Source organism: Pseudomonas sp. IT-347P, assembly GCF_949768005.1.
Taxonomy (GTDB): Bacteria; Pseudomonadota; Gammaproteobacteria; order Pseudomonadales; family Pseudomonadaceae; genus Aquipseudomonas.
This window is the reverse complement of sequence record NZ_CATKPQ010000044.1, coordinates 1-230112: the sequence shown is the minus strand read 5'-3', so window position 1 is coordinate 230112 and position 230112 is coordinate 1. Positions and strand designations below refer to the sequence as shown.

Below are 230112 nucleotides of genomic sequence, written 5' to 3'. Positions count from 1 at the left end.
TGGCTCAGGTGTTGATAAAGCTTTTAGGAGGCTGGTGCAGACTGATCTTGGCGTCATAGAGCAGATTGATCAACTCGACGATCATGATCGCCGTCAGCCCCCAGATCTTGAACTCGCCAAATCGATAGCTCGGTACGTACCAGCTCCGCCCCTGGTAATCGATGCGGTGGGTGTGTTCGCGGGGGTCTTTGCGGAAGAATTCGAGGGGAACGCTGAACACCGCGGCGATCTCGGCATCGTTGGCCAGGTACTCGACATAGTCGGGGATCACGCCGACGTACGGTGTAACTTTGATGCCATGCAGGGAGATCAGCGGACTGAGCGGGCCGATGATTTCGACCAGGCCCGGCGGCAGCCCGATCTCTTCTTCAGCTTCGCGCAGGGCGGTGAAGATCAGGTCCGGGTCTTCCGGATCGCGGCGCCCGCCGGGGAAGGCGACTTCGCCGCCGTGGGTCGAGAGACCGCTGGCACGCAGGGTCAGGACCAGTTCCGGCTCGTCACTGCGGGTGATCGGCACCAGAACGGCGGCCTCGGGGAAACGTGTGTCGGTCTCCAGCGTGCGCGGTGTGTGGTTGCTTACCCTATGCAGTAGCTCGTCCAGCATGAGTGTTCTCGATCTGTGCCTTACCCTGCATCATGCACCAATCGCTGCGAGCGCCCAAGCCCCCGAAACCGGTCGTGTCGCGAAACGACAACTTGCCGACCGACACCGCTGCACGCCAAGATAGGCGCAGCATTCAGGAAGCCCAGCATGAAATTTTGCAGCCACTGCGGTAACCCGGTCACCCAGCGCATTCCCGAAGGCGATTCGCGGCTGCGATTTGTCTGTGACAGCTGTCAGACCATTCACTATCAGAATCCCAATATCGTCGCCGGTTGCGTACCGACCTGGGGCACGAAAGTGTTGCTCTGCCGCCGTGCCATCGAGCCGCGTCTCGGTTACTGGACGTTGCCCGCCGGTTTCATGGAGAACGGCGAGACCATCGAGCAGGCCGCCGTACGCGAAACCGCCGAAGAGGCCTGCGCCCGGGTGCGCAACCTGAGCATCTACACGCTGATCGATGTGCCGCACATCAGTCAGGTGCACGTGTTCTTCCGCGCCGAGCTGGTTGATCTGGACTTCGCCGCCGGCCCCGAGAGCCTCGAAGTGCAACTATTCGACGAAGCTGACATTCCCTGGGACGAGCTGGCTTTCCGCACGGTGGGGCGTACCTTAGAATGCTTCTTCGCGGATCGGCGTATCGAGGCCTACCCGGTACGTTCGGAATCGATTCCGCCGCTCGCTCAGCCTGCCATCACCTAAAATATCCATAACTGAAATATCTGCGTCACTCCTTGGGGAATCGTTTCAATGCGCTGGTTGCTTGCCCTGTTGTGCCTGTCGTTCGTTACCGTCTCCCAAGCGTCCTTCGTGACCACTGTGACGCCTTCGAATACGCCTCTTATTGAAAAAGTCCTGGTACTCAAATCGGCTCATCAATTGCAGCTGATCGCCGACGGCAAGCCGCTGAAGACCTATCGTATTTCCTTGGGCAAAGGTGCGAAGAAAGGCCCGAAACTGATAGAGGGCGACAAGCGCACGCCAGAAGGGTTCTATTGGATCGACTGGCGCAAGACCAGCGACAAATTCAATCTGTCGATGCACATTTCCTACCCGAACATCAGCGATTCCGCACGCGCCCGGCGTGAAGGCGTCGAGCCCGGCGGAATGATCATGATCCACGGGACGCCGGATTCGGAAGAAACCCCGGAAGATCTGTTCCACACCCTCGACTGGACTGACGGCTGCGTCGCCATGCGCAACGTTGATATGCGTGAAGTGTGGAATCTGGTGCCGGACGGCACGATGGTCGAAATCCGCCCTTAACCACTGGTCGGCTTAAAAAAATAAATCAAAGGATCGCAGCCTGCGGCAGCACCTACAGGGGTTGATACCACTTCCCACCGTAGGAGCTGCCGCAGGCTGCGATCTTTTGCTTTGTATAGCCCACCTTTAATACCACTTCAAACCAGACCCTTCTGCACCCGCCATTTCACTGGACCAACCACCGATTAGCCGCGTTGACATGGTATTCAAGTGGTATTAATTTCCGCCCCACAAGCGAGCCACAACAATCCTATACTCGCGACGGAAATGCCCTACATGAACGACCTCCACGCCCTACGTCCCGATGACTCCCAGCCGACGCCGCTGTACCTGCAGCTGGCACGCAATCTGGAAGCCGCGATTCATGCCGGGCAGTGGAAGTCCGAGCAGGCAATGCCTTCGGAACGCAACCTCAGCGAGCAACTGGGCATCTCCCGGGTGACCGCACGCAAGGCGCTGGAAGTTCTGCTCGATCAAGGCCTGATCCGTCGCCTGCAAGGCTCCGGCACTTTCATCACGCCACGCCTCGAACAACCGCTGTCGCGCCTTTCGGGGTTCAGCGAGATGCTGCGCCTCAAGGGCTTCGTGCCCAGTTCGCAATGGCTGGAGCGCGAAATCACCCTGCCGACTCATGAAGAATTGATCCGTCTGAGCCTGTCGCCGAATGACAAGGTCGCGCGCATGAAGCGTCTGCGCAAAGCCGATGACACGGTGATGGCCATCGAAATGAGCACCCTGCCCGCCTCGATCATGCCCAAGCCGCAATTGGTCGGCGATTCACTCTACGAATACCTCGACGGCATCGGCAAACCGATCGTTCGCGCCCTGCAGCACATTCAGGCGATCAACGCCTCGGACGAATTCGCCGCGCTGGTCGGCATCGCCCCCGGCACCGCCATGCTGCTGATGACCCGGGTCGGCTACCTCGAAGACAACACGCCGATCGAAGTGACCGATACCTATTGCCGCAACGACTACTACGACTTTGTTGCAGAGCTGCGCCGCTGAGAGCGGCCCAAAGCGAGAACCAAAATGTCCGAAGACAACATCCTCACCGCCAGCGGCTGGATTCGCGGCCGGCTGGTCCACGAACACGGCAAAGTCGTATCGATCGAAGGCGTGCCCTGCGATCCGGCCGACAATGACTTGCCGTATCTGCTGCCGGGTTTTATCGACCTGCACGTCCATGGCGGCGGTGGCAAAGACATCATGGAAGGCGCCAGCGCCTTCGAAACCATCACCAAAACCCACGTGCGTTTCGGCACCACCTCGCTGCTGGCCACCACCATGACCGCGCCGAGTGCCGAGATCTCCAGCGTTTTGAAGGAAGTCGGAGCATTCTGCGAACAGCGTCCGCAAGGTGCCGCGCGGGTCCTCGGCGTGCACCTCGAAGGCCCGTACATCAATCCGGGAAAACTCGGCGCACAACCGAACTTTGCCCACACCGCGCTGATGGCCGAAGTCGAAGAATATCTGGCGCTGGCGCCGATCCGGGTGATCACCATCGCCCCGGAAATCGCCGGTCACGACGGCTTGATTCGTGAGCTGAGCAGCCGTGGCATCCGCATGCAGATCGGCCACACCCTTGGCAGCTACGAGGAAGGCGTCGCCGCCCTTGAGGCCGGCGCCACCAGTTTCACGCATTTGTACAACGCCATGAGCCCGCTGCATCACCGCGAACCGGGCATCGTCGGCGCGGCACTGGCTCACGCCAAATTCGCCGAGCTGATTCCCGACTTGCTGCATGTGCATCCCGGCGCGATCCGCGTGGCCCTGCGCTCGATCCCCTGCCTGTACTGCGTCACCGATTCGACCGCCGCCGCCGGCATGCCCGACGGTGAATACAAGCTCGGCAGCCACACCGTGACCAAATGCCTGGGCGGCGTACGCCTGCCGGACGGCACGTTGGCCGGCAGCACCCTGACCATGGATCAGGCCCTGCGCAACCTGGTGAAGATCGGTTTGCCGATCGCCGAGGCTTCGCAGCGTCTGTCGCAATTCCCCGCCGATTACCTCGGCATCAACGAACGCGGGCGCCTTGCACCTGGCGCCTGGGCCGACTGCGTGCGGCTGGATCGCTCACTCACACTGACCGCCGTCATGGTCGAAGGAGAAGACATTGACTTCAAAAATGCTTGAGGAGGCGCTGTCCTCGTTCGAGGCCGTGCAAGCCCAACTGCAACAGCTCGACCCGGCAATGATCGAGATCGCCGGACGCCTGCGCCGTCAGCCGCCGCAAGTGGCAATGACCGTCGCCCGCGGCAGCTCCGACCACGCGGCGAGCTACTTCGCCTACCTGACCATGCAGCAACTGGGTGTGCCGGTGGCGTCGTTGCCGATGTCGGTGGTGACCATGCAACAGGCGCCGTTGAAGGTCAGCGGTCAGGTTGCGTTCGCGTTCTCGCAATCGGGGCAGAGTCCGGATCTGGTCAACAGCCTGCGTCTGTTACGCAAACGTGGCGCACTCAGTGTGTCGATGGTCAACGCCGCCGATTCACCACTGGAAGCCGCGTGTGAATTCAGCCTGCCACTGCTCGCCGGCACGGAAAGCAGCGTTGCCGCAACCAAAAGTTTTATCGCCACCCTCAGCGCCAGCGCTCGTTTGATCGCGCACTGGAAAGAGGACAGCGAATTGCTCGAGGCTGGCAAGGCCTTGCCCGAAGGCCTGCGCGCAGCCGCCAAACAGGACTGGAGCGTGGCCATCGAAGCGCTGCGCGATTGCGAGCGCCTGATGGTCATCGGTCGCGGTGCCGGTTTTGCCATCGCCCAAGAGGCGGCGCTGAAGTTCAAGGAAACCTCAGCGATTCAGGCTGAAGCGTTCAGCAGCGCCGAAGTGCGTCACGGCCCGATGGCGTTGATCGATGAACACTATCCGTTGCTGGTCTTCGCTCCGCGCGGTGCCGAGCAGGCAGGTCTGTTGAGCCTGGCGGCAGAAATGCGTCAACGCGGTGCCCGGGTCTTGTTGGCCGCGCCGGATGATGTCAGCGAACGCGACCTGACCCTGACCCGCGCCGAGCACCCGGCCCTTGATCCGATTCTGGCGATCCAGAGTTTCTACGTGATGGCCGCCGGTCTGGCCGTGGCCCGCGGTATGGACCCGGATCAGCCACGCCACCTGAGCAAAGTGACCCGCACGCATTAATTGAAGTAAACCTGCAGGAGTTACCGAAAGCTGCTCCTGCAAGGACATCGAACCGAGATTTAACCGATGAGACCGAGCCATGCACAACAACAATAAAGAGCTGATCCTCAGCGCCCCGCTCAGCGGCCCGGTGCTCACGCTCGCCAAAGTCCCGGACGCGGTGTTCGCCAGCGGCGCGATGGGTGACGGCATTGCCATCGATCCGCTCAACGACACACTGTACTCGCCATGCGCCGGGGTGATCATTCACGTCGCCCGCACCGGCCACGCGCTGACTGTACGCGCCGACAATGGCGCAGAAATCCTCCTGCATCTGGGCCTCGACACCGTTGAGTTGAACGGCGACGGCTTTTCGATGCTGGTCAAGGATGGCGCGCGCGTCAGCAAGGGTCAGCCATTGCTGCGTTATGACCAGGACAAGGTTGGCCAGCAATGCAAAAGCCTCGTCAGCCTGTTGATCCTGACCAACAGCCAGGATTTTCAGGTGCGGCCGATCACGCTCAAAGCTGTGAAAGTCGGCGAGCCGTTGCTGCACATTGTGGCGCGCAACCTATTGGTGACGAGTGCAGAAGTCGTCGGCGGGCCTGAGGCTCATGGGCGTGTGTTGGTGGCTCATCGCGGCGGTTTGCATGCCCGCCCGGCCGCGTTGATTCGGCAGACTGCGCAAGGTTTCAAAAGCCAGTCGCAACTGCACTTCGCTGGCAAATCGGCGCCGTGCAACAGCCTGATCGGTCTGATGGGCCTGGCGGTGGGCGAACGGGACCAAGTGCAGATCAGTTGCCAGGGCCCGGACGCTGAAGCGGCGCTGCAAGCGTTGCTCGCGGCATTGGCTACGGCGTTGCCGGAGGATCATCACGCGACAGCACCGCTGAGTGTCGCACCGCTTAAGCGTCCGGCCGAGGCTGGCGTGTTGCACGGCGTATGCGCTGCGCCGGGACTGGTCGGTGGGCCGCTGTTTCGTCTGAACGCGATCAGTTTGCCGAAGGATGCGGGCAATCATGATCCGCTACAGCAACAGCAGGTGCTTGAAGGCGCCCTGGCTCAGGTGCGCAATGAAATCGACGCCACCCTCGCGCAAGCCAAAAAACACAAGAGTGCCGACGAAGAAGCGATCTTCGCCGCGCACCTGGCGCTGCTGGAGGATCCGGCGCTGCTCGATGCCGCGCAGCAAGCCATCAAACAAGGCACCGCAGCCACTCACGCCTGGAGCCAGTCGATCGACGTGCAATGCGAAGTGCTGCAGCACACCGGCAGCGCACTGCTGGCCGAACGCGCCAACGATCTGCGCGACCTCAAGCAACGGGTATTGCGCGCCCTGCTCGGCGAAGCCTGGCATTACGATGTGCCGGCCGGTGCCATCGTCGCTGCCCACGAACTGACACCCTCGGATCTACTGCAACTCAGCGCCCAGGGTGTCGCCGGGTTGTGCATGGCCGAGGGCGGCGCGACATCGCACGTGGCGATTCTCGCTCGCGGCAAAGGTCTGCCGTGCATCGTGGCGTTGGGTTCTGCCTTGCTTGATCAGCCACAAGGCGAAGCGGTGGTACTCGATGCGGATGGCGGTCGTCTTGAACTGACCCCGAATGGCGAACGTCTGGCGGAGGTTCAGCAGGCGCAACTCGACCGTCAGCAACGCCGCGAGGCGCAACAAGCCAAGGCTCACCTGCCAGCAGAAACCCGTAACGGCGTGAGCATCGAAGTCGTCGCCAACGTCGCTTCCAGCGCTGAAGCGGCGGACGCCTTCGCCAACGGCGCCGATGGCGTCGGTCTGCTGCGCACCGAATTTCTTTTCGTTGATCGCCAGACCGCGCCGGATGTCGAAGAGCAGCGTGCGGCCTATCAAGGCGTACTGGATGCGATGGGTGAGCACTCAGTGATCATCCGCACTATCGACGTCGGCGGCGACAAGCAACTCGACTACCTGCCGCTGCCCATCGAAGCCAACCCGGTGCTCGGTCTGCGCGGCATTCGTCTGGCTCAGGCCCGCCCGGAAATCCTCGACCAGCAATTGCGCGCGTTGCTGCAAGTCAGCCCGCTGCACCGTTGCCGGATCCTGCTGCCGATGGTCACCGAAGTCGATGAACTGCTGCACATTCGCCAGCGCATCGATGCGTTGTGCCAAGAGCTGAACATCACCCAACGCCCGGAAATCGGCGTGATGATCGAAGTCCCCGCCGCCGCGCTGCAAGCCGAACAACTCGCCGAATACGCCGACTTCCTCTCGATCGGCACCAACGATCTGTCGCAGTACACCCTGGCCATGGACCGTGATCATGCAGGGCTTGCCGCCCGCGTCGACGCCCTGCACCCGGCGCTGCTGCGGCTGATCGCCATGACCTGTGAAGGCGCGGCGGTGCACAAGCGTTGGGTCGGTGTCTGCGGCGCCCTCGCCTCCGACCCGTTGGCCACGCCAGTGCTGGTTGGTCTGGGCGTGACGGAGCTGTCGGTCAGCCCGGTGCAGATCGGTGAAATCAAGGATCGCGTGCGCCAGGTGCACGAAGCCGAATGTCAGCGCCTCAGCCGCGACCTGCTCAAACTAAGCAGCGCCGCCGCCGTTCGCCACGCCTGCCACCAGCATTGGCCGCTGCCCTAACAACAAGCTCTCTATAAAGAGCCGGGAGAACCACCATGTACCAACTCTTCATTGAAGGCCTGCAACGCCTCGGCCGCGCGCTGATGCTGCCGATCGCGATCCTGCCGATTGCCGGCCTGCTCCTGCGTCTGGGTGACACCGACCTGCTGAACATCGCGATCATTCACGATGCCGGGCAAGTGATCTTCGCTAACCTGGCGATGATCTTTGCCATCGGCATCGCCGTCGGCTTCGCCAAGGACAACAATGGCACCGCCGGCCTCGCCGGCGTGATCGGTTATCTGGTGATGATCTCGACGCTCAAGGTGCTCGATTCGACCATCAACATGGGCATGCTCGCCGGGATTGTCAGCGGCCTGATGGCCGGCGCGCTGTACAACCGCTTCAAGGACATCAAGCTGCCGGAATATCTGGCGTTCTTTGGCGGCCGACGCTTCGTGCCGATTGTCACCGGATTCGCGGCAGTGGGTCTGGGCGTGGTGTTCGGCTATATCTGGCCACCGATCCAGCACGGCATCAACGCCTTCGGTGCGCTGATGATGGAAAGCGGCAGCATCGGCGCGTTCGTCTTCGGCGTGTTCAACCGCCTGCTGATCGTCACGGGCCTGCACCACATCCTCAACAATATGGCCTGGTTCGTCTTCGGCAACTTCACCGATCCAACCACCGGAGCGCTGGTCACGGGTGACCTGTCACGCTACTTCGCTGGCGATCCGAAAGGCGGCCAGTTCATGACGGGCATGTTCCCGATGATGATTTTCGGCCTGCCGGCAGCGTGTCTGGCGATGTATCGCAATGCCCTGCCGGAGCGCCGCAAAGTCATGGGCGGGATTTTCCTGTCGATGGCGCTGACGTCGTTTCTGACCGGGGTGACCGAGCCGATTGAATTCGCCTTCATGTTCTTGGCGCCGTTGCTGTACCTGCTGCATGCGCTGCTGACCGGGTTGTCGATGGCGATTACCAATGGGCTGAACATTCACCTTGGCTTTACGTTCTCCGGTGGTTTCATCGACATGGTGCTGGGCTGGGGCCGCTCGACCAACGGCTGGCTGGTGATTCCGGTCGGCCTGGCCTATGCCGTGGTGTATTACGCGGTGTTCGATTTCTGTATTCGTCGCTTCAATCTGAAGACGCCGGGGCGTGAGGACGTGGCCACAGCCGAGAAATCAGTACTGACAGAAAACCAGCGTGCCGCTGCATATATCAAAGCCTTGGGCGGTGCCGAAAACCTGCTCACCGTCGGCGCCTGCACTACGCGGTTGCGCCTGGAAATGGCTGATCGCAACAAGGCGTCCGATGCTGACTTGAAAGCGTTGGGGGCGATGGCAGTGGTCCGTCCGGGCAAGGGTGGCAGCTTGCAGGTGGTGGTCGGGCCGATGGCGGACAGCATTGCTGATGAAATTCGTCTCGCCATGCCGGCGTTGGGCCGGGCGGTTCTGGCTGAGACCGTGGTGGTTGCCGATGAGCCGAAAGCGGTGGCGGTGGCGGTGGCGAGTTCGGAAGCTCTGCAATGGCTGAATGCGCTGGGTGGCGGCGACAATGTGCTGCAACTCGATTGCATCGCCCTGACCCGTATTCGACTGCAACTGACCGATGGCAAAGCGTTGTCTGAAGCACAGTTGAAGGAACTGGGTTGTCAGGGTGTCAGCCAGTTGGACGGTGGGATCTGGCATTTGCTTGTGGGGGACAAAGCAGCGAGTCTGAGTGATGCGATCGAAGCGTTGGTCAATCGCAGCGAGGTGAGTGCGAAGGTTTAACCCACAGCAAATCCTACCGCATTACGGTCACTGAAAAGCCGCTGAGCAATGAAGCCCAGCGGCTTTGTTATGCGGCGTTTAATCCGGTGTGCGTACAGCCAGCGTACGAGGACGTTGAGTATCCGCGGCTCCTCGGACCGTCATTAAGTAGCTATCCAGCACCTTCATTCTCGATACCTCATCGTAAAATTATCCAGGAACGAATAATCCGAAGCCAAAACTCGCATGGATGTAACGAGCGCGCCTTCCGGTGCTGAAAACTCAACCCAAAGCCCCCTTCGGGTATCATCCGAAAAACTGAATTCTTCAAGCACATTATTGAACTGATCATAGAAACTCACCGTGCCGAGGCGCTGTTTCCAAACCCATCCAAACTTAACGTACTCAAGTGGATGCTTAAAATCAAAGCGATGCACCTGCGGCGGAATTTGATGGTCCGCGCCGTGACACATCAAAAAATGCTGGCCCGAATAAAACTCTGAACTACCGTTTCGACCAATGCCGGCCAAACCGGCCCCACTTTCAAAAATGACAGTCATCGTGGGCGTTTGCAGAATCCCTCCGGCGTTATAGGTGATAACCGTCAACTCTTCGAAGAACTCACTGATTTCTATCAATGGCCGTCTGAACGTCAACGGCACAAGCGGAAATACCCTGGTAGGGGCATCATCCGTCTTGCCATGGAAATCCACCGCAAAATGCACTTCGAATAACGTACCGTCCGCCATTCTTTGCAAATCCTTGCGTGACAACGAAGCCCTGACCCCGTCCGCCAACCAAATCTCGGAAACCGGTACACATTCCAGCACCTCGAACCGATAAGGGCTGCCATCCTCAAACTTCCCCGTGACCCATGCCGAACAAAGCTGTCCGCGCTCGATATAGGGCCAAGGTGTGACAATGACATCAGCATCCCCCGAGAAAGTACTCAGATCCAGAACGTCGTCGTTAGCCTGCGTAACCATCGGTGCGGGTAACTTGCTGATGTCGAGGACATTGACGACTCGCAACGAGGACTCCCAGGGCCCCGTGTCGTTATGGCTGACGCTGTAACCCAGAGTGACCGACCGGGCAAAGTTGGCGCGGATGGCTGAAGGCGGAACAGGGAACTCAAGCAGGGCTTCGTCTTTCCGTACCGTCCGGCACTCAAGCGTTGGAGATCCGGGACCGGCAGCGCCTTCGAACACAGGGCAAACAATATCTCCAGCTTGCATTCCATCGTAGTCGATGATGAGGTTAGTGCCGTCAAGCGTATCAAGCGGGTCGAGCACCCAGCCGTCGTTATTGTGATGCACAGACTTTTCGAGATGCGGTGCCGGTAAGTACAGAGCCGGATCCACTCGCAGCAAAGCAGTCGTGCGCAGCTGAAAGTCCTGGGCATTGAGTGGCAACGGGCTGCCACGAACAGGATCATTCTCTGTCGCAAATACCGGTTCAGTGCCATCCCAGATGACGCCCATCAGGATTGTCAGGGATGATGCCTCCTGCCTGCGCGACATCCAGCCTCGGGACAGTTTGAACTGGAACAGGAAGCCGGCCTCGACTTCGGCATCCGTCACTACATGGTCAAAAGCCACCCACCGGAATTGAATGGGTATTTGATGCTGATCACCCGCCGCCACGACAAACACACGCTGCCCTGGCTGGATCAACGGCCACGCATTGAACTGGATGATTTCATCGCCCTGAAATTGCTTCATGTCGAGCCACCAAGTGTCGTTCTCAAGCTCGGAGTGCAAGAACTGCGGCAATGAGTCGACAAGATCCTCCGCTCGGACATCCTGTATTTCCAGCTCCAATACCAGGGACTCCTTAAGCTGATCATCCACCGTTGCGGTGTACCAGATCAGTACCGTATGCCCGATACAAGTGCTCACCCATTGCCAGGGAATCGGAACTTCAACGTTACCGCTGGTGTTGCCATCCACCACAATCGGATCGAACGCCGGCTGCTCTTTATCCTTGATCGCCCAATAGAGCGTCACCGGTGCTGCCTGCATATTCGCAACCAAAATCGTTGCAACGGTTCCCTTCCTGGCATCCAAGGGATACAACAAGCTGTTGTTGCTCGCGTACCGGATGGATGGGTAAGCCAATTCGGCGTGGGTAGCGGGCAATGATCCAGAGGGGGCGGATGACATGGGTAACAGGGTTCGAGACATGGTGAGACCTCCTGTCCACAATAGAAAACTCGGGTTCCGCGCCAGACAGGCCATGGAACAAGGTCATTTAGCGCTCCAGATGGAAATCTTGCCTACTGTCAGAGTTGACAGGTCAGGGCGCAAAAAAAGAATTTTCTGACAGATGGTAAACGCGCCAGGTAGCCAAATTGACAAACGCCTCTTGAAAGAGGCCGCCTGGCACCCAGGCCAGACGCTATAACTATGTACCACCATCGTTGCGCTCACGATCCCCATGCTGAGGTCTTCTCCACCAGCATGAAGACTATGCCAATGAACACGCACACCGCCCCCTCGCCTGAAGGGACCAGAAGCGATCTCAATCAGATCGCTCATCATCTGTTCAAGATCGAAACCCCGCTGCTCGCCGAGCAAGCCCCCACCACCGAGCAGGCTTACCTGAAACGCCTGAACGGTTTGCTGAAAACCTACCGCGAGCAATTTCTGCAAGGCAGCCGCGCGCTTTACCAAAGCCTGAACAGCACCGATCTGAAAAGCGTGGAGGGTCAAAAGCTGCTCGCGACTCTCAAGATCACACTGCTGACGCAGCTGGAAAACATGGACCAGCGCCAGCGGATCGATGGCAAACCGGCCAAGTCCTTCCTTATCTACGATGCCGGCTTCACCGCCATCGAAAATGAGGCGCGTCAGGCCGTCAAGGATCGCCTGCTGTCCGCCGACGCAGGCGCATTGCTGGAGAAACTGGCATTGGCGCCGATGCTGCGCCCCGCCAGCTACGCATTGCGATTCAGTTATCAGGAAACCACCGTGGAACTGGCCGGTGCTTTCGTCATCACCGAAAAAAACAGCCCCTCCGTCAGTGATCTGCAGACACAGCAAAACGTCGGCTTCGCGGTGCTATTCACTCCGGTCAGGGGCATCGAACTCTTCAACTCGCTGGCTGAACTGGACGGGCATTTGCTCAAGTGCCTGAAGCATAAAGCCGACCGCGACGGTTTTCTGCAGATGCTGCCCGTGAGCTATCACGATGTCGGGGTTGCGGGTATCTGGCCGCTGGAACTGTCACCGATTGACAGCAAACCGCTGTTTGAACACCTTTACGATGCATTGCAAGAAAAGCGCACGCTGGATATCGAACGGGCTTTGAGTCTCGTTGACAATCCGCAACACGACGCCGGCCTGTTGCGCACAGCCCTGGATCTGGCCATTGCCGCCGCTCTGCCGGATCTGGCGCCGCGCCTGGCACTTCAGGCGCAAGCGCTGTTCGAACGTCAGCTGTACCTGAGCGCACCGGACTGGTATCGCAGCGCTAGCAGCGTTCGCAAGGCCGAACTGGCCGGGCATTTGAATCGATACGATCAGGCCCGCGAGACGCTGTTGCAATTAACCGGAGCCGCCGCCACTCCGCTGACTCTGGCTCGCCAGCAATGGCTCGAACGCCTCAGCGATGAGCTTGAAATCGATGACCTGGAGCCTGAGCATCTGATGCTCAAGACCAAACGCCACGTGACCGGTTTCGGCGTATTCGAGCACCGCCGCAATCTCATCGAACTGGCTTTGCTCGGGCCACATATCGACGACGAACTGGCCACATCCAAATTCATTCGCGCCACGACCCTGAGTTACAAGAACGCCCCGCTACCCGAAACCTATGCGGACGTCACCCCGACCTGGCTGGTTGAGCAAGCGATGACGCTGCAACCGCGCATCGACTTCAACCAGGTCCAGCAAAACCTGCATGCCCTGCCCGCCTTCAGTCTGGCCATCGAAGACATGCTCGATCAGCGGATCGTTGCACTGGCCTATACCGCCAGACTGCAGGGCGACCTGCTGGACAGTGACCTGCAACTGATCGAACAACTGCGCGCGGGTAACAATGCGCAGCTGCGAGCCGCGACACTCACCTTGCACGGTGCGCAACTTCTGGATCTTTGGGTGCTGCGCCAGACTGACGACAATGGCGCTCTCAAGCGGATATTGCTATGCACACCGGATGCCCCCGGCGACAGATGTTTCCAGGTTTTCGACAGCGAGCGTGCCTGTCAGACCCATATTCTTGGCTGGGCCAAACATAGTGATGATGCCGACGGCACGCGCGCCTACCTGCTCAACCGGGCGCCGCTGCGCTTTCGTCAAAGCATGCAGAAACTGTTGTCCGGCCTGGGGTTCAAACCCGAGGCTGAGGAATACAAGAAACTCACCTTCTCCAACATCAGCCTGCATAGCGACTGTCTGCGGGCCATGACCGAGCACGTACTGGCCACGCGCACTGACGACTACGACTTCGGCACTCCGCTGTGGTATCGCTCGACCACCGCCGCCAAGCGTCGGACGCTGTCGACACTGGCCGAAGAAGCCGAAGGCACCCTGCAGGCGTTCAACGGGCGTGCATTGTCGGGCACCAGTTTTCCGAAGTTCGACGCCTATGTGCACGAGCAGGCGAAAAAAGCCCTGAACGCACTTCTTAAACGCCCGGCCAATGATGTCGATCCGGATACCGTATGGGCGTACTCGCAAACCTCGGTGGTGCCTTCGTGGACCCCAGCACCATTGACCTATACCCGCCTGTACCGCGATGGCTACGCGGACAACTTCGGCCTGCTCGACGCCAAATTCTCTCGTTCCGCACGCTTCAAAGGTCCAGAGGGCGTCGATCTGAGTATGCTGACCGCTGAAAACGTCGCGCGCTCGGTCACAGGTGTCTGGATCGGCGAACGTTACACCAACAAGGTTCGCGCGCAGCTGCAAAGTCCCGCCAGCCCCGGTTATGGCTTCAGACGCAACACAACACTGGCTGTCACCCAACGGCAGATGCGCGGCGCGGCGCTCGAAAGCCATCTGAAAGGACACCTCTCCGAGACTGATCTGCAATGGCTGGAACTCAGCATTGCCAGCCTGGGCGACAGCTCGGCAAGCATGCGCAACAAATTCGCGCTGCATCGGCTGATGATCGACGGTGAGTGGGTGATCGATACCTGGCTGTTCAGCCACGGCAACCATCCAGTGCTGCTATATACCCCAGAGTCGCCAGACGGGATTGGTTGGCGCGAAGCCAGGCTGTTCAACCACCTGCTGAAACAGGAACCCGGCATGATCGAATACCTCGCCAGTCGGGTTCCGGTGCAATCGCGTACCCGCGTTCGCACATTTCTCGAGACGGCGAAGAAAGGTTTGCCGCAGGAGCTCAACAAGTCCACGACCAGTGTCGCGCATTACGATTCGACTCGCTCGGTGGCCCCGGTCAGTGATGTGCGCTACGCCCTCTATGACATGAAGTTGCAACGCAAAATCGACGACATCCACGCGACCACCGTCGGTCGCAACGAGATGATCATGGGTCTGATCTGGACCAGCGTCGAGTTCGCCACCGCCATCGCAACCATGCCTTTCCCTCTTCTGAGCCTGAGCAGCGGCCTGCTGTTGGCATTCAAGGACACCATGCTCGCCCTCGCCGCTTACAAACGAGGCGACACCGGTGCCGCGCTGCAGCATCTGGTGGGTTATCTGTTCAACAGCGTTGGCGCATTGATCACCGATCTGCGTCCGGCTCTGCGCTCACTCAAGCTCTATGTGAAAAGCGCGCGCCTGAGTGCCGCCGGCACGAAAGCAGATGAAGCGCTGAAACTGATTGCGCCGCTGGAGCCCGAAATACCACTGAGACAAGGCATGCAGCCGGTGATCTTCGAAGGTCGGGCCTTGTGGATCCCGGACAAGCCCGATGCACTCGGTCGCTACTTGTTGCATCGTCCTGACCCGACAACCGGCCGGTTGCTGTCGACCGGTATTCCGGCCGTACCCGACGCCGATGGCGTGATGGTCCGCAGCCGTCTGCGTGGCGGCGCCCCGAAGTACGAAGCCATAGCGGAAACACCCGGCCCCCATAAAGACTACGGCGTGCCGCCCAAATACTACACGCGCATCGAAGGGGCCATGAACCCGCAGATGCGGGCGCAGCTCGTGGAACAAAGTGAATACTACATGGCCCACCCTTTGGTCATGCTCGATAGCGCAGTCCAGGGACTTGACTCTACCCGCCGAGTGTATTTGAGCCAGGTGGCCAAATTGACCACGGACGCCGGTGGGCACTTCGCAGATATGGCCACCCTCCCCGCCCGCGGCAACGTCGCCGCTATCGGCGCGGACAGCTCCTTTGCGCAGTTGATCGCCAGCGAATCCTTTGTCGGCAAGAACCTGGTAATCGGTGCCCGCCCTGGCTCCATTGCAAGCAAACAGGCAATGATCACCTACATCGACGCGCTGATCGAGAAGGGTTTCAAGCACATTTATCTGGAATATCTGCCGGGCGACGTCTTCGCCCTCAAGCTGCAAAAACTCAACAGTGGCAAGTCGTGGCGGCACATCAAAAAGCATCTGAAGGCCGTAGACAAAGCCCTCGGACATCAAGCCGACGCGCCGTATTCCTATCTGGCACTGGTGCGCCTGGCCCGGCAAAGAAACCTGAAGATCATGGCGCTGGATGCCTCCACCTGCTATGAACTGGACGACGTTCTGCGGCTGGCCGACGTCTCGCCGCTGACCCCACGCAGCAATAAGGTAAGGAATTTTTATTCGCAACAGGTCATTGCCGACGATTTCGCCGATTTACCGGAAGAACGCTGGATAGCCCTGGTGGACGACACGCGCATGACCACCTTCGCCGGCACGCCTGGGCTGGCGGATCTGCACGATGCCATTGCGGTGCGCATCGATGACATCGCCCTGGACCAACCTGCGAAAACCAGCGTGGATTCCATCGGCCGGCTCGTTGATGGACAAGCGGCAAGAGGCGATTACCTGGTGACACTGCCCACCCCGTACAAGGCCACACCGCCGCTCGCTCAGGCCACGGACATCGTCGGTTCCGGCGCCTCGCACTTCGATGCGTTCGATATTCCGTTGGCGCACCACAAGCAAATCGAAGTCATGCAGGGACAACCCCGTGGCATGGATCCACTCTATTCCTCACCCACCAGTGCTGCTCGGGACGCGCAAGCTGCATTTGTCCAGGCTCGCAAGACGCTGGACAAAACGGCCGCCGACCACTTCGTCGACTACACCCCGCCAGCCAGGGCGGAGCTGCCGACGGTGAGCGAAAGCACCACGCCGGATTCTTTCGTCAAGCAAGTGGGGGACGGAAGCTGGACAGGTTTCATGGTCGGCGAAGCCCACATCGCGCGGTCGAGCAAGCGCTTCCTGATCACGCAGCTGAAAAAGTACAAGGGCAAATTCAAGACGCTGTACATGGAACATTTACTGACCGATCTGCACCAAGCGGACCTGGACATCTTCTATCGAACAAAGGTAATGCCCAAGAGACTCAGGGACTACCTCAGGGCCCAGGATAACGGGCACATGCCTTCATACACAGGTGACGACACCTTCACCGCAGTGGTCGAGGCGGCAGTGAAATACGGTTATCGGGTCAGAGCGCTCGATTGCGTCGCCAGTCGCTATGTCAAAGGTCTGCCTGACGAAAACCTGTCGCGCAACCGGCTGTTCAGCTACTTTGCTTCCCGGGTCATCGAAGCGGATCAATTGGCGGAAGGCGCGCACAAATGGATCGCGTTCATCGGCAGCGCCCATACCAATTACAATCTCGGCATCCCGGGGCTGGCCGATATGCTGGGCGCCGTCAGCCTGCACGTGCGCGACACCACCGCCGACCTGGCCAAATCGATCCATCGCGGCTATTGGGAAGTGGTTCAGGAAGGCTCCCCCAGTATCACCCGCGCATTGCGCAGTGACTTCATCCTCGAAGTCGGCGTAGTCCAAGGCAGGCAGGCCTTACCGGTTGCGACGGTCAGCAGAGAGCGATTGACCGCAACCGGCCATTTCCTCATCGAGCGGCCGACAAACGTGGAAACCCGTCTGGTTCACCGGTCCCGCACGGAGGGGATCGTCGTCACACCGATCCAGGTCGATGACAAGGGCCTGTTCTTCATTGATCGCTGGGCGTTGAAAGATCGACGGTTCACGACAGTGGAAGACCTGGCGAAAACCCTTGTCACGGAGGTATACCTCACGCCGGTGACATAAAACGCTGAACGGACTGCATCCGATGGCCGCTTCAGCACAATGATTTATCCCTTCAAACTGCGTGCAACAAAAAACCCGCTGAGATCACTCTCAGCGGGTTTCTGGTTTCAGCAGCTATCAGAAATCCTCAAGCCGCCACACTTCATAAGCCGGTGTTTCGTAGGGGTGGCTCAACTTCAGAGCCGCCACCACAGCCACGATCAACTCATCCGCCACCACAAGCTCAACCTTCCATTCCTCGACTTGCTCGACCCGTCCCGCTTCCCCGATAAACGGCTGACTGCCGTCCAACGGTCGAAACTGGCCCCGGCCCAGCACCTGCCACGCACAGTGGTCATAGTCACCGATCCGCCCACCACCGGCAGCGAACACAGCTCCTTTGACCACCTCGACATGACTGTCAGGTACAAAAAAACCGAGCTTGTACATGACGCTTAGTTAACCCAAACGCGCGCGTTACGGAACATACGCATCCACGGTGCGTCCTCGTTCCAGTCTTCCGAACGCCACGAGTTCTGCACGGCGCGGAACACACGCTCCGGGTGCGGCATCATGATCGTCACGCGGCCATCACGGCTGGTGAGACCGGTAATCCCGCGCGGCGAACCGTTCGGGTTGGCCGGATAACGCTCGGTGACCTTGCCGTGGTTGTCGACGAAACGCATCGCCACGCAACCGGACAGATCGGCTTCCAGCAGTGCTTCTTCGCTGGCGAACTCGGCATGACCTTCACCGTGAGCGATGGCGATCGGCATGCGCGAGCCGGCCATGCCCTGCAGGAAGATGGAGTTCGATTCCTGAATCTGCACCATCGCCACGCGCGCTTCGAACTGCTCGGAACGGTTACGCACGAAGTGCGGCCAGAACTCGCTGCCCGGGATCAGCTCGTGCAGGTTGGACATCATCTGGCAACCGTTGCACACACCGAGGGTGAAGCTGTCGTTACGTTCGAAGAAACCCTGGAACGCATCGCGGGCGCGGCTGTTGAACAGTGCCGACTTGGCCCAGCCTTCGCCGGCGCCGAGAACGTCGCCGTAGGAGAAACCACCGCAGGCCACCAGGCCTTTGAACTCGTTGAGGTCGACACGGCCGGCGAGAATGTCGCTCATGTGCACGTCGATCGCGTTGAAACCGGCGCGGTCGAACGCAGCCGCCATTTCCACCTGACCGTTGACGCCCTGCTCACGCAGCACGGCAACCTGAGGGCGGATGCCTTTCTTGATGTAAGGCGCGGCGATGTCCTGGTTGACGTCGTAGCTGAGCTTGACGCTCAGGCCCGGGTTGTCTTCTTCCAGCAGCACGTCGAACTCTTGCTCGGCGCAGTCGGCGTTATCGCGCAGACGCTGGATCTGGTAGCTGGTTTCAGCCCAGGTACGTTGCAGCAGACGACGCTGGCCTTCGAACACAGTGTCACCGTTGAAGGTGATGTTGATCTGGCCATTATTGATCGGCTGACCGATCACCGACACGCAGTCACCCAGACCGGCCGCGCTGAACTGCGCGAGGATATCCGGCGTGGCGTCCTGACGAACCTGGATCACTGCGCCCAGCTCTTCGTTGAACAGAATCGCTGCGATTTCCGCCGAGGATTCAGCAACGCTGTCCAGGTTCAGGCTCAGCCCGCAGTGGCCGGCGAAGGCCATCTCCACCACGGAAGTCAGCAGACCACCGTCGGAACGGTCGTGGTAAGCCAGCAGATGACCGTCGGCGTTCAAGCCCTGAATCACCGCGAAGAAGGCTTTCAGGTCCTCGGCGTCATCAACGTCCGGCGCGTGCTTGCCGAGTTTGCCGTGCACCTGCGCGAGGATCGAAGCACCCATGCGGTTCTGACCGCGGCCGAGGTCGATCAGGATCAGGTCGGTGGTGCCCTTGTCCATGCGCAGTTCCGGGGTCAGGGTCTGACGGATGTCAGCCACTGGCGCGAAACCGGTCACGATCAGCGACATCGGCGAGGTCACGGTTTTTTCTTCGCCGTTGTCGTTCCAGCGCGTGGCCATGGACATCGAGTCCTTGCCCACCGGAATGGTGATGCCCAGCTCAGGGCACAGTTCCATACCAACCGCTTTCACGGTGTCGTACAGACGCGCGTCTTCGCCCGGGTGGCCGGCAGCGGACATCCAGTTCGCCGACAGTTTGATGTCGGAGAGCTTGTTGATGCGCGATGCGGCAATGTTGGTCAGGGTTTCGCCGATGGCCATGCGGCCCGACGCCGGAGCGTCCAGCAGAGCCAGCGGAGTACGCTCGCCCATCGCCATCGCTTCACCGGTGTAGACGTCGAAACTGGTAGCGGTGACGGCAACGTCAGCCACTGGAACCTGCCATGGGCCAACCATTTGGTCACGGGCCACGAGGCCGGTGATGGTGCGGTCGCCGATGGTGATCAGGAAGCTCTTGCTCGCCACGGCCGGGTGATGCAGAACGCGTTCGATGGACTCGCTGATGTCGAGGTTCGACGGATCGAAGTCATCGCCCAGCTCGGCCTCGCGAACCACCGAACGGTGCATGCGCGGGGCTTTGCCCAGCAACACTTCCAGTGGCATGTCCACCGGGTTGTTGCCGAAGTGGCTGTCGGTCACGGTCAGTTGCGGCTCGGCAGTGGCTTCACCGACTACGGCAAACGGGCAACGCTCGCGTTCGCAGATCGCCTGGAAGCGCTCGAAGTCAGCCGGGCCGACCGCGAGAACGTAGCGTTCCTGGGATTCGTTGGACCAGATTTCGTGCGGGGCCATGCCCGGCTCGTCGTTCGGAATGTTGCGCAGTTCGAAACGGCCACCGCGGTCGCCGTCGTTGACCAGTTCCGGGAAGGCGTTGGAAAGACCGCCCGCACCGACGTCGTGAATGAAGCTGATCGGGTTCTTGTCGCCCAACTGCCAGCAGCGGTCGATGACTTCCTGGCAACGACGCTCCATCTCAGGGTTTTCACGCTGCACGGAAGCGAAATCGAGATCCGCCGAGCTGGTGCCGGTGGCCATCGAGGAAGCGGCGCCGCCGCCGAGACCGATCAACATCGCCGGGCCGCCGAGGACGATCAGCTTGGAGCCGACGACGATCTCGCCTTTCTTGACGTGTTCTTCGCGGATGTTGCCCATGCCGCCAGCGAGCATGATCGGCTTGTGGTAACCGCGAACTTCGTCACCGTGCGGGGTGCTGATCGATTGTTCGAAGGTACGGAAGTAGCCGGTCAGGGCCGGACGGCCGAATTCGTTGTTGAACGCGGCGCCGCCGAGCGGGCCTTCGATCATGATGTCCAGCGCGGTGACGATGCGCTCAGGTTTGCCGTAGGGCACTTCCCAAGGCTGTTCGAAACCCGGGATCTGCAGGTTGGACACGGTGAAACCGGTCAGACCAGCCTTTGGCTTGGCGCCACGGCCGGTTGCACCTTCGTCACGGATCTCGCCGCCGGAACCGGTCGATGCGCCCGGGAACGGGGCAATCGCGGTCGGGTGGTTGTGAGTCTCGACCTTCATCAGAATGTGCACCGGCTCCTGCACCGCGCCGTACTGGCGGGTTTCCGGATCCGGGAAGAAGCGGCCGGCGACGTTGCCGACGATCACCGAAGCGTTGTCCTTATAAGCGGACAGCACGCCTTCGTTGTGCATCTGATAGGTGTTCTTGATCATGCCGAACAGGCTTTTTTCCTGGCTCTCGCCGTCAATATCCCAACTGGCGTTGAAGATCTTGTGGCGGCAGTGCTCGGAGTTGGCCTGGGCGAACATCATCAGTTCGATGTCGTGCGGGTTGCGCTTGAGGCCGTTGAAGGCGTTGACCAGGTAGTCGATTTCGTCTTCGGCCAGAGCCAGGCCCAGCTCGGTGTTGGCCTTTTCCAGCGCGGCGCGACCGCCACCGAGGATGTCGATCGCGGTCAGCGGCTTCGGCTCGGCGTGACTGAACAGACCGGCAGCCTGTTCCAGATTGCCCAGGACGATCTGTGTCATGCGGTCATGCAACACGTCGGCAATCTGCTGGGCTTCGGTGTCGCTGAACTGACCGGCCACATAGAACGCGATACCGCGCTCCAGACGCTGGATCTTGTTCAGACCGCAGTTGCGGGCGATGTCGCTGGCCTTGCTCGACCATGGCGAGATGGTGCCGAAACGCGGCAACACCAGAAACAGACGACCGGTCGGCTCTTGTACCGGAACGCTTGGGCCGTACTTCAGAAGGCGCGCAAGCACCTGCTGTTCGTCGCCGGTCAGGACGCCGGTGACTTCGGCGAAGTGAGCGAATTCAGCATACAGGCCACTGACAGCTGGAACCTTCTGGCTCAGTTGCTCAAGGAGTTTGCTGTGGCGAAAGGCAGAAAGGGCAGGAGCGCCGCGCAGGATCAACATCTTCGGGACAGCCTCGGGAAGGGGTGTGCTTTGAGGCCGTGCATTCTAGCCTAAACCGCCCTCAACATCACCCGAAACGCTACGCACGGTTGCACTCGGATATCAATCTGTGTTTCTGCCTTTGAAGTCAGATTTAACCGGTGTCTGATGCAGGCTTATTTTTACTGTAACAAAATGCCGTCAAGCCCTGTTCCTGCGGGGTTTCGTGCAGTTTTGTGATCGCTAGCAGACAACCCCCTCACTGTCGAGATATGGCGCCCGCAGCCGTTTGCGTATACTGCGCAGATGTTTTTCCCAACGGCTTTGCGTCCGCGGTACGCCAAATGGCTGATCGCAACCGGACTCTTCCTGATGCTCGGTGGCTGTGTTGATAAACCCAACACACTCGAGCGCGTAAAGGAGGATGGTGTGCTGCGGGTGATTACCCGAAACAGCCCCGCCACCTACTTTCAGGATCGCAGTGGTGAAACCGGCTTCGAATACGAGCTGGTGAAGCGTTTCGCCGACGATTTGGGTGTCGAGCTGAAAATCGAGACCGCCGACAACCTCGACGACCTGTTCAACCAGATCGGCAAACCGAATGGCCCGGTGCTGGCCGCCGCCGGCCTGGTCAGCAGCGAGCAGCGCAAGAAGCAGGTGCGCTTTTCGCACTCCTACCTCGAAGTCACCCCGCAGATCATTTATCGCAACGGTCAGTCGCGGCCGACCGATCCTGGCGATCTGGTCGGCAAGAAGATCATGGTGCTCAAAGGCAGCACCCACGCCGAACAACTGGCGGAGCTGAAAAACAAATTTCCCGGCATCGAATACGAAGAGTCCGACGCGGTTGAAGTGGTCGACCTGCTACGCATGGTCGATGAAGGCCAGATCGATCTGACCCTGGTCGACTCCAATGAAGTGGCGATGAACCAGGTGTACTTCACCAATATTCGCGTGGCTTTCGACCTCGGTGATGCGCGCAGCCAGAGTTGGGCGGTTGGCCCGGGCGAAGACAACAGCCTGCTCAACGAGATCAATGCCTATCTGGACAAGGTGCAGAAGAACGGCACCCTGCAACGCCTGAAGGACCGTTACTACGGCCACGTCGATGTCCTCGGCTACATGGGCGCCACGACCTTCGCCCAGCACCTGCAGCAGCGCCTGCCGAAATACGAGCAGCACTTCAAGAATTACGCGAAGAAAGAGAAAGTCGACTGGCGCCTGCTGGCGGCCATTGGTTATCAGGAGTCGCTGTGGCAACCGGCGGTCACTTCAAAGACCGGTGTGCGCGGGCTGATGATGCTGACCCAGAACACGGCGCAGGCGATGGGTGTGTCCAATCGCCTCGATCCCAAGCAGAGCATCATGGGCGGTGCCAAGTACCTGGCTTATATGAAGGATCAGCTCGACGATTCGATCAAGGAACCGGATCGCACCTGGTTCGCCCTGGCGGCGTACAACGTCGGCAGCGGTCACCTGGATGACGCGCGCAAGCTGACGGCCAAGGAAGGACTGAACCCGGACAAATGGCTGGATGTGAAGAAGATTCTGCCGCGCCTGTCGCAAAAGCAGTGGTACAGCAAGACTCGCTATGGCTACGCCCGCGGCGGCGAGCCGGTGCATTTCGTGGCGAACATCCGTCGCTATTACGACATTCTGACCTGGGTGACCCAGCCGCAACTTGAAGGCGATCAAGTGGCTGAAGGCAATCTGCATGTGCCCGGTATCGACAAGTCAAAACCGGCGCAAGAACCTGCCCCGCTCTGACAAACACCCCAATCAAATGTAGGAGTGAGCCTGCTCGCGATAGCGGTGTGTCAGTCAATTATTTTTGTCTGACACACCGCTATCGCGAGCAGGCTCACTCCTACAAGGGTTCTGTGTTGAGGCTTAGTGCTTGGCGGCAGCCAGGATCAGCGCCTTCATTTCCGATACGGCAGACTTGAAGCCGACGAACAACGCATGCGCTACCAGCGCGTGGCCAATGTTCAGTTCATTGATGCCCTTGATCGCCGCTACGGCTTCAACGTTGTGGTAATGCAAGCCGTGGCCCGCGTTAACGATCAGGCCTTGGGCCAGACCAAACGCCACGCCGTCCGCCACGCGCTTGAGTTCTTCGGCCACTTCGGTCGGTGTCTCGGCATCGGCATAACGCCCGGTGTGCAACTCGATAGCCGGCGCTCCGACACGTTTCGATGCGGCGATCTGACGCTCGTCGGCATCGATAAACAGCGACACTTCACTGCCGATCTTCGATAGACGCTCGACCGCTGCCTTTATGCGCTCTTCCTGTCCCGCCACATCCAGACCGCCTTCAGTGGTCAGCTCCTGACGGGTTTCCGGGACCAGGCAGATGTGCGCCGGGCGGATGCGTTCGGCAAACGCGATCATTTCTTCGGTGACGCCCATTTCGAAGTTCATGCGCGTTTGCAGCACGTCCTTGAGCAGCAGTACGTCGCGCTCCTGAATGTGCCGACGGTCTTCACGCAGGTGCACGGTGATGCCATCGGCGCCCGCCTCTTCCGCGTCCAGCGCCGCCTTGACCGGATCCGGGTAGCGCGTACCACGGGCCTGACGCAGGGTGGCGACGTGGTCGATGTTTACGCCAAGAAGAATGCGATTGCTGGTGGTCACGGATGCGCTCCTGAAGGGAAAGATTCGGCGCACAGCATACACGGGGCTAGGGCTTGCGAAACAGCTCGCGGCTGACGAGGGGACGACCGCCCAAGTGAACAGCCAACGCCTGACGCATCAGACGCTTGGCCGCCGACAGTGCGCCGGGAGCGGTCCAGTCGGCTTCGGCCATGGCCAATAATTCAACGCCGTTGAACAGGCCGGGTTGCAGCAGGAAGACCCGTTCAAGCCCGGCATCGACTTGCAGGCGATAGAGACCGTCGGCGGCGATGGCCTCGCCGTGGATATCGCTGTTCAGGGAAAAGCCGTAACCGAGATCGTCCAGCAATCGCCATTCGAAAGAGCGCAGCAACGGCTCTAACGGTCGACCTTCAGCCAGTGCCAGCAAGGTCGCGGCGTAGTGATCGAATACCCCCGGATGCGGGTCTTCGGCGGGCAACAGGCGAATCAGCAACTCATTGAGGTAGAGACCGCTGAACAGCGCCTCGCCATTAAGCCAGGCCGAGGTGCCCGAACTCTCCATGCGCCCGACATTCTTCAGCTCACCCTTGCCACGAAATTCGACTTCCAGCGCCACGAACGGCCGCGCCAATGTCCCGGCCTTGCCCCGCGCACTGCGCAACACCGCCCGCAGCCGACCTTGCGGCGTGAGGAAATCCACTAACGCACTGGTTTCGCGGTAGGCGCGCGAATGCAGAACGTAGGCGGGTTGGGCGGGGGGCGGGTTTTGCGACATTGAGTTCTCGATGAAGAAACGCAGTTTTACACACAACCCAAAACCACTGTGGGAGCGGGCTTGCTCGCGAATGCGGTGAATCAGTCAAAGTATATGTCGACTGACATTGCGCATTCGCGAGCAAGCCCGCTCCCACAGGGGGTTTTCTGGCGTATCAGAAAACCGGGATTTTTACAGGTCGCCGTAACCCAGCGAACGCAGCGCACGCTCGTCGTCGGACCAGCCGCCCTTCACCTTGACCCACAGGTTGAGCATGATCTTGGAGTCGAACAGCAGCTCCATATCCTTGCGCGCTTCGGTGCCGATGCGTTTGATGCGCTCGCCCTTGTCGCCAATGATGATCTTCTTCTGGCCGTCACGTTCAACGAGGATCAAGGCATGAATGTGCAGGGTCTTGCCCTGCTGCTTGAACTCTTCGATTTCGACGGTGATCTGGTACGGCAGCTCGGCGCCCATCTGGCGCATGATTTTCTCGCGCACCAGTTCGGCGGCGAGGAAACGGCTGCTGCGGTCGGTGATCTGGTCTTCCGGGAAGAAGTGATCGTTCTCCGGCAGATGATCGGCGATGACCTTTTCCAGCGCTTCGAGGTTGTGCCCGTGCTGCGCGGAAATCGGGATGATCTGTGCGTTCGGCAACTGCTCCTGCAACCAGCTCAGGTGCGGCATCAGCTCGGCTTTGTCTTCGATGCGATCGGTCTTGTTCAGCGCGACGATCAACGGGCCGGTGACGTACTGCACGCGCTCGAGGACCATCTGGTCTTCGTCGGTCCACTTGGTGCGGTCGACGACGAAGATCACCACGTCGACGTCTTTCAACGCTGCCGAAGCGGTCTTGTTCATGTAACGGTTCAGCGCCTTTTCGCCACCCTTGTGCATGCCGGGAGTGTCGACGTAGATCGCTTGTACGTCACCTTCGGTTTTGATCCCGAGCATGTTGTGGCGAGTGGTCTGCGGCTTGCGCGAAGTGATCGCGAGCTTCTGGCCCAGAATGTGGTTCAGCAGCGTCGACTTACCGACGTTGGGACGGCCGACGATGGCAACATAGCCACAGCGAGTTGCGTTTGTATCAGTCATTGCCATTCTCCACGCCCAGGGCAATCAGTGCTGCGGCGGCCGCTACCTGTTCGGCAATACGACGGCTCACACCCTGACCCCGGCTTTTTTCATTCAGTAAGACCACTTCGCACTCGACGAAGAAGGTTCGGCAGTGCGGCTCGCCCTGGATATCCACCACTTCGTAACGTGGCAGTTCGCAACCGCGCGATTGCAGGTGTTCCTGCAGACGGGTCTTCGGATCCTTGTTGGTGTCGACCAGCGTCAGGCCTTCGAACTCGCCGGCCAGCCAGGCCAGCACGCGCTCGCGCGCCATGTCCATGCCGGCATCGAGATAGATCGCACCGATCAAGGCTTCGAGGGCATCGGCCAGAATCGATTCGCGACGGAAGCCACCACTTTTCAACTCGCCGGAACCCAGTCGCAGGTAATCGCCAAGGTCGAAACCGCGAGCCAGTACGGCCAGCGTCTCACCTTTTACCAGGCGTGCGCGCAAACGCGACAACTGGCCTTCACGGGCCAGAGGGAAGCGATCGAACAACGCCTCGCCGGCAACGAAGTTGAGGATGGCATCACCGAGGAATTCCAGGCGCTCGTTGTTGCGTCCGGCAAAACTGCGGTGCGTAAGGGCCAGCAGCATCAGCTCCTGATCCTTGAAGGTGTAACCGAGCTGGCGCTCGAGACGGCTTAGAGAAACGCTCACGGTTTACCCACGCTGAGTTCGTGGCTGGATTCCACTGCCATCGCCGGGATGCGGCGCAGGCCTGGGACAATTAACGCTGTGTTCAAAAATTAAATCCTGGCGATTGCGAAGCCGATTGTGCCGGCTCCAGAAATGCATTCGGCGCTGTGGTCAACAGCGCCGTGTGTGATTACTTGATCAGGCCAACCCGCGAGAAATTCGGCAGGTGACTGAGTTTCGGCTCCGGCCAGCTCATCCAGACCGCGAAGGCCTTGCCGACGATATTCTGGTCGGGAACCATGCCCAGCAGATCCTTGGGAATGTTCGGATCATCCCAGTAACGACTGTCGTTCGAGTTGTCACGGTTGTCGCCCATCATGAAGTAATGCCCGGCGGGCACTGTCCACGAGCGGTCCGGGGTGGCGCGGTAGCGGCTCATTTCCTTGCGGATCAGATGCTCGGCGGCGCCCAGCTTCTCTTTGTACAGCTCGGCGCTGCCCAGCGTGCCCGGCTCGGCGCCGGCCATCTGCTCGGCAATCGATTCGCCATTCACAAACAGACGCTTGTCGGCGGTGTAACGCACCGTGTCGCCCGGCAGGCCGACTACACGTTTGATGTAGTTGACGTTCGGATCACTCGGGTAGCGAAACACCATCACATCGCCACGTTGCGGGTCACCGACTTCGATGATTTTCTTGTCGATCACCGGCAGGCGGATCCCGTAAGAAAACTTGCTCACCAGAATGAAGTCGCCGACGTCCAGGGTCGGTTTCATCGAGCCCGACGGAATCTGGAACGGTTCCACGAGGAACGAGCGCAGCACCAGGACAATGAACAACACCGGGAAGAACGATTTGCCGTACTCAACCAGCAGCGGCTCTTTGTTCAGTTTCTCGACCACCACGACATCGGGCTGGCTGACACTGCCTTGATAAGAGGCAATGGCCGCCCGGCGACGCGGCGCCAGGATCAACAGATCAAGCAACGCCAACAGGCCGCAGACGAACACGGCGATGACCAGCAACAGCGGGAAATTTAGTGACATAGGACCTGACTATTCCAACCTGAGCACGGCAAGGAAGGCTTCTTGTGGAATTTCCACGTTGCCGACCTGCTTCATGCGTTTCTTACCGGCCTTTTGCTTCTCAAGCAGTTTCTTCTTACGGCTGACGTCACCGCCGTAGCATTTGGCCAATACGTTCTTTCTGAGCGCCTTGACGGTTGTCCGGGCAACGATCTGACCACCGATGGCAGCCTGAATCGCCACGTCGAACATCTGACGAGGAATCAGTTCTTTCATCTTCTCGGTCAACTGGCGACCTTTGAAGTGCGAATTGTCACGGTGCACGATCAACGCCAGGGCATCGACCTTGTCGCCGTTGATCAGCACGTCCAGTTTCACCAGATTAGCCGATTGGTAACGATCGAAATGGTAATCCAGCGAAGCATAGCCGCGGCTGGTGGATTTGAGACGGTCGAAGAAATCCAGCACCACTTCGTTCATCGGCAGGTCGTAAGTGACCTGCACCTGATTGCCGAGGAACAGCATGTCGACCTGCACGCCGCGCTTCTCGATGCACAGGGTGATCACGTTGCCCAGATGCTCTTGCGGCACGAGGATGTTGGCGCGCACGATCGGCTCGCGCATGTCCTCGATGGCCGAGACATCTGGCAGCTTGGACGGGTTGTCGACGTAAATCGTTTCACCGGTTTTCAGCACCAGCTCAAAGATTACTGTCGGCGCGGTGGTGATCAGGTCCAGGTCGTACTCGCGCTCGAGGCGCTCCTGGATGATTTCCATGTGCAGCATGCCGAGGAAGCCGCAACGGAAGCCGAAGCCCAGTGCGTCGGAGCTTTCCGGGGTGTATTGCAGCGACGAGTCGTTCAGGGTGAGCTTCTGCAGTGCTTCGCGGAAATCCTCGAAGTCGTCGGAGCTGACCGGGAACAGACCGGCGTAAACCTGTGGCTGGATGCGTTTGAAGCCGGGCAGTACCGGAACATCCGGGGTCGAGCTCAGGGTCAGGGTGTCACCGACCGGCGCACCGTGAATATCCTTGATGCTGGCGATGATGAAGCCCACTTCGCCGGCCTTGAGATCAACGGTGGCGGTGTGTTTCGGGTTGAACACACCGACGCTGTCGACCAGGTGCACCTTGCCGGTGGACTTGACCAGAATCTTGTCGCCCTTCTTCACCCGGCCATGGCGGACACGTACCAGGGAGACAACGCCCAGGTAGTTGTCGAACCAGGAGTCGATGATCAACGCTTGCAGCGGATCTTCGATGTTGCCGGTCGGTGCAGGAATGGTGTGCACCAGACGTTCGAGCACTTCGTCGACACCCAGGCCGGTCTTGGCGCTGCAGGTGACGGCGTCAGTGGCGTCGATACCGATGATCTTCTCGATCTCGTCCTTGACGCGATCCGGCTCGGCCTGTGGCAGATCGATCTTGTTCAACACCGGCATGACTTCGAGGCCTTGCTCGATCGCGGTGTAGCAGTTGGCCACGGACTGGGCTTCAACGCCCTGACCTGCGTCGACCACCAGCAAGGCACCTTCACACGCAGCCAGGGAACGGCTGACTTCGTAGGTGAAGTCGACGTGGCCCGGGGTGTCGATGAAGTTCAGCTGGTAGGTAACGCCATCTTTGGCTTTGTAATAGAGCGTGACGCTGTGGGCCTTGATGGTGATCCCGCGTTCACGCTCCAGATCCATGGAATCCAGTACCTGGGCTTCCATTTCACGCTCGGCCAGGCCGCCGCACATCTGGATGAAACGGTCAGCCAGCGTCGACTTGCCATGGTCAATGTGGGCGATGATGGAGAAATTGCGGATATGACTCAAATCACTCACGGATCAACACTCAAAAAGGCTGCAGGCATGGCCCGCCGAAAAATAGCCGGGAATTGTACCTGATACACGGCGCAAGCGTCACGTTCACCTGTCACCCGGATTGCATGCAAAAACGCCCCGATCTGTTGACCGAGGCGTTTTCGAGTTTAGAGCGCGAGTAAAAATGCGCGCATCAACCAGCTCTTCGCAGCAGCCAGACACCCGCCAGCGCACAGACCCCGGCCGGCACCAGCACCGCAAACAGCGGCGAGAAACCGAACACCAGGCTCGACGGGCCGAGCAGATCCTGGACGATACGGAAGGTGAAGCCCACCAGCACGCCGGTAAACACCCGCTGTCCGAGGGTCACCGAGCGCAACGGGCCGAAGATGAAGGAGATCGCCATCAGCACCAGTGCGGCGGTCACCAACGGTTGCAACACCTTGACCCAAAATGCCAGCCAGTAACGGCCGTTGCTCAGGCCTTGCTCGGACAGATAGTGGATGTAACCCCACAGACCACTGATCGACAGCGATTCCGGGGCCATGACCACAGTGCTCAGCAATTGCGGGCTCAACGCCACGTCCCATTGCTCGCTCGGGGTATTGACGACTTCGGTACTGCGCTCATGGAACAGCGTGGTAGCAACGTCGCTGAGCTGCCACTTATTGCCGTCGAATTCGGCTTTCTTGGCGAAGCTCGAACTCAGCAGGTGGCGCTCCTTGTCGAAGTGATAGCGAGTCACGCCGTACAGCAGGCCGTTGGGTTGCACCGCGTTGATGTGAATGAACTCATCACCCTGACGGTGCCACATACCGTGCTTGGCGCTTTGCGCGTCGCCACTGCCTTGCGCCAGCGAGCGATTGGCCTGCGCCATGCTTTCGGTTGCCGGTGCAACGTACTCGCCGATCAGCACGCCGGCCAGCATCAGTACCAGCATCGGCTTCATGACCGCCCAGACGATACGGCCGATGGACACGCCCGCGGCGCGCATGACTGTCAGCTCACTGCTGCTGGCCAGACTGCCGAGGCCGATCAGGCAGCCGATCAATGCGGCCATCGGCAGCATTTCGTAGAGACGGCGTGGCGCGGTGAGCAACACGAAGCTCAGCACATCCACGAGGGTGTAAGTGTCGCTGACGTCGCCCATCTCATCGATGAACGCGAACAGCGTTGCCAGGCCGAGAATGATCGCCAGCACGGCGATGATCGCCATGAACACGCTGCTGCCGATGTAGCGGTCGAGTTTAACCACGGGCCACCTCCATCGCTGCAGCACGGCGGCTGGCCATCTTCAGGCGCAGTGGCTCCCAATAGAGCAGGCCGAGACCGATGAGCAGGAAGATCGCGTGCACCCACCACAGGCCGAGGGCCGGCGGGATCTTGCCTTTTTCAAGGGCGCCGCGGGCGGCAATCAGGATGGTCAGGTAAGCCATATAAAGGAGAATCGCCGGCAGCAGCTTGAGGAAACGCCCTTGACGCGGATTGACTCGCGACAGCGGCACCGCCATCAGGGTCACGATAAACACCAGCAGCGGAAGGGACAAACGCCATTGCAGTTCGGTTTTTGAGCGGATGTCATCGCTGCCCAGCAGCGACGAGGTCGGCATGGCGTCACGGTCGGTGACTTCTTCACTGACGTCCGGCTTGGGCAACAGCACGCCGTAGGTTTCGTAGTGAATGGCGCGGTAATCCGCCTGCCCCGGGCTGCCGTCATAACGGTAGCCGTTGTCGAGAATCAGGTAACGATTGCCGTCGGGGCGCATTTCCTGACGGCCCGATTCGGCCACCAGCACGGAAATCCCGCGATCCTTTTGATCGGCACCGAGGTTTTTCTGCGAAATGAACACGCTACCGAGGTTGACTCGATCGTCGCTCAGGGTCTCGGTGTAGGTGACCCGAGTGCCGTCACGCAAGGCCTGGAAGCGACCCGGCTCGAGCGTATCGAACTCGGTCAGAGCGTCCTGCTTGTTCAGCAGCAACTGGAATTGATTGGCGCCTTGCGGGGCCAGACCCAGGCTCAGCCATGCAACCACCAGAGCAACCAGGGTCGCCGGAAACAGGGTCATGCGAAACAGTTTCTGCTGGCTCATGCCGGTGGCCGACAGCACCGTCATCTCACTTTCGAGGTACAGCCGACCGTAAGCCAGCAAGATCCCGAGAAACAGGCCCAGCGGCAGAATCAGCTGCAGGAAACCCGGCAGGCGATAGCCCATGATCAGGAACAGCGAGCCCGGATCGAGCTGGCCGGCAGCGGCCTGAGCGAGGTATTTGATGAAACGACCGCTCATGATGATGACCAGCAGCACGGCACTCACGGCGCTGAGGGTCAACAGGACTTCGCGGGACAGATAACGGAAGACGATCAAACCAGACACTCCAGGGTTGTCAGGCTAAGGCGGCCAAACAAGCAAACACATCGACCGGCCCGCAACGCAGAGCCGTCGAAAAAAGATGCGGCATTATCCTGTGATTGAGGGCGCCTGTCACTGCGCACACTCATCCATGTCTGTAATCCTTTGCAGATCATACAACCTAGGGGGCGTTCTCAATTAGTTTTCACACCGCGCCGGGTCTGCTGTTGTGCAGGGCAAGGCGCGAGAAGCGTGGTTTGGTCATTCCAAATAAGCTTCGAGCAACGCAGCCCTGCACAACAGCAGGCCCGGCCCTTCGGGTTGTGCCTTAAAGCCGGCCAGTCTGCGTTGCAGGCCTTGGAAAGGGAACAACCATTCCCAGCGGCCTGCGCCTTGCCTGGCTGGCTTTAAGGCGACAACGCGGTGTGAAAACTAATTGAGAACGCCCCCCAGGGTTGTCAGGCGCGGGGAGCGAGGTTCAAACTGCTGCCCTTGTCGCAGGCTTTGGCCTGCGCCTCTTCTACTATAAGCAGGCGACTGCGGACACCGTCGAACGCCTGCGTGTTGACCATTCATTCAGGGATCCGGACATGGAACTGGTTGTAAAAAGCGTTAGCCCAGAAACGTTGAAAACCGCCACCCTGGTGGTTGCCGTCGGCGAAGGCCGCAAACTCGGCGCCGCCGCCAGACAGGTCGACGAGCTGAGCGGTGGCGCGATCAGCGCCGTCCTCAAGCGTGGCGATCTGGCCGGCAAGGTCGGCCAGAGCCTGTTGCTGCACAGCCTGCCGAACCTCAAAGCCGAGCGCGTGCTGCTGATCGGTGTGGGCAAGGACGAAGAACTGGGCGACCGTCCGTTCCGCAAAATCGTGGCCGGCATCCTTAATACACTCAAAGGCCTGGGCGGCAGCGATGCCGTGCTGGCGCTGGATGAAATTATTGTCAAAAACCGCGACAGCTATGGCAAAACCCGTCTGCTGGCGGAAACCCTGGTCGATGGCGAATACACCTTCGACCAGTTCAAGAGCCAGAAAGCCGAACCCCGTGCCCTGAAGAAAATCACCCTGGTGACCATCAAGGCTGCGCAGGCCGAAGTGCAACGCGCCGTGAATCACGCCACTGCGATCGCTAACGGCATGGCATTCACCCGCGATCTGGGCAACCTGCCGCCGAACATCTGCCACCCGACCTTCCTCGGTGAACAAGCGAAGAGCCTCGGCAAAGAATTCAAGGATCTGAAAGTCGAAGTGCTCGACGAGAAGAAGATCAAGTCTCTGGGCATGGGCTCGTTCTACGCCGTAGGTCAGGGCAGCGCCCAGCCGCCACGCCTGATCGTCATGCAATACAACGGCGGCAAGAAATCCGAGAAGCCGTACGCACTGGTCGGCAAGGGCATCACCTTCGACACCGGCGGCATCAGCCTGAAGCCGGGCGCCGGCATGGACGAAATGAAGTACGACATGGGCGGCGCCGCCTCCGTGTTCGGTACCCTGCGTGCCGTGCTCGAGCTGAAACTGCCGATCAACCTGGTGTGCATCCTCGCTTGCGCGGAAAACATGCCGAGCGGCAACGCTTCGCGTCCGGGCGACATCGTCACCACCATGAGCGGCCAGACCGTGGAAATCCTCAACACCGACGCCGAAGGCCGTCTGGTGCTGTGCGATGCGCTGACCTACTCCGAGCGCTTCAAGCCGCAAGCGGTGATCGACATCGCCACCCTGACCGGCGCTTGCGTCGTCGCCCTGGGTGCGCACACCTCGGGCCTGCTGGGCAACAACGACGAGCTGATCGAGCAATTGCTCAGTGCCGGCAAAGCCGCTGACGATCGCGCCTGGCAACTGCCACTGTTCGACGAGTACCAGGAGCAACTGGACAGCCCGTTCGCCGACATCGCCAACATCGGCGGGCCGAAAGCCGGCACCATCACCGCTGCGTGCTTCCTGTCGCGCTTCACCAAGAACCTCAACTGGGCGCATCTGGACATCGCGGGCACCGCGTGGACCAGCGGCGGCAAGGACAAGGGCGCCACTGGCCGTCCGGTGCCGCTGCTGACCCAGTACCTGCTGGATCGCGCCAAAGCCTGAACCCGCTGACAAGCGGCGTCACTTTCGGGTGACGCTGCTTGCTGCTCTGGAACCGCAATGACCAAAGTCGACTTCTATATCCTGCCCAGCGCCGATCCTTCGGCTCGCCTGGACTTTGCCTGCAAGCTCACCGAGAAAGCCTGGCGCATGGGGCACCGCATCTACCTGCATTGCAGCGACACGGCTCAGCGCGACGATCTCGATGCGCGCCTGTGGGCATTCAAGGGCGAAAGCTTCGTGCCGCATGGCCCGGCCGACAGCGAGCCGGACGGCTCGATTGTTTTGGGCTTGGGCGATGACTGCGGTCAGCATCAGGATTTGCTGGTCAACCTCGACCTGAAAGTCCCGGCCTTCGCCAGCAAATTCGCCCGGGTGGCGGAAGTAGTGGTCGAAGATCCGACAATTCGAGCCGCCGCGCGCGAGAGTTTCCGTTTCTACCGCGAACAGGGCTATCCTCTGCAAGATCACCGTTTACAGCGACTCTGAGCACTCCAATGGACACTCCGAAACCGCAACAAAAGTCCGCCCATCTGTTGGAGGATCTTGAATCGATCCGCCAGTTGCTCGGCGATGACAACCTGCAACCGCCGCTGCTGACCGACACGGTCGACGACGGCGAACAGGAACAGATTCCGATGCTGTTCGATTCGGTCGGCAACGAGGCGCCTGCCATCGAAAGGCCTGCCGCGCCCGCCCCGACACCCACCGCGCAACCTGCGGCACCCGTGAACAAAGGCCCGGACGCCCTGCTCCACCTCGACAGCGAACTGCGTGCCGCTGCGCAATTGATCATGCAAGACGTGATCGACGATTTCGCGCCGCACATCGAAACCGAAATCAAACGCCGCCTCGACGCGCGAATGGAACGGCTCCTCAGCCAGTACGAATAACCCCCAATTCCCTGTGGGAGCCAGCCTGCTGGCGATAGCAGCACCTCGGTTTTCCTGAAAAACCGCAGTGCCAGCATCGCGAGCAGGCTCACTCCTACATTTAGATCCCCTCCGGGCCCGCCCCGCTCGCCCTCGGCCCCATGCCCCGCTATACTTCCCGGCTTTTCCTGAATAAATGCCAATAGGGTCCCGCCGCGCATGGATAAGACCTACCAGCCGCACGCCATTGAAACTTCCTGGTACAACACCTGGGAGTCCGAGAACTATTTCGCACCGCAAGGCGCGGGCGATTCCTACACCATCATGATTCCGCCGCCGAACGTCACCGGCAGCCTGCACATGGGTCACGGTTTCAACAACGCGATCATGGACGCCCTGATCCGCTTCCGCCGCATGCAGGGTCGCAACACCTTGTGGCAGCCGGGCACCGACCACGCCGGTATCGCCACGCAGATGCTGGTGGAGCGTCAACTGGAGGCCACCGGTCAGAACCGTCATGACCTGGGCCGCGAGAAATTCCTCGAGAAAGTCTGGGAATGGAAGGATCAGTCCGGCGGCAACATCAGCCGGCAGATCCGCCGCCTCGGTTCGTCCGTGGACTGGAGCCGCGAGCGCTTCACCATGGACGACGGCCTCTCGGAAGCGGTTAAAGAAGCGTTCGTGCGCCTGCACGAAGACGGTCTGATCTACCGCGGCAAGCGCCTGGTCAACTGGGACACCAAGCTGCACACAGCGATTTCCGACCTCGAAGTGGAAAACCACGACGAGAAAGGCTTCCTGTGGAACCTGAAATATCCGCTGGCCGACGGCGCGAAAACCGCTGACGGCAATGATTTCCTGATCGTCGCGACCACCCGTCCGGAAACCATGCTCGGCGACTCCGCCGTCGCGGTTAACCCGAACGACGAGCGCTACCAGGCCCTGATCGGCAAATTCGTTGAGCTGCCACTGGTTGGCCGCCGCATCCCGATCATCGCCGATGATTACTGCGACCCTGAATTCGGCACCGGCTGCGTGAAAATCACCCCGGCCCACGATTTCAACGACTACGAAGTCGGCAAGCGCCACAACCTGCCGCTGCTGAACATCTTCGACAAGAACGCCAACGTGCTGCCAGCAGCCCAGGTGTTCAACCTCGACGGCACGCTGAACGACAGCATCGACGGCAAGATCCCGGCCGAGTACGCCGGTCTTGACCGTTTCGAAGCGCGCAAGCAGATCGTGGCTGCGTTCGATGCCGCCGGCCTGTTGGTCAGCGTCAACGATCACGCGCTGAAAGTGCCGAAAGGCGACCGCTCCGGCACCATCATCGAGCCGTGGCTGACCGACCAGTGGTACGTGTCGACCAAGCCTTTGGCCGAGCCTGCGATTGCTGCGGTTGAAGACGGCCGCATCCAGTTCGTGCCGAAGCAGTACGAAAACATGTACTTCTCGTGGATGCGCGACATCCAGGACTGGTGCATCAGCCGTCAGCTGTGGTGGGGCCACCGGATTCCGGCCTGGTACGACGAGTCGGGCAAGGTCTACGTCGGTCGCGACGAAGCCGAAGTGCGTGCCAAGCACAACCTCGGCCCGGACGTGGCGCTGCAACAGGACAACGACGTCCTCGACACCTGGTTCAGCTCCGGCCTGTGGACCTTCTCCACACTCGGCTGGCCTGAGCAGACCGAGTTCCTGAAGAAATTCCACTCTACCGACGTACTGGTGACGGGCTTCGACATCATTTTCTTCTGGGTTGCCCGGATGATCATGCTGACCATGCACCTGATCAAGAACGAAGACGGCACCCCGCAGGTTCCGTTCAAGACCGTGTACGTGCATGGCCTGGTACGTGATGGCCAAGGCCAGAAGATGTCCAAGTCCAAGGGCAACGTCCTCGACCCGCTGGACATCATCGACGGTATCGAGCTAGAAGAACTGGTGCAGAAACGCACCTCCGGCCTGATGCAGCCGAAACTGGCGAAGAAGATCGAAAAGCAGACCCGCGACGAGTTCGCCGACGGCATCGCCAGCTACGGCACCGACGCCCTGCGTTTCACCTTCTGCTCGCTGGCCTCGACCGGTCGCGACATCAAGTTCGACATGGGCCGCGTCGAAGGCTATCGCAACTTCTGCAACAAGATCTGGAACGCCGCGCGTTACGTTCTGGACAAGGGCGAAGACTGCGGTCAGAACGGCGAAGCCTACGAGCTGTCGCTGGCCGATCGCTGGATCATCTCGCAGCTGCAACGCACCGAAGCCGAAGTGACCCGTCAACTCGATCAGTTCCGGTTCGACCTCGCCGCGCAAGCGCTGTACGAGTTCATCTGGAATCAGTACTGCGACTGGTACCTGGAACTGTCCAAGCCTGTGCTGTGGGACGAGAACGCTCCGGTCGAGCGTCAACGCGGCACTCGCCGTACGCTGGTTCGCGTTCTGGAAGTGGCGCTGCGCCTGTCGCACCCGTTCATGCCGTTCATCACTGAAGAAATCTGGCAGCGCATCGCGCCGCTGGCCGGCATTCAGGGCAAGACGATCATGCTGCAAGCGTGGCCGGTGGCCAACGAAGAGCGCATCGATCCGGCGGCCGAAGACGACATCGAATGGCTCAAGGAACTGATGCTCGGCACGCGTAACATTCGCGGCGAAATGAACATCGGCCCGGGCAAACCACTGCCGATCTACCTGAAGAACGTCAGCGCTGAAGACCAGCGCCGTCTGACCGAGAACGAAGCGCTGCTGAAGAAGCTGGCGCGTCTGGAATCGATCACCGTTCTGAAAGCTGGCGAAGAAGCGCCGCTGTCCGCTACCGCGCTGGTGGGCGAGATGGAAGTGCTGGTGCCGATGGCCGGTCTGATCGACAAGGGCGCTGAACTGGCGCGCCTGGACAAGGAAATCCTGCGCTTGCAGGGCGAAGTCCAGCGCGTCGGCGGCAAGCTGTCCAACGCCGGTTTCGTTGACAAGGCTCCGGCCGAAGTCATCGAGAAGGAACGCGCCAAACTGGCCGAGGCTGAACAGGCCTTGGGCAAACTGGCCGAGCAGCACGCGCGGATTGCCAGCCTGTAACGGCAAATCGCAAATGAAAAAGGGAGGCCCAGGTGGCCTCCCTTTTTTATTCCTGCAATAAACACGAATCCCTTGTAGGCCTTCGCCTGCTCGCGATGACGGAGTGTCAGTCGAGAAATATTCTGGCTGATCCACCGCTATCGCGAGCAGGCGAAGGCCTACAATTGGTCGGTGTTGCCTTGAGATGTGGGACAATACCCGCCACTTTCAGCCATACCCGAATCGACCACGCCCATGAACGCCCCCCGCACACCCAAACCTGCGCGCAAGAAGCCTGACACCGCGACCCCGGCCAAGACCGCCGAGCCGCGTGAAAAGGCCAGCCTGCACCCGCGCAATCGCCATCAGGGTCGCTATGACTTCCCGGCGCTGATCAAGACCACGCCGGAACTGGCGAAGTTTGTGATCACCAACCCGTACGGCAAGGAAAGCATCGACTTCGCCAGCCCCGATGCAGTGCGCGTGTTCAACCGGGCGCTGCTCAAGGCTTTCTATGGCATCCAGCATTGGGACATCCCGGCGGATTACCTCTGTCCACCCGTGCCGGGGCGTGCCGATTACGTGCATTTCCTCGCGGATCTGCTGGCCAGCATGAACGACGGCAAAGTGCCGCGCGGCGCGATCGTCAACGTGCTGGACATCGGCATGGGCGCCAACTGCGTGTATCCGCTGATCGGCAACAGCGAATACCGCTGGCATTTCCTCGGTTCCGAGATCGATCCGACGGCCGTGGCCGCTGCCAGAGCGATCGTGCAATCCAACGATCTGAGCAAGGTGATCCAGCTGCGCCAGCAGGAAAACCGCAAGCACATCCTGATCGGCTTGCTGGAACCGGGCGAGCGCTTCGACCTGACCATGTGCAACCCGCCGTTCCACGCATCGATGGAAGAAGCCACCAAAGGCAGCGAGCGCAAATGGCGTGCACTGGGCAAGGCCGACCCGAAACGCAAACTGCCGGTGCTGAACTTCGGTGGCCAGTCGGCCGAGTTGTGGTGTGAAGGTGGCGAAGCGCGCTTCGTGACGCAATTGATCGCCGAAAGTGCGAACTTCCAGCACAAGGTGCTGTGGTTCAGCACGCTGGTGTCGAAGGCCTCGAACCTGCCGGCCATCGAAACCGCGCTGAAGAAAGCCGGCGTGCTGGAAAGTCAGGTCGTGGAGATGTCGCAGGGGCAGAAGCAGAGCCGTTTCGTGGCGTGGACCTTCCAGACCAAGTCCGAGCAGCAGATCTGGCGTCGCGAGCGCTGGGTTCGCTAAACAACGCTATTTCTGAAGAAATGCAAAACTAAATGTGGGAGCGGGCTTGCTCGCGAAGGCAGTGTGTCAGTCAACGCTAATCTCGACTGGTAGACCGCTTTCGACAGCAAGCCCGCTCCCACATTTGATTTGTGCCACCTGTAAAAAGCGGGCACAAAAAAACCGTGCCCAGATCACTCCGGTGCACGGTTTTTTATCGCTGCGTCTTACTTGTTCACAGCGTCGGTCAGGCCTTTGGCCACAACCAGCTTGATCACTTTCTTGGCAGGGATTTCGATGGCAGCGCCAGTCGAAGGGTTACGGCCAGTGCGGGCAGGACGCTCGGTCACTTTCAGCTTGCCGATACCTGGCAAGGTGATTTCGCCGCCGTTTTCCAGCTGATCGGCAACGATTTGGCCCAGTTGGTCCAGAGCGTTACGCGCGGTGGTTTTCGGCGCGTCGATAGCTTCAGCGATGTCGGCGATCAGTTGGTCTTTAGTAAGAGCCATGTAGTGTTCCTTCCCTATCAAATTCATATGGATTGCAGAGTGCAGTGTCAGCCATCGAGCCCGATCTTCTGGATCTGGCACCCTCGGCGATAACCACGACGAGTCGGGTTATAGATGCCGAAATCAGGGTTTGGTTCGACCTGACAAATGCTGATTGCACGCTTAACGCAGTGACTTCGCGTAAGACCGGGCAAAACTAGCACAGAGACGGGGAAATATCCGCCTCTAGCTACCCATTTGGTCAGCTTTATTGCTCTAAATCGGTAAAAAACTGCACAGGTGCCGGCAGGCGCCCCGGTTTTGCCCTACAACCCGCGCCAAAACCAGTGGTTGCGGTACACTGGGCGCTTTTTCGGGGGAGCCTGCCCTCCTCCCTTCCAACAGCCGAGAAGCCCATGCCGATCCGTCATTGCATCGTCCACCTGATCGACAAAAAACCCGACGGCACACCTGCAGTTCTGCACGCCCGCGACACGGAACTGGCCGAGTCTGCAGCCATCGAGAACATGCTCGCCGACCTCAACGAAAGCTATAACGCCAAACAAGGCAAAGCCTGGGGCCTGTTCCATCCGGAATCCGGTGCGTTCCCGTTCAGCGGCTGGCTGAAGGAATACATGGAAGGCAGCAAGGACTTCACCGCGTTCAGCAAAGTCGCCGTCGAGCACCTGCAGAAACTGATGGAAGAGTCGAACCTGTCGGTCGGCGGCCATGTGCTGTTCGCCCACTATCAGCAAGGCATGACCGATTACCTCGCTATCGCATTGCTGCACCACAGCGAAGGCGTGGCGGTGACCGATGAGCTGGACGTGACCCCGTCGCGCCACCTCGACCTCGGCCAATTGCACCTGGCTGCACGCATCAACGTCTCCGAGTGGCAGAACAACAAGCAGTCCAAGCAGTACATCTCATTCATCAAAGGCAAGAACGGCAAAAAGGTTTCGGAGTACTTCCGTGACTTCATCGGCTGCCAGGAAGGCGTCGACGGCCCGGGCGAGACCCGCACGCTGCTCAAGGCCTTCAGCGACTTCGTCGAGAGCGAAGACCTGCCGGAAGACTCTGCCCGCGAGAAAACCAAGACTTTGGTCGATTACGCCAGCAGCCAGGCCAAACTCGGCGAACCGATGGGCCTGGAAGAACTCTCGGAGCTGATCGACGAAGAGCGCCCGAAAGCCTTCTACGATCACATCCGCAACAAGGATTACGGCCTGTCGCCAGAGATTCCGGCAGACAAACGTACCCTGAATCAATTCCGCCGCTTCACCGGCCGCGCCGAAGGCCTGTCGATCAGCTTCGAAGCACATCTGCTGGGTTCGAAGATCGAATATGACGAGGAGAACGGCACCTTGATCATCAAAGGCCTGCCGACTTCGCTGACCGATCAACTGAAGCGCCGCAACTGATGCTCGGCAACGTGCTGAAGAAGGTTCTGCTGGTACTGCTCGTGGTGGTGGTCTATCAGAACTGGGGCAAGATCGAGCGGCTGTTCAATCCGTCACAAATGGTCTCGGAGCAGACGCGGGCGCAGGCCAACGTCGTGCTCTACGCCACCGACTGGTGCGGCTACTGCAAGCAGACCAAGCGCTTTCTCGACAGCAAGGGAATTCCCTTCAAGGAGTTCGATATCGAGAAGGATGCCGAGGCGCGCAAGGCGTATGAGGCATTGGGTGGGCGTGGGATTCCGCTGATCGACGTGAATGGCACGTTGATTCGCGGGTTTGACCCGGACGAGATTCTCGCTGCCCTGAAATAACCTGTAGGAGTGAGCCTGCTCGCGATAGCGGTGTATCAGTCGATAAAACCGCCGATTGACACACCGCTATCGCGAGCAGGCTCACTCCTACAAAACTTTGCATCAGACTTGAGAGATCAGCGGGCTTCGATACGGAAACCAAAACGCGGAAAGTGCACATGCACCACCCCGCCACGCTCGTCTTCACGACGAATGATCAGCTCTTCACTACCGGCAAACAGCAACTCACCCACCACCGGATCAACCCCGTAATCGGTAGCCGAGATCGCCACTCGCTGACCGGCCTTGAAGCCGTTCGGATCAACGAATTGCTCATCCGGCAATGCCGCCGGCGTCGCGTTACGCGCCACCGCAAGCGCCTCTTCCGAGGTCATCTCGCTCGCAGCACCGTGGCCAAAGCCCAGAACCCGACCCAACCAAGCGGAGACAGCCGGATACTCATCCACCAGCGGCGCGGTGACATGAGTGGCCTTGAGGAACCACAGCGGATGCGCCAATGCGAAGTCAGCAATCGACGGTTCACCAAAGAGGAAGTCGCCCTGCTCGCGCTGCAACTGCTGCTCCAGTCGCGCCATGATCGTCGGCCATTGATGCTTGGCTTGTTCGGCGGACAACCGGGTGGCGCTGCCTCCGCTGAACAGCCCGGCACGGTCAGCCAGAAACGCCTTGATCGCTTCCGGCGGCAACTTGCCGAACCGCACGGCTACCGATTCCGGCTGGAACACCAAACTCACGGCGTGTTGAAACACAACCGAATCAACCCAGGTAGCGAAACTGGCAGTCGTCATCTCCTGACCTTCAGGGAAGAACGTCGGCGAAGCTTTTTCTTGCTCCAGTCGACGCGCGATCAGCGACGTGTCGCAATAGATGTCAGCGCCAATCTGCAACACCGGGGTCTTGCGGTAACCGCCAGTCAACGCAGTCAGATCCGGTTTCGGCATCACCGGCGAGATATGCACCGAGCGCCACGATAGACCTTTGAACCCCAGCAGCAGGCGGGCCTTCTCGGCAAATGGAGAGGTCGGGTAATGATGCAGAATCAACTCGGACATACTCGGCTCCGCCGCTCAGATAGTGAGCTGGCAGCTTAGCGTGCATTTGCTTAGCAGCCTACAGATCTGCCTGATAGGAACAGATCAGTCAGATTGATAAGACGCAACCAGACATTCCTTGGCGCTCTTCCTGAGTTTTTTGATCAGCCGTTCCTGACGCAAGGCATCGCTTTTATCGCGGCACAGCTCGGTGTAAACCAGCGCCATCGCCGGGCTGGAGAGGAAGAACCGCGCGCCTTTGCCACTTTGATGCTTGGCGAAACGACGCACCGGGTCGTCGCTGATTCCGCAGTACAACGAGCCATTGGCCGCGCGAACGAGGTAAACGAACCAGGACTTGCTCACGGGCTCGACGACATCGACAGATTTTTCGCTAAGGCTGGTCACTTCGGGATCAAGACGTGTAGGAAACAGGCGACGATCTTATCAGCGACCGGCCTGAAATGCCTTCAGTCCCTTCTGCGCCTGGGCGCGAACGGCGTTGCGCACCAGCGGCGTCCAACCCAGCAGCAGGCCTTTGAAACCCAACGCCTGACGCGACCAGCGCCACAGATCGAAGTGGTCGTGGTGCTCGCAGATCTTGCCCTCACGGAAGACGAAACGAGCCTGAATATCGTTGATCACGATATTGCCGGTCTGGCTGAACAGGTAGGTCGCGACCCAATGTGCGCCGCCGCTGCGATCATCGGCGCGTACATTGTCAAAGGTCAGCGAGAAGTCTTTGGCGCGGCTGGTGAGCATGCGCCACATGTCGCCGGCGTCGCGCCCACGCAGTTCACCGAAGGCCGGATCACTGAACACGACATCGTCGGTGTAGCAGGCGGCCATGGCTTCGGCGTCGAGGCGCTGGAAGGCCTGGTAGAAACGGGTGATCAACGCGGCGTGGGCTTCGCTCATGGGCAAACTCCAAAATAGGTACAGAGTGCCAGCACGATAATCTGCAATGCGCAGAAACACTATCGGCATTCGTAAACCGAATACCACGCAAGATATTAAAGGCGCCCCAAAAACTGTGGGAGCGAGCTTGCTCGCGAAGAGGCCGGCACATGCAACACGATCTGTGCCTGAACCACCGCCTTCGCGAGCAAGCTCGCTCCCACATTGGATATCACTGCCCCCAAAAAAGGGTTACGTGTCAGATCTTCTCGCTTTGCACTTGGACGTACAGTGCACGGCCGGCGCCAAGCCCAGCGATGATCGCACCGGTGCCGATAATGCCAAAAATCCAGCCCACGGCATTCCAGCCACCGGTCCAGTCATGCACCACGCCGACCGCGAACGGCCCCATCGACGCCAGCGTGTAACCGAAACCCTGAGACATGCTCGACAGGTTCGCCGCGACATGGGAATCCCGCGAACGCAGCACGATCAGCGTCAACGCCAGACTGAACGTACCGCCCTGCCCCAGCCCCAGCAGAATCGCCCAGCCCCACAATCCTTCGATCGGCGCATACAGGCAACCAAACAGACCGCCGAGGGTCAGGGCCATGACCACGACGATCGCCAGACGCTGATCCTTGCCGCGCGTCGCCAGCCACGGTGCGGCCAGTGAACTGGCAAGCTGGATGATCACCGAACCGGACAACACCAGACCGGCCTGGGTCGGCGTCAGGCCACGACCAATCAGGATCGACGGCAACCAGCCGAAGACGATGTAGGCCAGCGATGATTGCAGACCCATGTACAAGGTCACCTGCCAGGCCAGCGGATCACGCAGCAGACCGCGCACACGATAGGCCACGTTGTGCGCGCCATGTTTCTGCCCGACTTGCGGCAGCCAGAACACCGCCGCAACCAGCGCCGGAATCACCCAGAACCCCAGGCCCATCGCCCAACTGTGATCGAAGTGCTCACTCAATGGCACGCTGGAACCCGCCGCCATCGCCGCGCCCAGGCACAGCGCCATGGTGTAGACGCCGGTCATGGTGCCGGCGTGTTTGGCAAAGTCGCGCTTGACGATGCCCGGCAGCAACACCCCGACGATGCCGATGCTCGCGCCGCCCAATATGCTGCCAGCGAACAGGCCGATCTCACCAAAGTTGCTGCGCAAAATGATCCCGCCGGCCAGCGTCAGCAGAATCCCCAACACCACCCGCTCGGCGCCGAAACGCCGCGCCAGTATCGGTGCCAGCGGGGCGAACAATCCGAGGCACAGCACCGGCAACGTGGTCAGCAAGCCGGCTTGAGCGGCCGACAAACCGAGGCTTTTCGACACATCGCTAAGCAGCGGCGCCATGCTCGACAGCGCCGGACGCAAATTCAGCGCGACCAGAATCAAGCCCAGCAACAACAGCCATGGCCGGCGCAGCAGCGGATGGCTTTGTTGCACTTGCTCGTCGTCGGCCTCGGCGTCGATCAGCAGTTCTTCAAGTTCTGCGGTGCGTTTGGGGGTTGTGGATATCTCGCTGCGGGACATGGTTTTCTCGGTTTCAAGGTTCATTGATCAACTGTCTCGACAAAGCTTTGGCCCGTTCCGGGTCGCGTTGCTCGACCGCATCGAGCAATTCGATGTGCAAGTCGAACACTTCCTGACGGCGCGGGACGATGTTCAGGGTCTGGCGCAATTGCGCGCCGACGATGCTGGAGAAATAGCGATACAGCTCGCTCAGGGTCGGGTTGTGCGCGGCGTCGACCAATCGGCGGTGGAACACCAGATCGCAGGCGATATAGGTGTCGAGATCGCCGTGGTAGTGACTGCCGCTGGTGCCGAGCGCTTCACGCAAGGCGACCAGGTCCTCGTCAGTGCGACGCAACGCTGCCAGGCCGATGGCCTCGACTTCGAGGATGTGCCGGGTTTCCCTTGCCTGATCGAGCGAGCAGCGCGACAAGGCTTTCAGCGTGTCGAGCGGATCGACCACCGCGCGCAAGTAACTGCCATCGCCCTGGCGAATCTCGATCAGTCCGGAAAACGCCAGCACGCGCATGGCTTCGCGCACGGTGTTGCGGCTGATGCCCAGCTCTGCGCACAGCTCCGGTTCGGTCGGCAACCGCTCGCCAACCTTCCAGGTACCGCTGTTGATGCGCTGACGGAGTTGATCCAAGGCCTGATCGACCAGTGATCGTTTGATTAGTGGAGAAATGTCTGACATAGAACTCGCCCTTTCATCCAATCATAGGATGAATTTTCTGACATGTTAGTCAGACCCGTGTAGGACGGCAACCACCTAGGGTCAATCGGAGACACATGGAGCGGCATTTTCGATTGGTCAAAATTACCCTTTAAGGGTAATTTCAGGGACAGGGTTTTGGTTTCTTATGGAGAAGAACACACCCCATTACGACTTGGCGGTGATCAAGCGGAAGTCAGACGACTTGGCTGACAAGCTTTCACCAAGACCGCGGAAAAAACCGGTCTCGATCTCGGTTTTAGCTTCATAGAAATGCAGGAGATCGTTTTCGAGTTGCAGAACTGGATGTTGTACAAATCGATGACCACCTATGACGATCATCGAGTCTGGCAGGACGTGTATCACATCAACTCAAAAGGCCTGGAGATTTACATCAAGGTGACATACCGCCCTGCCGGCGGCGCACCGGTAATCTCCTTCAAGGAGAAAAACCCATGAAAACCCGGCAATGTTTCAGCTGTGGTGCCCGTGAGGGAATGAGGCATTTCGAGGGTCGCGGTGAGACCCTGAGTGTCAAAGGCATGGAGCGCCGCGTAGATGATCTTGCTGGCTGGGAATGCCGGCAGTGCGGGGAAGTCGAGTGGGACGACAGCACCGATAGCGCTGATCGTTACACGGAAGCGGGCGATGAACTGGTCATCGCTGCCCGGCAAATGATCGGTTCCGAGATGAAGCGCATCCGGCGCAAATTGCACCTAACGCAAAAAGAGACGGTGCAACTGCTGTCAGGTGGAGGCCACAACGCATTTTCAAGGTACGAACGAGGCGAACTGCTGCCGCCAAAGGCGTTGATGCTTTTGATGCGGTTGCTGGATCGTTACCCGCACTTGCTTGCCGATGCGAAAGTCTTGGCCGAAGGGGCTGACTTGAGAGGTGCGTTCAAGTACACCATCCACAAAGAACACGAAACCCTGACCGTATCCTGACCCACAAAAAAACAAACCCGGCACAAGGCCGGGTTAGTTTTTTACCCACAAACCATCAATGCAAAATCTGACTCAAGAACAACTTCGTCCGCTCATTCTGCGGATTATCGAAGAAGTCATTCGGCGATGCCTGTTCTACGATTTCGCCCTTGTCCATGAAGATCACGCGATTGGCCACGGTACGGGCAAAGCCCATTTCGTGGGTCACGCAGAGCATGGTCATGCCGTCTTCCGCCAGACCGATCATGGTGTCGAGTACTTCCTTCACCATCTCCGGATCGAGCGCTGAAGTCGGTTCATCGAACAGCATGATTTTCGGCTTCATGCACAACGCGCGGGCAATCGCCACACGCTGTTGCTGACCGCCAGACAGTTGCCCCGGGAATTTGTGCGCCTGCTCCGGAATGCGTACGCGCTCCAGATAATGCATGGCGATTTCCTCTGCCTTGCGCTTGGGCATCTTGCGCACCCACATTGGCGCCAGGGTGCAGTTCTGCAGAATGGTCAGGTGCGGGAACAGGTTGAAGTGCTGGAACACCATGCCGACTTCGCGGCGGATCGCTTCGATCTGCTTGAGGTCGTTGGTCAGTTCCACGCCATCGACGACGATGCGGCCCTGCTGGTGTTCTTCCAGACGATTGAGGCAGCGAATCGTCGTCGATTTGCCGGAACCCGACGGGCCGCACAGGACGATCCGTTCGCCCTGCTTGACGTTGAGGTTGATGTCTTTGAGCACGTGGAACTGGCCGTACCACTTGTTGACGCCCTGCATCTGAATAATGCCTTCAGGACCTGCAGGCTTTTTGATTGCTTCACTCATTACAGAACTCCTAACGCTTGTGGCCAGTGTCGAGCTTGCGTTCCAGATGCATGGAATAGCGCGACATACCAAAACAGAAAATCCAGAACACCAGGGCGGCGAACACGTAGCCTTCGGTGGCCATGCCCAGCCATTTCGGATCGGCAGCGGCTTGCTTGACGCTGTTGAGCAGGTCAAAGAGGCCGATAATGATCACCAGACTGGTGTCCTTGAACAGCGCGATGAAGGTGTTGACGATGCCGGGGATCACCAGCTTCAGGGCTTGCGGCAGAATCACCAGGCCCATCGAACGCCAGTAACCGAGGCCCATCGCTGCGGCGGCTTCGTACTGCCCTTTGGGGATCGCTTGCAGACCGCCACGCACCACTTCGGCGACATAGGCCGACTGGAACAGGATCACGCCAATCAGCGCCCGCAGCAGTTTGTCGAAGTTCATGCCTTCGGGCAGGAACAGCGGCAGCATCACCGAGGACATGAACAGCACCGTGATTAACGGCACGCCGCGCCAGAACTCGATAAAGGTCACGCAGACCACACGAATCGCCGGCATGTTCGAACGACGGCCCAGCGCCAGCACAATCCCCAGCGGCAAGGCACCGGCGATACCGACGGTGGCGATGACCAGGGTCAGCATCAGGCCGCCCCACTGGCTGGTCGCCACGGTGCTCAGACCGAAACCGCCGTGCAGCAGGATGTAGGCGATGATCGGGTACACCACCAGGAAGCTCAGCCCGTACACCGCTTTACGCGGGAAGCGCGAGATGAACAGGGGCGCTACACCGATCACCGCCAGCCACACGGTCAGGTCCACGCGCCAGCGCAGTTCCGTCGGGTAGTAACCGTACATGAACTGGCCGAAACGCTGCTGAATGAACACCCAGCAGGCGCCGTCCTTGGTGCAGTCGGCGCGGGTGGTGCCGACCCAGTTGGCATCGACGATGGCCCAACTGAGGATCGGTGGCACCACGAGGTAGATCAGGTAGAACGCAAACAGGGTCAGCAAGGTGTTGAGCCAGCTGGAGAACATGTTCGCGCGCATCCACGCCACCACGCCGATACTGCTGTTCGGTGGGGGCATATCAGGTTTGAAAGTATGAGTACTCATGCGCTTTTCCTTACCGCTCGATCAGCGCAATGCGCTTGTTGTACCAGTTCATCAGCAGGGAAATGCTGATACTGATCGCCAGGTACACGCTCATGGTGATGGCAATCACCTCGATCGCCTGACCGGTCTGGTTGAGCACGGTGCCGGCGAACAGCGAAACCATTTCCGGGTAACCGATACCGGCCGCCAGCGAAGAGTTTTTCGCCAGGTTGAGGTATTGGCTGGTCAGCGGCGGAATGATCACGCGCAGGGCTTGCGGAATGATCACTTTGCGCAGGGTCGGGCCGTTGCGCAGGCCGAGGGAACGCGCGGCTTCGGTCTGGCCGTGGCTGACCGACTTGATCCCCGAACGCACGATCTCGGCGATGAACGCCGCGGTGTACACGGTCAAGGCCAGGGTCAACGCGAGCAGTTCCGGGATCAGCACCCAGCCGCCAACAAAGTTGAAGCCTTTAAGCTCGGGCATTTCCCAATGCAGCGGAGCGCCGAAGATCAGTGCGCACAAGGTCGGGATCACCAGCAGAATTGCCAGACCGACCCAGAACTTGTGAAACGGCACGCCGGTTTCTTCAAAGCGTTTGTTGGCCCAGCGGGTCATCAGCACGATGCCGAGAATGGCCACCACAATGCTGATCACGAACGCCCAGAAACCATCAGCCGCCAGTGCGGCCGGCATGTTCAGGCCACGGCTGCTGACGAAGAAGGTGTCGCCGAAGTTATGGCTGTTGCGCGGCCCCGGCATGGTCAGGAACACCGCGAAGTACCAGAACAGGATTTGCAGCAGCGGCGGAATGTTGCGGAACACTTCCACATACACGGTCGCCAGTTTGCTGATGATCCAGTTCTGCGACAGCCGCGCCACACCGATGATGAACCCGAGGATCGTCGCCAGAACCACGCCGATCACGGTCACCAACAGGGTATTGAGAAGACCGATGACAAAGACGCGGGCATAGCTGTCCGCTTCGGTGTAGTCGATCAGGTGTTGAGCGATGCCGAATCCGGCACTGCGCTCCAGAAAGCCGAAACCGGAGGTAATGCCCCGGTGCTGAAGGTTGGTTTGCGTGTTGTCGAACAAGTACCAGCCCAGCGAGACCACCGCCACAACGGTGATGATCTGGAATAGCCACGCACGCACTCGTGGATCGCTGAGGCTGAGCCTCTGCTTTGGTGCGCCGATTGAATTTTGCATGAAGTGCCCCGGAAAAAATGGAACAAGAACATCACCCGGCGGTTGGCCCGCCGGGTGATAGAACCATTAGCGCACTGGTGGTGCGTACTGAATGCCGCCGTTGTTCCACAGGGCGTTCAAGCCGCGGTCGATTTCCAGCGGAGTGCTCTTGCCGAGGTTTTTCTCGAAGATTTCGCCGTAGTTACCGACTTGTTTGACGATCTGCACAACCCAGTCTTTCGGCAGTTTCAGGTCTTTGCCGTACTCGCCGTCAGCGCCGAGCATACGGGCAACGTCCGGGTTCTTGGTCGACTTGGCTTCAGCTTCGACGTTCTTCGAAGTGATGCCGGCTTCTTCGGTGTTGAGCAGCGCGTAGCCAACCCAACGGACGATGGCTAGCCACTCGTCGTCGCCGTTACGTACGACCGGGCCCAGTGGTTCTTTGGAAATGGTTTCCGGCAGAACCACGTAGTCCTTCGGCGATGCCAGCTTGGAGCGCTGGGCGAACAGTTGGGACTTGTCGGAGGTCAGCACGTCGCAACGACCGGATTCCAGCGATTTGGCGCTTTCATCGGAGGTGTCGAAAGTGATCGGGGTGTATTTCAGACCGTTGCCGCGGAAGTAGTCGGAAACGTTCAGCTCGGTGGTGGTACCGGCCTGGATGCAGATGGTTGCACCGTCCAGCTCTTTGGCACTCTTGACGCCCAGCTTGTTGTTCACCAGGAAGCCGATGCCGTCGTAGTAGGTAATGAAGCCCGGGAATTTCAGGCCCATGCCCGCGTCACGGGAGCTGGTCATGGTGGTGTTACGCGACAGGATGTCGATCTCGCCCGATTGCAGCGCAGTGAAGCGCTCCTTGGCGTTCAACTGACTGAACTTGACCTTGGTCGCGTCGCCGAATACGGCAGCGGCCACAGCGCGGCAGACGTCAGCGTCGATCCCGAGGATCTTGCCGGTTGCGTCCGGTACCGAGAAGCCCGGCAGACCGTCGCTTACGCCACACTGCACGAAACCTTTCTTCTGCACGGCATCCAGGGTTGCACCCGCCTGAGCGAACCCGCTGACGCCGAGAACTGTTGCTGCAGTCACGATCGCCAGAGTGGATTTCAACATCTTCATTCAAACCTCCAGTTTTGCTCTTGTTGTGTCGGAGCTTGAGTCCAGTCGCACCCTTTTGAGGCGTTGTTGACCCGTGTTGGCTTTTTTTGGGGTCAACCGACGTAAGACCTTCGCTATGAGTCTAGTAGGAGAAAATCCACATCATGGACAACTCACTTCTCACCAATCGGCCGAACGGGCTGTAGCCCTTTCACGTTCGCTAAGCCCGTAGCGGCCATTGGCGAACATCCATCACCGGATTCTTTGCAATCCCGTCGCGGGTCGTACACTGATAGTGTTACCGCCCACGCAAGATCGGTTGCACGGTTCAAGCCATAGCAAAGCCCGTACCACACCGCTCGCCGAATCGTTTCGGCGACAGGTCAATAGCAAAACTTGTAACCTTGCGACATCTTCTTAACGGATCCACCGGACGCGCACTCGAATCACGCACTTAATGAGAGCGGCCGCACATTTTTGGAGCAGACATGACCGAGCCCTTGATTCTTCAGCCTGTTAAGCCCGCAGACGCCTGCGTGATCTGGCTGCACGGCCTCGGCGCCGATCGCTACGATTTCCTGCCGGTGGCAGAAGCGTTGCAGGAAAGCCTGTTGAGCACGCGCTTCGTACTACCGCAGGCGCCGACCCTTCCAGTGACGATAAATGGCGGATATGCCATGCCGAGCTGGTACGACATCAAAGCCATGAGCCCGGCCCGCGCGATTGACCGTGAGCAGTTGGAAGCGTCGGCGGATCGCGTCATTGAATTGATCGAAAACGAGCGCGCCAGCGGAATAGACGCCTCGCGGATTGTCCTCGCCGGGTTTTCCCAGGGTGGCGCGGTGGTGTTGCACAGCGCATTTGTGAAATGGCAAGGGCCGTTGGGCGGTGTGCTGGCGCTGTCGACGTATGCGCCGACGTTCACTGACGAGATGGAGCTTTCCGCCAGTCAGCAGCGGATTCCCGCACTGTGTCTGCACGGCCAGTTCGATGGCGTGGTGCAGAACTCGATGGGCCGCAGTGCTTACGAGCATTTAAAGAAGCATGGTGTCACGGTGACATGGCAGGAATACCCAATGGAGCACGAAGTGTTACCTGAAGAGATTCGCGACATCGGTGTCTGGTTGAGTGAACGCCTGCGCTAAACGTCGAGTTTAAAATCGCCCATTGATCCCTCCTACTACGCCGCGCCCGTTTCTTGCATTACACTGGCCGGCGTACATTCCTTAACCAATTGATGAGATGACCGTGCTCAAAGCACTCAAGAAAATGTTCGGTAAAAGCGAGGCTGAGCAGCTCGCGCCAGTTCCCAGTGCGCCGTCGCACGCCCCCGGTCATCGCACCGATGCGCCACAGGCCGACCGCCCCGCTCCCGTAGCGGCACCGAAGCAAGCACCGCAACCTGCACCGGCCGCGCCCATCGCCGCCGAACCCGCCCGCAGCGAAGCGCCGAAACCGGCCAGACCGCGCCGCGAACCGAAGCCCAAGGCACCGGTGATTCCGTGGAAACTCGAAGATTTCGTCGTCGAGCCACAGGAAGGCAAAACCCGCTTCCACGATTTCAAGCTGTCTCCAGAACTGATGCACGCCATCCAGGATCTGGGTTTTCCGTATTGCACGCCGATCCAGGCGCAGGTGCTGGGTTACACCCTCGCCGGCAAAGACGCGATTGGCCGTGCGCAAACGGGCACCGGCAAGACCGCCGCGTTCCTGATCTCGATCATCACCCAGCTGCTGCAAACACCGCCGCCGAAAGAACGCTACATGGGCGAACCCCGTGCGCTGATCATCGCGCCGACCCGTGAGCTGGTGGTGCAGATCGCCAAGGACGCTGCCGATCTGACCAAGTACACCGGCCTCAACGTCATGACGTTCGTTGGTGGCATGGACTTCGACAAGCAGCTCAAGCACCTCGAAGCGCGCCACTGCGACATCCTCGTCGCCACACCGGGCCGCTTGCTCGACTTCAACCAGCGCGGCGACGTGCACCTGGACATGGTCGAAGTGATGGTGCTGGACGAAGCCGACCGCATGCTCGACATGGGTTTCATCCCGCAGGTACGCCAGATCATTCGTCAGACGCCACCGAAGTCCGAGCGCCAGACCCTGCTGTTCTCCGCGACCTTCACCGAAGACGTGATGAACCTCGCCAAGCAGTGGACCACCGACCCTGCCATCGTCGAAATCGAAGTCACCAACGTGGCCAACGAAAACGTCGAGCAGCACATTTATGCGGTGGCAGGTGCCGACAAATACAAACTGCTCTACAACCTGGTCAACGATAACGGCTGGGAGCGCGTGATCGTGTTTGCCAATCGCAAGGATGAAGTGCGTCGCATCGAAGAGCGTCTGGTGCGCGACGGCATCAACGCCGCGCAACTCTCCGGCGATGTGCCGCAGCACAAACGCATCAAGACCCTGGAAGGTTTCCGCGAAGGCAAGATTCGCGTGCTGGTTGCCACTGACGTGGCTGGTCGCGGCATCCACATCGACGGCATCAGCCACGTGATCAACTTCACCCTGCCGGAAGTCCCTGACGACTACGTGCACCGCATCGGCCGTACCGGTCGCGCTGGCGCCGATGGTGTGTCGATCAGCTTTGCCGGTGAGGACGACTCCTACCAGTTGCCATCCATCGAAGAGAAGCTCGGTCGCAAGATCAGCTGTGAAACGCCGCCGACGCATCTATTGCGTGCGGTTGAGCGCAAGCGTCCGCAGTAGGTGACGTAAAACAGAGAAGCGCAGCCGGCAACGGACTGCGCTTTTTTTTCGCCCGTATTTTCAACAGGCCCTTGCCCGACAAAACCAAAAGTCCATAATAGACAAACAAGTATATTTCTCCTCTTCGGAGCCTGACATGTCCAGTACGCCCTACGTGATCGACCAAGCCCAGGCCCGTGCGCTGCTGGCGCGCGTTGATGTGCCGGAAATCCTGCGCAAACTGTTTCGCGACCTCGCGGCCGGCAACGCCGTACAACCGGCACAGCAACTGGTGGCGTTTCCGCAGGGGGCCGGCGATTTCATCAACTATCTGGGCGTACTGGCCGAGGACGGCGTGTACGGAGTGAAAACCTCGCCGTACATCGTTCGCGAGCAAGGTGCGCTGGTGACGGCATGGACGCTGTTGATGTCGATGAAGACCGGTCAACCGCTGCTGCTCTGCGATGCTGGTGAACTGACCACCGCGCGCACCGCCGCAACCACAGCCGTGGCCGTCGACGCCCTCGCACCGGCGAATGCCAGCCGCCTGGCGATCATCGGCAGCGGCAAGGTTGCGCAGGCGCATCTGCACTACGTCAAAGGTCTGCGCGACTGGCAGAGCATCAGCGTGTATTCACCGTCCCTGTTCGAAGATTCTGCAACTCAGGCAGCATTGCAAGCCATCGCGCCCGATCTGCAGTTTGCTGGTAGCCGCGAAGCGGCGATTGCTGATGCCGACGTCATCATGCTGTGCACCTCGTCCGCTGGCCCGGTGATCGATCCCGCTGAGCTGAGCAAACCGGCGCTGATCACCTCGATCAGCACCAACGCCCCGCGCGCCCACGAAGTCCCGCCGCAGCGCCTCAACGACATGCAAGTGTTCTGCGACTATCGTCTGACCACGCCGGGTTCGGCGGGTGAGATGCTGATTGCGGCTGAGCAACATGGTTGGAACCAGGATTCGATTGTGGGTGACCTCGCCGACCTGCTCAGCGAGAAAGTGCAGCGCCCCGATTACGACCGACACATGTTTTTCCGTTCAATCGGCCTAGGGCTGGAAGACATCGCCCTCGCCAATGCGATTTATCACTTGACTCACTAACACCACAAATCCCCCTGTGGGAGCGGGCTTGCTCGCTCCCACCAGGGGATCAGCGTATTTTCCGATATTGCGTACAGACTGGAGACCTTCATGAGCCAGGCAGATTTCATCATCATCGGCGGCGGGATTGCCGGCGCTTCCACCGGTTTCTGGCTGTCGCCGCATGGCAAAGTGATCGTACTCGAACGTGAATCCCACCCGGCCTATCACTCCACCGGGCGCTCCGCCGCGCTGTTCACCGCCGCGTACGGCACACCGCAAGTACGCGCGCTGACCCAGGCCAGCCGGGCTTTTTTCGACAACCCGCCGGCCGGTTTCTGCGAACACCCACTGCTCACCCCGCGCGGCGAAATGACTGTGGATTTCACCGGTGACGCCGCTGAACTGAACAACCAATACCTCAGCGCCAAAGCCACCGTGTCTGAAATGCAACTGCTCAGCGCCGACGAAGCCTGCGCGCGACTGCCGATCCTGCGCCGGGAAAAAGTCCACGGCGCGATCTACGACCCGAGCGCCAGCGACATCGACACCGACGCCCTGCATCAGGGCTACCTGCGCGGCATCCGCCGCAACAACGGTGAAGTCCATACCGATTGCGAAGTACTTGGCCTGCGTCGCGACGCCGATGGCCTCTGGCACGTGCAAACCAACGGGCAGACTTTCAGCGCGCCAGTGATCATCAACGCCGCCGGCGCCTGGGCCGACAAGATCGGTGCATTGGCTGGCGCCAGGCCGCTGGGCCTGCAACCAAAACGTCGCGCCGCGTTCATTTTCGCCGGCCCCGAGGGCGTGGATATCCATCACTGGCCGATGCTGGTCAGCCTCGACGAATCCTTCTATATGAAGCCCGACGCTGGCATGTTCCTCGGTTCGCCGGCCAACGCCGACCCGGTCGAACCTCATGATGTGCAGCCGGAAGAACTGGACATTGCCATGGGCATCTACCAGATCGAAGAGGCGACGACGCTAACGATCCGCCGGCCGACGCGCACTTGGGCCGGCCTGCGCAGCTTCGTTGCCGACGGCGATTTGCTCAGCGGTTTCGATCAACAGGTACCGGGGCTGTTCTGGGTGGCGGCGCAGGGTGGATACGGCATCCAGACGTCGCCGGCGATGGGCCAGGCCAGCGCGGCGTTAGTACGCGGTGAACCCCTGCCCGATCATCTGCAGCAGTTCGGCCTGAGCGCCGCCATGCTTTCCCCCGCCCGCCTCGTCTGATCGTCCCTGCGGATGACGCGCCCAACGGATTGCGGCACACTCGCAACGCCTCCTGATCACGGGGGCGTTGACGCTGCCTGGAGCTCCACTGTCATGACTGCCCCTGAATTCGACCCGGCGCTGGATAACTTCCGTGCCGTCGCCGACGCCATCGCCACGCTGTTCTTTCCCCACGCCGAAGTGGTACTGCACGACCTGCGCACGCAAAAGGTCGACTACATCGCCAACAACCTGTCCAAACGCGAGATCGGCGACGACTCGTCACTGGAGGACATGCTCAGCGAGGATGTCAGCGACCGCAATATCGGCCCGTACGAAAAGCTCAATTGGGATGGCCAGAAAATTCGCAGCCTGAGCACCGTGCTGCGCGATGGCGAAGGCCGGCCCCTGGCGGTGCTGTGCATCAACCTGAATATTTCGCTGTTCGAGAATGCCAAGGCGGCGCTGGACCTGTTCCTCTCGCCGAGCAAACTGATTCCGCAACCGGACTCATTGTTTCGCGATGACTGGCAGGAACGCATCAACACCTTCCTCCACGCCTGGCTGCGCGAGCGGCAGTTGAGCCTGAATCTGCTGACCCGCGATCACAAGCGCGAACTGGTGCTGGCGTTGCACGCCGAAGGCGCATTCAAGGGCAAGAGTGCGTCGAATTATGTAGCCAATGTGCTGAACATGGGGCGGGCGACGGTGTACAAGCATTTGAAGGAATTGAAGGGCTAGAGATTTGCGGTGATTTCTCTGACGCCATCGCGAGCAGGCTCACTCCTACAGGAGAACGCATTCCAAATGTAGGAGTGAGCCTGCTCGCGATAGCGGACTATCAGTCGCCGTAGATGTCGGACTTGAAATACTTCTCGGAAATCTTCTGGTACTCGCCACTCGCGCGAATGCCATCAATGGCGCTGTTCAACTGGCTGACCAGCTCGGCATTGCCCTTGCGCACCGCAATCCCCGCACCCTCGCCCACGTACTTGGGATCCTTCAACTCAGGTCCGACAAACGCGTAACCCTTGCCACGCGGCATCGACAAAAAGTCGTTCAACGGAATGGTGTCGGCAAAAATCGCATCGAGACGCCCCGCCGCCAGGTCCATGTAGATCTCTTCGTTGTTGCTGTAGCGCTTGACGTTGATGCCCTTCGGTTCAAACACTTCGGTGGCATAACGATCAGTGGTGGTCGCGCGCTGCACGCCGACGTTCTTGCCCTTGAGGCTGGCGTATTGATCGTCGACCGTGGCGCCTTCCTTCATCACCAGTCGCGACGAGGTGAAGTAGTACTTGTGGGTGAAATCCACCGATTTCTTGCGGTCTTCGTTGATGGTCATCGATGACAGCGCCATGTCGATCTTCTTCACTTTCAGCGAGGGAATCAGGCCATCGAACTCACCTTCGACCCATACACACTTGACCTTCATCTGCGCGCACAGGGCATTGCCGATGTCGTAGTCGAAACCGACGATTTCGCCCTTGTCGGTTTTCGAGGCGAATGGCGGGTAAGCGGCTTCAATGCCAATGCGCAGGGTTTGCTCAGCGGCGAACACGCTGGCAGAGGCCAACAGGCTGAGGGCCAGACCGGTGATGAGGGGGAATTTCTTCATGTTCGTTCTCTCGCGGGTTGTTGTTGGTTTGGCAAGATGAAGAAGAGCGGCTGGCAGCGGGGAGCTACAAGCGGCAAGACTGAAGCTGTTTTTTGTACTTGGAAATCCATATTGGACTTATAGGTACAAGCCGTCAATCGGCGAGAAGAGAGTGTCTGCGAGGTTTTTGCTGTTGCAGATGGCCTCATCGCGAGCAAGCTCGCTCCCACATTGGATTTGTGAACGACACAGATTCAATGTGGGAGCGAGCTTGCTCGCGAAGGCTTACTGAAGGGCACTACAGGAATTACTTTTTCCAGCGATCCGCAGCAGCATGATCACTGTCCCGCCCCTCAACCCAGCGCGGGCCATCACTGGTGTTCTCTTTCTTCCAGAACGGTGCGCGGGTTTTCAGGTAGTCCATGACGAAGGCGCAGGCATCGAACGCGGCCTGGCGATGGGCGCTGGCGGCGCCGACAAACACGATCGGCTCGCCCGGCTCCAGCGCGCCGATGCGGTGCAGCACTTCCAGCTTCAATAGCGGCCAGCGCTGTTCAGCTTCAACGGCAATCTTGCCGAGGGCTTTTTCGGTCATACCCGGATAGTGCTCAAGGAACATCCCCGCCACATCCAGCCCATCGTTGAAGTCGCGCACGTAACCGACAAAACTCACCACAGCACCGACACCGACGTTGGCCGCGTGCATCGCGTTGACTTCAGCGCCCGGATCGAACGGCGTGGCCTGCACACGAATCGCCATGGCTCAGCCTCCGGTCACGGTCGGGAAAAACGCCACTTCGTCGCCATCGGTCACCGGCTCGTCAAGTTGGCAGAGGTCTTCGTTGCGTGCGCACATCAGGTTCTGTTCGCTCAACACCTCGGCACCGTTACGTTGCGCGAGCAGTGCGCGTACGTCATCGACCGTGGCGAAATCACCTTCAACCTTTACCGAATCCACGCCCAGCGCTTCACGGTAACGGGCAAAAAACTTCACGGTCAGGTTCATGGCTGCTCCGCCTGGAAGTGCCCGCTCTTACCGCCGACTTTCTCCAGCAGGCGCACGCTTTCGATGGTCATGCCGCGATCCACGGCTTTGCACATGTCGTAAATGGTCAGGGCGGCAACGCTGGCGGCGGTCAACGCTTCCATCTCGACGCCGGTCTGCCCGGACAGTTTGCAGCGGGCGACGATGCGCACGGTGTCTTCGCCATCAGCGCTCAGTTCGACTTTGACGCCGGTAAGCATCAGCGGATGGCACAGGGGAATCAGATCGCTGGTTTTCTTCGCCGCTTGTATGCCGGCAATGCGCGCCACGGCGAACACGTCACCCTTGGGATGGCCGCCGCTGACGATCATCTGCAGCGTTTCGGGGAGCATGCGCACCAGCGCTTGGGCCGTCGCTTCACGGAACGTCACGGCTTTTTCGGTGACGTCGACCATGTTGGCGCGACCTTGGGAATCGAGATGAGTCAGCACGGGATTACTCCTGATCAGGAGCGTCGATTGTAAACCTGCGGGTCAAATTTCCGCATCATTGATTATGAATTCACCACTATCCCCTGTGGGAGCGGGCTTGCTCGCGAAAGCGGTGTGTCAGGCACATAAATCGTGGCTGACACACCGCTTTCGCGAGCAAGCCCGCTCCCACAATGGGTTTTGTGTTCAGGCATAAAAAACCGGGCGGCTGTTAGGCCGCCCGGTTTTGGGTGAAGGGTTACAGATGCGATTCGGCGTATTCGGCCAGGATCGAGCGAGGCACCCCTTGCAGGGTGATATGCACACCGTTGGGGAAATCCTTGAAGCGTTCGGTCAGATAGGTCAGCCCGGAACTGGTCGCGGACAGGTAAGGGGTGTCGATCTGTGCGAGGTTGCCCAGGCACACCACTTTGGAACCGGCGCCGGCCCGGGTGATGATGGTTTTCATCTGGTGCGGCGTGAGGTTCTGGCATTCGTCGATCAGGATCAGGCTCTGCTGGAAGCTGCGACCGCGAATGTAGTTGAGCGATTTGAACTGCAACGGCACTTTGCTGAGGATGTAGTCGACGCTGCCATGGGTGTTTTCGTCATCCATGTGCAAGGCTTCGAGGTTGTCGGTGATGGCGCCCAGCCAAGGCTCCATTTTTTCCGCTTCGGTGCCTGGCAGGAAGCCGATTTCCTGGTCCAGGCCCTGCACGCTGCGGGTCGCGATGATGCGGCGATAACGCTTGCTGACCATGGTCTGCTCGATCGCAGCGGCCAGGGCCAGAATGGTTTTACCGGAGCCTGCGGCGCCCGACAGGTTGACCAGATGAATGTCCGGATCCAGCAACGCGTACAGCGCCAGACTCTGGTAAATATCGCGCGGTTTGAGCCCCCAGGCCTCTTGATGCAGCAACGGTTCCTGATGCAGGTCGAGGATCAGCAGCTTGGCCTCGTCAATCTCCTTGATCCAGCCGACAAAGCCCTGTTCGTCAATGATGAACTCGTTGATGTGCACCGCCGGCAGGTTGTCGATCAGTTGCACTTGATGCCAGGTGCGGCCGTGATCCTGGCGGGTATCGACCTTGCTCACGCGGTCCCAGAAAGAGCCGGTCATGTTGTGGTAGCCATTGGGCAGCAGGGACACGTCATCGACCAGTTGGTCGGTGCTGTAATCCTCGGCATCGATGCCGCAGGCGCGCGCCTTGAGGCGCATGTTGATGTCTTTGGTGACCAGCACCACAGGCTTCTGTGGATCACGGGTGTGCAGGTCAATCAATTGGTTGATGATTTTGTTGTCGTTCAGATGCTCGGGCAGAATCAGGTTCGATTCGGCCTGTTTGCTCATCAGAATTGACAGCAAGCCCTTAGGCCCGCCCTTGCCACGCTGGATCGGCACACCGAGTTCGACGTCTTCAGGAGACGCATCGCCCAGAGTCTTGTCGATCAGCCGGATGGCCTGACGGCATTCGGCGGCAACGCTGTGATGCCCGCTCTTGAGCTTGTCCAGCTCTTCAAGCACGGTCATCGGGATCGCGACGTGGTGTTCTTCGAAATTCAGCAGGGCGTTTGGATCGTGAATCAATACGTTGGTATCGAGTACATAAAGGATTGGCTGGTTGGAGGAAGGGCTACGTCCGTGATCATCCATACTCGGTCACCTTTGTCAGAGCCATTGGACGCAATACCTGTGCGGTGCTGCGCCTCGAAGTGACTGCCGAAATCTCACCTGCGGAGATTCAAGTGACTGCAAACAAACGGGTCTTGGAAGACGCCACCTGTGTTGCAGGTTTCGGCGGTCTGTCTTCGTAATACTCCAAAACCCATGACATAAAAAAGCACTTTGACGGTTTTTTTAAGTTTATTTTGCAGAGTGACGAAAAGCCCTTGGCGGACTGCCCGGACCCCGCTAAAGTCGGAAGTCCGCCTGCATCGAATCCTGCAAAAAAATCGCCCCAAGCCCAATGTTTCCGGGCTTTTGCCGTTTCTCAGCGAAACGCGTCCTGACAGTCTTCCCAACCGATGCCGCTCTGCGCGGTTTGCGTGATCAACCACGGCAACGAGGTCTTCACCGCGTCCTGCTTCATGTTGAAATTGATCACCCCGTGGCGCCACAGCAGCATCAGGGTCAGCACCCGCTGCGCACTCTGCGCGCCCTTGAGTTTGCCCGCGCCGTCCTGGGCGTCGATGTCCCACAGGGCCACTTGCAGGCCCTGGGTGTTGAAGAAACCTTGCGCGTCGCTGCGGCGCTGCCCTTCCGGCGGACGGAACAGCGGCACGTAGTTTTCCGGCAACTTGTTCTTCACCAGATCAGCGCTGCGCCGCACCGAATCCTGCCAGTCCTGCCAGTGGCTATGGGAACGGAACTCCCAGCCTTGCACGCCAACGCACTGTCGGGAGAATCCCGCTTGCAGGCTGCTCACTGAACGATCAGCGAGCCGCGCTTGGATATCCTTGCCCAACACGAAGAACGTGCCGCTCAGGTTCGACTTGCGCAGGTATTCGGTGAGCCAGTCGGTGTTGTCCGGTTGCAGGTTGGCGGCGCTGTCGAACGTCAGCAGAAACAGCCGGTCGTGCATCTCGTCGCCATTACGCTCGTAGTCACCGAAACGATCGAATTCGTTGCTCGTCTGCGGGGAAAGAGCAGCCTTGCGTAACAATTCATCCAGATATTGCAGGTGGAAGATCCGGCTCGGTTCGGCCCACTTGGTGTAATAACTGTCGTCGCTGACCACGAACTTGGCGGCTTGCTCGCGCAGGCTGGGCAAGTCTTCGACGAGGAAACAGAACGAGGCGTCCTGATCGCAGCTTTGCTGGGCGAAGTTGTAATTGGCCAACAGGCGCTGCCAGAGGCGCTGACGCAGGCTGTTGACCGCGTCGACATTGATCGTGCGCAGGCCCAGACGCTGAGCCAGTGCGGCTTCGTCCATCGATTCGGTGCCAAGCAGGCCGCGGGCAAACATGAGGATTTCCGCCCGGGACGCCACATCAAACAGGGTCGGATTGCTCAGCTGTTCCGGCCAGGTGCTGCGATCCAGCGTCGCCACATCGCCCGGTGCCGCGACGGCACCGACGCTCAACAGCCACGCGGTGAATAAAAGAACGATGCGCAAAAGGAATGTCTCCATAACAAAACCCGCGCGGCACTATAGCTGATGTGCAAGATTCACGGACGCTACCCTCACCCCAGCCCTCTCCCGGAGGGAGAGGGAGCTGACCGAGTTGTACTGTCGATTTCCGCCGACCTGAGCTATCGAGTTGAATGCTGATTTTGAAATCCACACAGATCAGCTCCCTCTCCCTCCGGGCGGTCCGACGTTTCGGGAGGGCTGGGGTGAGGGAAAAAATCCACCAGCCGTCGCAAATGCCCGAGCTTACCCATACCTATAACCCCCATAGCTGGAGTCAACCGCCCCAACCCCCTAGAATCGCCCCCACGATTAAAGGAGACGACTTCATGCTGATGGTGATTTCCCCCGCCAAGACCCTCGATTACGAAACACCGCCGGCGACCCAGCGCTTCACCCAGCCGCAATACCTCGACCATTCTCAGGAACTGATCCAGCAACTGCGCGACCTGAGCCCGGCGCAGATCAGCGAATTGATGCACGTGTCCGACAAGATCGGCGGGCTCAACGCCGCACGTTTCGGTAGCTGGACGCCCGCGTTCACCCCGGAGAATGCCAAACAGGCGCTGCTGGCGTTCAAGGGCGACGTTTATACCGGTCTCGACGCGCAGTCCTTCAGCGAAGCCGATTTCGATTACGCGCAAAAACACCTGCGCATGCTTTCCGGCCTCTATGGCCTCTTGCGCCCGCTGGATCTCATGCAGCCGTATCGTTTGGAAATGGGCACCAAACTGGCCAACGCCCGAGGCAAAGACCTGTACGCCTTCTGGGGCACCCGCATCAGTGAATGGCTGAACGAAGCGCTGGCCGATCAGGGTGACGATGTGCTGCTCAACCTGGCGTCCAACGAATACTTCTCGGCCGTAAAACGCACAGCCTTGAACGCGCGCATCATCAACACCGAGTTCAAGGATCAGAAGAACGGTCAGTACAAGATCATCAGCTTCTACGCGAAAAAGGCCCGTGGCCTGATGAGCCGTTTCGTGATTCAGGAAAAGATCAACGATCCGGCCCAGCTCAAGCACTTCGACGTGCAGGGTTATCGCTACAGCGCAGAACAATCGAAACCCGACAATCTGGTGTTTCTGCGCGACCACGCCCCGGAATAAAGCATGCCCAATGCACGACTCTTTCTATAAGGAGTCGTGCAGCTCGCACGATGTCAAAAAACTCCCGCCGCATTTCGCCAGTTTAATGGCGCCAGAAAATCATCCCTGTCTTTTCTAAGATTAGTTTCACTCGACACTGATCATTTTTTTCAGTAGTGGCACCTAAATTTTTTCGCGGTAGTGGCACAAAAATATCTAAGGCGATTAACGCCCCGTAAATAAAGGGCGAAAAGGAAAGTGCTATCAAATTGAAACCAGTGCCATCTTCCGCAATATTTCAAAAAATTTCAGATGGTGCGATGAGTGGACTGGAACTATGTCCAAATGCGTAGCTCATACCACCGGTAACGATTCTCGCCGACTTTGTACGAGATAACTTACGCGGAGCAGATAGCCATGTAACCAAGTTGTCACAGCAACTTGCCTAGATGACTAACTAGTCTCAAAACAGACGATGGACAGGAGATACGCACCATTAATATCCCCTACAAAGGCCATGGCCGCGCCCTTATAAACGTGCTCGCCTGAGCACCCAACCGCTTGATTTACAGGACTTTCATCCTGACATCGAGCGTGTAAGACGATTGCACAAGAGTCTTCTCCAAAGAAGATCGGCTGCATAACAGGGCAAGTCATAACAACAAGGCCTGGTTGCGCACATCTTGAGTGCACTTATTTAGACACTCGAAACTTAGTATGCCTGCACACGGCATTGTGGCGCCTGTGTGCCGCACTTTCGAGTGCACTAATGAACGCTGAACACCATTAACTCCGGCCTCTAAGGCCTGATATATACAGAGGTAATTGCGATGCGCATCAGCATATTTGGTTTGGGTTACGTTGGCGCAGTATGTGCCGGTTGCCTGTCTGCACGGGGCCATGACGTAGTTGGCGTCGATGTTGCCAAAGACAAGATCGACATGATCAACGCCGGCAAGTCGCCGATTGTTGAACCGGGCCTGGGCGAACTTCTGCAACAGGGTATCCAGACCGGTCGTCTGCGTGGCACGACCAACTTCGCCGAGGCGATTCGCGACACCGACCTGTCGATGATCTGCGTGGGTACGCCGAGCAAAAAGAACGGCGATCTGGAACTGAACTACATCGAAGCGGTATGCCGCGAGATCGGTTTTGTTCTGCGTGAAAAAACCACCCGCCACACCATCGTCGTGCGCAGCACCGTACTGCCGGGCACCGTTGCCAACGTGGTCATCCCGATCCTCGAAGACTGCTCGGGCAAGAAGGCCGGCGTCGACTTCGGCGTTGCAGTCAACCCTGAGTTCCTGCGTGAATCCACCGCCATCGCCGACTACGACCTGCCACCGATGACCGTCATCGGCGAGTTCGACAAGGCGTCCGGCGACGTTCTGCAATCGCTGTACGAAGAACTCGACGCGCCGATCATCCGCAAGGACATCGCCGTTGCCGAGATGATCAAGTACACCTGCAACGTCTGGCACGCGACCAAAGTGACCTTCGCCAACGAGATCGGCAACATCGCCAAAGCGGTTGGCGTAGACGGCCGTGAAGTGATGGAAGTGGTCTGCCAGGACAAGACCCTCAACCTGTCCCAGTACTACATGCGCCCAGGCTTCGCCTTCGGCGGTTCGTGCCTGCCGAAAGACGTGCGCGCCCTGACCTACCGCGCCGGTTCGCTGGACGTCGAAGCGCCGCTGCTCAACTCGCTGATGCGCAGCAACGAATCGCAAGTGCAGAACGCCTTCGACATCGTTGAAAGCCACGACAAACGCAAAGTCGCCCTGCTCGGCCTGAGCTTCAAGGCCGGCACCGACGACCTGCGCGAAAGCCCGCTGGTGGAGCTGGCCGAGATGCTGATCGGCAAGGGTTACGACCTGAGCATCTACGACAGCAACGTCGAGTACGCCCGTGTTCACGGGGCGAACAAGGACTACATCGAGTCGAAGATCCCGCACGTATCGTCTCTGCTCAACGCGGACTTCGATTCGGTGATCGATAACTCCGACGTGATCATCCTCGGCAACCGCGACGAGAAGTTCCGCCCGTTGGCGCAGCAAGCGCCGCACGGCAAGCAGGTCATCGACCTGGTGGGCTTCATGGCTAAAGCCACTGACGCCGGTACTCGCACCGAAGGTATCTGCTGGTAAAGCAGCCCTAAGCGACAAGCCTCGAGCTGCAAGCCAAAGCGTTTTGCTTGCAGCTCGAAGCTTGCGGCTTGAAGCCTTCTCACCTTCGGATGACGTTGATGACCAAGCTCAAACATTTTTTTCTGCAATCAGCCGGCTGGCTTTTTTATCTCAGTCTGCTGATGGGCCTGGCCTTGATGCTGCCCACGTCCACATTCGACTCCGAGTCGAAGGACTTCATTTTCCTGATTGGCGCCGTGGGTATCTGGCGCTACTCGATGGGTGCAACGCACTTTGTGCGCGGCATGATTTTTCTCTACATCGTTTACCCGCACCTGCGCCGCAAAGTGCGCAAGCTGGGTAAGGCGGCGGACCCGTCGCATGTATTTTTGATGGTCACCAGTTTCCGTATCGACGCGCTCACCACCGCGCAGGTCTACAGCTCGGTGATCCGCGAAGCCATCGACTGCGAACTGCCGACCACCGTGGTCTGCTCGATCGTGGAAATGTCCGATGAGCTGCTGGTCAAGGCGCTGTGGACCCGGATGAATCCGCCCGACCGCGTGAAGCTCGACTTCGTGCGCATTCCCGGCACCGGCAAACGTGATGGCCTGGCCTATGGTTTCCGCGCGATCTCCCGCCATCTGCCGGACGACCGCGCCGTAGTGGCCGTGATCGACGGCGACACCGTGCTCGGCGAAGGCACCGTGCGTAAGACCGTGCCGTGGTTCCAGCTGTTCGGCAACGTCGGCGGCCTGACCACCAACGAGTTCTGCGAAGTGCGCGGCGGCTACATCATGAGCGAATGGCACAAGCTGCGTTTCGCCCAGCGCCACATCAACATGTGCTCGATGGCCCTGTCCAAGCGCGTACTGACCATGACCGGTCGTATGTCGGTGTTCCGCGCCACCGTGGTGACCAACCCGGAATTCATCGCCGACGTTGAAAGCGACTCGCTGCAACACTGGCGTCTGGGCCGCTTCAAGTTTTTGACCGGCGACGACAAGTCGAGCTGGTTCAGCCTGATGCGTCTGGGCTACGACACCTTCTACGTGCCTGACGCGGCGATCAACACCGTTGAACACCCGCCGGAAAAGAGCTTCATCAAGGCTAGCCGCAAACTGATGTTCCGCTGGTACGGCAACAACCTGCGGCAGAACTCGCGCGCACTGGGTCTGGGTGTGAAACGCCTTGGCGCCTTCACCTCGGTGGTGCTGTTCGACCAGCGCGTTTCGATGTGGACCTCGTTGCTCGGCCTGACCGTGGCGCTCATCGCCAGCTTCAAGTACGGCACCGCGTTCATCCTGGTTTACCTGCTGTGGATCGGCATCACCCGCCTGATCCTGACCTTGCTGTTGTCGTGTTCCGGACACCGGATCGGCCCGGCTTATCCGGCGATTCTTTATTACAACCAGATCGTCGGTGCGCTGGTGAAGATCTACGTGTTCTTCCGCCTCGACCAACAATCCTGGACTCGCCAACCCACATCCCTGACCCGTGATCTCGCCAGCTTTCAACGTTGGTTCAACACCTGGTCGTCTCGGACCATGACCTTCTCCGCCGGCAGCATTTTCGTCGCCGTGCTGCTGATGATGGTCTGACCCGCCCCTATTGAATTAACAAGGAAATCGCCCCTATGAATACCGCCGTCAACGCCAACGTAGTGCATGAATCCGAAGCCCAGCGCCAACACGCCCGCGTGAAAATCCCGGCCAAGCTGCGTTTCTTCGGCCCTGACCGGACGCCGGTCGAAGCGCGGGTCATTGACCTGTCGGCCGGTGGTCTGGCGTTCAACGCCGGGCAACTGCCGCTGACCATTGGCCAGGTGTACAAGGCGCGTCTGCAATTCGTCATCGACAACCTCGGCATCGCCATGGACGTCGAACTGCAGGTGCGTTCCTTCGACCGCCAGACCGGCCGCGCCGGCTGCCAGTTCCAGAATCTGGAGCCGCAGGACATTTCTACCCTGCGCCACTTGATCACTTCGCACCTGGCCGGCGACATCGTCAGCATCGGCGAAGTGCTGGCGACCCTGCAGCGCGACAACTTCACCAAAGCGCGCAAGGTCAAGGACGGCGGCTCCGGCATGACCCCGTTCGGACGTCTGAAAGCGGTGACCTTCAGCGCCGGTATTTTCGCGGTTGGTCTGGTCGCGGCGGGTTTCATTTTCAAATCGGTGTACAGCATGTACTTCGTCAGCCACGCGCAGGCCGGTCTGGTCAGCGTGCCGGGGATGAACATCACCATGCCGCGCGACGGCACCGTGCAGAGCCTGATCAAGTCCGACGGCGTCGCCGCCAAAGGCGCCCCACTGGCGACCTTCAGCACCAGCATGCTCGACGTGCTCAAAGGCCATCTGGACGAAGACCAACTGGCCCCGGCCAAGGTTGAAGAACTGTTCGGCAAGCAAATGACCGGCACCCTGACCTCGCCATGCGATTGCACCGTAGCCCAGCAACTGGTGGCTGACGGTCAATACGCGAGCAAGGGCGACGTGATCTTCACGCTGGTGCCGCGCAACACCCAGGCCACCGTCGATGCACGCTTCTCCTATCGCCAGTTCGGCGACGTGCGCCCAGGCACCCCGGTGAGCTTCCAGATTGCCGGCGAAGACAAGACCCGCACCGGCAAGATCGTCAGCAGCACCAGCCTGAAAAGCGCCGACCTGTCCTCCGACATCCGCGTGCAGATCCAGCCTGACGAGCCGCTCGACAGCAGCTTCGCCGGCCGCCCGGTAGAAGTGAACAGCGACCGTGGCCCGAACCTGAACTGGCTGATCGACAAAGCCATGGCTGCCGGTCTTTAAGTCGAGGACATGCCTGTGACTACTCCTATCTTGAACACTCCGCCGACCCTGTGGGAGCGAGCCTGCTCGCGAAAGGGTCAGTACGGTTTGTCTGATGTACCGAGTCGACTGCTTCGCGAGCAAGCTCGCTCCCACATGGGTTTGATGGTGTGCTCGCTGGCATTGGCAGTCTCTCTGGCCGGTTGCGCCGGCCTGCCCGATCAGCGTCTGGCCAACGAAGCGCTCAAACGTGGTGACACTGCCACGGCGGCGCAGAACTATCAGCAACTGGCCGATCTGGGTTACAGCGAAGCGCAAGTCGGCCTCGCCGATATCCAGGTCGACAGCCGTGACCCTGCGCAAATGAAACAGGCCGAAGCGACTTACCGCGCCGCCGCCAGTGTTTCGCCGCGCGCTCAGGCGCGCCTCGGTCGCTTGCTGGTGGCCAAACCGGGGTCTACCGAAGCCGAGCACCACGAAGCCGAAAGCCTGTTGAAAAAAGCTGCCGCCAATGGCGAAGGCAACACGTTGATCCCGCTGGCGATGCTGTACCTGCAGTACCCGCACAGCTTCCCCAACATCAACGCGCAGCAGCAGATCGATCAGTGGCGCAAGTCCGGTTACCCGGAAGCCGGTCTGGCCCAGGTGCTGCTGTATCGCACCCAGGGCACTTACGACCAGCACCTGGATGACGTGGAAAAGATCTGCAAGGCCGCGCTCAACACCACCGATATCTGCTACGTCGAACTGGCCACGGTTTATCAGAAACGTGCCCAGCCCGAGCAGCAGGCCGAACTGATCAAGCAGATGCAGGCCGGTTACAGCCGTGGCACCGTCACCGCACAGCGTGTCGATTCCGTCGCTCGCGTATTGGCCGATTCGACCCTCGGCAAGACCGACGAGAAAACCGCGCAGTCGCTGCTTGAACCGATCGCTCCGGGCTACCCGGCGTCGTGGGTAACCCTCGCACAACTGCTCTACGACTACCCGGAACTGGGCGACGTCGATCAGATGATGAAGTACCTCGACAATGGCCGCGCCGCCGACCAGCCACGCGCAGAACTGTTGCTGGGCAAGCTCTACTACGAAGGCAAACTGGTCCCGGCCGACGCCAAAGTCGCCGAAGAACATTTCCAGAAAGCCGTCGGCCGCGAAGTGGCCGCCGACTACTACCTCGGCCAGATCTATCGTCGTGGTTACCTGGGCAAGGTTTACCCGCAGAAGGCCCTCGACCATCTGCTGACCGCTGCGCGCAACGGCCAGAACAGCGCCGACTTCGCCATCGCCCAACTGTTTTCCCAAGGCAAGGGCACCAAGCCTGACCCGGTCAACGCCTACGTGTTCAGCCAATTGGCCAAGGCGCAAAACACCCCGCAAGCCGATGAGCTGGCGACCACCCTCGCCGCGCAACTGCCGCCCGAGCGCCTGGCCGAAGCCCAGCGTCTGCTGCAACAAGAGCAAGCCAGCCGTGGCGCTCTGAACCCGAACACGCTGCAACTGCACGCCCTGCAAGAAGAAGACGGCGAGGAAAAATTATGAAGTTGAATCCATTCGTGAAGGCCGGCATTGGCCTTTCGTTCGCGCTGATCTGGTCTTGCCCGACACTGGCCGCGATGACTGAAACCAAGAACTTCGGCCTGGAAGTGAAAGTCACCGGCCAGTCCGAAGACGACCGTGATCTCGGCACCGCCGGTGGCGGCGACGTCAACGGCGTCGGCCTCGACCTGCGTCCATGGATCTACGGCGAAAGCGGTGCGTGGAGCGCCTACGCCATGGGTCAGGCCGTGACCTCGACCGACATCATCGAGACCGACACCCTGCAACAATCCGACGGTGAACAAGCCACCGACAACAGTGATCGCAAAACCAAGAAAAACTATTTGGCGATGCGCGAATTCTGGGTCGGCTACAGCGGCCTCACCCCGTACCCGGGCGAGATGCTCAAGTTCGGTCGCCAGCGCCTGCGCAATGACGACGGTCAATGGCGCGACACCAACATCGAAGCGCTGAACTGGACCTTCGACACCACCCTGTTGCGCGCCAACGCTGGTGTTGCCGAACGCTTCAGCGAATACCGCACCGACTTGAAAGAGCTGGCGCCGAAAGACAAGGATCGCCTGCACGCTTACGCCGATGCCGCTTACCAGTGGACGCCGGGGCAATGGGTCGGGATTCGCGGTCATCACACCCACGATGACGGCAAACTCGATTATGCCGAGCCGGGCGTGCCGCGTGACTCACTGGATAAAACCCAGAACGGTGACATCAGCTGGCTCGGCCTGACTGCCGACAGCGACGCCTACAACTGGCGCAACACCAACACCGTCAACTACTGGGGCAGCATCACCGGCATGAGCGGCGACCGCGACACGGTCAACGCCTTGAATGCCGATGGTTCGCGTCCGGCGCAAGCCAAGCGCAGCGATGACGTCAATGGTTGGGCCACTGACATCGGTGTACGCCTGCGCCTGGATCCGCAATGGCAAGTCGGCGGTGCCTATGCCCGCGCCAGCGCCGATTACGAACAGAACGGTCTGGAGAGCAACCGCTCCAACTACACCGGTACCCGCTCGCGTGTGCACCGTTTCGGCGAAGCCTTCCGTGGCGAAATGAACAACATGCAGACCGCGACCCTGTTCGGTTCGTGGATGGTCAACGACGAGTACGACGCCAGCCTGATCTACCACAAGTTCTGGCGTGTCGACGGCAACAAGCCAGTGGGCAGCAACGGCATCAACGCCGTGGAAAACAATACCGATGACGCCACTGGCGCCATCCTGTCCAGCACCTCGCTGCCGCTTGAAGACGGCAACAAGGACCTGGGTCAGGAGATGGACCTGGTCGTCACCAAGTACTTCAAGCAAGGCCTGTTGCCGGCGGCGCTGAGCCAGTCGATCGACGAGCCTTCGGCCCTCGTGCGTTTCCGTGGCGGTGTGTTCAAACCGGGCGATGCCTACGGCAAGCAGGTTGATTCGTACATGCACCGCGCGTTCATCGACGTGATCTGGCGCTTCTGATGCAAACCGCCAAGGGAGTGCCCGACATGCACCATGCAAGGAAAGGCTCGCTCAGCCTGTTGGCCGGCGCCATGCTGCTGGCCTCCGCTGGCGCCTTCGCCACCGTGGAACCGGTTGTGCCTCAACAGGGCAAACCGGTGACCACCGCCAAAGAGCTGCAACAAGCCAAGACCTACACCGTCAGCAGCGCGCCGACCGAGGCGCTGGAACTGGCCAAGCCGAAGCTGCCTGACCTGTCCGGTTTCACCGCTGAAGCCGCTGCGGCAAAGATCGTGCGCAGCAAACCGGGCAAGATCAGCGTGCGCCGGATGATGCAGGAAGACGCCCTGAAGGACTTTATCGGCGGCGACAACAAGATGGCCGAATGGGTGGTGCGTCAGCACGGCATCCCGCAGGCGATCTTCGTCGACGACGGCTACATGAACCTCAAGGATCTGGCGAAGAAACTGCCCAAGCAGTATTTCAGCGAGACCTCGCCGGGCGTGTATTTGTCGAAGCTGCCGATCGTGGTGGGCCGTAAAGGCATCCTCGAAATCGACGGCCAGACCCAGGAATTGCGCCTGTCGCAAGAAGCCGGTTCGTTCCTGGTCAACGACGGTCAGTTGTTCGTGCGTGATACCAAAATCACTGGCTGGCGCGAAAAGGACAACGGCCCGGCGACCTTCCGTTCGCCGAAGGAATTCCGACCGTTCCTGCTCGCCTGGGGCGGCACCGAAACCTACATCGTCAACAGCAAGATGGCCAGTTTCGGCTACGCCAACAGTAAGTCGTACGGGGTGAGTATTTCCCAGTACACGCCGAACATGGCCAAGGTTCTCAAGCGCCCTGAACCGACCGGCTGGATCGTCGGTTCAGAGTTCTCCGACATGTGGTACGGCTTCTACTGCTACGAGACCCGCGACTTCGTGGTCAAGGGCAACACCTACAAAGACAACATCGTTTACGGCATCGACCCGCACGACCGTTCCCACGGCCTGATCATTGCCGAGAACACCGTGTACGGCACGAAGAAGAAGCACGGGATCATTATTTCCCGTGAGGTCAACGACAGCTTCATCTTCAACAACAAGAGCTTCGACAACCACCTCTCGGGTCTGGTGATCGACCGTAACAGCGTCAACAACATCATTGCCTACAACGAGATCTACAAGAACCACACCGACGGCATCACGCTCTACGAGTCCGCCGACAACCTGCTGTGGGGCAACAAGGTCATCAGCAACAAGCGCCACGGCATCCGCATTCGTAACAGCGTGAACATCCGCCTCTACGAAAACGTCGCCATGGCCAACGGCTTGACCGGCGTCTACGGCCACATCAAGGACCTCACCGACACCGACCGTGACATCAAGCTCGACCCGTTCGATGCCCAGGTGTCGCTGATCGTCGTCGGCGGTGAACTGGCGGCCAATGGCAGCGGCCCGCTGTCGATCGATTCACCGTTGAGTGTCGAGCTGTATCGCGTGTCGATGCTGGCGCCGACCAAATCCAGCGGCATCAGCTTCAACGGCATCCTTGGCGAGCGCCAGGATGAAATTCTCGACTTGCTGGTGCGCCAGCAGAAAGCCGTGCTGATCGACCCTGTCGAACGCCAGACCGAAATGCAGGACTGAGGATAATTTTATGCACCCACACTTGATCAGATTACTCAGCCTGTCGGCCCTGACCGTGGGCATTCTCGCGGCCAGCAACGGCGCCCGCGCCGATGAAGGCGCCGCCGCCACGCCACCGAAGTTCAGCGCCGAACCGTGCTGCAACCTGTGCCCGGCCGCCCATGACGCGAAGAACTACACCACGCGTTATCAGCAGAATTTCACCACCCTGGTGCAGGCGCAAGGCGACTGGCTGTTCCGGACTCAGGAAGATTTGCGCACCGAGTTCAACACCACCCCGGCCGGCTACAAACGCCTGCAACAACTGCACGATGCGTTCAAGGCCAAAGGCGTCGAGCTGGTCATCGTTTACCAGCCGACCCGTGGCCTGGTGAACCGCAACAAGCTCAACCCGCAGGAAAAAGCCGCGTTCGATTACGAGAAAGCGCTGGGCAACTACAAGACCATGCTCGGCCGTTTCGCCAAGATGGGTTACGTGGTGCCGGACCTGTCGCCACTGACCAACGAATCGCTGCCGGACACCCTGCCCGCCCACGATTTCTACTTCCGTGGCGATCAGCACTGGACCCCGTACGGCGCGCAGCGCACGGCGAAAATCGTTGCCGAGAAGGTCAAGCAGATCCCGGCCTTCGCCGACATTCCCAAGCGTGAATTCGAAACCAAACGCTCCGGGCGCATGGGCAAGACCGGCACCCTGCATAACATGGCCGGGCAACTGTGCGGCACCAGTTATGCGATTCAGTACATGGATCAGTTCACCACCGAGCCTAAGGGCGAGGCCGGTGATGGCGACCTGTTCGGTGATTCCGGCAATCCGCAAATCACCCTCGTCGGTACTTCCCACAGCGGCAAGAACTACAACTTCGCCGGCTTCCTCGAAGAAGCCATCGGCGCCGACATTCTCAACGTCGCCTTCCCCGGCGGTGGTCTGGAAGGTTCGATGTTGCAGTACCTGGGCAGCGACGAATTCCAGAAGACGCCGCCGAAGATTCTCATCTGGGAATTCTCGCCGCTGTACCGCCTCGACCAGGAAACCATCTATCGCCAGATGATGTCTCTTCTCGACAACGGCTGCGAAGGCAAAGACGCGCAAATGTCCGCGAGCACCACGCTCAAGCCGGGCGGCAAACAAGAACTGCTGGTCAACAGCAAGAACCTGAACCTGCAGAACAGCAGCCATCAGGTCGACATCCGCTTCGCCGACACCTCGGTGAAAACCCTGCAAGCCACCCTCTGGTACATGAACGGTCGCCACGAGGACATCAAGATCGAGAAACCGGAAACCTCCGACACCGACGGTCGTTTCGCCTTTGAGCTGCGCACGGACGAAGACTGGGCCTCGCAAAACCTGCTGGCGGTCGAAGTCCAGGGCCCGGAAGCGGGTACCGCGCCGCAGAAAGTCGAAGCGAAAATCTGCAAACGCAACGTATTCCCGGGCGCTGGGCAACAAACCGCTCAGGTCGGGCAATGAGGTCTGCTATGCGAAACTCGAAACTGAAAACTCTTCTAGCGCCGACGCTGCTCGGACTGGCGATCTTCGCCGGCACCGCGCAGGCCGCCGCGCCACTGCGTCCGCCACAGGGCTATTTTGCGCCTGTGGATAAATTCAAGACCGGTGACAAAAGCGAAGGCTGCGACGCGATGCCGACGCCGTACACCGGACCGCTGCAATTTCGCAGCAAATACGAAGGCTCGGACAAGGCCCGCGCAACGCTGAACGTGCAGTCGGAAAAAGCCTTCCGCGACACCACCAAAGACATCACCACGCTGGAGCGCGGCACCGCCAAACGGGTGATGCAATTCATGCGCGACGGTCGTCCGGAGCAGCTCGATTGCACGCTCAACTGGCTGACCGCGTGGGCCAAGGCCGATGCGTTGATGTCGAAAGACTTCAACCACACCGGCAAGTCGATGCGCAAATGGGCGTTGGGCAGCATGGCTTCTTCGTACATTCGCCTGAAATTCTCCGACTCGCATCCGCTGGCCCAGCATCAGCAGGAAGCGCAGCTGATCGAGGCATGGTTCAGCAAAATGGCCGATCAGGTGGTCAGCGACTGGGACAACCTGCCGCTGGAAAAAACCAACAATCACTCGTACTGGGCTGCCTGGTCGGTGATGGCGACCTCGATCGCGACCAACCGCCGCGACCTGTTTGACTGGGCCGTGAAGGAATACAAGGTTGGCGTCAATCAAGTCGACGCCGACGGCTTCCTGCCCAACGAACTCAAGCGCCAGCAACGCGCCCTCGCCTATCACAACTACGCCCTGCCGCCGCTGGCAATGATCGCCAGTTTCGCCCAGGTCAACGGTGTCGATCTGCGTCAGGAAAACAACGGCGCGCTGAAACGTCTGGGTGATCGGGTGTTGTCGGGGGTGAAGGATCCGGATGAATTCGAGAAGAAGAACGGCAAAGAGCAGGACATGACCGATCTGAAAGAGGACATGAAATTCGCCTGGCTCGAACCGTTCTGCACCCTCTACACCTGCCCGCCGGATGTGATCGAGAAGAAGAACGGCATGCAACCGTTCAAGACCTTCCGCCTCGGTGGCGACCTGACCAAGGTCTACGACCCGTCGCATGAAAAGGGCAACAAAGGCTCATAAAGCAAAAGCCCCTCACCCTAACCCTCTCCCAAAGGGAGAGGGGACTGACCGAGGTGGCTGTGCGAGCTACGCCGAAATGAAATACCGAGTCGATCTCAGGCTTTGAAAAAAACCGAGATCAGGCTGCAAGGAATTACTGAGTCGATCTCCATTTTTGAAAACCATGGAGATCAGGCTCCCTCTCCCTCCGGGAGAGGGCGGGGGGTGAGGGGCGCGGTCTGAAGGCCTCCCCGAAACCTCAAGCAGACACGCATCACCCCTCCACTACCACGGGGGGTTTGGGGGGGGCTTTGGCCCTTGACTGTTGGTTCAAACATGGAGAGATCGGGATGGTATTTTCATCCAACGTGTTCCTGTTTCTGTTCTTGCCGATCTTTCTCGGCTTGTACTACTTGAGCGGGCAACGCTATCGCAACCTGCTGCTGCTGATCGCCAGCTACGTGTTCTACGCCTGGTGGCGTGTGGACTTCCTCGCGCTGTTCGCCGCCGTCACGCTGTGGAACTACTGGATCGGCCTCAAAGTCGGTGCCGCCGGCGTCAGAACCAAACCGGCGCAGCGCTGGCTGTTGCTCGGTGTGGCAGTCGATTTGTGCATCCTCGGCTACTTCAAGTACGCCAACTTCGGCGTCGACAGCATCAACGCGATGATGACGTCGGTCGGTCTTGAGCCGTTCATCCTCACCCACGTGCTGCTGCCGATCGGTATCTCGTTCTACATTTTCGAGTCGATCAGCTACATCATCGACGTGTATCGCGGCGACACCCCGGCCACTCGCAACCTCATCGACTTCGCGGCGTTCGTGGCGATCTTCCCGCACCTGATTGCCGGCCCGGTTCTGCGTTTCCGTGACCTCGCCGACCAGTTCAACAATCGCACGCACACCCTCGACAAGTTCTCCGAAGGCTGCACGCGGTTCATGCAGGGTTTCATCAAGAAGGTCTTCATCGCTGACACCCTCGCGGTGGTGGCCGATCATTGCTTCGCCCTGCAAAACCCGACCACCGGCGATGCCTGGCTCGGCGCGCTGGCGTACACCGCGCAGCTGTATTTCGACTTCTCCGGTTACAGCGACATGGCGATTGGTCTGGGCTTGATGATGGGTTTCCGTTTCATGGAAAACTTCAAGCAGCCGTACATCAGCCAGTCGATCACCGAGTTCTGGCGCCGCTGGCACATCAGCCTGTCGACCTGGCTGCGTGACTATCTGTACATCACCCTCGGCGGCAACCGTAAAGGCACGCTGATGACCTATCGCAACCTGTTCCTGACCATGCTCCTCGGTGGTCTGTGGCACGGCGCGAACATCACCTACATCGTCTGGGGCGCCTGGCACGGCATGTGGCTGGCGATTGAAAAAGCGCTGGGCCTGAACACCTCGCCGCGCAGCCTCAACCCGATCCGCTGGGCGCTGACTTTCCTGCTCGTGGTCATGGGCTGGGTGATTTTCCGTGCCGAGAACCTGCACGTGGCCGGTCGCATGTACGGCGCAATGTTCAGCTTCGGCGACTGGTCGCTGTCGGAACTCAATCAGGCCAGCCTCACCGGTCTGCAAGTAGCGACTTTGGTTGTGGCGTACGTGACATTGGCGTTCTTCGGTCTGCGTGATCTGTACACCAATCAGCCGCCGGCCAAGACCAAGCCGGAAGTCAACGTCGAGGCCAATGGCCCTGCCACCGCGACTCCGGGGATGATCAAAGCCGCACCCGGCGAAAACCCGGCAAGCATCCATGAGCCTGGCTACACCGTCGGCGTCGAAGCCCAGGTGCAACCGGCCTACTGGACCGCGGACTGGCCTCGCTACGTGATGCGCGCTCTGATTCTGCTGCTGTTCATCGCCTCGATTCTCAAACTCTCGGCGCAAAGCTTCTCGCCGTTCCTTTACTTCCAGTTCTGAGGGATCTGACATGACCCGCTCATTACGCATCTTCTACATCGCCCTGTTTCTGGTGACCTTGTTGGTCCTGGGTCTGTGGTCGGTTCGCAGCTTCTTCGGCTTCAGCACCAACGCCGATGCGACGGTGCTTAACGGCCGCTGGACCAAGGCTGTTGAAACCCATTACGACGATGAATTCCCGATCAAGCGTCTGGGCACCAACCTTTGGGCTGCGCTGGATTTCAAACTGTTCAACGAAGGTCGTCCGGGCGTGGTGCTCGGTCGCGATCAGTGGTTGTACAGCGATGAGGAATTCAACCCGATCGTCAACGAAGAGCTGAACCTGCAAGGCAACTACGCGCTGGTCGAAGGCGTGCGCCAGACCTTGAAAGAGAAAGGCGTGAAACTGGTCATGGCGATCGTGCCGGCCAAGGTTCGCTTGTACCCGGAGCATCTGGGTGAAGTAAAACCGGCGAGCATCCACGAAAACCTGTATCAGGATTTCCACCAGCGTGTGGCGGCTGACAAGATTCTCGCCCCTGACCTGCTCAAGCCATTGCAACAGGCCAAGCAGAACGGTCAGCAAGTGTTCCTGCGCACCGACACCCACTGGACCCCGGAAGGCGCCGAGATCGCCGCAAACACCCTGGCGAAAACCATCGCCGACAAGTTCCCGCTCAGCGGCGAGCCGCAGCGCTTCGTTACCACGCCAGCGGAGAAGGTCACGCACAAGGGCGACCTGCGTCTGTTCCTGCCGCTTGATCCGCTGTTCGAAAACCTGATGCCGGCGCAAGAGCCGCTGCAAAAGCGCAACACCGTCGCAGCCGGCGAGCAGCCTGCCGGTGACGACGCGCTGTTCGCCAGCAATGAAGTGCCGGTGGCACTGGTCGGCACCAGCTACAGCGCCAACCCCAACTGGAACTTCGTCGGTGCACTGAAACAAGCGCTGCACAGCGACGTGGTGAGCTACGCCGAAGACGGCCACGGCCCGATCCTGCCGATGCTCAGCTACCTGAAAAGCGATGACTTCAAGAACAGCCCGCCACAGGTGCTGATCTGGGAGTTTCCTGAACGTTATCTGCCTGTGAACAACGAAATCGGCGACGCCGACCCGCAGTGGGTCGCAGAGCTTAAACAAGCCGGCGCGCGCCAACAAAACGTAGCAATCAACACTAAATCCGAGACGCCCGATCGGGCGCAAAACTGAAAGAGAGGTACACCATGACTTTCACTACTACTCCTCGTCGTCTCGCTAAAAGCTTCGCACTGGTTGCTGGCCTCAGCGTGCTTTCCGTCCCTGCCTTCGCCGGTGGCGATGCCGCGCTGTACGGCCCGACCGCACCGAAAGGCTCGACCTTTGTGCGGGTCTACAACGCCAGCAACGCTGAAGTCAGCGCGACTGTCGGCAGCACCAACCTGAGCGATGTTGCGCCACTGGCCAGCAGCGACTTCAGCTTCATGCCGGGCGGCGACTACAGCGCCAAGGTCGGCAGCCAGACCCTGCCGGTGAAACTCGCCGGTGACCACTACTACACCCTGGTCAACAACGCTTCCGGCGCGCCGCAACTGATCGAAGAGCCGCCGTTCAAGAACAAGCAGAAGTCCCTGGTACGCGTGCAGAACCTCAGCGACAAGCCGCTGACCCTGAAGACCGCCGACGGCAAGACCGACGTGGTGCCGAACGTGGCCGCCAAGGGCCGTGGCGAACGTGAAATCAACCCGGTGAAAGTCAGCCTGGCGCTGTACGAAGGTGACAAGAAAGTCGGCGACGTCAAACCGGTCGCCCTGGAGCGCGGTGAAGCTGCGGTGCTGTACGTCACCGGCAGCGGCAGCAGCCTGTCGCCAGTCTGGGTGAAACGCCCGGTGTCGACCCGCTAATCATTTTTCCTGACTGACGCCTATCCCCTGTGGGAGCGGGCTTGCTCGCGAAAGCGGTCTGACATTCAACAGATATGTCGACTGATACGCCGCCTTCGCGAACAAGCCCCCTCCCACCCTTGACCGGGTTGTCAGTTCGGACACGAGACAAAAACAAGAGTGAAACGACACAGCGTTCGTGCCTCTAACCAATCGATTTTATGGAGTAAACAATATGATTCCGGTGATCTTGTCAGGTGGTAGCGGTTCGCGTCTCTGGCCGCTTTCGCGTAAGCAATTCCCTAAGCAGTTCCTCGCCCTGACCGGCGAACACACCCTGTTCCAGCAAACCCTCGAGCGTCTGGTGTTCGAAGGCATGGACACCCCGATCGTGGTCTGCAACAAGGATCACCGCTTCATCGTCAACGAGCAGTTGGCCAGTCGCAATCTGGAGTGCCAGCGCATCCTCATGGAACCGTTCGGTCGCAACACCGCGCCGGCTGTGGCGCTGACCGCGATGATGCTGGTCAATGAGGGCCGTGACGAATTGATGCTGGTGCTGCCGGCCGACCACGTGCTGGAGGACCAGAAGGCCCTGCAGCGCGCGCTGGCTCTGGCCACTGTCGCTGCCGAAAACGGTGAGATGGTGCTGTTCGGCGTGCCGGCGACCAAACCGGAAACCGGTTACGGCTACATCAAATCCACCGGCGATTCGCTGCTGCCCGAAGGCGTCAGCCGCGTCTCGCACTTCGTCGAAAAACCTGACGTCAAACGTGCCACCGAATACGTCGAGTCCGGCGGTTACTACTGGAACAGCGGCATGTTCCTGTTCCGCGCCAGCCGCTTCCTCGAAGAGCTGAAAAAGCACGATCCGGACATCTACGATACCTGCCTGCTGACCCTCGAACGCAGCCAGCAGGACGCCGACACCGTGACCCTGGACGAAGCCACTTTCGCCTGCTGCCCGGACAACTCCATCGATTACTCGGTCATGGAAAAAACCCAGCGCGCCTGCGTGGTGCCGCTGACCGCCGGCTGGAGCGATGTCGGTTGCTGGTCGTCGCTGTGGGAAGTCAACGAGAAGGACGCCAACGGCAACGTCAGCAAAGGCGATGTGGTGATTCAGGACAGCAAGAACTGCATGATCCACGGCAACGGCAAACTGGTGTCGGTGATTGGCCTGGAAAACATCGTGGTGGTCGAAACCAAAGACGCCATGATGATCGCCCACAAAGACAAGGTTCAGGGCGTCAAGCAGATGGTCAATACGCTCAACGAGCAGGGCCGCAGCGAAACCCAGAATCACTGTGAAGTCTATCGTCCGTGGGGTTCCTACGACTCGGTGGACATGGGCGGGCGCTTCCAGGTCAAGCACATCTCGGTGAAACCGGGCGCGTGCCTGTCGCTGCAGATGCACCATCACCGCGCCGAGCACTGGATCGTGGTCAGCGGCACCGCCGAAGTGACCTGCGACGAAAACGTGTTCCTGCTCACCGAAAACCAGTCGACCTACATCCCGATCGCCTCGGTACACCGTCTGCGCAACCCGGGCAAAATCCCGCTGGAAATCATCGAAGTGCAATCGGGTTCGTACCTGGGTGAGGACGATATCGAGCGTTTCGAAGATATCTACGGCCGCTCCACCCCGATCGAGCGCGGCGTGTCGGTGAAGACCATCGCGCAGTAACGATCGACAACGCTCAGTAAAACAAGAAGCCCCCGTTCAGCCCACTGCGTCCCCTATCCGCAGCGGGTTGGGTGGGGGCTTTTTTTATCCTGATTCTGTGTCGCCTGAAATGGCCTCTTCGCGAGCAGGCTCGCTCCCACACTTGAAATGCATTCCACTGTTGGAGCGAGCCTGCTCGCGAAGAGGCCCGGTCAGACACCGCAAATCCCGATGCCCATCGCCAACCTCACCTGCGCTTAGGTAGGATGACCCTCTCTCTGCTCGAGGTTGTGCGCATGTTCATCGGCATTTTGCTGGTCATCACTTGGCTGATCCTTCTTCTGCGCTATCCAGCCAAAGCCTTGCCGGTATCAGTAGCGGCAGCCATTGGCCTGGGGTTCGTGGCCATGTGGGTGGTGTGGCTGGACAACCGCGAGATCAAGCAACTGGCGCGCCTTGAAATGCGCATCGCCTACGCGCCCGAACAATGCCCGGCCGATCGTCCGTTGCAACTGAAAATGAAAAACGGCAACGACGTGCCCCTGACCGAACTGCGCTGGCGCATCGCCGCCTACGCGCCGGGCGATACGGTCAATCTGGCCGACAATCAATACACCGCCCCACGCTATCGTGGCCCCGGCGAATTGCAGGCCGGTGGTGACTGGGAAGACTGCCTGCCGATGCCGCCGCTGCGTCCCGGATATCGCCCGCAAACCCTGGAGTTTCGCGCCGAGCGATTGCAGGGTAGTTTCTCCGACTGATCCCCTCTCCCCACTTTTTGCACAAGGAATGCGCCATGCCCGTTGCGTTGATTACCGGTTGTTCCAGCGGCATCGGCCGCGCCCTCGCCGATGCGTTCAAAGCCGCCGGCTACGAAGTCTGGGCCAGTGCGCGCAAGGCTGAAGACGTTGCGATGCTGGCGGCGGCCGGGTTCACTGCGGTGCAACTCGACGTCAACGATAACCAGGCCCTGGAGCTGCTTGGCGAGCGGATCAACCAGCAACACGGCGGTCTCGATGTGCTGATCAACAATGCCGGTTATGGCGCTATGGGGCCGTTGCTCGACGGCGGCGTGACGGCGATGCAGCGACAGTTCGAAACCAACGTGTTTTCGATTGTCGGCGTCACCCGCGCGCTGTTTCCGGTGTTGCGCCGCGCCAAGGGACTGGTGGTGAATATCGGCAGTGTGTCAGGGGTTTTGGTCACGCCGTTTGCCGGAGCTTACTGCGCCTCGAAAGCAGCGGTGCATGCGTTGAGCGATGCCTTGCGCATGGAACTCGCACCGTTCGGCATACGCGTTATGGAGGTTCAGCCGGGGGCGATCCAGTCGAGTTTTGCCAAAAACGCCGGGCATGAAGCCGAGCAATTGATCAATGAACAATCGCCGTGGTTTCCGTTGCGTGAGGGGATTCGCGCACGGGCCAAGGCGTCGCAGGACAAGCCGACGCCGGCCAGTGAGTTTGCCGCTGAATTGTTGAAGGCTGTGCAACAGGGCAAGCCGCCACGGTTGGTCCGCATCGGCAATGGCAGCCGGGCGCTGCCGCTGCTGGCGGCACTGCTGCCCAAGGGTTTGCTGGAATCGACGTTGATGAAGCGGTTCGGCTTGCGCGGGCGACTTTGAAAGGAGTCGCATCCATCGTCAGCAGACTGGTCCCTGAAAGGTCTGACTAACGTATCCCTTGCCGCAACCCGTCGATTCGCCCGTGTCAACTGGCAGAGTTGACAGTTATGTCCAGCCCGGCGCGGACTTATAGTCAGCCACGGAAATAGTGGAACGGCAGGCCATCGCGCCACGGTTCCCTTTCATGTCCCGGCGACTGACTGGAAGGATGCGAAAACATGGAAATGCAAAAAAAAGCCTATGCGGCAGGTAGCCGTGATGAGAGTTGGGGACCGGACAAAGACGGGATGGTGGTGTTCAGCAAACTGTTTCCACCTCACGCCGATCACTGGTACCCACTCACCGGAACCCTGGTACTTACCGATGGCAGCGTATTGGTGACGTCCAGCGTAACCCAAGGAGAAACCTCACATTTCTCTATTGCGAAACTGAATCCGCTCGGGGAACTCGACAAGCGTTTTGCGCAAGAAGGGCTCCTCACCGGCTTGTTCGTTTCAAACCTGCCTGCGTACGGTGGTCCGCTCGCTCAGGGAGCGGATGGGCGCATCTACATGTTGGCCTCATCAAAATCACCAGACGCCCTGGATCCGGAAATCGCGATCCTCTGCATCGATGAAACAGGCAAGCGGAATGAGCATTTCGGCAACAACGGGCAAATTATCGTGGCTAACAAAGTCAATGATCGCGTGTTCCATGGGGGGCCACGTTTCCTCCGGGTGCTGCAAAATGGCGACCTTCTTGTCGGAGCAAACGGGGCCGTCGGCCCATCGCGCGTGCCAACTGCGTACCTGATGAAACTTGATGCCAATGGCTGTCTCGTGGCCTCCTTCGGTTCCAGCGGGATCGTCGATATAAAGCTGCCTTACCCGGCAATGACTCTATGGAAAGACGCCTGTGTTCTGGCTGATGGTCGGATTCTTGGGGCTGGTTATGCGCGCTTGAAGTCGGGCTTCAATGTCGGGCTACTGGTCATGTTGAACTCGAGTGGCTCGTTTAATCAGATCTTCGGAGACGATCCGAAAACGCCGGGCTTTCGGCTATTTACCGACGAAAACCGTCCCGTTGAGCTGAACGCCGTTACGGAGCGTACGCCTGGTAAGTTCCTGGCAGCCGGTACCGTGGGCGACGCTGTAAGGTCGGATGCTATCGGTCTGCTATCGGGTTTCGATGCGGCGGGTAAAAACGATCCCGATTTCAATGGCGGAGTGACACTCGAAAATACGGTAAGCCTAAACGACAAGAGCGGCTGGCACGCACTTTTCGCTCAAGGTGAAAACATCTACGTCGCCGGCGGCAGTGCTCACCTTTTGCTCGCATCGTTCAAGCTCGATGGAACATTGAATCCTGCTTTCGCCAAGGATGGCGTAGTCGAGGACGAAAGCCTCTCCGTCATACCAGTGTCTCTCACCCCCTATTCATCTGACCGATTGTTGTATGGGGCCGACAGCCCTGGTATAGGCCGGATCGGAAGCGTGATCCGGTATTACCGAGTCTGATCCACGACCACCGTACAAGTAATCCCCGCCGCCAACAAAACACCCTCCGGCACTTCATCAATGTGAATGCGCACCGGCACTCGCTGGGCCAGCCGCACCCAGTTGAATGTCGGGTTCACATCGGCAATCAGCTCGCGGCTTTCCGGGTTGTCGCGGTCGTAGATGCCGCGGGAAATGCTTTCCACATGGCCCTTGAGCACTTCGCCGCTCATCAACTGCATATCAGCCTTGTCGCCGACTTTCACGTGCGGCAGTTTGGTCTCTTCGAAAAAGCCGTAAACCCAGAACGAGTTCATGTCGACCACGGCCATTTTCGCCTCGCCGATGCGCGCGTAGTCACCGCGATGCACATTGAGGTTGGTCACGTAGCCGTCGACCGCCGCACGCACTTGGGTGCGTTTGAGGTTGAGTTCGGCGGCTTCCAGTTGCGCTTGCGCATGTTGGTAATCGGCCAGGGCGGCGTCGGCGATGTTGCTGGCGTCGTCGCGGTTTTCCTTGGAGATCACCAGGTTGTCGAGGTCGGCGCGGCGGTGGGCGTTGACCTTGCGCATCTCCCACGTCGACTTGCGCGAAGCAACCAGCGACTGCGCCTGTTTGACCGCGATGCGGTAGTGCTCCGGGTCGATCTGCATGAGCAAATCCCCCTTCTTCACCCGTTGGTTGTCGCGCACCGGCACATCGATGACTTCGCCGGTGACATCGGCGGCGACGTTGATGATATCGGCACGCACGCGACCGTCGCGGGTCCACGGCGTGTTCATGTAGTGCTCCCACAGCGTGCGGCCGATCCACAGCGCCAGGGCCAGCACCAGCAGGGTCGCGAGCAGGCTGAAAAACTTTTTCATCGGGACGTTCTCAACGGTAGACAGTCAGCGCCATGGCGCCGAACAGACAGGTAAACAGACTCAGACGCAGCAGCGCCGGGTGCCAGAAAAAACGGTACAAATCGAACCCCGACAAGAACCGGTCCACCGCCCAGGCCAGCGCCGCAGCGATGAAAAACATCAGGGTCATGGTGGGCATGTACACGCCGTGGAAGGCGATTTCACGAGGCATGGGCAAGTCCTTCGGGCTTGGCGATGGCGTAGGCAGCGAGCGGTGATTGCGGGTCAAGCAGCGAAGTGCGGATGAAGTGCAGATAGCTCTTCACCCGGCGCAACGCCGAGGTATCGAAGTGCGGCGCGAACGGTTCATCGGTGGCCGCGACACGGCTGATTGCGTGATCGACGGCGACCAGTGCGCGTTCGAGATTGCTTGAGTTCGGTTGCAGGAACAGTCGCACCAACGCGCGGCCCATCACACGGATCGCCTGGCGCCATGGCTGCAACTCGGCATAGGCCGGGTGCACCGGCAAAATCGCCTGTTCCTTGCGCAACTCGATGATCGCGTGGCCGACTTCCAGGACCACGAACATCCAGCGCAGCAGGTTCTTTTGCACCTTCGGCTGACCGGCCGCGAGACCGTAGGCCTGGTGCAGCAGATCGCGGGTACGGCTCTCGAAACTTGAGGCGAGGCCTTTGAGCTTGCCGCTGATCGCGTAAACCACTTGGCCGCGCAGATCCTGCTCCAGGCGTTTCCACAGCCAGCGACTGTTCGGCGGCAGAATGATCGCCCCCGCCGCCGCGCAGACCAGCATGCCCATGACCATGGCGATGTAGTCGTTGATAAAGGTGTACGGGTTGTAGATGGTCAGGTTGTCCGGCACCGAACCGGTACTGAAGAAAATCAGCAAGCCGAGGCCGACACCGGCGAATTGCGGCCGCGACGTGAGGAACGAACCGAATACGATCACCGGCGCGAGCATTACGCACAGCAACGGGAAGCCATCGATCCACGGGAAGATGAAAAACATTTCGACGAAGCCGATCAGGGCGCCGAGGAAGGTGCCGCAGGCCATCTGGAATGCCATGCGTTTCGGGTTCGGTGTGGCGGCGGAGAGGCCCACGGTGGCGGCCGCAATCAGGGTCATGGTCGCGCCGCTTGGCCACGCAGTGGCGACCCAATAACTGCCCAGCACAACCAGGATGAACGAGGCGCGAATGCCCGATGCAGCGGCTGCCCACCAGTTGGTTTGCGGGGTGAACGGTTCGTCCCAGCGCTCGCGCTCGTGGCGGTGATCAGCGAGTGAAGCGTGGGTCTGTGCATAACTGTGCAGGTCGTCGACGAAGCGATAAAGCAGTTCGTACGCGGTGTGGAAATCCAGTTGCTCGGCGTCGCTTGGACCGGTTTCCTGGAAGATTGCCCGCAAGCTTCGAACCCGTGCCGGCAGCCCTTCCTTGTAAGTCGCCAACGCAGTCGCCAAACGGGCGGCATCGGGGCTGGTCAGGGCGCGACCACTGAAGCCGTCGAGCACTTCGGCGAGATCCTGCAGGCCGGGTTTGATGGCCGCGACCACATGTTCTTCGCCATTGCCGCGCAGGCGTTCAAGCAACTGATGCAGTGCGTTGAAGCGCGTGGTGATGCCCATGAATTCGCTGTTCAAACGGCTCAGTCGACCGTTGCGCCGGCGCATGTGCGGGTCTTCGAACACGGTCACGCTGCGCAGCCCTTCCAGGCCCACGGCTTCAGCAATGAAACGCACGTTGCTCGCCTCGAACGACTCGGCTTTGCTGCGCCCGCGCAGGCCATCGGTGACGAACAGCGCGAACACGCCGAAGCGCTGATACAGGGCGTTGCGCATGGCCGCGCTGGCGGTTTGCGGCAGGATCGCGGCGCTGATCAGGGTCGAGCAAAGAATCCCCAAAGAGATCTCCAGCACGCGCCACACTGCTGCCATGAACGCGCCGTCCGGATGCGCCAGCGCCGGTAATCCGACCATCGCCGCGGTGTAACCGGCGAGGACAAAACCGTAGGCGCGGAAGTTGCGGCAACGTGCGGCACCGGCCGAGCAGATGCCGACCCAGATCGCCAGCGAACCGAGGAACAGCTCGGTGTTTTGTGCAAACAACGCGATCAGCGTGACCATCATCGCCGACCCGGCCAAGGTGCCAAGGAAGCGATAAAAACTCTTGGCAAACACCTGGCCGCTTTGCGGCTGCATGACGATAAATACGGTGATCATCGCGGTGCGCGGCTGTGGCAATTCCAGGCGCATGGCCAGCCACAAGGTGAGGAATGCGGCGAGCAACACCTTGAAGATGTAGACCCAGGTCACGCCATCGCTACGCGCCCAGTCGAAGAAACCACGGCGCCATTCCAGGGAGTAGAGCCAGCGCAGCGGTGCGGGCAAGGGAGTCATGAATTCTGCTCAGAAAAGTCGGGTTGAACCGGGATCCTGTGGGAGCGAGCTTGCTCGCGAATGCGGTGAGTCAGTCAACCAATTTGCTGGCTGACACTCCCTCTTCGCGAGCAAGCTCGCTCCCACAGGTTGTGTGTTCAACGCAGGAGTGCCGGGGTTTTCGGTGCCTGGGTTTTCTCGGCCGACGGCACATCGTTGCCAGCGCCGAGGCCACCACCCAGCGCAGTCACCAATTCGGCATGCGCACTCAACCGCGCCGCCTGCACCTGCTGCTGCACCTGCTGCTGCTTGAACAGCAAGGTCTGCGCATTGAGCACGTTGAGGTAATCGGTGAGGCCGCGTTGATAAGCGATCATCGCGATGTCGTAGGTCTTCTGCGCCGTGGCCACCGACTCGGCGGCGAAGCCTTGCTGCTTATCCATCGACTCACGACGGATCAACTGATCGGAGATGTTCTTCAGCGCGTTGACCAGCGTCTGGTTGTAATGCGCCACGGCAATGTCGTAACCGGCGGACGCTTCACCCAATTCGGCGCGCAGTCGGCCACCGTCGAAGATCGGCAGCGAGATCGCCGGGCCGACGTTGTAGTTGAGTTTCTTGCCGGTCAAAAACTCCAGCGCGCCACCGCCGGTGGCCATGTAGCCGAGGCTGCCGACCAGATCGACGTTGGGGTAAAAGCCGGCATGCGCCACATCGATTCCCCGCGCCTGCGCCGCCACTTGCCAGCGACTGGCGACCACATCGGGACGTTGGCCGAGCAGTTCGGCGGGCAGAGCAGACGGCAGTTTCAGCGCAGCACCGAGCGACAAAGTCGGGCGCTGCAACTGCGCGCCCGCCCCCGGGCCTTTGCCGGCAAGTGCGGCAATCTGGTTGCGACTGAGGGCGATTTCTTCGTCCAGCGCATCGAGCTGGCGATGGGTTTCCGGCAGCGGCGTTTCGGCCTGACTGACTTCGAAATGGGTGCCGATCCCGCCATCCAGACGCTTCTGCGCCAGATCGAGAATCTGTTGTTGCTGCTTGAGCGTCGCGGCGACGATGTCGCGCTGCGCGTAATGCAGCGACAGTTCGATGTAGGCGCGGACGAGGTTGTTCTGCAATTCCAGCTGCGCCAGCCGCGCCTCGGCGGCGCTCATGTGCGCCAGATCCACAGCGCGTTCGCTGGCATTGCTTTCACGGCCCCAGAGGTCGAGCGCGTAGCTGAAACCCAGCGCGGCGTTGTTATCCCAGGTCGTGGTGTTGGCCAGATCGCCCGGCCCGTAGAACTGATCAGTCGGCCAGTTGTGGCGTTTGAGGGTCGATTCGCCATTGATCTGCAACGACTCGGCCGCCTCGGCGACACCGGCCAAGGCTTTGGCCTGACGCACCCGCGCAGCGGCCATGGCCATGCTCGGGCTGCCTTGCACGGCGAGGTCGATCCAGCGATTGAGCTGTGGGTCGCCGTAGGCTTGCCACCACTGCGCGGTGGGCCAATTAGCGTCACGGGCGGCGTGGGCGATGGCGTCGTCGGTGACCAGTGTATTGGCCTCCATAGCCTTGCCCTGTGGGGCGATTCCGTCCGTTGAGATGCAGCCGCCAAGACCCAAAGTAAAAGCCAGAACACTGAGCGGCAAAAGCGCTCTGTTGATGCGACGCGGCACAGCTGCGAATTCCTGAGAGAGGGGTAGATCGAGGCCCCGTGCAAGAGCTGCCAAGCTGCGGTCTTTTATCTTGATTCCCTTAAACCAAAATCAAAAGATCGCAGCCTTCGGCAGCTCCTGCATTGGATCGGCGCAATTCTAGGGGGCGCCCTCAATGGCGATAAGCTGGGATTTCTGTGAATCTTTGTTACGGTTAACGAGATAATCCTTAAGTCTGGGGTCTCAGGCCCCGAAACTTCGTGTCACAATTTGCCATCTCCCTTGAGAGCACCCCATGGACACTTTGCAAAACATGCGCGCCTTCAGTTGTGTCGCCGAAGCGGGCAGCTTCACCGCCGCCGCCGTGCAACTCGACACCACCACCGCCAACGTCTCGCGCGCGGTCTCCAACCTGGAAGCCCACCTGCAAACCCGCTTGCTCAACCGCACCACGCGGCGCATTGCCCTCACCGAAGCCGGCAAACGCTACCTGCTGCGCTGCGAGCAGATCCTCGCCTACGTCGAAGAGGCCGAAGCCGAAGCCAGCGACGCCCACGCGCGCCCGGCCGGGCAATTGAAAGTGCACACCATGACCGGCATCGGCCAGCACTTCGTTATCGACGCCATTGCCCGCTACCGCAAAACCCACCCGGACGTGACCTTCGACCTGACCCTGGCCAACCGCGTGCCGGACCTGCTCGACGAGGGCTACGACGTGTCCATCGTGCTTGCCAGCGAGTTGCCGGACTCGGGCTTTGTTTCGCAACGTCTGGGCATCACCTACAGCATCGTCTGCGCCTCACCGGCCTACGTAAAAGCCAACGGCGCCGCACAAAAGCCCAGCGACCTGCTCAACCATGCCTGCCTGCGCCTGGTCAGCCCGGTAATCCCCTTGGAAAAATGGGCCTTCGACGGCCCGGAAGGCCAGGAAATGGTCACCATCAACAGCTCGCCTTTTCTGGTGAACTCCGCCGACGCCATGAAAACCGCGATCACCAGCGGCATGGGCGTGGGCGTATTGCCGGTGTATGCGGCGATCGAAGGTTTGCGTAACGGCACGCTGGTGCGAGTGATGCCGAACTACCGCTCGCAAGAGCTGAACCTGTATGCGATCTACCCGTCGCGGCAATATCTGGATGCGAAGATCAAGACGTGGGTTGAGTATTTGCGCGGGTCGTTGCCAGAGATTCTTGCGGCGCATCAAGCCGAATTGGCCGCTTACGAATTAAGCGGCAGCCTTGCCGGCGCGCGTGTCGCTAATTGATTTTCAACACACCACGAACCCTGTGGGAGCTGCCGCAGGCTGCGATCTTTTGATCTTGCTGTTTAAAAATCAAAAGATCGCAGCCTACGGCAGCTCCTACAGAACGGGGATTTCGTGGATCTTTCCGACAGGTTTTGACGGTTGTCCGTCGGAACTGCGGTGGCTAGGATTTGGGTGTCGCTGACGCATCAGCGACCGGGTCTGGAAAACCCGCAGGATCACAGCACATGACATAATGCCGCGCTTTTTCGGCGCCGAAGTTTTGTTATGGCGGCTGTACGTGGGAGACCTTCGGGTCTGCCGGGTTTGATCCTTTGCCGGTTTTTTCCAGTCCGCGTACAGCTGCCACCCCTTTCGCCTGGAAAACGAAACATGGCAGCTCCATCTCTTTAAAAGGATATTGCCATGATCAAACACAGTCCCAATCCGCCCGAAGCGGAGAACACCACCCCCTACGAATTCCCCGGCTCAAAGAAATTCCACGAAGCCGCCGACCGCGCCCTCGATCACTACCTCAAACCCAACGCCCTCACCCTGCGCTTCCACAAACCCAGCACCATGTTCCAGGTCGCCCCCGAACAGGACAGCGAAAGCCTGCTGGTCCACGCCTGCGAATCACTGGCACAGGCCAGCCTGATGACCAGCGACATCGCCGCCTACATCGACCTGCCGCAACGGCGCACGATTCTGGCGATTCAGCAGATCATCATGCTCGCCGAACTGGCGGTGAATCGCGTGCTGGATAACCACGAAATCCCGCAATCCCCGTCTCACAGCTAAAAGCCCCTCACCCTAACCCTCTCCCAAAGGGAGAGGGGACTGACCGTGGTGATTGGGAGAGTTACGCCGACGTGAAATACCGAGTCGAACTCAGGTTTTGAAGGGCGAGTATCAAATTCGCAATTGGCGTGATCATGTAAAACGCAATTTGAAATCAAAACTTCGACATCAATAGCCAATCGACCTAAAAACCTGTCAGATCTGACAGGTGAAATTCAAACTTAAACGACAAACAATATCCAAGACAACAACTTCCATCCCAAACCCGCACTCTAATCACGATAACTGGAGCATTAACTATGATACCTACCAATGAAGCTGGTCCAGAGAGAGGGGATTTCAAAGGAATAGTGACAGATCGGCCGATTGGGATCGTTAATGCACATATCATGGCATTCGCCGTAACTGACAGGGAAGTATATGCAGCGGGCGGCACTAGCAGCACCACTCACGAACCTTTAAACATAGTTGAACTTTCGTTTCCGGATGACATCACGAATGGCATACACACTTTCACAACGGACGGAGCGGTAAAAGCGGTTACTTACTCAGAAGGAATACATAGCGATGTCAAATTCGAAGGAATTAAAAATGGCATTGGCTTTATTTACATCGATTTCAATCGAAAGGCCGGAACCCTATTCGCGGTCATAGTCGGCGTAGAGCTCGCGCATCCACTACAACCCGACTTCCCTAACCCAAAGCTTAACGTAATCATCAATGCAAAAGATCTCATAGATAACGACCAAGCAAAAGAATGAAATCCATTTTTTGCCTTGTGCGGTTACATTTGCATAACAGGGGCACCCAGCAACGCGCCCCTTCTCCAACGCCAGAGAGAATGTTAGCTTGCTTGGCAATCCAGTCCCGCCGAGCCCAAGTCCAATGAAAAAAACTGTCCTGGCCTTCAGCCGCATCACCCCGCCCATGATCGAACGCCTGCAACAGGAGTTCGACGTCATCGTCCCCAACCCGAAGAACGGTGACATCAACGCCCAATTCAATGAAGCCCTGCCCCACGCCCACGGCCTCATCGGCGTCGGTCGCAAACTCGGCCGCGCGCAACTGGAAAACGCCGCAAAACTGGAAGTGGTCTCCAGCGTCTCCGTCGGCTACGACAACTACGACCTCGACTATTTCAACGAACGCGGGATCATGCTCACCAACACCCCGGACGTGCTCACAGAAAGCACCGCCGACCTCGCCTTCGCCCTGATCATGAGCAGTGCCCGCCGCGTTGCCGAACTCGACGCCTGGACCAAGGCCGGTCAATGGCAGGCCAGCGTCGGCGCCCCCTTGTTTGGCTGTGACGTGCACGGCAAAACCCTCGGCATTGTCGGCATGGGCAACATAGGCGCCGCCGTCGCCCGCCGTGGCCGCTTCGGCTTCAACATGCCGATCATCTACAGCGGCAACAGCCGTAAAAACGAACTGGAACAGGAACTCGACGCGCAATTTCGCAGCCTCGATAAACTGCTCGCCGAAGCCGATTTCGTCTGCCTGGTGGTGCCGCTCAGTGACAAGACCCGCCATCTGATAAGCCATCGCGAACTGGCCCTGATGAAACCCGACGCCATTCTGGTGAATATCTCCCGTGGCCCGGTCGTTGATGAACCCGCGTTGATCGAAGCCCTGCAAAACAAGCGCATTCGTGGCGCCGGCCTCGACGTCTACGAAAAAGAACCGCTGGCCGAATCACCGCTGTTCCAGTTAAGTAACGCGGTGACCCTCCCGCACATCGGCTCGGCGACGAATGAAACCCGCGAAGCCATGGCCAATCGTGCCCTCGCCAACCTACGCAGCGCCCTGCTCGGCGAACGCCCGCAGGATCTGGTCAACCCGCAAGTCTGGCGCGGTTAAGACAATACGGGCAAGTACAACATCGTACTTGCCCGTTAGTACTGCCATACACAACTTGAAATCGAACCACAAACCAAATTAAACAACAGCACTATAAGCTCCTCCTTGAGTGTCGAATAATCGACAAGCACTATGGAGAGCCAAAATCTTGAACATCTTGACCACCGATAGACTGATCCGCTACAGCAAAGTTATATTGATGGCTTACATCAGCTTCTTTGGCGTACTGGTGATAATCCACAACTTCATGGACTATGATTCGAACTACACCTACGTGGCGCACATCTTAAGCATGGACACCACCACCGCCAGTGAACCCATCAAGTATCGAGCTATCGAATCGCCGATGATTCATCACCGCATCTACTGGTTCATCATTACCCTGGAAGTCACGTATACGGTGTTATGCCTGATAGGCACGTATCAGCTCTATCGCAATATCAACGCCACCGCAGAAGTATTCCACGAGGCAAAAAAGTTCTCGATCATGGGCATACTGGCGGCCATTTTCATTTATTACGTGTGCCTGCAAACCGTGGGTGTGGAATGGTTTGACATGGACACTTCGCAATCTTGGAACGCCAAAGACTGGGCGCGACATATAGTTGACTTCATATTCCCGGTAATGATTTACATCACTTTGAAAGTCGAGCGCTGAAGTTCAGCGCTCGTTTATTTCACGCCAACTTTCCCTGCACCGGCGGTGTAACCGTTTTCGGTTTGCGAAACACCAGTACATTGCCCAGCATCACTAAAACCAGCCCGACCAGCGCCGGCGCTGTCCATTGGTAGCCTTCAGCGAACGCCGAAACGTTCAGCGCCACCACCGGAAACAGCACCGTGCAATATGCCGCGCGCTCCGGCCCCATGCGCCCGACCAGCGTCAGATAAGCCGTGAAGCCAATGACCGAACCGGGAATCACCAGATAGAGCAGTGCACCGACGTAACGAGGCGACCAATCCATGTCGAACGGAATGCCCTTGACCAGGCACCACACCGACAACATCGCCGCACCGTAGGCCATGCCCCAGGCGTTGGTGGTTAGCGGCTTGAGACCAGCCTTCTGCTGCAGACTCGAAAGCATGTTGCCCGCCGAGAAACACAACGTCCCGCACAGTGCCAGACCAAGCCCCAGCAAGGTTTGCGGGCTGGCCTGATGCCCGGCCAGTTCCGGCCAGAACAGCATGCCCAGGCCAAACAGGCCCAATGCACCACCCATCAGCACATTGCGCGCGATGCGCTGGCCGAAGAACACCCGCGCATTCAGCGCGTTCCATAGCGTTGCGGTGGAAAACACCACCGCGACCAGTCCACTGGGGATCCACTGACTGGCGGTCAGGAAGCACATGAAGTTGACGCAGAACAGGCACAGGCCCTGCGCCACGCAGATCAAATGACCACGGCGGTTCATTGGTTGCAGCCGACGGCTGAGCATCAACAGCGCAAACAGCACCAGTGCGGCGAGTCCGAAGCGATAGACGATCGACACTGGAATAGCCACAACGCCCAGTTGCCATTTCAAGGCAATCCACGTGGTGCCCCAGATCAGCACGGTCAGCAAATACAACGACAGGTTCATGGCCCACACTCCTCGATAGGCCTTGAGTGTCTGCCCGGTACTGGTTTGTGCGCTTGCAGATTCTTGCGCTTTTGTCTGGCGGCAGGCTGGCAACGCGGGGTCTACGGAGTAGGATGCAAGGCGTTGAAGAGAACCGACCATGGCCGCCATCGATACCCTGCAAGTCTTTCAAGCGTTAAACAGCTCGCCGAACGCACGCCTCGTGCACAGCGCCGAACTCGGTGACGGCTTGTCTGCCGCTTTGTGGACCAACCACCATGACGCGCAGGATTATGAAGCGCCGAGCCATCACACCCTGTCCTGCTACATTGCCGGTGGCACTGGTACGTTTCGTCGCGATCAACCCGGTCAGAAAGGCGGGCCGGACAAGCTGTGCATTCTGCCGGCCGATCATGAATCGGGGTGGGTGATCAACGGCGATATCCGCCTGGCGCATCTGTATTTCAGCGCCGAACAATTTGCCCTCGGTTGCGTCACCTTGCTCGATCGCGAACCCCGAGAGATGCAACTGCGCGAGCAAACCTTTCTCGAAGACCCGCAACAGGCGCAACGCTTCCGGCAGTTGCTGACGCTGAATTGGGACGAGCCGGCCGAACGTCTGCTGACCAGCAGCCTCGCCCATGAATTGATCAGCCATACCTTGCTGAGCCAGGTCGGCGCGCGTCAGGGTTTGCGTTTGAAGGGTGGATTGGCGCCTCACCAGCGTCGGCAATTGGTAGATTTTATCGACAGTCAGTTGGCCGAGCCGATCAGCCTGGGGCAACTGGCCGGGTTGTGCGCGCTGTCGGAATACCACTTTGCGCGGATGTTTCGCGTGAGCTTCGGCCTCCCGCCGCATCAATATGTGCTGGCGCGGCGCTTGAGCCGGGCGCGGGAATTGTTGCGCGGGACGGTGCTTCCGTTGGGCGAGATTGCACTGGCGTGCGGGTTTGCCAGCGCGAGTCATTTCACCAATCGGTTCAAGCAGGTATTGGGTGGGACACCGGGCGAATATCGGCAGGCGTTTTTGCGTTGAGCCTTCCCCTCACCCCAGCCCTCTCCCGGAGGGAGAGGGGGCCGACCGAGGTGTCTGGCGCTATGCGTCGACCTGAATGAACGAGTCGATTATGGATTCGGTAAAGATCGATCACGTCGGCGGAGTTCTCCAATTTCCCCCAATCAGCCCCTCTCCCTCAGGGAGAGGGGGCCGACCGAGGTGTCTGGCGCTATGCGTCGACCTGAATGACCGAGTCGATTATGGATTCGGTAAAGATCAATCACGTCGGCGGAGTTCTCCAATTTCCCCCAATCAGCCCCTCTCCCTCAGGGAGAGGGGGCCGACCGAGGTGTCTGGCGCTATGCGTCGACCTGAATGAACAGTCGATTATGGATTCGGTAAAGATCGATCACATCGGCGAAGTTCTCCAATTTCCCCCAAATCAGTCCCCTCTCCCTCAGGGAGAGGGGACCGACCGAGGTGTCTGGCGCTATGCGTGGACCTGAATGACCGAGTCGATTATGGATTCGGTAAAGATCGATCACGTCGGCGAAGTTCTCCAATTTCCCCCAAATCAGTCCCCTCTCCCTCAGGGAGAGGGTTAGGGTGAGGGGCTTTAGATCTTGTCTCAAAACTCCAAAGTGCTGGATAACGAAACCTGCCGCGAATCCCCCATCGACACAAAGAACCGGCTCGCCGCCGACGTGTAATACGTGCGATCAAACAGGTTCTTCACATTGAGCTGAAACTTGACCTTCTGCCCTTCGACCCGAGTGTCGTACGTGGCAAACGCATCGGCCACGGTGTAACTCGGCAAATCAAAATCGTTGACCGCGTTACCCGCACGTTCCCCGACATATCGCGCTCCAGCCCCCACGCGCAGTTGATCGCCAGCGATCACGCTGCCGAAGTCATACACCGCCGACAACGAGCCTGAATTCTTCGCCACGTTTTGCAGGCGCTTGCCTTTGTATTCCGGGTCTTCCGTCACTTCGGCATCGGTGTAGGCGTAGCTGCCGATCATGCTCCAGTGGTCCGTCAGTTGACCCGTGAGGTCCATTTCCAGACCACGCGAACGCACCTCACCGGCCGCGCTGTAAATCGTCGTCGGGCCTTCGGAATTGGCCACCAACACGTTGCGTTTCTTGATGTCGAACAACGCGATGTTGCCGGTCACACGTCCAAGCATATCGAGCCGCGCGCCCAGTTCCCACGACTTGGCTTCTTCCGGCGCAATGCTGCCGTCGAGCACGGTGCTGCTGCCGCTCAGCGGGGCGATGGTCGAGTTGGGTTTGAACGATTCGGTGTAGCTGCCGTAAAACGACAGGGCATCGGTGTAGCGATACACCAGACCGGCGCGCGGTACCCATTTCTGCCCGTTGCTGTCGGTGTTGGCCTTGAACGGCACGCCTTTGCCGGCGTACTGGTCGTACTCCTGGAAGCGCCCGCCGGCGACCAGAATCCACTGGTCGTTGAGGTGAATCGAGTCCTGCATGAACACCGAATCACTGCGCAGTTCATCGGTCTGCGCGCTGTCGGGTGCGCTGACGGTGGTGCCGGCAACTTCGCGGCCGTACACCGGATTGAGGTAGCTGAAGGTGGTCAGGCTCTTCTGCCGGATCAAGTCCTCGCGGTAGATCTTGCGGTACTCGTCATCGACGCCGAACACCAGGTCATGCTGCATGCCCAGCACGTTGACCTTGCCTTCGAGGCTGGCGGTGGTGAAGCGGTCGGTGCTGATCGCGTTTTGCGTGCCGTCCATGCTGCGGGTCAGCGTGCCTTTTTTGGTGTCGATAGCAGTCACGCGGACCTGGCTGGCGTCGTAGGTTTCGCGGTTCCAGCTGTAGCCGAAGTGGGCTTTCCAATCGTTGTTGAGCTCGTGATCGGCTTCGAAGTGATACAGATCCGAGCGGCCTTCCATGTTGTTGAACGGCTCGTCGAGACGTTGTTTGCGCGAGATGTCCAAAGGATGATTGGTGCGCGGATCGATCAGCGTGCCACGGTCGAACGGCGTGAGGAATTCACGGTGCTCGTAGGCGAACAACAGCTTGGTGCTCTCACCAAACCAGGCCAGCGATGGGGCGATCAGGGTTTCGCGGTGGGTGCCGAAGTTGCGCCAGTAATCTTCGTCTTCGTGGTCGAGCACCATGCGATAGGCCAGCCCGGAATCGCCCAACGGCCCGGTGCTGTCGAGGGTGCCGCCGCTGCCATTCTTGCCATCGCCGTAGGTCGATCCGCGCAAGGTCAGCGCGTTGTATTGGGTCAGTTCAGGCTTCTTGCTGACCATATTGACCACGCCACCCGGGTCTTGAATGCCGTACAGCAGCGAGGCCGGGCCTTTGAGTACTTCAACCCGATCAACCGTCGCGTTCATGCCGCGACCCTGCACGATCGGCATACCGTCGCGCATGATCGAGCCATTGCGGTTGTCACCGAAACCGCGAGTCATCACCGAGTCCTGAGTGCTGCCCAAAGTGTTGCCCTGGGTGATGCCGCTGACGTTGGCCAGCGCGTCATCCAGGTTGCGCGGCGCCTGATCGCGGATGACCTGCGCCGGGATGACGTTGACGGTCTGCGGAGTCTCCTGCAACGACGCCGAAGAGCGCATCACCGAACTGGTTTCCGGTGGCTGATAACTCATCGATTCGTCGCGGGTCGAGGTGATGGTGGTGGCGCCAAGGTTCAACGCGCCTTCGGTAGGCTTGGGCTCCAGCGCCAATGTGTGGCTGTCGGTGCGGCGGAAGTTGAGGCCAGAGCCGCTGAGCAGACGTTGCAGTGCCTGTTCGGCACTCATCTGGCCATTGACCGCAGGCGCCGTCAGGCCGTACGGCGCTTCGTCGGTATAGACCACGCTCTGCCCGGTGACGCGGCTGAAGTCGCTCAGGGCTTGCGGCAGCGGCTTGGCGACCAGGGAAAAGTTGAACTGCTTTTGCGCCTGACTGCTGACGGTTTCAGCGGCGAGCGCCACGCTCATCGGCAACAGCGCCAATGCCGAAAAGCTTAGTGCCGATACGCCTAACCATTGTTTGACCGAACCCGATTTTGCCCTGGACTTCATTGCTCAATGACCTGTGTAGAACCGCAACGGATGCGAATGACTCGCAGTTTCAGTCACTACACGGATGGGGCTGAGGTTTACCTCACCACAAATCTGAAAATATTTTTGCAGATGTGTTGTCGGGTCTGACGCCTTCGCGAGCAGGCTTGCTCCCACAGGGGTTTTGTATCGATCACAGATCCAATGTGGGAGCGAGCTTGCTCGCGAAGAGGCCATAAGCCTCAGCGCAAAATAATCAGATGCCCCAACACCTGATGCTGCTCAAACCCCAGCACCCCTTGCAAAGAATTCAAAACCGCCTGCGGATCCTTGCTCGGAAAACTGCCACTGACCTTGCGCGCCGCCAGCTCATCGTTGAGCAACACAATCCGCCCCGGGTAATAACGCCGCAAATCCTCCACCACATCGGCCAGTGTCGACTTGTAGTAAGTCAGCCAGCCCTGACGCCAGGCCAGTTGCGCCTCGCTGTCCACCGCGTGCAGTTTTTCTGCAGAACCGTCAGCGAAAGCCACCTGCTGACCGGCTGTAAGAATCTGCTGCTCACCATCGCGATGCGCCTTGACGCCAACGCGTCCGGACAACACCGTCACCTGCGCGCCATGCGGTTGCAGACGTACTTCGAATTGCGTGCCGAGCACCCGCGCCTCGCCCTTTTCCGCCGCGACCACAAATGGCTCGCCGGTGTGCGTAACCGTGAAAAATCCAGCACCACGGCGCAACTGCACACGCCGCTCGCCACGGCTGAAGTCCACGGCAATCGCACTGTCGGCATCCAGCGTCACCTGTGATTGATCGGCCAGCGTCACCGTGCGGATCTCACCGGGCGCCGAGACGTAATCGGCGCCCAGATCATCGATCCAGCGCTGTGGTTGCCAACCGCTGCCGAGGCTGACCATCAACAACAGACACGTGGCCATCGCCAGTGCCCCCGACCAACGCAACAGCGCAGGACGACGCGGACGATCCATCGCCTCGAGATAGCTGTGCAACGCCGTGGCGTCTTCATCGGCCAGCGTTCGCGCCGGGCCTTCGCTCAGTTCCCAGAGCACTTGCGCCTGGGCATACGCCTGGGCATGCGCCGGGTCGGCCCGCAGCCATTGGCTGAAGGTCAGTTGATCACCGGCACTCGGCCGATCATGCAACAGACTCAGCCAGGCAAACGCGGCCTGCTCTTGCGCGGGCGTGGGGATGACGGAATCGGATGGCTTCACGGTGCTTTCCCTGGCAGGCGTGGCGCGGGTTCGCGCAGGCTGGCCTTGCAGGCCTCGAGGGCGCGCATCATATGTTTTTCCACGGCACTTTGGGACAGGCCCATGGCCTTGGCGATTTGCGCGTACTTGCGGCCGTGGATGCGATTGAGCAAAAAGATCTGCCGGGTGCGCTCGGGCAAGGCGCGCAACGCCGCTTCGACATGCTTGAGATCATTGCCTGCTTCCAGCGCCGCTTGCGGTTCGCTGTCATGGCTGTGCGGCTCGTCCGGTTGCCAGCCTTCGTTGACCCGTGTGCGTGTGCCTTCGCTACGCAAATGATCGATGGCGATGTTGCCGGCGCAGCGCAACAGATAGGTACTGAGTTCTTCGACCTGCACCAGCGGTCGCCGCCAGAAACGCAGAAACAGATCCTGCACCAGATCCGCCGCCGTTGCCCGGCAACCAACGCGCCGGTTCACCAGCGCTTCCATTTGCGAACGCTGGGACAGGAACACCTGCAGAAAATGCGCACGCGCCCCGCGCGGCTCATCGTCGCGGGATTCCGGTGGCAGACCGATCAGCACTTCAGCACTGCGCCCATGCGGCAACCGGGCTGGCCAACAGGCTGAACCCGGCCAGCGTCAAGGCCAGCCACGGGCGATAGGGCAGCAACAAAACCAAAGCCAAGGCGCTGAGCATCAGCACGGCGAACCAGTCGACCAGGCCGAGGCTCCAGCCATTGGCCTGCACCGCCGCCCAAAGCGACAAACACAACAATAACCATCCGCCGACTTTCAGGCCCTGACGGCGACGCGTCGACGGTCTGTGGCCGAGCAATTCGTCGTGGTGACGCGGCATCGCCAGGCACAACGCGGTGAATCCGGCGTAGGTGAGCAACAGTGGCAACAGCATCAGTTCGCCCCTTGCTCAAAGATGATAGGCCGAGCCTTTTCGCGACCGGGCTTTTTTACGCTGACGCTGCTGCCGGCGCGCTGCATTTTCCACGCAGCCCAAGCGAGGAAGACACCTGTGGCGAGGCACGTCAGATCAACACCGGCCAACGCCCAATCGCCCTGCATCAGGGCGGCGCCGACGTTCCACGGGGTGGTCAGCGCATTGATCAGCGGCACCGCGACAAACAGCGCCGCGCCGAGCACAAGTTGTTCAACCCAGGCTTTGCGCCCCGGCCGTGACAGCGCATGCAGCACGCTCAGGCCCCAGGCCATGAAGAACGCGTTCACTTCCCAATCTGCACGCCCCGCGAGATTGACCGGCAACAGACGATTGGCCAGAAAGAACACCGCCACCGCCGACACCAGCCCGGCCATGCTGGCGATATTCAATACTTCCACCAGCCGTAACTCGAACGGCATCACGGCGTTCTTGGCGTGTTTGAGTTGGCGCTTGCCGAGCCAGATCACCAGCCCGGTACCGATCATCGCGGTGCCGGCCAATCCGCAAATGAAATACAGCCAACGCAAGAGCGGCCCGGCAAAGTGGCCCATGTGCAAACCATAGAACGCGCCCCCCACCGCCATCGCCAGCGGTTGCTCCGGTGTGCTGCCGAGCATCTGCCCGGTCACCCCATTGAAGGTCACGGCGCGGCCGAAATCATGCACCACGCGATCGCCCGCTCGGGACAGCACCACCGTGGCGTTGGCATCCCCCGGATTGCTCACGGACAGACGCGCCGTGTGGCCGCCCGACCATTGTTCGCTGGCCTTGCTCAACAGCGGCGCCATGGCCGCCAGCGGTGCCGCGCTATTGGCGCGTTCCGGAGTTTTCGAAGCCGGGAAAACTTCGTCATAGAACTTGCGCACGTCACTGCCATACGAGGCGACGATGCTCGCCGGCATGACCATCGACATGAAAATCACCAGGCTGCTGTAGGTGATCATCAAGTGAAACGGCAACACCAGCACACCCACCGCATTATGCCCGTCGAGCCAGGATCGCTGGCCTTTGCGCGGGCGAAAGGTGAAGAAGTCCTTGAAGATTTTCTTGTGGGTGATGATCCCGGTGATCAGTGCAACGAACATCACCATCGCGGCAATCGTCGCCAGCCAGCGGCCCCACGGATAAGGCATTTGCAACTGGAAGTGGAAGCGATAGAAGAACTCGCCGCCCATGCTGTCGCGGCCCTGCACTTCGGCACCGGTTTGCGCGTCGAGGGTTTTCGACTCGAAACGTCCACGCTCGCCCGGATTGGCCGGCGCTGGTTGCCAGCGCACGGTCAGGCCGGGATCTCGGGCATCAGGCAAATCGATCAGCCAGCGTGAGGCACCCGCCGCGTGTTGTTGCAGATAATCCTGCGCCAGCGTCAGGCTCGTCTCGGCACTCACCGATCGCGCGGGGATTTCCGGCTGCATCCAGTGACTGATTTCATCTTTGAAATACGCGAGTGTCCCGGTCAGAAAAATCGCGAACAGCAACCAGCCGAACAGCAGTCCGGCCCAGGTGTGCAGCCAGGCCATCGCCTGACGAAAACCCTCTTTCATGCCAGGCCCAATCCACGCGCCGCACCGGAGATGGTCGCCAGAATCACGCTCGGCACCAGCAAACCGACCCAGGCCGACCACGCCGTACGACAGGCGAAACACCAGAGCACCGCCACCAGGTAGACCAGAAAGGAAACGGTCATGCCGGTCACCACCGCTTCAGCACGGCTCAATGGCAACCACAGTGTCAGGGTGACACTGGCCAGCGCCGCAACCAGATAGCCGCCAAACACCGCGGCGAGCACCCGTGAGGTGACGGCCAGACGATAGGACATGGGAAGTGTGGCGAGTTTGCCTTTCATGTTTCGACCCTGAAACGAAAAACGTCCGGCCGGTGCGCCGAACCTACAGGCGAGCAATATTAATGATAAATATTCTCATACGCAAAAGCATCTGATTGCCGGCTGATGTCCTGCCCGCCTACAATGCGAACAGTTCTTGTTCTCTAACGCACACTCTACCGCGTCACGAAAGCGCCCGGAGTCCACCGTTGTCGTCTGCCCATCCCGTCGAATCGCTTTATCAGGCCCACCACAGCTGGCTCACTGGCTGGCTGCGGCGCAGACTCGGCTGCCCGGACAGCGCGGCGGACCTCGCGCAAGACACCTTCATCAAAGTGCTGACGGCTCGTGAGCCGCCGCTGATCATCGAGCCGCGCGCCTTTCTGACGACGTTGGCCAAGCGGGTTCTGTTCAATCATTACCGCCGTCAGGATCTGGAACGCGCTTACCTCGAAACTCTGGCGCAGATGCCGGAAATGGCTGCGCCGTCGGAGGAAGACAAGGCAATCATCCTGCAAACCCTGATGGAGCTGGATGAGTTGCTCGACGGTTTGCCGCGTCAGGTCAAACGCGCCTTTTTGCTGGCGCAGGTCGATGGCCTGACCTATCCACAGATTGCCGCCGAACTCGGCATTTCCGTGGCCACGGTCAAACGTCATTTGAACAAGGCAGCCATGCGCTGCTACTTCGCCCGATGAACCGCGCTCCGGATTTCTCCTCCCAGGTTGCCGAGCAGGCCGTGCACTGGCTGATGGAAATGCAGCAAGGCACGCTCTCCCCGCGCCAGCAACAGGCCTGGCAACAATGGCTGGAGGCGCACAGTGAACATCGGCGGGCGTGGGAGCATATTCAGCGAGTCAATCAGCGTTTGCGCGGTGTGTCGTCGCCACTGGCGCATGCGGCGTTGAACGGGGCGAAGTCCGGCAGTCGTCGTCAGGTGCTGAAGGTGTTGCTGATTCTTGGTGCCGGTTCGGCCGTCACCTGGGGCGTGCGCGAGCACAATCCGCTGCCGTCGTTGCTCGCTGATTACCGCAGCCCGATCGGGCAACGACGCAAAGTGGCGCTCGGTGCTGGCGATCAGTTGCAACTCAACACCGCCAGCGCCGCAGATGTCGACGCTGCGGCGCGGCTGATCCGTTTGCTCGAAGGCGAAATCCTCCTGACGGCTGCGCAATCATTCGAAGTGCGCACGGCTCAGGGCCTGTTGAAAGCTCACGGCGCGCGCCTCAACGTGCGCCAGTTTGCCGGTCGCACGCAGGTCGCGCTGTTTGAAGGACGAGTCGAACTGAGTACCAATGGACGTGCGCCGATCTGGCTGCCGGTCGCGCGGCAACTGAACTTCACCGCCACATCTGTCAGCGAAGCCAAACCGCTGGACGCCAACAGCGGTGCCTGGGCGGACGGCATGCTGGTGGCCGCGCATATGCGCCTCGGCGACTTCCTCGATGAACTTGGCCGCTACCGTCGCGGCCAGCTCAATTGCGCCAATAACGTAGCCGATCTGTTGATCTCCGGGACGTATCCACTGGACGACAGCGAGCGGATTCTCGATCTGCTGGAAATCAGTTTACCGGTGAAGGTGAAGCGCTTTACCCGCTACTGGGTGAGCGTCGAAGCGCGGGTTTGAAAAAACTCAAAAATTAATGAGCCGTTTTTCAGATCTGGCGTGACAGAGAAGGAAAGCCCCCTTGATTCAACCTTCTCAGGATCATCCACCATGCACCCCACCCGCCTCACGCCACTGGCCCGCAGCCTGCGCAATCTTGTCCTCGGTGCCAGTCTGAGTTTCAGTGCCCTGCCCGCCGCAGTGGCTGCCGATGCCAAGGCTTATCACATCGCGCCGTCGTCGCTGGAGAACGCCCTCAACCAGTTTGGCCGTGAAGCAGGCGTGTTGATTTCTTTCGGTTCGCAAATCACCGGCGGTGTGCAAAGTCGAGGTCTTGAGGGCAGCTACACGCCTGAGCAAGGTTTGAATGCGCTGCTCGAAGGCACCGGTCTGCAAGCTCGCGCCGAGGGTAACAATGCGTTCAGCCTGCAACCGGCGGGTGAAACTGCGCTGGAACTGGACACCTCGACCGTCGTCGGCGACTGGCTGGGCGACGCCGCGCAAATCAACGTCTTCGAACATCCCGGTGCCCGCGATGTGATCCGTCGCGAAGAATTCGAACGCCAGGGCGCGACGCAGGCGCGTGATGTGCTCAACCGCATCCCCGGCGTCAACGCCCCGGAAAACAACGGCACCGGCAGCCATGACATGGCATTGAACTTTGGCATTCGCGGTTTGAACCCACGCCTGGCCGCGCGCTCGACGGTGTTGATGGACGGCATCCCGGTGCCGTTTGCGCCTTACGGTCAGCCACAATTGTCGTTCGCCCCGATCAGCATGGGCAACATGGATGCCGTGGATGTGGTGCGTGGCGGTGGCGCGGTGCGTTACGGGCCGCAGAACGTCGGCGGCGTGGTCAACTTCGTCACCCGGGCGATTCCCGACGAACCAACGGTCAAGGGCGGCGTCCAGACGGAAACCAGCCCATCGTCAAGCCATGACGGCTTCAAGAGCAGCGCCAACCTGCTGGCCGGCGGCACCAACGCCAATGGGCTCGGCGGCGCGTTACTCTACTCCGGCACTCGTGGCGGCGACTGGCGCGAACACAGCGACACTGAAATCGACGACCTGATCCTCAAGGGCAAATACCAGCTCGACGAGGCCAACAGTTTCAACGCCATGGCCCAGTATTACGAAGGCAAGGCTGACATGCCCGGCGGTTTGAGCGTCGCCGACTACGACACCGACCCGTATCAGTCGACACGGCCGAAAGACCAGTTCTGGGGCCGTAGGACGATGTTCAATTTCGGCTATCGCTATCAGGAAGATCGCCGCGAATTCACCGCCAACACCTTCTTCACCAAAACCCTGCGCAGCGGCTATCTGGATCAGGGTTCGTTCCTCTCGTTGTCGCCCCGCGAATATTGGGTGCGCGGCCTGGAAACCCGATTCGCCCAAGGCTTCGACCTCGGCCCGACCAGCCATGAAGTCGGCGTCGGCTACCGCTACATCAACGAGGCCGGTCACGAACTGCGCTATCGCACGCCGATCAGCAGCAACGAATACCCGACTACCAGCAGCCGCAATGATCGCGACACCCGTGGCGGCACCGAGGCCAATGCGTTCTTCGTCGACGACCGCATCGACATCGGCAAATGGACAATCACCCCGGGCGTGCGCTACGAGATGATTGAATCGCAGCAGACCAACAACCTGACCAACGTCAAATACAAGGGCGACTACAACACCGCCCTGCCGGCGCTGAACGTGCTCTATCACCTGACCGATAGCTGGAATCTGTACGCCAACACCGAAGGCTCGTTCGGCAGTGTGCAATACAGCCAGATGCCCAACCGTGTGAGCAGCGGCGAAGTGAAACCGGAGAAGGCGCGCACCTGGGAACTCGGCACGCGTTATGACAACGGCGCGTTGCGGGCAGAGATCGGTGCGTTCCTGATCAACTTCGACAACCAGTACGAAAGTAACCAGACCAATGATTCGGTGATTGCCCGTGGTCAAACCCGCCATCAAGGCATCGAGACCAGCATCAACTACGCGCTGGATGACTTGAGCCCGGCGCTGGCCGGTTTCGATGTCTACGCCACTTACGCCTATGTTGACGCGACCATCCGCGAAGACGGGCCGAACAAGGGTAATCGCGTGCCGTTCTCGTCGAAACACAAAGGCACTGTGGGCGTGGGTTACACCGAAGGGCCCTGGAAGCTGAATCTGGACAGCAGTTTCCAGAGCGACCAGTTCGCCGACAACGCCAACACCTCGAAGGAAAGTGCTGATGGCAGCACCGGCAAGATCCCCGGTTACATGCTGTTCAGCAGCCGCGCAGGGTATGACTTCGGCCCGCAGTTGGCGGATCTGAATGTGGCGGTGGGGGTGAAGAACATCTTCAACACGCAGTACTTCACGCGCTCGTTTGATGACAACAACAAGGGCAAGTATGTGGGTGAGCCGAGGACGGTTTATGTGCAGACTTCTGTGGCGTTCTGAGGGTTGAAAAGCCCCTCACCCTAACCCTCTCCCAGAGGGAGAGGGGACTGATCGTGGGATGCTTGCGAGGTACGCCGACCTGATTCTGCTTTGCCGAATCCATAATCGACTCGACCTGAAACCGCTTTGCCGAATCTATAATCGACTCGGTCTTTCAGGTCGATGTACCCCGCAAGACACCTCGGTCGGCCCCCTCTCCCTCCGGGAGAGGGCTGGGGTGAGGGGAATGGGCTACAGTGAAATATCAAACCAACTTCACAAGGATCGTGAAGCATGCAAACCCGCCCCACCCTCGCCCAGTTCGCCCGCCAGTTACGCGTCAACCAAACCGACTGCGAACACCTGCTCTGGCAAAAACTACGCTCCCGCCAGATCGCCAATCTGAAATTTCGTCGGCAGTTTCCCTGTCCGCCTTACGTGCTGGATTTTTACTGTGCAGAGCTGAAATTGGCGATTGAGCTGGACGGTGGGCAGCATTTTGAAACAGCGGGATTGATTCATGACCAGCGCCGGACACGCTATCTGAATCAAAAGGGCATTGAAGTCGTGCGTTTCAGTAATCTTGAGGTAGCTCAGCAGATGGATGACGTACTGGAGCAGATCATAAGAATTGCGGTGAATCGAAAAATGCCCTCACCCTAACCCTCTCCCAGAGGGAGAGGGGACTGATTGCGGGATGCTTGAGAAATACGCCGACCTGAAAGTACTGCATCGAATCCATAATCGACTCGGTCTTTCAGGTCGATGTATTACGTAACACAACTCGGTCGGCCCCCTCTCCCTCCGGGAGAGGGCTGGGGTGAGGGGGTCTCCCTTTCATGTCCTGCGCAAAAAACGTCACACAAACAAAAACGGGCCTGCTTTCGCAGGCCCGTTCTATTGGGTGGCTTATGAAATCAGCGCATCAACTGTTGATCGCTGCCTGTTCGTTCTCGTCAAACTCTTCTGCCAACAGCTTGTCATTGGCTTTGCCGGTGAATGGCACCACAGCGGCCCGTGGCTTACCTCGCAGTTTGCCGAAAAGGTGCTCCAGTGCGTGCTCGAGTTTTTCGGCTGCACCGTCGATCGCCTGTTCCAGCGAATCGGCCTTATGGGTCACGGAAATTGGTTGATGGCCTTTTGGCCGCGCTTCCAGTTGGCAGCGCATGTCATGGGGACCTGGTTTGTCACCGTTCTCGTCGGCCAGATGGACTTCGACGCGGGTCAGGTCTTCTTCATAACGTTCGAGCGTGCTCTCAATGGTTGTACGTACCCACTCCTCCAGTCGTTGACTACTTTGAATATGGTTATCGCTGTTGACTTGGATTTGCATAGTTCATCCCTTATTTCAGCTAGCTCGCGAGAGGCCACGAATTGAATTTCCTGACCTCTTGGTTACAACAATCGGCCCGACTGCCGAACATTTCAACCCCTGAAAAAAGATAAATATTCATTCGCAAAAAAAGCCGGACAACCGGGCAAAGCACTGGTAAGGTCGGGAGTCGGGTCGCCTCGCAGCCCGGCAAAATTTGCTCACAACTGCCCGTCGTTCAACGGGTGCAGGCTGCGAAAGATCCCCGCCTCCTCGACCAGCCAATCATGCACCGCACGCACGCCCGGATGGCTTAGAGCCCCCGGTGCATACAGCAACACGTAGCGTTTGTGATTGGGCACCGACAGACCAAACGGCACAATCAACGTCCCTCGCTCCAGTTCATCGTTCAGCAAAGTGCGCCGGGCAATCGCTACGCCCATACCGGCAATCGCCGCTTCGATGGTCAGATGATTGCGGTTGAAGGTATGCCCGCGCCGTACATCGGCGCCTTCAAAGCCGATCGCGTTCAAATAGAACTCCCACTCCGCGTATTCATAACTGCCACGCCAGGCGGTGATGTCGTGCAGCAACGGAAAATGCACCAGGTCCGCCGGTCCATGCAGCGGTGGTCGCCCACGCAACAGGCTCGGCGCGCATACCGGGAAAATCTGCTCGTCGAGCAAGGCTGTGGATAACAGTCCCGGATAACTGCCGTCGTTCAAATCGATCGCCAGATCAAAGTCACCCTCGTGCAACGGCACGCTGCTGTCCTCGGCGACCAGCCGAAGCTGAATGTCCGGGTAGCGTTGCTGCAGGCGTGGCAAGCGCGGCGTCAGCCACTTGCTGAGGAACGACGGAATCGAGCGCACGCGCAAAGTCCCGCTGATCATCCCAGCGTCCAGTCGACGCAATTCGGCATCGATACTGCCGTATGCCTCGTTGACGGTGATCGCCAGCCGCTGCCCCTCCGCACTCAGCTCAACACCGCGCGCACGCCGATGAAACAAACGGAAACCCAGGCGCTCTTCCAGTTGCCGGATCTGCTGACTGACCGCACCGGGGGTGATGTGCAGTTCTTCGGCACAACGGGTGAACGACAGGTGCCGCGCGGCACAGGAAAACACCTGCAGCCAGACATAGGTCTGCGCATGCAATTGACGACTCATCGTTTAGTCCCGCTAAAGGCTTACTTAGGAAGTTTCGTTAGTCACGTAGGACTGAGGTAGGCAGTATCGCCGACATTGCGCTTGTCCTACAAAAAATGGCAGCGATTCCTACTCCATCGCTTGTAAGGGTTTAGCATGGCTATCAGTGTTTTTGATCTATTCAAAGTCGGCATCGGCCCGTCCAGCTCCCACACCGTCGGCCCGATGCGTGCTGCCGCGACCTTCGCTCAGGCGCTGATCGATCAGCATTTGTTGAATGATGTGCGCCGTGTAGAAATCCGTTTATACGGCTCGCTGTCGGCCACCGGCGTCGGTCATGCCACCGACCGTGCCACAGTGATGGGCCTGATGGGCGAATGGCCGGACAGCATTGATCCGTCGACCATCGATCCCCGCATCCAGCAACTGCGCGAGACAGGCCAACTGTCTCTTGCCGGTCAGAGAGAAATTGCCTTCGACTGGCAGCGTGATCTCCTGCTGCTGGATGAGAGCCTGCCCTACCACCCCAACGCCATGTCCCTGACAGCCTTTGGCGAAACCGCCGAGTTGTTCGAGCAGACGTACTACTCGGTCGGTGGCGGTTTCATCATCGAAGCAGCAGAAGCCGAGTCCGGTGTGGCCCCGGCCGGTGACGTGGTGTTGCCTTACGATTTCTCCAGCGCCGCCGAACTGCTGGCGCTGTGCAAGCAGCACAACCTGCGCGTCTCCGAACTGATGATGGCCAACGAACGCGCCTGGCGCACCGACGCGGAAATCCGCAACGGCTTGCTGCATATCTGGTCAGTGATGCGTGAATGCGTCGAACAAGGCCTGCGCCACGAGGGCATTCTGCCTGGCGGTCTGAATGTGCCGCGTCGTGCCGCGAAACTGCATCGCAGCCTGCTGGAAATCGGCAAGCCGAACGTGATCAGCTCAACGCTGTCGGCAATGGAATGGGTCAACCTGTTCGCCCTCGCCGTCAACGAGGAGAACGCCGCCGGCGGGCGTATGGTTACCGCGCCGACCAACGGTGCAGCCGGAATCATCCCGGCCGTTCTGCATTACTACATGAAATTCAACCCGGATGCGTCTGACGATGATGTCGTCGCTTTCTTCCTGGGCGCGGCCGCCGTCGGCATTCTGTGTAAGAAAAATGCCTCGATCTCCGGCGCCGAAGTAGGCTGCCAGGGTGAAGTCGGCTCGGCCTGCGCGATGGCTGCAGCAGGACTGGCCGATGTGCTCGGCGCCACCCCGGAGCAACTGGAAAACGCTGCCGAAATCGGCCTGGAACACAACCTCGGCCTGACCTGTGACCCGGTCGGCGGTCTGGTGCAGGTGCCGTGCATCGAACGCAACGCCATCGCCGCCGTGAAGGCGATTAACGCCACGCAAATGGCCCTGCGCGGCGACGGCAAGCACTTCATTTCCCTCGACCGGGTGATCCGCACCATGCGCGATACCGGCGCCGACATGCACGATAAATACAAGGAGACTTCACGGGGTGGTCTGGCTGTGAGTTGGGTGGAGTGCTGATCGGTCTGATTGCACTGTCAGCGATCATCTACCCGGTTCTGCCCTGAAAACGGGCCATTAAAAAAGGCGAGCCGCGTGGCTCGCCTTTTTTATCCCCGTGTTCATTGTTCGACAATTTTCCCGGCACAGCCCTTGCTACTCCCCTGTGGGAGCTGTCGCAGGCTGCGATCTTTCGATCTTCGTGATCGAAATCAACACACCGAAGATCAAAAGATCGCAGCCTCGTTTCACTCGCCAACTCCTACATCAAGCAACAAATACAGGCCACGGAATGGCCGATGATCCGGTTAAGCGAACCAACCCGATCACGGCCGGTCAACAACTGCACGTTCAATCAGGCGGTGACGCATCATGGACAATCCTTTTCAGATCATTACCGATGCCTTCGCGCCGGACTATCAGATCAACCTGAGCATTCAGGGCCTGGACGGCAGCATCATGCTGACCCTGTCCAACAGCGGCCGGATCGTGGCCAAACGCATGATCAGCGCCGAGCAGCGCAACGACCCCGCGCGCCTCAAGCGCCTGGTGCAAAGCATCCAGTTCGGCATTGCCATCGAACAGGGGCACAGCGCCATGGCGATCCTCGAGGCGATGACCAGCGGCAGCGGGCTGACCCCGCCACCGCCGCGCGTCAGCAGCCAGCCCGGACAAGCGGCCGGGCTTTAAAGCTCGCCCTTCTCGACTTCTGGATGCTCGCTGGAACCGGCGCCGAGTTTGCGTTGCGGTTTCTCGATCTTCACCGAGGGAAATTGTGACGAGGCGTAACGCACCACCAGAATCGAGAACGCCAGCAGCAGAATACCGCCGCACAGGTAGATGATGCCCATGTCCGGCGGGTTGTGGTGCGAGACGTTGGAGATCAGCAAACGGGTCAGCGCGGTGATTGCCACGTAGATCAGGAAGCGCACCGGCATGTGGTTGGTCTTGAAGTAGATCCCGACCATCGCGCCCAATTCCAGATAGATGAACAGCAGCAGAATGTCATCGATCTTGATGTGGCCTTCCTCGAGCATCCCGAGAAACTCCATCACCGCCGCCCATGCCGTCACCGCACCGATGGCGAACAGCGCCAGATAGTGGAAGGTTTCGACAAACAGGTTGCCCAGGGACTCGGCCAGTTGATGCACGTTTTGCCGCAATTTCTCGGCCCAGTTGATTTTCACGATGATGTTCCTTAGCCCGATGCGAGCGGATGATGCGTGTTGGACATGACGGTTTTCTGCACGTAACGGTTTTCATGCAGAAAAGAGGCCACGCCATCATGGCGAGCCGCCGCCAAACCCGCGCCGTGGCGTTTGGTCGCAGAGCCCGGGTTTTGCGCAATCCCTGTCGGAGCGAGCTTGCTCGCGAATGCAGACGATAAGGTCGATCTGACAAACCCGAAATCCGGTCTACATTGAAAAGCCACTACCCATGGCGCAGGGATTCGCTTATCCTTTTCGCTGTATATGGATACAGTAGTCGTCAAGACAACTTAATGTGAAGGCATGTGAGGTGGTGAATGGCCGTCGAAGTGGTATACCGCAGCAGCCGAGATCTGGAGCGCTTGTTCATGGATAAAGCCGAAGCTGACCGTCATGACAAAATGCTCGAACTGGCCGAATATCTGGCCGATGTACTGCAAAAAGCCGTTCCGTCTCTGACTGAGCAGCAAGTGGAAGAGGCCGGGATCTACATGGCGAAGAATCGCGATGTGTTTGCCCGGGCGTTCAAGAGCCAGCCGGATGCACTGTCCGAGCTGCTCAATGCACCGGCAGAACCTGCTGAACAAGCTGAAATGGCAGAACCTGCTGAAGCGCCGGCCAAGCCTGCGAAAGCGGCAAAAGCGCCGAAGTAATCGGCGCAATATCAAAAGATCGTCCGATCGCGGCCCGAGCCTTCGGACGATCTTTTGCGTTTCAGCGATACAAAACCCTTTCCGCCAACTCATCCGCCACCCGCGCCGGCGAACGCTTCTCTGCCTGCGCATGGGCGAACACCTCGGTCAGCCGCGAACTGATCTTCGACAGGTGCGCGGTAATCGTCGGCAATTCCTCGCCACGGTGTTTCAGCGACACATAGATCAGGCCACCGGCATTGATCACGTAGTCCGGCGCATACAGAATCCCGCGTCGCTCCAGTTGATCGGCGACATCCAGATGCGTCAGTTGATTGTTCGCCGAACCTGCCACCGCCGAGCAACGCAGTTGCGTAACGGTGTGACTGTTAAGCACCCCGCCCAGACCGCACGGCGCGAGGATGTCGCAGGGTGTGCTGAGCAACGCATCGTTGGCGATCGGGTGGGCATTGAGCTGCTCCATCGCCAGTTGCACCTTGCCGTGGTCGATATCGCTGACCAGCAGTTCCGCCCCGACTGCGTGCAGTTGCTCGGCCAAGGCAAAACCGACATTGCCCAGGCCCTGAATGGCGATGCGCAAGCCCTCGAGGTTGTCGCTGCCCAGCCGAGCCATGGCCGTTGCCCGAATGCCGGCAAACACCCCCATCGCCGCATGCGGTGCCGGGTCGCCGGCTGACGTGGTACTGGTGACATGTCGGGTCTGTTGGGCGATGCAGTCCATGTCCGCGACCGAGGTGCCGCTGTCGATGGCGGTGATGTAGCGACCGTCGAGCTGTTCGATGCAACGGCCGAAGGCTTCGAACAGCGAACCTCGGTTTTCCACATGAGCCGGGCGCACGATCACGGCCACGCCACCGCCCTGCGACAGCCCCGCCAACGCAGCCTTGTAGCTCATGCCCTGTGCGAGGCGAATGGCATCTTCGACGGCAGATTCGTCATTGGGATAGGCAAGATAACGACATCCGCCCAAGGCTGGCCCGAGGCGACTGTTATGGATGGCAATGACCGCCTTCAACCCGGAGACCGGGTCGACGCTAAGGTGCAGCGATTCCAGGCGAGTGCTTTGCATGAGCGCAAACATCGTTGGGCTCCCGAATCACTTCTTGTAGAACGCCAGTATAGGCCTGCGCCTGAAAATTGCTGAAGCGCACCGGAATAAGCCCTCGCGCCGACAACAGCTTTGCGGAATAACGCGAACCTGGCGCAGCAGGGCACTGGACGAATCTCGCGGACGGGGCTAAAACGAGGCATTCTCCGGAGATTTCAATGAGTGCGCGTCAACGTTTTTTCGAATGCCTGCACCGTTCACCGCCCGCGCTGTTCGAAGCCGCGCTGTGGATGGCGGCCGAGCACGAGAAATCGGTCGACCCCGAAGCGCTGCTGCAAGAGTTCAAGGACTTGCAGCAGCGAGTCAGTTACGGCTTGCCAATGCTGCCGGTCAGTGAACTGGCGCAGCCCCTGTTACGCCGCATGACCGATCTGGGTTTTGCCCAGGACGACTTTCTGCCCCTGCGCCCCCAGGCCGCACTGCTGCACAAAGTACTGCAGACCCGTCGCGGCCAGCCACTGGCACTGGCGCTGATTGCTCTGGAGTTGGCGCATGGCCTGGAGATTCCTCTGGTCGGGGTCAACTTCCCCGGACACTTCCTGTTGCGGGTGCCCGGCGCCGATCACTTGCTTGATCCGTGCGGCGGCCGGCGCTTGTACCCCAATGATTGCCGCGAATTGTTGCAGCGCCAGTACGGGCCGAACATGAAACTGACCGCCGAGCATCTGCTGACCGCCAGCCCCCAACAGATGCTCCAGCGCCTGTCGCGCAACTTGCGCCAGTTGCACCTGACCCACGATGATTTCATCGCTGCGCTGATCGACGCCGAACGCGTGCTCGAACTGGGCGACGCTGGCGCCGCCGATTACCTGGCTCGAGCCAGTCTTTATCAGCGGCTCGACTGCCCGAACGCCGAACGCTTTGATCTGGAGCGCGCGTTGTTGCTCAGTGACGACCCGATTCAGCGCCTGCGTCTGACCGAACGCCTCGGGCATCTGCCGCCCAATTCCGTCGTCCATTAAAAATCAAAGATCTTCAGGATCTGACAGATATTCCCATTCCAGCTGCCGAATTTCCTTCGGAGGGCGAACGCACCTGAATGATCAGCAGCGCGGCCATCACCGCGGGGATCGCACAGAAGAAGAAAATCTGCGCCACCGGAATGTGCATCGCCAACAGCAGGCTGCCAAACAACGGCCCGAGAATCGAACCGAAACGTCCCACGCCCAATGCCCAACCAGTGCCGGTCGCGCGTACCTGTGCCGGGTAGAAATTACTGGCAAACGCATTCAGCGTCAGTTGCCCGCCGATGATGCAGAACCCGGCGGCGAAGACACACGCCACCAGATAACGCGGATTGTCGTGATTGAGCCCGAGCAGAATCGTGCACAGCGCCGCGCCGGCCAACACCGCTGACAACAAACGAACCTTGCGCTTCAAGCGGTCAGCAAACCAGGCCATACAGATCGCGCCCAAGGTGCCGGCGAACAGAAACATCGACGTCACCAGATTGGCCTCGTTGAGTTTCAGGCCACTTTCCAGCAACAGCGTCGGCAGCCAGCTGATCATGAAATACAACAGAATCAGGCTGACGAAAAACGTCGCCCAGATCAACAAGGTCGGCCGCGCGTAACCATTGCGGAACAACTCGACCACGGTCAGTTTGCTGCCCTGCTCACGTTCGTTCTGCTCGACGCTGGCCACCGGCGGTTGCCAGTCCGGCAGCATGCGCGCGGTGACTTTGCGCAGCCGCGCATACGGCGGTGCATCACGCAGCAAACGTGGCAGCGATTCCGGCAGCATCCAGCAGAGAAACGGAAACAGCAGCAACGGCGTGACGCCACCGGCGAGGAATACCGCCTGCCAGCCGAACCGGTCAATAAAACCGGCGGCGACGAAACCACCCGCTGCGCCACCGAACGAGAAGCCACAGGCCGCCAGCGTCACCATCAAGGTGCGCAAGCGCGGAGGCGAATATTCCGACATCAGTGCCATGGCACTGGGCATTGCCCCGCCCATGCCGATGCCACAGATGAAACGCGCGATCATCAGCGTATTGAGAGAGTCGGCGAAGACCATCAGCACCGTCAGCGTGGCATAGATCACCACGCAGGCGAGCAGAATGCGTCGTACGCCAAAGCGGTCGGCCAGCGGCGTGACGGCCAGGGATCCGAGGGTGAGTCCGAGCAGGTTGGCACTGAAAACAGGTCCGAACGCAGATTTTTCCAGACCCCAGTCCTGCGCCAGCGCGGGCACCACGTAGCCGAGTACCTGGGCGTCATAGCCATCGGTGACCAATAGCAAGGCAAGCAGGATCAAGAGCAACCACTGATAGCGGGACACAGGACGGGCGTCGAGTGCCGCCCGGAAGCTGGCAATCTGGTTGTGCATCGCAAGGTACCTGTTTTGTTTTTATGATTATCCTTTGTAGGCCTTCGCCTGCTCGCGATAGCGGTGGGTCAGTCAGAACATGAGTGACTGACACACCCTCGTCGCGAGCAGGCGAAGGCCTACTGGGTTACGGGGTGTCGGGTTGATTGTCGGGATGCGCCTTGATGAACGCCGGATGCTCAACCGCCAGCGCCGCCACACGGCGAATTTTCGGATACGCCTCAAGACTGACGTTGAACCGCTGCGCCGCATACAACTGCGGAATCAGATACACATCGGCCACACACGGCCACTCGCCGAAACAGAAACCCTCGTCGCCAATCAACTGCTCCACTGTCGCCAGCCCTTGAATGATCCAGTGACTGATCCACTCGACCACCTGAGGCTCATCGTGCCCCAATTGGCGCAGGCGGTTGAGCACGCTAACGTTGTGCAGCGGATGCACGTCGCAACCGATCACCGCCGCCACACCGCGCACCTGCGCACGGGCGAGCAGATCCTCCGGCAGCAACGGCACCTGTGGATAACGCTCTTCCAGGTACTCGATGATGGCCGGCGATTGAATCAGTAAACCGCCCTCGTCAGTGCGCAAGGCTGGCACCCGCCCCTGTGGATTGATCGCCAGATACGCTGCCTGCCGGTGCTCGCCGCCGGGCGGGGCGATCAGATTGACCGGCAGCGCCTGATACTCCAGCCCTTTGAGCGCCAGCGCGATGCGCACCCGGTACGACGAGGTCGAACGGTAATAGGTATAGAGATCCATAAGCCGCTCCTGTCAGCGCGCCGCCAGCACTTTGCCGCGGCATTCGCCGAAGCCGATCGAGGCAAAACCGTCGCGGGCACAACGCGCACGCAGGATGATTTCGTCGCCATCTTCAAGGAATTTACGCACCTCGCCAGACGCCAGTTCGATCGGCTTTTTGCCGCCCTCGGTGATTTCCAGCAGGCTGCCGAACTGCCCGCTCTGCGGGCCGGACAAGGTGCCCGAACCGAACAGGTCACCGGCCTGCAACTGGCAACCGTTGACGCTGTGGTGCGCAACCATTTGCGCGACGGTCCAGTACATGTAGCGCGTGTTGCTCAGGGTCAGGCGATGGGCCGGCAGGTTCTGCTCGCGCATGGCTTCGGTGAGCAGCAGCACTTCCAGCTCGATGTCGAAGGCACCGCCATCCTGATCGCGTTTGTCGAACAGGTAAGGCAAGGGCTGCGGATCACCTTCAGGACGTTTCGCTTGCGCGATGCGGAACGGCTCCAGGGCTTCAGTCGTTACCACCCACGGCGAGACACTGGTGATGAAACTCTTGGACAGGAACGGCCCCAGTGGCTGGTATTCCCAGGCCTGGATATCGCGGGCCGACCAGTCATTGAGCAAGCAGAAACCGGCGATGTGGTCAGCGGCGTCACCGATGGCGATCGAGTCGCCCATCTCGTTGCCCTGGCCGATCCAGATGCCCAGCTCCAGTTCATAGTCCAGTCGCGCGCATGGGCCGAACACCGGCTCGGTCTGACCGGCCGGCAAGGTCTGGCCTTTCGGACGCCGCACGTCGGCGCCGGAGGCACGCACGGTAGAGGCACGACCGTGATAGCCGATTGGCACGTGTTTGTAGTTCGGCAGCAGCGGGCTATCCGGGCGGAACAGTTTGCCGACGTTCTGCGCGTGTTCAATGCCGACGTAGAAATCGGTGTAATCGCTGATCCGGGCGGGCAGATGCAACTGGCAATCGGCGGCCAGTGGCAGCAGTTTAGAGCCTTGCGCCTCGATGCTGCCGCGATGCGTGCTGCCTTCGCTGAACAGTTCCAGCAGGCGAGCGCGCAACGCCACACGCGCCTCGCGACCGAGCTCGAAGAAGGCGTTCAACTGGCCGCCATGCATGGCTTCGACGGCGCTACGCGCGACGCCGTCGAACAACCCGGCCTCCAGCGCGACTTGCAGATCGAAGATCTGATCACCAATCGCTACGCCCGCACGCGGCGGTGAACCGTTGGCGCTGAACACACCGAGCGGCAGGTTCTGCAGCGGAAAATCAGCGTGGCCGTTGGCCGAAGCAACCCAACTGCGGGTCATGGAATTCTGCGTCATGGGTTATCTCCGGGTCGGGTCGAACGTGGCGGGCAGCGTGGCCCAGCAAGCGTCGTAAGTGGATTGCAATTGCGGGCAGTCGAGGGCGAAACGGCTCGGGCGCAGCACCTGGCTGGTCTCGAACATGAAGGCCATGGTGTTATCGATTTTCGCTGGCTTGAGCTCAGCGTTGATCGCTTTGGTACAGGTCTCGCCATCCGGGCCGTGGGCGCTCATGCAACTGTGCAGCGAGGCTCCGCCGGGCACAAAGCCTTCGGCCTTGGCGTCGTATTCGCCCTGGATCAGACCCATGAATTCGTTCATCAGGTTGCGGTGGAACCACGGCGGACGGAAGGTGTTCTCGGCGACCATCCAGCGCGGCGGGAAGATCACGAAGTCGAGATTGGCCAGACCGTGCACGCTGGTCGGCGAGGTCAGCACGGTGAAGATCGATGGATCCGGATGATCGAAACTGACCGTGCCGATCGTGTTGAAACGACGTAGATCGTATTTGTACGGCACATTGTTACCGTGCCAGGCGACCACGTTCAGCGGCGAGTGATTGAGTTCGGTGGCCCACAACTGGCCGAGGAATTTCTGCACCAGGGTGGTCGGTTGCTGCAGGTTTTCATAAGCGGCGACGGGGGTCAGGAAGTCGCGCGGATTGGCCAGACCGTTGCTGCCGATCGGCCCCAGATCCGGCAGGCGCAGCGGCGCGCCATGGTTCTCGGCAACGTAGCCACGGGCTTGCGCGTCGAGCAATTCGACACGGAATTTCAAACCACGCGGCAGCACGGCGATTTCCAGCGGTGCGACCTCAAGCACGCCCAATTCGGTAGCGATGCGCAGACGACCGAGCTGCGGCACCAGCAGCAGCTCGCCGTCAGCGTTGAAGAACACGCGCTCCATCGAGCGGTTGGCGGCATAGTTGTAGATGCTGATGCCGGACGGTTTTTCGGCGCCGGCGTTGGCGGCCATGCTCACCAGACCGTCGATGAAATCGGTCGGTTCGGCCGGGATCTCCAGCGGATTCCAGCGCAGGCGATTGGGCGTCACTTCACCCAACGGGCCACCGGCCAGTTGCCGCTCCAGTTTGACGAAAGCCGGGTGATTGGCCGACGGCTGAATCCGGTACATCCACGTGCGCCGCGCTTCACTGCGAGTCATGGTGAACGCGGTGCCGGAAAACAATTCTGTGTAGAGACCGTACGGGGCTTTTTGCGGGGAGTTCTGGCCGACGGGCAGCGCGCCGGGCAACGCTTCAGAGCTGAATTCGTTGCCGAAACCGGACTGATACGCCAGCGCCTGAGCGGTTGAATCGAGGTTCATGGAGCCTCCTGAACAGGGAGTCGGCAGTGGCCCATCGCTCTGTCTCAGAGGTTTCGGCACGCCGGGGTTGTTATTATCGTAATTCGATTACGCATAACGTAATTTGCTCGCTATCCAGCGTCAAGCTATAAAGACGCCCATTCGTTTCGGAACCCGGCCGCACCATGGAAAAAACCAGCGACAGCAACGGCAAACAGAAAGTCCGCTCCGCCGAAGTCGGCACCGACATCCTCAAGGCCCTGGCCGAGTTGTCACCGTCCACTTCGTTGTCGCGGCTGGCCGAACATGTGCAGATGCCAGCAAGCAAGGTCCATCGTTATCTGCAGGCGTTGATCGCCTCGGGATTCGCCGAACAGAACGCCGCCACCAACCATTACGGCCTCGGCCGTGAAGCGCTGCGTGTGGGCCTGGCCGCACTCAACAGTATGGACGTGCTGAAAGTCGCCGCCCTGCCGTTGGCCGAACTGCGCGACGAACTCAACGAAACCTGCTTTCTGGCGGTGTGGGGCAATCAGGGCGCAACCGTGGTGCACATCGAACCGGCGGTGCGCGCGGTGACGGTGGTGACGCAACTGGGGTCAGTCTTGCCACTGCTCAGCTCTTCGACGGGGCTGGTGTTCAGCGCGTACCTGCCGCATCGGGAAACCGACGAGTTGCGCGAGCTGGAAACGGCTGACCTCGCTCATCCGCTGAAAGATGAAAAAGCCTACAAAACCTTGTGTGAGCAGATTCGCGAACGCGGCCTGCATCATGTTCACGGATTGTTGATGCCGGGCGTGGATGCCTTGTCGGCACCGGTGTTCAACGCAGTAGGACAGGTGGCCGCCGTGTTGACCATCGTTGGCCCGACCTCATTGTTCCACGCCGACGAAAACGGCCCGGCGGCGCAGCGGTTATTGGCTGCGACGCGGGCCGTGAGTTGGCGGATGGGGCATCAGCCTGAAAATGCCTGAACCGTCAGATTCAATCGACGATGCGGGCTACGCCTTCCAGGAACAGCTGCGGTGCTGCCACTGCAGACACATAATCGATGCCGACCGGTACCCCGGTCGCGGTTGAAAGAATGTCCGAAAGATCCTTGATACGTGTCAACAGCCCTACTGCTGAAGACGACGCCCCCATCCCTGCGACGAACCCGACATAAAGAAGGGTTGCACTTCTCCACGCCGAGGCGAGATGAGCTTTACCTGCTTGCTCGTCGCCTCGGTTGTAGGCAATCACGCCCTGCACAATCGATCGGGTGATGCGTACGACGCTGGCCGCCAAACCAACCGGCGGCACAAACAGCGAAATGACATCTACCACCAACTCCACTCCGATCAGCACATGGCGCCAGAAAAGCTCTCCCTGAGTGGTTGTTTGATGGTCAAGGTCATAAAGCAAGCGCTGCACCATGCTGTCGTACTCTTGGCGAAAATGTACGACTGGAAAACTGTCGCGCAATTCCGGGGTGGCCAGCGCGGGACCCGACGCTGCCCGGCAACGCTCGACGAATCTCTGCATGATGGCACGGTCCTCAATTCTGACCAGACGCACCAAGTGGTTGCCCAATGCATACCGCCTCAGACCTTCGGTAAGGCTTCCTATCGGACGGAATGACAAACCGTCCGGGGCTTTCGGAATGTAGACCACAAACTCGTATCTACCCGCCACATAGCGACCAAAAGTGTAGGCGCCTTCCACACGCAAGCCTTCCAGCGCCAAGGTGTAAATTCCTGTCTTCGGTACGGTTCCTCTGTAGACCGGATCCGCAGTGCTGACACGATCATGATCCAGCTCAGCGATCTGTCCGTTGAGCCAATCGTAATCTTCGGGCGACAGCGTACCTTGCATTTTTTGTGTTAACGCGAGTCTGAACATCTCGTTTTGTACGGTCTTGCAATATAGCTTCGCCTTTAGCTCCTTATCGCTGGCATTAACGAACCGCTCGCGCAAATACTGCTCGTATTTCACCCCAGGTCGCAGATCAATCAGCGCCGAGACAACGGAGGCATCCAGACGGCCCAGAGGTGCATTGTCCAGCGAGTAAAAATGGACCGGGTCACTGGTTGTCCAGACCTGCCACTGGATAAACAGATTGGTCAGCGTCATATAGTCATGCCCGCGCAGCTTGACGCGCACTCGGTCCGGATCAATGTATGGATTCGGTCCATAGAGAGACAAGTATCCGTTCAACGCGTGCATTACCCGCTCGCGAGAAAATTCGTTGAGCGTTTGAATGTACAGCGGTCTCTTAGCAACTTGGGCAATGGCTTTGAACTCCGTATTCAACCGGGTAAAGCGCGCGCGATCTTCATTGGTAGCATTGCGATACCAGTCAGGCGTTACTGTCTGTTCTTCACTGATTTCCCAATCAATCAGGTTATCCACTGCATTGATCAGCGGGGCCTGGGTCCACGGTACAAAAGTCACACCGCCCCACCACCACTGCTCGTAAATCGGGGCCAATTCGGTAAAGGAAAGATACGACTCCACCAGATTTCTGCGATTAGAGCTATGGCACTGATTGATCAGAAAGTCGCGATCGAGCGGCTCAAAACCCCATTTAGAGAACTGGCGCTTAAGTGCTCTCAGGTCAGGAAACTCGTACCAATGCTGCCCGGCCGGTGCACCCGGCGCGTACAACACGTGCAAAGCATTGTCCGCTAGCGCGCCTTTTGCGCGAAATACAATCATGTCCCTCATCGGCCGATAGCTGGAACGGAACGCAAGACCTCCCGCCTCCATCGTTGAATCGCCAAACAGGTAACGCTGCATGATGTTTTGTGCGCTTGGGCTGATGTGCTTTTGTAAAATGGCCGCGAAATTGCTGAGTGCGATCTGTTGGCTCATCAACTCGCGCATGGTTTCCCTGACCTGGGGATCATTCAGACGCTCGCCGCGTTTACGGGCGTAATCCAAGCGCAAATCAAATTGACGTACGGCATATTCGATATTGGCTACGCTAAGCCTCGAGTTGTCATGAGTTCCTTCGACCTTTAGGCTGTAACGGGCTGCATCGTCGTGTAGCCCATAGGTGAACAGTTGGGTCAGCGTCTTGCGCTCGATGTAGTCGATTTTTTTTGTCCCAATCGGCACCGATTGTTTGACCGATACCCAGATAGCATCCGGATCGACAGGCTGGGACTGGCCGCGGGAAATATGTTCGCCAACGACGCCACGCGCATATTCGTGCAGGGATGACAGCCCCCCCATCACGCTGTGCAGGGCGATTTCACTGCTGAACAACTGTTTTTCCAGAGCGGTAAACACTTCCTGATTGGTGGATGAGGAATCCTTGAGCCACTGCGGTCGAGCGTCTCGGGTGAATTGAGCGAGCAGTTTGGCCATGCGCGCCTTGCCGTCGTTACTTACGCCTTCCAGCATCTGTACGAAGTCAATAGAATCCAATATAGCTTCTAAGTCTTCACCCGGTTCATTCAATTGACGAACATGAAAAGCATAATCACGTTGTTGCTTTCTCAACACGTTATCGATACTCGCCTGAAAAAGCTCGCCCTTGACCTTCGGGTAACGAATTACGGGCACACCCCTGATAAGTTTAGCGTCCTCAAGAGCGGCGCCTTTAAGCAACTGTTCACAACTGTCCGAGCGACTCAGACGCTGTTCGATTTCTTGCTGGAGTAACGCCGCGGTACGAAATACTTCCAAGCCGCCACTTGGAGTATAAAGAATTACCCAGTCATCTTCGACCGACACCAACTCATCGCTGAACTGACCATCGAGTCGCTGGACAAAACAACAATCAAGTGTTGAAAAGCTATTATCCTCCAATTGCAGCGCAATGCCGTATACCGGCGCCTGCGGCTGATCCCTGAGGAAAACATTCAAACTTTCCTCAACTTCTTTAATAACCCCGTTGACTTGTACCGTTACACGCAGCTCTTCCCAAAACAACTTTGCATACGCGTTGCGCAAAGTGACGTTACGCGGGGGTAGTTTCCGGCCAAATGCATCATTGCCGGGGGATGCAATCCAGTGTCGCTGAAGCGCCGATGAGCATCGTTGCGCCAGCGTCCCAATGACTTCGCCGATTAGCAATCCTGCCGCGGCCACATCAAATCCGACAATCCGGTCCTTTTCGTTTGTGCTGCCGTGCACGCCATACAGTCCGTACTGACTGGAGTCGTACAGAGGAGCGCGACCACGTACCACGCATTCGATCAGGATTTCATTTAAGAGCCCCGTCGGCTCCACGCCCGGAATATCGGTTCGACGGGCATTAACAAATATTTGCTCCAAGGGTAATTTGGGCGCGATGTTGTAAAGCGCTTCGCGCATAACCTCCTTCATGATCAACCTGAAGGAGGGCGTGACTTTCAGCGCTTGCTCAAGAGCCAGAAACTCTTCGCTTACACTCTCAAACTGCTTTTTGTTCGACACATTTCCAGCGAAACTCATACACACTTCCTTAATCACACCATATAATTCGGACACTAAAAAAGAGCCCAAAAACGAGTGACTAAGCTAGCGCGATCAGAAGCAACTAAAATACTCCACACCCATGACAAGATATTTAAACAAACGACAACTTATTAAAAACCAACAATTATCAAGCAGCGCTCAAACACATAGACCCAACATTCTTGCGCGAGCCACGGCGTGCGTGCGACGTTCTACCCCTAATTTGACATGAATTCGTCTGACATGAGTTTTAACCGTGTGCAATGAGATGAACAACTTCTCAGCTATTTGTTGATTTGAATAGCCCGATGCAATCAACGCCAATACTTGCGTTTCTCTTACGCTCAAAAAATGTTCCTGATCATGTTTGTCATTAGTTGCACTCCCACGATCGCTCACCAGCGCCGGACAACGTTTTTCGAATTGCCTGATCCATCCTGTCAAATGACAGGAAGTAGCCAATTGCCGACCACGACTGGAAAGCTGCCGGGCTGCGCATGGGTGATTCAACAACAGCGCGGCCTCCGCGCTTGCCAGGAGCAATTCGGCTTCCAGCCTGTGCATGCGCCGTGCATGGGCGTGATCGATCAGTCGCTGCAGATATTCCATCGGCCGTTGCGCTTGTCCCATATGGATCTGCGCCACGATCAACAGGTATTCGATACGCGGAATCAATTCCAGTGTGGCCGGTGGCGCCTGGAGGCCATCGGGCGCTTCATAGTGTTTGAGCAAACGACTCAGCGCCTCCCTGGCCAGCTCCGCCCGTCCCCGCTGCAGCCAGAATTCACTGCGGACCTGCAACAGCACGCCTAGATAGACCGTATCCGGGATCTGTCGCTGCTGCATCACGCGTTCGACTTCGCGCAGGCGCAGGAACGCTTGCGCATAATCACCACGGCCGGCCGCCAGTTGCGCCAGGCCGAGATATCCGAACAGTACGCGTTTGTCATGGCTACGCAGGCAGTCGTCAAGGCCGCGCTGGAACAGCCCGGCTGCCACTACGTCATTGCCCATGCTCATTGCCAGCCGCCCGCGTCGAATCGCGATTCGCCCGAGCAGCGGCACTGGACGATGGACCCGCTGACGGAGCAGCTCATGCACGTCCGCCAACAGCACTTCCGCACGTTCTGTAGCGCCACGCTGCTCCAGCAATTGCGCATGATCGAGTTCAAGCAAGCCCTCGAACAATAACGAATTCCGCGCCCGGGCCAGACGCAACGCATTGCGATTGATGGCGTGAGCCTGATCCAGCTCCCCGAGCAGCAATGCCTGTTGAGTCTGCCCGGACATGCATAGCAGCGCGACTGGCCAGGCATCGGCATCAAGCTCGGCCAATGCCTGGCTGAAATGTTCGCAAGCCGGCACGCCGCGCCCCTGCAGATGCAGCAGCCAGCCTTGTTGCGCCTGCCAATGAGCAAGCAGCCGGCGTTGCTGACAGGCCGAAGGTTGTGGAAAAAATCGCGACAAATGCTCCATACACAACGTCGCTTGCTCAAAGCGCCCGGCAAACGATAACGCTGCGCTAATCAGCATTACTCCATGCGGCGAGCCGAGCGTGAGTGCCTCATCCTGCCGCCCGTGCAGGCGTAGCAGCAACACCACCATTTGATCTTCGAACAAGTGCTCGATACTCAGGTACTGCAACAGGCTGCTCGCCACTTCGTATTCTTCGGCAAGCAGGGCGTGCTCGAAAGCCGACGTCCAGTCCTCTCTGACCGTAAACCACTGGCACGCCAGACGATGCCACGTGCGTCCCTCAGGCCATTGTTCGCTTTGTATCAAGCGGGCCAGCGCCGGAAAAACCTGCCACCAGCCGGACGAATCATGCCAGGGCTCGATAAAGCACCCCAGTGTTTGCAACGTTCTCAAATATTGCGCGCCCTCACCGGCACCAAAAAGATGCTCGCAGATTTCCGCGTTGAAGCGAGGCATGTGGGCCAGCACGCGCCAGACCTCGGCCAATTCGGGTGGCAGAGCACTGAACAGCTCGTAGTCGAGGTAATCATGCAGGGTGTCGAATCGCGGTTTAGGCACGTTTTTCTTCGCCCAGTCACACGTCTGAAGCAACGCCATGCGCACACCAGCGCACCACCCGCCCGTATCGTGCATCAAGCGCTCGACAACACTGTCGACACGCTCCGCCGGTAACTGCCGCAATAACCGAGTGACCTCATCGGCGGTCATTGCCAGCGTCCGCGCTTCACTAATGTAAAGCTCGTCGTCGAGTAGCAGCCTTGGCCAGTTACACTTTGGACGACAACGTGTGCCAATCCACCAGGTCAATGCCGGATTGGCAATCGCCAACAGCCGATCCAGGAATCCGTCGAGCAGCGGATCAGGCTGGCGGCAGTAGTCATCAAGAAACAGCCAAGTCTCTGCCGTCAGGCTGGCCAGCACGGCAACAAGCTCGGCTTCGCCCGCCTCCTGCACTTGCAGCGCAAGGGCCAGGCAACGGCGAAAATCATCAACACACGATTTACGGCCATCCAACGCCAACCAAAGCACCGTACTACTGGCCGGCGCCTGCGACAGGCATTCAGCCAGCAACGCGCTCTTGCCACTGCCAGCGGGAGCACAAACCAGCTTTACCCGCGCCGCCGACGCCAACATCGGCTGACTCAAACGAGGGCGCAAAAGGTGGTGAGCAGAAATCCTGGGCAAAAATCCGGGGTGATCCAGGCAAGGCGTCATGGCGTTCATCGGCTGAGCCTTCTTATCGTTGTCCGCCCACCCTAGCCCTCTCTCGCGCACTTGTTGACGAGTATTCAGCACGCTGATTGACGGCCATAAAAAAGGCGACCGCGCGGTCGCCTATCGTACAGCTGAAACCGTTACCGCACGCCCTCGGCACGCAAGGCCGATGGCGTGTAATCGGCAGCCTTGGCTTCGAAGCCGAACACGAAACTGTGCTTCTCTTCGTTCTTCATCCCCAGCGCAATGTAGCGGCCGGCAATGATGTCGTAGAGTGCTTCGAGGGTATAAGCCTGCGCCTGGTGATCGTAGTAGTACTGAGCGTGACCTTCAGCGACACGCCACAGTTGCCCGCGACCATCGTAGTGATCGGCCAGCGCCACCTGCCAGCTGTCTTCGTCGATGTACATGTGGCGCTTGGCGTAGATGTGCCGCTCGTTTGGCTTGACCGTGCCGATCACCTCCCAGACCCGGTGCAGTTCATAGCGAGTCAGGTCCTGATTGATATGCCCGGCTTTGACGATGTCGTCGTACTTGAGACTCGGCGAGTCGAGTTTGTAGCTGTTGTACGGGATGTACATTTCCTTCTTGCCGACCAGTTTCCAGTCGTAGCGATCCGGCGCGCCGGAGAACATGTCAAAGTTGTCCGACGTGCGCAGGCCGTCGGCCGCAGTGCCAGGGCCGTCATAGGCCACTTGCGGTGCCCGGCGCACGCGGCGCTGACCGGCGTTGTAGATCCACGCCAGCCGCGGTTCCTTCACCTGATCGAGGGTTTCATGGACCAGCAGCACGTTACCGGCCAGACGTGCCGGCGCGGTCACCGACTGTTTGAAGAAGGTCAACACGTTGGCGGCTTTTTCCGGGTCGAGGTCCTTCATCAGTTGCGGCACGGCGATCTCTTCTTCGAAGCGGATCGGCGTGTAGCTGCCGTTGGTCTGCGGGGTCACCTGAGTGATGATGCGTTTGACGTTGCCGCCGTGATAACGGGTGATGTGGTTCCACAACACCTCGACGCCATTCTTCGGAACCGGAAACGCGTAGTAGCGATTGCCGGTGAAATTGGCCAGGCCGTTACCCTCGTTGATGGTGGTCACGTTGAGCGCACTGCGCTTGGCCGATTCGTAGATTTCCGACGGTGCAGCGACGGTGCGGTGAGTTGGATAGACCGGGATCTTGTAGGTTTGCGGATAGCGCTTGAACATCGCTATCTGGCCATCGGAGAGCTTGTCCTTGTACTTGTCGACGTTGGCCGCGGTGATGGTGAACAGCGGTTTTTCATTGGCAAACGGGTCGGCGAGGAAGCCTTTGCTGTCCACCGCAGCGGCGTTTTTCGGGATGCCGCCAGTCCATGCCGGAATCGAACCGTCAGCATTGCCGGCCTTCTCGGCGCCGAGCGGGGTCAGGCTGGTCCCGAGTTTGTTGGCCTCATCCGGCGACACCGCCGCCATCACGTTGGCCGCCAGCAGACTCAGGGCCAGCACACCACATTGCAGAATCATTTTGCGCATTGCATTCATCCTTCTCGGGCAGATCAGAAGTTCACGCCGAAGCTCAGGGCCACGAAGTCACGGTCTTCGAGGACGTTGTAGTCGCCACCGAAAAAGTCGGTGTAACTGAGGCTCGCGGTGTAGGTGTTGCGGTAGTCGGCATCGACGCCGACGCTGATCGCTTTCGCGCCTTCGTTGAACAGGCCGTTGGGGCCGTAACCGGCGACGTCATGCGACCACGACAGGTTGGGTTTGAAGTTGACCCCACCGATCACGTTGGCGTAATCGAGAATCGCCCGCGCGCGGTAACCCCAGGAAGTCGAGGTGACGAAGCCATCGGTATCGCCGCCAAAACCGTACTGGCCGTACACCGAGTCACGGCCATAACGCAGCTCGCTGCGCGACTCCAGGCCACCGACGTGGACCACCGCGGCTTCGCCCACCACGGTCAGGCGTTCCGCGCCCAAGACCTGATCGAAGAAGTGCGTCAGGGTGCTCTGGATCTGTGTGACCTCCTTGCGGCGATAGCCTTTGTTGTCCGCGCCCGGCGTGGTCGCGAGCGGCGATGCCGCACCGCCGGCAATCGGGTTGAGCAGCGCCAGCGTCAGGTCGTTGGTATTGACCTGCACCGGGGCATTGGGCCGATAGCTGATCTCGCCGGTCCATGCAGTGCCGGTCGGTAACGTGGTGGAGAAACTGGCGCCGTACAGACGAATGTCTTCCGGGTATTCGAGGTAGTACTGACCGCGCCCGAGCATCACACTTTGCGCCAGCCCTGCACCGCTGCCAGGCGCGAGGCCGTTGGCGATTCCGACCATGCCCGGCAAGGCCGCCAGCGTCGACAGGCCGGCGGTGGTGGTGCCGACCGTCGGGGTGCGGCTGTGGTAGTTCATGAAGTACAGGCCATATTCGGTGTCGTCGCCGAGCCAGCGCAACGCTGTCCCCCACTGTCCGGAATCGCGCGCATCGCGATCGCCACCCCGGGGAATCACCACCCCTTCACGGGTGACCTGAATGCCTTGGCCAAAGGCCTGGGTCAGCGGCACAAACGGCGCGATCGCCGGGTTGCCGACGGTGTAGCCGTTGTTGCAACCATCCGCCGCCACATCGACCCCGAAGAAGGTGCCGCAGTTGTCGAGAACGGTCTGGTCCCATTCCAGTTGATAGAAACCTTCAACGGTCAGTTGATCGGTCAGGCCTTGCGAGCCAAACAGCATGTTGACCGGAATCAGGCCTTCTTTGATTTCCGCACCGGGGCGACGAAACGCCGACACGTCGATCGGGTTGATGCTGTTGATCGAGTTGCCGATAAACGTACTTTCGCCCCAGCTCACCACCTGTTTACCCGCGCGCACAGTGCCCGGTAGATCCGCGATGGAATAGTTGTGATAGACAAACGCATCGAGGATTTGTGCGCCGGAAGACTTCGCGCCTTCCTTGCGCCCGCTGTCGCTGATCGGCTTGAACTCGCGGTCTTCGTCTTTCAGCTCGAAGTCATACCAGTACTTGCCGCGCACGAAGACACCGGTGTCGCCGTACTTGAGTTCAAGGTCGTGAATGCCTTTGAAGATTTTCGAGAAGGTTTCGCCCTTCTTGAAATTCAAACGCCCGTCATCACCGGTGGAGGATTGCCCGGTCCCACCATTGACCGTACCGACCAGCGACTTGTCGGCATCGCGCATCCCCCAGCTAGCGCCGATCGACAGCGACGAGTCGAAGGTGCCCTCGATTTCGCCAATGTTGAACGCAACCGCTTGCGCCTGAGCGCAGCAACCCAAAGCCACCGCGGCTGCCAGCGCCTGCGGTGTGAAGATGGCGCGCATTGTTGTTTTTGTCATGCGTCTTCCCCGGTGAGTGACAGAAGGCCTCACCCTACTGCCGCGCAACCGTGTCGATAAGCGCACCAAGGAGGTATTCGTGTTGTCACTCGAAAGGATGAATGGCCTTGCTGGGCGGGGCTTTGCGCCGCTTATGGATCAGCTGTATGGAAGATCATCAGTGCTGCGCATGGTGCGCTCAGAGGACTGTTACGTGCCCCGCAACAGTGCATGTCCGGAATCGGTATTTTTCCTACGCGCTCAAGACCTTATTCTGAACGCGCTTTCACGGGACACGCCGCAAAGCATGAAGCCAGCTACGCTGAGTCACTGAAGCGACTGGCAACAGATTTCAGATAAATCGAAGATTTCGGTTTATCGCCCCGGTGTTCACTGACGTTGATTTGTAGCTCCTTGATCCAACGTCTTACCTTGGCCGCTGCGTTTGCAGCGGCCTTTTTTATGGGCGTTGAAAAAGTATTCCCTACGGCCTGCAAACACTTTCCGAGAACAACGCAGGACCTTTCCTGCGGCGCAGAAGAATTCTCCCTGCTTTGTTATTAGCCTGCGAAAACCCTCTCGAAACAAAGCCCTGTTACTTACGGGCTTCTCAGATTTTGTAACCGCAAGTCTGATGTAACTTGAAACACCTTAACCCCTCGCTGGTGACACGGACGTCACTATCGGCCGGCGCTGACTTGCCAGCGAGTTATCACGCACATTCAAAAGGACATGAATATGCAAAGACCTCCGTTCTTAGAACTGGATGAAACACGTATCGAGGCACCCGCCCCCGATAATTACGAGCCATTCAAAGAAAGCAATGTGGGTTACACCTACAGTGGAACCTTCGGACCTGCCGGCGCCAATGCGCAAACGCGCCAATTGATGTTCGAGACGCAAACCACCGTTGAACAAGAGTTCAACGCAAAATCCGTCTCAATACCTCAGTCCATCGAAGTGGAACTGGCGGCAATCAGACTGGAAGGCCCGACAAATCCTCTTCCGCCCGCTGCTGCACTGGCCCGCGAAGTGGGCGTCAGGAATACGCTGATTCACCGCAAGACCGCAGAGTTTCAGAGGCAGACCGCGATCGCAAACCGCTTTTTTGGCAGCGATCCGCTGGGGAAAACTTTTCAGGATTACCTGAATCAGGCCTCCGCTATCCGCCGAACCAGCGGCGCGGGGGCCAGGAGTAGAGCGTTGTGGAGCGAGTCCTTCCGAGCGGCTCACGAAGCGCGTTTGCTTGGCCAGACACTGGCGCTTCTCAACCAGCAACAGGCCGGCGTACTCAATTGGCTGGCCACCGTGCAGGCTCAGGATCAAGCTCAGGCGGCAGCGGCTGAGGCCCAGCGTTTGGCTGCAGAAAACGCGCGGGTCGCAGCCGAACAACAACGGCACAGAGAAGCTGCAGAAGCAACACGTCGACAGCAGGCGCAAATTCGCATACGTGAACAGACACGACTGGCTGCATTGGCGGAGAAACAACGTCAGGAAGCCGAAATCGCACGAATCAAGGCGGAAGATGAAGCACGGGAAAAAGCACGAATCGCGGCATTGTTGAGCGCGGAGGTTGAAGCAAAGGCAAAGGCAAAGGCCAAAGCTAAAGCCAAGGCGATAGCCAAAGCCAGGGCCATAGCCAAAGCCAAAGCCGCGAAACGTGCGTTTGCCGCCGAGCAGGCACGTCTGCAAGCAGAAATGGAACAGCGTATCGAGGCGTTACAACGGCAGGAGCGCCTGGCCCCAGAAGTCCAGCATGTTTACCCGGCTTCAGGCGCAACGGCCTCAACCAATCCGGTATTGTCCTTTGCCTCACAAGCCACCCGTATTTCTCCGACCGCTTCATCCGCAATTCTCAAGGGGCTGCGGACAGGATTACAGACCCTGAAAGCGGCAGGATCTGTGTTGATCAGCGGTCCGGCACTGGTAGGTTTCGCGGCTCTACTCATGCCATCACGTTTGGGCAACGGCGAGCGCTTTTCCATGAGTGTTCCGCTTGCCGAGTTGTCGCCGGAGTCAGCGCAGACACTTCGCGAAATAGCAGATCGGCAAGGCACACTGGAGCTGCCCGTAGGCTTGGGTGTGAGGCCACTGGGTGCGGGCACGGAAGTTTTCATCGCCACCAGCGATGACTTCCATATCCGATCGAGTGTGCTGGTTCTGAATGCGGCCTATGACCTGCTGAATGATGTTTACGAAGCAACGCTGCCAGATTCGCCAACGGATTTCTTGACCTGGACACCGGCTATCTCGCCGGGGAACAGCTCGACTGCATCGCCCATTGCCGAGACTGATTCGCCAGCCTATTCCGGCGCTCGCATTATTCCGATTGAAGGACGGCTGGACCTCAACCCGATCCTTGTTGAAGGCTGGGAACGATTCATTATCGTGTTTCCCGATGACTCGGGGATCGCGCCGCTTTATGTGGTGTTCAGCAGTCCTTATGCCGGGGCAACCGCAAAGGGTAAATACAGTGGTCGCAATTTCAATCCAGAGCAGGCGGGTGGCCCAATACTTGAACTGAATTGGCGAACGGCGGATGTCTCTCGAGCCGGCATAGAGGCGGTGAAACTACATATCGCAAGGCTTGATCAATCAGATGCCAACGTGATCATGATTCAACGCCTTGAGAAAATTTTGACCGGGGACTTAAAAGTCACAGATACCGATTTACGCTATTACACCCATGAGATACGCGAGCTCGAGAGATTCCGCGCGCTGAGCCTTGGTGACCATTTCAAACCCGACAGAGAGTCGCCACTTTGGAACAACGCACATACAGCCACACTAGAAGATTTCAAGCTTCGCGACGATGAGTCCTTGCTCTATACCAAAGAGGCAATAGCAGCTGCAGACAAACAAGATGAAGTGTTTTTCAATGACCTGTTGAAAGGAGGTAAGCCATGAGCATCGTCGAGCAAATAGTAAAAAATGAATCTGTAGAAGATGTATTGACCGTGTTCGCACTCGGCTCGGCCATACCTTCCCTAGACAGATTGTTTGGGCGCTACAGGTACGAAGTTATCGAAAGCGGTGAGCTACTTGAAACCTATGCGAGACTCTTCGAACAGGGTGTTTTGGCCAATGGCGACGGGCCCGTTGCCGTCAAGGGGCCTAACTGGAGAGCGCCCAGATTTATGACAGACAACACGTACTCTTAAGTAGGAATTCAAGCCACCAAGCCCAAGCTTGGTGGCCTCACCCCTTAAAGCGAATACTTCTGCAAATTCGCCATCATTTCCTTCAGCGCCTCAATATTGTCCTTCGGATGCGCCGCCCCTTCGAAATCACAAATCTGCTGCCAATGCGCCGCAACATCTTCCGGCGAGAATCCCACCCGCGGATCAAACCCGGCGCCCAGGCTACGCTCCCAGCGCACCTTGCCCATCCAGCCGCCACCGACTTCGAACAGCCCTGAGGTTTCCTGGCACTGCTCGCTCGCCAGATACACCACCAGCGGGCTGACCAGTTCCGGTTTCAGTTGCTCGAACACTTGCGGCGGGATCAGGCCCTCGGTCATGCGCGTGCCGCCAGTCGGCGCAATGGCGTTGACCAGGATGTTGTTCTTGCGCCCCTCGATGGCCAGCGTGCGGGTCAACCCGTACAGGCCCAGTTTGGCCATGCCGTAGTTGGACTGGCCGAAGTTGCCGTAGATACCTGAAGTCGAGGCGGTGAAGATCACCCGGCCGTAGTTCTGCTCGCGCAGGTGCGGCCACGCTGCGCGGGTGACTTTGTAGGCGCCTTCGACGTGGACGCGGTAAACCAGATCCCAGTCGGCATCGTCCATTTTGTGGAAGGTCTTGTCGCGCAGGATCCCGGCGTTGTTGACAACGACGTCGACGCGGCCAAAGGCATCGAGGGCGTTCTGCACCAGTTTGTCGCCGTCGGTGACCGAGTCGTGGTTGGCTTCGGCAATACCGCCGGCTTCGCGGATTTCCGCCACCACGCGATCGGCCGCAGAGGCATTGGCGCCTTCGCCCTGGGTCGAACCGCCGAGGTCGTTGACCAGCACTTTGGCACCCTGCCTGGCAAACAACAGTGCATGGGCGCGTCCGAGGCCGCCACCGGCTCCGGTGACGATGACGACTTTATCTTCGAAACGCACAGACTCATTCATCGCAGCAACTCCAGCAGGCCAGTATTGATCCCGAGTGTCAGGCACAGGGCTTAGGGTCACAACGAATACGGCTGAGGCTGAATGGTGTGCGATAAGGATGGGGGATGATGAAGGCGTCAAAAGATCAAAAGATCAAAAGATCGCAGCCTGCGATCTTTTGATCTTTCAGGAGCAGGCGACTTTGCGCGGCGGCAGCACAAAGCGCTCACGAAACTCCAGGTAATGCTTGAGCACCTGCACCGGCGCTTCGGTCTGTGGATAGTGACCGATGCCTGGCAACAACACCGTGTCGGCGTCAGGGATCAGTTCGCGGTAGCGCGCGACCATGTGCGCCCCGGAAATCGGATCGACTTCGCCATCGATCACCCGCAACGGGACGTCGCCGTACTGCATCGCCGTCACCCAGCGATCGCGCTGCACCCGGCGCTCGGGAATGTAACTGATCAACTTGTGCATGATCCGTGGCCCGCGATTGCTGTCGACCAGGCTCCAGAAATCGTCCAGCTCACTTTCGCTCGGCCGGGTTTGCGGGCCAAAGATCTGCCGGAAGCTTTTCACCAGAGCGTCGCGGGTGAAGGCGCGGCCGATCATCCATCCCAGCGGACTGAGCAGTAATTTTTGCATCAGCACCGGGCGGTGGGTTTCCGGGAACAGTCCACCATTGAGAAACACGCAACTGGCCACTTCGATCTTGTCTTCGTAGTGCCGGGCGAGCAGTTCCTGGGCAACGCTGTCACCGTAATCGTGGGCCAGCACATGCAGCGGTTGCTCGACCTGCAGGTGCGCAAGTAATGCCTGTTGCAAGTCGGCCTGCTCCAGCAAGCTGTAAGTGTGATTGATCGGCTTGGCCGAATCACCAAAGCCGAGCATGTCGCAGGCAATCACCTGGTAACGCTGGGCCAGTGGCTGCCACAGGTAATGCCAATCCCAACTGGCGGTCGGAAAACCGTGGATCAGCAACAGCGGCTCACCCTGCCCGGCCGTCCAGTAGCGAATCGGCTGGCCACGAAAGACAAACGTCCGGCTGCGTTTACGCCAGACACACAGAGGAATCTCGGCAAGAGGCATTAGAGTTTATATCCGGGGTCTAGTTTATCGAGTTTGCGCAGCAACGCCGGCCAGGCCAGCGCGCCACCCATGCCTTGAGCGCTTTTGGTGACACCGGCGATCATCGCTTTGGCGCCTGCCAGAATTTGCGGTTCGATGGCGATGAGTTCAGCCCCGCCGGTTTGCGCCATGACCTGAATGTCGCAGCCGCGCTGGAAGGTGAACATCATCAGAAACGTGTCGGCGATGGTGCCGCCACAGGTCAGCAGACCGTGGTTGTGCAGCATCAGAAAATTGTTCTCGCCGAGGTCGGCCTGCAGGCGCGCCTTCTCTTCGTGATTCAGCGCCACGCCTTCGTAAGCGTGATAAGCCAGGCTCGAGAGTACGAACAGCGATTGCTGGCTGATCGGCAACACACCCTGCTTTTGCGCCGACACCGCGACACCGGAAGCGGTGTGGGTATGCAGCACGCACACCACATCGTGCCGCACTTCGTGTACGGCGCTGTGGATGGTGTAGCCGGCGGGGTTGATCTCGTAGGGGCTGTCCATGAGTTTGTTGCCGGCCTGATCGACTTTCACCAGGCTCGACGCGGTGATCTCATGGAACATCAGACCGAACGGGTTGATCAGAAAATCTTCGGTGCCCGGCACCTTGGCGGAAATATGGGTGAAGATCAGATCGTCCCAGCCATGCAAGGCGACCAGACGGTAACAAGCGGCGAGATCAACCCGGGTCTGCCATTCCGCAGCACTGACCTGGTCTTTCACATTAAGGGACGATTGGACGGGGGCTACGCTCACTGTATGCACCTCTGCGTTCTTATTGTTCTGCACGTGACAGCAGTCTAGTCAGGTGCAGGCAATCGCGTAGTTGCATTGGCAGCCAGCTTGATGACTGATCGAGTCAGCCATGCAAACAGTCTGGATCCATGTCAAAGCCACGACGCCAACAAAGGCGCGGCAAACAGATTGAGCAACCCGGTCAGGACCATCACCAGTCCGGCGACGGAGCCTTCTTCGCCACCCACTTCATGGGCCCGGCTGACCCCGGCACCGTGCGCGCCAACCCCGAACAGCGCACCGCGCGCCAAGGCACTGCGCAATGGCAACCACTTCAACAACACGCCGCCGAGCATTGCCCCGAACACACCGGTGAACATTACGAACACCGCAGTCAATTCCGGCACGCCGCCGAGATTTTGCGCGAGTGGCATCGCGAACGGCGTGGTGATCGAACGCGGTACCAGCGACATCGTCACCGAACTGTCGAGCGCCAGCGCCTTGGCCAGTCCGAAAGACGTGCCGATCGATGCCGCACTGCCAGCTACCATGCCCAGCATCAACGCCGACCAGTGCCGCACCAACAAGCGACGTTGCTGCCAGATCGGCACGGCGAACGCGACGGTCACCGGGCCGAGCACCAGCATCAGCCAGTGGGTGTTGCTGGCGTATTCGGCATACGCGGTGTGCAGCGGCACGGCGAGCGCCAGCAGCAACGCCGGCACCAGAATCAGCGGCGACAGCACATAGCGACCGGTGCGCCGATAGAGCCAACGGCTGAACAGGTACGCCGCCAAAGTGAAGGCGAGCCAGAACATCGGCATCCATTCAAGCTTCATGGGACCGCCTCATACGGACTGCAAGCTCGACGGTGAACGCCGTGACCAGCATCACCATCAACGTGCTGACGGCGATCACCAGCAAAATCCGCCAGCCGTCATTGCGCAGCAGCGCGCCATAGTCGAGCAGACTCATCAGCGCCGGAATAAAGAACAACAACATCTCGGCCATCAGCAAACCCGCGCCCAATTGCAGCGCTGCCGGTTTGATCCAGCCGCAAGCGAATGCCAGCAGCAACAGCGCCATGCCGATCACACCACCGGGAATCGGCATGGCCAACACCGCAGCGAGTTGACAGCCCAGCAGGTAAAGACCGAGCAGTACAGCGAGTTCGGCGAACAGACGAGACAAATGTTTGAGGGTGACGGTGTTCATGATTTCGCTCCAGACAGGCGCTTATTTTACGAAGCGCCCTGCCATCCCCGAAGCGAATTGTTAGACTCAACGCCATTCCAAAATGGAATCCGGCGATGGAATTCAAACAGCTGCGCAGTTTTGTCGAAGTCATGCATCAAGGGGGTTTCACCCAGGCCGCAAAAACCCTGCACATCAGCCAGTCAGCGGTCAGCAAACAGATCGCGCAACTGGAACAGAGCCTCGGCACGCCTTTGCTCGAACGACTCGGTTCGCAGTTGCGCCTGACCGCTGCGGGCAGCGTGGTGCTGCAACGGGCCGAGGGCATGTTGCGCTTGCGCAACGAATTGCTTGCGGAACTGGACGACCTCAGTCAACTGGCGCGGGGAGAGTTGCGTCTCGGCCTGCCGCTGTTGGGCAGTGACGCGTTGTTCGCCGGGCTGTTTGCCGAATACCGGCGCCGTTATCCAAATATCAGCATTCAGTTGCTCGAGGGCGGCAGCCGCCATATCGAGCAGGCTGTGCTCAGCGGTGAACTGGAACTGGGCGGCAGTCTGCTGCCCAAGGATCCGCAATTCGACTGTCAGCCGTTTTGCGATGAGAAACTCGATGCCTTGCTGCCGGTGGATCATCCGCTGGCCAACCTGGCCGAGATCGGTCTGGAGGAGTTGGCCGAGACGCCGTTTCTGCTCTATCAGCGCAGCTTCGTGCTCAATGACCGTTTGCTGCAGGCGTGTCAGCAACTGGGTTTCACGCCGAAGGAAGGCGGACGCAGCGGCCAGGCGGATTTTCTTGCAGCGCTGGTGGCCGCCGGGCAAGGCGTGGTGCTGTTGCCCAGCGTGGTCGCACGCGCACTGGTGCGGCCGGGCGTGGTCCGCCTGAGCTTGCGAGCGCCGGATTATCTGCGTTGGGATATCGCGTTTATCTGGCGTCGCGGCGCGTATCTGTCGAAAGCCGCACAGGCTTGGCTGAGCTTGCTGCGCGAGCGGGCAATCAGCCCTTGAGCGCGGCGATCAACTGCGCAAGCCAAGGCTCGGCGTCGGTTTCCGGCGTGACGCTTTCGCTGGCGTCAATGCGCAGCATCGCTTGCACTTCGCGCACGCCCAGTTCACCGAACAGTTCACGCATCTGCTCGCCGCCGCCGCAGAAGGTGTCGCCATAACTGGCGTCGCCCAAGGCAATCACCGCACCCGGCAAACCGAGCAATGCGGCTGGTAACTGGTCGCGAATCGCCGAATACAGCGGTTGCAGGTTGTCGGGCAATTCGCCCATGCCGGTGGTCGAGGTCACGGCGAGCAACGCTTCGGGGCCGAATGCCTGAATGTCGGCGAGGCTGGCGCGCGAGTTGTGGAAGGTTTCAAAGCCAGCGGCTTTCAACAGGTTCTGGGCGTGACGGGCGACTTCTTCGGCGGTGCCGTAGACCGAACCGGAGAGGATGGCGACTTTCATCAATCTGATCCTGAAACTGGAAAAAAAGAGCGGCGATAGTAACAGTCTCCGACGCGAAGCTGCGATTGGATCTCAACCGCCGATAATGGCCAGTAGACAGTGCCTGCGGTTCTTCTAGAATGCGAGCCACTGACAACTCTGAAAGGATTCAAAGATGATCAACGCCAGTCTGCTGCAAATGGTGATCAACGCATCGAACGACGGGATCGTCGTCGCCGAAAAAGAAGGCGAACAGGACAATATCCTGATTTACGTGAATCCGGCTTTTGAACGCCTGACCGGCTACACCAGCGAAGAAATTCTTTATCAAGACTGCCGCTTTCTGCAGGCTGGGGACCGCGATCAAGCGAGTCTGGAGCTGATTCGCGATGCATTGCGCACCAATGGCTCGTGCCGGGAAATCCTGCGCAACTATCGCAAGGACGGCACACCGTTCTGGAATGAACTGTCGCTTTCCACGGTAAAAAATGCCGATGACGGACAGACTTATTTCGTTGGCGTGCAAAAGGACGTCACCCTTCAGGTCAAGGCACAGCAGCGCGTGGCGCAGCTGGAGGCGCAGGTCGCAGCCCTCGAAGCAGAACTCGCTGCATTGAAAGCGACAAACGGTTAAAACAAAAACACGAACCAATTGTCATTAACTACAATCACCAATGACTTTGTATCTATATCTTTCGAGTTAGCCATGCAGCGCAACGCCCTCCTCACTCAGGATGAGCTGGATTTTATCCAGACCATGCAGCACAACCCGCAACTGAACGTGCGGGATGCAACGTCGAGTCTGTTGGTAAACGGCGGTTCGCAGATCCGTGATTTGCTTACGCGGCTGGCAGCTCACGAGCAAGTGACCATTCAGGCCAGCTTCGAAAATCAGCAGATGACCTTCCCGTTGCATCTGGTTGAAGACGAGTTCCACGCGCTGCATCTGCGCCTTGGTGTGCCGAGTATTTATGAAGACGGCCCGATGGTGCGGCCATGGCGACTGGTACTTGAGGAGCCGGTGGCCCTGGAAAACGCCAAAGGTCAGCCGGGCACGTTGTGGGTCCACGAGGTTTCGCACAAAGGTGTGCTGCTGGAAGTGCGCAACAAGACCAAGCCGCCCAAGCATTTCGCGCTGTGGTTCAGCCCTTCGGGTTACGAGCGGATTTCATTGCGGGGCAATTTTGAACGGGAAACCGAGAACGGTTTCTTCGCCTATGAATTGAGCCAGACCGACACCGACGAAACCGAGCGCCTGCGCCAGTTCATCCTGCAGCAACATCGTCTGACGCACCCTGCCCTTCACACCTGAGTTTCAGGTATCCAGATTCCCGGCCAGAAACTGCAGCATGCGCTGACGCATGTTCGCCCCTTCATTGCCCAGACACGCCACAGAGGATCCGGCCAGGCTGTCCTGCGCCAGATCTGAAGCGTCACCCGCCAGCATCAACTGACAATCGAGACTCAACGCCAGCCGGTTCAGTCGGCGAGGCAATTCGGTGCTGGGCGCGTGATTGGAAAACAGGACAAGTGCATCAGGTTTGATCTTTTCGCACACCAACGTCAGCTCATCGAACGGCTGACCTGTAGTCAGTACCCGAACACCGGCATTGCTGTCGCTGAGAAACAGCGCCGCGACCAGCAACTCCAGCTCTCGACATTGCCCGGCCAGGGCGCTGACGATCACCCGGCGCGGTTGCGTGCCACGCAGCATGACGATCCGTTGCAACACCCGCGCCCGCAGGAACCCGTCGAAGAACAGCCACTCGCTGGTTTGTCCGAATGCGTCCTGGCGCTGCAACATCTGCAGCCATAACGGCATAAGAATGTCCTGAAACACCACAGGCAAAGCATATGAAGAGAAAATCTGCCCATAGACGCGGTCCAGTTGCTGGTCGTCGAATGCACTGACCGCCTGCTGAATCTGCTCCTGCCATTGCAGGTAGTCGGCCTGCACCAGGTCATCGGGGATGATATGAGCCAGCACTTTCATGGGTTCGGTCTTTGCGAGGATCTTGCCAACCTTGCTCACAGCGACACCGCGATCGATCCAGTCGACGATGCTGCGCACGCGCTCGATATCGGTCATCGAATAGAGCCGATGCCCACTTTCGGTGCGGGTTGGTTGAATCAAACCGTAGCGCCGCTCCCATGCGCGCAAGGTCACCGGGTTGACACCCGTCAGGCGTGCGACCTCTCGGATCGGGAACAGATCGGCGCGTTCGAGCGCAACAGAGGCCTGCGAAGCAGGGCTTGCGTTCGTGATGACAGGCATATGGAGTTCAACTTCCATGTCGTTTGAATTGGATCCCATTCTAACGCTTATGCCCTAAAAGGTTTCAAGTGTTGAAATGCGACGAAAGTCGCTGGTTTATTGGCGAAAAACCGGAATAATCCTTGCTTGTTGAAAAACGCAGGCCTCTACCCCGGCCCTGCGTCAGGCGAAACTCCTACCCGGAGCGACGCGTTTGAAATACGGAGATACACAATGTCTACTTCCCCCGTCACGCTGATGGTCGCGCGTCGCGTCGCCGACGGCCGCTATCAGGACTTGATCGCCTGGCTGCGCGAAGGCGAACAATTGGCCACCGACTTCCCCGGTTACCTTGGCTCTGGCGTGCTCGCCCCGCCGCCAGGCGACAACGAATTCCAGATCATCTTCCGTTTTGTCGACGAGCAGACATTGCACGCGTGGGAGCATTCGGTTTCACGCACCGCGTGGCTGAGCCGTGGCAGCGATCTGTTTGCGAATCCGAAAGAGCATCGGGTCAGTGGTATCGAAGGCTGGTTCGGCGCTGCGGGGCAACGTCCACCGCGCTGGAAACAGGCGGTCGCAATCTGGCTGGCGTTCTTTCCGGTATCTCTGTTGTTCAACTTTGTCCTCGGCCCGTTGCTCGTCGAGCTGAGCCTGTTACCACGGGTATTGATCAGCACCGCGTGCCTGACGCCGTTGATGGTTTACTTGTTTATTCCGCTGTCGACCCGATTGCTGGCGAACTGGCTGAACAGCACGCCGGTACGGCCGTTGCCGGTGACGCCTTCTACGCAAAATCGATGATCTTTTTGTAGCAGCGAGCCTGCTCGCGAATGCTGATCAACATCCACCATGGACGTCGACTGATCTACCGCTTTCGCGAGCAAGCTCGCTCCCACAGGTTTTGGTAATACCGGTAATAGGTTCAAGGCTCACGTCGCTGTTATAGTTTTTGCTCCCCCCGCGATGCGAGCCGTTCATGCCTGATTCCTCCGCCCCGATCCTCATCACCGGTGCCGGCCAGCGTGTCGGCCTGCATTGTGCGCAGCGGTTGCTCGAAGATGGCTGTCGCGTCATCTTCACTTACCGCAGTGAACGCCCCGGCGTGCAAACGCTGCGCGATCTGGGCGCCATCGGCCTGTTCGCCGACTTTTCCAGCGAAGCCGGGATTCTCGCCTTCATCGCCGAACTGAAAACCCGCACCGAGAGCCTGCGCGCCATCGTGCACAACGCCTCCGAGTGGCTGGCCGAAACCCCGGGCAGCGAAGCCGAAGCCTTCACACGCATGTTCAATCTGCACATGCTCGCGCCGTACCTGATCAACCTGCACTGCGGTGACTTGCTGCAACGCTCGACGCCCGCCGACATCATCCACATCAGCGACGATGTCACGCGCAAGGGCAGCAGCAAGCACATCGGCTATTGCGCCAGCAAGGCCGGGCTCGACAGCCTGACCCTGTCCTTCGCCGCACGCTATGCGCCGACCATCAAGGTCAACGGCATCGCTCCAGCCCTGCTATTGTTCAATCCCGACGACGACGCGGCATACCGCGCCAAGGCCCTGGCCAAATCCGCGCTGGGCATCGAACCCGGCAGCGAAGTGATCTATCAGAGCCTGCGCTATCTGCTCGACAACCCTTATGTCACCGGTACCACCCTGACCGTCAACGGCGGACGGCACGTCAAATAAGCCGAATCGCGAGGATGTCCATGACCCGCTCACTGCCCGAGAATTATCGCGAAATCCTGATTGGCCTCGGTGAAAATCCCGACCGTGAAGGACTGCTCGACACTCCGGTACGCGCGGCCAAGGCCATGCAATACCTGTGTCACGGGTATGAGCAGAGCATCGAGGAGATCGTCAATGGCGCGCTGTTTGCCTCGGACAGTGACGAGATGATCATCGTCGCCGACATCGAGTTGTATTCTTTGTGCGAACATCACCTGCTGCCCTTCATCGGCAAGGCTCATGTGGCTTATATTCCGACAGGTAAGGTGTTGGGTCTGTCGAAGATCGCGCGCCTGGTGGACATGTTCGCCCGGCGTCTGCAGATTCAGGAAAACCTCACCCGGCAAATCGCCGATGCAGTGCAACAGGTCACCGGTGCCGCAGGCGTCGCCGTGGTCATCGAAGCCAAACACATGTGCATGATGATGCGCGGTGTCGAGAAACAGAATTCGACGATGAACACCTCGGTCATGCTCGGCGCGTTCCGCGAGTCGAGCAACACCCGCCAGGAGTTCCTGCAATTGATTGGACGGAGCAAGTAAATGCCACAACTTCAACCGGGAATGGCGCGCATCCGGGTCAAGGATCTGCGCTTGCGCACCTTTATCGGGATCAACGAGGACGAAATCCTCAACAAACAGGATGTGCTGATCAACCTGACCATTCTGTATGCCGCGCAGGAAGCGGTGCGGGACAACGACATCGACCACGCACTGAATTACCGCACGATCACCAAGGCGATCATCGCCCACGTCGAGGGCAACCGTTTTGCGCTGCTCGAACGCCTGACTCAGGAACTGCTTGATCTGGTGATGAGCAATGGTTCGGTGCTGTATGCCGAAGTCGAAGTCGACAAGCCGCATGCGCTGCGGTTTGCCGAATCGGTTTCGATCACACTCGCCGCCAGCCGCTGAGTGCGTCTGGCGCATTGTCTGTCAGACTTTTATCATCCGCGCCACGAATTGACTGCACAGAGCCCATCATGAACGAGCAACAACGCCTCGAACTAGAAGCCGCCGCCTTCCGCCGGCTGGTCGCCCACCTGGACAGCCGCAAGGACGTGCAGAACATCGACCTAATGAACCTCGCCGGCTTCTGCCGCAATTGCTTGTCGAAGTGGTACAAGGCCGAAGCCGACGCGCGCCAGATTGAAGTCAGCCTCGATGACGCCCGCGAAGTGGTTTACGGCATGCCGTACGCCGAGTGGAAAGCCCAATACCAGCAAGAAGCCAACGCCGAACAACAAGCGGCGTTTGCCAAAGGAAAAACCCATGAGTGATCTGAACACCCTGCGCGCCAGCCTGAAGAGCGGCGAACACGCTTTCGCCGACACCCTGGCGTTCATTGCTGCGGGTTATGACTACCAGCCGCAAGCCTTCAACAACGGTGGCGTGGAAAACGCCGCCGGGCAGAATGAAGGCTCGTGCAAGACCTTGGGTCTGGCGCTGCTGGAAGGCCTGAGCGATGAAGAAGCGCTGCTGGCGTTCGGTGAACATTATCGTTCGGTGGTGGCGACGCCTGAGGGCAGCGATCACGGCAACATTCGTGCGTTGATCAAGCATGGACTGGCCGGTGTGACATTCACCGCCCAGCCCCTGACCCGCCGCTGATCCCTCTATCCACACAAAATCCCTGTGGGCGCGGGCTTGCTCGCGAAAGCGGTGTGTCAGTCACCAAAAATATTGCCTGACACGACGCCTTCGCGAGCAAGCCCGCTCCCACATTGGTTATGCGGTGGTTCGGAGTCTCGGGCACAAAAAAACCGGCCAATGTGGCCGGTTTTTTTGTGCCTGCGATCTTAGAACGAAGCGTTCTGCAGACCGTCCAGGTAACGCTCGGTGTCCAGTGCCGCCATGCAGCCGGCGCCGGCCGAGGTGATGGCCTGACGGTAAACGTGGTCAGCCACGTCACCGGCGGCGAAGATGCCTTCGACGCTGGTTGCAGTGGCGTTGCCTTCACGGCCGCCGTGCACGACCAGATAACCGTCTTTGAGGGTCAACTGGCCTTCGAACAGCGATGTGTTCGGGGTGTGGCCGATGGCGATGAACACGCCGTCGACTTTGATTTCGTCGAAGCTGCCGTCGTTGTTCTTCAGACGCGCACCAGTCACACCCATGTTGTCGCCCAAGACTTCGTCGAGGTTGGCGTTCAACTTGAGGATGATCTTGCCTTCGGCTACGCGAGCGTTGAGTTTGTCGATCAGAATCTTCTCGGCGCGGAAAGTCTCGCGACGGTGGATCAGAGTCACGGTGCTGGCGATGTTGGCCAGGTACAGCGCTTCTTCAACAGCAGTGTTGCCACCGCCGACCACTGCAACCGGCTTGTTGCGATAGAAGAAACCGTCACAGGTCGCGCAGGCCGAAACGCCTTTGCCCATGAACGCTTCTTCCGACGGCAGGCCCAGATAGCGCGCGCTGGCGCCGGTGGCGATGATCAGGGCGTCGCAGGTGTAAGTCGCGCTGTCGCCGGTCAGGGTGTACGGCTTGGCCGCGAAATCAACGGCGTTGATGTGATCGAACACGATCTCGGTTTCAAAGCGCTCGGCGTGTTCACGCATGCGCTCCATCAGTGCAGGACCGGTCAGGCCATGGACGTCGCCCGGCCAGTTGTCGACTTCGGTGGTGGTGGTCAGTTGACCGCCAGCCTGCATGCCGGTGATCAGCAGTGGCTTGAGGTTGGCACGGGCCGCGTATACCGCAGCGCTGTAACCGGCAGGGCCGGAACCGAGAATAATCACTCGCGAATGACGGACTTCAGACATGACCTGCTCCTGTTGACCGGGCCGAAAAACGGGCGCGGATCGCCGGACTGCCGGCGGAAATAAAAAAGGACCGTGGATAACCTTGGGGAAGGCTTGAGCTCGACAGTCCTGTAAAAAGTTGGGTGCAGCGTATCGAGGGGGGCAAGATTAAGGAAATACGGTTTAACAATCCAGCTCATAGGTGGTCTCTATGCCGACACGCTGACGAGATGGACGTCTTTGTTACAGTGAATGTCGATCGCTCTACCGCGCTTTCGCCGCCGTGGCAAAGTCGGTAAGGTCGGCGCGTTTTCCCTTGCTCGGAGCACCTTATGCCCGCCCCCGTTCTGTCCGGCCCGCAATACCTGCGCGAAGGCCTGAAACTGGTCCTCAGCCCCGGCCTGCGCCTGTTCGTGTTGTTGCCGCTGGCGATCAACCTGGTGCTGTTCGTCGGATTGATCTATCTGGCCGGCCACCAGTTCAGCCTGTGGGTCGATACGTTGATGCCGTCGCTGCCCGAATGGCTGAGTTTCCTCAGCTACATTCTTTGGCCGTTGTTTGTCGTGCTGGTGGCGCTGATGGTGTTCTTCAGCTTCACCATGCTGGCCAACGTGATCGCCGCACCGTTCAACGGCTTTCTCGCGGAAAAAGTCGAAGTGGTGGTGCGTGGCACCGATGATTTCCCGGCGTTCAGCTGGGGCGAACTGATCGCGATGATCCCGCGCACCCTCGCCCGGGAAATGCGCAAACTCGGCTACTTCCTGCCGCGTGCCATTGGCCTGTTCATCCTCTCGTTCATCCCGGTGGTGAATATCATTGCCGCACCGCTGTGGCTGTTGTTTGGCGTGTGGATGATGGCCATCCAATACATCGACTACCCGGCGGACAACCACAAACTCGGCTGGAACGAGATGCTCGCCTGGCTGCGGCAGAAACGCTGGCAGAGCATGAGTTTTGGCGGGATTGTTTATCTGGTGCTGCTGATTCCGGTGGTCAACATTCTGATGATGCCGGCAGCAGTGGCTGGGGCAACGCTATTCTGGGTGCGTGAGCGTGGCGCCGAGAACCTGGTGACTCAGCGCTGACACCACGTCACAAATCCATCATCCGAACGTCACAAGCACGACATGGCCTCAGCCGACACTGAGGTCATGACGACAGCTCTACATATCACTCTTATCAGCGAAACCTTCCCACCGGAAATCAACGGCGTGGCCAATACCCTTGGCCGCTTGTGCGATGGACTGCGCGCGCGCGGCCATCAGGTTGAACTGGTGCGCCCGCGTCAGGCCGGTGATCCGCAGCGCAGTGAAGACGACGCGCTGCTGTTGTGCCGGGGCTGGCCGTTGCCCGGTTATCCGGGGCTGCAATGGGGTCAGTCATCGATGCACAAACTGTTGCGGCGCTGGAAACGTCAGCGCCCCGATGTGCTGTACATCGCCACGGAAGGCCCGCTCGGTTTGTCAGCGCTGCGGGCGGCGCGGCGTCTGGGAATTTCGGTGGTCAGCGGGTTCCACACCAATTTTCAGCAGTACACCCGTCAGTACGGCCTCGGCTTGCTGACGCGGATGCTCACGCATTATCTGCGCTGGTTTCACAATCGCTCGGCGTTAACCTTGGTGCCAAGTGTCAGCCAGCGCCTGGAACTGGAGCGACGCCATTTCGAGCGCTTGGCGCTGCTATCGCGTGGCGTGGACAGCCAGTTGTTTCATCCGAGCAAGCGCCTCAATGGGTTGCGTGAGCAATGGAGTCTGTCCGAGCAGGACATTGCCGTAATTCACGTAGGACGACTCGCGCCGGAGAAAAACCTTGGCCTGCTCAAGCGCGGCTTCGAAAAACTGCTTGAGACTTATCCACAGCGCAATCTGAAACTGATCATTGTCGGCGACGGGCCGCAACGACTGGCACTGGAAAAGGAACTGCCCGAGGCGATTTTCTGCGGCGCCCAGCGCGGCGAAGCATTGGCGGCGCACTACGCGTCCGGGGATCTGTTTCTGTTTCCGAGCCTGACGGAGACCTTCGGCAATGTCGTACTCGAAGCGCTGGCCTCGGGGCTGGGCGTGGTGGCTTACGATCAGGCTGCGGCGGCGCAGCATATTCGCCACGGTTACAACGGCGTGCTGGCGATGCCCGGTGATGAAGAGGCATTTTGCGATGCCGCTGCATGGTTACTGGAAGAGGATGAGCGGCTGCGCTGTGTGCGCCTGAATGCGCGGCAGCATGCGAGTCGCCAGGGTTGGCCGGCGGTTATCGAGCAGTTTGAAAAGCATTTGCGCGGAGCTTGTGTGGGGGAGTTGGTGGTGCCAGGGGTTCAGACACTGCCCTGAATTATTGTTGCCTTTGAAACCGCCTTCGCGAGCAAGCCCGCTCTCACATTTTGAAATGCATTCCAAATGTGGGAGCGGGCTTGCTCGCGAAGGGGTCTTGACAGGCGCTGGTTAAACCAGCGTCATCAACGCCTCACGGCTAAACGGCAGAATGTCCTGCTCGCGCCCTTCGCGGACTTTCTGCGCCCAGTCCGGGTCGACCAGCAAGGCACGCCCCACCGCCACCAGATCGAATTCCTCTTTGTTCAGACGCTCCAGCAGGTTTTCCAGACTGGCCGGTTGCGCGACCTTGTCGGTGTTGACCATGAATTGCAGGAACTCGCCATCCAGACCGACGCTGCCAACGGTGATGGTCGGTTTACCGGTCAGTTTGCGTGTCCAGCCGGCCAGGTTCAGGTCGGAACCATCGAACTCCGGCTCCCAGAAACGTCGCGTCGAGCAATGGAAAATATCCACGCCAGCGTCGGACAGCGGCTTGAGGAACTCGCCCAGCGCTTCCGCGGTTTGCACCAGACGTGCGGTGTAATCCTGCTGCTTCCATTGCGAGAAACGGAAGATGATCGGGAAGCCTTCACCGACCGCCGCACGTACGGCTTGAATCAATTCAATGGCGAAACGCGAACGGTTGGCCAGGCTGCCACCGTATTCGTCGGTGCGCTGATTGCTGCCTTCCCAGAAGAACTGGTCGATCAAATAACCGTGAGCACCGTGGATTTCCACGCCGTCCATACCAATGCTTTGCGCATCTTTGGCGGCTTGGGCAAACGCAGCGATAACGTCCTGAATGTCTTGCTTGCTCATGCCGTGCACGACGACCTGACCGTCCTTGAGTTTTTCCGACGGGCCGTAACCCGGCACGCTGGCGTCCGGTTCGGTGCCGATGCGCCGCACGCTGCCGACATGCCACAGTTGCGGAACGATCTTGCCACCTTCGGCGTGAACGGCGTCGACGACTTTTTTCCAGCCGGCCAATGGCGCGTCACCAAAGAATTGCGGCACGTTCGGGTAACCATTGGAGGCAATGTGGCCGACGGTGGTGCCTTCGGTGATGATCAGACCGACACCGGCCGCTGCGCGACGGCGGTAGTACTCGATGACTTTCGAATTGGGCACGCCACCCGGAGAGAACGAGCGCGTCATTGGCGCCATGACCACACGGGTCGGCAGTTCAAGGGCACCGAGCTGGAACGGTTTGAACAAGGCTTGAACGGGCATCGAAAGGCTCCACGAAAACGTTATCAACAGGGCATAAAACCATATGACGGCGATAATATGTGCGATGACGCCAGCGCGAAAGCATTATTGATCTGAATGATTAAGGCTCAAAAGGCAGGCAAAAAAAATCGCAGCTCGGTGGCTGCGATTTTTGCCGTTCAGCCCAGCGCTTTTTCAATCGCATGAACAATGGTCGGATCATCCGGCGCCGTCCGCGGTGAGAACCGCGCCAGCACCCGGCCGTCCTTGCCGAGCAGGAATTTCTCGAAATTCCAGGTGATGTCACCAGGAAACTCCGCGCCCTCGCCCGCCAGAAGTCGATAGAGCTGATGACGCTCGTGGCCGTTGACCTCGAGCTTGCTCGACAACGGAAACGTCACGCCATAGTTGAGGCTGCAGAATTCCTGAATTTCCTTTTCAGAACCTGGCTCCTGACCGGCAAACTGGTTGCAGGGCAGGCCCAGCACATTGAAGCCTTTGTCTTTGTATTGCTGATAGAGGTTTTCCAGCGCCGCGTACTGGGGGGTCAAGCCGCATTTGGAGGCGACGTTGACCACCAGCACGACTTGGCCCTTGAAAGGCGCCAGCGGTAGCTCCTGACCATCCAGGGCTGTCAACTTAAGGTCGTGAAAAGCACTCATGACGTACTCCAGGATTCCGATGTTCTACTCGAAACAGCCACTTGGCGAGGCCACCAAGGACAGCCGCGGACTAAAAAGGCGCCCGCAGGCGCCTCTCCAGTACTCGAAGCTTAGCGCAGAAAATCAGTGGTGATGGCCACCTTCGCCATGGACGTGGCCATGCGCGATTTCTTCCTGGCTGGCGTCACGGATGTCAACGATCTTCACTTTGAAGTTCAGGCGCTGACCGGCCAGTGGGTGGTTGCCGTCAACCGTCACGTCGTCGCCGTCGAGGTCACGGATGGTGACGATCTGCATCTGGCCGTCCGGCGCCGAAGCGTGGAACTGCATGCCGACTTCCAGTTCGTCAACGCCTTCGAACATGCTGCGGCTCAGGGTGCTGACCAGCTCGGCGGCGTATTCGCCGTAAGCGTCTTCCGGCTCAACGGAGACTTCCAGCTCGTCACCGACAGCTTTGCCTTCCAGAGCTTTTTCCAGGCCCGGGATGATGTTGCCTGCGCCTTGCAGGTAGACCAGCGGAGCGCCGCCGGCGGAGCTGTCGATGACCTCACCAGCGTCGTTGGTCAGGGTATAGTCGATGGAGACAGCCTTATTGGCGGCGATCAGCATGGGGCGAGACCTTTTGCATAAGAATATAGAAAGGCCAAGTTTAGCGAAGCAATCGCGCGAAAGCGAACACAACCCGGACAAACGGGTTTCGACGATCGCAGGCTTCCATCAGGACGAGGACGGTCATTGGGTGGTCGAACTGTCCTGTGGCCACACCCAGCACCTGCGTCACCAGCCGCCCTGGCAATCGCGCGCCTGGGTGCTCGACGCGGCGCAACGTATTGAAAAAATAGGTCAACCCTTTGCCTGCGGTTGGTGCGCACAAGGCTCGGTTAGCGATAACCTTGTCGACTGAATTTCGGTAGTCAGCCAGACATAGACTGACGCCATTGCCATGCAACTTTAGAGAATTCGCATGCAAACTTTTTTTATCGCACCCACCGATTTTGGTGTGGGTCTGACCTCCATCAGCCTCGGGCTGGTGCGTACGCTTGAGCGCGCCGGGCTGAAAGTCGGCTTCTTCAAACCGATTGCCCAGCCACATCCGGGCGACACCGGCCCTGAGCGTTCCACTGAACTGGTGGCCCGCACCCACGGCCTGAAACCGCCGCAACCGCTGGGCCTGGCCCACGTTGAGCGAATGCTCGGTGATGGTCAGCTCGATGAACTGCTGGAAGAAATCATCACGCTCTATCAGCAAGCCGCCATTGGCAAAGACGTGCTGGTCGTCGAGGGCATGGTGCCGACCCGCAGCGCCAGTTACGCCGCGCGGGTCAACTTGCACCTGGCCAAGAGTCTGGATGCCGAGGTCATTCTGGTCTCGGCGCCGGAAAACGAGGTGCTCGCCGAACTCTCCGGCCGTGTCGAATTGCAGGCGCAATTGTTTGGCGGGCCGAAAGACCCGAAAGTCCTCGGCGTGATCCTCAACAAAGTCAAAACCGACGAGAGCATGGACGCTTTCGCCGCGCGCCTGAAAGAACATTCGCCGTTGCTGCGCAGTGGTGATTTCCGCTTGCTCGGCTGCATTCCCTATCAGCCGGAACTCAACGCGCCGCGGACCCGCGACGTTGCCGACCTGATGGGCGCGCAAGTGCTCAACGCAGGCGATTACGAAACCCGGCGCATGACCAAAATCATTATCTGCGCGCGGACAATGCGCAACACCGTCGAGCTGCTCAAGCCCGGCGTGCTGGTAGTGACCCCAGGCGATCGCGACGACATCATCCTCGCCGTCAGCCTCGCGGCGATCAACGGCGTGCCACTGGCCGGCCTGTTGTTGACCAGCGACACCCTGCCCGATCCGCGCATCATGGACCTGTGTCGCGGCGCCTTGCAGGCCGGTCTGCCGGTGTTGTCGGTGAGCACCGGCTCGTATGACACCGCTAACCTGCTCAACGGCTTGAACAAGGAAATCCCGATCGACGACCGCGAGCGCGCGGAGATCATCACCGATTTCGTCGCCAGCCACCTCGACGCCAAATGGCTGCACCAGCGTTGCGGAACGCCACGGGAAATGCGCCTGTCGCCAGCGGTGTTCCGCTATCAGTTGATCCAGCGTGCGCAAGCGGCGAACAAACGTATCGTCCTGCCTGAAGGCAGCGAGCCGTTCACCGTGCAAGCGGCGGCGATCTGTCAGGAACGCGGGATCGCCCGTTGCGTGTTGCTGGCAAAACCGGAAGATGTTGAAGCGGTCGCTCGCGCCCAAGGCATTGTGTTGCCGCCGGGCCTGGAGATTCTTGATCCGGACCTGATCCGCGAGCGCTACGTCGAACCGATGGTGGCCCTGCGCAAGACTAAAAGCCTGAATGCGCCAATGGCCGAGCAGCAACTGGAAGACACCGTGGTGATCGGCACCATGATGCTCGCACTGGATGAAGTCGACGGCCTGGTGTCCGGTGTGATCAACACCACTGCCAATACCATCCGCCCGGCCCTGCAGTTGATCAAGACTGCGCCGGGCTGCACGCTGGTGTCGTCGGTGTTCTTCATGCTGTTCCCGGAGGAAGTGCTGGTTTACGGCGACTGCGTGATGAACCCGCACCCGAGCGCCAGCGAACTGGCCGAGATCGCTCTGCAAAGCGCCGACTCGGCGGCCGCGTTCGGCATCACTCCGCGCGTGGCGATGATCAGTTACTCCAGCGGCGAATCGGCCACCGGCGAAGAAGTCGAGAAAGTCCGCGAAGCCACCCTGCTCGCCCACGAACAACAGCACTCGCTGCTGATCGACGGTCCGCTGCAATACGACGCCGCGGCCAACGCAGAAGTCGCCCGGCAACTGGCGCCGAACAGTCAGGTCGCCGGTCGCGCCACGGTGTTTGTCTTCCCCGACCTGAACACTGGCAACACCACACACAAAGCCGTGCAGCGCAGCGCCGATTGCGTCAGCCTCGGGCCGATGCTGCAAGGCCTGCGCAAACCGGTAAATGACTTGCCGCGTGGTGCGCAGGTCGATGACATCGTCTACACCATCGCCCTCACCGCGATTCAAGCCGCCAACCGACCTATGGATGTGTAAATGCTGGATTTTCTACCTGCACCGTTGCGCGGCGTGATCGCCTCGCTGCTGTTGGCGCTCAACACGATTCTGCTGTGCTCGTTTCTGTTCTGCGTGGCGCTGATCAAAGTGCTGCCGTTCGACCTCGCCCGACGTGCCTCGCTGTGGCTGATGAGCCACACCCATGAAGCGTGGATCAGCAACAACAAGGCCTGGATGAACCTGGTGCGGCGCACGCGCTGGCACATCAGCGGCCTGCACGGCCTCGACTACCAACACTCTTACCTGATCACCAGCAACCACCAGAGCTGGGTCGATATTCTGGTGTTGCAGTACGTGCTCAACCGAAAGATTCAACCGCTGAAGTTCTTCCTCAAGCAGGAACTGATCTGGGTGCCGGTGATCGGTCTGGCCTGGTGGGCGCTGGGCTTTCCGTTCATGAAGCGCTACTCCAAGGCTTACCTCGCCAAGCATCCGGAGAAAAAAGGCAAAGACCTCGAAACCACGCGCAAGACCTGCGCGAAATTTCGCGATAACCCGGTGGGGATTTTCAACTTCGTCGAGGGCACGCGCTTTACCGAAGGCAAGCATGCGCAGCAGCAGTCACCGTTCAAATATCTGCTCAAGCCCAAGGCTGGCGGGATTGCCTTTGTGCTGGATGCGATGGGTGAACAACTGGAGTCGATCGTCAACGTGACGATTCACTATCCGGCCGGGCGTCCGGGGTTCTGGGATTTGCTCTGCGGCAATGTGCGCGATGTGGTGGTGCACTTTGAAGAAATCAAAATCCCGCCGGCCTTCATCGGCAAGAACTACGATCAGGACGGCGAGTATCGCTTGCAGTTTCAGGGCTGGATCAATCAGCTGTGGCTGGACAAGGATGCGCTGCTGGAGCAGATGCACCGCGAATATCCAAAGCGCCGCTGACCTGGAGCTGATCTGTGCTGAACACAATTGTGTATTCAACAGAGAGCTCATGTGGGAGCGGGCTTGCTCGCGAAAGCGGTGGATCAGCCGGCATCAATGCTGAATGACGCACCGCATTCGCGAGCAAGCCCGCTCTCACAGTTTTGACCGCGTTGGCCTGAAATAAAAAAGCCCGCCGATGATTGCTCATTGGCGGGCTTTTCATTAGTGGCTAACGCTTAGATCGCGCCACGCTGACGCAGCAGATCCAGCACTTGCTTGACGCTTTCTTCCAGACTCAGCGACTGCGTGTCGATCACCAGATCGGCATTCAGCGGCACGTCGTACGGGAAGGATTCGCCCGGAATGTTGTCGCCAGCGGCGGCATACAGACCTTGCGGATCACGCTCGGCGCATACGGCCGGCGAGGCCTGCACGTAAACGGTCAGCAGACGATCCTTGCCAATCAGGTCCTTGGCCTGCTCACGACCTTCGGCGCTAGGCGCAACGAACGCAGCCAGGGTCAGCAGACCGGCTTCGTTGAACTGACGCGCCACGTGCGCGGCACGACGCCAGTTCTCGGTACGGCCGGCGCGATCCTGTGGCAAACCTTTGTTGAGGTCCTGACGCAGATTCTGGCCATCGAGCACAAACACCGCACGCCCCATGTCGAACAGCTTGCGCTCGACCGCATAGGCCAGCGTGCTCTTGCCCGCGCCCGACAGGCCGCTGAACAGTACGGTCGCCGGTTGCTGACCGAAACGCTGAGCGCGTTCTTCAGTAGCCACATGCGCCAGTTTGCCGTGATGCGTGGCGGTGCCATGGGTCACTGGCTGGGCGACGATCATGCCGGCGCCGACGGTGCCGTTGGTCAAGCGGTCGATGACAATGAACGCGCCAGTGGTGCGGTTGCTTTCGTATCCGTCGAGGGCGATCGGCGCGTCGAGCGCGATTTTCACCTTGCCAATTTCGTTGAGCTGCAACGCGCTTGCCGGGCCTTCCTCCAGTGTGTTGACGTCGACCTTGTTGACGATACTGGCGATCGAACCCGGCACGTAACTGGTGGCACGTTTGATGTCGTATTTCTTGCCTGGCAGCATCGGCTCTTCAGCCATCCAGACCAGCATCGCTTCGAAGCTGTCGGTGACCGGCGGCACGTTGTCGGCATGCACCAACAGGTCGCCACGGGAGATGTCGATTTCGTCTTCCATGGTCAGCGTCACCGCCTGACCCGGACCGGCGTGCTCCAGTTCACCTTCGAAGGTGACGATGGATTTCACGCGGCTGCTCTTGCCCGACGGCAGCACCACGACTTCGTCGCCCTTGTGCACGATGCCGCTGGCCAGGGTGCCGGCGAAACCGCGGAAGTTCAGGTTTGGACGGTTGACGTACTGCACCGGGAAACGCAGATCGGTGAAGTTGCGATCGCCTGCGACTTCGACGGTCTCAAGGATTTCCATCAGCGACTGGCCGGTGTACCACGGCGAGCGCTCGGACTTGTTCACCACGTTGTCGCCCTTCAGAGCAGACATCGGCACGAAGTGCATGCTGGTCGGCTTCATCTTCAAGCCTTCGGCGAACTTCAGATAGTCAGCCTTGATCGACTCGAACACGCCTTCATCGAAGTCCTTCAAGTCCATCTTGTTGATGGCAACGACGATGTGTTTGATCCCCAACAACGAGGCGATGAAGCTGTGGCGACGGGTCTGGGTCTGCACGCCGTAACGCGCGTCGACGAGAATGATCGCCAGGTCACAGGTGGACGCACCGGTGGCCATGTTGCGGGTGTACTGCTCATGGCCGGGGGTGTCGGCGATGATGAATTTGCGTTTGGCGGTGGAGAAATAGCGGTAGGCCACATCGATGGTGATGCCCTGCTCACGCTCGGCCTGCAAACCGTCGACCAGCAATGCCAGGTCGATGTCGTCACCGGTGGTGCCGACTTTCTTCGAATCGCGGGTGATCGCTTCGAGGTGATCTTCGTAGATCATCTTCGAGTCGTGCAGCAGGCGCCCGATCAGGGTGCTCTTGCCGTCATCGACGTTACCGCAGGTCAAAAAGCGCAGCAGCTCTTTACGTTCGTGCTGGCCCAGGTAGGCGAGGATGTCCTCGCTGATCAAATCAGATGCGTGCGACATGACAGCCCCTTAGAAATAGCCTTGACGTTTCTTGTCTTCCATCGAGCCTGCGCCATCGTGGTCGATGACACGGCCCTGGCGCTCGGAAGTTCGCGTCAGGAGCATTTCCTGAATGATGTCCGTGAGGCTTTCGGCCTCGGACTCCACCGCGCCCGTCAACGGGTAGCAGCCAAGGGTACGGAAACGCACTTTCTTTTTGACGATGCGCGCTTTGTCTTCATCGGACAGGTGCTCGAGGATGCGCTCGTCGTCGATCATGATCAGCGTGCCGTTCTTCTCGATCACTTCGCGCTCGGCGGCGAAGTACAGCGGCACAATCGGGATGCCTTCGAGATAGATGTACTGCCAGATGTCCAGCTCGGTCCAGTTCGACAACGGGAACACACGAATGGATTCGCCCTTGTTGACCTTGCCGTTGTAGACGTTCCACAGCTCCGGACGCTGGTTTTTCGGGTCCCAGCGATGCTTGCTGTCGCGGAACGAGTACACGCGCTCTTTGGCGCGGGACTTCTCTTCATCGCGACGGGCACCGCCGAACGCTGCGTCGAAACCATGCTTGTCGAGTGCCTGTTTCAGGCCTTCGGTTTTCATGATGTCGGTGTGCTTGGCGCTGCCGTGGGTGAACGGGTTGATGTTCTGCGCCACGCCATCGGGGTTGATGTGGGTGATCAGGTCCAGGCCCAGTTCCTCGACCATCTTGTCGCGGAACTTGTACATTTCCTGGAATTTCCAGCGGGTGTCGACGTGCATCACCGGAAACGGCAGTTTGCCCGGGAAGAACGCCTTGCGTGCCAGGTGCAGCATCACGGCGGAGTCTTTACCGATGGAGTACAGCATCACCGGGTTATCGAACTCGGCGGCCACCTCGCGGATGATGTGGATGCTTTCCGCCTCCAGCTGTTTCAGATGCGTCAGTTTGTCGACCATGGCTACTCACGAAAGCTTTCTTATGAACGGCCAGCGGGCCGTGTTCGAGCGGGGAATCCTAGCACAGCGACCTCTTCTAATCAGGACGCTTACTAGATCGAAAGGGCATATGAATATGCCCACTCGTTTGGCCGACGATCCCCTGTAGGAGTGAGCCTGCTCGCGATAGCTCTGTCACATACAACATAGTGGTGACTGACACACCGCTATCGCGAGCAGGCTCACTCCTACAAGGGACATGCGGTGGTTTTCAGATCGGGTTGGGGCAGTCGATGAAGATGTGTTCAACGGCAAAGCGTTTTGCCAGGTAGTCGCCCAACGCCTGTACGCCGTAGCGCTCGGTGGCGTGGTGCCCGGCGGCGATGAAGCTGATGTCGTTCTCGCGGGCGCTGTGGAAAGTCTGCTCGGACGCTTCACCGCTCAGATACAGATCGACACCTGCGGCGACGGCCTGATCGATATAGCCCTGACCGCCGCCGGTGCACCAGCCAACCCGACGAATCATCGGGCTGCCCTCGATCAACAGCGGCTCGCGGCCCATGACATCCTGCACCTTGCGGGCGAAATCGCGCGCGGTCATCGGCTCGTTCAACGAACCCACCAGACCGACGACTTTCAGATTGTCCGGATCCAGCGGGCCTTCGACCGTGATGTCGAGTTGGCGGGCAAGCTGCACGTTGTTGCCCACATCCGGGTGCAGATCCAGCGGCAAGTGGTAAGCGAGCAGACTGATGTCGTGCTTGAGCAAGGTCTTCAGGCGACGCTGCTTCATGCCGGTGATGCACGGATTCTCGCCCTTCCAGAAATAGCCGTGATGCACCAGCACCAGGTCGGCGCCGGCTTCAACGGCGGCATCCAGCAACGCTTGACTGGCGGTGACGCCGCTGACGATGCGCATCACCTGCGGGCGACCCTCGACCTGCAGGCCATTGGGACAATAATCGGCAAATTTCGCACTGCCGAGGTACCGGTCGGCTTCTTCGACGAGGGTGCTGAGGGCAACGGCCATGAAAGACTCCTAAATATCCCGTTCAGAGGCACGCGCGGCCTCGTATAATGCGCGACATTATGGGCGGTCTGACCCCGCCTGCAACTTTTCCAGGACGTGCTTAATGCTCAAGGCGCTGCGTTTTTTCGGCTGGCCGTTGTTGGCCGGTGTGCTTATCGCTCTGTTGATTATTCAGCGTTACCCGCAGTGGGTCGGGCTTCCGAGCCTCGACGTCAACCTGCAACAGGCCCCACAAACCACCAGCGTGCAGCAGGGGCCGGTGTCGTATGCCGATGCGGTGAGCATTGCCGCGCCGTCGGTGGTCAATCTCTACACCACCAAAGTCATCAACAAACCGGCGCATCCGCTGTTTGAGGATCCGCAGTTCCGGCGCTTCTTCGGTGACAACTCGCCAAAACAGAAACGCATGGAATCGAGCCTTGGTTCCGGCGTGATCATGAGTCCGGAAGGCTACATTTTGACCAACAACCACGTGACCAGTGGTGCGGATCAGATTGTGGTTGCCCTGAAGGACGGCCGGGAAACCCTCGCCCGCGTCATCGGCAGTGATCCGGAAACCGACCTCGCGGTGTTGAAAATCGATCTGAAAACCCTGCCGGCCATCACCGTGGGCCGCTCCGACAGCATTCGCATCGGCGACGTTGCGCTGGCCATCGGTAACCCGTTCGGCGTCGGCCAGACCGTGACCATGGGCATTATCAGTGCCACCGGGCGCAACCAGTTGGGCCTGAACAACTACGAAGACTTCATCCAGACCGACGCGGCGATCAACCCGGGTAACTCCGGCGGTGCGCTGGTCGACGCCAACGGCAACCTCACCGGCATCAACACGGCGATCTTTTCCAAATCCGGCGGTTCGCAGGGTATCGGCTTTGCGATTCCGGTGAAGCTGGCAATGGAAGTGATGAAGTCGATCATCGAGCACGGTCAGGTGATTCGCGGCTGGCTCGGCATTGAGGTGCAGCCGCTGACTCAGGAACTGGCCGAATCGTTTGGCCTGTCCGGGCGTCCGGGGATTGTTGTCGCGGGGATCTTCCGCGATGGCCCGGCGCAGAAGGCCGGCCTGCAACTGGGTGACGTGATTCTGAGCATCGACGGCGAACCGGCCGGCGATGGTCGCAAGTCGATGAATCAGGTCGCGCGGATCAAACCAACTGACAAGGTGACAATTCAGGTGATGCGCAACGGCAAAGAGCTGAAGCTCACCGCTGAAATCGGCCTGCGTCCGCCACCGGCCCCGGTAAAGGAAAAAGAAGAATAAGACTTTTTTCGCGCCAGGCGCGCGAATAAAAGACATTCTCAACAGGCATGTTATATTGTTTCAATTCTAGCAATTGGAACAGCATAACATGTCGTCTCGAACAAGGGTTTCCCTGCTCGGCCTGAGCCTCGGTTTGCTGGTCGATCCCGCCTTCGCCGAAGAACCAACGCCCCTCGAACTCGACGCCATCAGCGTCACCTCCGAATACGAGTCCGCCACCGGCCCGGTCAAAGGCTATCGCGCCACGCGCTCGGCCAGCGCGACCAAAACCGACACCGCAATCCGCGATATCCCGCAAGCCATCAGCGTGGTACCCGCCAGTGTGCTCAAGGACCTGGGCAGCACCAGCGTCGAGCGCGCGCTGGATTTCGCTGGCGGCGTATCGAAGCAAAACAACTTCGGTGGCCTGACCCTCTACGAATACAGCGTGCGCGGCTTCACCACTTCGGAGTTCTACAAAGACGGCTTCAGTGCCAACCGGGGTTATCCGAGTACACCAGACGCGGCGAATATCGAACGCATCGAAGTGCTCAAAGGCCCCGCCGCCAGCCTTTATGGCCGAGGCGATCCGGGCGGCACGGTGAACATTGTCACCAAGAAACCGCAGCCGGAAGCTTTCACCACATTGCAAACCAGCGCCGGCAGTTGGGATCGCTATCGCACGGCGCTGGACGTCAACACGCCGCTGGATGATCAGGGCAATGTGCTGTCGCGGATCAACCTCGCGGTCGAGGACAACCACAGTTTCCGCGATCACGTCGACAGTAAGCGTGTGTTCGTCGCGCCCTCGATCAGTTGGCAATTGAACCCGGACACCTCGCTGCTGGTGGAAAGCGAAATCGTCCGTCACAGCTCCACCTTCGATCGCGGCATCGTCGCGCCCAACAATAAATGGAGCGGTGTTTCGCGCTCGACCTTCCTCGGCGAACCCAACGACGGCAACATCGACAACCACAACAACCTGCTGCAGGCGACTCTGGAACATCACCTCAATGACAGCTGGAAAGTGCGTCTGGCCAGCCACTACAAGGAAGGCAAACTCTGGGGCGACGCCTCGGAACAACGAGCGCTGAACGCCGACGGCCACACGGTCAACCGTCGCTTGCGCGAACGCGATAGCAGTTGGCATGACAGCATCACCCAACTGGAACTGCGCGGCCTGTTCGACCTCGGCCCTTGGCAGCATGAACTGCTGATCGGCACCGAGTACGAAAACTTCCGCAAGGACGAGCGCGTCACCACCATCGCCGGCGATCCCTACGCCATCGACATCTATAAGCCGGTCTACGGCCAGTTGAAACCCGAGGGCGCCCGCTCGGGCACCGATTTCTTCGAACATGTCGAAAGCCATGCGCTGAACCTGCAGGATCAAATCATCTTCACCGACAAACTGCGCGGGATGATCGGCGCTCGCTTCGAGCATTTCGATCAGCACATCGACGATCACAGCCGTAACGCCACCAGCCATCAACGTCACGATGCCCTCACCCAGCGGGTCGGCCTGCTCTATCAACTGACGCCGGACACCGGCCTGTTCGCCAACGCCTCAACCTCGTTCAAACCGAACAAAGGCCTCGACGCCGCTGGCAAATCCTTCGATCCGGAAGAAGGCGTCGGTTACGAAGTCGGGATCAAGAACGAGCTGTTCGACGAGCGCCTGAGCAGCACCCTCGCCTTCTTCCACATCGACAAGGAAAACGTCCTCGCTCTCGATCCGGCCACCGACACCAGCCGCGCCATGGGCAAGGCGCGCAGTCGCGGTTTCGATTGGCAGATCACCGGGCAGGTCACCGATGCGGTGCGAGTCATCGGCGCGTTCGCCTACATCGATGCTGAAGTGACCAAGGGCGACGCAGTGATCCCCACCGGCAGCCGCATCCTCGGCGTGGCCAAACGCAGCGGCAGCCTGCTCGGGGTTTATGAGTTTCAGGATGGCCATTTGCGCGGCTCGGACGTCGGCGCGGCATTCACCTATGTCGGCGATCGCTCGGGAGAGTCCGGCAGCGACTTCGAATTGCCGGCCTATCACACCGTCGATTTGCTGGCGCATTACAAGGCCAGCGACAACGTCACCGTCGGCCTCAACCTGAACAACCTCTTCGACGAAAAGTACTACGAGCGCTCTTACAGCAACTACTGGGTCAACCCCGGCGAGCCGCGCAATTTCACCGTCAGCCTGACACTCAACCTGTAAAAGGACGTCACCATGCAATACGGCAAATCCCTTGTACTCATCGCCGCGCTGTTCGCCGGCCAGGTTTCCGCCCATGGCCTGTGGACCGAACAGCGCCGCGGCAACATCGAAGTGGTCTACGGTCATGGCGCTGAGGACAACGCGTTCAAGGCGCAGAAGATCAGTGGGGCCTGGGCTTACGATGCGGGCGGCAAGATGATTCCGGTGAGCGTCGAGCGCCTGGCCGATCATGCTCGCCTGAAACCGTTGAAGTCGCCTGCGGTGATGGCCGTGGCATTGAACAATGGCATGTGGTCGCAAACGGCTGACAAGAAGTGGATCAACGAAGGCCGCAGCAAAGTGCCGAGTGCCATTGAGGCAACCGAGACGTTCAAGTACAGCCTGGCGGTTTACCAGCCGGGGGTGAAGTTGCCCAAGCTGGATCAGATCAAGTTGCTGATTGTGCCGGAGGTTGATCCGCTGACCGTTGGGCCGGGCAAGTCATTGCCGGTGCGGGTATTGCTCGATGGCAAACCAGCGGCGGGGGTGAAGTTGGTTGGCGACTATCGCAGCGCGCCGAACACAGTGAGCACCGAGACTGACAAGGATGGCCGTGCGCAGGTGCTGGTGCGTAATGAAGGGTTGAATGTGATTGCGGCGCAGGTGGAAGTGCCGGTGAAGGACAGCGCGGATGTTAATAGCCGTGGGCTGTTTAGTTCGCTGACTTTCCTGGGCGAGCCGCATCACGAATAAGAGCAGGCCCTCACCCCAGCCCTCTCCCGGGAGGGAGAGGGAGCCGATAGAGTTGTCTTGCGGGATACATCGACCTGAGAGACCGCGTCGATTATGGATTCGGTAGAGCAAGTTCAGGTCGGTGCAACTCAGGAACATCCCCCAATCAGTCCCCTCTCCCTCTGGGAGAGGGCTAGGGTGAGGGGCTTTTGCTTTTAGAGGTCGCCAAGCCCATCAATCAGCGCCTGATTCTGCTCCGGCGTGCCAATCGAAATCCGCAGGAACTGCGCGATCCGTTCCTGCTTGAAGTGCCGCACGATCACGCCCTGCTCACGCAACCTGGACGCCAGTCCCGCCGCATCGTGCTGCGGATGCCGGGCGAAAATGAAGTTCGCCGCCGACGGCAGCACTTCAAAACCCTTGGCCTGCAATTGCGCGATCACCCACTCACGGCTCTCGATTACCAAGCGGCAGGTCTTGTCGAAATACTCACGATCTTCGAACGCCGCTGCCGCGCCGACAATCGCCAGACGATCCAGCGGATAGGAGTTGAAGCTGTTCTTGATCCGCTCCAGCGCCTCGATCAGGTCCGGATGCCCGACCGCCAGGCCCACCCGCAGCCCGGCCAGCGACCGCGACTTGGACAGGGTCTGCGTCACCAGCAGGTTCGGATAACGGTCCACCAGACTGATCGCGGTTTCGCCACCGAAGTCGATGTAGGCCTCGTCCACCACGACCACCGAATCCGGGCTGGCCTTGAGGATCCGTTCGACCGCGTCCAGTGCCAACAGGCAACCGGTGGGGGCGTTCGGGTTAGGGAAAATGATCCCGCCATTCGGCTTGGCGTAGTCGGCCGGGTTGATCTGGAACTGCGCGTCCAGCGGCACCGCATCGTATTTGATGCCGTACAACCCGCAGTAAACCGGATAGAAACTGTAACTGATGTCCGGGAACAGCAGCGGCTGATCGTGTTGCAGCAAACCGTGGAAGATGTGCGCCAACACTTCATCCGAACCATTACCGAGGAACACCTGATTGCTCTGCACGCCGTAGTAATCGGCGACGGCAGTTTTCAACAGGTCGCTGTTCGGGTCCGGGTACAGACGCAGATTGTCATTAAGCTCGACCTGCATCGCCGCCAAGGCTTTTGGCGAGGGGCCGTACGGGTTCTCGTTGGTATTGAGCTTGACCAGTTTGGTCAGCTTCGGCTGTTCGCCCGGCACGTATGGCACCAGATCCTTGACGAACGGGCTCCAGAATTTACTCATCGCTCAGTTCCCCTGCCCTTTTAGAAAGTCTTCGTCTTTGATGCGGTATTCAGCGCTGCGCGCGTGCGCGCTCAGCGATTCGCCACGGGCCAGAACCGATGCCGTTTTACCCAGCTCGGAAGCACCGGCCTCGGAGCAGAAGATGATCGACGAACGCTTCTGGAAGTCATACACACCCAGCGGCGAGGAGAAACGCGCGGTGCCGGAGGTCGGCAGCACATGGTTCGGGCCCGCGCAGTAATCGCCCAACGCTTCGGAGGTGTGGCGGCCCATGAAGATTGCACCCGCGTGGCGGATCTGCGGCAGCCAGGCCTGTGGGTCAGCCACCGACAGCTCCAAGTGTTCCGGGGCGATGCGGTTGGCGACTTCGATGGCTTGCGCCATGTCCTTCACGTGAATCAGCGCACCACGGCCATTGATCGAAGTTTCGATGATGGTCGCACGGTCCATGGTTGGCAGCAGTTTGTCGATGCTCGCGGCGACCTTGTCGAGAAACTCGGCGTCCGGGCTGACCAGAATCGCCTGAGCGTCTTCGTCGTGTTCGGCTTGCGAGAACAGGTCCATCGCAATCCAGTCCGGATCAGTCTGGCCATCGCACACCACGAGGATTTCCGAAGGGCCGGCGATCATGTCGATGCCGACCTGACCGAACACGTGACGCTTGGCGGTGGCGACATAGATGTTGCCCGGGCCAACAACCTTGTCGACTTGCGGCACGCTTTCGGTGCCATAAGCCAGAGCAGCAACCGCTTGCGCGCCACCGATGGTGAACACGCGATCGACGCCAGCGATGCACGCGGCCGCCAACACCAGTTCGTTGATTTCACCGCGCGGGGTCGGCACGACCATGACCACTTCGGTCACACCAGCGACCTTGGCCGGAATCGCGTTCATCAACACCGACGACGGGTACGACGCCTTGCCGCCCGGCACGTACAGACCGGCGCGGTCCAGCGGCGTGACCTTCTGGCCCAATACTGTGCCGTCAGCCTCGGTGTAGCTCCAGGAATCCTGCTTCTGTTTTTCGTGGTAACTGCGCACACGGGCCGCGGCTTTTTCCAGAGCTTCGCGCTGTGCCACGGTGATGCGGGTCAGGGCCAGTTCCAGACGCTCGCGCGGCAGGATCAGATCAGCCATTGAGGCAACTTCGAGGCCGTCGAACTTCTGGGTGAACTCGACCAGCGCCGCGTCACCACGCTCGCGCACCGCCTTGATGATGTCGAGCACGCGCTGATTGACCGAGTCGTCAGACACACTTTCCCAGCTCAACAGATGATCCAGATGATGCGCGAAATCCGGGTCAGCAGCGTTGAGTCGGCGAATTGCAGTCGGTGCGGTCATAGCGAGAGCCTCATAGGAATGGCAAAAAACTCAGGCGCCCGAAACTATCATTCGATCCGCTTAGGCACCTGAGAATTCTGGCTATGAGGCGGATAGACGGCGCGACCTGGGTCGCGCAGGTAAATCAGCCGCGGTGTCGCGATTCCACTGCATTGCGCAGGGTATCGATCAACGCCTGGATCCGGGCGTGTTGCATTTTCATCGAAGCTTTATTGACCACCAGGCGCGAGCTGATCGTGGCGATCAGTTCCTGAGGTTCCAGGCCATTGGCGCGCAGGGTGTTACCAGTGTCGACCACGTCGATGATCTTGTCCGCCAGACCGATCAGCGGCGCCAGTTCCATCGAGCCATAAAGCTTGATGATATCGACCTGACGACCCTGCTCGGCGTAATAACGCTTGGCGACGTTGACGAATTTGGTCGCCACGCGCAGACGGCCCTTGGGCTCAGGCGCGCCGATCTTGCCGGCAGTCATCAGCTTGCACTGGGCAATCTGCAGATCCAGAGGCTCGTAGAGACCCTGGCCGGTGTATTCCATCAACACGTCTTTGCCGGCAACGCCGAGGTCGGCCGCGCCATGCTCGACATAGGTCGGCACATCGGTGGCACGCACGATCAGCAGACGAACGTCGTCCTGGGTCGTGGGAATGATCAGCTTGCGGCTCTTGTCCGGATTCTCGGTCGGCACGATGCCCGCTTCGGCGAGAAGCGGCAGGGTGTCGTCAAGGATGCGGCCCTTGGACAGTGCGATGGTCAACATGGGAAACGTCAGTCCTTATCAAGGTACTCATGTCCGGTCGCAATCGGCGCCGGACACACATCGAGCCGTAAACCGGCTCGACTCAAAACGAATTCAACGGACACGTCCCTGTGTCCCGATGCAGCAATCAGCCCGGAACGCGACGGATCTTGGCGCCCAGCATCTGCAGTTTTTCTTCGATGCACTCGTAACCACGGTCGATGTGGTAGATGCGGTCGATCAAAGTATCGCCTTCAGCAACCAGCGCCGAGATCACCAGGCTGGCCGAAGCACGCAGGTCGGTCGCCATCACAGGCGCGCCCTTGAGAACTTCAGTACCGGTGACGATAGCGGTGTTGCCTTCGACCTGGATCTTGGCGCCCATGCGGTGCAGTTCGTACACGTGCATGAAACGGTTTTCGAAGATCGTCTCGATCACGGCGCCGGTGCCTTCGGCAATGGCGTTGAGCGAGATGAACTGTGCCTGCATGTCAGTCGGGAAAGCCGGGTAAGGCGCGGTGCGCACGTTGACGGCTTTCGGACGCTTGCCGTGCATGTTCAGCTCGATCCAGTCTTCACCGCAGGTGATTTCTGCGCCGGCTTCACGGAGTTTTTCCAGAACGGCTTCAAGGATGGTCGGATCAGTGTCCTTGACCTTGACGCGGCCGCCGGTCACGGCAGCGGCAACCAGGTAGGTGCCGGTTTCGATACGGTCAGGCATGACCTTATAGAAAGCCGAACCCAGACGCTCGACGCCATCGATGGTGATGGTGTCGGTACCGGCGCCGGAAACCTTGGCGCCCATGGCGTTGAGGAAGTTCGCCAGGTCAACCACTTCAGGTTCACGGGCGGCGTTCTGCAGTACGCTGCGGCCCTTGGCCAGAGCCGCGGCCATCATGATGTTCTCGGTACCGGTCACGCTGACGGTGTCGAAGAAGAAGTGCGCACCGCGCAGGCCACCTTCAGGCGCCTTGGCCTTGATGTAGCCGCCTTCGACGTCGATGACCGCGCCCATGGCTTCGAGGCCACGGATGTGCAGGTCGACCGGACGCGAACCGATCGCGCAACCACCAGGCAAAGCCACTTCGGCTTCACCGAAACGGGCAACCATCGGGCCCAGTACCAGGATCGACGCACGCATGGTTTTCACCAGTTCGTACGGGGCGATCAGGGTCTTGATGGTGCGCGGGTCGATTTCGACGCTGAGTTTCTCGTCGATCACCGGCTCGATGCCCATGCGACCGAACAGCTCGATCATGGTGGTGATGTCGTGCAGGTGCGGCAGGTTGCCAACGGTCACCGGGCCATCGCACAGCAGGGTGGCGGCCAGGATCGGCAGGGCAGAGTTCTTTGCCCCGGAAATGCGGATCTCGCCATCAAGACGAGCGCCACCGGTAATAATCAATTTATCCATAAGAATCTCGACGCCCTTAGGCTCAGGTGCGCTCGGCCCAGGCCGCGCTGCTGAAAAATTTCATAGTGACCGCATGGATGCTGCCATCGGTGATCCATGGGTTCAAATGGGCATAGACCTGCTGCTGACGCTTCACCGGGCTCAACGCCGCCAGTTCATCGCTAATCACGTTCAGCTGGAAATTGCAGCCTTCGCCCTCAACTTCTACCAACGTTCCGGGCAGCTTTCCTTCAAGGAAGCTCTTCACTTCTACGGCCTGCATGCTCAACCTCAATCGGCGCCCTGTGCGCACGGGTCGGACATCATACAAAAAAGCCCCGCGCCTGCGAACCCCGCATGGCAGGACTCTGACGGGGGGCTTCTTTATTGATGCGGGTTCAGGGGTGCGCCAACAGTTCGGTCAGTTCACTGACCTGAGCAATTTCGCGCATGTCTTCGGGCATCGCGCGGATGCTCACAGCCTTGCCGGCCGCATTCGCATCGCGCATGAAGCACAGCAGCAACGACAAGCCGACGCTGCTGGACTTCTTCACCGCCGAGCAATCGATCACCAGCGAGGACGCCTTGCTGGATTTGATCAGCGCCTGGCCTTCCTTGCGCAAGTCTGCGCCGGTGCGGTAATCCAGCACGCCGCTGAGCAGAAGCTCGTCGACATCACTCATACGAACTGCGGCCTCACTCATTGTGCTGGCTTCTCGGCAGCTTTGTCGGTTTCCTGCTTGGCCTTGGCCACTTCACCGGCCCAGCCATCGATAGTCTTGTCCAGATCGTTGCCATTGCGCTGCATCGCGTCGGCGAACTGATCACGGAACAGTTTGCCGATGTTGATACCGTTGATGATCACGTTGCGCAGTTTCCACTCGCCGTTGATCTTCTCCAGCGTGTACTGCACAGGATAGATTGCGCCGCTGCTGCCCTTGACGGTCATGTTGACGCTGGTGCGATCGCCCGATTCGTCCTTGGCCGGATCAACAGTGATGCCCTGGTTGTTGTACTCAAGCAAGGCGTTGCCGTAGAACTGGAACAGGCCGCGCTTGAAATTTTCCTGAAAGCGCTGCATCTGCGCAGGCGTCGCCTTGCGCGAATACTTCACGGTCATGATGCTTTTGGAAATGCCTTCAGCGTCCACCACCGGACCGACGATGGTGTTCAACGCCGTGTAGAAATCCTGCGGATCCTGCTTGTACTTCTCTTTATTGGCCTGCAAATCGGCAAGCATCCGGTTCGTGGTGTCCTGAACCAGATCATGCGCGGATTGCCCAGGCGCAGCGTTGGCCAGCAGTGGCAATGCCGCGAGCAACACCAACAGGCCACGTCGCAAGGTAGAGATCATTCAAAAGCTCCTCATTTGGCGTCTTTGCTAACGGTATTGAGCAGGAATTTACCGATCAGGTCTTCCAGTACCAGTGACGACTGCGTGTCGTGGATGGTTCCACCATCCTTCAGCGGTTTGTCTTCCCCGCCGACGCTGATACCGATGTACTTCTCGCCCAGCAGACCAGCGGTCAGGATAGACGCTGTGGAGTCGGTTGGCAGATTGTCGACCTTCTTATCCACTTGCAGGGTGACCCGACCGGTGAAGCTGTCGCGATCCAGATCGATCGCCGTGACCTTGCCGATGGTCACACCGGCCATGGTCACTTTGGCTCTGACCGTCAAACCGGCGATATTGTCAAAGTAGGCATACAGTTTATAGGTGTCGGTGGTCGACGTCGGAGACAGGCCACTGACCCGCAAAGCAAGCAGCAACAAAGCCAGGATCCCTGCCAGCAGGAACAGGCCGACACCGATTTCCAGGGTGCGGTTTTGCATCAGAAATCTCCAAACATCAAAGCGGTCAGAATAAAGTCCAGACCCAGTACCGCCAGTGAGGCGAATACCACGGTCTTGGTGGTGGCGCGACTGATGCCCTCGGAAGTGGGCTCACAGTCATAGCCTTGGAATACGGCAATCCAGGTCACTACAAAGGCGAAAACAATACTTTTGATCACGCCGTTGAGCACGTCACTGGTGAAATTCACGCTGTTCTGCATGTTCGCCCAATAAGAGCCTTCATACACACCCAGCCAGTCGACAGCCACCCACGAACCGCCCCAGATACCGACCACGCTGAAAATCATCGCCAGCACCGGCAGGGAAATGAAGCCGGCCCACAGGCGCGGAGCAATGATGTACTTGAGCGGATCGACACCGATCATTTCCAGGCTGGACAGCTGCTCGGTGGACTTCATGTTGCCAATCTCGGCAGTCAGGGCCGAACCGGCACGACCGGCGAACAACAGCGCAGTCACCACCGGACCCAGCTCACGCAACAGGGTCAGCGCAACCATCTGCCCCACCGCCTGCTCCGAACCGTAGCTCGACAGAATGCTGAAGCCCTGCAGCGCCAGCACCATGCCAATGAAAATCCCGGAAACAACGATAATCACCAGCGACATGACGCCGACTGAATGCAACTGCTTGATCAGCAGACTGAAACCGCCGCTGATCCCGCCGCGCCCCAGCAAGGCATGAAACAGGAACAGCGTCGCACGACCGAACACCGCGACGGCGTCGATCGCCGCCTCGCCGAACCGGCGCACGCGTTCTATTAATGAAATTCTGCGCATCAGCGCTTCCCCAGAAGATCTGCGCGGTAATCCGTCGCTGGAAAATGATACGGCACCGGGCCATCGGGATCGCCGGTCATGAACTGGCGGATCCGCGGTTCGTCCGAGTTCATCAACTCGTCCGGCGTACCCTGCCCCAGCACCTGACCATCACCCACCACATAGATGTAGTCGGCGATGCTCGCGGTTTCGGCCAGATCGTGGGACACCACGATACTGGTGATCCCCAGCGCATCGTTGAGCAGGCGGATCAGGCGCACCAGCACGCCCATGGCAATCGGGTCCTGGCCGACGAACGGTTCGTCGTACATGAGGATCTGCGGATCGAGCGCAATCGCCCGCGCCAGTGCGACGCGGCGCTTCATGCCACCGGACAGTTCATCCGGCATCAACTCGATGGCGCCGCGCAGACCGACCGCCTGCAATTTGAGCAGGACGATGTCGCGGATCATTTCTTCCGGCAAATCGGTATGAACACGCAGGGGGAAAGCCACGTTCTCGAACACATCGAGATCGGTGAACAGCGCGCCGCTTTGAAACAGCACACCCATGTGCTTTCGCGCATCGAACAAATCGCTGCGCGAAAGCGCAGGCAAATTCTGGCCGTTGACCCAGACTTCACCGCTGGCAGGGCGCAATTGTGCGCCCATCAATCGCAGCAGCGTGGTCTTGCCACACCCGGAAGGCCCCATGATGCCGGTGACCTTGCCGCGCGGGATGCGAATATCGACGTTATTGAAAATGCTGCGCGCACCGCGCTTGAAGGAGACTCCCTTCAGCTCGACCGCGTAGGCGTTATCGGCACTCATCTAAACTCCTTGCGATGCAGCCTCTCACTCGGACGCCTGTCTTTACTTAAAAAGTACGTACATCCCGGGCAGGCCGAACTGGCGGCGAACTATATCACTGCAAAGGCGAAGCGCCCAAGGCTTGTACCAGCCTGAGTTCGGCGATATGACAGGTGCGCAGGCTCTTTTACCGGGTTTTGGTAACGAGTAATGACAAAGCACGACGAACTTGCGTGAGGCTTTGCAACATAACCGCTATAATCGCCGCCTTTTCATCGGGCTATACGATTTCTGACATGAGCCAATCCAGCGACCTGATTCAATCGGCACAACGCACCATCCAACTCGAAGTGGAAGCCGTACAAGGCTTGTTGCCCCATATCGACGCCGATTTCGTACGCGCTTGCGAGATGATTCTGGCCAGCAAGGGCCGTGTAGTCGTGGTCGGCATGGGCAAATCCGGGCACATCGGCAACAAGATTGCCGCAACCCTGGCCAGTACCGGCACCCCGGCGTTTTTTGTCCACCCGGCCGAAGCCAGCCATGGCGACATGGGCATGATCACTCGCGATGACGTGATCCTAGCCCTGTCGAACTCCGGCTCGACCAACGAAATCGTGACCCTGCTGCCGCTGATCAAACGTCTGGGCATCCAGTTGATCAGCGTCACCGGCAACCCGCAATCGCCACTGGCCAAGGCTGCCGAGGTCAATCTCAACGTTCACGTCGAGCATGAAGCCTGCCCGCTGAACCTCGCGCCGACCTCTTCGACCACTGCGGCCCTGGTCATGGGGGACGCACTGGCCGTAGCGCTGCTGGAAGCGCGCGGCTTCACCGCTGAAGATTTCGCTTTCTCGCATCCGGGCGGCGCCCTTGGCCGTCGACTGCTGCTGAAAGTGGAAAACGTCATGCACGCCGGCCAGGAGTTGCCGCAAGTCCAACGCGGCACGCTGCTCAAGGACGCATTGATGGAAATGACCCGTAAAGGTCTGGGCATGACCGTCATCCTTGAAGCGGACGGTAAACTGGCCGGGATCTTCACCGACGGCGACTTGCGCCGTACGCTTGACCGCAGCATCGACATTCGCAGTGCCACCATCGACCAGGTCATGACGGCCCACGGCAAGACTGCCCGGCCCGAGATGCTGGCCGCCGAGGCCCTGAAAATCATGGAAGACCACCGAATCAACGCACTGGTCGTCGTAGACGAGGAAGATCGCCCGGTCGGCGCCTTCAACCTCTCCGACCTGCTGCGCGCAGGAGTCATGTAATGAGCAACGATCTGCTGCAACGCGGCAAAGCGATCAAACTGGCGGTTTTCGACGTCGACGGCGTCCTCACTGACGGTCGCCTGTACTTCCTTGAAGACGGCAGCGAATTCAAGACCTTCAACACCCTCGACGGCCAAGGCATCAAAATGCTGATGAACGCCGGCGTGCAGACCGCTATCATCAGCGGTCGCAAAACGCCGGTGGTCGAGCGTCGCGCGAAAAACCTGGGGATTCCCCACCTGTTTCAGGGGCGCGAAGACAAACTGGTTGTCCTCGACGGCCTGCTTGAGCAACTGGGCCTAAGCTATGAAGAGGTCGCCTATCTCGGTGACGACCTGCCCGACCTGCCGGTAATCCGCCGTGTGGGCCTTGGCATGGCCGTGGCCAACGCCGCCGATTTCGTCCGCGAACACGCCCATGGCGTTACCCGGGCCCGTGGTGGCGAAGGTGCCGCCCGCGAATTCTGCGAATTGATCCTGCGCGCCCAGGGCCGCCTCGATGCGGCTAACGCCGCGTACCTGTGAGCCAAACCATGTTCAGCAAAAAATTTCGCAACTTCCTGCTGTTCGGCTGCATCGCTGCGATTTTCGCAGCGGTCGGCTATTGGAATATCAGCCCGGAACGTTTTCTCGACAAACCACCGGTCACCTCGGTGGAAACGCCTATCGACTGGTATGCAACCAACACGCACACCATTCAGTACCTGCCCGATGGCAAAGTGCAGTACGAGATGACCTCCGACAAGGCCGAACACGTCAAGGCCACCGATATCACTCTGGTGACCAAGCCTGATTTGAACATGTATCGCGGCACCGACTTCCCATGGCACGTGACCAGCGAGCGCGGCGAAGTGAATTCGGGCGGTACCGAAGTGGAACTGATCGATTCGGTCCGCGTGCAGCGCACCGATGAAAAACAGCGCGGCACCCTGATCACCAGCACGCGCATGACCGTGTTCCCGCAGCAAGAATATGCGCAGACTGCGCAACCCGTTAGAATCGAGGGCGCTGGTGGCGTATCGACTGGCGTCGGAATGAAAGCGTACCTGAAGGACAGCAGGATACACCTGCAATCGAACGTAAGAGGACAGTATGAGGCTCGTTAAAACCCTCCCTATTTTGCTCAGTCTGGGCGCAGCACTGGGAAGCGTGAGCGCCTGGGCTCTGCCGAACGATCAGCAGCAACCTATCCGCATTCAGGCCGACGACGCCCAACTGGACGACAAGAACGGCATCGCGACCTATAAAGGTGATGTGATCATCACCCAGGGCTCGATGATCGTTAAAGGCAACACCGTCACCATGACTCGCGCGCCGAATGGCGATATCGACGTGGTGACCTCCGTGGGCAATCTGGCTTACTTCGAGCAGTTGCAAACCCAGGGTGACACCAAACCGGTTCAAGGCTACGGCGTGACGATTCAATATCACGCCCAGCAAAACCGCGTCGTGCTGATCGATAAGGCCAAGGTCGTCGACAAAGACGGCAACGTCACTCAGGGCGAAAAAATCGTCTACGACACCGTGAAGAAACTGGCCAGCGCCGGTCGCGCTACCGGCAGCAAGGTCACCGAGGCGCGTCCGCGCATCGACATGGTGATCCAGCCGAAGAAGAAAACCGACGAGAAAACCCAGTAATGGCAACTCTGAAAGCTCAGCACCTGGCCAAGGCCTATAAAAGCCGCCAGGTCGTGCGTGACGTCAGCCTGTCGATCGACAGCGGCCAGATTGTCGGCCTGCTTGGCCCGAACGGCGCCGGCAAGACGACCTGCTTCTACATGATCGTCGGGCTGGTACAGGCCGATCAGGGCCGCGTGCTGATCGACGATCTGGACGTCAGCCACCAGCCAATGCACGGTCGTGCCAAGGCCGGGATCGGTTATCTGCCGCAAGAAGCGTCGATCTTCCGCAAACTGTCGGTGGCCGACAACATCATGGCCATCCTCGAGACCCGTCAGGAGCTCGACAAGGCCGGCCGCCGCAAGGAGCTGGAAAGCCTGCTGCAGGAATTCCACATCAGCCACATCCGCGACAACCTCGGCATGAGCCTGTCCGGTGGTGAACGCCGCCGGGTGGAAATCGCCCGCGCTCTGGCGACCGCACCGAAATTCATCCTGCTCGACGAACCATTCGCCGGTGTCGACCCGATCTCGGTTGGCGACATCAAGCAGATCATCCACCACCTCAAGGCCAAAGGCATCGGTGTATTGATCACCGACCACAACGTCCGTGAGACGCTGGATATCTGCGAAACCGCTTACATCGTCAACGATGGTCAACTGATCGCTGAAGGCGACGCAGAAACCATCCTGGCCAACGATCTGGTCAAGGAAGTGTATCTGGGCCACGAGTTCCGCCTGTAAGCGCAACAGTGCCCGGTGCGCCGCCCGGGCGCTGTATCGATTCAAGCAGGATTTAATCCGCTTTAATTGTTACGGCGCTCTAGGCAAACACTTCAGTTTCAGGCATATAATTTGCTTAAGTTTGGCGCTTCGGCGCCCTGTAGTGGATGGCGCATAGCGCCGGCGAATAAGGTGTTAAGCCCCTGCCATGAAACCATCGCTAGTCTTGAGAATGGGCCAGCAGCTGACGATGACACCGCAGCTGCAACAGGCCATCCGCCTGCTCCAATTGTCGACCCTGGATCTGCAACAGGAAATCCAGGAGGCTCTGGAATCCAATCCGATGCTCGAACGCCAGGAAGAAGGCGACGACTTCGACAATTCCGACCCCATGGCCGACAACGCCGAACAGAAGCCCAACACCGAGATCCAGGAACCTTCCTATCAGGAAACCGCGCCGACGGTAGATAACCTCGAGGACGGTGAATGGAACGAACGCATCCCCAACGAGCTTCCAGTCGACACGGCCTGGGAAGACGTTTACCAGACCAGCGCCAGTAGCCTGCCCAGCAGCGATGATGACGAGTGGGACTTCACCACCCGCACCTCCGCCGGCGAGAGCCTGCAGAGCCACCTGCTGTGGCAACTGAATCTCGCACCGATGTCCGACACCGATCGCCTGATCGCCGTCACCCTGATCGATTGCATCAATAATCAGGGCTACCTGGACGAGACCCTCGAGGAAATCCTCGAGGCGTTCGATCCGGAACTGGACATTGAACTCGACGAAATCGAAGCCGTTCTACATCGCATCCAGCAATTCGAACCGGCTGGTATCGGCGCGCGCAACCTTAGTGAATGCCTGCTGCTGCAATTGCGTCAGTTACCCGCCAAGACGCCATGGCTGGCTGAAGCGAAACGTCTGGTCAGCGATTACATCGATCTGCTCGGCAGCCGCGATTACAGCCAGTTGATGCGACGCATGAAGCTCAAGGAAGACGAGCTGCGTCAGGTCATCGAACTGGTGCAGAGCCTCAATCCGCGCCCGGGTTCGCAAATCGAATCGACTGAAGCCGAATACGTTGTCCCCGACGTCATCGTGCGCAAGGACAACGAGCGCTGGCTGGTCGAACTCAATCAGGAGTCGGTGCCACGCCTGCGCGTCAACGCCCAGTACGCGGGTTTCGTCCGCCGCGCCGACACCAGCGCCGACAACACCTTCATGCGCAATCAATTGCAGGAAGCCCGCTGGTTCATCAAGAGCCTGCAGAGCCGTAACGAAACCCTGATGAAAGTAGCCACCCAGATCGTCGAGCATCAGCGCGGTTTTCTGGAGTACGGCGACGAAGCCATGAAGCCGTTGGTCCTGCACGACATCGCCGAAGCGGTCGGTATGCACGAATCGACGATTTCCCGGGTGACCACGCAGAAATTCATGCATACCCCGCGCGGTATTTATGAGTTGAAATACTTTTTCTCCAGCCACGTCAGCACCTCCGAGGGCGGCGAATGCTCGTCCACAGCGATCCGCGCGATCATCAAAAAACTGGTTGCCGCGGAAAATCAGAAAAAGCCGTTGAGTGACAGCAAGATCGCTGGTTTACTGGAGGCACAAGGCATTCAGGTGGCTCGCCGCACCGTCGCCAAGTACCGCGAATCCCTCGGGATCGCGCCTTCGAGCGAACGCAAGCGGTTGATGTAAGCCACGTTACAGCGTTCCAGTGGCAGGCTTTTCGGCCTGCCGCTTTATGCACTGGCAACGAAGGAGAAGCTGTATGCAAGTCAACATCAGTGGACACCAACTGGAAGTGACCCAACCTCTGCGTTCCTACATCGAGGAAAAACTCCAACGACTGGAGCGACATTTCGACAAGATCACCAACGTGCAAGTCACGATGTGCGTCGAAAAGCTGAAGCAGAAAATCGAAGCCACCTTGCATATACCCGGCAGCGAAGTGGTCGCCAACGCAGAAGATACTGATATGTATGCTGCGATCGACTCACTGACCGACAAGCTGGATCGCCAACTCAAAAAGCATAAGGAAAAGACCCAGAGCCTCCTTCAGGGCGCAACCGGTCGTTAACATCCCTAATCCATGATCCGACTTGAAACCATCCTGACCCCCGGCCGTTCCCAAGTGAACGCGCCGGGCGGCAGCAAGAAAAAAGCCCTCGAACAGATTGCCAACCTGATCCATCGCGAAGTGCCGGATCTGGCGATGCAAGATGTCTTCGAGGCGTTGATTGCCCGTGAAAAACTCGGTTCCACCGGTTTTGGCAACGGCATCGCCATTCCTCACTGCCGCCTCAAGGGTTGCCAGTCGCCCATCAGCGCGCTGTTGCACCTTGAAGCCCCTATCGATTTCGACGCCATCGACGGCGCGCCGGTGGACCTGCTGTTTGTTTTGCTGGTCCCGGAAGCCGCAACCGATGCGCACCTGGAATTGTTGCGTCAGATCGCCAGCATGCTCGATCGCAAGGAAGTACGCGATAAACTGCGCAGCGCCCCGAGCAGCGAAGCCTTGTACCAGGTCGTACTGGACGAGCAGAACGGGCATTAATCATGCGTTTGATCATCGTCAGTGGCCGTTCGGGCTCGGGCAAAAGTACCGCCCTGAACGTCCTTGAGGACAACGGTTACTACTGCATCGACAACTTGCCGGCGGGATTGCTGCCGGAGCTGGCCGAGCGCGCCCTGATTCACACTGAACTGGCGCAACCGCTGGTGGCCGTGTCGATCGATGCGCGCAACTTGCCAAGCCATCTGTCACGCTTCCCCGAATTGCTTGAAGACGCCAGAAGCAAGCATATCCAGTGCGATGTGCTGTATCTGGACGCTGACGAGGAAACCCTGCTCAAACGGTTTTCCGAGACCCGTCGTCGTCATCCGCTGAGCAATGCCAATCGCTCGCTGGCCGAGGCGATTCAGGATGAAACCGCCCTGCTCGGCCCGATCGCCGATCTCGCTGACCTGAAGATCAACACCACCAATCTGAACCTGTACCAGTTGCGCGATTCCATCAAGCTGCGCCTGCTGAATCAGCCGGAGCCGGGCACCGCGTTTCTGGTCGAGTCATTCGGTTTCAAGCGTGGCATGCCGGTTGATGCCGATCTGGTTTTCGATGTGCGTTGTCTGCCAAATCCTTACTGGAAACCGGAACTCCGCGCGCAGTCAGGCCTCGATGCGCCGGTGGCCGAATATCTGGCGGAACAGCCGGATGTCGAAGAAATGTATCAGGACATCTTCGCCTACCTGCACAAGTGGCTGCCGCGCTTCGCCGCCAGCAACCGCGCCTACGTCACCATTGCCATTGGCTGCACCGGCGGACATCACCGCTCTGTCTACCTGACCGAACGCCTGGGTCAGGCCCTGCAGAAAACCCTGAAGAACGTCCAGGTTCGCCACCGCGACCTCACTTAAAGGATTCACTCCGCGATGCCTGCTCGTGAAATCGAAATCATCAACAAATTGGGTCTGCATGCCCGGGCATCGGCTAAATTTGTCGGCGTGGCCGGCAAGTTTCCGGAGACGACGATTAGAGTCGGTCGCACGCCCGAGACAGCAGTGGACGGTAAAAGCATCATGGCGATGATGATGCTCGCGGCCGGCAAGGGCACCAAAATCCATTTGAGCACCGAAGGTGAACAGGCTGAGGAGGCCATGGATGCCTTGGTGGAGCTGATCAACAACTACTTCGATGAAGGCGGTTGATCCGCCAATGAGGGAGCTTGCTCCCTCTTCACCTTCATTCAGCCCAGCGCCGTATCCATCACCATCATCAAACAAAACCCGATCAACAAACCAAGACTCGCCAGCTTGTCATGACCATGGCGTCTCGACTCGGGAATCACTTCGTGGGTCACCACCAGCAACATCGCCCCTGCCGCCAGCGCCAGCCCTAAAGGCAACAACACCTGCGCCAGACTGACCAGCCACGCACACAAAAACGCAAACACCGGTTCAACCAGACCTGACGCCGCACCGATCAGAAATGCCTTCACCCGCGACATCCCCGCCCCGGCCAAGACCAGGGCAATCACCAGACCTTCCGGCACATCCTGCAAAGCGATGCCCATGGCCAGGCTGTCCGCATCCGCCATGCCGCCGCCAGCCGAAACGCCAACCGCCATGCCTTCCGGAATGTTATGGGCAATGATGGCGAACACGAACAACCAGATCCTTGGCGGAATCACTGGATGCTCGACAGTGCCGACCAGCATTTCCGGGGACGCGCCGGACACCTTGCGATCAACCAGATACAACCCGAACGCCCCGAGCATGATACCGAAGCAGATCAGGCCACTGGCGCCCCACGGGGTCAGCCCGAGGCTTTCGGCGGCGGCAATGCCCGGCACGATCAGCGAAAACGCCGTCGCCGCGAGCATTACCCCGGCGCCGAAACCCAGCAAGGTATCGCTGAGAGCCTGGGGCATGCGCCGGATCACCAGCACCGGCACCGCACCGAGCGCCGTACCGAGGGCGCAGATCGCGCCACCCTGCAACGCCCGCGCCAGCCTCGGCTGCAGATTCAGCCATTCCAGTCCGTGAGCGACCAGCAAGGTCATGCCCGCCAACAGCAATAGCGAGCCCACTGCGTAACGAAACATACGCCCACTTCCGATCGCCAGTGTTTCAGTGCCCATAGTCAGCCTTGGATTGTTTTTATAGAAGACTTAAACCAGCGCGGCCTGAAAGCGCGCAGCCACTTCAGGCCAATTGATCACGTTGTAGAACGCGTTGATGTATTCCGGGCGACGGTTCTGATAGCGCAGGTAGTAGGCGTGCTCCCAGACGTCGAGGCCGAGAATCGGCGTGTTGCCGTTCATCAACGGGCTGTCCTGATTGCCGCTGCTTTCCACCACCAGTTGCTTTTCCGGGGTCACGCTCAGCCAAGCCCAGCCGCTGCCGAAACGGGTTAGCGCGGCTTTGGTGAAAGCTTCCTTGAAGCTGTCGAGACCGCCCAGTTGTTCATCGATGGCCTTGGCCAGCGCACCGTCAGGTTTACCGCCACCGTGGGGCACCATCACTTCCCAGAACAATGAGTGGTTGGCGTGACCGCCGCCCTGATTGATCACTGCAGCACGGAGTTTTTCCGGCAGATCCTTAACGCTGGCGACCAGTTTCTCCACCGGCCATTCAGCGTACTCAGTGCCTTCTACAGCGGCGTTGAGGTTGTTGATGTAAGTCTGGTGATGTTTGGTGTAGTGGATCTCCATGGTTTGCGCATCGATATGCGGCTCGAGGGCGTCGTAGGCGTAAGGCAAGGCAGGCAAGGTAAAAGCCATTTCAATGGACTCCATGGTGATGGGCGGCAGGCGCGCGACGCGCATTGCCGGTATCGGGGTGCAGCAGGCGCTGGGTGCGCGGATATTCGCCGTGCTCGCTGATGAAATTCAGCAGTTCGACATAGGTCTTGCTGCTCTGGCGCAGCGCCGCTTCACGCAGGGCCGGGCGCAGACGTTCGTCCTGCATGGTCTGCAACAGGCGTTGATGGATGGCGCAGAGGTATTCGGCGCTCTCCTCCGGCTGATTCAGGCGTAAGTGCAGATCCGCCAGGTTGTGATGGGAGATGACGCAAGCCGCCACCGCTTCGTCGGCATCCGCCCAGCGTTCGAACAATACTTGCGCCAGGGCCAGGGCTTGCAGGTAAGCCTCACGGGCGTCGATCAGCTCGCCCAGCATGAAGCAGCGATTGGCCCGTTCGATCGTGCGTTTCCAGTGCTCCATGGTGAGCCTCCAAAGCGATTGCAGGGTTTACACGCCGCCGGCAGTGAGTTTCTCGGGATTGAGCAACTCTTCCAGTTGGCTGCGTGACAGATCAGTGTGTTCCAGGGCGACGTCGATCACCGCACGACCTTCCTTGTAAGCCTGCTTGGCGATTTCAGCGGCTTTCTGGTAACCGATGATCGGGTTGAGCGCGGTGACCAGAATCGGGTTGCGCGACAACGCTTCTTTCACACGCGACTCGTTGACCTTGAAGCTGGCGATGGCTTTGTCACCGAGCAGGCGACTGGAGTTGGCCAGCAATTCGATGCTGCTCAGCAGGTTCTGCGCGATGATCGGCAGCATCACGTTCAGTTCGAAATTGCCGGACTGGCCCGCAATGGTGATCACCGAGTCGTTGCCGATCACCTGCGCAGCGACCATGGCGGTAGCTTCCGGAATCACCGGGTTGACCTTACCCGGCATGATCGACGAGCCCGGTTGCAGGGCTTCGAGTTCGATTTCGCCGAGGCCGGCGAGCGGGCCGGAATTCATCCAGCGCAGGTCGTTGGCGATTTTCATCAGCGATACAGCCACGGCCTTGAGCTGGCCGGAGACGACTACGGCAGTGTCCTGTGAGCCGATCAGCGCAAACAAGTCCTTGCCCGGGGTGAATTGCACATCGGTCAGTTGGCTCAACTGGCGGCTGAAACGTGCGGCGAATTCTGGATGCGCGTTGATCCCGGTGCCGACCGCCGTGCCACCCTGCGCCAGCGATTGCAGACTGGGCAACAAATCCTGCAGATGACTGATGTTGGCTTTGAGCTGCTGCGCCCAACCATTGAGCACCTGGCTCATGCGCACCGGCATCGCGTCCATCAGATGCGTGCGGCCGGTTTTGACGTGGTGATGGACCTGTGCGGATTTTTCCTCGATCACTTGCACCAAGTGCAACAGCGCCGGCAGCAGTTGCTCATGCAAGGCCAGCGCAGCGCTGACATGAATGGTGGTGGGGATGATGTCGGTGCTGCTCTGACCGCAGTTGACGTGATCGTTGGGGTTCACCGGCTCACCCAGCAGACGGCTGGCCAGGGTCGCGATCACTTCGTTGGCGTTCATGTTGGAACTGGTGCCAGAACCGGTCTGAAAGATGTCCACCGGAAAATGCCGCATGAAGTCGCCTTCGAGCAAGCCTTGCGCGGCATCGCTGATGGCTTTGCCCTGTGCGGCGGTGATCTGGTTGAGTTCGACGTTGGCGCGGGCGGCGGCGGCTTTGGCGAGGATCAGCGCGCGGATGAATTGCGTCGGCATGGGTTTGCCGCTGATAGGGAAGTTATCCACTGCGCGCTGGGTCTGCGCGCCGTAGAGAGCGTCCACCGGCACCTGCAGTTCGCCCATGCTGTCGCGCTCAATACGTGTCTTGGTCATCTGAAAATCCTTGCACCAGTTCAATAAGAGGAATCGAGGGCAGCAGTTCGCAGGTGGCGAGCTGCCAGGTATAGCGTTGCCAACGCTGGAGCCGGCATTTGCACAGGGACAGGCGCTCCATTTCACGCAGTGGACGCCAGGCTTGATCGAGACAGAGGCTGCGCCAGTGCCACGGCAAGGCGATGTCGGTGGCAGTGTCGAGCAGCAAACGAAAGGAGGTTTCAGCGATGGTCCAGGGAGAAGTTGCCGTACAGCAGGCCAGGTACCGGCCTTCGGCCAGATAATGTTCGATCAGGCGCGGTTCGTCGGGATCCATCGCGCAACGGATCTGGCGACTCATCCAGCGCCAGCTTTCGAGGTAAGGCTGCTCGTGCAAGGCAGAACTCATGATTCGGGCTCATCCGATAATGAGATTTATTATTAGATGATAATGAGAACCAAAACAAGAGCGTTAAACTATGCAGCTACCACACTGGTTTTGTGTCGAACCAATAAAAAAGGCGCGCCACCCGATGAGGTGGCGCGCCTTTTTTTGTAACGACCGAGACTTAGCTTCCCGCGACGGTCATCCGCTCGATCAACACCGAACCCGTGCGAATGTTGCTACGCAGTTCCAAGTCGTTACCCACCGCAACAATCTGCTTGAACATGTCACGCATGTTGCCGGCGATAGTCACTTCCTGCACCGCGAACTGGATCTCGCCGTTTTCGACCCAGAACCCCGCCGCACCGCGCGAATAGTCGCCAGTAACCATGTTCAAGCCATGGCCCATCAACTCGGTGACCAGCAAGCCACGGCCCATGCGTTTCAACAGCGCCGCCTGGTCTTCGTCGCCATGGGTGACGAACAGATTGTGTACACCGCCAGCGTTGGCCGTGCTCGGCATACCGAGTTTGCGCCCGGAGTACGTGCCAAGGATGTATGACACCAACTCGCCCTTTTCGACGAACGGTTTGGCATATGTCGCCAGACCATCACCGTCATACGAAGCACTGCCCATTGCGCGCATCAGGTGCGGACGCTCATCGATGGTCAGCCATTCCGGGAACAGCTTCTGGCCCAAAGTGCCTTCAAGGAACGACGATTTGCGATACAGACTGCCGCCCGACACCGCCGAGAGGAAACTGCCGAACAGGCCACCGGCCAATTCCGCGGAAAACAGCACCGGCACTTCGCAGGTCGGCACCGGACGCGCGCCCAGACGGCTCGCCGCCCGTTGCGCAGCGCGCTGACCGATGCTCACCGGATCAGCCAGCAGACTGCCCTGACGGTTTACGTCATACCAGTAATCGCGCTGCATCTGGCCATCGGCCTCGGCAATCATCACGCAACTCAGGCTGTGCCGGGTCGATGCGTAGCCACCGATGAAACCGTGGCTGTTGCCGTACACGCGGCAGCCCTGATGAGTGCTGAGGGTGGTGCCGTCGGCGTTCTTGATCCGCGCGTCGGCATCGAAGGCCGCGGCTTCACAAAGCAAGGCCTTCTCGATGGCCTGCTCCGGGGTGATGTCCCATTCGTGGAACAGATCAAAATCGTGCTGCTCCTTGGCCATCAACGCCGCGTCGGCCAGGCCGGACGCTTCGTCTTCGGAGGTGTGTTTGGCGATGGCCAGTGCAGCAGCGACGGTTTCGCGGATCGCATCCGGGCCGGTCGCCGAGGTGCTCGCCGAGCCCTTGCGCTGGCCCACATACAGCGTGATGCCAAAGCCCTGATCGCGGTTGAACTCGACCGTTTCGACTTCGCGCTGGCGCACCGAGGTCGACAGGCCCTGCTCCAGCGACACCGCGACTTCACAGGCACTGGCGCCCTGACGCTTGGCTTCGGCGATGATCTGCTCGACTTGTTCCTGCAGTGCCGGCAATGCCTGCGGGCCGACGCTTTGAACTGCACTCATGCTCATCTCCACTCAAATTCTGCTTTCGGCTGGGGTCATCGAGCGACCGGGCCGGACAAGCGGCCCCCGACTGGTTATCATGGCGGCGTTTCTTTGCGGACTGCCACCATGGTTGATTCTTACGACGACTCCCTCGATACGGGAGAAAAAAGCAAATCTCAGGTCAAACGCGAGCTGCATGCTCTGGTTGACCTCGGCGAGCGCCTGACCACACTCAAGCCAGACTTGATCGCAAAACTGCCGCTGACCGACGCCATGCGCCGGGCCTTGGCCGATGCGCCCAAGCACACCGCGAACATCGCGCGTAAACGGCACTTGCAGTTCATCGGCAAACTGATGCGCGATCAGGATACTGACGCGATTCTGACCTTGCTTGATCAACTCGATGCCTCGACTCGTCAGTACAACGAGCGTTTCCATAACCTGGAGCGCTGGCGTGATCGCCTGATCGCAGGCGACGATGCCGTGCTGGAGAAGTTCGTCGTCGAGTACCCGGACGCCGATCGCCAGCAACTGCGTTCCCTGATCCGTCAGGCTCAGCATGAGGTTGCGCAAAACAAACCTCCTGCTTCCAGCCGCAAAATCTTCAAGTACATCCGTGAGCTGGACGAGACTCAACGCGGTCTGCGTTGATTCTCGCCACCGGGTGGCCGCCCTGCGCGCCACCCGAAGCTCCACCTCTTCTTATGCGCCCGTGCCACCCACGGTGATCGCATCGATTTTCAGCGTCGGCTGACCCACACCCACCGGCACCGACTGCCCATCCTTGCCGCACGTACCCACGCCGCTGTCCAACGCCAGATCGTTACCGACCATCGACACCCGACTCATCGCCTCGGGGCCGTTGCCGATCAACGTTGCACCTTTGACCGGCGCAGTGATCTTGCCGTCTTCGATCAGGTACGCCTCGCTGGTGGAGAACACGAATTTGCCGCTGGTGATGTCGACCTGACCGCCGCCGAGGTTGGCGCAGTAGATACCCTTCTTCACCGAGGCAATGATTTCCGCCGGATCGCTTTCGCCGCCGAGCATGTAGGTGTTGGTCATGCGTGGCATCGGCAGGTGAGCGTAAGACTCACGACGGCCGTTACCGGTACGGGCCACACCCATCAGGCGCGCGTTGAGCTTGTCCTGCATGTAGCCTTTGAGTACGCCGTTTTCGATCAGCGTGGTGCACTCGGTCGGCGTGCCTTCGTCATCGACGCTCAAAGAACCGCGACGGCCGCTCAAGGTACCGTCATCGACGATGGTGCAGAGTTTCGACGCAACCATTTCACCCATGCGCCCGCTATAGGCGGAACTGCCTTTGCGGTTGAAATCGCCTTCGAGACCGTGACCGACCGCTTCGTGCAACAGCACGCCGGACCAACCCGAACCCAACACCACCGGCAAGGTGCCAGCCGGTGCCGGGATCGCTTCCAGATTCACCAGCGCCTGGCGTAACGCTTCACGGGCATAACCCATGGCGCGGTCTTCGGCGAGGAAATAGCGGTAATCGGTACGCCCGCCGCCGCCATGCCCGCCGCGTTCGCGACGACCATTCTGTTCAACGATCACACTGACGTTGAAACGCACCAGCGGCCGTACATCGGCAGCCAGACCACCGTCGGTGGATGCCACCAGAATCCGCTCCCACACACCCGCCATGCTGACGCTGACCTGCTGAATGCGCGGGTCGAGCGCGCGAGTGGCCACGTCAATGCGCTTGAGCAGTTCGACTTTCTCGGCGCGGCTTAATACTTCCAGCGGGTTGTCCGGCGCATACAGTTGGGCGACATCCTGGGTGGTGAACGCCTGCACCGTGCCGTTCTGCCCGGCCCGGGAGATCGAGCGTGCCGCACGGGCGGCTGCGCCAAGTGCCTCGAGGGTGATCGCGTTGCTATAAGCAAAACCGGTTTTCTCACCGGACTGCGCGCGCACGCCGACACCCTGGTCGAGGTTGAAGCTGCCTTCCTTGACGATGCCGTCTTCCAGCGCCCAGGACTCGGAGATCTGGCCCTGGAAATACAGGTCGGCGGCGTCGATGCCGGGGCCGGCCAGATCGCCAAGCACGCCTTGCAGGCTCTCGATCGTCACGCCGCCGGGCGCCAACAGGTGATCACTGACTGAGGACAACAACTCGCTCATAGGTTTACGCCTTAAATTCGTGTTCTGAAGCAGGCCGCTGTGCGCCCTGCGAGAAAAACCGCCGATGACGCGTCACCGGCATTCGCGCCCTGATGGACGCTTGTTCATTGCTATCGCGCTCGGCCAACAACACCGCTTCGCCTTGATCCTGGCTCGCCAGTACACGGCCCCACGGGTCGATGATCGCCGCGTGACCGAAGGTTTCCCGCGGCCCCGGGTGGGTCCCACCCTGCGCTGCGGCGAGCACATAACACTGTGTCTCGATGGCGCGCGCGCGAATCAGCACGTCCCAATGCGCTGCGCCGGTTACCGCAGTAAACGCTGACGGCGCGGTAATCAACTCGGCACCGGCTGCACGCAATTCGCTGTACAACTCGGGAAAGCGCAAGTCGTAACACACGGTCAGACCGACTCGCCCTACCGGCGTGTCGGCAACGACGACGCCACTGCCATAAGCATAGTCATCGGATTCGCGATAACGGCCGCGATTGTCCGCCACATCGACGTCGAACAGGTGCAACTTGTCATAACGGGCAACGATTTCGCCCTGATCATCGACCAGCAACGAGCAGGCGTTGACCTTGGCCGTCGGCTGACCCACCGGCGGCAACGGCAAGGTGCCGGCCACTATCCATAAGTTGAGGTCGCGGGCGGCCTGTTTCAACCACGGCAGGATCGGTCCCTCGCCCACGGCTTCGGCACGGCCGATGTCAGCGATGTCGCGACGGCCCATGGCGGCGAAGTTTTCCGGCAGCACTGCCAGCTTCGCGCCGCCGGCCGCGGCCTGCTCGAGCAGGCGCCGGGCCTGAGCCAGATTGGCCAGCACGTCGCTCTGGCTGACCATTTGAATCACCGCTAAAGACATGGCGAACTCCGCAGGAGGTATGCGGCCATGCTACTCCATCGGTTCAGGGGCTGGCTGTTCAAAAAGGCTTGTCGAAGGTGATTTTCGGCTCTTTCCATGGGCCTTTGACGGTGTATTTCACACTGGCAAAGCGCGCCACGCGGTCACCGATCAGCTTGTCGATCAGGAACAACGCGCCGCCGACCGCCGGGGCGCCGACAATCAGCGCGGCAATCGGCAGGTTGTTGGTCACCGGCAAGGTCACCAGCAACCTGGCATCAACCTGATCAGCCACCAGATCCAGCTTGCCGTTGAGTTCAATGTTGCTCGACGGCCCGGTCAGACGAATCGGCTCTTTCGTATCGTAAACACCGTTGTTCGCCACCAGCAGGCCTTTGACCCGGTCATAACTCAAACCTTTGCCGAACAAATCGGAAAAATCGAGGCGCAAACGCCGGCCAATGGAGTTGAAGTTGAGCAGACCGAATACGCGCAATGCCTGCGCGCCACCCTCCACTTCAACAAACTGGCCTTTGTTCAGCGAGGCATCAAGGGTGCCGGAGAAGCGCTTTGTCGCCAGCCAAGCCGGCGAGCCCGGCCAGCGGCCATCGACGTCCATATGAAATTCTTCGCTGGTCACGCTCGGCGCAAAACCCCAGCCCTTGAGGACATCGGCGAGATTCTTGCCGCCAATCCGGCCTTTAAACCAGCTATTGGTCGCACCCGGCGCACCTTCCCAGCCGCCGTTGCCCTGCAACAGGATGCCTTTGAGTCCCATGTCGAGGTTGTTCAGGGCGATGCCTTTGGCGGTCGGTCGCACCTTGAGCGACCAGCCGCCGACCAGATCCGGCCCGAGAAACAGCTGATTGATAGTGATATCCAGCGCCGGAATTTTCGTCGGGTCGACCGACACCAGCGGATCGGGGGCGTTCTCGTCCGCCTGCACCGAAGGGTCTGGGGCGGGGAGTTTCACGTACTGCAGATTGACCGCAATCGGCGTGCCTTTGGCGTCCGGCAGGCTGGCCGTGCCTTTGGCTTGCTGACTGTCGAGCGCGAGATTCCAGGCCGCCGGCTTGCGATTCAACTGCACCGACGCCTGATCCAGCGTTGTTCCGAATGCCGTGAGCTTGCCGACCTTGAAATCAGCACTGCTGAGCAACTGCTTGGCGCTGCCGCCCGGATCCTGTCCGGCGTATTTATTCATCAGGTCCTGCCACGGCGCGACGTCCAGTTCCGAGAGCACGCCGCGAATCCGCAAGCCTTTGGCGCCCGGCAGCACCGCCTCGCCGGCACCGAGGAACAACTCGCCACGGCCGTCGGCAAAGTTGCCCGGCGGTGCGGCGAAGGTGAAATTGGCCAGTTGGTCATAATTGACCCAATAACGCCGTTCCTGCCCCTGCAAGGTCATGCGGAACACGGTATCGCGCCCGACATCTGCCGCCATGCCGAACGGTGCCGGCAGATCCACCGCCACGCCTTTCATGCTGGAACTGACCATCAACTGGCTGTCGGCGCCGTCCAGATTCAATTGCAATTGATAGGGAATGGTCCCGGAAACCGGCAAGGGTTGCGTCACGCCCAGCCAGTCGGTGAGTTTCTTCACCTCGACCTGACCGGATGCGGCGACCCGGGTCTTGAGCTTGCCGGCGCTGCCATCGGCGAATATCTGTGCGGTGACCGGCTTGTCGAACGCCCGCGCGGAGATATTCTGCCCGCTCAGTCCTTTGGCGCTGTCAAAACGGAAATCGCCTTTGAGTTGCGTCAGCTCCAGCTTCGGCTCAGCCAGCTTCAGCCGCGCATTGGCGGTTTTGAAGTCGACGAGGATTTTCGGCTGATCACCGCCCTTATCCAATGGGATGTCGAGCTTGAGCTTGCCTTGCAGATCCCCCGCGCCTTCCCAACCGGCAAAGGTTTCACCGGTACCGATCGGGGCGTCCTGAAGAATTTTCAGGCCATCACCGAGTCCGCCGGCAAAGCCGCCATCAAGGTACATGTGCGTGTGTTGCCCGGACGGCACATGGGGGATATTGACGAAGACATCACTGACCTGAGTGTCAAGCAACTGGCCCTTGTCGGCCCAGATTCGCACGCCGCTGTCTTCGATAAACACATCGCCGCTGACCTTGCTTACATGCGGCCAGCCTGGCTGGAAGGCCAGTTCGGCGTCGTGAACTTTGAAAAACAGACTGATGCTGCGATCGGCCTCCCCGGCGTTCTTGCTCAGCGAGCCCTGATACTGGAAGAAGCCTTGGTCAACCGCCCCTTTGAGAATCGCGGTACGCAGCCATTCGTCGAGCGCCGGGCTAAGAACCTGGGGCAGGTATTTGGCCGTGTAGCGACCATCGCCATCGACCAGACCGACTCGCAGGTCCATGTAGTCTTCCTGGCTATGGTCGAAATGCAGGCGAATCAGAAAATCGCCGGCAATCTCGCCCTCCTCGCCGAGCACCTTCAGGTACGGAGCGATCAGGGTGAAACCGTCTTTATCGAGCTTCCAGGTCAGCCGCGCGTTGGCCTGAATGTACTGCCATGGCTTGGCAAAAATCGGGTCGAGGTGCAGGACAAAATCCTTGCTGTCCATGCGCAATTCGCCGCCGTCCAGGTTACCGCTGAGGCTACCGCTGACGTTTCGAGCCGCCGGAGCGCCGTGATAGGCGTCGAAACCGACGTTATCCAGATTGGTGGCAAAGCTGAATTTTGTGCCGTCGGTCGCGTTCGGGCGGAAATCCAGCAGCACGTTGCGCAGGCCACCGGTAACTTTCAGATGGTCGACAACCGTGGCGAAACTTTGCGGCAACGGCCCCAACGCATTGAGCAACGGGGTGATCGGAGTGAGATCGAGACGATCCGCCTGCAAGTGCCAGAGCTCTTCGACCTTGTCAGTCGCGCGCGTCTGTTTCAGTTGGACGTGCGACTCCCAGCGGTTTTCGCCGAAATTCATCGACAGCGAGTCGAGCGTGAGGATCGCACCCTCGGCACTGTTCTGGTAATAGGCGTTGAGCGCCAGATTGTTGATCTGGATCGGCTTGCGCTCAGCGTAGGCGCCGATCAGTTGCGGCGCGTTCAAACGCAGTGCCGCGCTTTGCAGGGTACCTTTGGCCCAGTTGACCCAGAGTTCGCCACCTGCCTTGATTTCGGAAAAATTCCACTGCTGGGTCAGGCGTTCCGGCAACCACTTCGACCAGTCGCTCTGCGGCAGGCTGGCATAACCGTCCACCACACTGTCTTGCCATTGCTCGGGGCGAATTCGCGTGCGCAGGCTCAGTGCAACAGGCTGACCGTCCGGCAAGGTCAAACGCGCATCGAGTCGTTGACGGCTGGCGCCGGTTTTCAGATTGAGGCCGACATAGGTGAGGGTCAGTGGCGCATGATCCAGCGGCTGCAAGGTCACCTGACTGTCTAGTACCGACAACTGCTGAATCATTTGCGAGCGATTGAACAACTGTTGCGCATCGAGCGGCTGGTCGTTCTGTACCGGCAGACCTTCCAGCGCCCAACTGCCGTCCTCGGCTTCCTTGAGGCTGATTTTCAGGCCGTTGAGTTCCAGGTGGGCGATGCGCACTTCGCGGGCCAACAGGCTGGCCCACAGATCCGGCACCGCGCGCACCCGATCCAGACGCAACGCATTGGCGCCAGCGCCGACCATTACGTCATGGGCCAGCAGGATCGGCGCAAATCCGCTCCAATTGCCTTCCAGTTCGCCGATCTGCAACGGCATGCCAAGGGCGGCACTGGCCTTGTCCTCGATATCGGCGCGATATTCGGCCACCAGCGGGGTCAGCTCCCGACCGAGACTGACATACAACGCCATCAACACCAGAACCAACGCGCACAGGCCCAGCCCCCAGCGGGTGAGTGTGGCCAGAATGCGTGTCAGACGCTCCATGTCAGTTGGCTCCCATGGCAAAAATACTGCGAAAAGCTGAGGCCAGCCGCGGTGGAAAAAAAGTGACGCAGGGGATCAGAGCAACACCACGTCATATTGTTCCTGGGAATACATGGTTTCCACCTGGAAGCGTATGGTGCGACCGATAAACCCTTCAAGCTCAGCGACGTTACCGGATTCTTCGTCGAGCAAACGGTCGACCACTTTCTGGTTCGCCAGCACCCGATAACCCTCGGCCTGATAGGCCCGGGCTTCACGGAGGATCTCGCGGAAGATCTCGTAACAGATGGTTTCCGCAGTCTTGAGTTTGCCGCGCCCCTGACAACTGCTGCACGGTTCGCACAGGACCTGCTCGAGACTTTCCCGGGTACGCTTACGGGTCATTTGCACCAGGCCCAACTCGGTGATGCCGATGATGTTGGTCTTGGCGTGGTCACGCTCCAGCTGTTTTTCCAGGGTGCGCAGGACCTGACGCTGATGCTCTTCATCCTCCATGTCGATGAAGTCGATGATGATGATCCCGCCCAGATTGCGCAGGCGCATTTGCCGGGCAATCGCGGTGGCTGCTTCGAGATTGGTCTTGAAGATGGTTTCTTCGAGGTTGCGGTGACCGACGAAAGCCCCGGTGTTCACATCAATGGTGGTCATGGCTTCCGCCGGATCCACCACCAGATAGCCACCGGATTTCAGCGGCACCTTGCGTTCGAGGGCTTTCTGGATTTCGTCTTCGACGCCATAGAGGTCGAAAATGGGCCGCTCGCCCGGGTAATGTTCCAGACGATCGGCGATTTCCGGCATCAGTTCAGCGACGAACTGCGTGGTTTTCTGGAAGGTTTCCCGGGAATCGATACGAATTTTCTCGATTTTCGGGTTAACCAGATCACGCAAGGTACGCAACGCCAGACCGAGATCTTCGTAAATCACGCTCGGCGCGGCGATGGTTTTGATCTGTTCGTTGATCTGGTCCCACAGCCGTCGCAGGTAACGAATGTCCATGAGGATTTCATCGGCGCCAGCGCCTTCGGCGGCTGTGCGCAGAATGAAACCGCCCGCCTCTTTGATCCCTTCCTTGGCCACGCAATCGCTGACCACCTGCTTGAGGCGCTCGCGTTCTGCCTCGTCTTCGATTTTCAGGGAAATGCCGACGTGGGCAGTGCGCGGCATGTACACCAGATAGCGCGACGGAATCGACAGCTGTGTGGTCAAGCGCGCGCCTTTGGAGCCGATCGGGTCCTTGGTGACTTGCACCACCAGGCTTTGACCTTCATGCACCAGCGCGCTGATGCTTTCCACCGCCGGGCCTTCGCGCAGGGAGATTTCCGCAGCATGAATGAATGCCGCGCGATCCAGACCGATGTCGACGAATGCAGCCTGCATGCCTGGCAGCACCCGGACGATCTTGCCTTTATAGATGTTGCCGACGATCCCGCGTTTTTGCGTGCGCTCAACGTGGACTTCTTGCAGCACACCGTTTTCGACCACCGCCACGCGCGACTCCATCGGCGTGATGTTGATCAGAATCTCTTCACTCATGGCTGGATCTCGTTCAGGCGTGTTCACGATAATGGCCGCATCTGGATGGGTACGACGCTTATGGCGCGTTCAGGTTTTGCCAACAGGGTATGCCGAAATGGCCTAACAGTTCTGCGGTTTCGCAAACAGGCAGCCCGACCACTGCCGAATAACTGCCATTGAGGCTCGCGACAAACACCGCGCCGAGCCCCTGAATGCCATAACCACCGGCCTTGTCCCGTGGCTCACCGCTGGCCCAATAAGCGGCAGTTTCTTCGATGCTGATCGGGCGGAACCGCACCCGACTGCGCACCACCCGCGAATCGCAACGCTCGCCTTCGAACACGGCAATGGCGGTGAGCACTTCATGCTCCTTGCCGGACAACATCCTCAGCATGGCGCATGCATCGGCTTCGTCCACCGGTTTGCCAAGAATTTTGCCGTCCAGCACTACTGCGGTGTCGGCACCCAGCACGCAGAATGGCTGGACGGACACGACTGTACGGCGACCGGCCTCGGCTTTGCCGCGCGCCAGCCGTTCGACATAGGCTGAGGGCGATTCTTCAGGTAATGGGGTTTCGTCGATATCCGCGCTGATGGCGGTGAACGGGACGCCGATCTGCGTGAGCAGTTCACGTCGACGCGGCGATCCGGAGGCGAGGTAAAGCGGCTTCATCAAAACATCTCCCTGTTCAGTGCCCTGCTTCACCGGCTCAGTTGATTCTGTAGCGTCGGCGCAATCCGCGTAGGGCAAAGCTGACCCAAGGCCAGAGCAAGGCACTGACCAGCGCAGGCAGCACCAGCGCCAGGGTGGGTTGACGATTACCGGTCAAGGCACTGAGCCACAACTGCACCAGTTGCGCGAGGCCGAAAATCACCAGAATCACCAGGCATTGTTGCCACATCGGGAACATCCGCAGGCGTTGCTGCAATGACAGCACGAGGAAGGTAATCAGGGTCAGGATCAGCGCGTTCTGACCGAGCAGATCGCCCTGCAGCACGTCTTCGGCCAGACCCAGGCAAAACGCCGTGACCATGCCCACCGTGTGCGGCATATACAACGCCCAGAATGTCAGGAGCAAGGCCAGCCATAGCGGCCGCAGGATTTCCATGAAAATCGGTAAGGGCGACACGCTCAGGAGTATGCCGACAACAAACGTCAGCCAGACAATCCAGCCGTTACGCGATGCGGTAGCCCCGACCATTATTCTTGTCTCCCGGTGGTCGCCGGTGCATTGACGGGCGGTTTGCTCGCAGGTCGTGCAGCAGGCTGAGCGGCTGGCGGTTTGCTGGCCGCCGGTGTCGTTGCCGGTGGCTTGGCAGCCGCTGGCGCGGGTTTGGCCGGTGTGACGCTAGCGGCAGGGGCAGGTGCGACAGGCGTCGCAGGCGCAGCAGCAGGCGGGGTCACGGTTTTCGGCACCGTGGCCGGAATAATCGGGCCGCCGCCAAAGGCGTCAAGATTTTCCTGGGCTTGCGCCGCATCGTTCGCTCGCTCTTCGGCGGTGCGACTGTCGCTGAACACCAGCAACATATAACGGCTGCGATTCAGCGCGGCGGTCGGCACAGCGCGGACGATGGCAAACGGCTGACCGGAATCGTGGATCACTTCCTTCACGGTCGCGACCGGATAGCCTGCAGGGAATCGCTGGCCAAGGCCGGAACTGACCAGCAGATCGCCTTCCTTGATATCCGCCGTATCGGCGACGTGGCGCAATTCCAGACGCTCAGGGTTGCCGGTGCCGCTGGCAATGGCCCGCAGCCCGTTGCGATTGACCTGCACGGGAATGCTGTGTGTGCTGTCAGTAAGCAACAATACACGCGAGGTGTAAGGCATCAACTCAACCACCTGGCCCATCAAGCCACGTGCATCGAGCACCGGTTGACCGAGCACCACACCGTCACGCTCACCTTTATTGATGATGATGCGATGGGTGAAAGGGTTGGGGTCCATGCCGATCAACTCGGCCACTTCGACCTTTTCATTGACCAGTGCAGAGGAATTGAGCAACTCGCGCAGGCGAACGTTCTGCTCGGTGAGGGCAGCAAGCTTTTGCATGCGGCCCTGCAGCAGCAGGTTTTCGGTCTTGAGTTTTTCGTTTTCGGCGACAAGCTCGGTGCGGCTGCCGAACTGGCTGGCAATCCCTTCCCATAGCCGTCCAGGCAGGTCAGTGATCCAGTAGGCATCCATAAGCACCAGCGACGCTTGTTTGCGCGCAGGCTTGAGCAGGTCGAAGCGGGCATCGACCACCATCAGCGCGATCGACAGCACGGCCAGTACCAACAGGCGCACGCCCAACGAAGGGCCCTTGGCGAAAAGCGGTTTAATAAGCCGCTCCTCCCAGGCAAATGTTCTGTTTATTCATACGGCATCAAACCGGCCTGGATGAAGACTGACAGAAGATAAACGCCAACAGGCAGCACTGCAAAGTGCTGCCTGCGCGCTCACCCACGTATTGCACTCGGCGACTTATTCGCTCGAGAGCAGGTCCATGGTGTGCTTATCCATCATTTCCAATGCACGGCCACCGCCGCGAGCAACACAGGTCAGCGGATCTTCGGCAACGATCACCGGCAGACCGGTTTCCTGGGCCAGCAACTTGTCGAGATCACGCAGCAGCGCGCCACCACCGGTCAGCACCAGGCCACGCTCGGCGATGTCGGAAGCCAGTTCCGGCGGCGATTGCTCCAGAGCACTTTTCACAGCCTGAACGATGGTTGCCAGGGACTCTTGCAGAGCTTCCAGCACTTCGTTGGAGTTCAGGGTGAACGCGCGTGGAACGCCTTCGGCCAGGTTGCGACCGCGAACGTCGACTTCGCGAACTTCGCCACCCGGGTAGGCCGTACCGATTTCCTGTTTGATGCGCTCAGCGGTGGATTCACCGATCAGGCTGCCGTAGTTGCGACGCACGTAAGTGATGATCGCTTCGTCGAAGCGGTCGCCGCCAACGCGCACGGATTCGGCATAGACAACACCGTTCAGGGAGATCAGCGCGATTTCAGTGGTACCACCACCGATATCCACGACCATCGAACCGCGCGCTTCTTCGACCGGCAGACCGGCACCGATCGCAGCCGCCATCGGCTCTTCGATCAGGAACACTTCACGGGCACCGGCACCGAGGGCCGATTCACGGATGGCGCGACGCTCAACCTGGGTGGATTTGCATGGAACGCAGATCAGCACACGAGGGCTGGGCTGCAGAAAGCTGTTTTCGTGAACCTTGTTGATAAAGTATTGCAGCATCTTTTCGCAGACGCTGAAGTCGGCGATCACGCCGTCTTTCATCGGACGAATGGCAGCAATGTTGCCCGGCGTACGGCCGAGCATGCGCTTGGCCTCGGTGCCGACAGCGACGACACTTTTCTGGTTACCGTGTGTCCGAATGGCCACAACCGATGGCTCATTCAGGACGATACCGCGCTCGCGCACGTAAATAAGGGTGTTGGCAGTGCCCAGGTCAATGGAAAGATCGCTGGAAAACATGCCACGCAGTTTCTTGAACATGGGAAAGGGACCCTAGGCAACGCGTGGGTAAAAAAGTGCGGCAAACTCTAACAACGACAGGGATTTTGGGCAAGGCGCCAATATGTTAAATTGGCCGCTTTTCTGTGCACCAAGCCCCACAATCGCGGCCTTATGACCGTAGAAGTGCGGTAGTGTTCCGACAATCTAACACACGGACGCCGTCCGTTCTGTTTTCCACAGGAGAATCCCGATGGCGCTAGAACGCTCCGACGTGGAAAAAATCGCTCATCTGGCCTGCCTTGGCCTCAATGATGCCGATCTTCCACACATTACTTCCGCCCTCAACAGCATTCTCGGTCTGGTCGACGAAATGCAGGCTGTTAATACCGACGGAATCGAGCCTCTGGCCCACCCGCTGGAAGCCAGTCAGCGCCTGCGCGCCGACGTTGTGACCGAGACCAATCACCGCGAGGCCTACCAGTCCATCGCACCAGCGGTCGAAAACGGCCTGTATCTGGTTCCGAAAGTCATCGACTAAAGGGAAAGAGCCTGCAATGCATCAAATGACTCTGGCCGAGATCGCCCGCGGTCTCGCCGATAAAAAGTTTTCTTCCGAAGAGCTGACCAAAGTCCTGCTGGCGCGTATCACCCAGCTCGATCCGCAGCTCAACAGTTTCATCAGCCTCACCGAAGCGCTGGCCCTTGAGCAGGCGAAAGCCGCCGATGCCCGCCGTGCCAACGGTGAGAGCGGCGCCCTGCTCGGTGCGCCGATCGCTCACAAGGATTTGTTCTGCACCCAGGGCATTCGCACCAGCTGCGGCTCGAAGATGCTCGACAACTTCAAAGCCCCGTACGACGCCACTGTCGTCGCGAAACTGGCCGCTGCCGGCGCCGTGACCCTGGGCAAGACCAACATGGACGAATTCGCCATGGGTTCGGCCAACGAGTCGAGCTGGTACGGCGCGGTGAAAAACCCGTGGAACCTGGAACACGTACCGGGCGGTTCGTCCGGCGGTTCGGCGGCAGCAGTTGCTGCGCGTCTGTTGCCAGCGGCCACCGCCACTGACACCGGTGGTTCGATCCGCCAGCCAGCGGCGTTCACCAACCTCACCGGTCTGAAACCGACCTACGGTCGCGTGTCGCGCTGGGGCATGATCGCTTATGCCTCCAGCCTCGATCAGGGCGGCCCTCTGGCACGCACGGCCGAAGACTGCGCGATTTTGTTGCAAGGTATGGCCGGCTTCGATCAGAACGACTCCACCAGCATCGATGAGCCAGTGCCGGATTACTCCGCCAGCCTCGGCGATTCGCTGCAAGGCCTGCGCATCGGCGTGCCGAAGGAATACTTCAGCGCCGGTCTCGACCCGCGCATCGCCGAACTGATCCAGAACAGCATCAATGAGCTGCAGAAGCTCGGTGCCGTGATCAAGGAAATCAGCCTGCCGAACATGCAGCACGCAATTCCGGCGTATTACGTGATCGCGCCGGCAGAGGCTTCCTCGAACCTGTCGCGTTTCGACGGCGTGCGTTTCGGCCATCGCTGCGAGAACCCGGAAAACCTGATCGATCTGTACAAGCGCTCCCGTGGCGAAGGCTTCGGCGCAGAAGTGCAGCGCCGGATCATGGTCGGTGCCTATGCGCTGTCCGCCGGTTACTACGACGCGTACTACCTGAAAGCGCAGAAGATCCGTCGCCTGGTGAAGAACGACTTCATGGCTGCCTTCAATGAAGTCGACATCATCCTCGGCCCGACCACGCCGAACCCGGCCTGGAAGCTCGGCGCGAAGAACAGCGACCCGGTCGCTGCCTATCTGGAAGACGTCTACACCATCACCGCCAACCTCGCCGGCCTGCCGGGCCTGTCGATGCCGGCCGGTTTTGTCGACGGTCTGCCGGTGGGCGTGCAGTTGCTCGCGCCGTATTTCCAGGAAGGTCGCCTGTTGAACGTTGCCCATCAGTACCAGCTCAACACTGACTGGCACACCCGCACCCCAACCGGCTTCTGAGGAGACACACATGCAATGGGAAGTCGTGATCGGGCTGGAGATTCACACTCAGCTCACCACCCGGTCGAAAATCTTTTCCGGTAGTTCCACCACATTCGGCTCCGAGCCGAATACTCAGGCCAGCCTGATCGACCTGGGCATGCCTGGCGTGTTGCCAGTGCTGAACCAGGAAGCGGTGCGGATGGCGGTAATGTTCGGTCTGGCGATTGACGCCGAGATCGGTCAGCACAACGTGTTCGCCCGTAAGAACTACTTCTACCCGGACCTGCCGAAGGGCTACCAGATCAGCCAGATGGAATTGCCGATCGTCGGCAAGGGCCACCTGGACATCGCCCTGGAAGACGGCACCGTCAAACGTGTCGGCATCACCCGCGCGCACCTGGAAGAAGACGCCGGCAAGAGCCTGCACGAAGAATTCAACGGTGCCACCGGCATCGACCTGAACCGTGCCGGCACGCCGCTGCTGGAAATCGTGTCCGAGCCGGACATGCGCAGCGCCAAGGAAGCCGTGGCTTACGTCAAGGCGATCCACGCACTCGTGCGTTACCTGGGCATTTGCGACGGCAACATGGCCGAAGGCTCGCTGCGTTGCGACTGCAACGTCTCGGTACGTCCGAAAGGTCAGGTTGAGTTCGGTACGCGCTGCGAGATCAAGAACGTCAACTCATTCCGCTTCATCGAGAAGGCGATCAACACCGAGATCCAGCGGCAGATCGAGCTGATCGAGGACGGCGGCAAAGTGATCCAGCAGACCCGCCTGTACGATCCGAACAAGGACGAAACCCGTCCGATGCGTTCGAAAGAGGAAGCCAACGACTACCGTTACTTCCCCGATCCGGATCTGTTGCCGGTGGTCATCGAAGAATCGTTCCTCGGCGAGGTGCGTGCCACCCTGCCGGAACTGCCACCGCAGAAACGCGAGCGCTTCCAGAGCCAGTTCGGTCTGTCGGCGTACGACGCCAACGTGCTGGCCACCAGCCGTGAGCAAGCGGACTACTTCGAGAAGGTTGCGGCCATCGGCGGCGACGCCAAACTGGCGGCGAACTGGGTGATGGTCGAGTTGGGCAGCCTGCTCAACAAGCAAGGCCTGGACATCGACGAATCGCCGGTTTCCGCCGAGCAACTGGGCGGCATGCTGCAGCGCATCAAGGACAACACCATCTCCGGCAAGATCGCCAAAGTGGTGTTCGAAGCGATGGCCAACGGCGAAGGCAGCGCGGACGAGATCATCGAAAAACGCGGCCTGAAACAAGTCACCGACAGCGGCGCGATCTCGGCAGTACTGGACGAAATGCTCGCAGCCAACGCCGAGCAGGTTGAACAATACCGTGCGGCGGATGAAGCCAAGCGCGGCAAGATGTTCGGCTTCTTTGTTGGCCAGGCGATGAAAGCATCCAAAGGCAAAGCCAACCCGCAGCAAGTGAACGAACTGCTGAAAAGCAAGCTCGAAGGCTGACCGCAATTGAGCCAGATCCAAAGCCTGGCTCTATCCCCTGTGGGAGCGGGCTTGCTCGCGAAGGCGTCATGACATTCAACATACATGCTGAATGTGACGGCCTCTTCGCGAGCAGGCTCGCTCCCACATTGTTATCTGGGAGCTTTCGAATGAAACGTCTGCTCGGCGCCTGCGCCCTGCTCTCCTTACTGGCCGGTTGCGCCAGCAACGACATCATCGACCCGCACGGTTACGACCAGACCGGCGTCGCTTCTTATTACGGTGCCAGGCACCACGGTAAACGTACCGCCAGTGGCGAGCCGTTCAACCAGAACTCCCTGACCGCCGCCCACCGCCAATTACCTTTCGGCACGCGGGTGAAGGTCACTAACCTGAAAAACGATGAATCCGTCGTGGTCCGTATCAACGACCGCGGCCCGCATACCCGCGGGCGCCTGATCGACGTGTCCCGCGAGGCCGCCGAACAACTTGGCATGCTGCGCAGCGGCACTGCACGGGTGCGCGTGCAGGCCCTCGACGACTGATGGAGCACCAACCATTTTCGGACTGACCGATTTACCGCTGATCAGCGTGATCGAACTGCTCGCCGGGCTGTGCCTGCTGATTTTCGGCGCCGAACTGATGGTGCGCGCGGCGGTGCGTCTGGCGGCGCGCCTGCATGTGCGCCCGCTGATCATCGGCCTGACCATCGTTGCCCTCGGCAGCAGCGCGCCGCAGATGGCCGTCAGCCTGCAAGCGGCGCTGGCGCATAACCCGGACATTGCGGTCGGCAGTGTGGTCGGCAGCAGCATCTTCAACATCCTCGTCACCCTCGGCCTTTCCGCGCTGATCATTCCGCTGCGCGTCTCTCGGCAACTGGTGCGCCTGGATATTCCGCTGATGATCGGTGCCAGCCTGCTGGTATTCGTGTTGGCGTGGAACGAAGAAATCGGTCGCTTCGACGGCATCCTGCTGTTGGCCACGCTGGCGTTGTATCTCGGTTTGCTGTTGCGCCAGTCGCGGCACTCGGCGCGACCGCATTCGGCACAACCTGAAACGGCACAAGCCTCGTGGCCCGGTAGCCTGCTGATGATCGCGATCGGTCTGGCGATGCTGGTATTTGCCGGGCATCTGCTGCTGGGCGCCGCCGTCGTGGTGGCCACCGATCTTGGATTCTCCGAGCGAGTGATCGGCCTGACCGTGGTGGCCGTGGGCACCTCGCTGCCGGAACTGGCGACTTCGCTGATCGCGGCATTACGCGGGCAACGCGATATCGCCGTCGGTAACGTGATCGGCGCCAACCTGTTCAACTTGCTCGGTGTACTCGGCCTCACCGCACTGATTGCGCCGACGCCACTCTCGGTGTCGCCGAACGCACTGGATTTCGACCTGCCGGTGATGCTCGGCGTCGCCGCGCTGTGCCTGCCAGTGTTCTATTCCGGCTACCGCGTCACTCGCGCCGAAGGTTTGCTATTGCTCGGTTTGTACCTGGCGTACGGGCTGCATGTGGTGTCGTTCACCACCGGCATGCCGCTGGCCGGCAAGCTGGAGCGGCTGATGCTGTTTTATGTTTTGCCGACGCTGTTGACGTTTTTGCTGTTCACGTCGATCCGCGCCTGGCGCCGCCAACACCACAAGAGGGATATGCCATGACCGAATCGCAGAAGTCCGGGGTTGAAGTCCGCCGCCAGGTGATGGGCGATGCGTTTGTTGATCGCGCCTTGGGCAATGCCACCGAGTTCACCCAGCCGTTGCAGGATTTCGTCAATGAACATGCCTGGGGTGGCGTGTGGAATCGTGAAGGTCTGCCGCTGAAAACCCGCAGTCTGATCACCCTCGCTGCGCTGACAGCGCTGAAGTGCCCGCAAGAGTTGAAAGGCCATGTGCGCGGTGCACTGAACAACGGTTGCACGGTGGATGAGATTCGTGAGGCGCTGCTGCATTGCGCGGTTTACGCCGGCGTGCCGGCGGCGATCGATGCGTTTCGCGCGGCGCAGGAAGTGATCGATATGTATCAGAAACCTGAGTGATTGAACTGACGCCTTCGCGAGCAAGCTCGCTCCCACATTGGATTGCATTTCAAATGTGGGAGCGAGCTTGCTCGCGAAGAGGCCCGGGAGAGCAACCCAAGATCTAGGCTAGATCCACCCACCCCACTGCAAAACAAAAATCCCGATATTGGTGGTCACCGCCGCCATCAACGTCGTCATCACGATAATCGCCGCCGCCAGCTCATGATTGCCCTGCGCCGCCCGGGCCATGACAAAACTCGCCGCCGCGGTCGGGCTGCCGAAGTACAGAAACAGAATCCCCAGCTCCGCCCCGCGAAAGCCCCACAACCACGCCCCCAGCGTCGCCAGCACCGGCAGGCCGACCATCTTCACCAGACTGGAACTCAACGCCATGCTGCCGCTCTTGCGCAACGCCGCCAGCGACAACGTGCCGCCAATGCAGATCAGCGCCAGTGGCAACGTGGTTTGCGCCAGATACTGGCCGGAAGTCTCCAGCCAACCCGGCAAACCGATCTTGAAGTAAGCAAACGGCGCCGCCGCAATCACACTGATGATCAGCGGATTGCTGAACACGCTTTTGCAGATGCTCCATGGATCGGACTTGATCACCGGGCTGTACACCGCCAGCACGATGGTCGACAGCGTGTTGTAGAACAGGATCACCAGCGCCGCGAGAATCGCCCCGAGGGAAATCCCGTAATCGCCGTACATGCTCGCCGCCAGTGCCAGACCGATCACGCCGTTGTTGCCGCGAAACGCGCCTTGGGTATAGATGCCGCGATCTTCGCGCGGGCACTTGAAAATCGCCCAGCCCCAGGCCAGGGCAAAGCTCACCAGCGTGGCGAGGGAAAAGTAGATCAGCAGGGAGGGTTGCAATGCGGCGTGCAGGTCGGCGTGCAGAATGCCGAGGAACAGCAGCGCCGGCATGGTGACGTTGAACACCAGCGACGAAGCTGTGTGGATGAAGTTGTCGTTGATCCAGTCGATGCGCTTGAGCAGCACCCCGAGGAACAGCATGGCAAACACCGGCGCGGTGATATTCAGGGTTTCGAGGAAAATTGCCAGCATGCCGGGGAGCCTTGGGTGAGCGTAGTCAGGGGGCAATGATAAAGCAAAAGCCCCTCACCCTAACCCTCTCCCGAAGGGAGAGGGGACCGATCGGGGGATCTTGCAGAAATCCATCGACCTGAAATGACTTCGTTGAATCCATAATCAATTCGGTATTTCAGGTCGATGTATAGCGCCAGACAACTTGATCAGCCCCTCACCCTAGCCCTCTCCCGGAGGGAGAGGGGACCGATCGGGGGATCTTGCAGAAATCCATCGTCCTGAAATGACATCGCTGAATCCACAACTGCTTGTCGAGTCCATAATCAACTCGGTATTTCAGGTCGATGTATTGCGCAAGACAACTCGGTCGGCCCTCACCCCAGCCCTCTCCCCCCGGGAGAGGGCTGGGGTGAGGGCCGAGCCGATCACACATCAAGTAATCGGCGCTGGATTGAACAACGTAATGTCGTTATGCAGCTTGTGCTTCTCCGCCCACGTCTGCTGTTTGCCGCTGGCAACATCCAGATAGAAGTGAAACAACTCCCAACCCAATTCCTCGATCGTCGCCCGCCCGGTAGCAATTCGCCCGGCGTCGATATCGATCAGATCCGGCCAGCGCTGCGCCAATTCCGTACGCGTCGAGACCTTCACCACTGGCGCCATCGCCAAACCATACGGCGTACCCCGCCCGGTGGTGAACACATGCAGGTTCATCCCCGCCGCCAGTTGCAACGTCCCGCAAACAAAATCACTCGCCGGCGTCGCACAGAAAATCAAACCCTTCTGCTTGAACCGCTCGCCCGGGCCGAGCACGCCATTGATCGCGCTGCTGCCGGATTTGACGATCGAACCCAGCGACTTCTCGACGATATTCGACAACCCGCCCTTCTTGTTGCCCGGCGTCGTGTTGGCGCTGCGATCCGCTTCGCCCTTGGCCAGGTAACGGTCGTACCAGTCCATCTCGCGCACCAGCTCTTCAGCCACGGTTTTGCTTTCGGCGCGTGAAGTCAGCAGGTAAATCGCATCGCGCACTTCGGTGACTTCGGAAAACATCACCGTCGCCCCGGCACGCAGCAGCAAGTCCGAGGCATAACCCAGCGCCGGGTTGGCGGTGATCCCTGAAAACGCATCGCTGCCGCCGCATTGCATGCCGAGAATCAACTCGGACGCCGGCACGGTTTCCCGGCGGCGTTGGTCGAGTTTCTTCAAACGGACCTCAGCCAGCGCCATGATCTGCTCGATCATCTCGGTGAAACCGTGACTGGAATCCTGCAAGCGATACAGCCACGGATCGCTGAGATCCACCGACGCATCGTCCTCGTGCATCACCTGCCCGGCCTGCAACTTTTCGCAGCCCAGACTGATCACCAGCGCCTCACCACCGAGATTCGGGTTACGTGCCAGATTGCGCACGGTACGAATCGGGATGTAGGCATCGGTGGCCGTGATCGCCACGCCGCAGCCGTAGCTGTGAGTCAGCGCGACCACGTCATCGACGTGCGGGTATTTCGGCAGCAGTTCTTCCTTGATGCGTTTCACCGCATGATCGAGCACGCCAGTGACGCATTGCACCGTGGTGGTGATGCCGAGAATATTGCGCGTGCCCACGGTACCGTCGGCGTTGCGATAACCCTCAAAGGTGAAGCCTTCCAGGGGTGTCTGCGGGTCCGGCACGTCGGTGGACAGCGGCAAGCTGTCCAGCGGCGGCGCGGTCGGCATGCGCAGTTGATCTTCCTTGACCCAACTGCCGCGGCGGATCGGCTGCAACGCGTAGCCGATCACCTGACCGTAGCGAATCACCGGGCCGCCCTCAGGTATGTCTTCGAGGGTGACTTTGTGGCTCTGCGGCACAAATTCCAGCGTCACCAGGCCATCGGCGAACTCAGTGCCGGCCGGTGCGCCCTGGTCGTTGACCACGACCACCACATTGTCCCGCTCGTGCAGGCGGATGTGGCGCGGCGAGTCGGAATGTTCAATCAACTGCATGACGCCGCTCCTCAGGAATGCGCTTGAGACAAATTGCCGGTGGCTTCGTTACCGCCCTTGGTTGGCGGCTCTTTGAGTACCACGCGTTTGATCGGGCCAACGATGACCAGATAGCTGAACACCGCCACCAGGGCGTTGGCACCGACGAACACCAGCGCCCATTTGAACGAACCGGTGGAGCTGATGATGTAGCCAATCACGATCGGCGTGGTAATCGAAGCGATGTTGCCGAAGGTATTGAACAGGCCACCGCTCAGACCGGCGATCTGTTTCGGCGAGGTGTCGGAGACCACCGCCCAGCCCAATGCGCCAACGCCTTTGCCGAAGAACGCCAAAGCCATAAAGCCCACCACCATCCATTCCACATCGACGTAGTTGCAGGCAACGATGCTGCTCGACACCAGCAGGCCGGCAATGATCGGTGCTTTACGGGCGAAGGTCAGCGAGTGGCCCTTGCGCAGCAGGTAATCGGAAATCACCCCGCCGAGCACGCCGCCGATGAAGCCGCAGATGGCCGGCAACGAGGCGATGAAACCGGCCTTGAGAATGGTCATGCCACGCTCTTGCACCAGGTACACCGGGAACCAGGTCAGGAAGAAATAAGTGATGCCGTTGATGCAGTATTGGCCCAGATACACGCCGAGCATCATGCGGTTGGTCAGCAACTGACGGATGTAGTCCCACTTCGGACCGTCAGCCTTTTTGCCTTGCTTGACGTCCATGTCGACCATGCCGCCGTTGTCGGCGATGAACTTGACCTCCGCTTCGTTGGCCATCGGGTGTTGGCGCGGGCTGTGGATAACCTTCAGCCAGACCAGCGAGAAGATGATGCCAAGGATACCCATGACGATGAACACGTGTTCCCAGCCGAAGCGATACACGATCCAGCCCATCAGCGGTGCGAACAACACGGTGGCAAAGTACTGCGCCGAGTTGAAGATCGCCGAAGCGGTGCCGCGTTCAGCGGTCGGGAACCACGCCGCAACGATGCGCGCATTGCCGGGGAACGAAGGCGCTTCAGCCAGGCCAACGAGGAAGCGCAGCATGAACAGCGCAACAATGGCGGTGGACATGCCGAACTCACCGACAAAGCCTTGCAGCACGGTGAACAGCGACCAGGTAAAAATGCTCAGGGCATAGACTTTTTTCGAGCCGAAGCGATCGAGCAGCCAGCCGCCGGGAATTTGCCCGGCCACGTAGGCCCAACCGAATGCGGAGAAGATGTAGCCGAGGGTGACCGCGTCAATGCCCAGATCTTTTTGCAGGCTGGAGCCGGCAATGGCGATCGTGGCGCGGTCGGCGTAGTTGATCGTGGTCACCAGAAACAGCATGAGCAGGATCAAATAGCGGACGTGAGTCGGCTTGGACGATTGCATGTAGATGTACTCCCACTGATTATTTTTATGCGGGTAAAACATTCTTTGGTCTTGTGCCGCGCTGGGCCTCAGGCGAAGGCCCGGCGCGGGTGCAGCGGGTTACGATCCGATGTAGGCAGTTTTTACGACCGTGTAGAACTCTTGCGCATAGCGGCCCTGCTCGCGGGAGCCATAGGATGAACCTTTACGCCCACCGAACGGAACGTGGTAATCCACGCCGGCGGTCGGCAGGTTGACCATCACCATCCCGGCCTGGGAATGACGCTTGAAGTGATTGGCGTACTTCAGCGACGTGGTGGCGATACCGGCCGACAAACCGAACTCGGTGTCGTTGGCCATTGCCAGCGCCGCGTCGTAATCGGCCACGCGAACAATGTTGGCCACCGGGCCGAAGATCTCTTCGCGGCTGATGCGCATCGACGCTTCACTGTCAGCAAACAGGGTTGGCGCCAGGAAGTAACCTTCGGTGTCGCAGGTCACCAGACCACCGCCGCTGACCAGACGCGCACCTTCAGACTGGCCGATGTCGATGTACTTCATGTCCTGTTCCAGCTGCGCTTGCGAAACCACCGGACCAATATCGGTACCGGATTTCAGCGCGTGGCCGACCTTGATCGACTTCATGCGCTCGGCCATGGCTTCGACGAACTTGTCGTGAATGCCGGCAGTGACGATCAAGCGGCTGGAGGCGGTGCAACGCTGGCCGGTGGAGTAGAACGCGCTCTGCACCGACAGTTCGACCGCTTGCTTGAGGTCGGCGTCGTCGAGAATGATCTGCGGGTTCTTGCCGCCCATTTCCAGTTGTACTTTGGCCTGACGCGCCACGCAGTTGACCGCGATCTGACGACCTACGCCCACCGAACCGGTAAAGCTGATGCCATCAACTTTCGGGCTCTGCACCAAGGCATCGCCAACCACGCGACCGCTGCCCATCACCAGGTTGAACACGCCGGCCGGGAAGCCTGCGCGGGAGATGATTTCCGCCAGGGCCCAGGCGCAACCCGGAACCAGGTCGGCGGGTTTCAGTACTACGCAGTTGCCGTAGGCCAGGGCCGGGGCGATTTTCCACGCCGGGATCGCGATCGGGAAGTTCCACGGGGTGATCAGACCGACCACACCCAGCGCTTCTCGGGTCACCTCAACATTGACGCCCGGGCGCACCGATGGCACGTAGTCGCCGGACAGGCGCAGGCACTCACCGGCGAAAAATTTGAAGATGTTGCCGGCGCGGGTCACTTCGCCGATTGCTTCCGGCAGAGTCTTGCCCTCCTCTCGGGCCAGCAGGGTGCCGAGTTCTTCACGGCGGGCGAGGATTTCCGTTCCGACTTTATCCAGCGAATCGTGGCGAGCCTGAATGCCCGAAGTCGAGTACGCCGGAAAGGCCGCGCGGGCGGCGTCGATGGCGGCGTGAACCTGAGTCAGGTCAGCCTTGGCGTAATCGCCGATGTTGTCGCCCAGTTCCGACGGGTTGATGTTGGCCGAGTAGTCGGCGCCGGCGACCCATTCACCGTTGATGTAGTTGTCGTAGCGTTTTGCAGTTGTCACAGGGGCAGCCCTCACATCTCAAAGCCTTCACGCAAAAAGCCGCTGATTGCTCAGCGGCCTCGCTTTCATCGGGTGTTACTGCGCACCTTGCTTGTCGATCAGCGCGGCGAGCATTTCGTACTCTTCGCCGGTCAGGTCAGTCAGCGGCGCCCGCACCGGACCTGCGTCATAGCCGGCGATTTTCGCGCCTGCCTTGACGATGCTCACGGCGTAACCGGCCTTGCGGTTGCGGATGTCGAGGTACGGCAGGAAGAAGTCGTCAATGATCTTGCCGACGGTGGCGTGATCTTCACGGGCGATCGCGTGGTAGAAGTCCATCGCGGTTTTCGGGATGAAGTTGAACACCGCCGAGGAGTAAACCGGCACGCCCAGCGCCTTATAAGCCGCGGCATAAACTTCGGCGGTCGGCAGACCACCCAGATAGCTGAAGCGATCACCGAGGCGGCGGCGGATCGACACCATCAACTCGATATCGCCCAGGCCGTCCTTGTAACCGATCAGGTTCGGGCAGCGCTCGGCCAGACGTTCCAGCAACGGCGCGTTGAGGCGGCAAACGTTACGGTTATAAACGACCACGCCGATGTTGACCGATTTACACACGGCTTCAACGTGGGCGGCAACGCCGTCCTGGCTGGCTTCGGTCAGGTAGTGCGGCAGCAGCAACAGACCTTTGGCGCCCAGACGCTCGGCTTCCTGAGCGTACTCGATAGCCTGACGGGTCGAGCCGCCAACACCGGCAAGAATCGGCACGCTGGTGGCGCAGGTGTCGACGGCAGTCTTGATGATTTCCGAGTATTCGCTGGCGGCGAGGGAGAAGAACTCACCGGTGCCGCCGGCGGCGAACAAGGCAGAAGCGCCATACGGAGCCAGCCATTCCAGGCGTTTGATGTAGCCAGCGCGGTTGAAATCGCCCTGCGCGTTGAAATCGGTCACCGGGAAGGACAGCAGGCCGGCAGAGAGGATGGACTTCAGTTCTTGTGGATTCATTATTCGAACACCCTGGTAGCAACGTTTTTTGTGAGTGGACCGTTCAGCCTTCGCCGAAGTTGTAGGTCATCGTACAACTTAAAAAATAACCGTCAACTGCATTTCATCGTTGCGGATGTTTTTTTGTCGGACAAGAGTGTTTAAGCCAGAGCACGAATCGCCGCAAAGGCCCGTGATGACTGGGTTTCATTGCGGAAACTTCTGGTCAAGATTCGTTTACTGAGCGCCATTGCCATGCCGCGTAAGGTGTGACGACCGCCGCGAAGGATCGCGGCGGATCACTCGAAGGAACCCGAAATGTCCACGAATTACGCTGCCCCGACTCTTTCGCAAATTGCCGCTTCGTCCTCCGACATCCTCACGCTTCAGCTATCAGCGCTGCCCGATGTATTGATCGTACAAGTCCCGGACTCCAGCGATTTCCCGGCGAACTGGAGCGTCTACCCGATTCTCGGTGACGACCCGGAAGAGCCGGATTGGGAAGGTGAGGAAGTGAATACTGGCACCTGGGACGATGCCGAGGACGAGATGGAGAAGCTGACGGGGATCGAGCTTCAGCTGCCTAAAGAGGCGCTGCAACCGTATCTGAACGGGGAGGTTGAACTGCGCTACAAGTTTTTCGATGAGTCGAGTATGGAGCCATGTTCGGAGGTGTTGAGGTTGCGCATCGAGGGCTGAATCGAGTTGCGCGTTAGCGGTTACCGTTCGTCGGGACTGGTATTTCTTACAGGTGCCAGCTATTTCCGAATACTCGCTTAATGACTGAGGAGTAACGAACCGGCTCCGACCGCGCATCCGCCGCATGCCGTCGGCTTGCGCTCATTCAAAGGTTTAACAGATAGCGAAAAGGAATTTGATCATGACAGCACAAGTAAACGCGCTCGCAAAACCAGTACTCAAAGAGGCCAAAGAAGGCGTTCTTTATGTCGGGAAGTTAGAGAGAAACGCTCACGGCGAAGTGACTTACGAAAACTCAGCCGTCGGAGACCTAGTTACACTTTACGTAGAAACCTCTACCGGCAACAACTTCAAAGACGACATCAAATTGAATGCAGCGACGATAGGAACGCCACTGCTCTTCGCCATTCCCAAAGATATTTTTGAGAAAAACCTCGTTCCAGGCGCAACCGCCAAACTTCGCTACACCGTTAGCCGCGCCGCTAATGTTTCGGTGTCACCAGTGCTGGAAGTTCGACTCGAGTTTTAATTACCCGTCACCCCTGCGCCTGCGCTTCTTCATGGGCCTGGCGCAGTCTTTCGCGGCTGTTGGTCAGGTGCAACCGCATCGCCGCACGCGCTGCATCGCAATCCTGACGGGCAATCGCGTCGTAGATTTCTCCGTACTCACGGCCTTGGCTGCTGCTGTAGTGCTGCTGGTCACCATGTGCCAAGAGCGCAGGCGCAGCTGCCGAAAGAAGCAATGCAACCGTACCGGAACTGCGAGATGGAGGTGCGTTACACCTTTCTTGATGAGTCGAGCATGGAGCCGTATTCGCAGGTATTGAGGTTGCGGATTGAGGCGTGAGGGATTCCGCTTTTGAAGCCTAACCGTCCGTCGGGACTGGTATTTCTTACAGGTGCCAGCCAAGGCGGGTCCCGGCATTAATGGCTCAGGAGCCAAAAATCAGCTCCGAGAGCGCAGTACCCCGCCTCTACTCAATCTTTGAATCGGCACTGAAAAGGAATTTGAGCATGACAGTAGACAAAAAAGCATTGGTGGCTCCCGTTCTTCAGGAGGCAGTAATGCACGACGGCAAAATGAGACTCTATGTTCACAATTTGCGCGATCCCGCGCGCGGCGAGGTTTTGGCCTACGCAAACCACAAGGCGGGAGACTTGATCACATTTCGCCTCGAGACTTCCACCGGTAATACATTGGAATTCAACTATGCACTGACTGAGCCCGCCGTCTGGCCGGTGCAATTTGAGATCAAGAAGAGTTTTTTTGAGAGCGAACCCATCCCGGGAACCTCCGTCGAACTGAGCTACATCATTACCCGCATCGACAGTGCCCGGGAGCATTCCGAATCACTGATCGTTCATCTCGAACGGTAAGCAAAACTCAACCCTGCGCCTGCGCTTCTTCATGGGCCTGGCGCAGTCTTTCGCGGCTGTTGGTCAGATGCAACCGCATCGCCGCACGCGCTGCATCGGAATCCTGACGGGCAATCGCGTCGTAAATTTCTTCGTGCTCGCGGCTCAGGCGGCTCATGTAGTGCTGTTGATCATCGTGAGCCAGGCGTGCCGAATTCAGCCGCGTTCGCGGAATGATGCTGGTGCCCAGGTGGGTCATGATGTCGGTGAAATAGCGGTTGCCGGTGGACAGGGCGATTTCCAGGTGGAAAGCGAAGTCCGACGACACCGCATCGCTGGCATGCGAGGCGCTTTCGTTCAACGCATCGAGCGCAGCGCGCATGGTTGCCAGTTGTTCGGGGCTGCGGCGTTGCGCGGCGAGGCCGGCGGATTCGACTTCGAGGCTGATGCGCAATTCGAGAATCGCCAGCACATCACGCAAAGTGACGACGGTAGCCGGGTCGATACGGAAACCACTCGGACTTGGCGTATCGAGCACAAAGGTGCCGATGCCATGGCGGGTCTCCACCTGCCCGGCAGCCTGCAAGCGGGAAATCGCCTCGCGCACCACGGTGCGGCTGACGCCATGGGCTTCCATGATCGCCGACTCGGTAGGCAATTTGTCACCGCGCTTGAGCAGGCCATCGCGGATCTGCTCGCTCAGTACCGTCACCAGTTCCTGGGCCAGGCTGCGGCGCTTGCGCGGGAGACGCGGGGTGTCGATCAGGTTTTCCATGGTGTGCATCTTGTCTCGAAAATTCGGCTTGGGGGCATGATAGCTCAAGCGGGTTGTACGATCACTTTCCGGTTCGCATCGCTTTTATGTAGGAGTGAGCCTGCTCGCGATGATGTCCGCACATTCAGCATCAATGTGACTGACCCAACGCTATCGCGAGCAGGCTCACTCCTACAGAGGTTTAGCGGTGATCAGGCGGTTACCGTCTGCTCCACCAAACGCCCGCTGTCGATCCGCACATGCCGTGGGTGAAAGCGTTTCAGACTGCTGCGATGGCCGACGCTGACAATACTCAGCCCCGGCAATTGATCGATCAGCGCCTGATACAGCGTCGCTTCATCTTCCTCGTCCATCGCCGAAGTCGCCTCATCCATGTACAGCCACTGCGGTGCGTAAAGCATCGCACGGGCGAACGCCAGTCGTTGCTGCTCGCCCGGCGAGAGCATGCGCTGCCAGTGATTGGCCTCGTCCAGCCTTGCGACCAGATGCGGCAAGCGGCAGGTGTCCAGCACTTGGGCATAACGTTCCGGCGCGTAGGTGTCGCCCGGTTGTGGATAACTCAATGCTTCGCGCAGGGTGCCGATCGGCAGATACGGTTTCTGTGGCAAAAACAGATAACGCGCCGCCGGCAAGCGAATATTGCCGTGGCCCGCTGGCCACAAATGCCCCATCGCCCGCAGCAGCGTCGACTTGCCACTGCCGGAGCGGCCGCTGAGCATTACCCGCTCACCTGGTTCCACCGTCATGTCGGCATTGGTCAGCAGATGACGACCGTCGGCCAGATCCAGACCGAGGTTGCGCACCTGCAATTCGCGGCCCTGATTCTGCACATCGATGGCCGGTGCGCGCTCTTCGTTGTCGGTCATGGCCTGGCGGAAGCTCAACAGTCGATCGCAGGTTGCACGCCAGGAAGCGAGGCTCTGGTAGGCGTTGATGAACCAGCTGAAGCTCTCCTGGACATTGCCGAATGCCGAACTGATCTGCATCAGTTCACCCAGCTCGATCTTGCCGGAAAGGTAACGCGGCGACGCGACGATGAACGGGAAGATGATGGCCGCCTGGCTGTAACCGGCGGTAAAGAACGTCAGGCGCTTGGACACTTTCATGATGTCCCAGAAGTTGTGCCAGACATTGCCGAAGCGGCCGTTCAAGCGACGGTTTTCGTTGGGTTCGCCGTTGTACAACGCAATACTTTCGGCATTTTCGCGAATCCGCACCATGGAAAAACGCAGGTCGGCTTCGAAGCGTTGTTGTTGATTGTTCAGGCCGATCAAGCGACGCCCGATCAGATGCGTCAGCCAACTGCCGACCACGGCGTAAACCAGCACGCACCAGAACATGTAGCCGGGAATGGTGATGCCATAGACTTCGATGCTGCCCGACACGCCCCACAGAATGATCGAGAACGACACCAGACTGACGATATTGCGCAGCAGTCCGATACCCAGCTCAAGGGTATTGGAGGTGAAGTTGTTCAGGTCTTCGGAAATCCGCTGGTCCGGGTTATCGGTATAACCGCCCTGCTCCAGCTGGTAGTAATTCTTGTGGGCGAGCCAGCGGGAAAAATGCTTTTCGGTGAGCCAGGCACGCCAGCGAATGGTCAGCATCTGGGTCAGGTAGAGCCGATACACCGCACCGACAATGGCCACCGCCGCAATGCCGCAGAAATACAGAATCAAGCGCCAGAACGCCGCTTCATCCTTCTTTTGCAGGGCGTTGTAAAAGTCCTTGTACCAGGTGTTGAACCACACCGAGATGCCCACACTGAGCAGCGACAGTGCGATCACCGCAATCAATAGTGTCCAGGCCTTGCCCTTCTCTTCACTGCGCCAATACGGCGTGATGATCGCCCACACTTTGCGAAAAAACTGCCCGCGCACGGCATCGTTGACCGCGGAGTATTCAGCGTTCTGATTCATGGATAAGGCTCGATATAGAAAAGAACAGACACGCGCCGATCATAGATGATCGGCGCGATTTATCGCGAGGGCTGGCGATAGTCGTTCAGCGCAGGTTCAGCGACGCACTGGACGCTTCTGCAGTTTGCGCTGCAGGGTGCGGCGGTGCATGCCCAGTGCGCGGGCGGTGGCGGAGATGTTGCCTTCGTGCTCGGTGAGCACGCGCTGGATGTGCTCCCACTGCAGGCGATCGACCGACATCGGGTTTTCCGGCACCAGACTGTCGAGGTCGGCGTGTTCGGACAGCAGCGCGGCCAGCACGTCGTCGGCGTCGGCCGGTTTGCACAGGTAGTTGCAGGCGCCGCGCTTGATCGCCTCGACGGCGGTGGCAATGCTCGAATAACCGGTGAGGATTACCACGCGCATTTCCGGGTCCAGCTCCAGCAGTTTGGGCAGCAGGACAAGCCCTGAGTCGCCGTCCATTTTCAAGTCCAGCGCAGCGTAATCAGGCAGATCGGCTTGGGCGATGGTCAGGCCTTCTTCGGCGGAGCCGGCGGTGCTGACGCGAAAGCCACGGCGCGCCATGGCGCGGGCCATCACTCGGGTAAACGTTGCGTCGTCGTCGACCAGCAGCAGATGCGGCAGTTCTTCGCCTTCGACTTGGATTTCGTCACTCATGTTGGTCTCCTCGGGCGCCGTGGGGCAGGCGCAGCTCGGTGAGCGTGCCGCCTTCCTCATGACTATAGAGTTTCACTGAGCCGCCGGCGCGTGTCACGCTGGCCTTGCTCAAAAACAGGCCCAGGCCGAAACCTTTGCCCTTGGTGGTAAAAAACGGTTTGCCGATCTGCTCGGCGATGGCCAGCGGCACACCGGCGCCGTGGTCACGAATGCTGATGGTCACGGTTTCCGCGTCCCAGTCCAGGGTCACCTTGAGATTTTCCGGGCAAGCGTCGGCGGCGTTGTTGAGCAGATTCAGCAAGGCCTGGGTCAGATCCGGCGGCGGCGCCATGCGTGGCACCGTGCCTTGGCCGAGACGGTGAAAGCGATAACTGGCCTCGGGACGCATCAGGTGCCAGCGGTTCAGCGCTTCGTCGAGCCAGTCGGTGACGTCCTGCATCTCGACGGCCAGACGCCGATTCGCTTCGGCGGCACGCACCAGTTGTTGCAAGGTTTCTTTGCACAACTTGACCTGATCCTGCAGCACTTTCAGATCGTCCTGCAGCATTGGGTCGGGATGGTCCTGCTGCATTTCCTTGAGCAACACGCTCATGGTCGCCAGCGGCGTGCCCAGCTCATGGGCGGCGCCAGCGGCCTGGGTGGCAACGGCGAGCAGTTGCTGATCACGCAGGCCTTCTTCACGGCGAATCGCGCGTAATTCTTCCTGACGGCGCAGCTCCTCAGCCATGCGCGCGGCGAAGAAGGTGATCACCGCAGCGGCCAGGGCAAAGCTCAGCCACATGCCGTAGATCTGCAGGTTTTCGCGGGCGACCGGCAAGGTTTCCAGTGGATAGAAACGCGTCAGCATCACCGTGTACAGGGCCAGCGCGATGCCGGACAGAATCACCGAATAACGCCACGGCAAGGTCACCGCCGCGATGGTCAGCGGCACCAGATAGTAGGAAACGAACGGGTTGGTCGAACCACCGGAGAAATACAGCAGTGCACTGTGGATCACCAGATCACAGGCCAATTGCAGCGCATATTCAAGCTCGGTCACCGGCCACGAAGTGCGCAGACGCACGGCGGTGAACACGCAGAGCAGCGTCGAGCAGCCGAGGGTCATCGCCAGTTGCACCCACGGCAACGGCAGCAGTTGCAGCCAGTAGGCCAGGCCGACGGAGCCGGCCTGCGCGGCGAGCACCAGCGTGCGGATGAAAGTCAGCCGCCAGAGGTTCTGGCGAGTGGCGGAAGTCAGTTGTACGGGGGCGAGCATGAGCTCTCCTGATGAGCGCTCCAGGCGGATCGTACGGAGTATAACCAAGCCGCGGGCTTGAGAGGCGAAAGTGCGGCAAACGACCACATGGCGAAAAATTTTTCGGCGGCTACAAGGACGCCTTTGCGAGCAGGCTCGCTCCCACAAGGAAATGCATTTCAAAGGTGGGAGCGAGCCTGCTCGCAAAGGCCTGCGCAGCAGCCCCGGGCATGTGTATAGAAGTTGTAACTGGGCGAACCGGATCATAAAAGCTAGAGTCTGATGGTTTCACGCAGGCCCGAACCAACACCTGCGCATTATTCAAGGAGCCTTCATGCACACATTTCGCCGCAGCGCCGCCCTTCTCGCCCTGACCGTCGGCAGCATTGCCAGCCTTCCGGCCCTGGCCGCCGATGAGCTGCACTACAACCAGATTTCCCTGCGCGCCGAAGTCAGCCAGGAAGTGGCCCGCGACCTGATGATCGTGACGCTCTACACCGAAGCGCAAAACACCGACCCGGCCAAACTCGCCGCCGATGTCAGCACCACCATGAACAAAGCCCTGGCCCAGGCCAAGCAAGTCAAAGACATTACCCTGCGCCAGGGCAGCCGCAACAGCTACCCGATCTACGACACCAAAGGCCAGAAAATCACCGGCTGGCGTGAACGTGCCGAACTGCGCCTGGAAAGCTCTGACTTCGCTGCCCTGTCCAAACTCACCGGCGAACTGCTCGGCGACCTGAAAATGGGCGGCATGGATTTCGCCATCGCCGACCCGACCCGCAAGGCCAGCGAAGACCAATTGCTCAAAGAAGCCGTGACCGCCTTCAAGGCCCGCGCACAACTGGCCACCGACGCCCTGGGCGGCAAGGGTTACAAAATCGTCAACCTGAACCTCAACAGCAACGGTTATCCACAACCGTACCTGCGCGCACCGATGATGATGAAAGCCGCGGCGATGGATTCGGCGCCAGTGACGCCGGAAGTCGAAGCGGGCACCAGCCAGGTCAGCATGACCGCCGATGGCTCGATTGAAGTGTTGATGCAGTGATTTGATCTGGGCTGAATGAAAAACCGCCGATCTGTGAAGGGTCGGCGGTTTTTTTGTGCCTGGGATTTGCTGTGGATGAACCACCGCCTTCGCGAGCAAGCTCGCTCCCACAGTTTGAAATGCGTTCCACCTGTGGGAGCGAGCCTGCTCGCGAAGAACGATAACGCGGTCTCAGGTCTGCGGATCAACCCGATCCAGCGCCCGATTCACCGCCAGCTCGGCCAGCATGATGATCTGCTGAATCGCCAATGCCGTACTGCGCTCGGGCCGGCCCAGCTGATCGGCAAAGTTACCGGTTAACGTGTTCGCCGACGCCAGTGACTCACAGGCATGCGCCAGCAGGCTTTCGGTGTCGATGTTCGGCTGGATCAGGAACATCGTGCTGGGCTGCCGCGGCTTGACCGGGTCGGGACTGAGATAGAAATCCAGGGCGCGCTTGATGGCTTCGCGGGTTTTGATCTGGTCGTCGGCGCGGATGGCGTCTTCGAGTGGGGATGTGGGGTCGATAGGTGGATCGGGGACAATTTTATCTTTCATGAAAATCTGCTCGTCATTCGAGCCGCCCTTAGCCATTTCTCACGTGGCAAAGGGTGGCAGCTATGTGCGGAGTGAGAAACCGGTGAGCAGAAAACCGGCCAGACCGAAGTCTGCCCGCACACAGCCGCCATAAGGCATTGCTACAGCTAATAAGCCGGCCGCAATTATGGTCTTACTGATGCTAGTTTCAAGCTCGGCGGGTTCTCACACCCGATCACTGAACATTCAGCGACACCCAGAGCCTAGAGAGCGAGCGTCCGACGGACAACCTGAAAACCTTGTGGGAAGGTTCTGGTTATTTGACACAGATTTAAACAACCAAAAGCCAACCCTCACCCTAGCCCTCTCCCAAAGGGAGAGGGGACTGACCGAGGTGATTGCGAGAGATACGCCGACGTGAAATACCGAGTCGAACTCAGATTCCGAAACAGATCAAAAGCCCCTCACCCTAGCCCTCTCCCAGAGGGAGAGGGGACTGATCGCGGTGTTTGGAAGAAGTACGCCGACGTGCGGTACCGCGTTGAACTCGGGCTTTGAAAAGCAAACAAATCGGCCCCCTCTCCCTCGGGAGAGGGCTGGGGTGAGGGGCAAGAGCACCACAAAACAAAAGCCGAACACCCGCGCTCTTCCCCACTCAATAGGCCGAGTGTCAGCTCGCCTGCTCTTGATCTTGATCCACGGGCGACGTCGGAAGGCTGAGTGGAGGGATTGATCCGGGCGTGGGAGCGCAGCGACCGTTTGGCGAAGCCAAACACAGCGAGAGGAGGTGCAGCGAAGCAAACCGGAGACGCTGCGCCCGGATCGATCCCGCAGCGAAGGAACCCCGAGCCCCAGCGAGCGGGCCGCACGTAGGAGCAAGCGTTTTTTGCTTACTTTTTTTGGCGTTTGAAAAAAAGTGAGTCGCCGTAAGGGCGAAACCCTAAGCCGCCGTTACCGCAGCAACGGATATACACACAAGTGCTAGATATGCCGAGATAGACGCTTCAACAGGAAAAACGATATTTCCGCCAACACCCCCGCCCCAGCTACTCTTCCACGATTACCACCGCCGATTCCCCGGGGGACCCCATGCCAAGATCCACCCTAAAACCGCTCTTGATCTCCCTCGCACTAACCGCCATAGCCCCGATCGCCAACGCCGCCACAACCCTCGTCTACTGCTCCGAAGCCAGCCCGGCCGGCTTCGACCCCAGCCAATACACCAGCGGTACCGACTTTGACGCCTCCGCCGAAACCGTCTTCAACCGCCTCACCCAATTCAAACGCGGCGGCACCGACATCGAACCCGGCCTGGCGACAAAATGGGACGTCTCCAGCGACGGCCTGCAATACACCTTCCACCTGCGCAAAGACGTGAAATTCCACACCACCGACTACTTCAAACCCACCCGAGACTTCAACGCCGACGACGTCCTCTTCACCTTCCAGCGCCTGCTCGACCCGGACAACGCCTTCCGCAAGGCCTACCCCGCCGAGTCCCCGTACTTCACCGACATGGGCCTCAACACCACAATCAAATCGGTCGAAAAACTCGACGAGCAAACCGTGCGTTTCAACCTCAACAACGTCGACGCCGCGTTCGTGCAAAACCTCGCCATGAGCTTCGCCTCGGTGCAATCGGCCGAATACGCAGCCCAACTGTTGAAAGAAGGCAAAGCCGCCGACCTCAACCAGAAGCCGATCGGCACCGGCCCGTTCGTGTTCAAGCGCTACCAGAAGGACTCGCAGATCCGCTACGCCGCCAACACGGCCTACTGGAAACCTGAAGACGTCAAAATCGACAACCTGATTTTCTCGATCACCCCGGACGCCGCCGTGCGCCTGCAAAAACTCAAGACCGGCGAATGCCAGGTCAGTGGCTACCCACGCCCGGCCGACATCGAGGTGATGGAAAAAGACCCGAACCTGCGCGTGCTCAAGCAGGCCGGTTTCAACCTCGGCTTCCTCGCCTACAACACCACCCACGCACCACTTGATCAACTCAAGGTACGTCAGGCGCTGGACATGGCCATCGACAAACCGGCGATCATCAAAGCCGTCTACCAAAGTGCCGGCCAACTGGCGCAAAACGCCTTGCCGCCAGCGCAATGGTCGTATGACCCGAACATCAAGGACGCTCCCTACGACCCGGCAAAAGCAAAGGTGCTACTGAAAGAAGCAGGGGTTGCGCCGGGTACAACCATCAACCTCTGGGCGATGACAGTGCAGCGCGCTTCGAACCCGAACGCGCGGATGTCGGCACAGATGATCCAGCAGGATTGGGAGAAAATCGGCATCAAGGCCAACATCGTCAGCTATGAATGGGGCGAATACATCAAGCGAGCGAAAAATGGTGAACACGACGCGATGATCTATGGCTGGACAGGTGACAACGGTGACCCGGACAACTGGCTCGGTGTGCTCTACAGCTGCGCGGCGGTCAAAGGCAGCAACTACGCCAAATGGTGCGACCCGGCCTACGACAAACTGGTCCAGCAGGCCAAGTTATCCACGGACAGAGACCAGCGGGTAAAACTGTATCAACAGGCGCAACTGATCCTTAAACAGCAGGTGCCGATCACACCGATTGCCAACTCCACGGTGTTCCAGCCACTGCGCAAGGAAGTTACTGACTTTCGTATCAGCCCGTTCGGTCTGACCCCCTTCTATGGCGTGGGTATAAATAAGTAACACCGAGCCCCAAGGCGGCGCGCACAACGTGACCAATGCACCGTTTTGGGGCTTCATTCGCACCGTAAAAACCATCCGCAAACGGTCAAATGCGTCAGAAGTTATACAGATGCGACATTAAGGTACGTTCGTGCCACGCTTTGAGGCCGGTAGTCGCTCTGGATCTTGCATTGGGTATGGCCCCTGCATAAGTATCCGCAGGCACGACTCACGAGGTCGTACCTCACAACTAAAAAATGACAACAAATCATGAGGCCAACATGCTTAAACACGCGGTCATTCCGTTTTTAGTCGGCGCAGGCTTGTTAGCCTCCGCACCGTTCGCATCCGCTGCGACTAACCTGGTGTTCTGCTCCGAAGGCAGCCCGGCCGGTTTCGATCCAGGCCAGTACACCACCGGAACCGACTTCGACGCCTCAGCCGAAACCATGTTCAACCGTCTGACTCAGTTCGAGCGCGGCGGCACCGCCGTGATTCCTGGTCTGGCGACCAAGTGGGACATTTCCGATGATGGCCTGACTTACACCTTCCACCTGCGTGAAGGCGTCAAGTTCCACACCACCCCGTATTTCAAGCCGACTCGTGAGTTCAACGCCGACGACGTGCTGTTCACCTTCAATCGCATGATTAACAAGGATGACCCGTTCCGTAAGGCGTACCCGACCGAATTCCCGTACTTCACCGACATGGGGATGGACACCAACATCACCAAGATCGATAAAGTCGACGACCACACTGTCAAGTTCACGTTGAAAGAAGTGGATGCCGCGTTCATCCAGAACATGGCCATGAGCTTCGCGTCGGTACAGTCCGCCGAGTACGCTGCCCAGCTGCTCAAGGAAGGCAAGGCTGCCGACATCAACCAGAAGCCGATCGGCACTGGTCCGTTCGTGTTCAAGAGCTACCAGAAAGACTCCAACATCCGTTACACCGGTAACAAGGATTACTGGAAGCCGGATGACGTGAAGATCGACAACCTGATCTTCGCCATCACCACCGACCCGTCGGTGCGTATTCAGAAGCTGAAAAAGAACGAGTGCCAGGTCACCCTGTTCCCGCGCCCGGCCGACCTGAAAGCGCTGAAAGAAGACAAGACGCTGAAGATGCCTGACCAGGCTGGTTTCAACCTGGGTTACATCGCCTACAACGTGATGGACAAGGTAAAAGGCAGCAACGAAGCGAACCCGCTGGCTGACCTGCGCGTACGTCAGGCGCTGGACATGGCCGTAAACAAGCCACAAATCATCGACTCGGTTTACCAGGGCGCGGGCCAACTGGCCGTCAACGCCATGCCGCCGACCCAGTGGTCTTACGACACCACCATCAAAGATGCCAAGTACGATCCTGAGAAAGCCAAACAGCTGCTCAAGGAAGCCGGCGTCAAAGAAGGTACCGAAATCGTTCTGTGGGCGATGCCGGTGCAGCGTCCATACAACCCGAACGCCAAACTGATGGCTGAAATGCTCCAGTCCGACTGGGCCAAGATCGGCTTGAAAGTGAAGATCACCAGCTACGAGTGGGGCGAGTACATCAAGCGTTCCAAAGGTGGCGAGAACCAGGCCATGATCATTGGCTGGAGCGGTGACAATGGTGATCCGGACAACTGGCTGAACGTGCTGTTCGGTTGCGACTCGCTCAGCGGCAACAACTTCTCCAAGTGGTGCGACAAGAAGTTCGACGGCCTCGTCAAAGAAGCCAAACGCACAACCGACCAGGCCAAGCGCACCGAACTGTACAAACAGGCGCAACACGTCCTCAAAGATGCAGTCCCGATGACACCTATCGCTCACTCGACGGTGTACCAACCCATGCGCGCCAACGTGCAGGACTTCAAGATCAGCCCATTTGGCTTGAACTCCTTCTACGGCGTCAGCGTCAGCAAATAAGGCACTGCAGCGGCGACGTTTTTAACGTCGCCGTTGTTTTACCTGCCGGGAAGTCAGGAAATTGCCTACAGCCAATTCCACTGTGGATTACCGCGGCGGTATAGGACGCGTTGCCTTTTCCTACGAGCTTTAAGGCATTTACGTATTTACTGCCAGGACCGCGGCCCCTACCGTCGGGTACTGACCAGTTTCTGCGTGGGCCACCGGTTTGCCGTACTGAATGGATTGAGTTCGATGTGGCCAAAATGTCTCCGAATGAGATGACGGCGCATTGAGCAACACTAAAAAAGAGGGAGCGTCATGCGCCATACCTTGGTTTTTTCCGCATTGCTGAGCGCTGGTCTGTTGGCCGCGTCGTCGGCCAGTTTCGCCGCCAGCAAAAGTCTGGTGTTCTGCTCCGAAGGCAGCCCGGCGGGTTTTGATACCGCGCAATACACGACGGCCACCGACAATGACGCGGCCGAACCGCTGTACAACCGTCTGGTCGAGTTCGAAAAGGGTGCGACCAACGTTGTTCCGGGTCTGGCAACTACGTGGGATATTTCCGAGGATGGTCTCAAGTACACCTTTCACCTGCGTGAAGGTGTGAAGTTTCATACAACGCCGTACTTCAAGCCGACTCGCGACATGAACGCCGATGACGTGCTGTTCACGTTCAATCGCATGCTGGATGCCCAGCAACCTTTCCGTAAGGCTTATCCCACCGAGTTTCCGTATTTCAACGGGATGAGCCTGAACAAGAACATCGCCAAGGTCGAAAAGACCGGGCCGCTGACCGTGGAATTCACGCTCAACAGCGTCGATGCCGCGTTCATTCAGAACATCGCCATGAGCTTCGCCGCCATCCTGTCGGCCGAATACGCCGAAAAACTGCTGGCCGAAGGCAAGCCAAGCGATATCAACCAGAAACCGATCGGTACCGGGCCGTTCGTGTTCAAGAGTTATCAGAAAGACTCGAACATCCGTTACACCGGTAATAAACATTACTGGGATCCGAGCCGGGTCAAACTCGACAACCTGATCTTCGCGATCAACACCGACGCTTCGGTGCGCGTGCAGAAGCTCAAGGCCGGCGAATGCCAGATCACCTTGCATCCGCGCCCTGCCGATGTTGAAGCGCTGAAGGCCGACCCGAAACTGCAACTGATCTCCAAGCCGGGCTTCAACCTCGGTTACATCGCCTACAACGTCCGCCACAAGCCATTCGACCAGCTCGAAGTGCGCCAGGCGCTGGACATGGCGGTGAATAAACAAGGGATCCTCAACGCTGTTTATCAAGGCGCCGGTCAATTGGCCGTCAACGGCATGCCGCCGACTCAATGGTCCTACGACGACACCATCAGAGACGCCGCCTACAACCCGGAAAAAGCCAAAGAGCTGCTCAAGGCTGCCGGCGTCAAGGAAGGCACTGAGATCACCTTATGGGCGATGCCGGTGCAGCGCCCGTATAACCCCAACGCCAAACTGATGGCCGAAATGCTCCAGGCGGACTGGGCCAAGATCGGTCTGAAAGTGAAAATCGTCAGCTACGAATGGGGCGAGTACATCAAGCGCACCAAGAACGGCGAGCACGACATCAGCCTGATCGGCTGGACCGGTGACAACGGGGACCCGGACAACTGGCTCGGCACGCTGTACAGCTGCGACGCCATCGGCGGCAACAATTACTCCATGTGGTGCGATCCGGCTTACGACAAGCTGATCAAAGAGGCCAAGGTCGTCACCGACCGCGACCAACGCACTGCGCTTTATAAACAGGCTCAGCAATTGCTTAAACAGCAAGTGCCGATCACGCCTGTCGCCCACTCGACGGTCAACCAGCCGTTAAGCGCGAGGATCGAGGGCTTCAAAGTCAGCCCGTTCGGTCGCAACGTGTTCTCGGGTGTCGGTATCGATTAAACCAGACGATTAGCCGCAACGCTGGGGGGCGCTGTCTAGCCCCTCACGCAAGCGTTTTGCCGAAATTCGCCAATCCGGCCTTTTGCAAACGTTTGCGATGTGTGAATGAGTTCTAAACCAATAACCGGCATACCAAAAAAAGCCGGCATAAAAAGAAAGTAAAGGAGCTTCACCCATGAAACTGAGCAGCACCGCGATACTGGCTCTGGCCATCAGCAGCGTCACCGCCACGGCTTATGCGGAAACACAAAGTCAGGCCTTCACCCCGGTGACCGTCAACGAGAAGAGCGCCCAGGCCGAAGCCACCGGCTTCCTCGAAGGTCAATCGATCAGCGGTTCGACCCGTAACTGGTATGCCAACGAGCAACTCAAGCGCGGCGGCAAGTTCGCTTACCGCAAGAACGGTCAATCGGCAGAAACAGACCGCCGCATCAACTGGGTGCAAGGCACAATCATCAAGTACAACTCGGGCTTCACCGAAGGTACTGTTGGTTTCAGCACCGAAGTGGCGGCTTACAACGCCATCGCGCTGGAGCGTGATCGCGAGAACCTGGCCTCCAACAACGGCGGCGCACCGGGCACCCGTCCAGGCGCGGGCAACAACCGTACCCTGACCCGTGAAGGTGGCGATGCTGTCGGCCAGTGGAGCAAACTCGGCCTGGCCAACGTCAAGGCGCGGATTTCCAACACTACCCTGACCGCCGGCCGCATGAACTTCAGCAGCCCGCAGGTCGACGTGATCGGCAACCGTCCGCTGCCGTCGAGTTTTGAAGGTATCGCGATCCACAGCGAAGAGCTGAACAACCTCGCCTTCGATCTGGCAACCTTCGACCGCGTTTCGCCTCGTACCGAAGAGAGCCTGAGCAAATTCCGCTCCGAATACGGCGACATCAATGCCGAAGCGGATCACGTGAACACTGCCGGTATTTCGTACCAGCCGTTCGCCAGCCTGACCACCAGCCTGTGGGGCACCCAGGCTGAAGACCTGTGGAACCAGTACTACTTCGGCGCCACCCACGTACTGGGTGACAGCTCGATCCTGAGCCTGACCACCGGCCTGAACTACTACAAGACAGTCGACGAAGGCAAAAAACTGCTGGGCGACATCGACAACGACACCTACTCGCTGTCCTTCGGCCTGACTCACCTGGCGCACACCCTGACCTTCTCCTATCAGGAAGTGAACGGTAACGAGTACTTCGACTACCTGCACGAAACCAACGGTATCTACCTGGCCAACTCCCTGCTCTCGGACTTCAACGGCCCGAACGAGAAATCCTTCCAGGTTTCCTACGGCATCAACATGGCCGAATACGGTGTACCGGGCCTGAAGTTCAACATCTACCAGGCGCGCGGTTGGGGCATCGACGGTACTCACTACAAGGGTGGCGGCTACGACGGCGTGCAGGCGATGGACGGCGAGCACCACTATGAATATGGCATCGGTGCAACCTATGCCGTGCAGAGCGGGCCACTCAAAGCCACCACGATCCGCGGCACCTACACCGCCCACCGTGCCAGCGAAAACCAGGCTGACGGCAGCATCAACGAGTTCCGTCTCGTGACCACGATTCCGTTCAACATCCTGTAAAAAACGCCAACCGACGGCTGACTCATGAAGAGTCGGCCGTTCGGTTTTTTGTCTTCAACCGATTGCAGAGGGTTATCGATGAAAATGCTTCCCCTACGTGCGGCCATCGCGGCCGCGTTGCTGAGTGTCGCCGTCGGCGTCTCGGCCAAACCCTTGGTGGTCTGCACCGAAGCCAGTCCGGAAGGCTTCGATATGGTCCAGTACACAACTGCAGTCACGGCGGATGCTGTGGCCGAAACCATCTTCAATCGCCTGGCCGATTTCAAACCCGGCACCACCGAGGTGATCCCGGCGCTCGCCGAGTCCTGGGACATCAGCGAAGACGGCCTGACCTACACCTTCCACCTGCGCAAAGGCGTCAAGTTTCACACCACCGAATATTTCAAGCCGACCCGCGACATGAATGCCGACGACGTGGTCTGGAGCTTCCAGCGTCAGCTGGACCCGAATCACCCGTGGCACAAACTGTCGAGCGTGGGCTTCCCGTACTTTGAAAGCATGGGCTTCAAGGAACTGCTGAAAAGCGTCGAGAAAGTCGACGACAACACGGTCAAGTTCACCCTGACCCGTCGCGAAGCGCCGTTCCTGGCTGACATCGCCATGGCGTTCTCGTCGATCTACCCGGCCGAATACGCCGACCAGTTGCTCAAGGCCAACAAGACCGGCGATCTGAACAACAAGCCGATCGGCACCGGCCCGTTCATCTTCCAGCGCTACGCCAAGGATGCGCAGGTGCGTTTCAAGGCCAACCCGGATTACTTCCGTGGCAAGCCGCCGGCCGACGCGTTGATCCTGGCGATCGCCACCGATAACAACGTGCGCCTGCAAAAGCTCAAGGCCAACGAGTGCCAGGTCGCGCTGTATCCGAAACCGGATGACATCCCGAGCATCAAGAAAGACAGCAACCTGAAAGTCGACGAGCTGGACGCGATGACCGTTTCGTACGTCGCCATGAACACCCAGCACAAGTACATGAGCGACGTGCGTGTGCGCAAAGCCATCGACATCGCGTTCGACAAGGAAGCCTACGTCAACGCGCTGTTCGGCAAAGGCAACGCTTCGGTAGCGGTCAACCCGTACCCGCCGACCCTGCTTGGCTACAACCATGACCTGAAGAACCCGCCACGCGACCTCGACAAGGCACGCGCCCTGCTCAAGGAAGCCGGGGTTCCGGAAGGCACCACTTTCACCCTGTTCACCCGTAACGGCGGCGGTCCGACCAACCCGAACCCGATGCTCGGCGCGCAAATGATGCAGGCTGACCTGGCGAAAGTCGGGATCAAGATCGACATCCGTGTGATGGAATGGGGCGAAATGCTTAAACGCGCCAAGAACGGCGAACACGATATGGTCTCGGCCGGATGGGCGGGCGACAACGGCGACCCGGATAACTTCCTGACGCCTATGCTCAGTTGCGAAGCCGCCAAGAACGGCGAAAACTACGCGCGCTGGTGCAACGAGAAATTCCAGGCATTGATCGACGAAGCACGGGCTAAAGTAGATCCGGCCGAACGCGCGAAGCTCTATGAACAGGCTCAAGTGCTGTTTAATCAGGATCAGCCATGGATCAGCATGGCCCACACCCGGATGTTCACTGCAATGCGCAACAACGTAGAGGGCTACCACATCAGCCCTCTCACCACTAATAACTTCGCCACCACCCAGGTGAAGTAGATAAGAAACTCCCGGCGTCCCTGACCCCAGGGATGCCGGGCACGCCTAACCGGCTGATGAGGTACCACACACGATGTTTAGTTTTATTGCCCGCCGACTGGGGTTGTTGATCCCCACGTTTTTCGGCATCACCCTGCTGACTTTCGCGTTGATTCGCATGATTCCGGGCGACCCCGTGGAAGTGATGATGGGCGAACGTCGGGTCGACCCCGAAATGCACGCTCAGGCAATGGAACGCCTAGGTCTGAACAAGCCACTGTATGCCCAGTATCTGGACTACATCGGCAAACTGGCTCAAGGCGATCTCGGCGAATCCCTGCGTACCCGTGAAAGCGTATGGACCGAGTTCACCTCCCTTTTCCCGGCGACCCTGGAACTGTCCATGGCCGCCCTGCTGTTCGCCGGCATTCTGGGCCTGCTGGCCGGGGTGATCGCGGCACTCAAGCGAGGATCGCTGTTCGACCACGGGGTGATGGGCATCTCCCTCGCGGGCTATTCGATGCCGATTTTCTGGTGGGGCCTGATCCTGATCATGTTCTTCTCGGTGAGCCTGGGCTGGACCCCGGTTTCCGGGCGGATCGACCTGCTCTACGACATCGAGCCGCGCACTGGCTTCATGCTGATCGACACGCTGTTGGCCGACGACATGGGCGCGTTCTTCGACGCGCTGCATCACCTGATCCTGCCAGCCATCGTGCTCGGCACCATTCCGCTGGCGGTGATCGCACGGATGACCCGTTCGTCGATGCTCGAAGTGCTGCGTGAGGACTACATCCGCACCGCCAAGGCCAAAGGCCTGTCGCCGTCGCGCGTGGTGTTCGTCCACGGTCTGCGTAACGCGCTGATTCCGGTACTCACCGTGGTGGGTCTGCAAGTCGGCACCTTGCTGGCCGGTGCGGTTCTGACTGAAACCATTTTCTCCTGGCCCGGCATCGGTAAATGGCTGATCGAAGCCATCGGCGCCCGGGACTACCCGGTTGTGCAAAACGGCATCCTGTTAATCGCCTGCCTGGTGATTCTGGTCAACTTCGTAGTGGACATCCTCTACGGCTTTGCCAACCCACGCATCCGTCATCAGCGCTGAGGTCCATACCATGAGCACTCCAACATCCTCAGTAGCTACCGCCGCTTCCACCGCGGATCAAAGCCTGCTGTACCCGTCACCGTACAAAGAATTCTGGCAAGCCTTCTCCAAGAACAAGGGCGCGGTTGCCGGCCTGCTGTTCATGCTGCTGATCATCTTCTGCGCGATTTTCGCGCCATGGGTCGCGCCGCATAACCCGAGCGAGCAATACCGTGATTTCCTGCTGACGCCACCGGCGTGGCTGGAAGGCGGGCAGATGCAATTCCTGCTCGGCACCGATGAGCTCGGTCGCGACTTGCTGTCGCGTCTGATCCAGGGTTCGCGCCTGTCGTTGCTGATCGGTTTGTCGTCGGTAGTGATGTCGTTGATTCCGGGGATCCTCCTCGGTCTGTTCGCCGGGTTCTTCCCGAAGATGATCGGTCCGACCATCATGCGTCTGATGGACATCATGCTGGCCCTGCCGTCGCTGCTGCTGGCGGTGGCGATCGTCGCCATCCTCGGCCCTGGCCTGATCAACACCGTAATCGCTATCGCTGTGGTCTCGCTGCCGTCCTACGTGCGTCTGACCCGTGCTGCCGTGATGGGCGAACTGAACCGCGACTACGTGACCGCCGCGCGCCTGGCCGGTGCCGGGCTGCCCCGTCTGATGTTCATCACCGTGTTGCCCAACTGCATGGCACCGCTGATCGTTCAAGCGACTTTGAGCTTCTCCTCGGCGATTCTCGATGCTGCCGCACTGGGCTTCCTCGGCCTTGGCGTACAACCGCCAACCCCTGAGTGGGGCACCATGCTGGCCTCGGCCCGCGACTACATCGAACGCGCCTGGTGGGTGGTAAGTCTGCCTGGTTTGACCATTTTGCTCAGCGTGCTGGCAATCAACTTGATGGGCGACGGTCTGCGCGATGCGCTGGACCCGAAACTCAAGAACGCCGCCTGAGGAGATTCCCATGTCACTGCTAGAAATCAAGAATCTCAACGTTCGCTTCGGCGACAAGACCGCGACGCCGGTGGTCGATGGCCTCGACCTGAAAGTCGACAAGGGCGAAGTACTGGCCATCGTGGGCGAGTCGGGTTCCGGTAAGTCCGTGACCATGATGGCGCTGATGGGCCTGATCGAGCATCCCGGCATCGTCACTGCCGACTCGCTCAGCTTCGACGGCAAAGACATGCTCAAACTGAGCAACCGTCAGCGCCGGCAAATCGTCGGCAAAGACCTGTCGATGGTGTTCCAGGACCCGATGACCGCGCTGAACCCGAGCTACACCGTCGGCTTCCAGATCGAAGAAGTGCTGCGCCTGCATCTGAAAATGTCCGGCAAGCAAGCGCGCAAACGTGCGATCGAGCTGCTGGAAAAAGTTGAAATCCCGGGTGCCGCCAGCCGTATGGACGCCTACCCGCATCAACTCTCCGGCGGTATGAGCCAGCGTGTTGCGATCGCCATGGCGATTGCCGGCGAGCCGAAACTGCTGATCGCCGACGAACCGACCACGGCACTCGACGTGACGATCCAGGCACAGATCATGGATCTGCTGCTGGCGTTGCAGAAAGAACAGAACATGGGCCTGGTGTTGATCACTCACGACCTCGCGGTCGTGGCTGAAACTGCCCAGCGAGTTTGCGTGATGTACGCTGGCCAGGCCGTTGAAGTCGGTCAGGTACCGCAACTGTTCGACATCCCGGCGCACCCGTACAGCGAAGCGCTGCTCAAGGCGATTCCCGAGCACAGCCTCGGCGCCTCGCGCCTGTCGACCCTGCCGGGCATCGTTCCGGGCCGCTACGACCGTCCGCAGGGCTGCCTGCTGTCGCCACGTTGCCCGTACGTGCAGGACAGCTGCCGCGCGCAGCGTCCGGGTCTTGATCCGAAAAGCCACAGCCTTGCCCGCTGCTTCTTCCCGCTGAACCAGGAGGTGGCGTAATGGCCGTCGTACTTACCGCCCGCGACCTGACCCGTCACTATGAAGTCTCCCGAGGCCTGTTCAAGGGCCATGCGACCGTGCGCGCGCTAAACGGCGTGTCGTTCGAACTGGAAGCCGGCAAAACCCTCGCCGTAGTGGGCGAGTCGGGCTGCGGCAAATCCACCCTCGCCCGTGCGTTGACGCTGATCGAAGACCCGTCGTCCGGCTCGCTGAAAATCGCCGGCCAGGAAGTGGCTGGCGCCGACAAGGCCCAGCGCAAGCAACTGCGCAAAGACGTGCAGATGGTGTTCCAGAGCCCGTATGCGTCGTTGAACCCACGGCAGAAAATCGGTGATCAACTGGCCGAACCGCTGCTGATCAACACCAACCTGAGCGCTGCCGAACGTCGCGACAAAGTCCAGGCGATGATGAAGCAGGTCGGCTTGCGTCCTGAGCACTACCAGCGTTATCCGCACATGTTCTCCGGCGGTCAACGTCAGCGTATCGCGCTGGCGCGGGCGATGATGTTGCAGCCGAAAGTGCTGGTGGCGGATGAGCCGACTTCGGCGCTGGACGTGTCGATTCAGGCGCAGGTGCTGAACCTGTTCATGGATCTGCAGCAGGAGTTCAACACCGCGTACGTGTTCATCTCGCACAACCTCGCGGTGGTGCAGCACGTGGCCGATGACGTGATGGTGATGTACCTCGGTCGCCCGGTGGAACTGGGACCGAAAAACGACATTTACGAGCGTCCACTGCACCCGTACACCCAGGCGCTGCTGTCGGCGACCCCGACCATTCACCCGGACCCGAACAAGCCGAAAATCAAGATCGTCGGCGAACTGCCCAACCCGCTGAACCCGCCACCGGGCTGCGCTTTCCACAAGCGCTGCCCGTATGCGACCGAGCGTTGCAGCACGGAAGAGCCGGCGTTGCGCCAGCTCGACAGCCGGCAGGTGGCTTGCCACTACGCCGAGCAGTTTCTCGACGGCGCGGCATAAGTAAATCCGTTGGCGGGTAGTGAACCTGTGGGAGGGGGCTCGCTCCCGAAGGCGGTGTGTCAGTCGACTCGTGATTGACAGATCCATCGCCTTCGGGAGCAAGCCCCCTCCCACAGGGTAGTTTTGAAATCAAAAATTTCGCAGGCTCACAGGTTAAACAAACCCCTTCCACCTCGATTGCGCATCAGTCGAGGCAGAAGGGGTTTTCTTTTGCCAGCGATCTACGTCTGGCTGTCGCCCTCGTCATCCGGATCATCAGTGTCCGGCTCATCGGTGGTCGAGTCGTCATCATCGGCACTGCCGCCCTGCCCCTGATCGCCTGGCTCGGACTCGGACTTGGCCAGCATCAAGCCGCTGTGCCCGACCTGATCATTGAAGGCCTGGGAATCGTGATCCTCGCACTCGGCCCAGGCCGTCGCGGTGCCAAGGGACAGCATGACCATCACTTTCAACAGCAATAAAACCCGTAGCAACCTGCTTTTCATAGCCGACTCCATCCATTTTCAGGTGAGACATTCGTGCCGGACTGGCGCTGTGTGAAATCTAGTTCCGATCCGTAGGGTTCACCAGATAGGACGCTAACGGGCAGGCAGAAATGCCCTTCGCCGACAGACGGGTTTCGAATAACGTCTATCGCCGGATCAGCTAAGCGGGCGCGTCGCTTGCCAGGTCAGGGGAATCGACATCAACACCAACACGGTGCTGGCCAGCCAGACGCTGTGGCCACCGAAGTTGCCGTACAACTGGCCGCTGAGCACCGGCGACAACAACGCACTGGCGCTCCAGCTCATAAAGAACAGGCCAAAGTACTGACCGCTTTTGCCGCTTTGGGCAAACTGCATCGCCAGCACATTCAGCGGCGGCATGAACAACGCTTCACCCAAGGTCCAGATCAGCGTCGACAGGCAGACAAACACCAGTCCGGAGCCGAACGGCAACATGCCCAACCCGCCGGCCAGCAATAGACTCCCTGCGAGCATTTGCCGACGCGTCCCCCAGCGCTCGCCCCAGTGCGTCAGCGGAATCTGCAGGGCGATCACCAGCAACGCATTGAGCCCGAACTGCCAGCCGATCGCCTCGGTGCTCAACTGATAGTAATCACGCAGATAATTACCCAGCGTGCTGTAGACCGTGTCGAAGGCGATGCCCAGCACGGCCGTCGCCGCCAGCAACCACAGGAACGGTTTATCGCGATACGGCACCCCCGATCCACCGGCAGCGGTCGTGGAGGGCTCGTCAATGATCAGCACCGGACGATGCCACGTGGTGCGAACAAACCACAGCAGCGCCAGCAACGTCATCGCCGCACTGCCAAAAAATACCCAGCGAAAATCCGCCTGTGCCAACACCCCGCCCGCCACACCCGCAGCGGCCATGCCGAGGTTACGCGCCACCCGGCTCAAGGCCTGTGCGCGCGAGCGTTGAGCGACTTCGCAATATTCCATGATCAGGCGCTGGTGCAAGGTGCGGATAGCCCCGTCGATCGTCCCACTGAGCAACAGCAATGCCGCCAGCAACGGCACATGCGTGACCAGCCCCAGCAGGATCAGGACCCATACCGAGATGAAGAACAACGCTGCCGTCAGCCGCGCCGTGCGCACGTGATCACTGAGCCAGCCGCCGAGCATCGAACCCACCAGCAAACCCGCGCCATAGGCCGACAGCAACCAGCCAACCGTCTCGATCGCCAGCCCCAGCTCCTGACGCAGGTACAACGCCATGAACAGCTTGACCATGCTGCTCAGGCGATTGATGAACAGCAGCGCCGCGAGCACCCAGGCCATCACGCTGAAATAACCGCTGAGGTGCAGCAGGTGAGTCAGTCGACTCGTCATTCCATTGACCTCTCAAAGCGACGTGCGTGGAGCTGGAACACTAACGGCCAGAACGCGGGTTGTCGCGTACGAGAACATCGAGATCACAAAAAACGGAGTCGTCCTACAGCCATCGCGCGCACTAACCCAGAAACCGACTTGAGATCAAAAGCCCCTCACCCTAACCCTCCCGAAACGTCGGACCGCCCGGAGGGAGAGGGGACTGACCGAGTTGATTGCGAGAGCTACGCCGACGTGCCATACCGAGTCGAACTCAGATTCTCAAACAGATCAAAAGCCCCCTCACCCTAGCCCTCTCCCGCAGGGAGAGGGGACTGACCGAGTTGATTGCGAGAGCTAGGCCGACGTGACATACCGAGTCGAACTCAGATTCTC

At 59.4% G+C, this 230112-nt stretch carries 202 protein-coding genes and 4 pseudogenes; 104 read left to right on the top strand and 102 right to left on the bottom strand.

Annotation, left to right across the window (positions count from 1 at the left end):
• Nucleotides 1-4 precede the first annotated feature (4 nt).
• Nucleotides 5-604, bottom strand: coding sequence for a CoA pyrophosphatase (locus ACM6IV_RS17290; RefSeq protein WP_414870923.1), 600 nt, complete (start codon nucleotides 602-604; stop codon nucleotides 5-7).
• A gap of 147 nt (nucleotides 605-751) precedes the next feature.
• Here ACM6IV_RS17290 and ACM6IV_RS17285 point away from each other — a divergent pair, with 147 nt between their 5' ends.
• The 7 genes from ACM6IV_RS17285 to nagE all read left to right on the top strand — a co-directional run bounded on the left by ACM6IV_RS17285 (nucleotide 752) and on the right by nagE (nucleotide 9359).
• Entirely contained in the window at nucleotides 752-1303 is a 552-nt protein-coding gene (locus ACM6IV_RS17285) for an NUDIX hydrolase (protein WP_122609587.1), read from the top strand.
• A 48-nt stretch (nucleotides 1304-1351) separates the two neighbouring features.
• The gene (locus tag ACM6IV_RS17280; protein ID WP_414870922.1) at nucleotides 1352-1867 is read left to right on the top strand and encodes a L,D-transpeptidase family protein; all 516 of its coding nucleotides are present in this window, start codon (nucleotides 1352-1354) and stop codon (nucleotides 1865-1867) included.
• 276 nt (nucleotides 1868-2143) lie between these two features.
• Entirely contained in the window at nucleotides 2144-2875 is a 732-nt protein-coding gene (locus ACM6IV_RS17275; protein WP_102900597.1) for a GntR family transcriptional regulator, read from the top strand.
• A 24-nt stretch (nucleotides 2876-2899) separates the two neighbouring features.
• Nucleotides 2900-4006: an N-acetylglucosamine-6-phosphate deacetylase gene (gene nagA, locus ACM6IV_RS17270; protein ID WP_414870921.1), complete on the top strand. Its 1107-nt coding sequence runs from the start codon at nucleotides 2900-2902 to the stop codon at nucleotides 4004-4006.
• A complete protein-coding gene (locus ACM6IV_RS17265; protein ID WP_414870920.1) occupies nucleotides 3987-5009 on the top strand; it encodes an SIS domain-containing protein in 1023 nt (340 codons plus the stop codon). Before nagA ends, ACM6IV_RS17265 begins: the two co-directional genes overlap by 20 nt.
• A 79-nt stretch (nucleotides 5010-5088) precedes the next feature.
• Nucleotides 5089-7602, top strand: a complete 2514-nt coding sequence (gene ptsP, locus ACM6IV_RS17260; RefSeq protein ID WP_414870919.1) for a phosphoenolpyruvate--protein phosphotransferase — start codon at nucleotides 5089-5091, stop codon at nucleotides 7600-7602.
• A 35-nt stretch (nucleotides 7603-7637) separates the two neighbouring features.
• Entirely contained in the window at nucleotides 7638-9359 is a 1722-nt protein-coding gene (nagE, locus tag ACM6IV_RS17255; protein WP_414870918.1) for an N-acetylglucosamine-specific PTS transporter subunit IIBC, read from the top strand.
• Between the two features lie 164 nt (nucleotides 9360-9523).
• On the opposite strand, the gene ACM6IV_RS17250 is transcribed toward nagE, so the two are convergent.
• Nucleotides 9524-11521 (bottom strand): hypothetical protein, encoded by a 1998-nt coding sequence (locus tag ACM6IV_RS17250; protein ID WP_414870917.1) that lies wholly within the window; start codon nucleotides 11519-11521, stop codon nucleotides 9524-9526.
• 291 nt (nucleotides 11522-11812) lie between these two features.
• On the opposite strand from ACM6IV_RS17250, the gene ACM6IV_RS17245 reads away from it, so the two are divergent.
• The gene (locus ACM6IV_RS17245; RefSeq protein WP_414870916.1) at nucleotides 11813-17536 is read left to right on the top strand and encodes a toxin; all 5724 of its coding nucleotides are present in this window, start codon (nucleotides 11813-11815) and stop codon (nucleotides 17534-17536) included.
• A gap of 117 nt (nucleotides 17537-17653) precedes the next feature.
• On the opposite strand, the gene ACM6IV_RS17240 is transcribed toward ACM6IV_RS17245, so the two are convergent.
• Both ACM6IV_RS17240 and purL read right to left on the bottom strand, forming a co-directional pair.
• Nucleotides 17654-17965, bottom strand: a complete 312-nt coding sequence (locus ACM6IV_RS17240; protein WP_414870915.1) for an NGG1p interacting factor NIF3 — start codon at nucleotides 17963-17965, stop codon at nucleotides 17654-17656.
• A gap of 5 nt (nucleotides 17966-17970) precedes the next feature.
• The gene (gene purL / locus ACM6IV_RS17235) at nucleotides 17971-21867 is read right to left on the bottom strand and encodes a phosphoribosylformylglycinamidine synthase (RefSeq protein ID WP_414870914.1); all 3897 of its coding nucleotides are present in this window, start codon (nucleotides 21865-21867) and stop codon (nucleotides 17971-17973) included.
• Between the two features lie 285 nt (nucleotides 21868-22152).
• Between purL and mltF the strand changes: the two genes are divergently transcribed.
• Entirely contained in the window at nucleotides 22153-23613 is a 1461-nt protein-coding gene (gene mltF / locus ACM6IV_RS17230) for a membrane-bound lytic murein transglycosylase MltF (RefSeq protein WP_414870913.1), read from the top strand.
• Between the two features lie 123 nt (nucleotides 23614-23736).
• Here the strand turns inward: mltF and pdxJ are convergent, their stop codons facing one another.
• From pdxJ to lptF, 8 genes are all read right to left on the bottom strand, one after another.
• Nucleotides 23737-24480, bottom strand: a complete 744-nt coding sequence (gene pdxJ / locus ACM6IV_RS17225; protein ID WP_414870912.1) for a pyridoxine 5'-phosphate synthase — start codon at nucleotides 24478-24480, stop codon at nucleotides 23737-23739.
• A 46-nt stretch (nucleotides 24481-24526) separates the two neighbouring features.
• The gene (gene recO / locus ACM6IV_RS17220; RefSeq protein ID WP_414870911.1) at nucleotides 24527-25216 is read right to left on the bottom strand and encodes a DNA repair protein RecO; all 690 of its coding nucleotides are present in this window, start codon (nucleotides 25214-25216) and stop codon (nucleotides 24527-24529) included.
• A 171-nt stretch (nucleotides 25217-25387) separates the two neighbouring features.
• Nucleotides 25388-26290, bottom strand: a complete 903-nt coding sequence (era, locus tag ACM6IV_RS17215; RefSeq protein ID WP_016771562.1) for a GTPase Era — start codon at nucleotides 26288-26290, stop codon at nucleotides 25388-25390.
• The gene (gene rnc / locus ACM6IV_RS17210; RefSeq protein ID WP_093436904.1) at nucleotides 26283-26972 is read right to left on the bottom strand and encodes a ribonuclease III; all 690 of its coding nucleotides are present in this window, start codon (nucleotides 26970-26972) and stop codon (nucleotides 26283-26285) included. The genes era and rnc overlap by 8 nt, the downstream gene beginning before the upstream one ends.
• 169 nt (nucleotides 26973-27141) lie before the next feature.
• Complete coding sequence (lepB, locus tag ACM6IV_RS17205; protein WP_414870910.1) at nucleotides 27142-27996, bottom strand: signal peptidase I; 855 nt, start codon at nucleotides 27994-27996, stop codon at nucleotides 27142-27144.
• A 9-nt stretch (nucleotides 27997-28005) separates the two neighbouring features.
• Nucleotides 28006-29802 carry a translation elongation factor 4 gene (gene lepA / locus ACM6IV_RS17200; RefSeq protein ID WP_414870909.1) on the bottom strand — a complete coding sequence of 599 codons (1797 nt, stop codon included), beginning with the start codon at nucleotides 29800-29802 and terminating at the stop codon, nucleotides 28006-28008.
• A 172-nt stretch (nucleotides 29803-29974) separates the two neighbouring features.
• Entirely contained in the window at nucleotides 29975-31036 is a 1062-nt protein-coding gene (gene lptG / locus ACM6IV_RS17195; protein WP_414870908.1) for an LPS export ABC transporter permease LptG, read from the bottom strand.
• A complete protein-coding gene (gene lptF / locus ACM6IV_RS17190; protein ID WP_414870907.1) occupies nucleotides 31029-32150 on the bottom strand; it encodes an LPS export ABC transporter permease LptF in 1122 nt (373 codons plus the stop codon). The genes lptG and lptF overlap by 8 nt, the downstream gene beginning before the upstream one ends.
• A 575-nt stretch (nucleotides 32151-32725) precedes the next feature.
• Between lptF and ACM6IV_RS17185 the strand changes: the two genes are divergently transcribed.
• From ACM6IV_RS17185 to rlmF, 5 genes are all read left to right on the top strand, one after another.
• Nucleotides 32726-34216, top strand: coding sequence for a leucyl aminopeptidase (locus ACM6IV_RS17185; protein WP_414870906.1), 1491 nt, complete (start codon nucleotides 32726-32728; stop codon nucleotides 34214-34216).
• A 57-nt stretch (nucleotides 34217-34273) separates the two neighbouring features.
• A complete protein-coding gene (locus ACM6IV_RS17180) occupies nucleotides 34274-34702 on the top strand; it encodes a DNA polymerase III subunit chi (RefSeq protein ID WP_414870905.1) in 429 nt (142 codons plus the stop codon).
• Between the two features lie 8 nt (nucleotides 34703-34710).
• Nucleotides 34711-35106 carry a DNA polymerase III subunit chi gene (locus tag ACM6IV_RS17175; RefSeq protein ID WP_414870904.1) on the top strand — a complete coding sequence of 132 codons (396 nt, stop codon included), beginning with the start codon at nucleotides 34711-34713 and terminating at the stop codon, nucleotides 35104-35106.
• A 198-nt stretch (nucleotides 35107-35304) separates the two neighbouring features.
• Nucleotides 35305-38151 carry a valine--tRNA ligase gene (locus ACM6IV_RS17170; protein ID WP_414870903.1) on the top strand — a complete coding sequence of 949 codons (2847 nt, stop codon included), beginning with the start codon at nucleotides 35305-35307 and terminating at the stop codon, nucleotides 38149-38151.
• A 234-nt stretch (nucleotides 38152-38385) separates the two neighbouring features.
• Nucleotides 38386-39405, top strand: a complete 1020-nt coding sequence (gene rlmF, locus ACM6IV_RS17165) for a 23S rRNA (adenine(1618)-N(6))-methyltransferase RlmF (RefSeq protein ID WP_414870902.1) — start codon at nucleotides 38386-38388, stop codon at nucleotides 39403-39405.
• Between the two features lie 206 nt (nucleotides 39406-39611).
• On the opposite strand, the gene ACM6IV_RS17160 is transcribed toward rlmF, so the two are convergent.
• Nucleotides 39612-39893 carry an HU family DNA-binding protein gene (locus ACM6IV_RS17160; RefSeq protein WP_003221909.1) on the bottom strand — a complete coding sequence of 94 codons (282 nt, stop codon included), beginning with the start codon at nucleotides 39891-39893 and terminating at the stop codon, nucleotides 39612-39614.
• Between the two features lie 395 nt (nucleotides 39894-40288).
• On the opposite strand from ACM6IV_RS17160, the gene yejK reads away from it, so the two are divergent.
• Entirely contained in the window at nucleotides 40289-41293 is a 1005-nt protein-coding gene (gene yejK / locus ACM6IV_RS17155; RefSeq protein WP_414870901.1) for a nucleoid-associated protein YejK, read from the top strand.
• Nucleotides 41293-41643: a glutaredoxin family protein gene (locus ACM6IV_RS17150; protein WP_414870900.1), complete on the top strand. Its 351-nt coding sequence runs from the start codon at nucleotides 41293-41295 to the stop codon at nucleotides 41641-41643. Before yejK ends, ACM6IV_RS17150 begins: the two co-directional genes overlap by 1 nt.
• Before the next feature lie 116 nt (nucleotides 41644-41759).
• On the opposite strand, the gene ACM6IV_RS17145 is transcribed toward ACM6IV_RS17150, so the two are convergent.
• From ACM6IV_RS17145 to ACM6IV_RS17125, 5 genes are all read right to left on the bottom strand, one after another.
• Nucleotides 41760-42695, bottom strand: coding sequence for a glutathione S-transferase family protein (locus ACM6IV_RS17145; RefSeq protein ID WP_414870899.1), 936 nt, complete (start codon nucleotides 42693-42695; stop codon nucleotides 41760-41762).
• An 84-nt stretch (nucleotides 42696-42779) separates the two neighbouring features.
• The gene (locus tag ACM6IV_RS17140; RefSeq protein ID WP_150617209.1) at nucleotides 42780-43082 is read right to left on the bottom strand and encodes a GIY-YIG nuclease family protein; all 303 of its coding nucleotides are present in this window, start codon (nucleotides 43080-43082) and stop codon (nucleotides 42780-42782) included.
• Between the two features lie 39 nt (nucleotides 43083-43121).
• Entirely contained in the window at nucleotides 43122-43592 is a 471-nt protein-coding gene (locus ACM6IV_RS17135) for a nuclear transport factor 2 family protein (protein ID WP_414870898.1), read from the bottom strand.
• 238 nt (nucleotides 43593-43830) lie between these two features.
• Nucleotides 43831-45135, bottom strand: a complete 1305-nt coding sequence (locus ACM6IV_RS17130) for a CynX/NimT family MFS transporter (RefSeq protein WP_414870897.1) — start codon at nucleotides 45133-45135, stop codon at nucleotides 43831-43833.
• Nucleotides 45125-45784 carry a FadR/GntR family transcriptional regulator gene (locus tag ACM6IV_RS17125; RefSeq protein ID WP_414870896.1) on the bottom strand — a complete coding sequence of 220 codons (660 nt, stop codon included), beginning with the start codon at nucleotides 45782-45784 and terminating at the stop codon, nucleotides 45125-45127. Before ACM6IV_RS17125 ends, ACM6IV_RS17130 begins: the two co-directional genes overlap by 11 nt.
• 166 nt (nucleotides 45785-45950) lie before the next feature.
• Here ACM6IV_RS17125 and ACM6IV_RS17120 point away from each other — a divergent pair.
• Nucleotides 45951-46261: pseudogene (locus tag ACM6IV_RS17120) on the top strand (type II toxin-antitoxin system MqsR family toxin).
• A complete protein-coding gene (locus ACM6IV_RS17115; protein WP_414870895.1) occupies nucleotides 46258-46749 on the top strand; it encodes a type II TA system antitoxin MqsA family protein in 492 nt (163 codons plus the stop codon). The pseudogene ACM6IV_RS17120 and the gene ACM6IV_RS17115 overlap by 4 nt, the downstream one beginning before the upstream one ends.
• Before the next feature lie 55 nt (nucleotides 46750-46804).
• Here the strand turns inward: ACM6IV_RS17115 and ACM6IV_RS17110 are convergent, their stop codons facing one another.
• The 4 genes from ACM6IV_RS17110 to ACM6IV_RS17095 form a co-directional block, all read right to left on the bottom strand.
• Nucleotides 46805-47569: an amino acid ABC transporter ATP-binding protein gene (locus ACM6IV_RS17110; protein ID WP_414870894.1), complete on the bottom strand. Its 765-nt coding sequence runs from the start codon at nucleotides 47567-47569 to the stop codon at nucleotides 46805-46807.
• Between the two features lie 10 nt (nucleotides 47570-47579).
• On the bottom strand, nucleotides 47580-48674 hold the full coding sequence (locus ACM6IV_RS17105; RefSeq protein WP_414870893.1) for an amino acid ABC transporter permease: 1095 nt from the start codon (nucleotides 48672-48674) through the stop codon (nucleotides 47580-47582).
• A gap of 10 nt (nucleotides 48675-48684) precedes the next feature.
• Nucleotides 48685-49866 carry an amino acid ABC transporter permease gene (locus ACM6IV_RS17100; RefSeq protein WP_414870892.1) on the bottom strand — a complete coding sequence of 394 codons (1182 nt, stop codon included), beginning with the start codon at nucleotides 49864-49866 and terminating at the stop codon, nucleotides 48685-48687.
• 66 nt (nucleotides 49867-49932) lie between these two features.
• On the bottom strand, nucleotides 49933-50964 hold the full coding sequence (locus ACM6IV_RS17095) for an amino acid ABC transporter substrate-binding protein (RefSeq protein WP_007914328.1): 1032 nt from the start codon (nucleotides 50962-50964) through the stop codon (nucleotides 49933-49935).
• Between the two features lie 467 nt (nucleotides 50965-51431).
• Between ACM6IV_RS17095 and ACM6IV_RS17090 the strand changes: the two genes are divergently transcribed.
• From ACM6IV_RS17090 to ACM6IV_RS17070, 5 genes are all read left to right on the top strand, one after another.
• Nucleotides 51432-52088 (top strand): alpha/beta hydrolase, encoded by a 657-nt coding sequence (locus ACM6IV_RS17090; RefSeq protein WP_414870891.1) that lies wholly within the window; start codon nucleotides 51432-51434, stop codon nucleotides 52086-52088.
• 97 nt (nucleotides 52089-52185) lie between these two features.
• Complete coding sequence (gene rhlB, locus ACM6IV_RS17085; protein ID WP_414870890.1) at nucleotides 52186-53664, top strand: ATP-dependent RNA helicase RhlB; 1479 nt, start codon at nucleotides 52186-52188, stop codon at nucleotides 53662-53664.
• Between the two features lie 136 nt (nucleotides 53665-53800).
• Nucleotides 53801-54745 carry an ornithine cyclodeaminase family protein gene (locus ACM6IV_RS17080; protein WP_414870889.1) on the top strand — a complete coding sequence of 315 codons (945 nt, stop codon included), beginning with the start codon at nucleotides 53801-53803 and terminating at the stop codon, nucleotides 54743-54745.
• 90 nt (nucleotides 54746-54835) lie between these two features.
• A complete protein-coding gene (locus ACM6IV_RS17075) occupies nucleotides 54836-55963 on the top strand; it encodes an NAD(P)/FAD-dependent oxidoreductase (RefSeq protein ID WP_414870888.1) in 1128 nt (375 codons plus the stop codon).
• 93 nt (nucleotides 55964-56056) lie between these two features.
• On the top strand, nucleotides 56057-56683 hold the full coding sequence (locus ACM6IV_RS17070) for a helix-turn-helix transcriptional regulator (protein WP_414870887.1): 627 nt from the start codon (nucleotides 56057-56059) through the stop codon (nucleotides 56681-56683).
• A 100-nt stretch (nucleotides 56684-56783) separates the two neighbouring features.
• On the opposite strand, the gene ACM6IV_RS17065 is transcribed toward ACM6IV_RS17070, so the two are convergent.
• The 6 genes from ACM6IV_RS17065 to ACM6IV_RS17040 form a co-directional block, all read right to left on the bottom strand.
• The gene (locus tag ACM6IV_RS17065; protein ID WP_414870886.1) at nucleotides 56784-57560 is read right to left on the bottom strand and encodes an ABC transporter substrate-binding protein; all 777 of its coding nucleotides are present in this window, start codon (nucleotides 57558-57560) and stop codon (nucleotides 56784-56786) included.
• A 286-nt stretch (nucleotides 57561-57846) separates the two neighbouring features.
• The gene (moaE, locus tag ACM6IV_RS17060) at nucleotides 57847-58299 is read right to left on the bottom strand and encodes a molybdopterin synthase catalytic subunit MoaE (protein WP_016771590.1); all 453 of its coding nucleotides are present in this window, start codon (nucleotides 58297-58299) and stop codon (nucleotides 57847-57849) included.
• Between the two features lie 3 nt (nucleotides 58300-58302).
• Nucleotides 58303-58545, bottom strand: coding sequence for a molybdopterin converting factor subunit 1 (gene moaD / locus ACM6IV_RS17055; protein ID WP_414870885.1), 243 nt, complete (start codon nucleotides 58543-58545; stop codon nucleotides 58303-58305).
• Nucleotides 58542-59015, bottom strand: a complete 474-nt coding sequence (gene moaC, locus ACM6IV_RS17050) for a cyclic pyranopterin monophosphate synthase MoaC (RefSeq protein ID WP_016985015.1) — start codon at nucleotides 59013-59015, stop codon at nucleotides 58542-58544. The genes moaD and moaC overlap by 4 nt, the downstream gene beginning before the upstream one ends.
• Nucleotides 59016-59253: 238 nt before the next feature.
• Nucleotides 59254-60648 (bottom strand): PhoH family protein, encoded by a 1395-nt coding sequence (locus ACM6IV_RS17045; RefSeq protein WP_414870884.1) that lies wholly within the window; start codon nucleotides 60646-60648, stop codon nucleotides 59254-59256.
• A 337-nt stretch (nucleotides 60649-60985) separates the two neighbouring features.
• Nucleotides 60986-62125: a polysaccharide deacetylase family protein gene (locus ACM6IV_RS17040; protein WP_414870883.1), complete on the bottom strand. Its 1140-nt coding sequence runs from the start codon at nucleotides 62123-62125 to the stop codon at nucleotides 60986-60988.
• A gap of 329 nt (nucleotides 62126-62454) precedes the next feature.
• On the opposite strand from ACM6IV_RS17040, the gene yaaA reads away from it, so the two are divergent.
• The 16 genes from yaaA (at nucleotide 62455) to ACM6IV_RS16960 (ending at nucleotide 83872) form a co-directional block, all read left to right on the top strand.
• Complete coding sequence (yaaA, locus tag ACM6IV_RS17035; RefSeq protein WP_414870882.1) at nucleotides 62455-63234, top strand: peroxide stress protein YaaA; 780 nt, start codon at nucleotides 62455-62457, stop codon at nucleotides 63232-63234.
• An 809-nt stretch (nucleotides 63235-64043) separates the two neighbouring features.
• Nucleotides 64044-65360 carry a nucleotide sugar dehydrogenase gene (locus tag ACM6IV_RS17030; protein WP_007914305.1) on the top strand — a complete coding sequence of 439 codons (1317 nt, stop codon included), beginning with the start codon at nucleotides 64044-64046 and terminating at the stop codon, nucleotides 65358-65360.
• A 98-nt stretch (nucleotides 65361-65458) separates the two neighbouring features.
• A complete protein-coding gene (alg8, locus tag ACM6IV_RS17025; protein ID WP_414870881.1) occupies nucleotides 65459-66940 on the top strand; it encodes a mannuronan synthase in 1482 nt (493 codons plus the stop codon).
• Between the two features lie 35 nt (nucleotides 66941-66975).
• Nucleotides 66976-68145: a PilZ domain-containing protein gene (locus ACM6IV_RS17020; protein ID WP_414870880.1), complete on the top strand. Its 1170-nt coding sequence runs from the start codon at nucleotides 66976-66978 to the stop codon at nucleotides 68143-68145.
• Between the two features lie 15 nt (nucleotides 68146-68160).
• A complete protein-coding gene (algK, locus tag ACM6IV_RS17015; RefSeq protein WP_414870879.1) occupies nucleotides 68161-69663 on the top strand; it encodes an alginate biosynthesis TPR repeat lipoprotein AlgK in 1503 nt (500 codons plus the stop codon).
• The gene (locus ACM6IV_RS17010; protein ID WP_194933340.1) at nucleotides 69660-71141 is read left to right on the top strand and encodes an alginate export family protein; all 1482 of its coding nucleotides are present in this window, start codon (nucleotides 69660-69662) and stop codon (nucleotides 71139-71141) included. Before algK ends, ACM6IV_RS17010 begins: the two co-directional genes overlap by 4 nt.
• A 26-nt stretch (nucleotides 71142-71167) precedes the next feature.
• Complete coding sequence (gene algG / locus ACM6IV_RS17005) at nucleotides 71168-72754, top strand: mannuronan 5-epimerase AlgG (RefSeq protein ID WP_414870878.1); 1587 nt, start codon at nucleotides 71168-71170, stop codon at nucleotides 72752-72754.
• Nucleotides 72755-72764: 10 nt separating this feature from the next.
• The gene (locus ACM6IV_RS17000; RefSeq protein ID WP_414870877.1) at nucleotides 72765-74225 is read left to right on the top strand and encodes an alginate O-acetyltransferase; all 1461 of its coding nucleotides are present in this window, start codon (nucleotides 72765-72767) and stop codon (nucleotides 74223-74225) included.
• Nucleotides 74226-74233: 8 nt separating this feature from the next.
• Nucleotides 74234-75358 carry a mannuronate-specific alginate lyase gene (locus ACM6IV_RS16995; RefSeq protein WP_414870876.1) on the top strand — a complete coding sequence of 375 codons (1125 nt, stop codon included), beginning with the start codon at nucleotides 74234-74236 and terminating at the stop codon, nucleotides 75356-75358.
• A 329-nt stretch (nucleotides 75359-75687) separates the two neighbouring features.
• Nucleotides 75688-77253 (top strand): MBOAT family O-acyltransferase, encoded by a 1566-nt coding sequence (locus ACM6IV_RS16990; RefSeq protein WP_414870875.1) that lies wholly within the window; start codon nucleotides 75688-75690, stop codon nucleotides 77251-77253.
• A 10-nt stretch (nucleotides 77254-77263) separates the two neighbouring features.
• Nucleotides 77264-78439, top strand: coding sequence for an alginate O-acetyltransferase (locus ACM6IV_RS16985; protein ID WP_122843191.1), 1176 nt, complete (start codon nucleotides 77264-77266; stop codon nucleotides 78437-78439).
• A 14-nt stretch (nucleotides 78440-78453) separates the two neighbouring features.
• Entirely contained in the window at nucleotides 78454-79110 is a 657-nt protein-coding gene (locus tag ACM6IV_RS16980) for an alginate O-acetyltransferase AlgF (protein WP_007914291.1), read from the top strand.
• Between the two features lie 214 nt (nucleotides 79111-79324).
• Complete coding sequence (locus tag ACM6IV_RS16975; RefSeq protein ID WP_414870874.1) at nucleotides 79325-80776, top strand: mannose-1-phosphate guanylyltransferase/mannose-6-phosphate isomerase; 1452 nt, start codon at nucleotides 79325-79327, stop codon at nucleotides 80774-80776.
• Between the two features lie 275 nt (nucleotides 80777-81051).
• Entirely contained in the window at nucleotides 81052-81516 is a 465-nt protein-coding gene (locus ACM6IV_RS16970; protein ID WP_123451836.1) for a multidrug transporter, read from the top strand.
• A gap of 35 nt (nucleotides 81517-81551) precedes the next feature.
• Nucleotides 81552-82376 (top strand): SDR family oxidoreductase, encoded by an 825-nt coding sequence (locus tag ACM6IV_RS16965; RefSeq protein ID WP_414870873.1) that lies wholly within the window; start codon nucleotides 81552-81554, stop codon nucleotides 82374-82376.
• Nucleotides 82377-82594: 218 nt separating this feature from the next.
• Nucleotides 82595-83872, top strand: coding sequence for a hypothetical protein (locus ACM6IV_RS16960; RefSeq protein WP_414870872.1), 1278 nt, complete (start codon nucleotides 82595-82597; stop codon nucleotides 83870-83872).
• On the opposite strand, the gene ACM6IV_RS16955 is transcribed toward ACM6IV_RS16960, so the two are convergent.
• From ACM6IV_RS16955 to ACM6IV_RS16940, 4 genes are all read right to left on the bottom strand, one after another.
• Nucleotides 83860-84717, bottom strand: coding sequence for an efflux RND transporter periplasmic adaptor subunit (locus ACM6IV_RS16955; RefSeq protein ID WP_414870871.1), 858 nt, complete (start codon nucleotides 84715-84717; stop codon nucleotides 83860-83862). The two genes, ACM6IV_RS16960 and ACM6IV_RS16955, sit on opposite strands and share 13 nt — an antisense overlap.
• 10 nt (nucleotides 84718-84727) lie before the next feature.
• Nucleotides 84728-84928, bottom strand: a complete 201-nt coding sequence (locus ACM6IV_RS16950; RefSeq protein ID WP_007914106.1) for a DUF1656 domain-containing protein — start codon at nucleotides 84926-84928, stop codon at nucleotides 84728-84730.
• Nucleotides 84918-87110 carry an FUSC family protein gene (locus tag ACM6IV_RS16945; protein WP_414870870.1) on the bottom strand — a complete coding sequence of 731 codons (2193 nt, stop codon included), beginning with the start codon at nucleotides 87108-87110 and terminating at the stop codon, nucleotides 84918-84920. Before ACM6IV_RS16945 ends, ACM6IV_RS16950 begins: the two co-directional genes overlap by 11 nt.
• Nucleotides 87111-87247: 137 nt before the next feature.
• Nucleotides 87248-88747 (bottom strand): efflux transporter outer membrane subunit, encoded by a 1500-nt coding sequence (locus ACM6IV_RS16940; RefSeq protein WP_414870869.1) that lies wholly within the window; start codon nucleotides 88745-88747, stop codon nucleotides 87248-87250.
• Between the two features lie 274 nt (nucleotides 88748-89021).
• Between ACM6IV_RS16940 and ACM6IV_RS16935 the strand changes: the two genes are divergently transcribed.
• The 5 genes from ACM6IV_RS16935 (at nucleotide 89022) to ACM6IV_RS16915 (ending at nucleotide 93288) form a co-directional block, all read left to right on the top strand.
• Nucleotides 89022-89990, top strand: coding sequence for a LysR family transcriptional regulator (locus ACM6IV_RS16935; RefSeq protein WP_007914118.1), 969 nt, complete (start codon nucleotides 89022-89024; stop codon nucleotides 89988-89990).
• A gap of 405 nt (nucleotides 89991-90395) precedes the next feature.
• The gene (locus ACM6IV_RS16930; RefSeq protein WP_414870868.1) at nucleotides 90396-90770 is read left to right on the top strand and encodes a DUF6124 family protein; all 375 of its coding nucleotides are present in this window, start codon (nucleotides 90396-90398) and stop codon (nucleotides 90768-90770) included.
• Nucleotides 90771-91069: 299 nt separating this feature from the next.
• A complete protein-coding gene (locus ACM6IV_RS16925) occupies nucleotides 91070-91531 on the top strand; it encodes a hypothetical protein (protein ID WP_414870867.1) in 462 nt (153 codons plus the stop codon).
• Nucleotides 91532-91655: 124 nt separating this feature from the next.
• On the top strand, nucleotides 91656-92630 hold the full coding sequence (locus ACM6IV_RS16920; RefSeq protein WP_414870866.1) for a 2-hydroxyacid dehydrogenase: 975 nt from the start codon (nucleotides 91656-91658) through the stop codon (nucleotides 92628-92630).
• Between the two features lie 148 nt (nucleotides 92631-92778).
• The gene (locus tag ACM6IV_RS16915; protein ID WP_414870865.1) at nucleotides 92779-93288 is read left to right on the top strand and encodes a DUF2165 domain-containing protein; all 510 of its coding nucleotides are present in this window, start codon (nucleotides 92779-92781) and stop codon (nucleotides 93286-93288) included.
• A 19-nt stretch (nucleotides 93289-93307) separates the two neighbouring features.
• Here the strand turns inward: ACM6IV_RS16915 and ACM6IV_RS16910 are convergent, their stop codons facing one another.
• Nucleotides 93308-94210, bottom strand: a complete 903-nt coding sequence (locus ACM6IV_RS16910; RefSeq protein WP_414870864.1) for a DMT family transporter — start codon at nucleotides 94208-94210, stop codon at nucleotides 93308-93310.
• Between the two features lie 139 nt (nucleotides 94211-94349).
• On the opposite strand from ACM6IV_RS16910, the gene ACM6IV_RS16905 reads away from it, so the two are divergent.
• Nucleotides 94350-95225 (top strand): helix-turn-helix domain-containing protein, encoded by an 876-nt coding sequence (locus ACM6IV_RS16905; protein ID WP_414870863.1) that lies wholly within the window; start codon nucleotides 94350-94352, stop codon nucleotides 95223-95225.
• Nucleotides 95226-95814: 589 nt separating this feature from the next.
• On the opposite strand, the gene ACM6IV_RS16900 is transcribed toward ACM6IV_RS16905, so the two are convergent.
• From ACM6IV_RS16900 to ACM6IV_RS16875, 6 genes are all read right to left on the bottom strand, one after another.
• Entirely contained in the window at nucleotides 95815-98244 is a 2430-nt protein-coding gene (locus ACM6IV_RS16900; protein WP_414870862.1) for a TonB-dependent siderophore receptor, read from the bottom strand.
• A gap of 221 nt (nucleotides 98245-98465) precedes the next feature.
• On the bottom strand, nucleotides 98466-99455 hold the full coding sequence (locus ACM6IV_RS16895) for a FecR family protein (protein ID WP_414870861.1): 990 nt from the start codon (nucleotides 99453-99455) through the stop codon (nucleotides 98466-98468).
• Nucleotides 99452-100018 carry an RNA polymerase sigma factor gene (locus ACM6IV_RS16890; RefSeq protein ID WP_414870860.1) on the bottom strand — a complete coding sequence of 189 codons (567 nt, stop codon included), beginning with the start codon at nucleotides 100016-100018 and terminating at the stop codon, nucleotides 99452-99454. Before ACM6IV_RS16890 ends, ACM6IV_RS16895 begins: the two co-directional genes overlap by 4 nt.
• Nucleotide 100019: 1 nt before the next feature.
• Complete coding sequence (locus ACM6IV_RS16885; RefSeq protein WP_414870859.1) at nucleotides 100020-100346, bottom strand: DUF3325 domain-containing protein; 327 nt, start codon at nucleotides 100344-100346, stop codon at nucleotides 100020-100022.
• Nucleotides 100346-101932: a PepSY-associated TM helix domain-containing protein gene (locus ACM6IV_RS16880; RefSeq protein ID WP_414870858.1), complete on the bottom strand. Its 1587-nt coding sequence runs from the start codon at nucleotides 101930-101932 to the stop codon at nucleotides 100346-100348. The genes ACM6IV_RS16885 and ACM6IV_RS16880 overlap by 1 nt, the downstream gene beginning before the upstream one ends.
• Nucleotides 101929-102234 (bottom strand): DUF3649 domain-containing protein, encoded by a 306-nt coding sequence (locus ACM6IV_RS16875; protein ID WP_123451801.1) that lies wholly within the window; start codon nucleotides 102232-102234, stop codon nucleotides 101929-101931. The genes ACM6IV_RS16880 and ACM6IV_RS16875 overlap by 4 nt, the downstream gene beginning before the upstream one ends.
• 188 nt (nucleotides 102235-102422) lie before the next feature.
• Between ACM6IV_RS16875 and ACM6IV_RS16870 the strand changes: the two genes are divergently transcribed.
• The 4 genes from ACM6IV_RS16870 to ACM6IV_RS16855 all read left to right on the top strand — a co-directional run bounded on the left by ACM6IV_RS16870 (nucleotide 102423) and on the right by ACM6IV_RS16855 (nucleotide 106906).
• A complete protein-coding gene (locus ACM6IV_RS16870) occupies nucleotides 102423-102911 on the top strand; it encodes a sigma-70 family RNA polymerase sigma factor (protein WP_414870857.1) in 489 nt (162 codons plus the stop codon).
• Complete coding sequence (locus ACM6IV_RS16865) at nucleotides 102908-103840, top strand: DUF4880 domain-containing protein (RefSeq protein ID WP_414870856.1); 933 nt, start codon at nucleotides 102908-102910, stop codon at nucleotides 103838-103840. Before ACM6IV_RS16870 ends, ACM6IV_RS16865 begins: the two co-directional genes overlap by 4 nt.
• 90 nt (nucleotides 103841-103930) lie before the next feature.
• On the top strand, nucleotides 103931-106264 hold the full coding sequence (fecA, locus tag ACM6IV_RS16860; protein ID WP_414870855.1) for a TonB-dependent Fe(3+) dicitrate receptor FecA: 2334 nt from the start codon (nucleotides 103931-103933) through the stop codon (nucleotides 106262-106264).
• A 273-nt stretch (nucleotides 106265-106537) separates the two neighbouring features.
• Nucleotides 106538-106906, top strand: coding sequence for an endonuclease domain-containing protein (locus tag ACM6IV_RS16855; RefSeq protein WP_414870854.1), 369 nt, complete (start codon nucleotides 106538-106540; stop codon nucleotides 106904-106906).
• A 262-nt stretch (nucleotides 106907-107168) separates the two neighbouring features.
• Here the strand turns inward: ACM6IV_RS16855 and ACM6IV_RS16850 are convergent, their stop codons facing one another.
• Together ACM6IV_RS16850 and ACM6IV_RS16845 are read right to left on the bottom strand one after the other, a co-directional pair.
• Nucleotides 107169-107576, bottom strand: coding sequence for an HPF/RaiA family ribosome-associated protein (locus ACM6IV_RS16850; protein WP_414870853.1), 408 nt, complete (start codon nucleotides 107574-107576; stop codon nucleotides 107169-107171).
• Between the two features lie 200 nt (nucleotides 107577-107776).
• Nucleotides 107777-108724, bottom strand: a complete 948-nt coding sequence (locus ACM6IV_RS16845) for a LysR substrate-binding domain-containing protein (protein ID WP_204896161.1) — start codon at nucleotides 108722-108724, stop codon at nucleotides 107777-107779.
• Nucleotides 108725-108859: 135 nt separating this feature from the next.
• Between ACM6IV_RS16845 and ACM6IV_RS16840 the strand changes: the two genes are divergently transcribed.
• Together ACM6IV_RS16840 and ACM6IV_RS16835 are read left to right on the top strand one after the other, a co-directional pair.
• Nucleotides 108860-110236 carry an L-serine ammonia-lyase gene (locus ACM6IV_RS16840; protein ID WP_414870852.1) on the top strand — a complete coding sequence of 459 codons (1377 nt, stop codon included), beginning with the start codon at nucleotides 108860-108862 and terminating at the stop codon, nucleotides 110234-110236.
• Nucleotides 110237-110587: 351 nt separating this feature from the next.
• Nucleotides 110588-110905 (top strand): DUF3509 domain-containing protein, encoded by a 318-nt coding sequence (locus ACM6IV_RS16835; protein ID WP_414870851.1) that lies wholly within the window; start codon nucleotides 110588-110590, stop codon nucleotides 110903-110905.
• Here ACM6IV_RS16835 and ACM6IV_RS16830 read toward each other — a convergent pair.
• Complete coding sequence (locus ACM6IV_RS16830) at nucleotides 110902-111402, bottom strand: phosphate-starvation-inducible protein PsiE (protein WP_026000737.1); 501 nt, start codon at nucleotides 111400-111402, stop codon at nucleotides 110902-110904. The two genes, ACM6IV_RS16835 and ACM6IV_RS16830, sit on opposite strands and share 4 nt — an antisense overlap.
• A 338-nt stretch (nucleotides 111403-111740) precedes the next feature.
• Here ACM6IV_RS16830 and ACM6IV_RS16825 point away from each other — a divergent pair.
• Nucleotides 111741-111995 (top strand): annotated as a pseudogene (locus ACM6IV_RS16825) (YebG family protein); the annotation flags it as partial.
• 142 nt (nucleotides 111996-112137) lie between these two features.
• Here the strand turns inward: ACM6IV_RS16825 and ACM6IV_RS16820 are convergent.
• On the bottom strand, nucleotides 112138-113157 hold the full coding sequence (locus tag ACM6IV_RS16820; protein WP_414870850.1) for a Glu/Leu/Phe/Val dehydrogenase dimerization domain-containing protein: 1020 nt from the start codon (nucleotides 113155-113157) through the stop codon (nucleotides 112138-112140).
• A gap of 185 nt (nucleotides 113158-113342) precedes the next feature.
• Here ACM6IV_RS16820 and ACM6IV_RS16815 point away from each other — a divergent pair, with 185 nt between their 5' ends.
• Nucleotides 113343-114146 carry a SirB1 family protein gene (locus tag ACM6IV_RS16815; protein ID WP_414870849.1) on the top strand — a complete coding sequence of 268 codons (804 nt, stop codon included), beginning with the start codon at nucleotides 113343-113345 and terminating at the stop codon, nucleotides 114144-114146.
• 13 nt (nucleotides 114147-114159) lie between these two features.
• Here ACM6IV_RS16815 and ACM6IV_RS16810 read toward each other — a convergent pair whose 3' ends face one another.
• The 4 genes from ACM6IV_RS16810 to hmgA form a co-directional block, all read right to left on the bottom strand.
• On the bottom strand, nucleotides 114160-115515 hold the full coding sequence (locus ACM6IV_RS16810) for an MFS transporter (RefSeq protein WP_414870848.1): 1356 nt from the start codon (nucleotides 115513-115515) through the stop codon (nucleotides 114160-114162).
• Nucleotides 115516-115642: 127 nt separating this feature from the next.
• Complete coding sequence (gene maiA, locus ACM6IV_RS16805) at nucleotides 115643-116278, bottom strand: maleylacetoacetate isomerase (RefSeq protein WP_414870847.1); 636 nt, start codon at nucleotides 116276-116278, stop codon at nucleotides 115643-115645.
• Nucleotides 116279-116290: 12 nt separating this feature from the next.
• Nucleotides 116291-117595, bottom strand: a complete 1305-nt coding sequence (fahA, locus tag ACM6IV_RS16800; RefSeq protein ID WP_414870846.1) for a fumarylacetoacetase — start codon at nucleotides 117593-117595, stop codon at nucleotides 116291-116293.
• A gap of 3 nt (nucleotides 117596-117598) precedes the next feature.
• Complete coding sequence (hmgA, locus tag ACM6IV_RS16795; protein ID WP_414870845.1) at nucleotides 117599-118903, bottom strand: homogentisate 1,2-dioxygenase; 1305 nt, start codon at nucleotides 118901-118903, stop codon at nucleotides 117599-117601.
• A gap of 164 nt (nucleotides 118904-119067) precedes the next feature.
• On the opposite strand from hmgA, the gene ACM6IV_RS16790 reads away from it, so the two are divergent.
• Nucleotides 119068-119856: an IclR family transcriptional regulator gene (locus tag ACM6IV_RS16790; protein WP_414870844.1), complete on the top strand. Its 789-nt coding sequence runs from the start codon at nucleotides 119068-119070 to the stop codon at nucleotides 119854-119856.
• 10 nt (nucleotides 119857-119866) lie between these two features.
• On the opposite strand, the gene ACM6IV_RS16785 is transcribed toward ACM6IV_RS16790, so the two are convergent.
• The 4 genes from ACM6IV_RS16785 to ACM6IV_RS16770 form a co-directional block, all read right to left on the bottom strand.
• Nucleotides 119867-123304, bottom strand: a complete 3438-nt coding sequence (locus ACM6IV_RS16785; protein WP_414870843.1) for a dermonecrotic toxin domain-containing protein — start codon at nucleotides 123302-123304, stop codon at nucleotides 119867-119869.
• 162 nt (nucleotides 123305-123466) lie between these two features.
• Complete coding sequence (locus ACM6IV_RS16780) at nucleotides 123467-126007, bottom strand: LuxR C-terminal-related transcriptional regulator (protein WP_414870842.1); 2541 nt, start codon at nucleotides 126005-126007, stop codon at nucleotides 123467-123469.
• A 131-nt stretch (nucleotides 126008-126138) separates the two neighbouring features.
• Nucleotides 126139-127506: a DUF1329 domain-containing protein gene (locus ACM6IV_RS16775; protein WP_414870841.1), complete on the bottom strand. Its 1368-nt coding sequence runs from the start codon at nucleotides 127504-127506 to the stop codon at nucleotides 126139-126141.
• A 23-nt stretch (nucleotides 127507-127529) separates the two neighbouring features.
• On the bottom strand, nucleotides 127530-129323 hold the full coding sequence (locus ACM6IV_RS16770; protein ID WP_414870840.1) for a DUF1302 domain-containing protein: 1794 nt from the start codon (nucleotides 129321-129323) through the stop codon (nucleotides 127530-127532).
• Nucleotides 129324-130040: 717 nt separating this feature from the next.
• Between ACM6IV_RS16770 and ACM6IV_RS16765 the strand changes: the two genes are divergently transcribed.
• Nucleotides 130041-132209 (top strand): S-type pyocin domain-containing protein, encoded by a 2169-nt coding sequence (locus tag ACM6IV_RS16765; protein ID WP_414870839.1) that lies wholly within the window; start codon nucleotides 130041-130043, stop codon nucleotides 132207-132209.
• Nucleotides 132206-132463: an immunity protein gene (locus tag ACM6IV_RS16760; protein WP_414870838.1), complete on the top strand. Its 258-nt coding sequence runs from the start codon at nucleotides 132206-132208 to the stop codon at nucleotides 132461-132463. Before ACM6IV_RS16765 ends, ACM6IV_RS16760 begins: the two co-directional genes overlap by 4 nt.
• A 44-nt stretch (nucleotides 132464-132507) precedes the next feature.
• Here the strand turns inward: ACM6IV_RS16760 and ACM6IV_RS16755 are convergent, their stop codons facing one another.
• From ACM6IV_RS16755 to ACM6IV_RS16735, 5 genes are all read right to left on the bottom strand, one after another.
• The gene (locus ACM6IV_RS16755) at nucleotides 132508-133419 is read right to left on the bottom strand and encodes an SDR family oxidoreductase (protein ID WP_123464741.1); all 912 of its coding nucleotides are present in this window, start codon (nucleotides 133417-133419) and stop codon (nucleotides 132508-132510) included.
• A 165-nt stretch (nucleotides 133420-133584) separates the two neighbouring features.
• The gene (locus ACM6IV_RS16750; RefSeq protein ID WP_414870837.1) at nucleotides 133585-134487 is read right to left on the bottom strand and encodes an alpha/beta fold hydrolase; all 903 of its coding nucleotides are present in this window, start codon (nucleotides 134485-134487) and stop codon (nucleotides 133585-133587) included.
• On the bottom strand, nucleotides 134487-135269 hold the full coding sequence (locus ACM6IV_RS16745; RefSeq protein WP_414870836.1) for a class II aldolase/adducin family protein: 783 nt from the start codon (nucleotides 135267-135269) through the stop codon (nucleotides 134487-134489). The genes ACM6IV_RS16750 and ACM6IV_RS16745 overlap by 1 nt, the downstream gene beginning before the upstream one ends.
• Nucleotides 135270-135400: 131 nt before the next feature.
• Complete coding sequence (locus ACM6IV_RS16740; RefSeq protein WP_414870835.1) at nucleotides 135401-136087, bottom strand: LrgB family protein; 687 nt, start codon at nucleotides 136085-136087, stop codon at nucleotides 135401-135403.
• Nucleotides 136077-136463 carry a CidA/LrgA family protein gene (locus ACM6IV_RS16735; RefSeq protein WP_414870834.1) on the bottom strand — a complete coding sequence of 129 codons (387 nt, stop codon included), beginning with the start codon at nucleotides 136461-136463 and terminating at the stop codon, nucleotides 136077-136079. Before ACM6IV_RS16735 ends, ACM6IV_RS16740 begins: the two co-directional genes overlap by 11 nt.
• 95 nt (nucleotides 136464-136558) lie before the next feature.
• Here ACM6IV_RS16735 and ACM6IV_RS16730 point away from each other — a divergent pair, with 95 nt between their 5' ends.
• A complete protein-coding gene (locus ACM6IV_RS16730; protein WP_414870833.1) occupies nucleotides 136559-137446 on the top strand; it encodes a LysR family transcriptional regulator in 888 nt (295 codons plus the stop codon).
• Here ACM6IV_RS16730 and ACM6IV_RS16725 read toward each other — a convergent pair.
• On the bottom strand, nucleotides 137436-137891 hold the full coding sequence (locus ACM6IV_RS16725) for a flavodoxin (protein ID WP_414870832.1): 456 nt from the start codon (nucleotides 137889-137891) through the stop codon (nucleotides 137436-137438). The two genes, ACM6IV_RS16730 and ACM6IV_RS16725, sit on opposite strands and share 11 nt — an antisense overlap.
• 154 nt (nucleotides 137892-138045) lie before the next feature.
• Here ACM6IV_RS16725 and ACM6IV_RS16720 point away from each other — a divergent pair, with 154 nt between their 5' ends.
• Together ACM6IV_RS16720 and ACM6IV_RS16715 are read left to right on the top strand one after the other, a co-directional pair.
• Nucleotides 138046-138504, top strand: coding sequence for a PAS domain-containing protein (locus ACM6IV_RS16720; protein ID WP_414870831.1), 459 nt, complete (start codon nucleotides 138046-138048; stop codon nucleotides 138502-138504).
• Between the two features lie 72 nt (nucleotides 138505-138576).
• Nucleotides 138577-139182, top strand: a complete 606-nt coding sequence (locus tag ACM6IV_RS16715; protein ID WP_414870830.1) for a hypothetical protein — start codon at nucleotides 138577-138579, stop codon at nucleotides 139180-139182.
• A gap of 3 nt (nucleotides 139183-139185) precedes the next feature.
• On the opposite strand, the gene ACM6IV_RS16710 is transcribed toward ACM6IV_RS16715, so the two are convergent.
• Nucleotides 139186-140145, bottom strand: coding sequence for a MerR family transcriptional regulator (locus ACM6IV_RS16710; protein ID WP_414870829.1), 960 nt, complete (start codon nucleotides 140143-140145; stop codon nucleotides 139186-139188).
• A gap of 213 nt (nucleotides 140146-140358) precedes the next feature.
• On the opposite strand from ACM6IV_RS16710, the gene ACM6IV_RS16705 reads away from it, so the two are divergent.
• From ACM6IV_RS16705 to ACM6IV_RS16680, 6 genes are all read left to right on the top strand, one after another.
• Nucleotides 140359-140928: an antibiotic biosynthesis monooxygenase gene (locus tag ACM6IV_RS16705; protein ID WP_414870828.1), complete on the top strand. Its 570-nt coding sequence runs from the start codon at nucleotides 140359-140361 to the stop codon at nucleotides 140926-140928.
• A gap of 175 nt (nucleotides 140929-141103) precedes the next feature.
• Nucleotides 141104-141814 (top strand): dihydromonapterin reductase, encoded by a 711-nt coding sequence (gene folM / locus ACM6IV_RS16700; protein ID WP_414870827.1) that lies wholly within the window; start codon nucleotides 141104-141106, stop codon nucleotides 141812-141814.
• 20 nt (nucleotides 141815-141834) lie between these two features.
• Nucleotides 141835-142395 carry a GTP cyclohydrolase I FolE gene (gene folE, locus ACM6IV_RS16695; protein ID WP_414870826.1) on the top strand — a complete coding sequence of 187 codons (561 nt, stop codon included), beginning with the start codon at nucleotides 141835-141837 and terminating at the stop codon, nucleotides 142393-142395.
• Entirely contained in the window at nucleotides 142396-142767 is a 372-nt protein-coding gene (gene folX, locus ACM6IV_RS16690) for a dihydroneopterin triphosphate 2'-epimerase (RefSeq protein WP_007914273.1), read from the top strand.
• 68 nt (nucleotides 142768-142835) lie between these two features.
• Entirely contained in the window at nucleotides 142836-143132 is a 297-nt protein-coding gene (locus ACM6IV_RS16685) for a DUF1244 domain-containing protein (protein WP_414870825.1), read from the top strand.
• Nucleotides 143125-143463, top strand: a complete 339-nt coding sequence (locus tag ACM6IV_RS16680; RefSeq protein ID WP_159812168.1) for a HopJ type III effector protein — start codon at nucleotides 143125-143127, stop codon at nucleotides 143461-143463. Before ACM6IV_RS16685 ends, ACM6IV_RS16680 begins: the two co-directional genes overlap by 8 nt.
• A gap of 188 nt (nucleotides 143464-143651) precedes the next feature.
• On the opposite strand, the gene trxB is transcribed toward ACM6IV_RS16680, so the two are convergent.
• A complete protein-coding gene (trxB, locus tag ACM6IV_RS16675) occupies nucleotides 143652-144614 on the bottom strand; it encodes a thioredoxin-disulfide reductase (protein WP_414870824.1) in 963 nt (320 codons plus the stop codon).
• A 311-nt stretch (nucleotides 144615-144925) separates the two neighbouring features.
• On the opposite strand from trxB, the gene cysZ reads away from it, so the two are divergent.
• Nucleotides 144926-145678, top strand: a complete 753-nt coding sequence (gene cysZ, locus ACM6IV_RS16670; protein ID WP_414870823.1) for a sulfate transporter CysZ — start codon at nucleotides 144926-144928, stop codon at nucleotides 145676-145678.
• Nucleotides 145679-145720: 42 nt separating this feature from the next.
• Nucleotides 145721-146920 carry a glycosyltransferase family 4 protein gene (locus tag ACM6IV_RS16665; protein WP_414870822.1) on the top strand — a complete coding sequence of 400 codons (1200 nt, stop codon included), beginning with the start codon at nucleotides 145721-145723 and terminating at the stop codon, nucleotides 146918-146920.
• A gap of 111 nt (nucleotides 146921-147031) precedes the next feature.
• On the opposite strand, the gene ACM6IV_RS16660 is transcribed toward ACM6IV_RS16665, so the two are convergent.
• From ACM6IV_RS16660 to ACM6IV_RS16650, 3 genes are all read right to left on the bottom strand, one after another.
• Nucleotides 147032-148135, bottom strand: a complete 1104-nt coding sequence (locus tag ACM6IV_RS16660) for an NADH:flavin oxidoreductase (protein WP_414870821.1) — start codon at nucleotides 148133-148135, stop codon at nucleotides 147032-147034.
• Nucleotides 148136-148293: 158 nt separating this feature from the next.
• The gene (locus tag ACM6IV_RS16655; protein WP_414870820.1) at nucleotides 148294-148776 is read right to left on the bottom strand and encodes a glutathione peroxidase; all 483 of its coding nucleotides are present in this window, start codon (nucleotides 148774-148776) and stop codon (nucleotides 148294-148296) included.
• A gap of 123 nt (nucleotides 148777-148899) precedes the next feature.
• The gene (locus tag ACM6IV_RS16650; RefSeq protein ID WP_007912368.1) at nucleotides 148900-149385 is read right to left on the bottom strand and encodes an FKBP-type peptidyl-prolyl cis-trans isomerase; all 486 of its coding nucleotides are present in this window, start codon (nucleotides 149383-149385) and stop codon (nucleotides 148900-148902) included.
• Here ACM6IV_RS16650 and ACM6IV_RS16645 point away from each other — a divergent pair.
• The 3 genes from ACM6IV_RS16645 to ACM6IV_RS16635 are packed head-to-tail and all read left to right on the top strand — an operon-like array spanning nucleotide 149354 to nucleotide 152746.
• Nucleotides 149354-149680: a DUF3565 domain-containing protein gene (locus tag ACM6IV_RS16645; protein ID WP_414870819.1), complete on the top strand. Its 327-nt coding sequence runs from the start codon at nucleotides 149354-149356 to the stop codon at nucleotides 149678-149680. The genes ACM6IV_RS16650 and ACM6IV_RS16645 overlap by 32 nt on opposite strands.
• Nucleotides 149681-149740: 60 nt before the next feature.
• Nucleotides 149741-151840, top strand: a complete 2100-nt coding sequence (gene pta, locus ACM6IV_RS16640) for a phosphate acetyltransferase (protein WP_414870818.1) — start codon at nucleotides 149741-149743, stop codon at nucleotides 151838-151840.
• Nucleotides 151841-152746, top strand: coding sequence for an acyltransferase (locus ACM6IV_RS16635; protein ID WP_414870817.1), 906 nt, complete (start codon nucleotides 151841-151843; stop codon nucleotides 152744-152746). It begins immediately after the preceding gene.
• Between the two features lie 218 nt (nucleotides 152747-152964).
• Here the strand turns inward: ACM6IV_RS16635 and cysN are convergent, their stop codons facing one another.
• The 3 genes from cysN to ACM6IV_RS16620 all read right to left on the bottom strand — a co-directional run bounded on the left by cysN (nucleotide 152965) and on the right by ACM6IV_RS16620 (nucleotide 156799).
• On the bottom strand, nucleotides 152965-154863 hold the full coding sequence (gene cysN, locus ACM6IV_RS16630) for a sulfate adenylyltransferase subunit CysN (RefSeq protein ID WP_414870816.1): 1899 nt from the start codon (nucleotides 154861-154863) through the stop codon (nucleotides 152965-152967).
• Between the two features lie 9 nt (nucleotides 154864-154872).
• On the bottom strand, nucleotides 154873-155790 hold the full coding sequence (cysD, locus tag ACM6IV_RS16625) for a sulfate adenylyltransferase subunit CysD (protein WP_007912374.1): 918 nt from the start codon (nucleotides 155788-155790) through the stop codon (nucleotides 154873-154875).
• A gap of 250 nt (nucleotides 155791-156040) precedes the next feature.
• Nucleotides 156041-156799 (bottom strand): Nif3-like dinuclear metal center hexameric protein, encoded by a 759-nt coding sequence (locus ACM6IV_RS16620; RefSeq protein ID WP_414870815.1) that lies wholly within the window; start codon nucleotides 156797-156799, stop codon nucleotides 156041-156043.
• Between the two features lie 103 nt (nucleotides 156800-156902).
• Between ACM6IV_RS16620 and algW the strand changes: the two genes are divergently transcribed.
• The 3 genes from algW to ACM6IV_RS16605 all read left to right on the top strand — a co-directional run bounded on the left by algW (nucleotide 156903) and on the right by ACM6IV_RS16605 (nucleotide 160986).
• Entirely contained in the window at nucleotides 156903-158060 is a 1158-nt protein-coding gene (gene algW, locus ACM6IV_RS16615) for a Do family serine endopeptidase AlgW (protein ID WP_414870814.1), read from the top strand.
• A gap of 88 nt (nucleotides 158061-158148) precedes the next feature.
• Nucleotides 158149-160254 (top strand): TonB-dependent siderophore receptor, encoded by a 2106-nt coding sequence (locus ACM6IV_RS16610; protein ID WP_414870813.1) that lies wholly within the window; start codon nucleotides 158149-158151, stop codon nucleotides 160252-160254.
• A gap of 12 nt (nucleotides 160255-160266) precedes the next feature.
• The gene (locus tag ACM6IV_RS16605; protein WP_414870812.1) at nucleotides 160267-160986 is read left to right on the top strand and encodes a DUF4198 domain-containing protein; all 720 of its coding nucleotides are present in this window, start codon (nucleotides 160267-160269) and stop codon (nucleotides 160984-160986) included.
• A gap of 194 nt (nucleotides 160987-161180) precedes the next feature.
• Here ACM6IV_RS16605 and hisC read toward each other — a convergent pair whose 3' ends face one another.
• The 10 genes from hisC to ACM6IV_RS16555 form a co-directional block, all read right to left on the bottom strand.
• Nucleotides 161181-162233 (bottom strand): histidinol-phosphate transaminase, encoded by a 1053-nt coding sequence (gene hisC / locus ACM6IV_RS16600; protein ID WP_414870811.1) that lies wholly within the window; start codon nucleotides 162231-162233, stop codon nucleotides 161181-161183.
• Nucleotides 162234-162236: 3 nt separating this feature from the next.
• Nucleotides 162237-163574, bottom strand: coding sequence for a histidinol dehydrogenase (gene hisD, locus ACM6IV_RS16595; protein WP_007912383.1), 1338 nt, complete (start codon nucleotides 163572-163574; stop codon nucleotides 162237-162239).
• A gap of 124 nt (nucleotides 163575-163698) precedes the next feature.
• The gene (gene hisG / locus ACM6IV_RS16590) at nucleotides 163699-164334 is read right to left on the bottom strand and encodes an ATP phosphoribosyltransferase (RefSeq protein WP_007912384.1); all 636 of its coding nucleotides are present in this window, start codon (nucleotides 164332-164334) and stop codon (nucleotides 163699-163701) included.
• Between the two features lie 127 nt (nucleotides 164335-164461).
• Nucleotides 164462-165727, bottom strand: coding sequence for a UDP-N-acetylglucosamine 1-carboxyvinyltransferase (gene murA / locus ACM6IV_RS16585; protein WP_007912385.1), 1266 nt, complete (start codon nucleotides 165725-165727; stop codon nucleotides 164462-164464).
• Nucleotides 165728-165749: 22 nt separating this feature from the next.
• The gene (locus tag ACM6IV_RS16580) at nucleotides 165750-165989 is read right to left on the bottom strand and encodes a BolA family protein (protein ID WP_008085051.1); all 240 of its coding nucleotides are present in this window, start codon (nucleotides 165987-165989) and stop codon (nucleotides 165750-165752) included.
• A gap of 115 nt (nucleotides 165990-166104) precedes the next feature.
• Entirely contained in the window at nucleotides 166105-166410 is a 306-nt protein-coding gene (locus ACM6IV_RS16575; protein ID WP_414870810.1) for an STAS domain-containing protein, read from the bottom strand.
• A complete protein-coding gene (locus ACM6IV_RS16570) occupies nucleotides 166407-167060 on the bottom strand; it encodes an MlaC/ttg2D family ABC transporter substrate-binding protein (protein WP_414870809.1) in 654 nt (217 codons plus the stop codon). Before ACM6IV_RS16570 ends, ACM6IV_RS16575 begins: the two co-directional genes overlap by 4 nt.
• Before the next feature lie 11 nt (nucleotides 167061-167071).
• Nucleotides 167072-167539, bottom strand: a complete 468-nt coding sequence (gene mlaD, locus ACM6IV_RS16565; protein WP_007912400.1) for an outer membrane lipid asymmetry maintenance protein MlaD — start codon at nucleotides 167537-167539, stop codon at nucleotides 167072-167074.
• The gene (gene mlaE / locus ACM6IV_RS16560; protein WP_414870808.1) at nucleotides 167539-168336 is read right to left on the bottom strand and encodes a lipid asymmetry maintenance ABC transporter permease subunit MlaE; all 798 of its coding nucleotides are present in this window, start codon (nucleotides 168334-168336) and stop codon (nucleotides 167539-167541) included. Before mlaE ends, mlaD begins: the two co-directional genes overlap by 1 nt.
• Complete coding sequence (locus tag ACM6IV_RS16555; protein WP_007912403.1) at nucleotides 168336-169145, bottom strand: ATP-binding cassette domain-containing protein; 810 nt, start codon at nucleotides 169143-169145, stop codon at nucleotides 168336-168338. The genes mlaE and ACM6IV_RS16555 overlap by 1 nt, the downstream gene beginning before the upstream one ends.
• 275 nt (nucleotides 169146-169420) lie before the next feature.
• On the opposite strand from ACM6IV_RS16555, the gene ACM6IV_RS16550 reads away from it, so the two are divergent.
• From ACM6IV_RS16550 to ACM6IV_RS16505, 10 genes are all read left to right on the top strand, one after another.
• Entirely contained in the window at nucleotides 169421-170395 is a 975-nt protein-coding gene (locus tag ACM6IV_RS16550) for a KpsF/GutQ family sugar-phosphate isomerase (RefSeq protein WP_016984151.1), read from the top strand.
• Complete coding sequence (locus ACM6IV_RS16545) at nucleotides 170395-170919, top strand: KdsC family phosphatase (RefSeq protein ID WP_007912407.1); 525 nt, start codon at nucleotides 170395-170397, stop codon at nucleotides 170917-170919. Before ACM6IV_RS16550 ends, ACM6IV_RS16545 begins: the two co-directional genes overlap by 1 nt.
• Before the next feature lie 8 nt (nucleotides 170920-170927).
• Nucleotides 170928-171500, top strand: a complete 573-nt coding sequence (lptC, locus tag ACM6IV_RS16540; protein WP_414870807.1) for an LPS export ABC transporter periplasmic protein LptC — start codon at nucleotides 170928-170930, stop codon at nucleotides 171498-171500.
• Nucleotides 171487-172032: a lipopolysaccharide transport periplasmic protein LptA gene (lptA, locus tag ACM6IV_RS16535; RefSeq protein ID WP_038357536.1), complete on the top strand. Its 546-nt coding sequence runs from the start codon at nucleotides 171487-171489 to the stop codon at nucleotides 172030-172032. Before lptC ends, lptA begins: the two co-directional genes overlap by 14 nt.
• Complete coding sequence (gene lptB, locus ACM6IV_RS16530; RefSeq protein ID WP_008085069.1) at nucleotides 172032-172757, top strand: LPS export ABC transporter ATP-binding protein; 726 nt, start codon at nucleotides 172032-172034, stop codon at nucleotides 172755-172757. Before lptA ends, lptB begins: the two co-directional genes overlap by 1 nt.
• Before the next feature lie 187 nt (nucleotides 172758-172944).
• Nucleotides 172945-174438 (top strand): RNA polymerase factor sigma-54, encoded by a 1494-nt coding sequence (locus ACM6IV_RS16525; RefSeq protein WP_414870806.1) that lies wholly within the window; start codon nucleotides 172945-172947, stop codon nucleotides 174436-174438.
• 73 nt (nucleotides 174439-174511) lie between these two features.
• On the top strand, nucleotides 174512-174820 hold the full coding sequence (gene hpf / locus ACM6IV_RS16520; RefSeq protein ID WP_007912419.1) for a ribosome hibernation-promoting factor, HPF/YfiA family: 309 nt from the start codon (nucleotides 174512-174514) through the stop codon (nucleotides 174818-174820).
• A gap of 12 nt (nucleotides 174821-174832) precedes the next feature.
• Nucleotides 174833-175297 carry a PTS IIA-like nitrogen regulatory protein PtsN gene (gene ptsN / locus ACM6IV_RS16515; protein ID WP_414870805.1) on the top strand — a complete coding sequence of 155 codons (465 nt, stop codon included), beginning with the start codon at nucleotides 174833-174835 and terminating at the stop codon, nucleotides 175295-175297.
• Nucleotides 175298-175299: 2 nt separating this feature from the next.
• Nucleotides 175300-176157 carry an RNase adapter RapZ gene (gene rapZ, locus ACM6IV_RS16510; protein WP_414870804.1) on the top strand — a complete coding sequence of 286 codons (858 nt, stop codon included), beginning with the start codon at nucleotides 175300-175302 and terminating at the stop codon, nucleotides 176155-176157.
• 15 nt (nucleotides 176158-176172) lie between these two features.
• Nucleotides 176173-176448 carry an HPr family phosphocarrier protein gene (locus ACM6IV_RS16505; protein ID WP_252875611.1) on the top strand — a complete coding sequence of 92 codons (276 nt, stop codon included), beginning with the start codon at nucleotides 176173-176175 and terminating at the stop codon, nucleotides 176446-176448.
• 38 nt (nucleotides 176449-176486) lie between these two features.
• Here ACM6IV_RS16505 and ACM6IV_RS16500 read toward each other — a convergent pair whose 3' ends face one another.
• The 6 genes from ACM6IV_RS16500 to pmbA form a co-directional block, all read right to left on the bottom strand.
• Nucleotides 176487-177380 (bottom strand): ZIP family metal transporter, encoded by an 894-nt coding sequence (locus ACM6IV_RS16500; protein WP_414870803.1) that lies wholly within the window; start codon nucleotides 177378-177380, stop codon nucleotides 176487-176489.
• Nucleotides 177381-177410: 30 nt separating this feature from the next.
• Nucleotides 177411-178022: a superoxide dismutase gene (locus ACM6IV_RS16495; RefSeq protein WP_414870802.1), complete on the bottom strand. Its 612-nt coding sequence runs from the start codon at nucleotides 178020-178022 to the stop codon at nucleotides 177411-177413.
• Nucleotide 178023: 1 nt separating this feature from the next.
• Nucleotides 178024-178464 (bottom strand): hypothetical protein, encoded by a 441-nt coding sequence (locus ACM6IV_RS16490; RefSeq protein ID WP_025109464.1) that lies wholly within the window; start codon nucleotides 178462-178464, stop codon nucleotides 178024-178026.
• 27 nt (nucleotides 178465-178491) lie between these two features.
• Nucleotides 178492-179868 carry a class II fumarate hydratase gene (locus tag ACM6IV_RS16485; protein ID WP_414870801.1) on the bottom strand — a complete coding sequence of 459 codons (1377 nt, stop codon included), beginning with the start codon at nucleotides 179866-179868 and terminating at the stop codon, nucleotides 178492-178494.
• Nucleotides 179849-180256, bottom strand: coding sequence for a FagA protein (locus ACM6IV_RS16480; RefSeq protein WP_414870800.1), 408 nt, complete (start codon nucleotides 180254-180256; stop codon nucleotides 179849-179851). Before ACM6IV_RS16480 ends, ACM6IV_RS16485 begins: the two co-directional genes overlap by 20 nt.
• Before the next feature lie 160 nt (nucleotides 180257-180416).
• Nucleotides 180417-181763 (bottom strand): metalloprotease PmbA, encoded by a 1347-nt coding sequence (gene pmbA, locus ACM6IV_RS16475; protein WP_371929228.1) that lies wholly within the window; start codon nucleotides 181761-181763, stop codon nucleotides 180417-180419.
• 108 nt (nucleotides 181764-181871) lie between these two features.
• Between pmbA and yjgA the strand changes: the two genes are divergently transcribed.
• Entirely contained in the window at nucleotides 181872-182396 is a 525-nt protein-coding gene (yjgA, locus tag ACM6IV_RS16470) for a ribosome biogenesis factor YjgA (protein ID WP_007915377.1), read from the top strand.
• 51 nt (nucleotides 182397-182447) lie between these two features.
• On the opposite strand, the gene tldD is transcribed toward yjgA, so the two are convergent.
• The 8 genes from tldD to mreB form a co-directional block, all read right to left on the bottom strand.
• Nucleotides 182448-183890: a metalloprotease TldD gene (gene tldD, locus ACM6IV_RS16465; protein WP_034154473.1), complete on the bottom strand. Its 1443-nt coding sequence runs from the start codon at nucleotides 183888-183890 to the stop codon at nucleotides 182448-182450.
• Nucleotides 183891-183894: 4 nt separating this feature from the next.
• Complete coding sequence (locus ACM6IV_RS16460; protein ID WP_414870799.1) at nucleotides 183895-184755, bottom strand: carbon-nitrogen hydrolase family protein; 861 nt, start codon at nucleotides 184753-184755, stop codon at nucleotides 183895-183897.
• A 58-nt stretch (nucleotides 184756-184813) separates the two neighbouring features.
• On the bottom strand, nucleotides 184814-188620 hold the full coding sequence (locus ACM6IV_RS16455) for a YhdP family protein (protein ID WP_414870798.1): 3807 nt from the start codon (nucleotides 188618-188620) through the stop codon (nucleotides 184814-184816).
• A gap of 75 nt (nucleotides 188621-188695) precedes the next feature.
• Nucleotides 188696-190153 (bottom strand): ribonuclease G, encoded by a 1458-nt coding sequence (gene rng / locus ACM6IV_RS16450; protein WP_007915369.1) that lies wholly within the window; start codon nucleotides 190151-190153, stop codon nucleotides 188696-188698.
• Nucleotides 190154-190211: 58 nt separating this feature from the next.
• Nucleotides 190212-190808 carry a Maf family protein gene (locus ACM6IV_RS16445; protein ID WP_414870797.1) on the bottom strand — a complete coding sequence of 199 codons (597 nt, stop codon included), beginning with the start codon at nucleotides 190806-190808 and terminating at the stop codon, nucleotides 190212-190214.
• A 37-nt stretch (nucleotides 190809-190845) separates the two neighbouring features.
• Nucleotides 190846-191337 (bottom strand): rod shape-determining protein MreD, encoded by a 492-nt coding sequence (mreD, locus tag ACM6IV_RS16440; protein WP_250607603.1) that lies wholly within the window; start codon nucleotides 191335-191337, stop codon nucleotides 190846-190848.
• On the bottom strand, nucleotides 191337-192458 hold the full coding sequence (mreC, locus tag ACM6IV_RS16435; protein ID WP_414871257.1) for a rod shape-determining protein MreC: 1122 nt from the start codon (nucleotides 192456-192458) through the stop codon (nucleotides 191337-191339). Before mreC ends, mreD begins: the two co-directional genes overlap by 1 nt.
• 141 nt (nucleotides 192459-192599) lie before the next feature.
• A complete protein-coding gene (mreB, locus tag ACM6IV_RS16430; protein WP_002555108.1) occupies nucleotides 192600-193637 on the bottom strand; it encodes a rod shape-determining protein MreB in 1038 nt (345 codons plus the stop codon).
• 211 nt (nucleotides 193638-193848) lie between these two features.
• Here mreB and gatC point away from each other — a divergent pair, with 211 nt between their 5' ends.
• The 6 genes from gatC (at nucleotide 193849) to ACM6IV_RS16400 (ending at nucleotide 199069) form a co-directional block, all read left to right on the top strand.
• The gene (gatC, locus tag ACM6IV_RS16425; RefSeq protein WP_007901429.1) at nucleotides 193849-194136 is read left to right on the top strand and encodes an Asp-tRNA(Asn)/Glu-tRNA(Gln) amidotransferase subunit GatC; all 288 of its coding nucleotides are present in this window, start codon (nucleotides 193849-193851) and stop codon (nucleotides 194134-194136) included.
• A gap of 16 nt (nucleotides 194137-194152) precedes the next feature.
• Nucleotides 194153-195604 carry an Asp-tRNA(Asn)/Glu-tRNA(Gln) amidotransferase subunit GatA gene (gene gatA / locus ACM6IV_RS16420; protein WP_414870796.1) on the top strand — a complete coding sequence of 484 codons (1452 nt, stop codon included), beginning with the start codon at nucleotides 194153-194155 and terminating at the stop codon, nucleotides 195602-195604.
• Between the two features lie 10 nt (nucleotides 195605-195614).
• On the top strand, nucleotides 195615-197060 hold the full coding sequence (gene gatB / locus ACM6IV_RS16415; protein WP_414870795.1) for an Asp-tRNA(Asn)/Glu-tRNA(Gln) amidotransferase subunit GatB: 1446 nt from the start codon (nucleotides 195615-195617) through the stop codon (nucleotides 197058-197060).
• Between the two features lie 149 nt (nucleotides 197061-197209).
• Nucleotides 197210-197584 (top strand): septal ring lytic transglycosylase RlpA family protein, encoded by a 375-nt coding sequence (locus ACM6IV_RS16410; protein ID WP_414870794.1) that lies wholly within the window; start codon nucleotides 197210-197212, stop codon nucleotides 197582-197584.
• Nucleotides 197585-197630: 46 nt separating this feature from the next.
• On the top strand, nucleotides 197631-198692 hold the full coding sequence (locus ACM6IV_RS16405) for a calcium/sodium antiporter (RefSeq protein ID WP_414870793.1): 1062 nt from the start codon (nucleotides 197631-197633) through the stop codon (nucleotides 198690-198692).
• Nucleotides 198689-199069 (top strand): carboxymuconolactone decarboxylase family protein, encoded by a 381-nt coding sequence (locus ACM6IV_RS16400; protein ID WP_414870792.1) that lies wholly within the window; start codon nucleotides 198689-198691, stop codon nucleotides 199067-199069. Before ACM6IV_RS16405 ends, ACM6IV_RS16400 begins: the two co-directional genes overlap by 4 nt.
• Nucleotides 199070-199177: 108 nt before the next feature.
• Here the strand turns inward: ACM6IV_RS16400 and ACM6IV_RS16395 are convergent, their stop codons facing one another.
• The 5 genes from ACM6IV_RS16395 to kdgD form a co-directional block, all read right to left on the bottom strand.
• On the bottom strand, nucleotides 199178-200119 hold the full coding sequence (locus ACM6IV_RS16395; RefSeq protein WP_414870791.1) for an AEC family transporter: 942 nt from the start codon (nucleotides 200117-200119) through the stop codon (nucleotides 199178-199180).
• Nucleotides 200120-200533: 414 nt separating this feature from the next.
• Nucleotides 200534-202087: a galactarate dehydratase gene (gene garD / locus ACM6IV_RS16390; RefSeq protein WP_414870790.1), complete on the bottom strand. Its 1554-nt coding sequence runs from the start codon at nucleotides 202085-202087 to the stop codon at nucleotides 200534-200536.
• Nucleotides 202088-202098: 11 nt separating this feature from the next.
• Nucleotides 202099-203463, bottom strand: a complete 1365-nt coding sequence (locus tag ACM6IV_RS16385; protein WP_414870789.1) for an MFS transporter — start codon at nucleotides 203461-203463, stop codon at nucleotides 202099-202101.
• A gap of 99 nt (nucleotides 203464-203562) precedes the next feature.
• Nucleotides 203563-205008 (bottom strand): aldehyde dehydrogenase family protein, encoded by a 1446-nt coding sequence (locus tag ACM6IV_RS16380; RefSeq protein ID WP_414870788.1) that lies wholly within the window; start codon nucleotides 205006-205008, stop codon nucleotides 203563-203565.
• A 75-nt stretch (nucleotides 205009-205083) separates the two neighbouring features.
• On the bottom strand, nucleotides 205084-205995 hold the full coding sequence (gene kdgD / locus ACM6IV_RS16375; RefSeq protein WP_007915340.1) for a 5-dehydro-4-deoxyglucarate dehydratase: 912 nt from the start codon (nucleotides 205993-205995) through the stop codon (nucleotides 205084-205086).
• Nucleotides 205996-206292: 297 nt separating this feature from the next.
• On the opposite strand from kdgD, the gene ACM6IV_RS16370 reads away from it, so the two are divergent.
• Together ACM6IV_RS16370 and ACM6IV_RS16365 are read left to right on the top strand one after the other, a co-directional pair.
• Nucleotides 206293-206673 carry a hypothetical protein gene (locus tag ACM6IV_RS16370; RefSeq protein ID WP_414870787.1) on the top strand — a complete coding sequence of 127 codons (381 nt, stop codon included), beginning with the start codon at nucleotides 206293-206295 and terminating at the stop codon, nucleotides 206671-206673.
• 181 nt (nucleotides 206674-206854) lie between these two features.
• Complete coding sequence (locus ACM6IV_RS16365) at nucleotides 206855-207202, top strand: hypothetical protein (protein WP_414870786.1); 348 nt, start codon at nucleotides 206855-206857, stop codon at nucleotides 207200-207202.
• 7 nt (nucleotides 207203-207209) lie between these two features.
• Here the strand turns inward: ACM6IV_RS16365 and ACM6IV_RS16360 are convergent.
• Nucleotides 207210-207392: pseudogene (locus tag ACM6IV_RS16360) on the bottom strand (FCD domain-containing protein); the annotation flags it as partial.
• Between ACM6IV_RS16360 and ACM6IV_RS16355 the strand changes: the two are divergent.
• A pseudogene (locus ACM6IV_RS16355) lies at nucleotides 207353-207520 on the top strand (hypothetical protein); the annotation flags it as partial. The pseudogenes ACM6IV_RS16360 and ACM6IV_RS16355 sit on opposite strands and share 40 nt — an antisense overlap.
• A gap of 167 nt (nucleotides 207521-207687) precedes the next feature.
• Nucleotides 207688-208050, top strand: coding sequence for a hypothetical protein (locus ACM6IV_RS16350; protein WP_414870785.1), 363 nt, complete (start codon nucleotides 207688-207690; stop codon nucleotides 208048-208050).
• Nucleotides 208051-208057: 7 nt separating this feature from the next.
• Here the strand turns inward: ACM6IV_RS16350 and ACM6IV_RS16345 are convergent, their stop codons facing one another.
• From ACM6IV_RS16345 to ACM6IV_RS16330, 4 genes are all read right to left on the bottom strand, one after another.
• Nucleotides 208058-208804 carry a FadR/GntR family transcriptional regulator gene (locus ACM6IV_RS16345; RefSeq protein WP_414870784.1) on the bottom strand — a complete coding sequence of 249 codons (747 nt, stop codon included), beginning with the start codon at nucleotides 208802-208804 and terminating at the stop codon, nucleotides 208058-208060.
• Between the two features lie 191 nt (nucleotides 208805-208995).
• Nucleotides 208996-210723, bottom strand: a complete 1728-nt coding sequence (locus ACM6IV_RS16340) for an ABC transporter ATP-binding protein/permease (protein WP_414870783.1) — start codon at nucleotides 210721-210723, stop codon at nucleotides 208996-208998.
• A 96-nt stretch (nucleotides 210724-210819) separates the two neighbouring features.
• Nucleotides 210820-211380, bottom strand: coding sequence for a response regulator transcription factor (locus tag ACM6IV_RS16335; RefSeq protein WP_003221630.1), 561 nt, complete (start codon nucleotides 211378-211380; stop codon nucleotides 210820-210822).
• Nucleotides 211373-212635, bottom strand: a complete 1263-nt coding sequence (locus ACM6IV_RS16330) for an ATP-binding protein (RefSeq protein ID WP_038357512.1) — start codon at nucleotides 212633-212635, stop codon at nucleotides 211373-211375. Before ACM6IV_RS16330 ends, ACM6IV_RS16335 begins: the two co-directional genes overlap by 8 nt.
• 313 nt (nucleotides 212636-212948) lie before the next feature.
• Between ACM6IV_RS16330 and ACM6IV_RS16325 the strand changes: the two genes are divergently transcribed.
• Nucleotides 212949-213665 carry an SIMPL domain-containing protein gene (locus tag ACM6IV_RS16325; RefSeq protein WP_414870782.1) on the top strand — a complete coding sequence of 239 codons (717 nt, stop codon included), beginning with the start codon at nucleotides 212949-212951 and terminating at the stop codon, nucleotides 213663-213665.
• Nucleotides 213666-213836: 171 nt separating this feature from the next.
• Here ACM6IV_RS16325 and ACM6IV_RS16320 read toward each other — a convergent pair whose 3' ends face one another.
• Nucleotides 213837-214202 carry a DUF6124 family protein gene (locus ACM6IV_RS16320; RefSeq protein WP_414870781.1) on the bottom strand — a complete coding sequence of 122 codons (366 nt, stop codon included), beginning with the start codon at nucleotides 214200-214202 and terminating at the stop codon, nucleotides 213837-213839.
• 1068 nt (nucleotides 214203-215270) lie between these two features.
• Between ACM6IV_RS16320 and ACM6IV_RS16315 the strand changes: the two genes are divergently transcribed.
• The 9 genes from ACM6IV_RS16315 to ACM6IV_RS16275 all read left to right on the top strand — a co-directional run bounded on the left by ACM6IV_RS16315 (nucleotide 215271) and on the right by ACM6IV_RS16275 (nucleotide 227902).
• Nucleotides 215271-216872 (top strand): ABC transporter substrate-binding protein, encoded by a 1602-nt coding sequence (locus tag ACM6IV_RS16315; protein WP_414870780.1) that lies wholly within the window; start codon nucleotides 215271-215273, stop codon nucleotides 216870-216872.
• 260 nt (nucleotides 216873-217132) lie between these two features.
• The gene (locus tag ACM6IV_RS16310) at nucleotides 217133-218758 is read left to right on the top strand and encodes an ABC transporter substrate-binding protein (protein WP_414870779.1); all 1626 of its coding nucleotides are present in this window, start codon (nucleotides 217133-217135) and stop codon (nucleotides 218756-218758) included.
• 300 nt (nucleotides 218759-219058) lie between these two features.
• Nucleotides 219059-220657: an ABC transporter substrate-binding protein gene (locus ACM6IV_RS16305; protein ID WP_414870778.1), complete on the top strand. Its 1599-nt coding sequence runs from the start codon at nucleotides 219059-219061 to the stop codon at nucleotides 220655-220657.
• 175 nt (nucleotides 220658-220832) lie between these two features.
• Nucleotides 220833-222248, top strand: coding sequence for an OprD family porin (locus ACM6IV_RS16300; protein WP_414870777.1), 1416 nt, complete (start codon nucleotides 220833-220835; stop codon nucleotides 222246-222248).
• 78 nt (nucleotides 222249-222326) lie between these two features.
• Nucleotides 222327-223922, top strand: a complete 1596-nt coding sequence (locus ACM6IV_RS16295) for an ABC transporter substrate-binding protein (RefSeq protein WP_414870776.1) — start codon at nucleotides 222327-222329, stop codon at nucleotides 223920-223922.
• Nucleotides 223923-223995: 73 nt separating this feature from the next.
• Nucleotides 223996-225006 (top strand): ABC transporter permease subunit, encoded by a 1011-nt coding sequence (locus ACM6IV_RS16290; RefSeq protein ID WP_414870775.1) that lies wholly within the window; start codon nucleotides 223996-223998, stop codon nucleotides 225004-225006.
• A 10-nt stretch (nucleotides 225007-225016) separates the two neighbouring features.
• Complete coding sequence (locus ACM6IV_RS16285; protein WP_414870774.1) at nucleotides 225017-225943, top strand: ABC transporter permease subunit; 927 nt, start codon at nucleotides 225017-225019, stop codon at nucleotides 225941-225943.
• A 10-nt stretch (nucleotides 225944-225953) separates the two neighbouring features.
• A complete protein-coding gene (locus ACM6IV_RS16280) occupies nucleotides 225954-226922 on the top strand; it encodes an ABC transporter ATP-binding protein (protein WP_095125386.1) in 969 nt (322 codons plus the stop codon).
• A complete protein-coding gene (locus tag ACM6IV_RS16275; RefSeq protein ID WP_414870773.1) occupies nucleotides 226922-227902 on the top strand; it encodes a peptide ABC transporter ATP-binding protein in 981 nt (326 codons plus the stop codon). Before ACM6IV_RS16280 ends, ACM6IV_RS16275 begins: the two co-directional genes overlap by 1 nt.
• A 221-nt stretch (nucleotides 227903-228123) precedes the next feature.
• Here the strand turns inward: ACM6IV_RS16275 and ACM6IV_RS16270 are convergent, their stop codons facing one another.
• Nucleotides 228124-228387, bottom strand: a complete 264-nt coding sequence (locus ACM6IV_RS16270; protein ID WP_414870772.1) for a hypothetical protein — start codon at nucleotides 228385-228387, stop codon at nucleotides 228124-228126.
• Nucleotides 228388-228543: 156 nt separating this feature from the next.
• Nucleotides 228544-229737 (bottom strand): MFS transporter, encoded by a 1194-nt coding sequence (locus tag ACM6IV_RS16265; RefSeq protein WP_414870771.1) that lies wholly within the window; start codon nucleotides 229735-229737, stop codon nucleotides 228544-228546.
• Nucleotides 229738-230112 lie beyond the last annotated feature (375 nt).

Excerpts from the sequence above, each read along its gene's own strand:
- ACM6IV_RS16900 (WP_414870862.1), bottom strand. The coding sequence starts at position 98,244 with ATGAAGTCCAGGGCAAAATCGGGTTCGGTCAAACAATGGTTAGGCGTA.
- ACM6IV_RS16845 (WP_204896161.1), bottom strand. The coding sequence starts at position 108,724 with ATGAGTCGTCAATTGCATGCGCAGACCTATGTCTGGCTGCAGGTGTTT.
- ACM6IV_RS17285 (WP_122609587.1), top strand. The coding sequence starts at position 752 with ATGAAATTTTGCAGCCACTGCGGTAACCCGGTCACCCAGCGCATTCCC.
- ACM6IV_RS16320 (WP_414870781.1), bottom strand. The coding sequence starts at position 214,202 with ATGAAAGATAAAATTGTCCCCGATCCACCTATCGACCCCACATCCCCA.
- tldD (WP_034154473.1), bottom strand. The coding sequence starts at position 183,890 with ATGAGCGAGTTGTTGTCCTCAGTCAGTGATCACCTGTTGGCGCCCGGC.
- rlmF (WP_414870902.1), top strand. The coding sequence starts at position 38,386 with ATGAACGCCCCCCGCACACCCAAACCTGCGCGCAAGAAGCCTGACACC.
- ACM6IV_RS16980 (WP_007914291.1), top strand. The coding sequence starts at position 78,454 with ATGACTTTCACTACTACTCCTCGTCGTCTCGCTAAAAGCTTCGCACTG.
- ACM6IV_RS16835 (WP_414870851.1), top strand. The coding sequence starts at position 110,588 with ATGGACAATCCTTTTCAGATCATTACCGATGCCTTCGCGCCGGACTAT.
- nagA (WP_414870921.1), top strand. The coding sequence starts at position 2,900 with ATGTCCGAAGACAACATCCTCACCGCCAGCGGCTGGATTCGCGGCCGG.
- ACM6IV_RS16545 (WP_007912407.1), top strand. The coding sequence starts at position 170,395 with ATGAGCAACGATCTGCTGCAACGCGGCAAAGCGATCAAACTGGCGGTT.
- hmgA (WP_414870845.1), bottom strand. The coding sequence starts at position 118,903 with ATGAACCTCGATTCAACCGCTCAGGCGCTGGCGTATCAGTCCGGTTTC.
- ACM6IV_RS16370 (WP_414870787.1), top strand. The coding sequence starts at position 206,293 with ATGTCCACGAATTACGCTGCCCCGACTCTTTCGCAAATTGCCGCTTCG.
- ACM6IV_RS16935 (WP_007914118.1), top strand. The coding sequence starts at position 89,022 with ATGGACACTTTGCAAAACATGCGCGCCTTCAGTTGTGTCGCCGAAGCG.
- folX (WP_007914273.1), top strand. The coding sequence starts at position 142,396 with ATGCCACAACTTCAACCGGGAATGGCGCGCATCCGGGTCAAGGATCTG.
- ACM6IV_RS16975 (WP_414870874.1), top strand. The coding sequence starts at position 79,325 with ATGATTCCGGTGATCTTGTCAGGTGGTAGCGGTTCGCGTCTCTGGCCG.
- ACM6IV_RS17130 (WP_414870897.1), bottom strand. The coding sequence starts at position 45,135 with ATGAACCTTGAAACCGAGAAAACCATGTCCCGCAGCGAGATATCCACA.
- ACM6IV_RS16410 (WP_414870794.1), top strand. The coding sequence starts at position 197,210 with ATGAAACGTCTGCTCGGCGCCTGCGCCCTGCTCTCCTTACTGGCCGGT.
- ACM6IV_RS16775 (WP_414870841.1), bottom strand. The coding sequence starts at position 127,506 with ATGCGCAAAATGATTCTGCAATGTGGTGTGCTGGCCCTGAGTCTGCTG.
- ACM6IV_RS17075 (WP_414870888.1), top strand. The coding sequence starts at position 54,836 with ATGAGCCAGGCAGATTTCATCATCATCGGCGGCGGGATTGCCGGCGCT.
- ACM6IV_RS17010 (WP_194933340.1), top strand. The coding sequence starts at position 69,660 with ATGAAGTTGAATCCATTCGTGAAGGCCGGCATTGGCCTTTCGTTCGCG.
- ACM6IV_RS16685 (WP_414870825.1), top strand. The coding sequence starts at position 142,836 with ATGAACGAGCAACAACGCCTCGAACTAGAAGCCGCCGCCTTCCGCCGG.
- ACM6IV_RS16785 (WP_414870843.1), bottom strand. The coding sequence starts at position 123,304 with ATGAGTTTCGCTGGAAATGTGTCGAACAAAAAGCAGTTTGAGAGTGTA.
- ACM6IV_RS16730 (WP_414870833.1), top strand. The coding sequence starts at position 136,559 with ATGGAATTCAAACAGCTGCGCAGTTTTGTCGAAGTCATGCATCAAGGG.
- rng (WP_007915369.1), bottom strand. The coding sequence starts at position 190,153 with ATGAGTGAAGAGATTCTGATCAACATCACGCCGATGGAGTCGCGCGTG.
- ACM6IV_RS16400 (WP_414870792.1), top strand. The coding sequence starts at position 198,689 with ATGACCGAATCGCAGAAGTCCGGGGTTGAAGTCCGCCGCCAGGTGATG.
- ACM6IV_RS17150 (WP_414870900.1), top strand. The coding sequence starts at position 41,293 with ATGCTCGGCAACGTGCTGAAGAAGGTTCTGCTGGTACTGCTCGTGGTG.
- ACM6IV_RS16660 (WP_414870821.1), bottom strand. The coding sequence starts at position 148,135 with ATGCCCGTTCAAGCCTTGTTCAAACCGTTCCAGCTCGGTGCCCTTGAA.
- ACM6IV_RS16265 (WP_414870771.1), bottom strand. The coding sequence starts at position 229,737 with ATGACGAGTCGACTGACTCACCTGCTGCACCTCAGCGGTTATTTCAGC.
- ACM6IV_RS17290 (WP_414870923.1), bottom strand. The coding sequence starts at position 604 with ATGCTGGACGAGCTACTGCATAGGGTAAGCAACCACACACCGCGCACG.
- ACM6IV_RS17250 (WP_414870917.1), bottom strand. The coding sequence starts at position 11,521 with ATGTCTCGAACCCTGTTACCCATGTCATCCGCCCCCTCTGGATCATTG.
- mreB (WP_002555108.1), bottom strand. The coding sequence starts at position 193,637 with ATGTTCAAGAAACTGCGTGGCATGTTTTCCAGCGATCTTTCCATTGAC.
- ACM6IV_RS16580 (WP_008085051.1), bottom strand. The coding sequence starts at position 165,989 with ATGCAGGCCGTAGAAGTGAAGAGCTTCCTTGAAGGAAAGCTGCCCGGA.
- rhlB (WP_414870890.1), top strand. The coding sequence starts at position 52,186 with ATGACCGTGCTCAAAGCACTCAAGAAAATGTTCGGTAAAAGCGAGGCT.
- ACM6IV_RS16815 (WP_414870849.1), top strand. The coding sequence starts at position 113,343 with ATGAGTGCGCGTCAACGTTTTTTCGAATGCCTGCACCGTTCACCGCCC.
- ACM6IV_RS16385 (WP_414870789.1), bottom strand. The coding sequence starts at position 203,463 with ATGCAATCGTCCAAGCCGACTCACGTCCGCTATTTGATCCTGCTCATG.
- algG (WP_414870878.1), top strand. The coding sequence starts at position 71,168 with ATGCACCATGCAAGGAAAGGCTCGCTCAGCCTGTTGGCCGGCGCCATG.
- ACM6IV_RS16300 (WP_414870777.1), top strand. The coding sequence starts at position 220,833 with ATGAAACTGAGCAGCACCGCGATACTGGCTCTGGCCATCAGCAGCGTC.
- trxB (WP_414870824.1), bottom strand. The coding sequence starts at position 144,614 with ATGTCTGAAGTCCGTCATTCGCGAGTGATTATTCTCGGTTCCGGCCCT.
- garD (WP_414870790.1), bottom strand. The coding sequence starts at position 202,087 with ATGCAGTTGATTGAACATTCCGACTCGCCGCGCCACATCCGCCTGCAC.
- hpf (WP_007912419.1), top strand. The coding sequence starts at position 174,512 with ATGCAAGTCAACATCAGTGGACACCAACTGGAAGTGACCCAACCTCTG.
- ACM6IV_RS16810 (WP_414870848.1), bottom strand. The coding sequence starts at position 115,515 with ATGCACAACCAGATTGCCAGCTTCCGGGCGGCACTCGACGCCCGTCCT.
- ACM6IV_RS16970 (WP_123451836.1), top strand. The coding sequence starts at position 81,052 with ATGTTCATCGGCATTTTGCTGGTCATCACTTGGCTGATCCTTCTTCTG.
- ACM6IV_RS16720 (WP_414870831.1), top strand. The coding sequence starts at position 138,046 with ATGATCAACGCCAGTCTGCTGCAAATGGTGATCAACGCATCGAACGAC.
- ACM6IV_RS16620 (WP_414870815.1), bottom strand. The coding sequence starts at position 156,799 with ATGGCCGTTGCCCTCAGCACCCTCGTCGAAGAAGCCGACCGGTACCTC.
- ACM6IV_RS16950 (WP_007914106.1), bottom strand. The coding sequence starts at position 84,928 with ATGCCTCGTGAAATCGCCTTCCACGGCGTGTACATGCCCACCATGACC.
- ACM6IV_RS16855 (WP_414870854.1), top strand. The coding sequence starts at position 106,538 with ATGCAAACCCGCCCCACCCTCGCCCAGTTCGCCCGCCAGTTACGCGTC.
- recO (WP_414870911.1), bottom strand. The coding sequence starts at position 25,216 with ATGTCGCAAAACCCGCCCCCCGCCCAACCCGCCTACGTTCTGCATTCG.
- ACM6IV_RS16500 (WP_414870803.1), bottom strand. The coding sequence starts at position 177,380 with ATGGGCACTGAAACACTGGCGATCGGAAGTGGGCGTATGTTTCGTTAC.
- ACM6IV_RS16755 (WP_123464741.1), bottom strand. The coding sequence starts at position 133,419 with ATGAATGAGTCTGTGCGTTTCGAAGATAAAGTCGTCATCGTCACCGGA.
- ACM6IV_RS16345 (WP_414870784.1), bottom strand. The coding sequence starts at position 208,804 with ATGGAAAACCTGATCGACACCCCGCGTCTCCCGCGCAAGCGCCGCAGC.
- ACM6IV_RS16735 (WP_414870834.1), bottom strand. The coding sequence starts at position 136,463 with ATGAACACCGTCACCCTCAAACATTTGTCTCGTCTGTTCGCCGAACTC.
- ACM6IV_RS16490 (WP_025109464.1), bottom strand. The coding sequence starts at position 178,464 with ATGGAGCACTGGAAACGCACGATCGAACGGGCCAATCGCTGCTTCATG.
- hisG (WP_007912384.1), bottom strand. The coding sequence starts at position 164,334 with ATGTTGACCATCGCACTGTCCAAGGGCCGCATCCTTGACGACACCCTG.
- ACM6IV_RS16790 (WP_414870844.1), top strand. The coding sequence starts at position 119,068 with ATGGAAAAAACCAGCGACAGCAACGGCAAACAGAAAGTCCGCTCCGCC.
- ACM6IV_RS16905 (WP_414870863.1), top strand. The coding sequence starts at position 94,350 with ATGGCCGCCATCGATACCCTGCAAGTCTTTCAAGCGTTAAACAGCTCG.
- ACM6IV_RS16715 (WP_414870830.1), top strand. The coding sequence starts at position 138,577 with ATGCAGCGCAACGCCCTCCTCACTCAGGATGAGCTGGATTTTATCCAG.
- ACM6IV_RS16705 (WP_414870828.1), top strand. The coding sequence starts at position 140,359 with ATGTCTACTTCCCCCGTCACGCTGATGGTCGCGCGTCGCGTCGCCGAC.
- ACM6IV_RS16880 (WP_414870858.1), bottom strand. The coding sequence starts at position 101,932 with ATGAAAGAGGGTTTTCGTCAGGCGATGGCCTGGCTGCACACCTGGGCC.
- ACM6IV_RS17170 (WP_414870903.1), top strand. The coding sequence starts at position 35,305 with ATGGATAAGACCTACCAGCCGCACGCCATTGAAACTTCCTGGTACAAC.
- rapZ (WP_414870804.1), top strand. The coding sequence starts at position 175,300 with ATGCGTTTGATCATCGTCAGTGGCCGTTCGGGCTCGGGCAAAAGTACC.
- lptC (WP_414870807.1), top strand. The coding sequence starts at position 170,928 with ATGTTCAGCAAAAAATTTCGCAACTTCCTGCTGTTCGGCTGCATCGCT.
- ACM6IV_RS16965 (WP_414870873.1), top strand. The coding sequence starts at position 81,552 with ATGCCCGTTGCGTTGATTACCGGTTGTTCCAGCGGCATCGGCCGCGCC.
- ACM6IV_RS16840 (WP_414870852.1), top strand. The coding sequence starts at position 108,860 with ATGGCTATCAGTGTTTTTGATCTATTCAAAGTCGGCATCGGCCCGTCC.
- ACM6IV_RS16495 (WP_414870802.1), bottom strand. The coding sequence starts at position 178,022 with ATGGCTTTTACCTTGCCTGCCTTGCCTTACGCCTACGACGCCCTCGAG.
- ACM6IV_RS16550 (WP_016984151.1), top strand. The coding sequence starts at position 169,421 with ATGAGCCAATCCAGCGACCTGATTCAATCGGCACAACGCACCATCCAA.
- ACM6IV_RS16275 (WP_414870773.1), top strand. The coding sequence starts at position 226,922 with ATGGCCGTCGTACTTACCGCCCGCGACCTGACCCGTCACTATGAAGTC.
- ACM6IV_RS17030 (WP_007914305.1), top strand. The coding sequence starts at position 64,044 with ATGCGCATCAGCATATTTGGTTTGGGTTACGTTGGCGCAGTATGTGCC.
- algW (WP_414870814.1), top strand. The coding sequence starts at position 156,903 with ATGCTCAAGGCGCTGCGTTTTTTCGGCTGGCCGTTGTTGGCCGGTGTG.
- ACM6IV_RS17275 (WP_102900597.1), top strand. The coding sequence starts at position 2,144 with ATGAACGACCTCCACGCCCTACGTCCCGATGACTCCCAGCCGACGCCG.
- ACM6IV_RS17160 (WP_003221909.1), bottom strand. The coding sequence starts at position 39,893 with ATGGCTCTTACTAAAGACCAACTGATCGCCGACATCGCTGAAGCTATC.
- ACM6IV_RS17090 (WP_414870891.1), top strand. The coding sequence starts at position 51,432 with ATGACCGAGCCCTTGATTCTTCAGCCTGTTAAGCCCGCAGACGCCTGC.
- maiA (WP_414870847.1), bottom strand. The coding sequence starts at position 116,278 with ATGGATCTCTATACCTATTACCGTTCGACCTCGTCGTACCGGGTGCGC.
- ACM6IV_RS17070 (WP_414870887.1), top strand. The coding sequence starts at position 56,057 with ATGACTGCCCCTGAATTCGACCCGGCGCTGGATAACTTCCGTGCCGTC.
- ACM6IV_RS16505 (WP_252875611.1), top strand. The coding sequence starts at position 176,173 with ATGCCTGCTCGTGAAATCGAAATCATCAACAAATTGGGTCTGCATGCC.
- ACM6IV_RS16710 (WP_414870829.1), bottom strand. The coding sequence starts at position 140,145 with ATGCCTGTCATCACGAACGCAAGCCCTGCTTCGCAGGCCTCTGTTGCG.
- ACM6IV_RS16875 (WP_123451801.1), bottom strand. The coding sequence starts at position 102,234 with ATGAAAGGCAAACTCGCCACACTTCCCATGTCCTATCGTCTGGCCGTC.
- folM (WP_414870827.1), top strand. The coding sequence starts at position 141,104 with ATGCCTGATTCCTCCGCCCCGATCCTCATCACCGGTGCCGGCCAGCGT.
- pta (WP_414870818.1), top strand. The coding sequence starts at position 149,741 with ATGCAAACTTTTTTTATCGCACCCACCGATTTTGGTGTGGGTCTGACC.
- ACM6IV_RS17145 (WP_414870899.1), bottom strand. The coding sequence starts at position 42,695 with ATGTCCGAGTTGATTCTGCATCATTACCCGACCTCTCCATTTGCCGAG.
- ACM6IV_RS16485 (WP_414870801.1), bottom strand. The coding sequence starts at position 179,868 with ATGACCAAGACACGTATTGAGCGCGACAGCATGGGCGAACTGCAGGTG.
- ACM6IV_RS16680 (WP_159812168.1), top strand. The coding sequence starts at position 143,125 with ATGAGTGATCTGAACACCCTGCGCGCCAGCCTGAAGAGCGGCGAACAC.
- alg8 (WP_414870881.1), top strand. The coding sequence starts at position 65,459 with ATGACCAAGCTCAAACATTTTTTTCTGCAATCAGCCGGCTGGCTTTTT.
- ptsN (WP_414870805.1), top strand. The coding sequence starts at position 174,833 with ATGATCCGACTTGAAACCATCCTGACCCCCGGCCGTTCCCAAGTGAAC.
- ACM6IV_RS17180 (WP_414870905.1), top strand. The coding sequence starts at position 34,274 with ATGACCAAAGTCGACTTCTATATCCTGCCCAGCGCCGATCCTTCGGCT.
- ACM6IV_RS16770 (WP_414870840.1), bottom strand. The coding sequence starts at position 129,323 with ATGACAAAAACAACAATGCGCGCCATCTTCACACCGCAGGCGCTGGCA.
- ACM6IV_RS16990 (WP_414870875.1), top strand. The coding sequence starts at position 75,688 with ATGGTATTTTCATCCAACGTGTTCCTGTTTCTGTTCTTGCCGATCTTT.
- ACM6IV_RS17100 (WP_414870892.1), bottom strand. The coding sequence starts at position 49,866 with ATGCAAAATTCAATCGGCGCACCAAAGCAGAGGCTCAGCCTCAGCGAT.
- yejK (WP_414870901.1), top strand. The coding sequence starts at position 40,289 with ATGCCGATCCGTCATTGCATCGTCCACCTGATCGACAAAAAACCCGAC.
- ACM6IV_RS16645 (WP_414870819.1), top strand. The coding sequence starts at position 149,354 with ATGGAGACAGCCTTATTGGCGGCGATCAGCATGGGGCGAGACCTTTTG.
- gatC (WP_007901429.1), top strand. The coding sequence starts at position 193,849 with ATGGCGCTAGAACGCTCCGACGTGGAAAAAATCGCTCATCTGGCCTGC.
- ACM6IV_RS16570 (WP_414870809.1), bottom strand. The coding sequence starts at position 167,060 with ATGATCTCTACCTTGCGACGTGGCCTGTTGGTGTTGCTCGCGGCATTG.
- ACM6IV_RS17115 (WP_414870895.1), top strand. The coding sequence starts at position 46,258 with ATGAAAACCCGGCAATGTTTCAGCTGTGGTGCCCGTGAGGGAATGAGG.
- ACM6IV_RS17245 (WP_414870916.1), top strand. The coding sequence starts at position 11,813 with ATGAACACGCACACCGCCCCCTCGCCTGAAGGGACCAGAAGCGATCTC.
- ACM6IV_RS16395 (WP_414870791.1), bottom strand. The coding sequence starts at position 200,119 with ATGCTGGCAATTTTCCTCGAAACCCTGAATATCACCGCGCCGGTGTTT.
- mreD (WP_250607603.1), bottom strand. The coding sequence starts at position 191,337 with ATGGTCGGGGCTACCGCATCGCGTAACGGCTGGATTGTCTGGCTGACG.
- ACM6IV_RS16575 (WP_414870810.1), bottom strand. The coding sequence starts at position 166,410 with ATGAGTGAGGCCGCAGTTCGTATGAGTGATGTCGACGAGCTTCTGCTC.
- ACM6IV_RS17240 (WP_414870915.1), bottom strand. The coding sequence starts at position 17,965 with ATGTACAAGCTCGGTTTTTTTGTACCTGACAGTCATGTCGAGGTGGTC.
- kdgD (WP_007915340.1), bottom strand. The coding sequence starts at position 205,995 with ATGAATCCACAAGAACTGAAGTCCATCCTCTCTGCCGGCCTGCTGTCC.
- ACM6IV_RS16480 (WP_414870800.1), bottom strand. The coding sequence starts at position 180,256 with ATGAGTTCTGCCTTGCACGAGCAGCCTTACCTCGAAAGCTGGCGCTGG.
- ACM6IV_RS16330 (WP_038357512.1), bottom strand. The coding sequence starts at position 212,635 with ATGCTCGCCCCCGTACAACTGACTTCCGCCACTCGCCAGAACCTCTGG.
- ACM6IV_RS16290 (WP_414870775.1), top strand. The coding sequence starts at position 223,996 with ATGTTTAGTTTTATTGCCCGCCGACTGGGGTTGTTGATCCCCACGTTT.
- ACM6IV_RS16305 (WP_414870778.1), top strand. The coding sequence starts at position 219,059 with ATGCGCCATACCTTGGTTTTTTCCGCATTGCTGAGCGCTGGTCTGTTG.
- ACM6IV_RS16780 (WP_414870842.1), bottom strand. The coding sequence starts at position 126,007 with ATGAACGCCATGACGCCTTGCCTGGATCACCCCGGATTTTTGCCCAGG.
- ACM6IV_RS17110 (WP_414870894.1), bottom strand. The coding sequence starts at position 47,569 with ATGAGTGAAGCAATCAAAAAGCCTGCAGGTCCTGAAGGCATTATTCAG.
- ACM6IV_RS16740 (WP_414870835.1), bottom strand. The coding sequence starts at position 136,087 with ATGAAGCTTGAATGGATGCCGATGTTCTGGCTCGCCTTCACTTTGGCG.
- lptB (WP_008085069.1), top strand. The coding sequence starts at position 172,032 with ATGGCAACTCTGAAAGCTCAGCACCTGGCCAAGGCCTATAAAAGCCGC.
- ACM6IV_RS16605 (WP_414870812.1), top strand. The coding sequence starts at position 160,267 with ATGCAATACGGCAAATCCCTTGTACTCATCGCCGCGCTGTTCGCCGGC.
- ACM6IV_RS16525 (WP_414870806.1), top strand. The coding sequence starts at position 172,945 with ATGAAACCATCGCTAGTCTTGAGAATGGGCCAGCAGCTGACGATGACA.
- ACM6IV_RS17065 (WP_414870886.1), bottom strand. The coding sequence starts at position 57,560 with ATGAAGAAATTCCCCCTCATCACCGGTCTGGCCCTCAGCCTGTTGGCC.
- ACM6IV_RS16270 (WP_414870772.1), bottom strand. The coding sequence starts at position 228,387 with ATGAAAAGCAGGTTGCTACGGGTTTTATTGCTGTTGAAAGTGATGGTC.
- ACM6IV_RS16295 (WP_414870776.1), top strand. The coding sequence starts at position 222,327 with ATGAAAATGCTTCCCCTACGTGCGGCCATCGCGGCCGCGTTGCTGAGT.
- ACM6IV_RS17080 (WP_414870889.1), top strand. The coding sequence starts at position 53,801 with ATGTCCAGTACGCCCTACGTGATCGACCAAGCCCAGGCCCGTGCGCTG.
- ACM6IV_RS16945 (WP_414870870.1), bottom strand. The coding sequence starts at position 87,110 with ATGACTCCCTTGCCCGCACCGCTGCGCTGGCTCTACTCCCTGGAATGG.
- ACM6IV_RS16460 (WP_414870799.1), bottom strand. The coding sequence starts at position 184,755 with ATGTCTTTAGCGGTGATTCAAATGGTCAGCCAGAGCGACGTGCTGGCC.
- ACM6IV_RS16665 (WP_414870822.1), top strand. The coding sequence starts at position 145,721 with ATGGCCTCAGCCGACACTGAGGTCATGACGACAGCTCTACATATCACT.
- mlaE (WP_414870808.1), bottom strand. The coding sequence starts at position 168,336 with ATGCGCAGAATTTCATTAATAGAACGCGTGCGCCGGTTCGGCGAGGCG.
- ACM6IV_RS16910 (WP_414870864.1), bottom strand. The coding sequence starts at position 94,210 with ATGAACCTGTCGTTGTATTTGCTGACCGTGCTGATCTGGGGCACCACG.
- ACM6IV_RS17000 (WP_414870877.1), top strand. The coding sequence starts at position 72,765 with ATGCACCCACACTTGATCAGATTACTCAGCCTGTCGGCCCTGACCGTG.
- era (WP_016771562.1), bottom strand. The coding sequence starts at position 26,290 with ATGACTGATACAAACGCAACTCGCTGTGGCTATGTTGCCATCGTCGGC.
- ptsP (WP_414870919.1), top strand. The coding sequence starts at position 5,089 with ATGCACAACAACAATAAAGAGCTGATCCTCAGCGCCCCGCTCAGCGGC.
- mltF (WP_414870913.1), top strand. The coding sequence starts at position 22,153 with ATGTTTTTCCCAACGGCTTTGCGTCCGCGGTACGCCAAATGGCTGATC.
- ACM6IV_RS16995 (WP_414870876.1), top strand. The coding sequence starts at position 74,234 with ATGCGAAACTCGAAACTGAAAACTCTTCTAGCGCCGACGCTGCTCGGA.
- ACM6IV_RS16340 (WP_414870783.1), bottom strand. The coding sequence starts at position 210,723 with ATGAATCAGAACGCTGAATACTCCGCGGTCAACGATGCCGTGCGCGGG.
- ACM6IV_RS16310 (WP_414870779.1), top strand. The coding sequence starts at position 217,133 with ATGCTTAAACACGCGGTCATTCCGTTTTTAGTCGGCGCAGGCTTGTTA.
- ACM6IV_RS16635 (WP_414870817.1), top strand. The coding sequence starts at position 151,841 with ATGCTGGATTTTCTACCTGCACCGTTGCGCGGCGTGATCGCCTCGCTG.
- yaaA (WP_414870882.1), top strand. The coding sequence starts at position 62,455 with ATGCTGATGGTGATTTCCCCCGCCAAGACCCTCGATTACGAAACACCG.
- lptA (WP_038357536.1), top strand. The coding sequence starts at position 171,487 with ATGAGGCTCGTTAAAACCCTCCCTATTTTGCTCAGTCTGGGCGCAGCA.
- ACM6IV_RS16925 (WP_414870867.1), top strand. The coding sequence starts at position 91,070 with ATGATACCTACCAATGAAGCTGGTCCAGAGAGAGGGGATTTCAAAGGA.
- ACM6IV_RS17020 (WP_414870880.1), top strand. The coding sequence starts at position 66,976 with ATGAATACCGCCGTCAACGCCAACGTAGTGCATGAATCCGAAGCCCAG.
- ACM6IV_RS16750 (WP_414870837.1), bottom strand. The coding sequence starts at position 134,487 with ATGCCTCTTGCCGAGATTCCTCTGTGTGTCTGGCGTAAACGCAGCCGG.
- moaD (WP_414870885.1), bottom strand. The coding sequence starts at position 58,545 with ATGAACCTGACCGTGAAGTTTTTTGCCCGTTACCGTGAAGCGCTGGGC.
- ACM6IV_RS16850 (WP_414870853.1), bottom strand. The coding sequence starts at position 107,576 with ATGCAAATCCAAGTCAACAGCGATAACCATATTCAAAGTAGTCAACGA.
- purL (WP_414870914.1), bottom strand. The coding sequence starts at position 21,867 with ATGTTGATCCTGCGCGGCGCTCCTGCCCTTTCTGCCTTTCGCCACAGC.
- pmbA (WP_371929228.1), bottom strand. The coding sequence starts at position 181,763 with ATGAGTGCAGTTCAAAGCGTCGGCCCGCAGGCATTGCCGGCACTGCAG.
- ACM6IV_RS16985 (WP_122843191.1), top strand. The coding sequence starts at position 77,264 with ATGACCCGCTCATTACGCATCTTCTACATCGCCCTGTTTCTGGTGACC.
- ACM6IV_RS16365 (WP_414870786.1), top strand. The coding sequence starts at position 206,855 with ATGACAGCACAAGTAAACGCGCTCGCAAAACCAGTACTCAAAGAGGCC.
- ACM6IV_RS16610 (WP_414870813.1), top strand. The coding sequence starts at position 158,149 with ATGTCGTCTCGAACAAGGGTTTCCCTGCTCGGCCTGAGCCTCGGTTTG.
- ACM6IV_RS16955 (WP_414870871.1), bottom strand. The coding sequence starts at position 84,717 with ATGAAAAAGTTTTTCAGCCTGCTCGCGACCCTGCTGGTGCTGGCCCTG.
- hisC (WP_414870811.1), bottom strand. The coding sequence starts at position 162,233 with ATGAGTAAATTCTGGAGCCCGTTCGTCAAGGATCTGGTGCCATACGTG.
- ACM6IV_RS17040 (WP_414870883.1), bottom strand. The coding sequence starts at position 62,125 with ATGGAGACATTCCTTTTGCGCATCGTTCTTTTATTCACCGCGTGGCTG.
- ACM6IV_RS16865 (WP_414870856.1), top strand. The coding sequence starts at position 102,908 with ATGAACCGCGCTCCGGATTTCTCCTCCCAGGTTGCCGAGCAGGCCGTG.
- ACM6IV_RS16820 (WP_414870850.1), bottom strand. The coding sequence starts at position 113,157 with ATGTTTGCGCTCATGCAAAGCACTCGCCTGGAATCGCTGCACCTTAGC.
- ACM6IV_RS17125 (WP_414870896.1), bottom strand. The coding sequence starts at position 45,784 with ATGTCAGACATTTCTCCACTAATCAAACGATCACTGGTCGATCAGGCC.
- ACM6IV_RS17175 (WP_414870904.1), top strand. The coding sequence starts at position 34,711 with ATGGACACTCCGAAACCGCAACAAAAGTCCGCCCATCTGTTGGAGGAT.
- murA (WP_007912385.1), bottom strand. The coding sequence starts at position 165,727 with ATGGATAAATTGATTATTACCGGTGGCGCTCGTCTTGATGGCGAGATC.
- gatA (WP_414870796.1), top strand. The coding sequence starts at position 194,153 with ATGCATCAAATGACTCTGGCCGAGATCGCCCGCGGTCTCGCCGATAAA.
- ACM6IV_RS16725 (WP_414870832.1), bottom strand. The coding sequence starts at position 137,891 with ATGAAAGTCGCCATCCTCTCCGGTTCGGTCTACGGCACCGCCGAAGAA.
- cysD (WP_007912374.1), bottom strand. The coding sequence starts at position 155,790 with ATGGTCGACAAACTGACGCATCTGAAACAGCTGGAGGCGGAAAGCATC.
- ACM6IV_RS16930 (WP_414870868.1), top strand. The coding sequence starts at position 90,396 with ATGATCAAACACAGTCCCAATCCGCCCGAAGCGGAGAACACCACCCCC.
- cysZ (WP_414870823.1), top strand. The coding sequence starts at position 144,926 with ATGCCCGCCCCCGTTCTGTCCGGCCCGCAATACCTGCGCGAAGGCCTG.
- ACM6IV_RS16315 (WP_414870780.1), top strand. The coding sequence starts at position 215,271 with ATGCCAAGATCCACCCTAAAACCGCTCTTGATCTCCCTCGCACTAACC.
- ACM6IV_RS16920 (WP_414870866.1), top strand. The coding sequence starts at position 91,656 with ATGAAAAAAACTGTCCTGGCCTTCAGCCGCATCACCCCGCCCATGATC.
- fecA (WP_414870855.1), top strand. The coding sequence starts at position 103,931 with ATGCACCCCACCCGCCTCACGCCACTGGCCCGCAGCCTGCGCAATCTT.
- ACM6IV_RS17135 (WP_414870898.1), bottom strand. The coding sequence starts at position 43,592 with ATGAGCGAAGCCCACGCCGCGTTGATCACCCGTTTCTACCAGGCCTTC.
- ACM6IV_RS16765 (WP_414870839.1), top strand. The coding sequence starts at position 130,041 with ATGCAAAGACCTCCGTTCTTAGAACTGGATGAAACACGTATCGAGGCA.
- ACM6IV_RS16335 (WP_003221630.1), bottom strand. The coding sequence starts at position 211,380 with ATGAGTGACGAAATCCAAGTCGAAGGCGAAGAACTGCCGCATCTGCTG.
- lepB (WP_414870910.1), bottom strand. The coding sequence starts at position 27,996 with ATGTCACTAAATTTCCCGCTGTTGCTGGTCATCGCCGTGTTCGTCTGC.
- ACM6IV_RS17105 (WP_414870893.1), bottom strand. The coding sequence starts at position 48,674 with ATGAGTACTCATACTTTCAAACCTGATATGCCCCCACCGAACAGCAGT.
- mlaD (WP_007912400.1), bottom strand. The coding sequence starts at position 167,539 with ATGCAAAACCGCACCCTGGAAATCGGTGTCGGCCTGTTCCTGCTGGCA.
- folE (WP_414870826.1), top strand. The coding sequence starts at position 141,835 with ATGACCCGCTCACTGCCCGAGAATTATCGCGAAATCCTGATTGGCCTC.
- hisD (WP_007912383.1), bottom strand. The coding sequence starts at position 163,574 with ATGACCGCACCGACTGCAATTCGCCGACTCAACGCTGCTGACCCGGAT.
- ACM6IV_RS17095 (WP_007914328.1), bottom strand. The coding sequence starts at position 50,964 with ATGAAGATGTTGAAATCCACTCTGGCGATCGTGACTGCAGCAACAGTT.
- ACM6IV_RS16760 (WP_414870838.1), top strand. The coding sequence starts at position 132,206 with ATGAGCATCGTCGAGCAAATAGTAAAAAATGAATCTGTAGAAGATGTA.
- ACM6IV_RS16885 (WP_414870859.1), bottom strand. The coding sequence starts at position 100,346 with ATGCTGTTGCCACTGTTGCTCACCTACGCCGGATTCACCGCGTTGTGC.
- ACM6IV_RS17185 (WP_414870906.1), top strand. The coding sequence starts at position 32,726 with ATGGAACTGGTTGTAAAAAGCGTTAGCCCAGAAACGTTGAAAACCGCC.
- ACM6IV_RS16455 (WP_414870798.1), bottom strand. The coding sequence starts at position 188,620 with ATGGAGCGTCTGACACGCATTCTGGCCACACTCACCCGCTGGGGGCTG.
- ACM6IV_RS16445 (WP_414870797.1), bottom strand. The coding sequence starts at position 190,808 with ATGAAGCCGCTTTACCTCGCCTCCGGATCGCCGCGTCGACGTGAACTG.
- fahA (WP_414870846.1), bottom strand. The coding sequence starts at position 117,595 with ATGACGCAGAATTCCATGACCCGCAGTTGGGTTGCTTCGGCCAACGGC.
- ACM6IV_RS17045 (WP_414870884.1), bottom strand. The coding sequence starts at position 60,648 with ATGGATGATCACGGACGTAGCCCTTCCTCCAACCAGCCAATCCTTTAT.
- ACM6IV_RS16325 (WP_414870782.1), top strand. The coding sequence starts at position 212,949 with ATGCACACATTTCGCCGCAGCGCCGCCCTTCTCGCCCTGACCGTCGGC.
- ACM6IV_RS16280 (WP_095125386.1), top strand. The coding sequence starts at position 225,954 with ATGTCACTGCTAGAAATCAAGAATCTCAACGTTCGCTTCGGCGACAAG.
- moaE (WP_016771590.1), bottom strand. The coding sequence starts at position 58,299 with ATGGCGATTCGTGTGCAGGCCACGCCGTTCGATCCGGGCGCTGAAGTC.
- nagE (WP_414870918.1), top strand. The coding sequence starts at position 7,638 with ATGTACCAACTCTTCATTGAAGGCCTGCAACGCCTCGGCCGCGCGCTG.
- cysN (WP_414870816.1), bottom strand. The coding sequence starts at position 154,863 with ATGTCGCACGCATCTGATTTGATCAGCGAGGACATCCTCGCCTACCTG.
- ACM6IV_RS16285 (WP_414870774.1), top strand. The coding sequence starts at position 225,017 with ATGAGCACTCCAACATCCTCAGTAGCTACCGCCGCTTCCACCGCGGAT.
- ACM6IV_RS16555 (WP_007912403.1), bottom strand. The coding sequence starts at position 169,145 with ATGAGTGCCGATAACGCCTACGCGGTCGAGCTGAAGGGAGTCTCCTTC.
- ACM6IV_RS16655 (WP_414870820.1), bottom strand. The coding sequence starts at position 148,776 with ATGAGTGCTTTTCACGACCTTAAGTTGACAGCCCTGGATGGTCAGGAG.
- ACM6IV_RS17280 (WP_414870922.1), top strand. The coding sequence starts at position 1,352 with ATGCGCTGGTTGCTTGCCCTGTTGTGCCTGTCGTTCGTTACCGTCTCC.
- ACM6IV_RS16650 (WP_007912368.1), bottom strand. The coding sequence starts at position 149,385 with ATGCTGATCGCCGCCAATAAGGCTGTCTCCATCGACTATACCCTGACC.
- ACM6IV_RS16960 (WP_414870872.1), top strand. The coding sequence starts at position 82,595 with ATGGAAATGCAAAAAAAAGCCTATGCGGCAGGTAGCCGTGATGAGAGT.
- yjgA (WP_007915377.1), top strand. The coding sequence starts at position 181,872 with ATGGTTGATTCTTACGACGACTCCCTCGATACGGGAGAAAAAAGCAAA.
- ACM6IV_RS16350 (WP_414870785.1), top strand. The coding sequence starts at position 207,688 with ATGACAGTAGACAAAAAAGCATTGGTGGCTCCCGTTCTTCAGGAGGCA.
- gatB (WP_414870795.1), top strand. The coding sequence starts at position 195,615 with ATGCAATGGGAAGTCGTGATCGGGCTGGAGATTCACACTCAGCTCACC.